The sequence below is a fragment of the Actinoalloteichus caeruleus genome (assembly GCF_049311605.1).
GTDB lineage: Bacteria > Actinomycetota > Actinomycetes > Mycobacteriales > Pseudonocardiaceae > Actinoalloteichus_B > Actinoalloteichus_B caeruleus.
This window is the reverse complement of sequence record NZ_CP186005.1, coordinates 2,877,433-3,108,118: the sequence shown is the minus strand read 5'-3', so window position 1 is coordinate 3,108,118 and position 230,686 is coordinate 2,877,433. Positions and strand designations below refer to the sequence as shown.

Sequence of the window (230,686 nt, the reverse complement as noted above, 5' to 3'; positions counted from 1 at the left end):
CACCTGGCGTTGGCGGCGCGTCCACCGATCGACCCGCTGCTGCTGGCCACGCTGCACCTGCGCCTGGCTGAGGCCCACCTCGCCGCGCAGGACCACTCCCGCGCCATCGCCGAGTGCGTGCTGGCCCAGGACATCGCCGCGGGGGTGGGCGGCGGGCACGTCCGGGACGCCGCCCGTGTCTTGCGGGCCCAGGCCGAGGACGCCCTCGGGCAGCGGGCGGGAGCACCACCACCGACGCGGGAGCACCCGCCCCAGGCATCCACGTCCGCTTCGGAGCGGCACCAGCCCGGCGCCGCCGGTTCCGCATCCCCGCGCCCGGCACAGCGAACGGGTTCCATACCGCAGGACGTGCGACGGGCGGTCCTCGCCGCCACGCTCGCCGCCCGTTACCGCCAGGGGCACTCCATACAGGAACTGGCCACCGCCATCGGTCGCTCCTACGACATGACCCGCCGCCTGCTCCGGGAAGCCGGGGTGCGGTTGCGCCGACCGGGAGGCCGGCGCACCGCACGCACCGCCGCGGTGGAGGGGCAGGAGAGGTGATGGTCGATCCCGTCGTGGCCACCGTGCCCGGCCGTGTGCTCCTCGCTGGTGATCACCTGGACTGGATGTGCGGGGGTCCCCGCGTGTCGGCTGCCGTGGGGCTGCGGACCACGGCCACCGCCCTGCTCACCTCGGCCACCGAACACCTTTCGGCCATCGCCTATCGGCCGTTGCACCAACAACGCACCGTCCGGGTGCGGGACTACGCCCCGACCGGTGATGACCTCGACCTGGTCCTCACCACCGCCTGCCTGTCGGTGTACCAGGCTGGGGCGGGCCCGGCCGGTGGGGTCGTGCTGACCCGCGGTGAGGTCCCGGTCGGTGTGGGCCTGGCGTCCAGCGCCGCGGTCGCCGTCGCGGTCGCCGCCGCCGTCCTCGGGGCCCGAGCTGGTTCCCCAACCGGGGTGGATCGGGACCTCGTCCTGCGGATGGCGGGGGAAGCCGAACGCAGGACATCGGCAGCCGGGGTGTCCACCGATGTCCTGGCCGTCGCCGCCGGCGGCCTGGTTCGCGTCGAGGCCACCGCCGAGCCCGGGGTGCCCCGGGTGGCGGTCCTGCCCGCTCTCGACGATGCCGAGGTGGCACTGCTGCTGATCGACACCGGGCGAGGCAGGTGCCCGCACGCCGAACGGGTCCTGGTCTCGCGGTGGGTGGCCCGGGACCGGGATGTGGTGCGCTACGCCGATGCCACCGCCCGCCTGGTGGATGAGATGACGGCTGCGCTGCGGCAGGAGCCGGTGTCCTGGCCGGAGCTCGGGATCCTGTGCACGGCGGCGCACCAGCTTCTGAGCACGCGGGCGCGGGCGTCGACGGTGTTGCTCGACGCGGCCCTGGCCACGGCGGTCGACCACGGTGCCTATGGGGGTAAGGCAGCAGGAGGTGCGGTCGGTGGTGGTGCGGCGTTCGTGTTCGTGCCGCGCGACCGGCTGTTTCCGGTGCAGGCGGCGCTGCGGGCGTTACCGGTCGAGGTGACGGTCGTGTCGAGCTGCGCGGCTGGGCTGGCCTCCCCGCCGTCCTCGGTGGGCCTGACGGCATGACGTCGAGGCGTCCGACGCTTCCCCCGCTGGGCGCCCCCGGCTACGGGTGGCCTACCGCCATCCTGCCCTGATCTCGTCGGTCGGGGCGTCGACAACGACGTCCTCACCGATACCTGACGGCAGTCGCCGCTTCCCGGTGTCCCACCGCGTTACCCCGCCTCCCCTGTGTGGATCGCGGCCTTGCTGGGGGTGGTGGCTGCTGGGTCGCCCGGTGGCCGAACCCGCTCGCCCCGGCCCTCGCTCCGGGTTCCCACCGGGCGACCACCCTCTCTCCATCGCTTCCTGTTGTCCGTTGTGCGCCAGCTCCGCGGCGGTGCATCCCTACTTCTCGAAGGACCCGTTTCTCGTGATCGTGCACGTCCTCATCCACGCTGTCGTTTCGGTCCTCATCGCCTGTTTAGCCCTGATCGTGGTGGTGGGCCTGATCGCGCTGTACTTCGCGGTGTTCGGTGGCCACCCGCAGTCCTGGCACGCGGCGGCCGACACGGTGGTCTCCACGCTGGCCCGGTCGCTGACCACCCTGCTCTACGGACTCGCTCCGTGACCCCAACTTCCGGTGACATGGTCGTGCGGTCACAGCGAGTCCGCCCCTACCTGCCGGAGGACGGATATGACAGACGTGGCGGCCCGGAACGCGCTTCAGGCGGTGCCGGAACTAGCCGGGATCTACGCATTGACCCGCCGAGGATGGCAGTGGACCAGCCTGACCCGGGGCACCGGGACCCTCATCGGCTGGTTCGCCTGGCCTGACGGGCCGTTCGTGGACTGGTGCGTGATCCGGGGCTACGGCCAGGTCGAGGCCGCCCGGGTCCGCGACGGCGACGGGCTGGTCTGGCATTGCTGCGGGTCGGTGGGTGTGGTCGCCGCTGAGCTGCGGGACCTTCCCCCACCCCAGGCCCCGGGCGCTCCGCGTCTGCTGACCGGTCGCCGATGGCGACCACCCGGTTCCCTGCGTCTGCGGTAGTCCACCCCGCCTTTCACACAAACAAGGAAGCACCGTGCCCTCCGTCATCCCCCGCTGCCTGGAGCAAGTCCGCGCCAGCTTCTCCCTCGGCCTAGTCCCCCACTACCCGCAATCCCTGCTGGCCGGCGAGTTCCAAAACCGCCTCATCCTGGCCACCCTCGCTAACCCGGACGTCGCCTGCGAGGTCGGTACGGCGCGCCGCCTGCCCAAGCAGCCGCGTGGTCCGCTGCGATGCCGGCCAACCGCCTACGACCAGGCCGGCAGGCGATTCCTCCTCATCTCTCCGCTGCTGCCCGAACCCGTGGCGACTGGGTCGTGACTGCCATGAACTCGACACCGGAACAGGCCGTCCGGGCTGTCCTGCCACCAGCAGGACCAGCCACCCCGGCCCGGCCACACCCCAGCGAGAAACTGGAACCGACCGCGGCGACCAAGGCCATAGTCGGTAGGAACGTCGTGAACACCGACGACGAGGTCACGGGCGCGTGGCTGACCCGGTGCTCCGTCCGAACCCCGGTCACGGGCCGGCTCTACGGCCACATCGACGTCGACACCGGCCACGGCCCCCTTGTCGCACCGGGCCTGCGCTACCTCGCGGGCACCTTCGACCACCGCCGGACGGTGCTGTGCAGCGCTGTCGTTCGCCACTACGCCGAGTTCGACGACCTCTCGACCGACACGGTCACGGAGATTCGAGATCTGGCTCGGCGGTGGCGGGTGCGGGACTTCGTTCCCCCACCGATCACTCTTAAACGCCGGCGCCGACGCGTCCCCACTTGGGCGCGGGTGCGGTTCTGGGCCTGGGAACCCGAAGTCGAGCTGAGCATCAGCTACGCGGGCCGGGTCAGCTTCAAACACGCCGACTGGGCACGGATCGGTCCCCACCCCACCGGCGCGTCCGGTCCGACCTCGTCTCGGCCATGACACCCAAGCGGTAAGAGGCGACCGAGGTGAGGAGGGTCGACGCTCGCCCCACATGCCAGGATTCCCACGCGTCCAGCCCGCCCCAAAACACCTGGGCCCCACCCCGTGCGATGCGTCGCCGAGCTGGGCGAGCGCGGTCACCTCACCATCACCTTCCTGGTCAGGGAGAACGGCTCGGCGGAGCGATTGCCGAAGCGGTCGAGCTCGAGTTCCAAGGTGAGCGAACGGGGCGCAAGTACTCCAACGGCCGGGTCCTGGACCCCGCTCGGCTCGTGCTCACCCTGGACATCCGCTCCGGGCAGCCGGATGCTGAACGCCGTCAGCGGCCGCACCGTGCAGACAGAGCGCAGCAGCTTGACACGGAGAGCACCACCGCGTTACCCGTCGGTGTCCTTGACCTCGTCCTCGCGACCACGTTCGCGGCGCGCGGCGAGATCGCCCAGTAGGCGATCGACTTCAAGGACCTCCGCACCGGTGAGGTCGCCCAGCGCCGCCAACCTGCCCATGACCCTGGCCTGCGTCGCGGTGAGCTCGAAACGGCTGGGGTGAACCTGGAAGAAGGCGGCCAAGGACCGTTTCGTCGCGTCGTTACTGAGACGACCGTTCAAGATCCCTGTCAACGTTCCGTGTGACACAGGGTAACCGGCGTCCGTCATCAAACGGGCAAGGTGGCGCATGGACCGAATCTTGGTCCCCGTATCGCGCTCATAATCGCTGATCAGACCTTTGAGAACGAGATCCAACCGCTGTTCCACGACTACAAAATCTCCTCACTGTCACCCACTCGGGCGTTCCTGGCCCCGATCGCTGTTCAACCAGTTGAACAGCAGCGCAAGGCAGGTTTACCGTCGTCCTCGCTACCTGTTCATCAGGTTAAACACCCATCCATCGATCCGATACTCGACACGGTGATCGACATACGTTGAAGACTGCCCGAGAGGGAAACCATGATCTTTTCTGCGGTAGCGATCGCGACGCTGGCAGGGCTGGGAATAGCAGCACGGCAGCACATCCGACTCAGACGAGAGAACCACGCCCTTGCCGAAGCGGTTGAGGCGGGTCGCTGGTGCTCCGCCACTGGCCTGCTCCTCAAGACCCCATGGCTGACGCAGGCACACAAGCTTCTGCCGATACTCGAGGACCGGGCGCTCGTGGCGATTGTCGACCTTGATCGCTTCAAGGCGATCAACGACCACTACGGCCATGCCGCTGGCGACGAGGTTCTTCGAACCCAGGCAGAGCGGCTACGCCAGGCACTCGGAGCAGACGCACTCACCTGCCGTCGAGGCGACCATGGTGCCGACGAGTTCCTGGCGCTTCTCGACCGACGGGACTTCCGCGCTGACCGACTGCGCGACAGCCTGGCCTCCGACATCACCCTCAGCGACGGACGACGCGTGCACGTCTCCGCTTCTATCGGAGTCGCACTAGCCTCTCCCGGAACCGACACGACACTCGCCCAGCTGCTACACCGTGCGGACACCGCTCTCTACGCCGCCAAGTCCGCTGGCCGCGGTCGGTTGCTCGCCTGGGCGCCCGGGCTCCGGTCGCTACCTGGAAGCTTTCCCGAAAGCACCAGCAGCACCAGTTCTCGCTCCACCCACTCTGCTCTCTCGGCCGAGTCCGCCCCGACGCCCCGCGTCACCGACCACGGCCCCAACAGGCCTATCAGCTTCTGCCGTGCGTGACGCAGTTCTCCCGCAGTGACTCGTCACTTCCCCAATCTCGCTACCGAAGCACCCGCTTCGCCACGCTCCTATCCCCCGAACAGCACTCGCTGTGGGTCGTGGCGTGCCGTCGTGGAACCGGCTAACCCCCGAGCCGAATCCACGACACGCGGCCCGGAGAGCACCTGCCCCAGGTCTCTCCGGGCCGCTTCGGCTCACCTCGTTCTGCCGGTGGCCCCCCGTCGCCACGCAGCGGCGACCTGTCGCAGCCACCGAACGTTCTCGGCCAAGGTTCGGTGTGCGGCCAGCGGACGAGCCCGCTCTGATTCCGCGAGGAACGGACGACGTTCTCGCGCCCGATCGACAGCCTGGCGGATCATCTCCGCCTCCCCCAACGACCGCGCTCGTTCCGGCCCGTGCCCCTCCGCCACCGCACGCTGGATCTCTCGTTCACGAACCTCTGACGAGAGGTGCCCGTGCAGGTAGACCAGGACGTCCCAACACTCGATGACCCTGTGGTACAGCTTCACGTCGAGCTTCCGGAGGTCAACCGACTCCCACGCCCGGGTCCACGAAGTTGGAAGCCAACGCGGATGCTGCGGGATGACCACCCCAGGACGCAGCGCCGTCAAGGCGGACCACAAGGGCCACAACCCCCGGCGGGCGGCCCGATGGCGGTAGGTACGGATCGCGGCGGGTACTCCGTTGGCGATCAGTGGCAGCGCCAGCCCGATCGCCCCACACGCGGTTCCAAGCGCGATCGGAACGAACTCGGCGGCGTACTGGTCGTAGGGAGGCTTGTGGCCCACGACGGCTACCGCCGTGAAGTATCCGATCTTGTGCAATGCCTCGATACCACCGCAGATCGCCATCGCGCAGATCAGCCACAGTCCGATCTTCGTGGTCCGCCTCGTCTGAGCGTCGCGCGCCCACAGCCAGGTCAACCGGGTCACGGCGATCGCGGTACTTCCCATGTACGCGGCGTAGAGCAGCATGCCGGCAGCGGACCAGGGAACCTGACCCCAGTCGGACCGCCATACCGCTGGGATCTCTCCGGACGGAGTGACCACACCGATCAGGAGGCGAGCCAGGATGACAGTGCCGGCGATCGCGGTCTGCAGCCGCATCCGCAACGTCCGCTGCCGTCCCGGTTCCCACACCCAGGCGATCAGGAACAGCCGGAAGCCGTAGGCAGCGATCATGATCGGAATCTGGCGCAGCGCGTAGGCCACACCCGGTCCCACCGCCTCATCCAGCTCTGCGGAGCCGATGACTCCTGCCGCCTCGTCCAGTAGCAGCAGCCCGACCGCCAACCCCATCAGGCCGAGGCACATCCCTACGATCGCGGGCCGGTTCTCCCCGCTTCTCCGGAGATGGAACAACTTGATCACGCAGCCGGCCACGATGAGGCCGAGCACGATCGACTGGACAAGGTCCCGGTTCAACACCAGCGTCTCCTAGGCATGAGTGACTCCTCCTCGTCCGGCCAGTGCTGAGTCCAGTCGGCCTCGAGCCCCGAGCGGAGCCAGCAGCTGCTCTCCCACTCGTCGCCAGACCAGGTATGCGAAGGTCTCCGCTTCGAGCTCAGCCTTGTCCCCGTAGTACTCGCGGTGCAGCACTCTGGTGGCCCCGTCACGAGCGTCCTGGAGAAGGTCGCTCACCAACCGCGATGTCGCACGCGATGGGCCGGCGAGCCCCCGGCCGAGCGTCGTCCCCTGGTGCCCGCACAGCATGTGGCCGACCTCGTGCAGAATCGTGTGCTCGCGATGCAATGGGCTGGAGGTGTCGTCCACCACGATCATGTCCTCGTCAGGGCCGGCGATCCACAAGCCGCAGGCGATGCTGCTGTACCGGCTCATGGTCTGAACCACCACTTCGACTGGACGTTGCCTGAGCTGACCCACCCTGTCGACGAAAGCGTCAACCGTCCAGGGGTCAGGCAGGCTGACTCGTGCGAGCGCGGTTCGCGCGACCCGCTCAGCGGCTGTGTGCCCGCGCATGACACCCACAGCGCAATCTGAGCTGGCCACCGTCTCGCACGGGGCACAGCATCGCTGACCAGCGGTGCTCAGCCATCACCGTTCCTCCTCAGCCCCCAGTTCGCGCAAGCCTGGGCCTGCCACGGTAGGACGCGTGACAGCTCGGGGAAAGGAAAGTCCGTGCTTCGCACCGCATCGTCACCCGGTGGGAGGAACGATTCAGTAGGCGATCCCTTCTGCCTGTCCGGCTTCAGGACGCGAGGTTGAGGAATCCGAAGGGACACCACTGCTCACGTCGACTGTCCACCGGCCTTCGCTCCTGCGTGCGCTGCGGCGGGCTTGGACGTCAGGCAGTTGGCCGAACCTGCTGGATACCGTGCGGCGCTCCTGGTACTTCGCGGCCGTGCCGCCGTTACCGTGTGCCTGGAGGACAACAAGCTGGTCGAGCAACTTGGTCGAGTTGACCCCCGACCGGCCTCAGCTCCTGATCCCGGTCTGGCTACCGCCCCGCAGCCCACCGTTGGTGAATCCCCGTCCGCCGAGCCCGCGTACTGGTCCTCGACGGCCGGACGATCATTGTCTGAGGAGTGGCCGCGAGGTGCACGGAAATCGACCCATCGGATGATCTCCGAGTAAGTTCTTGCCGAATATCAAAAGATTCAATACTGTCACCGTGCAGATAGGCACACCCATCAACCTCACACGAAGAATTGGAGTCATATAAGTCCCTCGCCCAAATTTCGTGATCATAGCGATGTGAATGATGATGGAATCGTCGAACCGCCTGTCAACAGACAACTACCGTTCGCTACTTTCAGACGCAAAGCTAAGAGCAGCATCTTACTCTCAGCGAGGAAATGAGATCCTCAACGTCTCACGCTGCGCAGCACTGCACTACCTGATCAGTAATCCGACATGCGCCATACGAGGAGATCACCTCGCCGATTTCTACCAAGTAGGGAGCGTCAACTCATGGCGAGCGCACCTCCGAGCCCTTTACAAGCTCGGCCTGGCTACGAGGAGCTTGCCCACCCCAGGGCAGGCCAACTACTACGGCCCCACGGACATCGGGACGGCCACCTATCTCAGATGGGAGAGAACTCTGATATCCGGGCTTCAATCCCGAGGAGTTCTCCCCTCGTCAAAATCGGCACCCGAACCCCCGGAAACAGCCCCAACAGACCCCGACCAACATCTCATCGAACCACTCCCCCCTCAGAAAGATTCATGGATCCTCTGGCACCACGTCTTCTCCTACCTGCATAGGATGGAACGCGAATTGGCCACGACACACACACCGTCGCGCCCCGCCCTCACCTTATTATCCGCCGGGGTCGCGCGCTGGCTAGCAAGGACGCACCCCATGAGCCCGCACTCGATACGAAACTCGACGGGAATCGGCTACGAAGAGCTGGACGAGGTACTGCGCGAACTCACCGCCTTGTCCTACATCCAACACAAAGATGGCCGCATCGGCGTGACCACCGAAGGCAGACATAGGGTAGCCGAGCTTGAATCACAGATCACGTCGATCTTCACGCGAGGACTACGAACTCTCCGAACGAAGTTGGACCGGCTCATACTCCTTCTCCCTGCTGCGACGCCGACATTCGTAACTGACCCACCTGCTCTCAGGTTGGTCGATCCGGAGTAGGCCGTCCCATGCCCAGTCTCTATGTTCCGGGGGTCGCACACCGGCGGTGCGACCCCCGGGCTCGCTCAACCAGCGAAGCGTTCTTCCTCGTCCAGGCCACCGCCGGCTCGAGAAGCTTCAACAAATCAACAACCTCGGGCGTCGCCGTGTATATCGCTTGCGGCGGAAACGTATCCGTGGAACCAGTCCGGCTCACAAGTCCTGCAGCGGTCATCCGTTTCAACGTCCTGGCCAGAATGCTGTCATGGAGGACAGGCGGGGTGCGGGACCATTCTGCTCCGACTGAGCACGCCCGAACCTCGGAGGCGATGTCCACACGCCGCAGCGGACCGTTCGAGAGGACGAACAGGATAGCAGGAGCCCACTTGTCACCGAACATGTACCTGAGGTCGTACAGGCCTCGGAGGAAGCGCTCCTCTCCCAGAGTTTCCACGTTCCCCGACCTCGCTTCGCCCTCGTGAACTCCCCCAGCCAGACGAAGCGCCGATGCTTCCTCAGCACCTGGCCGCTGAGCACCACCGCCTCCATGACGGCCTTCGAGCACCACGTCCCGCTCATGGTGAACCAGCGGTGCCGGGTTCGCCACACGAGGCGCTTGACACGCCTTCTCGCCTCTCCAAGCCTCACGCGCCCGCCCGCGCTGCCAACCTTTCGCCACGTTGGTACACGGCTACCGCCCCTCGGGACACGCTGCATCGCGCCGCACCCGCTAGTGACCGCTGCGGCAATGTTCGCAGCACTCGGGTTCCCGACCGAACGGCAACGGTCGACCTCAGCGAGCACGGATCTTCGTGAGCCTTCTCCCAGACTGGGCGCTGCTGCGAGGACCCACTGAGGCCCCGCTGGACGTCTCCCGGTTCGGCGTGTGGGGTCGGCCCTAATCCTCCACCGGTGAGTTGTGAAGCCGGCGCAGTCGCGACAGGATCCGCTTCCAGTCGAACATCATCAACCCGTCCTCGTCGCGTACCGTCACCGAATCCGGGTCGACCATGACGACCCCGGCGCCGACCAGCCGAGCCACGCTGCCACCGTAAGCAGGATGCTCGCGCAACGAGGCCTTCACGCACGGCACAGCGAGAACGGGTACCTCAACGCCCAGCATCTCGTTGAGCACTCCGAGAGCGAACGAGTCACTGATACCGGTCGCCCACTTGTTGATCGAGTTGAATGTCAGCGGCGCCGCGACCACAACCTCCGCGCGCGGTAGGGACTCCTGCCGCAGCGGCGGGCTCATCGCTGACCGGGTGACGCAGCCGGTCGCGGCGGCCACCGCGTCGAGATCGATCCACGACGCCGCGTTCGGCGTCGCGATGACGCAGACCGACCACCCCTCGGCGGTCAGGGCCGTGACGAACTCCTCGATGCGCAGCACGGGTGGGGCGGCGGAGACGACCAGGTACGCACATCGCGCGCCGGCGGCCGCGGTCACGCGGTCACTCCCGTTCGTAGGGCCAGCCCTCGCAGGCCCGGCACGGACCGGCGACGTTCCCGCGCCAGCAGGGTCCGGATGACGCGGCGGCTGTGGTTCTTGGTCCGGACGAGTTCGGGAGCCACGCGCTCGGCGTCGAGAAGGTGGATCACCGCCAGGGGGTCCTCGGCTCGCTGGCTGTGGGCCCAAGCGCTGTCAAGATGGAACTGGGCCTGGCGGCCACGCAGACCCGACGGTATCCCGGAGATGTCGATCCGCTCCGCCACCGTCAACGCCCCGTCGGGGTCGTCGAGGGCCACCGCCGCCGACACCCGGTGGATCATCACATTGGTCGGCCCGAACGCCGTCCACCCGATGTTGCCGTCCACACCGAGCCGCAGCGCGAGATCCTCAGCGTGGTCAAGCCGCGATGCGGTTTCCCGGCGGTCGCCGCGTCGGGCGGCGATGATCGCGGTGATCAACGTGAGGGTTCCTCGCCAGGTCAGGCTCTGGGGGTCGGTGCCTCGCAGTTCCTCGACCGCGCTGGTGGCACGCTCTTCGGCGTGGGTGCGGTCCTCACGCTGCCCGGTGCGGAGGAGTGCGCAGACCACCTGGTAAGTGGCGGAGGCTTGGCCGAACGGGTCCTCGGCTTCCTCGGCCGTGTCCTGGGCCCGCTGGGCCGCCATCCTCGCCGCGGGAGCGTTCTCCGCCTTGGTCGCGAGTTTTGCCTCGGCGACCGCGAGGCTCGTCCGCAGCGCGAGCGCGGCGCGGCGGGTGCCCGAGGGGCTGGTTTCGACGAGCTCGTCCACGGCGGCCGTCACGGCCGGTACGAGTCCTGCTGATTCGGCGTAACGCGCCGCCTGGTACCAGCGGTGGACCTGCGATACGAGTTCCCCGACTTCGCCGTGCGCCGGTACTCGGGCGGGCAGTGTGGTCCGGCCCAGGGAAGCCCGATGATCCCAGGGAGCGGCGATTCGGTCGATGAGGACCGTCTCGTTCATCCGAGGTGCGTCGACGACGGGTCGGCGGGAGCGGGTGAACGTTGCGTGGGAGACGTGGGTGGTGCCGGGGCTCAGGAGCGCGTCGAGCTCGGTGAGGGAGACCTTCAGGATGGCGGCGAGGTCGGGGCGGCGCCAAGGCTGGGGGGTGAGTGTGCCCCGTTCCCATCGACCGACAGTCGACAGTTCCACACCGAGCTGTTCGGCGAAGGTTTGTTGCGTGAACCCGAGCGCTTCCCGCCGGGCGGCGAGTGCATCTCGTCGTGTGCCCATGTGGTACCTCCGACTGTGTCGACCGCACTCTAGCGGCCCACCCTCCACGCCCATCGAAGGCTAACCAGTATCGGGGCTGTGTTGTAGGTGTCCCGCCGGCCGAGCTTGTCGTCAGCTCGTATTTCCTCGCGCCACCGACCCTCGCGAGTGGAGACGTGCCCCCCTGTTGACGGGATGACGCCAGGTCGCAATGGGGAGCTGCGCGGCCGCTATCAAGATTCGATTTTCCCCGCCGTCTCCCGCACCGTCCGTCTGGTATTTCGGTGCCGGATTCGTCGGCGAGTCCTCCGATGTTCTGCCGACCTCATGCGGACAACAACCGGGACGTGGAATTTCTTTTGCTCGATACTTGGCGAGGGCTAGGGTGTGGTCGGAGCAGACGAGGGGTACGGGTGCAGCCCGTCGCTGGGCGTTCCCGCAAGCTCCTCGCCGCCGTGAACCGGGCTGACCCAGCGGTCCACGACACCCCCGTTGACACCCTAGCCCTCGCCAAGACAACCGCCGGTCGCTCCTATCCGAAGCAGGGCCGAGCCATTCCGGCACTCGCCTCGGTATGGAGCTGCATGATCGCCGACGCAGTAGCAGCGATGGTTTGAGGCCAGCGCGAGGACAACCGCTCCCACTGGCCAACCCGCCGCCACCGGTTGCGGTGGGCCAGCAGCATCGTCACCGTGACCTGGTCCTCCTGCGGAGACGCGCCGTCCGGAGCACTGATCACGACGACAAGATCCCCCTCACACTCCGCTGCCTTCGGCTGTTCGAACAGCCAATGGCCAGCGAACAGTGCCAGGTCACCGCCGGCATCGGCGTCGTCGTCCCAGACGTCCACGGCCGACACCAGGAATGCCCACGCATCGTCGGGCTGTCGCATTGGCGTGGTGGTTGGCGATGCGAGAATGACGTCCTCGGGGGAAAGCCCCTCCCACGACAACGGGTCCGCCTTCTCTTCGTCCTGAACCGTGCGGTTCACCGTTTCTGGAAGTGTGGTAGCGGTGTCGGTCATCGGACCGTCACCGGCAGGGTCAGGGGCCGGTTCGGATGGCGTCTCAGGGGCAGGGTGCACGGGCATGGTTGTCTCGTCCCTTCGGGTTGGGTTCATTCGGAGCCATACGGCTCACGTCCATGGACGCTTCGTCGCCCGCAGTTGTCAAGCCGCATTGTGCGGCTAGCCGTGAAAATGGACGCTTATGGGGTACCGCTGCCCCCGAACTACTTGATCGAGATTTCGACGGTAGTCCGGTGAAATGCCCCCGGCCTCCACCATCGACACCGTCTACCATCGACACCGGCGGTTCACCAGTTCTCGCCAACGAGGGTCGCCACTATCATGACGACCTCAAGGCTCGAACGGTCACGCCCCAGGGAGAGATCAATGCATGGCTCCAGCCAATCGCACACCATCTCGCCCCGAGCGCTGATTCCTGCCACGCGTCAGTTCAGGAGGAAACGGCGGTCGCGCCAGGCCATCCGCAGCAGGGTCAACGAGCTGGCCGAGATCCGTGGTTCGAGCCGGTCGATCGCGTCGTCGGTGAACGGCATGTCCGTCCGTCCCCCTTCACCGACAACGTGGCCCTCATCATTGGTCGTCACCAACCCGGTGAACAGCCGATCGAAGACCTCGTCATCCACCACCGCGACGGTCCGTTGGCTCGCCCCCAGGGTGAGCGGGTCCATCACCAGACCGTAGTGCCAGAGCCTGAACCGGCCCTCGGCACGCGCCCGCTCGAAGGAACGGAACGGTTCCTGCCCGGCGTAGTCGATGGAGCTCGCTCCGGCCCCGTCGTGTTCGGGATTGCCGAGGAACTCCTCCGAGTACTCCCGCATGATGTTGCGCCACAACGAGAAGTCGTTGCGCACGTCGACAGCGGCGACCGAGGACGGCTGGAACTCCCCGGAGGGCATGACGGTGCACAGCCCACCACCGTCGGCCACAGCGCGGCCGTCACGCTGGTGCATCATGAACCGGTGCTCACCGCGCCTGTCCCTACGGATCGTCAACGTGCTGATACCAGGAGACATCAACAGCCGCAGGGGATCGAAAGGATCACCGAGTGCCGAGCGCAACGGCAACGCGCTCCACGCGGGCACTGACCCCCCTGCTGCCAACCAGGCCGCTTTGAACTCGTGAGCCAGGCACTCCTTGACATCGAACACCTCGAAGAACGTGGTGGTCGCGAACGTCAGCGCCAGCCCGTCCTGGTGGGACACCCCCACCAACCGGTAGGAGAGCCGGTTCTCCAGAAGCCGAGGCCGCACCAGGTCACGGACCGCCCTGCCGTAACCCGCGTAGCGGTTACCGCGCGCGGTCAACGGCAGCACGTGGTCCAGCGGCCCGAGCCGGGCCACCGGGTACCCGGCATCGGAGAAGCTCAGACGCACCGAGTCCAACTCCACGGGCTGATCCAGCAACCAGCCGGGACCGGTCAACACGTGTCCGCCCGGCGCCCGTTGGCTGGCCGGGTACAGCCACGCGGCCAGTTCCGCCAGCTCCCGACCGCGTACACCCTCCGCTCGACGGATGCGAAGCCACTCCGCCTGGCTCTGGCGTACGTGCTCGGCGACCTCGGGACCCATGGTCACCGGGGGTTCGATAGGAGCGGCGGGTAAGGGGGTGGCGGCCAGGAGGACGTCAAGCTCCTCGGTGGAGACTTCGAGCGCTTTGGCGATGGTGGGACGCATCCAGGGTTGGGGATCCTGCGTTCCCCGTTCCCACCTGCCGGCGGTGGAGAGTTCGACACCGATGCTGCGGGCGAACGACTCCTGGGTGAAGCCCAACGCCGCCCGCCTCTTCGCCAGCCGCTCCCGTTTGGTCACCTGTGCGCTCCCCGCCATCGCCTCGTCGTCACACTGGGAATCAGGTTGCCCAGCACGGGGGGCGTATCGCATCGCCCGAACGGGCTGATCGAACACAGCCTCGATCCCCGTCTGCCTTGTACTGGCCAAGGTCCTGTCAGTCCCCGGTGGGCAGCCGCACCAGGACGGCGCGGGCGACGTCGGCGGCCCGGGCGCACGGGTCCGACTCCTCGGCCTCGGTCACTCCGTCCTCCAGGTAGAGCGCGTTGTCGGACTGCACGACGAACTGCTGGTCGTGGGCGGTCCCGACGAAAACCTGGCAGTTGCCCATCTGCTCGACGTGCTGCGCCGCGACGGCCGGGTAGCCCTCGATCGTGATCGGGGTGAACACGGCGTAGGCGTCCTTCCGGTCGTACACCTCGCCCAACCCGGTGCGCCCGATGTCCCGATACACCGCCGCGTCGGTGGCGGTGACCCGGTTGCGCCACAGGCACGGTTCGAACGGCCCGGTCGGCCGCTCCAGCTCCCCCTCCGGGGCCAGCCCGAGTTCCATGGCGGCGTCCGGCGGCAGCAGGTCGCAGGGCTCGAGCGCCCGCATGTCGATCGGGTTCTCCACCGGCGGGTACCGGGAGTCGGCCGGCGGCTGCTCTGGTGTGGAGCTCACGGCCGAGCCAGTACCGCCGGGGTGCGCCTGTCCGGCCTCACCGGAGGGCAGCGCCACCGCCAGGTAGGCCACCACCACCCCGACGACCAGCACCACGGCACCGCCGGCCCACCACTTCCCACTACCCGCCATCTCGCCTCCCACCTGGTCGCCTCCTCGATGGACCCGTCCTGGTGGAAGCGCTCTCGCGGGCACTTCACGCAGGCAACGATGGCGTTCCACAGCTGGAACGAGAAGGAATGGACACCATGGTCAGACGCCTGGCCAGAACCGGTTCGGGCCTGCGGCACCCGGTCGGGGGCGGGCACCGCAGGCCCGAACCCAGTCAACAGCGATCCCAGCCTGGTCACCAGAGCGGCGGTCAGGCGTTTCAGGGGCGTTCATGGGGCGGCGTCTGTCCTGCCCTGAGCGTGCACACTTTCTGGGCCGGGCGCCTCCACCTCGCGGTCGGGCCTCGCGCACGAGGCGGAAATCGCGCGGCAGGCTAACGAAGGGAACAGCTCGCCGATGGCGCGAGCGAGATCAGCGGCCCACGCCCTGACGTGGAACCGCGAACGGCAGGTACACAGCCCTGGAACCCCACTGGGTGGGGCAAGAACAGCCGGCCGCAAGGGTGTTTCCGCGCTTCTCCAGGAACCGACTCACCAGACCGTGTCTCGGGCACGCGAGGCAGTTCCCGTCCGACACACTCCACTGCCCCGCCCCACCCGGCCCCCGATCAGGGCCGTGGTGGGTGAACGGCACCACCCGACGTGCCAGCAACTGCCCCCGACCGGGCCTCGCGTTCGATGCGCTCGAAGATGTCGATGTCCGTCGCCTTCTGCCAGTCGGGCAGGTCAGCCCAGTCCGCCACGTAGGACGGCTTCGGATCGCGGAAGTGCTTGAGGACCTGCCCGACCCAACACAGCGCGACGAAACGGCCCTTCTGCTCCCGGGTGAGCTTGCCCGTGGCGCCGCCAGTGACCTCAATGAACGCGAGCACCTGGTCGTACACCGAGGTCGCGGCAGCGCGTTCCCAGTCCGGAGTCTCCTCCCACCCGGCGAGGTACCCGGGCTTCGGCTCGCCGGGATAGTGCTCGATCACCCCGGCGATCCACGCCTCGCGGAACACACGGCCACGGTCGTCCTGCATTCGGTGGTCCTCCATCATGCGGCGTGGGTACCGACGAGTTCGCTGATGTCGGCATCGAGTCGCTGGATCCGCTGGTCGACCAGCAGAGGGTCCAAGTACGACTGTAGACCGCGCAGCTTGTGGTTCACGACGCCGGAACCGGTCCGCCGGGCGGTGGCCACGGCGGCGTCGGCGTAGGCGATGACCTGGTCGTGGTCGCGGCGATGCACTCCGATCACCGCCAGGTCGGTGAGAACGCCGGCCTTCCGCCGTGCCGTCAGGCTGCCCGCCAACGCGTCCCCCAGCGCCTCCTCGGCGGCGTCGTAGCGGCCCAGCGTGACGTAGCAGCTGCCGCGTTCCTCCGCCAGCCGGCTACCGTCGAACCGCAGCCAGCCACCGTTGTGCACCGGACCGCGCAGCTGGTGAACCTCGGCGGCCGCGTCGAGCGCGCGTTCACAACCGCCCAGATCGCCGAGACCAGCGCATGTCCCTGCCCGCATGGCCGCGACCCAGTGCCGGGTGGAAAGAGTGGGATCGCCTCGCTCTGCCACCGCGGCGGCGAGTTCGAGCAGCGGTGCGGCTTCGGCGAACCGGCGCTCGTACAGGACGATGAACGCGTGCCGGATCAGCGCGCACGCCCAGAGGTCGGGCGAGTTGGCCTCCTGGCCCGCCGTTGCGGCCAGGGTGTAGCAGTGGGCGGCGTCGGTGTAGCGGTCCGCGTCGAGGAAGATCTCGCCGGTCAACTGGAAGAGCTCGGAGGACAACGCGCAGAGCCGCTGGTGGATGGCCGAGTCCTGGGGATGACGCAGGCCGGCGGTCAGGACGTCGAGCTGCGCGCGGACGAGGGGAAGCACCTGGCTCTTGGTCGGCGCCTTCACATACATCCGCCACAGGTGGCTGTTCAGCGCGGCGAACTCGGCCGCCGCCGCAGCATCCACCCTGCCAGTGCCGGCGGCGGCCGCGAAGCTGTCCCCCTCGGGAAGGGCTGGTTCTCCAGCCGGCGTGGCCAAGGCAGCGCCGGTCATGGTGAACAGGCGCAGCAGGTCGCGGCGGTTCATCTCGTCTGCCTCCACTGAGTCGGGCTGGGCCGGCATGACCTCTCCACCATGCACCCTGCCATCCGCTCGTGGCTGGGGGACCTTCCGCGTAGCGGTGCTCTCGGCGGGGTCCGTGTCGCAGGCCCTTCCCGCGTAGTGGACCGCCTTCATTGACTGGGGTGGCGTGGCAGTCGCCGAAGGGGCCGCGTGCCGGCCTGTCGCTGGTACGAGCAGCGCACCGAGCTCCTCCAGACTGATACCCAGTGCCTGCGCGATACGGGGCCTGCGGTACGGCTGCGGCGTCAGGTCACCGCGCTCCCACCGCCCCACCGTGGAGAACTCCACACCGACGGCAGTGGCGAGGCCCTCCTGGGTGTAGCCCATCATCTCGCGCCGCGCGACGAAGGCGTTCCGCCGCTCGCCCATGGCGATCACCCCATCCCATTCAATTCGGTGTCACGCTAGCCAGGAGCGCGCCGGGATTGGTCGTTCGCGGGGAGCTGTACCCGTTCGGGCTACGACTGCCCTCTGTGGCGTATTCGCAGGTCAGAGGTAATGACGCCTCCTCGCCGCCTCATGGGCGCCGCGTCTCCGCTCTGGCTGAGGTTGATCATCGGGAGTTGGCTGAGGTCGCTGCGTCCGGGGCGAGCTTCCGCCTCCCACTCAGCCCGAGTACCGGCAAGCAGCAGCGCTCCACGCATCTGGTGGGGCTCCGGGCGGTTATCCACGAAGGAGGATGTGTGACGGTTCAGAGGGAGTGGTCGAGGACTGGCCCACCCACGGCGACAGCGTGCGCCGGTTCGGAGTTCGACCTGGACATCAGGCTGGTCGAAATGGAGGACCCAGCGCACCTGATCAATTCGACGGACGACGGCTGCGGGCATACCTGCGAGAAGTCGACCTGCATCAGCGCCGCCTGACCATGAACAGCGGTCGGACGTCGGCCCGCCGGGTTCGTCGTCCGACCGCCATCACTCTCTTCTCGGAAGGTGCCTGGTGACATCGGCCTCGCCCGACCGCGTCCGCTTCCGAACCGCAGGTGGTGCCGTGGTTCGAGCAGTCGCGGAAGGTGACCTGCGACTCCCGCCGTGGCCCGTGCTGGAGGCGTCCGGTGCTGACGCCGTGACGGGCTGGGTGGCTTGGCTGCGTCAGGTGTGGGGTGTGGAGGCCGTCCGCGATGCCATCGGCCACGCCAGCCCCGTACTCGCTGGTCGCATCCGCAGCCTGTGCGCGGCGAGCGGTCCGAGCGCACGCAAGGTTCGACGCGCGGTGTTGTCGATGATGCGCTACCTGGCGCGGACGACCGGCCGCCCGACGCCCAACGGCTTGTTCGCCGGGGTCGCCGCCGTTCAGTTCGGCTCGGTGCCGTACCTGCGCTGCGGCAATGATCACGAGGCCGTGGCAGGGGCTGAAGCGGGGTGGCTGGCGGAGGTCATTCGTGGACTGGAAGGAACCCCTGCTGTCCTGGCGCGCTTGGCCGTCGTCACCAACACGACGCTGGTGGTGCGAGGCGAGCGCCTGGTGGTGCCGTACCAGCCGGTCAGCACCGACCAGGGCACCGGGGCTGTCGAAGTGGAGCTCCGGTACACCGGCCCGGTGCGCGCTGCGGTGCGGGCCGCACGACGACCGCTGCGCTTCGACGACCTCCGCACCACGATCGAGCACCGGTTTCCCCACGCTGGGCCCAATTCGGTGGTCACATTGCTCACCACGCTCGTCGCGCACCGCGTGCTCGTCACCAACCTCCACGCACCCAGCACCGAGCCCGATCCACTGGGCCACCTGGTCCGCGAGCTGGCACCGGTCGCCGCGGCTGCCTCCGAGCAGTACGCGGCGCTGAACGACCTCCACCGTCAGTTGCAGCAGCATAGGCACAGCACCGTCGAGGTCCGGCGCGCGCTGCGAGCGGAGGCCTGCGCCCGCATGAACACGGTGGCTCCAGTACGGCGAACCCCCGTTGCGGTTGATCTGCGGCTGGACCTGGAGGTCGTGCTCCCCGAGACGCTGGCCCGCGAAGCCGAACGTGCCGCGCTGCTACTGGCGCGTCTGGCCTCCCGACCCGGTGGCACGGCGGCGTGGTCGGACTACCACCGGCGCTTCTACCAGCGGTTTGGCAGCGGCACGCAGGTTCCGCTGCTCGCGGTCACGGCCGACAGCGGGATCGGCTGGCCCGCCGGCTACCCCGGCACCACGGCAGCCGCCGCACGCCCTCAGCGGACACCTCGCGACGAGCGACTGCTGACCATCGCCCAATCCGCCGCGTTGGACGGGCAGCACGAAGTCGTTCTCGACGAGGCGTTGATCGCCGAGCTGGAGGCGGCTCCCCTCGGCTCGGCGCGGCTGCCCTCCCACCTGGAGTTGTGCGCCCGCGTCGACGCCCGCAGCGTGCGATCCCTGCGGGAGGGGAGGTTCCAGCTCGCGGTCACCTCGGTCTCGCGATCGGCGGGTGTTCTTACCGGCCGCTTCCTGCACCTACTCGGCCAGCACGACCGCCAGCGGTTTACGTCACCGCTACGTGCCTCGTCCGATCCGCATGGGTCTCTCCCGGTGCAATTGTCCTTCCCTCCGCTGGACCCGGCTACCGCGCACGTCACTCGCTGCGTTCAGGTCCTGCCGACCGTGCTCAGCCTCGCCGAGCACCGCGACACCACGTCGACCTCCGTGCTGACGGCGGCCGATCTCGCAATCAGTTGTGATCAGGACCGGTTGTACCTGACCGCTCCTGCTCTCGGTGTAAGGGTGGAGGCGTGGAGCTTGCACGCGCTCAACCTGCGCAAGCACACCCCACCGCTGGCTCGCTTCCTGATCGAACTCACCCGTGCGCACTGCGCGGAGGTCACCGAGTTCGACTGGGGAACGGCGGCCACCTTGCCCTTCCTTCCCCGGCTGCGATCCGGCCGGGTCGTGCTGTCCCCGGCCCGGTGGCGGTTGCGCACCGCCGATTTCCCTGGCCCCACGGCCGCCTGGACCTCGTGGGACGCGGTGTTGACCGATTGGCGGGAGCGCCGCCGCCTACCACGGCGGGTGTTCCTGGTCGACGGGGACTGGCGGCTTCCTCTGGACCTCAGCGAGGAGGCGCACCGGGTACTCCTGCGCGAACACTGCACCACCAACTCCCACGCGGTGTTGGAGGAAGGCCCAGCGGAGAACGTCGCCGGATGGCTCGACGGCCGGGCCCACGAAGTCGTCATACCCTTGAGCGCCCACCAGCGGCCGGCCGCGAGGCGACCGCCGCGCCCGACCGTCCACCGGCTCGTCCAGCCCGACGAGCACGGCCTGCCTCCCGGCGCGTCCCCGTTGCTGTTCGCCAAGCTCTACGGCGCCCCGAACCGCCAGAACATCGTCCTCGCCGAGCACCTGCCCGCCCTGCTAGCTGAGTGGGGTGAGGATCAGCCGCAGTGGTGGTTCCTGCGATTCCGCGAGGGCGACGAACACTACCTCCGCCTGCGCATCGCGCTTCCCACCGCCGATCCCGCAGCGTTCGGCGAGGCCGCTGGCCGCGTCAGCGCCTGGACGAACAGGCTGCGCCGCCTGGGCTTGCTGCGGGAGGTGGTCTTCGCCACCTCCTACCCGGAGACCGGCCGCTGGGGCTCGGGCGCGGCGCTGAGCGCCGCCGAGGCGGTCCTCACCGCTGATTCCCGCGCCGTGCTCAACCAGCTCGCGCAGCCCGAACGCCCCCACCCTCACGCCCTGGCCGCGGCGAACTTCGCCGCCATCGCTCTCGCCTTCACCGGGGACCCTGAGATCGGAATGCGGTGGCTGGTCGACCACATCCCAGCAAAGCCGCCCAGCGCCGTTCCGCGCGCGGTCTTCAACGAGGCACGGCGGCTGGCAGACCCCGACCAGGATTTCCGCGTCCTGCGTGCCGAACCAGGGGGCGCAGCGATCGTGGGGGCCTGGGCCGAACGAGCCGAAGCCCTGGCGGGCTACCGGGCTGGTCTGTCCGGGCCCGACGCCGAGGGCGTCGACCTGGATGCCGCCTTGGGCTCGGTGATGCACACGCATTTCCTACGGGCCTGCGGCACCGAGCCCGAGGACAAGGCCGTGTGCCACTACCTCGCCCGGACCGCAGCCCTGACCGTCACAGCCCGCGCGGAAGGACCTCGATGAACTCCGTCCTCGCTTCGGACACCGCTGCCGAATTCGCGGCGGCGATCGGCGACCGCCTCGCCCGGCCCGATGCCGCCACCCTTCCCACCGACGAGCGGTGGTGGCACCAGTCCCTGGCCCACGGAGCTCCCGGAGTCGCGCTGCTGCACATCGAACTGGCGGCGGCCGGGTTGCGGCCGTTCACCCGCGCCCACGAGTGGCTGACCGTCGTCGCCAGCAAGCCGGTCACCGCCGGGGCGAGCACCGGCGGGTTCTACGGCGCGCCCGCCGTCGCTCGTGCTCTCGCGGGCGCGGCCGCCATCCGGCCCGGCGCCTACCGGTCCGCTCTCATGCCGCTGGCCCGGCGTATCACCGTCGACGCCCACGCCCGCGTCGGCGCCGCCCACACCCGCATGGACGCCGGGAAACTGCCCAGGATGCTGGAGTTCGACACGATCCGTGGCCTCGCCGGACTCGGCGCGCACCTGCTGCACCACGAACCCCACGGCAATGCCCTACGAGCCGTATTGGGTGCCCTGGTGCGCCTCACCCACCCCATCACGATCGAAGGAGAGGAACTTTCAGGGTGGTGGACCCTGACCGGCCCCACCGGTCGCGAGGAGGACGAGTTCCCGGGCGGCCACGGCAACTTCGGCCTCGCGCACGGCATTAGCGGCCCCCTGTCGCTGTTGGCCCAGGCCCTCCGCCGGGGCGTGACAGTGGACGGGCAGCGCGAAGCCATCGAGACGATCCGCAGGTGGCTGAATTCCTGGCGCATCGACACCCCCACCGGGCACCGCTGGCCCTACCTGATCACCAGGAGCGAGGCACGATCGAGGCCCGCGCCCACCCGGCTGCGGCACAGCGGGGCCAGCCGCCGCCCAAGTTGGTGCTACGGAACGGCGGGCATCGCCCGCACCCTGCACCTCGCCGCCCTGGCACTCGGAGACACGGCTGGCCAACAGACCTCCGAAGCGGCACTGATCAGCGCGGTAACCGATCCCAGCCAGGACGCGTTGGTCAACGACGCCTCGCTCTGCCACGGCTACTCCGGCCTGGCCCGCATCACCGCCCACGCCGCCACCGACACGACCGGACCCACCACGGTCCAGCTCCAGGCGCTGTCCCGCGACCTACTCGACCGCGCCCGCACCTATCCCGTTCCCGACAAGCCCGGCGTGTTGGAGGCCGCCGCCGGGGTCGGCTTGGCCGCTCTCGCCACCGCGACCGAGCCCACGACGGGCTGGGAAACCTGCCTGCTGATCACCTGACCCGTCCCGGAAGGAGACCCCGCGCCGATGCCGCCGGACAGCCGCTGGCACCACTACCTGGTCGAGTTCGCCGACCCACCCACCGCCGAGCACATCGCCGCGACCCTGCTCGCACCCGCTCTCGACCAGGCTCAGCGAGCTGATGAGCTTGACACGTGGTGGCACCTGCGCAAGACGCCCGCGTGGCGGTGGCGCTATCGGCCCCTCAAACCCGACACGACCGTCGTCGACACGCTGCTGGCGGAGTTGGAGCACGACGGGTGGGTCACCCGGTGGACCCGCGGAATCTACGAACCCGAAGCCCTTGCCTTCGGTGGTCCGGCCGGGATGGACCTCGCGCACACGCTGTTCCACCACGACAGCCGCCACTGCCTCACCCGCACCGCCACGCCAGCCGCCCTCGGCCACCGGGAAACCACGGTCGTACTGTTCAGCGCGATGCTGCGCGCCGCCGGCTTGGACTGGTTCGAGCAGGGCGACGTCTGGGCCAGGGTGGCTGCCCTCCGGCCCGCCCATGTCCACGCGGATGTGCGGCGCACCGAACGATGGAGCCAGGCCGTTCGGCGGTTGATGACCACGGACCCGCACAGAATCCCCGAACTGGTAACTCGGGCGTGGTGGACGGCGTTCGACACCGCCGGCCGCCAGCTCGCCGGCCTCGCCCGGGACGGGCTCCTCAACAGGGGCCTGCGCGCGGTCCTGACCCACCACTTCCTCTTCCACGCCAACCGCGCCGGCCTCTCTGGACCGGACCAGGCCACCCTGGCGGCGCTGGCCGTGGACGCCGTCTTCCACCGAACGCCTCCCCGGCAGGCACCAGCCGGGACCACCACCACCGTTAGGGTTCCCGCGATGACAACCACTGTCCGTGACACCTCCCCCGACTCCGCTGACGCCCTGCGCGCCCAGCTCACCGACCGCCTGACCACAGCCGGCACCCTCCGCACCACCACGATCGAAGCGGCATTCCGGCAGGTGCCCCGTCACCTGTTCCTGCCCACTGTCGAGCTGGCCGAGGCCTACGCCGACGAGCCCGTCTACACCAAGCACGACCACGACGGCACCCGCATCAGCGCCGCATCCCAACCCACGATCGTCGCTATGATGCTCGAACAACTCGCCATCCAACCCGGCGAACGGCTGTTGGAGATCGGCGCGGCCACCGGGTACAACGCCGCGCTCATGGCCACCCTCACCGGCGAGACCGGCCAGGTCACCACGATCGACATCGACGCCGACCTCGTCGCCGGCGCCCGCGAACACCTCGCCGCCGCAGGCATGACCAACGTCGTAGCCGTCACCGCCGACGGCGCCCTCGGCCACCCCGAGACCGCCCCGTTCGACCGGATCATCGCCACCGTCGGCGCCCACGACATCCCCACCGCCTGGCTCGACCAGCTCGCACCCGGCGGACGCCTGGTGGTTCCGGTGCGCCTGCGCGGCTGCGCCTCGCGCAGCATCGCCTTCGAACGCGACCAGCACGGCTGGATCAGCCGGGGTAGCGAGATGGCGGTCTTCATGCCCCTGCGGGGACTCGGCGACGACGCCCGCCGGGTTCTCGACCTCACCGACACCGGCGAGGTGACACTGCAAACCCACCGGGACAACGACCACGCCACCCACCCCGACGCCCTCACCGGGGTCCTGGAGAGCCCGGCCCGCGCGGTCTGGACCGGGGTGCACTTCGTGCCCAGGGAGTCCTTCGAGTGGCTGGACCTGTGGCTGGCCTGCCACTTGCCCAACCCCCTGATGCGCATGGAGGTCGCCCCGGCCGCCAGGGACAGCGGCCTGGTCCGGCCGATGTTCCCCACCGTCGCGATGGCCACCACCACCGCCGACGGCAGCCTCGCCTACCTCACCCTCCGTCCCGCCGACCCCGGCCCGGACGGCGGCCGGCGGTACGAGGTCGGGGTCCTCGGTCACGGCCCCAGCGGGCAGGACCTCGCCGAGCACGTCGGGAGCGAGATCACGACCTGGGATCAGGGCTTCCGCTCGTGCCCGGTCCGCTTCGCCATCCCGGACGCATCACCCCAGCCGTCCAGCACGCCTGGCCGGGTGGTGCTGGAACGTCCGACCAGGCCCATGACCGTCACCTGGGAGTGACGGTCATGGACCCCGCTGGGGCCTTCGCCCGTCGTTTCCCCCTCGTTGCCCGCATCCGCCCGGCCTGCGTCCCGCTGGCCCGGCGGGTGGCCGGGCTGTGCGAGCGAGCCCGTGAGGCCACCCGTAGCGCCGATCTCACCGAGGCGGCCGCGGTGCACAACCAGGCAGCGCTCGTCGCCTCCGACTGCGGACTCCCCGACCTGGCCCGGCGATGGTGCCACCAGCAGGTGAACCTCTACCTCCGCGCCCGCCCGCTGGACGAGCGGGAAACCCGCCTGGCCCTCGAACCGATCACCAACCTCGTTCGCCTTCACATCCGAGAAGGGCACGGCGAGCGGGCGTTCGCGCTGATCGACGCCCTGTTCACCACGGTCTCCGCCCGCGTCGAGGCAGACGTGGACGGCATCGGAATCCCCGCCGACCTCACCGACTCCCCGGAGGTCCACGAGGAGATCCGACGCTGGTTGTGGACGGTTCTGCTGGCGACCGGGGCACGTGCACTGGCCACCGCCGGACGGTGGGACGAAGCCCGCGCGCAGCTGGAACGCTACAAGGGCATCGGGCGTCGGATGCTCGACGGCCGCCAGGTCGCGATCATCGCCCACGCCGTCGACGGTGACACCGACGGTGCCCTCGCGCTGCTGGCGGACACGGCCCCAGGAGAACCCTGGGAGAACGCCGTCACCGCCTGCCTCACCATCCAGTGCCGCGGCGCCACCAACAGTCCCGACCTGGACACGCTCCTCACCCGGTACCAGGCCCTCGACAGGTCGTCACCCAGCCTCGCGGTGTTCCACACCCGCCTGGGCTTGTCGTTCCTCGACGCGCTCGGCGGCACCGACAACCCTCACGCACGGCACCTCGCCGCCGACCTGATCGACCACGCGGTCCGCAGCCGCGACGGAAACGTCGCCCGCGACATCCTCCGGCACAGCGACTGCCACGACCTGCTCACCGAATCCCAGGAGAACGACCTCACCTGCCTGGTCGAGGTGTGCGGGCTGGACAGTGGCACGATGCCCCCGGAAGCTCTGGCCGATCTGACCACCGCCCTTGCCCACGCTGAAGACGTCATCGCGAGGGCCCGCGCCTCACGCCGTTAGGACCACGCCCTCAGGAGCCACGCTGAGCTGACTGTCCGACTGTCCCACCTGCGGTCCGGTGCCGGAGGAGCGTCTTCACTCCTTCACTAGACCCCCGCCAACTTCAGGTAAACAGCAGCACCGTTCGCTCACCAACTGACAATAGTGTTACCGGTGATCATCCGCAGACGGTCACAGTAACGGCAGGTCAGCGGCGTACACGATGCTGGGAATGTGGTTCTGCTCCCCCCTCGGACACGTACATTATTCACCCGTGGAGAGGTCGTCGCATAGACGGCCTCTTCGTTGTTTTCGTACCGCAGTTCAAGCCGTAGCTCCCGGTACAGCTCAGCCAGCCGGTCCGGCTCCGCCCGCGACAGGGCGGCCCCACGTCACCCAGTGAGTCGATCATGGCGTGGATCTCCGCATCGCTGACCGTCCCAGGCGGTGCCGAGCCGCTCAGCTCGGGCTGCGCGGCGGCACGTTCCGCCTGGGCCTCGTTGATCGGCTCGACCAGGGCAGCCGGGTCGATGCCAGCCGCCACCGCCTCTTGGAAGCGGCGGAGCTTGCCTCCGCCTCGGTGAGACGTCGCCGGGCGCTCTCCCGGTCCTTGGACGTCCTGCCATCGTCCTGGGAGGCGAGCAGGGCGCGCACGGTCCGCTCGACGTTGGTTGGCGCGAACAACCACCCGATCCACCCGTTCACTGCGTCCCTGATGACGTCCTCCCGCACGTACACCGTACGGGGGTGCTCGGCCAGGGCAGCCGATCCGGGGGCGAGGGTGCGCGCGGGACACCGGTAGTACATGCCGTGCCGACGCGGGCTGGCGTCCATCTTCCGCGAGCAGATTCCGCACCGCAGGTGTCTCCGGAAATCGCCGCCCGCACCCTGGCACGCACATGCTGTCGTTCGGACTCGCTCACGCCACCCAGTACGCTCATCAACATCGTGTGGGACGGGTTACGGGGATCAAACCTCCCGCCGAGTTCGGGAACCCAGAGATCGACGCCGTACGCGGCGAACTTCGGCGCGGTCAGGGAGAACTGGTCCCCGAACCAACACCGGGTCCCCTCCCCCACCACCACCGCGTTCCACCGCCGCCCAGGGCTCCTGAGCTCGGCGAGCAACCGAGCCCCCTCGGGCCGTCGTTCCCACGGCACGGACCGGGAGTGCCCGACGTCGAAGAACTGCGCCACGATTCGCCCGCCAAGCGGTTCGACGAAGGTGGTGGCGTTGCCCCGCTGCCAGGCCCGGGAGGTCTCCGGGGCCTGGTTGTCCTCAGGTGGCGCGCCGCTCGCGATGTGGGCGATTCGTGGGGCCGGGGCGGTGCGGATCGCGGCCGACCGACCCCGACCCTTCGTCGCCGCGGCGGCAGCGCCACCGCGTGCCGGTCAGGCGGCTTCGAGTCGTTCGATGGACACGATCGACCCCCGTTGTTCGCGGATGATCAGAACGACGTCGGTGCGCACGGGGGCGGCGGGATTTCGCAGCGTGTGCAGGATGTGCTGGCGCGGTGGTCCTTGTGTGCCTTCCAGCAGGGCGCTGTCGCCCTGCCATACCTCGTCGTAGGTGGACAGCCTGGCGTCTGGAGGGAATCCGTGTTGACGGCCGATCTCCCGCAGGGCAGCCTCCAGCTCCGGGCTGATCCCCGCTTCGGTGGGCACGGGCAGTGCGACCGCGCGTTCCAGAGTTCGGGCGGTGATCAGGGCCTGCCGGCGGCGCTCGGCGGTGGCTGAGCGCGGATCGGTCCCGGCGTCGTGCGGCGGCGCTTCCACTGGTTTGAGGGAGGGGTCGCCGAGGAGGATGTACTGTGCCAGGGTCTTCAGATCTACGGGGTCCAGCGGGGTCTTCTGCTTCGCGTAGTCCTGCCGTGCCTTCAGGGTCGCGTAGCCGCTGGACTGGCCTTTGAGGACTTCGTCGAGGAAGGTGCGGGTGATCAGGTCGGCCTTGGTGCAGAACTGCTTCACGCTGTACGCGATGTTGGTGCTGCCGAAGAACGCCACCGCCCCGTTGTCCAGGTAGGTGGAGCACAGCGGCGTTCCGGGGTTGGTCTTGGTCGAGAACAGTTGCGCCCCGTAGCAGCAGACCGGCGCCAGGATGGTTCCGTAGGTGATGTTCTGCTTGATGTCGTCCGTGGTCAGCGCGACCGGGTACAGCTGGTCCTCGTCGGAGTTCTCGTCCGCTCCGAACCACTCGTCGTGCGCGTAGGCCCCGTGGCAGGCTACGAACTGGGTTCGCGACCCCAGTGGGGTTGGCGGTTTCCAGGGGGTCCCTTCGGGCGGCACGAGGTGAAGCGCGGTCGAATTGCCGAATAGGAACTTCAGGTCCCTTTCTGAACCTTCTTTCCAGACCTTGGCGGAGAGGCCGAAGTAATCCTCGTATTTCTTGCGCGCCGCGGGCGAGGACTGCGCGGCGAGCCCGATGAGCCGTGCCAGGTGTGCGACGTCGTGGCCCCCGGTGAGGTCGGGAAGCCGACCGACGACACGACTGGGGTTGATGTAGTTCTTGGGGTCCCCCGCACCTGCGGCGTAGGTGGTTTCAGAAGCATAGGGCAGGTCGCTGGGGACGGCGGGTTCCGAATCCTCGGCGATGTAGGGGTTCTTCAGTGCCTGGTGCGGGATGACGTCGTGACTGCCGAGGATCATGAGGTAGTCAGGCTTGGCGGAGTGGTGGATCGCGTCGATGGTGTCCTTGTTCTGTTTCTCGTCCGTCTCGCTGGTCACGACCGGGGCGTGGTGCTGGTCCATGTCGGCCTTGTCGCTGACGTCCACCACCGTGGTCGTCAGCCCCCGATCCTTGTCAGCCTTGATCAGCGCGGCGACCTCCTTCTTGACCGACTTGATCGCGGATTCCGTGTACCCCTTGTGCGAGAGAGCCGAATAGTTCGTGACGATTACCTTCGTAGCCATAACACCCCTTCCTAGTTCAAGAGCCATGTCGACCGGGATTGACACCGGCAGGTGCCGCGACTTCGACACATCAACCACCGTGGGGCAGCGGTAGAGCCCCGGAGTTCAGGAGGTGACCCCGGCAGGCCGGCCAGGGATTGTTCGCATCGTTGTTTCCGAATTTTGGCACCTCGCGGCGAGCCGCACCGCTTAACCGTATCGGGCGACCACCGAGGTTGACGCCGACGCACTCCGCACTACCGCCGACGGCTCCGCAGATCGGACACCAATACGTCGATCTTCCCCGGCAACCAGTTCAGCGAACAATGCAACTCCACCCGGGGGAAACTCCCCCCGACTGCGACACCTTCGGGCATGGCGCCAGTGCTCACAATTCGCGCCCTCGAACCCAAATTTTCCCTTCATATACGGACAGATTTCCGCGTGTCACGGCGCAGGACTGCCAGAAATTGCTCAGACCGTAGACGTCCAGGTCTTTCTTGACGGCGAGATTGTGTTCCGCAACCAGACTACTGTTAACTTTCGCACCATTATTGACGATTAGGTAACCAACCGTCGCGCCTTCCTTGTTCAGGACGACGTCGTTGGCTGACCCGGCCTCACCGGAGGGGTGCACGTGGAACGGGCCGTTCACCGTGAGGGTCCCGTTCGTCACGGTCACGTCCTTCTTGGCCTCGATCGGGCCGTGGACGGTCAAGGTCCCGTTCGACATGGTCAGGTCCTTCTTGGCCTCGATCGGGCCGTGGACCTGCAGCACGCCGCTGACGACGACGGAGCTTCCGGACATCGTCACCTTCCTGTACGCGTGGAGCTCGCCTTTGGCGGACAGGAGCCCGATGCACGTGAGGTGGCCGTGGACCTCCGCGAAGCCTTCCACGATGACGTTCTGGTCCACCTCGAGGGAGCCGACCTTGATGTTCGGCCGGTTCACCGTGACATGGGTCGTCTGGTAATGGTCCTGGCTGTTGATGGTGGCCTTGAGGGTGAAGTTGGTGTTGTTCTCCAGGCCCTCCCTCAGGGTCCACGTCCCCCCTGGAGCCACGAGGCTGGCCGCGCGGTCCACCCCCTGCCGGTCGCGGTAGTACATCGTGTACTGGGCGTTCTTCGAACCTTCCCAGTGCAACGTCACCGGTTCGCCTTTGTTGAACACGGTCCGGGAGGGGCGGAAGCTGTGGAAGTGGAACGCGTCGTCCCCTTTGATGGCCTTGACCGCGCCGACGCGTTGCTGCACGGCGCCGCTCGCGACCGCGGAGTGTTCCTCGATGGTGATGGCCACGGTGCCGATCGCGCCGTTGACCTCGATGTCGGACAGGGTGAATCCGACTTCCCAACTGCCGTCGAACTGCGCGGGCACGGTGCAGACGCAGTCGAACACCACCTCGTTGGGATCCGTGCTCGTCTTCACGATCTGCCACCGGCCACGCAGACCCGGGCCGGTGGGTGGCTGGGTCACGGAGGTCGCGATCCCGCCCGGGTCGGTGGTGAGTGCGGTGGCACGGCGGCCGGTGGGGATGCGGATGACGATCTTCTGGCAGGTGACCGGCCCGTGGTGGGGGTTCCGCAGGTGTTTGCCGAACCGGAAGGACAGCCGACCGTATTCGGCCTCGGCGAACGTGCTCACCCGCAGCGGGTCCGGGCTGGTCTCGACCGAGGGGAGGAGGAGATTGGCACCTTCAAGGACGAGGGGCATGACCGACCTCCACGGGATGTGAGGGACAAGGGTGTGATGGACCGGCGACGAGGTGGTTGGTCAGGGCGTGGGGACGCGCAAGGTGACTGGCACCGTCCCCGTTCGGGTGGCGAAATCGCTGGTCGCGGTGGCGGTGACCTCGGTGACCTCCACTGTGTCCGCCACGGGCGCGTCGAGTTCGATGGTGACGGTGACCGACCAGGTCCCGTCGAAGGAGGCGGTGTCCTCCGGCACGCAGTCCACGACGACCCGGGCGGGGTCGGTGGTGTTGGCCACGGTCCACCACCGTCGGCCCTGGTCGCGTCCGCTGACGGGAGTGAGGCTGGTGTGGACGGAGATCGGTTCACTGCTCGTCCGGGTGAACCCCACATCGAAGGCGACGCTGACCCGGGTGCAGCGGATGGGCCACTCCGCCTGTTTGCCGTGTCCCTCACCGAGGGGCAGGCGCACGCTGGTGAAGCCGGTGGGCACGCCCTTCGGACTGGGGGTGACGTCCAGGTGGTAGGTCAGCAGCGGGGTGAGGTCAGCGCGCATCAGGGTCGGCCTTCCGTGGGGTGGAGGGAGGCGCCGGGTGCAGTTGGAGGTAGCCGGCGCGGGCGGCGGGGGCCGGTTCGTCGGGGCTGGCCTCGTCGCCGACGGCCAGGATGGGCATCTCGTCCCAGATGAGCGGGTCCCGAAGTCCCATGCTGGTGGGCTCGGACCAGTGCCAGGTGCCGTGCCAGGCAGCGGGGCGGGGCATGAGGATGCCGCCGGTCGCGGGGCTGGTGATGACATCGAACTGGCGGATGGCCATCCTCCAGTCCTGGGAACCCGTGAGCCGCAACCGCAGGTGGCGAGTCGACACCGGGGAGTCGGGGACGTGGCGGAACTCCAGCGTCTCCAGCGCGAGGTGCGACGGTTTGCCGAAGGATGCCCACTCATCCCAGGTGACGGCGTCGGTGGAGGCTTCCAGTACGCAGTCCGGTGGGGCGAACCCGGCCTTGGAGTCCCCCAGGTACACCTCGACCCGGCGAATCGTGGTGGTGGCGCCCAGGTCGAGCTGGACCCATTCGTCCGGCCTGGCCCACTTCTCGCTCCAGTAGAAGCTGGACAGGGTGCCGTCGATCATCGCGGTGGGTGGATGGCCGGGGGTGTGCCCCAGCGAGGTCGTGACGGTGATGTGGTCGGCGCGGGTGGAAGCCAACACCGGGTTCAGCCGGAACGAGGCGCGGATCCGGCTCAGCGCCTGGTGGGTGAGGTCGGCGTCGAGGGTCAGGCCGGTGACGGGCAGGATGTCCGTGGTGGCGTGCACCGTGGTGTGCGGGCAGGCCAGCAGGGTGAGGTGATGGGTGACCGGGCTGTCGGCCGGGCGCGCGGGCACTCGGAGGCCGGCGCCGGTGCCGATGGGCACGACGTAGCCGCCGGTGCCGCTGACCGGGTCCACCGCGTGCAGGCGCCGGTAGTCGGTGGGGTGGCCGGGTTCGGTGGCGGCGAAGTAGCCGATGAGGCCGTCGGCCAGCCGGTCCGGGTCCCCCAGGCGAACGGTCCACCGGTGGTCGGTGTAGTCCGGGGCGGGTGGGGTGAGGACCCGGTCCCAGGTGGAGTCGGTCAGGGCCGGGCCGAGCAGCTCGATGCCCAGGCTGGCGCGGAGCAGCGCGACGGGACGCCCGAGGAGGCGGGTGGGGTTGCGGTCCTCCACCGGGGAGGGGTCACCGATGTGGTCCAGGGCTTGGTCGATGGTGTTCATGAGGTCGGTGAAGGCCCCGTGGGGGTGACCGAGCAGGGCGGTGGCGAACCCGGCGAGGTCGGGGTGGGCTGCGGCGAACTCGGGCTGGCTGGGGTGGCGGTAGGGGGCGTGGGGCAGCGCGTTCCACGCGGTGGCCCGGGTGGTCTTGGTGCCGGTGACCGTGGTGACCACCCGGAGTTCGCCGAGTGCTTCGCCGTCGGGGGCGTAGACGAGCAGGGTCTGGTCGAGGTGGTTGACCAGTAGCCAGCCCGCGACCGGTGTGCTGGTGGCCGGGGTGTCGCCGCCCTGGGCGGGCAGGGGGTCGAAGGCCAGCCGGGCGTTGTGCAGCAGGCGCGGGGGGACTTGCAGGAACCGCTGCGGGCCGGGTGCGGCGTCGAACGGTGGTGCGTCGGGGGTGACGCTGGCCGCTCGGATGGGCGTGAACTGCGTGGGTTGGGACTGTTCCGGCGCGACCTTGCGCAGGACCTGGCCGAAGCGGTCGATGATGCGCAGGTCGGTGACGTAGAACTGGCCGGCGCGCACGGGTTGGAAACGGTGCTGTCGGGGGTCGCCGGCGCCGTCGGGCACGTGGTTGCTCTCCCCGACCATCGACAGGATGGTCGGGTCGGTGGTCAGTCGGGCGGTGCCGTCGTGGTGGAGCAGCCAGTCGTGGAAGCCGTCCAGGGTCTGGGACAGGATCCGCAGGTCGTGGAGACGTTCCCGCAGGGACTCCAGCCCCGCCGCGGTGGCGGCGGGGGCGGTGGCCAGCTCGCGGCGTAGTTGTTCTCGCAGCACGTAGGTGAACGCGGGGGTCAGGAACGACTGGCCGGCGAACACCGTCCAGCGCCGGCCGCCCTCACCGTCGCCGGCGGCGGCCCCGGTGCCCTGCCAACGGTAGCGGTCGCCGTCGAAGTCCCAGTGCGCGCTGGTGCCCGTCTGGTAGGGGGTGGCGCAGTACTTGATCTTCCACTGCAGGTACATCGGCTGCCAGGGTTGCCGCCACACCCGGGTGTACTCGGGGAAGCCACCCGCGGTGTGGGTCTCGGGGTGGGCGACGATGCCGTGGAGCGCGGTCGTCCCACCGGCGGCCGGGGTGCGGGCCGCGGTGTCCAGCATCGCGAACTCGGCGAGCAGGGCCGAGCACACCTCCGGCAGCCCGTCGAGGGTGGGCACCGGTGCGGACTTCTCGGGTCCCACCCACTTGTTGTTGATCTTGACCTTGGTCAGCAGGGTCGAGGGCGTTCGGCACAGCAGGGGGTCGTCCCCGTCCCGGCCCAACGGATCGGTGGTGCCGGTGTTGGACAGCACCAACACCGGGTCCGTCGGGCGGTAGTAGTCGCGGCGGGTGGACCGGGTGAGCTCCAGGGTCTCCGGCAGCTGGTGGTGGTGGGCGAACTGGGCGGTGGCTCGGTCCAGGGCCTCGGGGTCGCCCGCGTGCGGGATCCGTCCCGCCAGGTCGGCGACCTCCTTCCGACGTGCCGCCACCGATGCGCGGAGCTCGTCGATCTTCTTCTGCCACACCTTGTCGTCCCAGGTGTAACCGTGTGGGCGTTGGTTGGGGGGCAGGTTCCGCAGCCACCACAAGGTCCACAGCCGCCACTGGGCGGCGGTCAGCATCGGCAGTGCCGCGTCGTAGGCGGCCTGGTCGGCGTTGAGCTGGTCCACCCACGGCGGTTGCGGGGGCGGGGGCTGTTGGGGGTCACGCTGCTCGCTGGGCCGGGAGACCACCTGCCAGACGTGGCCGCCCTCCCGGCGGCTGAACCAGGACTGGTGGGTCAGCTCCGCGAGGTCGATCGGGCCGTCGGCGGTGTCCAACTCGTGCAGCTTGCCCTGGAACAGGGCGTTGACCACCTCCCCGGTACGTGCGGAGCGGGTCTGTTGGGCGGCCATCGCTGCGGCGGCGTCGGCGATGCTGTGCCCGACCGCGACCTTGATGCCGGCGGGGTCAGGCCGTTCCGACGGCGGGTGGTCGCCTTCGCGCTGCCAGGGGATCGGCAGCGCCGTGCCGGCGTAGCGGGTGCGGACCACGCGGGACACCTCGCCGGGACAGGTCCAGCCCAGGGCGTCCAGGACGGTGTTGATGTCGGGGTTGGGGATGTTCTCCGGTAGGAGGCCGGGGATGGCGTTGTTCCGGGCGTGGACCAGGATGTCGGCTTGGTCGTCGGAGTACCAGCCGATGACGGCATAGCTGAGATCGGTGTCCGGGGCCGGGCTGTGCGGCGTCGGTCGCAGATCGTCCAGGGTGTCGTGGAAGGCGAAGACGTTCTGGTGGTAGGGCTCGAAGGCGGCGAAGGCCGGCAGCCCGGGGCCGACCGCGGTGAGGAACGGCGGGGTCGGGGGTGTGGGTTCTCGCCACGCCCCGTCGGCGAGGGGGTGCGCTCGCCCCAGGTGGTCCAGTGTTGGCGCCGATGCGTGGGGATCGAGGTAGGGGTTGCTGCCCTGCTTCGCGGGTGTGGCGGTGTCGCGGGATTCCAGGTAGTCACCGTGCACGACCCAGCCGGTGGCCTGGCGTCGGCCGTTGAGGGAGTGGTAGCGCACGACCAGCCACCGGTTGGGCACCAGCGGGAACTGGCTCTGCCCGGTGTCGGGGTGCACGAACCCGTCGGTCAGCGCTTCCGGTAGCCGCCACTGCACGTGCACACCCTCGAACCCCGGATCGTTGGTGACGTCCTGCCGGTTCTGGTAGGGCGGTGGCTCGCCGCTGGCCCGGTAGTCCTCGTGGAGCATCAGGAACAGCGACGGGCTCCAGCGTTCGAACGTCTGGAACTTCCGCACCTTGTAGTTGACCAGCAGGGCGTGCACCTCGATCGGGACGACGAGGTCGGTGTCCTCCATCAGCTCTCCCGGGAACCAGCAGCAGGATCAGGTGGTCGGTCAGGGGTGGGTGAGGCGTTGCTCGACCGGCGCGTTGACGAGTTGCAGCGCGAACTGGCCAGGTGACAGGTCGGACAGCCCGAACTGGGCGGCGAGGTCGGAGACCAGGCCGCCGGGGCCCCGCAGTTGGAGCACGTCCGGGGTGCCCTGGTCGACGTTTCGGAGATAGGCGGAGAACACCGTGCCCGTGCCCTGGGCGGGGAAGTCGCGTCCCAGCGAGACGCCCAGGTCCTTTCCGGGGGTGACACTCCGCAGGCCGATGACGTCGGCGCTGTCGATGCCGAAGTGGATGCCCTGCCCGGGTTCGCGGATCACGATCTCGTCGGGAACCGCGTCGAACAGGCACAGCAGCACGTCCGGGGCGAGGCGATCACGCCGCAGCTCGGTGACCGCGCGGCCGTCCTCCCTGGTGGCGAGCAGGTCGAACACCGGCCACGCCCGCACCAGCCGCGAACGCACCACGATCCCCGCCACCGGGGAGGTTCCGGTGCGTCGGTGGTCGACGTCCTGCCGGAAGGTGGTGTTGATCCGCGCGTCCAGCGAGGTGTGCACCCCGACATCCCGGGCTCCCGCCAGCAGGGCGTCCACCCAGGCCGGGTCCACCCGGAACATCCGCAGTGACTCCGGCGGCAGCATCCCCGGGTGGGGTACCAGGTAGCGGAACGGCACCCGGCGCAGCAGCACGAGCTCGTCGAGCCACCCCGGCGCGGTCTCGGTGCGCCGGGAGACCGCACCCCGCAGCAGGTCCTGGTTGCGGGCTTGCTCCAGCCAGGCGCGGGATTCGGCTCGGCTCAGGCGGGACCGCCGGGTCTGCGGGACCGCTCCGGGCACCTGGGGCGCCGCCAGCGCCGCCACCAGCTCGTCACCGAACCCGGTGGCCGCGATCTCGCTGGTCGCGTGACCGGCCGCGGTGTCGGGGTCCAGTCGCTCGCGGGCGGGATCGGCGCCCAGGGCCATCAGGTTCACCGCGAGGGTGGCCGCCTCCCGGCGGGCCCGGGTGGTTTCGGCCGCGTAGTCGGGGTCGGTCAACGCCAGGAGCCGGCCCAGGGTCCACGCGGCGGCGTAGCTGACGTCGAAGACGCCACGCTCGGCGTGGTAGATCAACGCGTGGTCGGCGGTGGTGTGGGGGGTGGGGTGGCGGGGCACGGGTCGCGGAGCGACGGGGGTGAACGGCCCCCGGTACCAGGCGAAGGTCAGTTCCCCGGAGGGGACGCGGTAGACGACCGGCACGTACCCCAGGCGCAGTCGTTCCTGTGCTTCCTCCAACGCCTCGTGGAGTTTGTCGGGCTTCTTGGGGGTGTCGGTCACCAGCCGCAGGGCCAGGTTCTCCGCGTGGCCGCCGACCGCGGGCCTGGCCAGGCCGCGCAGGAGACCTCCGACGTCGAGGTGCCCGGTCGGGTCGCAGGTGAACGACCACGAACGCAGCGCGCACAGCCGCACCGCGCGGGTCCCGGTGGGCAGCCGTCCCGGCGCGAGCCGGTCGTGGAAGCCCTCCAAGGACACCAGGTGCACCGCGTAGGAGCCGGGTGCGCGGGGGAACCGGTTCGCGGTCAGCACGGCGTACTGGCCTTCGGTGAGCACCTCGCCCTCGACCCGCAGCCGTGACAACGGCCGGACGTCCCGCACGTGCGCCAGGTACCGCAGCTCCTCGGCACGCGGCACGGTCCTGGTGAACAGCTCGGCGTCCACGTCGATGGTCTGGCACCGGGTCTGGGCCACCTCGGGGGTGACGGTCAGATCCGGACCCAGCACGGTGTCGTCGTCGGGGCGGCACAGCTTCTCCACGGTCCGGGTGGTGGTCACGCCTCGCCCGTCGGGGTCCTCGTCGAGCTCTCCGGCGCGGAAGACCAGCAGCGCCAGCCAGGGCTCTCGGACGTCGGCTCGGGTGGCGTCCAGTTGCCGTTCCCACGGCAGGATCGCCCGGTCGAGCGTGATGTGCGGCAGGGTCCTGCGGAAATCGCCGGTAGCGCCCGCGTCGGGGTAGGAGGCGTGGACGGAGGAGTCGTCGAGGAGGAACCGCACGGCCCGGATCTCGTAGGCCTGCTCCACCGCGGGCAGCGGGTCGGCGCTGGTGATGTCCGCGCCCTGCTGCGTCAGGTGCTGCTCGGTGCGGATGGTGTAAACCCCGGCCACGGCCTGGGGCATCAGGTGGTCGGAGAAGGTGACCTGGAGGTCGGATTCGGTTGTCACCGCGACTCACTTCGTCGTCGTGATCGTCATGGGTGGGTCCGTGAACATCGTCGGGGCCATCGCGCCGTAGTGGTCGAGCGTGTCGTCGGCTCCGGGAGGGACGCCCAGGAGTGCCAACGCCTCGTGGAGGCTCGGGCGGTGGTGCTGGGTCCCCTTCGCCCGGATCCCGTTCACGACGTCGGTGATCGTGCCGATGCTGTGGGGGTCGTCCACCGGCTTCGGCCCCACCGGAGTGGGGTCGCGCAGCGGGATGGCGGCGGGTGGTTGACCCTCCACCCCGAGGACGTCCGCGGCGATGGGTCCGAGGTGGGTGCCCCAGCGCGGGGGCGGGACCTCGAAGCGCAGTCCGGCTCCTCGGTCGGTGAGCAGCGTCCTCTCGCCGTCCCCGCCGGTGTCGGTGAGCGCGTCCTCCGCTCTCGCCAGCGGCTCTCCCCACAGGGCTCGCGGCATGCCCCGGGTGACGGCGGTGACGGTCCAGCCGTGCTTCCTCACGTCGAAGGCGGTGCCACCGAGCCGGAGGGTGACCCGGTGTTCGGAGCGGACCCCGGTCCGGCCCATGGGGCGGATGCTGACCGTGTTCCCGTCCTCGCCCCACACCCTGGTCCCGTTGAGGGTGATCGTGGACGCCGGGATCAACGATTCGGTGCTGACCACGAACCCTGCCGAGGACACCAGCAGGGGCTGTCCACTGCTCTGGCGGGCGCGGGCCTCCTCCGGGGCCACATCGGCCAGCAGACCGCGGTAGGGCACGACCGCCAGCGGAGCCGGTAGTTGCGTCCGGAACTCCGCCCACCCGACGGTCAGCGCGGTGTCCCGACCGGCTCCGAAACCGATGGTGAAGGACACGAACCACACCTTCACCCGAGCGGTTCCGCCGAGCGGCGGCCCCCACAGCTGGAGGGAGACCCCGACCTCCAGCGAGACACGGACCCGGATGAACAGCACCTTGACCGTGGCGGCCACCCCGACGTCCAGGCCCAGCGAGACGTCAAAGGAGAACGGTTTCCAGCGCAGCAGCGCATCCACGTGGGCGACGAACCACGCCTGCAACTGGATTCCGTGGCCCTTGTCGTAGCGGGCTTCCAGGCGGCCCCCGGCCATGAAGGCGTCATCGGTGACCGCCGCGTAGACCTCGCCCCGGATCGTGACGTCCCCCCGGGACCACAGCCATCCCAACCGGGGCGGTCGAGGGTAGTAGGCCGGGACCGGGTAGTCCTTGTGGTAGCCGCCCAGGGTGAACACGAAGCCCTGACCGCCGCCCGTGGCGGTGCGGTCACCACTCCAGATGTACAGCGACAGCCCACCGGTCAATTCGGCGGTCGGGTCCAGGACGTAGGAGCCCGGGGCGACCACCGCGTCCATCGCGAACACGCCGCGGCCGGTGTCGTAGGCTAGTGCCAGGTCCACGATCACCCGCGCCAGGGGCCGCTTCGCCGCCTTGTTGCGAGGCAGGTCCACGGTCACCCGCCCCAGCAGCATCACCTTCCAGCGCGCGCCGCCCTCCACGACCAGCAGTGCGCGAGCGTCCAGGAACCGGAAGCAGTTGAACTCGATGCCGCCCGCGCCCCAGTACTGCCCCTCGTGCGGGGTGATCCACCCGCCTGGTCCGGACAGCTTCGCCAACACCTCGCGGGGCGAGGACGCACCGACGCCGTCGGCCAGTCGCCGCACCAACGGGAACTGCCCGAGCTGGTCGATCGTGGGGACGCGCACCGTGCTGTTGATCCCGAAGCCCACGCAGACGGCGGTCACCGTGAACGCCGGCGGTCCGAACAGTCCCCGGCCCCCGGTACCGGCGAGTTCACCGAGCAGGAACATCGACGACCACCCGGTGCGGCTGCGGGCGTAACTGCCCGCGGCCTCCAGGGCGATCGCACCGGTCTCCACCGTCAACAGCCCGTCGAGGACAGCGGTGAAGTCGGGGTCACCGCGGTACTCCACGGCCCCGGCCACCTTCACCGGTGGCTTGTCCAGCACGACCCCGGCGCCCCGCAGGGTCGGGGTGACCCGGAACCGCGAATCGATCGCGAACCCCAGGCCCAGCAGTGACAGTTCCACCGGGCCGACCGCCAGCAGCGCGTCGAGCGCCACGAACACCCGGCCATCGGTGTAGCTGAGGCTGATCCGCCGCACCCGCACCGGCCCCAGTCCCAGGTCCATCTCCCGGGCCACCACCGACCCCGCCCGGGTCCGAGGCTCGTCGGGCTCGACGGCACGGGCGCCTCTCGAGGTCAGCACCAGGGATTGTGCCGCACCAGCCACCAGCAGGTCCACCACCACTGACACGCCGGCGGCCAGTTCCTGGGGCAGCGCCCCCACCGGCGGTGCGGCACCGGCCCACGCCAGCAACTCGTTGACCACCGCCGTGTGCGCGCTCGTCCAGGCCCGCGACGTGGCGAGGAACCGGAGCCCGGTCGCCCCGAGGTCCCGGTCGGCGGGCACCGCGTCACCCACGACCGGCAGCGACGACGCCCTCGCGTCGAGTCGACCTCCGGCGGCGGCGACCCGGAGCGGGCCTTCCCTGTCGGGTGCCGAGCCGAACATCCAGTCGGTGTGCTCGGTCGTGGCTCTCAGCACCAGGCTCTTCGCCGTGAAGTCGTAGGCCAGGCCCAGCGCGACCACCTCAGGCACCAGGACACCCGGCACGCCGTCGAGATCGAGCCCCAACGCGCGGGCGACCTCGTCCGCCGGCAGGCCCTCATCGGAGCGGAAGGACGCGGCGATCCGGAAGGAATCACCCTGCACGGTCACACGTTCGACGTCGCCCTCGTCCGGCGCTGACTCCATTGTTGACTCCTTGCGCAGAGCGCCGACGGTGCCGGGATGCCGGTCAGCGACGCTAAGGGCTGCCCCGCCCGCCCACAAACCGCACCACCCCCTGATGGGTGAAATCAGCGGGCCACCGGGGCGGCACCGCCGCTGACCGGGTGTCACTGGGATTCCCGTATTAGACCGTCGGCGCTAGGCTGTGCGAACAATTCACCACCCGCCGCCGCCGCGTGTCCCTCACTCTGGTGGCACTATCGCTGCTCCGGGGCGAGCCACCCGCCCCGATCGGGTGATATTCCGTGAGACCGCCGCGTGACGACGCTCAAGTCCACCGGTTTGCGGGCTCGTCGCCGATCTGGTTGGCATCAGTTCCGAGGAACCGGGAACCGCGCGAATCTCCCCGGCGATGCGCGAAGACTCCCGGCCGCTGCGGCGTCAGCACGGGGCGAGGAACTACGCGCTGTCGCCTGTCGACAAGGAGGTAACATGCCCCATTCACTCACCATGGAGGAGACGCGCCCCACCAACGTCGACCACATGTACGCCGCGACTCCCACCGTCAACCGGGACCTCCAGCGCGTGGGGCCCGGTGACCAGCGACAGCCACTGGCCCGTCACCACATCATCCCCTACAACGTGCTGCGGGATTTCTGGAACAAGCTGGTCGAGGAGGAGAAGATCCACCTGACCCACCCGCTGCTCAAGGTGATCCAGTCCAAGCTGGTCGATGGTGTCAACGGCTACAAGATCCTGATGAACCAGGACGATCGCACTGTGGCGGCAGAGGTCTGCGCTGAGGTGATCGAGGGGGCCACCGAGTTCGAATCCGACAGGTGGGAGAATTTCGCACTGGTGTACGCATGGCTACCGGGGAACCTCTTCCTGGGGCCGGACGAGCGGTTCCGCAAAAACCCCGCGACCGATGAGTTCGAGGAACACTGCTCCCCCATCGTGGGGAAACAGGTGTATTCGACCATGCGGTCCGCCTACAACAACATGAAGCAGTACATCAATTCGCCGGACCACCCGGAGCGGTTGGCGAAGGATGCGATCAGCGGCTTCAGGAATTCGGCGTCCACCCTGTCCATCTACCAGCTGAACAAGAACAAGTGGTACCGGGAGGCGCCGCTGCGGAACGACAGGTTCAGGACCTGGGTCATCATCGAGAAGAAACCCCGGTACGCACGAGCGGACATCGACTCGGATCTCGACCTGGAACCGGATGACCAGCCAGGGGGCGGGGGGAGGACGGACCTGAACCCGATCGACGAGATCAGGATCAGCGCCACCAAGGGCATCACGATAAACAGGGTCGAACACTACAAGGACTACTGCCGCGGGTCGGGCGGTGCCGACGACATCAGTCTCGCGGATCTCAGCGCGTGGGCTGAGAAGGAGTTTCACGCCCAGGTGCCCCCGGAGCTCAGGTCAGCGAAGGTGACGCGGCTCCTCGCCGACGTGATCACCCTGCCAGGCAGGACGTGCATGCAGATCACGGCTGCCATCAGCCTCCAGCTCGGCGGTACCAGCGTGGACATGTTCGCGGACTTCATCTGCACCCGGACGAGCGGAGGCGGGACCCAGCCGACTACCAGCTTCGGGCTCAGCGTCAGCATCGCTGTCCCCGTGGGTACTGGCGGCGACAACTGCCTCTGGTTCGACGGCGTCGTCCAGAAAGGCGCGAACCCATCCCGACCCGGCGTGATCGGGGGGTAGGGCCGTGGGCTGTCCAGCCGAGGCCGTCGAGGGGTGTGTTGGGTGGCGGTGCCCGCTGGGGCGTTGTGGCGTCCCCGAGGACATCCTCGACACCGGAGGAGAGGGACGTTCCACTGGTCCTCTCGTTCGCGGTCGAGAACAGGGCGAGCGAGAACCGGGAAGGCGGGGCCTCGATGGCACGTTCGGCACGGTGGGGTCTGGTGCGTATGCCCCGGTGGTGCCGTGCGGCGGTGCGCGTCCTCGTTGTCGGGCCGCCGCGGACGGCCGCGATGACGGCCGCGCGTTCGCCGCGGTCAACGGAACCCCTGGCCGCCACCGCGAGGCGGCACGGGCACTGTCCTCACCCGGCCCTCGCCCCCGGTCGACGGCCCAGGACCGGGCAGTCAAGGACCAGCCGGGTCCCAGGGAGGCCGACTCCCGGCGCGGAGACCTGACAACCGGGCGCTGGTGGCGGACCGACGTCCCAGCGGGCACGGCGGTTCCTCGTGTTCGGATGACCACGGCAGCGGCGCGGCTCCCGAAGGAGGCGCCGGACCGCCGCCCAGCGTCGTTGTCCCTGGTGACCCGGCGCTCAGGCGGCCGGGGGCGTCTCGGTCACCGCCTCCGGCATCTTCCGCAGACGGCTGACCGGCGAGAGGACGAGCCCGACGACGACCGCGGCGGACCCGACCGCGGCCACGACCAGGGCGTTGCGGGCGCCGATCGCGTCCGCGAGCAGACCCGCGCACAGGCCACCCAGCGCCCCACCACCGAAGAGCAGCGTGCGGAAGCAGGCCGTCATGCGTCCCATCATCGACTGCGGAGTGAGGGTCTGCCGCAACGCCACGATGATCACGTTCGCGATGCCCAGCCCGAAGTAGGTGGTGAAGAAGGAGGCGATGAACATGCCGATCATCACCGGTTGGGGTCCGCTCGCGAGGACGATCAGCAGCGGGCCGAGCAGCAGGCCGGTCTGCGCCACGAAGTACGTCGGCCCGACGGGGAAACGCCCGACGACCCGGCGTGACACGACCGCCCCGATCAGACCGCCGATCGAGGCGGTACCGAAGATCAGGCCCAGTGTCGTCGAATCGAGCCCCACCGTGCGCGTGCCGTAGAGCAGGAACATGGTCCAGGTGGTGATCATGGAGAAGTTGCAGCAGAACCCGATGATGGCCAGCCACCGCAGCAGCGGCTTGCCGAACACCCACGCCAGGCCCTCCTTCAGTTCACGGGAGGCGCGTCGTTCGGTGGTCACCTCGGGCTTGGGTTCCCTGGTGCGGATCAGCATCAGGGACACGACCGACAGCAGGTAGGTGCCGGTCTGGGCGAGCAGGGCGATCGGTGCCGTCAACCAGGCCACGACCACGCCCGCGATCCCGGGTCCGGCGACGTCGGCGGTCGACGAGCTGATGCCCATCTTGGAACTCGCCTCGACGTAGTGCTTGGGGCTCTTCACCAGCGTCGGCACGTACGACATCCAACTGAGGTCGAACAGGACCGACGCCACCCCGATGAGGCAGGCGATCACCAACAACGCGGGGACGGTCAGCAGGTCGGTGAGGTGGAGCAGCGGGATGAGGGCGATCAGGGCCATCCTGGCCAGGTTCGACCACAGCATCACCCGCCACCGGCGGACGCGGTCGATCCAGATGCCCAGCAGCAGCGCCAACGCGAGGTAGGGCGCGAGCTGCACGAAACGGAGGACGCCGACCTCGCTGTCGGTCGCGTTGAGGGAGTGGATCGCGGTGAGCGGCAAGGCGAGGATGGTCACCTGGGTGCCGAGCAGGGAGATCGTCTCGCCCACCCAGAACTTCAGGAAGTCCCGGTTGTGCCAGAGGCTTCGGGGCTTCGCCCTGGGCGCCTCGGCCGGGTCGATGTCGGTGACGGACACGGTGGTCTCCTAGTGGCCGAGGTGCTCGCGGACCAGCCGGCTCAGCTCCAGAAGGCTGTCACCGGTCCAGATCGAGTGGTGGGTGCTGTGGGGGACGGTGTGCTCGACGAGGTCCGGCAGGAACCGCTGCCACCGCATGTCCTGGGCGGGGGAGGCCTCGGCCAGGACATGCACGGCCGGGCCGGGATGGCTGCCGGTGACCTCGATCGAGTAGAAGGCCTTCAGGTGGGCGCGGAACACCGCGTACTGCTCGCCGAGCAGGTGTGAGTCGAACTCCTCTGGCAGCACACCGGCCCGTTCGACCTCCTCGAACACCGCGCCGGGTGCGACGTCGGGGGCCCAGGCGGCGGCCAGCTCGTCCAGCCCGGCGGGTGACTCGCCGGAGGTCCCCGCCATGTCCCGGACGAAGCGGACGAGGATGTCCCGTTCCGGTGGCAGGTCCATGACCCTCGGCAGGCCCGCGTCGACCAGCACCAACAGGTCCACGACGTCCCCGGCTTGGGTGAGCCGTTTGGCCATCTCGAAGGCCACCAGGCCGCCGAGCGACCAGCCCAGCAGCAGGTACGTCCCGTCGGGATGGGCCGCGCGCAGGATGTCGGTGTACTCGTCGGCGAGGGCGGTCAGTGACCCCACCGGGGTCCGGTCGTTGTCGAAACCGGGGGCCTCGAATCCGTGCACGGGCCGGTCGTCGCCGAGCAGCCGGGCGAGCCCGGCATAGGCGTAGGCCGAGCCCGACACCGCGTGCACGCAGAACACCGGGGGCAGGTGGCCCCCGGTGCGCAGTGGCACGAGCCGTTCCAGGTCAGGCATTCGCCTTGGCCTCCACCAGCTCGTCGACGGTCCGGGAGATCGCGCCGACGGTGGCGTTGCCGTACAGCAGCCGCACGGTGAGGCGGATCCCGAAGGTCCTGTTGATCCGGCTCACCAGGCGCAGGGCCTGCAACGAGTTGCCGCCGACGTCGAAGATGCTGTCGTTGACGCCGATCCGTTCGACACCCAGTACCTCGGTGAAGTGCTTCGCCACGGCGATCTCGGTGGTGGTGCGCGGTTCGGTCAGTTCCCGGTCGCCGTCCTCGTCGACCGGGTCCGGCAGCGCGTTGCGGTTGATCTTCCACCCGTCGTTGTTCATCGGGAACCGGTCGAGGGTGACCCACGCCGTGGGCACCATGTAGTCCGGCAGCGACTCGGCGAGGTGGTCGCGCAGCGCCTCCACCGGCGGCGGTTCGCCGACCGACGTGACGTAGCCGACCAGGCGGTTCTCCCCGCGCGGATCGGGCCGCATGAGGACCACGGCCCGCAGGACGCCGGGATGGCTCTGCAGCGCGGTCTCGATCTCGCCCAGCTCGACGCGCAGCCCGCGCAGCTTCACCTGGTTGTCGATGCGGCCGAGGAACTCGATCTGACCTCGCTCGCTCCACCGCACCAGGTCACCGCTGCGGTAGACCGTGCTACCGGCGTCGAACGGGTCGACGATGAACTTCTCCGCCGTCATCTCCGGCTGGTTGAGGTAGCCGAGGGAGAGACCGCCCTCGGCGCCGCCGATGAGCAGTTCCCCGTTCACCCCCTTGGGCACGAGGTTGTCGAACCGGTCGACGACGTAGACCTGCCGGTTCAGTTGGGGACGGCCGATGGGTGGTGGTGTGGTCCACTCGATCTGTTCGACGAGGTAGTCGGTCTGACCGATGGCGCACTCGGTGGGGCCGTAGAGGTTGAGGTAGGTGCGGCCGGGCAGGTTCCACTTGTTGACCAGCTCGGGTGGGAGCACCTCCGCTCCGCCCATGACGTACCTGAGGTCCGGGTACGGTCCGGGTTCCATCACCGACTGCATGGCGGGGGGCAGACCGGCGTAGGTGACCTTCTGTTCCCGCAGCAGCGCCGTCAGCGCCTCCGGTGACTGGGCGTCGTCCGGGGAGACGGCGACGATGCGGGCGCCGACGAGGAACGCCGTCCAGATCTCGCCCTGGGACATGTCGAAGTTGAGGGCGGGGAGTTGCAGCAGCCGGTCGTGGGGGCCGAGGTCGAACCTGCGCCGGTAGGCCTCGCAGAAGAACGACACCGCCCGGTGGGCGATCATCACGCCCTTGGGGGTTCCGGTGGATCCGGAGGTGTAGAGGACGTAGGCCAGTGATTCGCGGGTGGTCCACTCCTCCAGCGGTTCGTCGGTCGGGTGCCGTTCGATGGTGTCCCAGTCGGTGTCGATCAGGACCCGCGCCCAGCCGTTGGCCTCGGGCAGTCGGTCGGTGAGGGTGGAGCGGGTGATCACGACCGGTGCGCCGGTGTCGCGGATCATGAAGTCGAGGCGGTTGGCCGGCACCTTCGGGTCCATCATCGCGAAGGCGCCGCCTGCCTTGAGGACGCCGAGCATGGCGACGTAGGCGTCGAGGTCGCGGTCGATGACGACGGCGACCACCTGGCCGTGGGTGAGGCCCAGCGCGCGCAGGTGGCGGGCGAGCAGGTCCGCCCGGCGGTCGAGTTCGCCGTAGGTCAGCTCGGTGCCCCGGCACACGACGGCGACCGCCTCCGGGGTGGCCCTGGCGACCTCGGTGAAGGCGACGTGCAGCGGTAGCTCGGAGTACTCGGCCTCCTCGCCGCGACCGAGTTCGAGGAGCTCGGCCCGTTCCTCGGGGGTCACCACGGGCAGTTGGGACAGCCTCAGCGTCGAGTCGGAGGCCGCCGCGGTCACGACGGTGCCGATGTGGTCGAGCAACGCCTCCACCCGCCACTGGTCGAACAGGTCGGTGGAGTACTCCACGACCGCGCGCAGCGCGTCGTCGGACTCCACGAAGTCGATCGCCATGTCGAACCGGGAGCCGGTGGAGGCGAGGGAGATCGGCTCGGCCCGGATCCCGGGGAGGTCGAGGGCGCCGCCGGAGTTGGCGTCGCCGAGCAGTTGCAGGGAGATCTGGAACAGCGGGTTGCGGACGGGCACCCGGATCGGCTGCACCCGGTCCACCACCAGGTGGAAGGGCACCTCCTGGTGCTCGTAGAGGTCGAAGTTGTCCTCCAGGGTGCGCCGGAGCAGCTCGGCGAAGGTCGGGTCGCCCGACACGTCGGAGCGCAGTACCACCATGTTGACGAACAGGCCCACGACGGACTCGGCTTCGGGGTCGACGCGGCCGAGCATGGGCACGCCCACGGGGATGTCCTCCTGGCCGGTGTAGCGGCTGAGGACCACGTTCAGCGCGGACACCAACACCATGTACAGCGAGACGCCGTGTTCCCTGGCCAGTGCGCGGGCGGCGGTGAGCAGCCCACCGGGCAGGTTCCTGGTGATCGAGTGGGCCCGCCGGGTGGGCGTGGGCGGGCGTGGCCGGTCGGTCGGGAACTCCAGGGTGGGCAGGTCCCGGAGCTTGTCCGCCCAGAAGGTGAGCTCCGCGTCGAGGGTGTGGCCGCGCATGTGTTCCCGCTGGGCCCGGGCGGACTCGGTGTACCGCGATCCCGGCTGGTCGAACTGGGGCTCCCGTCCCTGGCTGTGGGCCCGGTAGGCGATCGCGAGTTCGGCGTTGACGATCCCGGATGACCAGCCGTCGGTGATGATGTGGTGCAGGTTCTGGAGGAGCACGTGGTCGTCCTCGGCGAAGGCGAGGACCCGGTAGCGGTGGAGCGGCCCGTTCTCCAGGTCGAACGGCGTGGTGGACAGTTCCTCCAACGCGGCCTGGATGGCCCGGTCACGCCCGTCGTCGTCGAGTCCGGCGAGTGCCTCGACCTCCAGGTCCACGTCGGAGGGTGGGCTGACGACCTGGTACGGCGTGCCCTCCGAGGAGCGGATGGTGATCCGCAGGGCTTCGTGCCGCCTGACCACGGTGTTCAGGCACTGGTGGAGCACCGTGACGTCCAGCGGTCCCCGTAACCGGGCCGCGAGCAGGATGTTGTAGGTCGTCAGGCCCGGGGTGAGCTGGTCGAGGAACCACAGTTGTTCCTGGCCGAAGGACAACGGTGCCTGGGTGACGGCATGCGTGGACGTGGTCATGTCGGGTGCTTCTCCCCTTGCGAAGTTCCAGACGGCGTGGGCCGTGTCGCGTCCCGGTTCCGGACACGACACGGCGGGCAGTCGCTCGCCGAATGGCTATGATCCTGCCGGAAATCACCGTCGTTACGAGGTCCGTTCGGGCTATTCAGAATTTGCGTGGAGTCACGAACGAGTCGTTGATGACGTAGCCGTCCAGTCCGTGTTTCTCGCCGTAGGCGATCAGATCGCTCGTGCGGTTGATGAATCCGCGACCGTTGTTGTTCAGCGACGTGTTGCACAGGACGCTGAATCCGGTGATGTCGCGGAACGCCTCCAGCAGGTCGACGATGCGACCGTTCCGTTCCCGGGTGACCGTCTGGGTGCGGGCGCTGCCGTCGACGTGGGTGACGGCCCTGAGCTGGTCGCTGGTGACGCGGTTGAAGTAGAGCATGTACGGGTCGACGACCGAGCCCTCGAACCATCTGCGCGCGTCGGCCTCCAGCGCGATGGGGGCGATGGGACGGTACCCCTCCCGGCGTTTGATGGAGTTCAGTCGTGTCGTCGTCTCCTCGGTGAACGGGGCCGCCAGGATCGACCGGTTGCCCAGGGCACGGGGGCCCATCTCGTAGCGGCCTCGGGCCCAGCCGATGATGTTCCCTCGTTCGAGGTAGCGGGCGACCTCGGCGGGAACCAGCGGCCGCACCTCGTAGGTCGTCGGGTCCGGCTGGATGTCCTCGACGAACTCCTCGCCCGCGTAGACCGACCACTCGATGGTCGCCTCACCGGTGTAGTACCACTGGGCGTCGATGCCGGTGCCCAGCGCGGAGCCGCTGTCGTTGGGGCACGGCGGCACGAACACGGACTCGAACAGCCCGCTCTCCCTCCACTGGGCGTTCCAGTCGCAGTTGAGACCGCAGCCTCCGGAGATCAGCAGCGGCAGCCCTTCCTTCATGTGTTCGGAGGCGTAGTCGTGGAACATGTCGAAGATGGCCTGCGAGTGCTTCGCGGCGATGTTCCGGTACGCCTGCGACTGGACGCCGACGTTGTGGATGTGTGACCAGGACATCTCGTCCTTCGACAGGTTCAGGATGATCTGTTCCTGCCGCAGGATGAAGTCGATGGTCTCCTTCTCCTCCTGGGTTGTCGGGCCCTTCTCGGCGAAACCGGTCAGGGCCATCTGCTTGCCGGCGTCGTTGTAGCGGAACAGTCCGGTGCCCGAGGGGAATCCGGGGTCCGCGAGGGCGAACAGGTAGGCGTACTTGTTGCCCGGGTCGGCGAGCACGTGCTTGAGGTGGGTGGCGTTGCCCTTCTCGTCGATGCGGTAGAAGTCACCGATGTTGCCTTCCCAGACCAGCGAGTAGTACGCCTGCCCGGTGGCGCGGGGTGCCATGCCGAGCGAGGTGTAGATGTGGGAGCGCTCGTGGGTGGAGGAGAAGTAGCGGACCTTCTTGCCGAAGAAGGTGCCCTCCTCGTCGGAGGTGGACCGGTCGCCGACACCGAAGTACCCGGTCCGGGAGGGCGGCTCCACGGAGTGGAAGCCCTTGACCCAGCCGCCGAGGGCCACGATGTCGGGAGCCCGGTGGAGCATCCCGGCCGCGCGGGCGATGACCTCACCGGTCAACCGGTCGTAGCGCGGGTAGTTGTCCTTCTCGGCCTCCAACGCGAACAGCAGCCTGCCGTCCTCGATGGCCGTGATGCCACCGTCGTGGCCTTCTTTGAGCGAGAGAATCAGCATGGTTCCGTCGTCACCTTCTGGGTCGTCGCGGACGTGAGTGCTCGGCGGCCAGCCCGCTGGGGGTCACGGCCGGCGGAGGAGAGGGGAAGGCACCGGCACGGCGGGAGCAAGCGTGGGGCCGAGGACACGGTCGAGGTCGGTGAGGGCCCGGGACCACGTGCCCGGCGAGGGCACGTAGTGGTTGTAGTAGCTGGCGCCTTCCGCGGGCGGTCCGAACACGGCGATCGGCACCGGGGCGCCCCCCTCGCGGGGGATCGCGTACCCGTCACGATCCAGGGTCAGTCGGTGGGACCGGCCGTCGTCCACCGCGATCCAGCTCCGCAGCGACGACCCCACCGGGTCCCGGGCATCGTCGGGCGAGGGCCAGGTGAGGTTGGCCCGCACGACGGCGTCGACCTCGATGCGCCGCGGCTGGCCCAGCCGGGTCGACGTCAGCGCCCACCGGTCCCCCACCGGTTCCAGCGCGGGTCCCGGCCCGGGGCCCAGGGTGAGGACACCGGCGGCGACCAGCGCCAGTAGTTCGTGCACGCGTTCCTTCTGGGGGCCGATGACCGCGCGGTTGACCAACGGCACGTACTCGTGCGCGAAGTACCGGTGTGACTCCTCGGTCAGTCCTGGCGGGTCGACGGCCGCCCGCAGGCTCTCCCGGTGGTCGCGGAGTACCTCCAACGCGTCCTTGACGGCGCTCACGCCGAGTCCGCGTTCGGCTTCGACCAGGTCGGCCCTGGCGGCAGCCAACGTCGCGTCGCGGTACTCCTCGTAGGTCCTCCAGGTGACCGGTTCGAGCGAGAGCGCCTGGTCGACGACGGCGATCTCCCCGGCCGTCGGCTTGCCCATCCGGCTGATCGCCTCGCGGCGGATCAGGGGTTCCACGTGGCGGCGGAAGTCCAGCAGACCGCCGGGCGCGTGGTGGCGCAGGGCCGCGATCGCGGCGGGCGTGAAATACCGGGCGGGTGCCGCGACGCGGTCCTGGCTTGTCCGGGGCCGGGCGCGGGGCAGGGACCGTGCCCGGTTGGTGAGCACGATCCGGGGTTCACGCCCCGAGGGGATGTAGCCGTGGTCGTCGAAGGCGCCGCCCCGGCCGACGGTGAGCGCGGCGATCACGTCCATCGCCGTCAGCCCGGACCCCAGTAGCGCGACGGTGGTGCCCTCGACGATGCCGTCGGTCCGCGCCGGCAGGGGGTAGGGCGTCTCGACGAAGGCGCCGAGGGGCGGCGGTTCGGTGTCGGCGAGGCCGTGGCCGGTGGTCACGACGGCGAGGTCCACCGCGTGGGCGGTGCCGTCGGCCAAGGTGACGACCGCACCGGTGGTGGCCGGCCGCACATGTCGGGCGGCCGTCGGGAGGTGCCGCACGGTCAGCCGGGGCGGTACCCGGGCCAGGAGATCCCGCGCCGCCCACTGGAGGTATTCCCCGAGCAGCCGGCGTGGGAGGAAGTCGTCGAACTCCACCGGTCCGTGGTGCTCGTGGCACCACTGGTAGAGGCTCGGCCCCGGGGTGACGGGCGCGCCCGGTGCCATGTGCCCGTCGGAGAAGATGGTGAGTTGGGCGACGATGGTGTTCAGCAGCAGGTAGTCGGGCTGCCTGATGTCGTGAACGCCCACACCCAGTTCGTTCGGCTCGATGAGCAGCAGCTCGATCGGCGGGCCGGGGAGACTGGTGTGGCTGATGACCCGTTCCAGCACCGACAGTCCGCGCGGGCCGACTCCGATGACGGCTACACGCACGGTGGTCACCACCTCCGCGTCTCGCCGAAGAAGTCGGGCACCTCGAGCGCCGAGCGCTGTTCACGGGCGGTCAGGAGCACGTGCTGCCCGACGGCGAGATCCAGGACTCCCAGGCCGAAGGGGGACACCAGCACTCCCCGCCCCGGGTCGGGCAGGGCCCGGCCACGCAGCAGGTCGGCGATGGTCCCCGTGACGAAGTCGCGGTGACCCACCTGCTGTTCGGCCAGGTGCGGGGAGGTGTTGGCCTTCATGCAGTGCTCGATGTCATCGAGGTAGTTCTGGGCACCCAGGACCACCGAGGGGGCGAAGTCGCGCAGCGAGATGTTCAGCGCCACCTGTCCCGCCTCCAAGGGCCGCGAGAGGTGCGGAGTCGCCGCCGTCGTCGCGGTGACCACGGTCTGCGCCGTCAGGGCCTCGGATGGCGAGGCGACCCGCGCGGCCACCAGCCCCAGCTCGGCCTCGGCCCACCGCACCAGGTGGTCCGCCGAGTCCGCGTGCGGATCGAACACGCGCAGCCGGTCCATCCGGTAGCCGACAGCAGCCAGGTAGCGCAGGACCGCCCTGGCGATCACGCCGGCTCCGAAGACCGCGACCTCACCGTTGCCCGGCAGGGACACGGCCAGCGCGCGTGCCGCGACCGCGGCGGAGGCAGCGGTCCGGGCCGCGCTGATCGAGGCGGCTTCCAGCAGCGCCGTCGGGTACCCGGTCTCGTAGTCGTTGAGCACCAACACCGCCGAGGCCCTCGGCACGTCACGTCGTACGTTCGAGGGGAAGCTGGCGATCCACTTGATGCCGGCGACGGGTGCCGCTGGCAGGTCGGCGAACGCCGGCAGCGCGATGATCCGCGCGTCGGGTTTGTCGGGGAACCGCAGGAAGTAGCTGTCCGGGTTGATGGTGTGCCCGTCGGCGTGCCGCAGGTAGGCGTCCTCGACCAGTTCGACCACCCTGAGCACCGAGGAGTCCAGGATGTCCTTGGCCAGTGCCCCGGGAACGACCTCAAACGAGAACATCGCGTTGTCCCTCCTCAAGCGGCCGTTCGGGTGCCAACGCCCGTCCCAGGCCGTGTTCGACCACCCAGTCGTCGTCGTAGACGGAGTCCAGGTAGCGCTCGCCGAGGTCGGGGGCGATCGCGACGACGGTCTCGTCGGGGGCGATGTCGGCGGCCTGGCCGCGGATGGCCGCGAGAACCGTGCCGGTCGAGCCGCCCGCGAGCAGGCCGGTGGTGCGGGCCAGCCAGCGGCACTCCCGCACGGTGTCGTCCTCGCGCACCAGCACCACCTCGTCCGGGGCGTCCGGTGCCAGCAGCTCGGGTCTCCTGCTGGCGCCCAGTCCCGGGATGTGCCGGGCTTGGGGCTTCGAACCGAAGTTGACCGATCCCACCGAGTCGACGGCCACGATCCGGGTACGCGGGCTGTGGGTGCGGAAGTAGTCGGTGATGCCCATGAGCGTCCCGCCGGTTCCGACCCCGACGTAGAGCCTGTCGACCTGGTGGAACTCGTCGAGCACGGCGGGAGCCGTGCTCTGCTCGTGGGCGAGCGGGTTGTTGGGGTTGGCGTACTGGTTCACCCAGAACAGGCCCGGTTCCTCCCGCAGCCGGTTCCTGATGTAGGAAATTCGACTTCCGAGGAAGCCGCCGTTGTCGTCGCGTTCCCGGATCACGACCACCTCGGCGCCCAGTGCCCGCATGATGGCGACCGCCGAGGCGTTGGCGTTCGGGTCCGTGACGCAGGTGAGGCGGTATCCCTTCGCGGCGCAGATCACCGCGAGCGCCACCCCGAGGTTCCCGGAGGTGGACTCGATGATCCGCACCCGCGCCATGTCGATACCGGACAGTTCGACGCCGGTCAGGATGCTGCGCGCGGTCTTCAGTTTGATCGAACCGGCCGCGTTCAGCCCCTCCAGTTTCAGGTACAGGCGGTTGAGGTCGCTCAGTCCGGTCACGCGTAAGAAAACGTCGTCCCGCACCAAGTCGTAGACACGATCCGTGATCAACGCGATCCTCCAATGCGGGTTCACGTCGGGTTGTCGGGCGAAACGGGGAAGTCCTGCCGTGCCCCGTACTCGGCTAGGTGCTCGGCACCGGGGACGACCACTGGTCCTGCCGTTCGAGCGTCGCGAGTTCGTACTCCAGCCGCCCCTCCGCTCCGCCGGGGGCGGCGGCCGGCAGGTCGTGGCCGGGTTGGCTGGTGGTGCGCATCCGCTGCAACGGGGTGATCGTGAAGTCGGACGCCGCCGTCGCCGTCAGCGCGGCGGCGAGGGCCAGCAGGCCGGGAAGGGTCGTCACCAGGGCCGTCGAGAACTGGCTGGCGGTTGACCTCGCCACGAGCGCCGACGGAGTCCGGTCCAGCGCGACCACCAGCCCGACCTCCTCCGCCAGCAGTCGCACCAGCTCGTCCTCGCCGCGCTGGGCCGGGAACGTCCGGACGGGAACGCCGCGGGATGCCAACAACTCCGCCGTCGCCGGTTCGGCCACCAGCTCGACCCCGTGCCCTCGCACGGCGCACAGGGCAGGAGCCGCCACCACCGCCTGCCGTGCGCTCAACGAGACGTAGGCCAGACCCGACAACGGCAGGGTCATGCCGGCGGCCAGTTGCGCCTTGGCGAACGCGAGACCGAAGGACACGTCGATGCCCATGACCTCGCCGGTGGACTTCATCTCGGGCCCGAGCAGCGCGTCCACTCCCCTGCCCGCCGCTGTCCGGAAGCGGTGGAACGGGAGCACGGCTTCCTTGACTGCGACGGTGCCGTGCGGCGACGGTGTCGCACCGTCGCCCTCGGCGGGCAGGACACCCTCCGCGCGCAGCGCGCTGATGCTCGCGCCGAGCATGACCCGCGCGGCTGCCTTGGCCAGGGGGACGGCGGTCGCCTTCGCCACGAACGGCACCGTGCGCGAGGCTCGCGGGTTGGCCTCCAGCACGTGGAGCACGTCGTCCCTGAGGGCGTACTGGACGTTGAGCAGTCCTCGGACGCCGAGGCCCTCGGCGATGGCCCTGGTGAAGCGCCGCACGGTGTCGAGGTGGGTGCGGTCCAGGGTGATCGGGGGCAGCGCGCAGGCCGAGTCCCCGGAGTGCACACCGGCCTCCTCGACGTGCTCCATGACTCCGCCGACGAAGATCTCCGCACCGTCGAACAGGGCGTCGACGTCGATCTCGACCGCACCGTCCAGGAACCGGTCGACCAGTACCGGGTGTTCCGGGCTGATCTCGGTGGCGCGGTCGACGTAGGCGGCCAGGGTCCGCTCGTCGTGGACGATCTCCATGCCCCGCCCGCCGAGCACGTACGAGGGACGCACCAGCACCGGGTAGCCGATCTCCTCGGCGATCGCTCTCGCCCGGGTGAAGGACGTGGCCGTGCCGTGCTGGGGTGCGGGCAGGCCGGCCTCGGAGAGGAGCTGCCCGAACGCGCCCCGATCCTCGGCGAGGTGGATGGCATGGGGTGGGGTGCCCACCACGGGCACGCCGGCGTCGGCGAGCCGCTGTGCCAGGCCCAGCGGTGTCTGCCCGCCGAGCTGCACGATCACGCCGGCGACGGTGCCGGACCGTTGCTCGGCGTGGCACACCTCGAGCACGTCCTCGAAGGTGAGCGGCTCGAAGTACAGGCGGTCGGAGGTGTCGTAGTCGGTCGACACGGTCTCCGGGTTGCAGTTGATCATCACCGTCTCGTACCCACCTGGAGGGTGGGGGGCCGCGCGGAGCGCCGTCGCCGCGTGCACGCACGAGTAGTCGAACTCGATGCCCTGCCCGATCCGGTTCGGCCCCGACCCCAGGATCAGTACCTTCGGCCGGTCGCGCTGCTCGGTGACCTCGCATTCCGCGTCGGGGTCGAGTTCGTACGCGGAGTAGTGGTACGGGGTCCTGGCGGCGAACTCGGCGGCGCAGGTGTCGACGGTCTTGAACACCGGCCGCACTCCGAGGTGGTGCCGCAGCGCGCGTACCTGGTCCTCGTCGGTGGGTTCGGGACGCAGTGCCGCGATCTGGCGGTCGGACAGGCCGGCTCGTTTCGCGGTGCGCAGCAGGCGCTCGTCCAGCACCTCGGTGTCGCTGATCCGTCGGCGGAGGTCGGCCAGCCAGGCGATCTGCTCGACGAACCACGGGTCGATGCCCGAGGCCTCCCGCACCTGCTCGATGGTGGCTCCCAGGCGAAGCGCCTGGTCCACGGTGTACAACCGCCCGTCGTGTCCGGTGCGCAACGCCTCCAACGCGGCTCGGGCTGCGGCGTCGCGGTCGCGGGAGGGAGGGTCGGGGACGGTGCCGAAGCCGGCGGCCCTGGTCTCCATCGAGCGCAGTGCCTTGCCGAGCGCCTCGATGAAGCTGCGGCCGATGGCCATCGCCTCACCGACCGACTTCATGGTCGTGGTCAGTGCGCGGTTCGCCTCCGGGAACTTCTCGAACGCGAACCGGGGGACCTTCACCACGACGTAGTCCAGTGCCGGCTCGAAACTGGCCGGGGTCTCGCCGGTCATGTCGTTGCGGATCTCGTCGAGGGTGTAGCCGATGGCGAGTTTCGCGGCGATCTTGGCGATCGGGAAGCCGGTCGCCTTCGATGCCAGCGCGGAGGATCGGGAGACGCGCGGGTTCATCTCGATCACGACCATCCGTCCGGTGTCCGGGTTGACCGCGAACTGGATGTTGCAGCCGCCGGTGGCGACGCCGACCTCGCGGATCACCGCGAGGCCCACGTCGCGCATGTGCTGGTACTCCCGGTCGGTGAGCGTCATGGCGGGCGCGACGGTGACCGAATCGCCGGTGTGCACCCCCATCGGGTCGATGTTCTCGATGGAGCACACGACGACCACGTTGTCCTCGCGGTCGCGCATCAGCTCCAGCTCGTACTCCTTCCAGCCGAGCACGCTCTCCTCGATCAGCACCTCGCTGACCGGGGACTCCGCGAGTCCGGCCGCGGCCAACCGCTCCAGCTCCTCGGGGACGTGCGCCAGGCCCGACCCGAGGCCGCCCATCGTGAAGGACGGCCGGATCACCGCTGGCAGGCCGAGTTCGGCGACGGTGGCCCTGACCTCCTCCATGGAGCGGCACACGGCGCTTCGCGGTACCTGGGCGCCGAGGCCGCGCACCAGGTCCTTGAAGATCTGCCGGTCCTCGCCACGCTTGATGGCGTCGATGTCCGCGCCGATCAGTTCGACGTCGTACCGCTCCAGCACACCCCGCTCGTGCAACGCGATGGCGGTGTTCAGCGCGGTCTGCCCGCCCAGGGTGGCCAGGATCGCGTCCGGCCGTTCAACGGCGATGACCCGCTCCACGAACTCGGGCGTGATCGGTTCGACGTAGGTGGCGTCGGCGAACTCGGGGTCGGTCATGATCGTGGCGGGGTTGGAGTTGACCAGGCTGACCCGCAGGCCCTCCTCCCGCAGCACCCGGCACGCCTGGGTACCGGAGTAGTCGAACTCGCAGGCCTGGCCGATGACGATCGGCCCCGACCCGATCACCAGCACGTGGGTGAGGTCGTCCCGCTTCGGCATCAGTGGCCCTCGCTCGTCGCCAGCCCACCGTCGGCATTCGGTGTCGGGGTGCCGCGTTCGCCGGAGGGCGGGCCGGCACCGGCCGGGAGGAATCGCCACCGCGAGCTCGTTCGGGGAACGGCCAAGGGAAACGTCCGGACGACCGGCCGCCCGCGGCGACGGGGAAGGACGCTGGCGGGAACGGCCCCCTCGGTGGTGGCGCGGGTCGGGGCGAACGGCGGCCTGCGCGACTCGCCGACTCCGCCTCCGTGGACGCGTGCCGCGACTCGCGCACGGGGGTGGCGAGTGCGCCGACGAACGGGAGCAGCGGCGATAACCGCCGTCCCCCGCATCCCGGCACCTCGTCCTGATCGGGGATGGGGCACCGAGGGGAGGTCATCCGGGCCGGGGCTGGGAGCACCTGGCTCACCGTCCCGCCCCGGGGTGCCTCGTGGTCGGCCCCCCGACCGGGATTCCCCGTCGACCCCCTCGGGGACGGGCGCCGCCTCACCCGGACTCGAACCTCCGTGGTGGGATTCGTCGCGTGATGGCAGTCCCTGCCCGATCACCGGTTCCGAATTCATTTGTGATCCCCCATGTTGATTCGCGCGTCCCCCGAACGCGCGGTTTCGTTCCCGACGGCCACCCCCGCTCACCGCAGGCGAAGCACAGCGCGGTGACCGCACGGGTCAACATCTGTCCGAGCGCGGTCCCGATGCGGGCTGGCCATCGAGCCGGCTCAGATTATCAATTTCCGAAAGCCTGACAAGTCGGCATTCGGCCCAACGGTGGACCACATTCCCGCATTTTCCGGGAACGAACCCCCACGAATATGGGTTGCTGATTCACGGGCATCGCGCGAATACAGGTTCGTCGGTATTTTTCCGAGGTCGTCGACGATGGTCCGGACGGCGGAACCCATCGCCCGCCGACCTGCGACGGCGGCGACCGGCTGGTCGGCATCCGCCGCCAGGGAAACGACCCTTCCCCCACCCGCGCCCACGCACACCCTGCGGCCCGTTCCGCGAAATCCTCCATTCTCCCACTCGGGCGGCGCCGGCTGGGGCGAATACGCCGCACGAACCGGAACCGGTGGCGGGTAGCGGCATCACCCGAAAGGCGACAACCCCGACCAGCGATACCCTGTTGTCATGACGGAAACTGACGAGTACGGTTTCGCGACCAGGGCGATCCACGCCGGCCAGGACCCCGACCCCCGGACGGGTTCGGTAATCGTGCCGATCCACGCGACGTCCACCTACGCCCAGGACGGCGTAGGGGGCCTGCGCGGCGGTTACGAGTACAGCCGTACCGGGAATCCGACGCGTTCGGCGCTGGAGGAATGCCTTGCGGCGTTGGAGGGCGCCCGGCACGGACGGGCCTTCGCGTCCGGAATGGCGGCGACGGACACCGCGCTGCGCACGATCCTCCGACCTGGCGACCACGTGGTCATCCCCAACGACGCCTACGGGGGCACGTTCCGCCTGATGGACAAGGTGCTCGCGCGGTGGGGCGTCGAGTACACCCCGGTACCACTGGCGGACGTGGACGCCGTGCGTGCCGCCGTGCGGCCGACGACGCGGCTGCTCTGGGTGGAGACACCGACCAACCCACTGCTGCACGTCGCCGACATCGCGCTGCTGGCCGAAGTGGCGCATGGGGCGGACGCGCGACTGCTGGTGGACAACACCTTCGCCTCGCCGTACCTGCAGAGCCCGCTGCGTCAGGGCGCGGACGTGGTGCTGCACTCCACTACCAAGTACATCGGGGGTCACTCGGACGTGGTCGGCGGTGCGCTGGTCACCTCCGACGACGAGCTGGACGCCGGCTTCGGCTTCCTCCAGAACGCCGCCGGCGGGGTCCCCGGGCCGTTCGACGCGTGGCTGACCTTGCGGGGGATCAAGACACTCGAAGTACGGATGGAGAAGCACTCCGACAACACCGAGAGGGTGACCGAGGCCTTGCTGCGCCACCCGAAGGTGACGCACGTGTACTACCCGGGGCTGCCCGAGCATCCCGGCCACGAGATCGCGACCAAGCAGATGCGTCGCTACGGCGGCATGGTGTCGTTCACCGTCGAGGGCGGTGAGGAGGCCGCGCTGCGGGTGTGCTCCCGCACCCGGTTGTTCACCCTCGCTGAGTCCCTGGGGGGCGTCGAGTCCCTCATCGAGCACCCCGGCCGGATGACGCACCTCAGCACGGCTGGTTCGCCGCTCCAGGTTCCGGCGGATCTGGTGCGCATCTCGGTGGGTATCGAGTCGGCGGACGATCTGATCGCCGATCTCCTGGCCGCATTGAGCTGATGGGCGACACCGGTCGGGAATGACCGCACCCCGGTGCCCCGCGCGTTGGCGTGCGCGGCGGGTGCGGTCCAGGCCGACCGGTGGGGGCGTGCCGGCGATGTTCCCGGTCGGGGCCAGGTGGGGTTCACCCTCGGCGAGCACCAGAGCCGGCCGGTGGCGCGGCGCGCGATCGTTCGCCGGTCGGTCATGCCCCGACGGTGGCCGCGTCCCCCGAGGTCGGGTTCGACCGGGACGGGGCGCGGCCAGGGAGGTGCCTTCCCCGCAGCCTCCTGGCCAACCCCTGGTTGCTCCCGTCACCCGGCTGGGCGCGGCCGGGTCCTCCCCCGACGTGCGTTCGTCGCGGGGTCGTTCCTGCCCTTGACGCGTACGTCGAAAGGGTACGAGCCGCGGTGGTCACGTTCATCCGGTGACGCGTTCGTCGTGTCCTGTCCAGGACCTCCTCCTCAGCGAGGTGACGGCCCGAGCACTTCGGCTCGGCGAGTTCCTCGGAGCCGCCCTGTCGGCGGGTCAGTGGAGCGTGGGGGCTGGCAAGTGGGGAATGTCCTCGACGTGAGCGTGGTTGGGGGTGATGGGTCACGGGTGATTGATTTCATTCATGACTGAAGCCATAGTGAATGACGGATTGATGGCCGTCGTGGTCACGCCCCGTGCGCACGCACGTCGGGTGGAGGGAGCGGGGACGTGGCGCCGACCTCGCCACCGCGCCCCGGGCACCTCGCCCCGCTCGGAACCCGTCGTACCCGCGTCCCTGCCTGGTCCTCCTACCCCCAGGGGCCGCGTGCCCTACCGGGCCCGTCGCCGCGGTAGCAGGGTCGTCGTCATGACCTCCACACCGAACACCTGGACCGCGGCCGACCTCGACGCGGTGCTCACGGGCACGGGACGACCCGTCCTCATCACCGACGCCACGATCCTCACCTCCGACCCGGTGATCGGCACCCTCACCCGGGCCGACCTGCTCGTCGGCGGTGATCTCGTCGTCGGCGTGGGCCCCGGCATCGTTCGCGCCGCCGACGACGACGGCGCCATCGTCATCCAGGCCACCGGCACCACCCTCGTCCCGAGCGTGCTCGACACGACCGCCCCGATCGGGCTCGTGGACCGCGCCGCACTGGTTGGCGCGCTGGTCCCCGGCGGGGCCGCCGACTTCGCCGTGCTCGACGACGCCGACGCACCGGACCTCGCCTCGGCCGCCCGGACCCTGCTGGCGGCACCGGAACGCACCCGAGCGGTGTTCCGGCGGGGCGTGCCGGTCGCGTGGGACGGCCACCGGATCGGTCCCGGGGGCGACGACGCCGGGTCGGGTCTCGCCGAGGCGCCGGTCGACCCGGCCAGGGTGGGTGTCTGGATCGACACCGAGGACTTCCTCCACCAGGAGTTGACCGCCGAGGGCCGTTACGACGAGACGCGAGGTGGTCGGACGCACGCGTTCGAGGGGCGGTACTGGGTTCGGGGCGACCGGATCGACTACCTCGACGACCTCGGGTTCTGGGCGTTCGGTGAGTTCGACGGCGACACGCTCCACCACGCGGGTTACACGCTGCGTCGGAAGCCGGCGGAGGGCGGGACCGACCGGTGACGCGTCAGGCCGACCCCGTCCTCGCCGTCATCGCCAGGAGGGTTGGCGGTAGCTCGCTGGGGAACGTTCTGGCGGTGGGCAGCGGTGCCCGGAACGGTTCCTCGACCGGACCGCGACGGCTCGCCCTCGCGGGCGGCGGTGCCGGCGGGGCCCGATCTAGGGTCGGGCCTGGTCGCGGCGCCCATGCTCGCGCGAAGTCCGGGCTTGGTCGGGTGGTGTGCCGTCCAGGCGCTCGGCGTGGTCGCGGAACCAGTCCAGCATGAACTGGAGCGAGGCGATGCCGTAGGCGAGGGTGGCGCGCTGGCTGGCCGCGACCTCGGTGAGTCCTTCCGGGACTTTCACCGTGTCGAGCTGTTCGTCGAGTCGTGAGAACTTCGCCAGATCATGTTCGACGCGCGCCTCGATGCGGCGGAGGACGGCCACCCGTTCCGAGGGCTCGACGAGGCCGAGGAAGTAGAGCCGGGACAGCGCGGCGCTCTCCAGATCCCGTCCGGCCAGCTCCCCCGTCATCCACGCGCGGAACTCCCGCCGACCGGCTTCGGTCACCTGGTACGTCTTCTTGCCCCGGCCCCCGGTCTGGGTGCTGGCCACCTCGACGAGCTCCCGGGTGAGCAAGCCGTCAAGCGCGCGTTTGATGCTGCCGGAGCTGGCGCTGTAGAAGAGCGTCACGCTGGCCTCGAACGCCCTGACGAGGGCGTAGAAGCTCTGCGGGGCGATCAGCAACAGCCCGAGGATGACGTGTGCCATGGCGGGCAGTCTAGCCGTTTGACTCTCTTAGACATGTCTACTAGACATGTCTAAGAGACACGTCCGTGTCAGGGCAAACCAGAGGAGTTCGCCGTGCCATCCCCACTCGCGACGCGATCCGCCCCCGACAACTCGGTCACCGCTGAGGTCGCGGCGCGGTTGACACGGCTGGTGCGGACTCTCGTCGCGCGCCGCCGGGTACACCACGTCAGCGCCGCGGTCGAGTCCGGCGACGGGAAGCTCCGCTGGTCGGGCGCCTGCGCTCCCGCCAGCGACGAGCCCGTACCGCGTCGTGACAGCCCGTTCTTCGCCGCGAGCATCACCAAACGGTTCGTCATCGCGCTCGTGCTCCAGGCGCACGAGCGCGGCGAACTGGAACTGTCCGCGCCGATCACCAACTACCTGCCCGTGGAGACCACCGCCGGACTCCACGTGTTCCGGGGGACGGAGCGGACACCGGAGATCACCGTTCGCCACCTGGCGAGCCACACGTCCGGGCTCCCCGACCACTTCGGGAAGCGGCGCTCGGGCCCCGGCCTGGCTGAGCACCTCCGCGCCGGTCGGGACCAGGCGTGGACGTTCGAGGACATGCTGCGGGTCGTCCGGGAGCAGCAGCGCCCGCGTTTCGCGCCACAGGACCTGTCGGCCCCCCGGCAGAAGGCCCGCTACTCCGACACCGGCTTCCAACTGCTGATCCGCATCCTGGAGGCGGTGACCGGGCGGCCGTTCGCCGATCTCCTCGCGGACCGGATCACCACCCCGCTCCGCCTCACCCGCACGTGGCTCCCCGGCCACCCCCGGCTGGACACGCACACGGGACCGCCGCTACCGCTCCACTCCGGTCGACGCCGCGTCGAAGTCCCCTCGCTGATCGAGTCCAGCAACGACCTGATCAGCACCAACCGCGATCTCCTCACCTTCCAGCGGGCCCTGCTGGCCGGCGAGGTCCTCGACCACGCCCGGTCCGTGGACCTCCTGACCGAGCGGCGGAACCGGCTCCGCGACATCCCGGTCCTCCGGTACGGGCTCGGCACCATGGTCTACACGGTGGGGCGGCTGATGACCGCGGGGAGACCGCCCCTCACGCTCGTGGGCCACTCGGGAGCCACGGGGACCTGGTTGTTCCACTGCCCGGAACTCGACCTCCACCTGGCCGGCACCGTCGACCAGGTCTCCGGACAGGCCCTCCCCTTCCAGCTCATGGCACGGATGCTGCACGCCTGGCGAGGATGACCGGCGCACTGGCAGCGGAGGAACGCCTCACCCTTCGACCGGTTCGCCGGAACGGGCACCTCTGTCCCACGCGGGCACACCGTCCGAGGGATGCTCGGCCAGCCCCCGCCGAGCCTGGAGCCAAGGGACGGACCTCGACACGACATGCCCCGCGGCCGCACCGGGTGCTCCCCCATCTCCCGGACTGGGGCCGTGGCGGACCAGGTCCCCCACCACGTACGGCCGCGCCCCAGTCCTCGTTGCCGAGCACACCGCCCGCCACGGGACCTCGCGGCAGCCACACCCGCGCCCAACCGCGAAGGCATCAGGTGCGCCGGCTTCCTCGACCGCTGCCACGTCCGTGCCGAACCCGCTCGCGGGGCCGGGTCGCGTACGCCGCTCCGGGTGCCGTCGAGGTCGGTGGACGTCGGCGCCGGGCGTCCCTCCAGGTGACGACACACCCTGCCCGGTACTCGCCCGCTCCTCGGCCGGGAGTGGGCAGGGCAGGCTCCTGGTTCCCGAGGAGGCGGCTTCAAGCGTGCCTCCCCGGGCCGGCGCGGAAGTCCACCAACACGGGCAGAGATCAGCCGGGCTGACCACCCGTCGCCCGCTGCTCGCGACCAACCACGAACCCGGTCGATCGCGCCGGGATGGCCAGGCCGAAGACGAGCGGTCAGGTCGTCGGTGCCGGCCGGGCGAGCACCACGGTGAAGCGTGCGTGATCGACATCCACGAAGCGGATATCCGTGTACCCGGCGTCGGCGCACACGCGCCGGTAGTCGCTCTCGCCGTGCGCATCACCGGCCGTGGTAGCGACGAGCATCTGGACGCCGAACGCGGCACCGACCGGGCCGTGGTCACGAAGCCAGGACGCAATGGCCACCTGGCCGTCGGGAGCGAGCACGTCACGCAGTCGGTTGAGGAGATCCCGGACCTGGTCGAGTGGGAAGAGGTTCGTGAGGTTGCCGCACAGGACCAGGTCGAAGGGCCCTGGGGCCAGGTCGGTGACGGCGTCGGCGGCGACGAGTTCGACACCGGCGGCGGCGGAGCGTCCGTCCGCCCTCGCCAACTCGATGACCCCGGGCAGATCCTGCATCGTGGTGATGCAACCGCGCCGGGCGAACTCCCGGGCGTAGGCGCCGTGCCCACCACCGAGGTCCAACACGTGGGCGCTGTCCCGATCACCGGTCCGTGGCCGCCACCCGTCCAGGCAGGTGTCCACGACAGCGCTGACGAAAGGACGACCGGCTGATTCCAGCAGGGCGAGCCCGGTCGCCGGATCCATCGGCGGCGGGGTGTCCGGCGCCGTCGCCTTCCGGTCGCGGACCCGTCGGGGCACGAGCGCGGCCCAGCGTCGGATCCACGAGCCATGCTGGGCCAGTGCCGCGCGCTCGTGCGGCTGTGGCCGGTTAGGCCCCAGGGAGAAGACGTCGTGTTCGTCGACGGTGGCGTAGTGCCATCCGGCGAGGACGAACAGGACCGCCCGGACGGCGTCGGGGTCCAGGTCCCGAGCGTCGGCGATGTCCGCTGCCGTCGCGGGCAGTTCGTCGAGGATGCCGGTGGTGTGCGCCGTCTCGTAGCAGACGGCGAGCCGCCAGTCGATGAGCGCGTCGGGCGCGGCGAGCGCGGTGAGGTGCTGTGTCGAGGGTGGCTCGTTCGTCATTCCGGGTCCGTCCTTCCTCGTAGGGGCCTCCGGGTGTCCCTGGCGGTCGCGGTGTCCTCGTTCCGGCGCTGCTTCGTGTCCGCTCCCGACTCGGAGCTGGTACCGGCGCCCGTCCTCCTGTCCCGACCTGGGCACATCCGCCCCACCGCGTCGGGACAGGAACCCCGTGAGCGGCCGGGGTCGTACCAGGAGAGCGGTGCTCCTGTTCCCACCAGCGGGGACGCCCTGGCTCCCAGCGACTGGCCACAGGGCTGCCTCGGCCCCGATCGCCGAACCTGGAGGGCTGCCCGAAGCCGGCCCCTGGGGCGCCCCCTCCCCCAGAAGCGAGCACGGACTCCTACCGGCGGTCCGATCAGGTCGTCACCTCGGATGGTCGGAGGCGTTCGCACGGCAGGGGAACGCGCGTGGCGCCACCGCTGGCCGCTCCGGGCCGACGCCCCGTCACCGACGAGGCGGCCCCTCCTGGTGACGAAGGCTTGGCTTGCACCCGGACGACGGTTGACCCGCACCACCCCGTGCTCCTCGACCATCGCCGGATGGGCGCCACGGAACCCTGGACTAGGTCGGTCCCCGGTAGTCGCGCAACAGGCGGTTGAACATCCGCAGCTTGTCCACGGCGTCCTCGGGTATCGGGTCCGGGTGGAAGTGCATGATCTTGTTCCTGATGGCCCGGATCTCGTTCAACCGCGCGATGAAGGTGGCCCGGTCCAACGGCCAGCCCAACCTCCGCCACATCGCGTCGTGCTCCAGAACCCGCTGGTAGTCGCCGATGGTGAGTCGTTCGAAGCTCGTGGTCGGCCGGCCGCAGATCGAGCGGACCGTGTCGATGTCGAAGTTGCGCCGCAGGACCCAGCGCAGCGTTTGGTCCAGTTCGCCCAGCTGGAAGAACGGGGTGGCCATTTCGCCGTAACGATGGGCCACGTCCGCCGTGGTGACGATCCCCTTGATCGCCTTCGTCTCGTCCAGGACGAACACGAAGTCGCGCTTCTGCAGTACGGGGAGGATCTCGAAGAGGTCGCGGTCGTAGGAGACGACCTCCACCTGTGGGTCGATCGCGTCGGCGACGCTGGCGTCGGGCTTGCGTTGCAGGGCGCGTGCGATCGAACGCCACGTCACGGCTCCGCGCAGGTTTCGGGTGCCGTTCAGTACGGCCAACTGGGAGTAGTCGTTGAGGGTCATCTTCGTAATCGCCTCGACCAGCGCGCCGTCGGGCTTGACGAACTCCACGCCGGCCAGCGGCGACAGGTTGCCCACCGTGAGGCGGACGTTCAGGTCGTCGTCCCCCTCGTCCTCGTCGACGATCCGGATGTCGTCGCCCCCGGCGCCCTCCGCCGTGAGGCTCCCCTCCGCGCCGTCGGGTGGAACGGTCAGCGCGACCACAGTGTCGAGCGTCACCGCGCGGAAGCTCGGCGAGGTCACCAACCCGTGGTTGGCCAGGTCCGCTTCAATCTGGCTCACCTGGTCGCCCCGGTCCTCGGCTCCCCAGTACGTCAGGAGTTCACGGACGGTGACGCGTTCCGGTTCGCGCGCCTCGGCGCGCTGACGGGCCTGTCGCAGGCGCTCGTGGACGCTCGGCCGCGCGGTGTCCCGGTGGGGTCGGTCGCCTTCGCTGATCGCCTGGTCGAGCAGCTCCTGGCGTACCGCGTCCAGCAGTCGGTCCTGGTCGACGACCAACCACACCCGCCAGCCGTCGACCGCTCGCATCCCCGCTGCCACCATGGCCGCCCTGGACGGCGACCGGAACTCCTCGCCGTCGCTGTCCAGGCGGATGCGGCCCTGCTCGGTGATCGTCGCCTGGTGGATCTCCCCGATCCGGTTCCGGGTGAACCGGAGTTTCGCACCGGCCTGGACCAGACCCGCCTCCACCAGGTCCGCGACCGTGACGCGGCGCCCGTCGATGAGGTACCTGGCCCGGCCGCCGGCGCCGCCACGTCCCAGTTCCACCTGAGCGGTCACTGGAGCCTCACCACTTCCTCAGTCCGGCGAACTTGCGGCGGGCACCGATCGCCTGCTTGAGCACCCTTCGCCTGAGTTCGGTCCTGGACAGGCGGTCCATTCGGGTGAGCCTCAATTCGGCGGCGACAGCCAGCAGTCCCTCCCGGTCCAGTCCCTGGGCGTCGAGATAGGCGGCTCCGTCCTCCTCCGTCTCGGTCCGGCGAAGCCGCGTCGCGATGGCCGCCGCGTCGACCTCGACCACCGGGGCCCCTCCGGTCGACGACGGGGTCGACGACCGGGGTGCGGCGGGAGCGTGGTGCTGTCCGGTCCGGGTAGCGGTGGGTTCGTCGCCGGGGGGTGTGCCCGGGTGCGCCGTGTCCGTGTCGTCCCGCTCCGGGCCACCGCTGGCGAGGAGGGTGACGAGCGCGGCACGCGTGAGCCCGCTGTAACGGGTCAGGCCGCGCAGTTTGGCCACCGCGCGGAGTTGCTTCACGGTGAGCCGCAGCGTGTCCAGGTAGGCCCGCCGATCGTTCTCCGAGGTCAAGGCGGAAAGGGTCGACGTCACCTGCCTCGGGTCGTCGGGTGACAGGACGTCGCCCTCCGGAGGGCTGGTAGTGGGAGCTCCTCCGCGCTGTGCCGCGTCATCACGGATTCCCTCGACGTTGGTGGTGGTGAGCCGGATCGCGCCGTCGATGAGGGCGTCGAGCGTCGCCTCGTCCTGGTTCTCCAGGAATTCGTTCCACCGGGCGTTCAGGGCGATGAGTCTCCGCAGCTCGGTCACGACTCACCAGCCGGGGACAACGCGAGCGCGCCGAACACCTCGTCGGCCAGGGCGGCGAACTCCTTGACCACGTCGTCCTCGTCCCTCGCGCCCAGCATCGCTGGAATTCCGCTCTCCCCCGCTCCACTGAAGTGACGAGGACTGTTCCGGATCTTGCTCTTCAACACCGACACCTGGGAGTTGACTTCCACTTCCTCGACATAGGTCTGCTGGGCCCCGATTACCTGTTGCGAGTAGATCTGGACCATGGTGAACACCACTCCCAGGATCGCCGGGTCGATCGGGCGATGCGCGTCCAGCCCTCGGTGGTTGACGAATTCGTTGAACTGGTCCACGAGCATGGCGCAGTTGCCGACGAGGTAGTCGAGCCCCAATGTCGACAGGTAGTCCGCTTTCGCGGGCACGAGGATGTGCTGGCTCGCGACGATGGCTGTCTTGGTGACGAGGCCGAAGTTCGGTGCGCAGTCGATGAGGACGAGGTCGTACTGGTCGAAGTGGTCGTCCTCGAGCGCGCGCCGCAGGCAGCCGTGCAGGTCGAGGAACTTCCGCTGAGCCCCGCCCAGGGTGGTGTTCCCGCCGAGGAGGGCGGCGAGCTGGAGATCGATGTCGATGAGCCCGAGGTGCGACGAGATCACGTCGAGGCGGCCGGTACCGCGCAACGCCCTGTTGACCCGTTCCGGGGTGAGCGTGAGATCCGACAGGGAGATGTCCCGCCCCGGCATGTCACCCTCGTACCACTGCTTGATCGTGCACGAATCCTTGATCGCGTCCTGCCACTCGTCGATCGAGAAGAACGAGAAGGTCAGGTTGGTCTGCGGATCAAGGTCGATGAGCAGCACCCGCATTCCCCGCCTCGCGGCGATCGCACCAAGATTGGCGGTCAGGGTCGTCTTCCCCACGCCACCCTTGTAGTTCATCACAGCCACGGTCCGCATCAGTTCCGCATGCTCCTCACGCTCGTCGGTACGGGGAACACTGTTCGAGATCGCAAGGCGATCTGGCTCGGTGACTTTTCCAGAGCCCTACTCCGAGGACAACCAACCAATCAACCTGATCGGCCGAAAGGACGCCAGCCGATCGTCCGTTCGGCCGTCGTCGGACTCTGGTCCGCGCACTGCGGACAACCCCTGCCCGCATCGTTGGCGGATTCTAGTCAATCCGATTCGGTTCGACGCGGCCGGCACCGAACCGGTCGCCGCGCTGACCAGGTCACGGGATATCTCACCGCGTTGTCGTCGTCCCGAGAACTCCTCGGCCCTGGCCCCGGGAACCGCGTCGCCGTCGTTCACCGCTCATTTCGCCGAGGTGGTTGTCCCGCCAACGAGGCGGGCGGGCACTGGCCCTTCCCTCAGAACCCGCCAGGGTCACCCGCCAGGACGCGGATCGGTTCACCCCGCCGTGCGGTGCTGGGTGAACCGGCCTCCGAACCTCGGCCCGGGGTCCCCACGTCCGGGCCGAGGGTGGGACGGGCGGCGGAACGACCCACACCCACCACGCGGGACGGTCCAGTCACGACTCCTGTGCCTGATCTGACGTGCACCCGGAGGATGTGGGTGTCCGGGCGCCGCGCGCCGGGGCCGTTCGCCACGTACGGCTCCCACCCGGTTTCCCGCTGAATGCCGTGGTGGGATCCCAGTTCCGGCCGGCCCTGGTCACCTCCCACCTGGCTCGCGACCCCACCGGGAACCAGGGGTGAGGGGTGCCCCTGGCCGTCCTCGCTCGTGTCGGGTCCGGCTCGAGGGGAGGTGCCCGAACCGCCTCCGTACCCCGGACCCATCACACGACATGCTGGAGGGCGCCACGACCACGCGATCCGCCCACCTCCGATGGGGACGGGCGTCACGTCTCCGGCGACGTCGTGCGTTGCGGCCCGAGCACGGAGAGGAGCCGCAACTTCTCGTGGCTCTCGCTGCCGGGAGCGGCGGTGTAGACGAGGAGGCGGTGGGACTGGTCGGGGTCGAGCAGGATCTGGCAGGTCAGTTCCAGGGCCCCGACCTCCGGGTGCGCGTAACGTTTGACGCCGTTGTAGTGAATGCCGATCTCGTGTTCGTCCCACACCGCCCGGAACTCCGCACTCCGGGCGAGCAGGAGTTCCATGAGGTGAGCGGCTCGTGATCCGGGTCCTCGGAGGGTGACCATCGCGCGGAGGCCCGAGGCGAAGACGCGGGAGTGCAGCGCGTGGTCGTCGGGGTGGTACAGGGACCGGGTGGCCGGGTCCGTGAACCACCGGTAGCCGATGCTGCGCGCGGGGCCGACGTAGCGGGTGGTGTCACCGGTCAGTGCGACACCGAGCGGGGTCTGCCGGAGGGTCTCGCCGAGCTCGGTGACGATCTCGGCTGGGGTGTCGTCGAGCCGGTCGATGATGCGGAGCAGACCGGGACTGACGTGCTCACTGCCGGCGCCTCGCGGGGGTGGGTTGTGCCCGGCCAGGCGGAACAGGTGGTCCCTTTCGGGGAGGGACAGGTGCAGGCCCTGCGCGATCGAGGCGATCATCTGCTCGGACGGGTGCGGGCCGCGCTCCCGCTCCAGACGGCTGTAGTAGTCGGTGGAGATGTGGCAGATCATCGCGACCTCCTCCCGGCGGAGGCCGGCGGTCCTGCGCCGTTGACCACGTGGGAGGCCGACGTCCTCGGGTTGCAGCGACTCCCGGCGGCGGCGCAGGAACTCGGCGAGCCCAACTCGATCGATCACGCCCGTGGTCCCCTTCCTCGTCCCGGTGCCGTTCAGTGTGCCCTCGGCGCCGGGTGGCTCGCCTCGGATCGTTGATCCCCCTCTCCGCGCTGGGCTGCCTGGGCCTGACCCGCCTGGGATCGGGAGGCCGTGGATACCGCTCCGGGTCAGACTCACCCTGGGGCCACAGCACTGTCGAGGGAGACCAGGAGCAGCACATGGCACGAACCCAACCGGACATCACCGTTCCTGATCTCTCCGGGAGGCTCGCCGTCGTCACCGGCGCCAGCGACGGGGTCGGACTGGGGTTGGCCGCCCGCCTGGCCGGGGCGGGCGCCGAGGTCGTCATGCCCGTTCGTAACACCCGCAAGGGCGAAGCGGCGATCGAGAGGATCGCGCGGCGGCACCCGGGCGCGGCGCTGTCCCTCCGGGAGCTCGACCTCTCGTCGCTGGAGTCCGTCGCCGCGCTGGGCGCGGCGCTGCGCGGCGAGGACCGCCCGATCCACATCCTCGTCAACAACGCCGGTGTGATGACCCCGCCGGACCGGCTGACCACCACTGACGGGTTCGAGCTGCAGTTCGGCAGCAACCACCTCGGGCACTTCGCCCTCGTCGCCCACCTGCTGCCGCTGCTCCGCGCGGGTCGGGCACGCGTGACCTCGCAGATCAGCATCGCCGCGAACCAGAACGCCATCAACTGGGACGACCTGAACTGGGAGCGGTCATACCACGGGCGTCGCGCGTACAGCCAGTCGAAGATCGCCTTCGGGCTGTTCGGCCTGGAGCTGGATCGGCGCAGCCAGGCCGGTGGCTGGGGAATCACCAGCAACCTCGCCCACCCCGGTATCGCCCCCACCAGCCTGCTGGCCGCGCGCTCCGAGATCGGTCGGGACCGGGACACGCTGGGAGTGCGCCTCATCCGCGCGTTGGCCCGCCGCGGCGTGCTCGCCGGAACGGTCGGGACCGCTCTGCTGCCGGCCCTGATGGCCGCGACGTCGCCGGCCGCACGCGGGGGACGCCTGTACGGACCGAGCGGTCTCGGGCACCTGTCCGGTGCGCCCGCCGAGCAGGTCCTCTACTCACGGCTTCGGAGCGAGGACGAGGCAGACCGGATGTGGCGGGTGTCCGAAAACCTGACCGGTGCCTCGTTCCCGACCGAGGGGCGTGCCTGACCGTAGGCGGTTCGGCGTTGGCGCTCATCGTCGGCCGCGGCGGGGAACGTCAGCTGGGGCACCAGAATGCCCGGCGCCGTCAGGCCCGGGCGGTTGGCCGGCTCGTTCCGTCAGCCCGGCACCGGGTCGGTCGAGATCAGGAGCGGATCGGGGCCGGGATCGAACACGCCCCCACCTCGGTGGGCCACTGTCCCCAGCGCGCGTTCCCGCTTCCGCCGCGATCGTCCTCGACGTCGGTCGTGGTTGACATGCTCCGCCGGGCCGGGGGTGGATGAGGCAGTCCCGGTGGGTGTCGCCGGACGGGGTGGCTGGGCTCGCGTGCCGTGACGACCGGCGGTTGCTCGACGCTGACGGCGTCTCCGGCCGGCCGGCGAGCGAGCGGCCGGCTCCCGCCGCGGGGACGGCCCCTCGCCTGGGAGTACCGGCCCGCTGGTGCGCGGTGGTGGATCGGGTCGAACGCGGGGGATGATGACGGACCGGCCGCTGGCGAGGGCGGCCGTGGTCATGACGGGCCGGGTGCGATGGTGGCCCGGTACACCGGGACGAGCTGGACGCCGTCGAGGCGGAGGGTGACGTCATTCGGACGGAGGTCGTCGCGGACGTGGATCGCCGCCGTGGGGTCGAACGGCAGCAGACGCAGGACGAGCCGCCCACCGTGGCGCAACGCCTCGCGGTGCCGGCCCAGGTCGATGTCCCAGGGCGCCCCGTTCCAGAACTGGTCGGCGACCAGCGTGCCGTCGAGTTCGGCCCGCGCCGCGTCACCCACCCAGTCGAGTCGCAGCAGCAGCCGGTGGGTGCCGGCGAAGGCGTTCTCGTCGAGGTCGACGCGGTAGGCGGCGGCCGTGGCGTAGTCGTCGTCCCGGGGGGCGGCGGCTCGTCGCAGTGGCCCGCCCCGGCGTTGGGGGGCCGGTCCGGTGGCCGCCGCCAGTTCGACCAGTCCCACCTCGGGGGCGGCGGGTGGGGCGTCGACCTCGACGCGGGCGAAGGTGCCGATGGTGCCGCCCGACCGCAGCGTCAACGGCGCGGCCGTGTCCTCCCCGTCAGCCACCACCGCCGGCGGGGCGGACGCGGCGGGCGCCGGGTGGATGAGGAGCGCCCCTCCGCCGGGCCCGCACTCGAGGTGGAGGTGTTCGCCGTCGGGTACGAGGTGGACCCCGTCCCCGACCACGAGGCGACGGGCGCCCCAAAGCTCACCGATCGCGGTGCGACGCGCGGTGTCCTCGTCGAGCACCAGCACCCGGAGCGCGCCGAGGTCGATCAGGGCCTCGGGCCCCGGTTCGGGCACCCGGATTCGGGTGCGGCCGGCCCCGAGGTCGTCGACGGAGGCGTGCGGGCTCTCGACCCGCGTCGCGTCGATGCCGGAGACGATGAGCTCGACCGCGATCCCGGCGGTGCGGGTCAGGACCACGAGGTCGTCCAGTGTGGTCACGAGTTGGGCGGTGGCGGATTCCAGTACCGCCTCGCCGGGCAACGGCCAGCGGAACGGCCACGCGAAGTAGGCGCCGGTGGGGATGGTGACGGGTTCACTGGGGAGGTCCAGGGGGCCGTCGGGGCCGAGCAGGCGGAACTGGACGTCGTCGTGCGCGGCGAGCGTCTCGCCACCGGGTTGGTGGCTGTTGACGAAGACCATCCCGGAGGTCCCGTCCGTGCGGACGGCCCACCGCAGGGTGTCCCGGTCGTCGAGGTCACGGGGCGTCTGGTCGGGTTCGACGAACCGCATCGGCGCGAGGCGGCGGCCGGCGGCCGCCAGGAGGTGGTGTTGCAGCCGGAGGGCTCCGTAGGTGGGGCGAACCTGCCCGTGCTCGCCCAGCGGCGCCTGGAAGTCGTAGCTGACCACGGGCAGGTCGTTGGGGTATCCGGTGTCCAGCGACTCCTGCATTCCGGTCGCGGCGTCGGTGACATGGGTGCCGCCGTGGTACATGTAGTAGCCCTGCCAGGACGACCCGGATCCGATCTTGGTCAGCGCGAGGGCGGCGATGTCGTCCGGGTCGACCAGCGGTCGACGGTGGTAGGTGGGCTGGACGCCGCCGCCGAGCTCGCAGGTGGCGAACGGGTAGCGGTCGAGGGGAGGCCCGGTTCCGGCGGTGGGCTCGAGACGCAGATCGGCCCCCACGGTGTTGTCGTCCCGCAATTCGGTGAAGAAGAAGTGCCGCCGTGCGTGGCGGGTCCAGCCGGGGTGCGCGTCGTCCCAGGGCGCCTCCGGGTATCCGGCGTAGAGCGGGAGGAACTCGTCCGAGGGCAGTTCGGCGGGGCCCCAGGCGGTGGCGGTCCACAGCGCGGGGGTGATCCCGGCGTCGCGCGCGAGGTGTTTGAGGGTCCGCAGGTGTTCCGGTTGGTCGTGGAGTTCGTTCTCGACCTGGACGGCCACGATGGGGCCGCCCTCGGCGTGGTAGAGGCCGGTCAGCTCCTGGCCGATCCGCGTGTAGTAGGGGCGGACGAGGTCGAGGTAGGCCGGGTCGTCGGTGCGGGTGCGGGTTCCCGAGCGCACGACCCAGTCCGGGAACCCGCCGTAGCGTGCCTCGCCGTGCGCCCAGGGGCCGATGCGCACCACGGCGTCCATGCCGCACTCGCCGACCAACCGCACGAAGGCGCGCAGGTCCCGGTCGCCGTCGAACCGGAATTCCCCACGGTGCTCCTCGTGGTGGTGCCAGAACAGGTAGGTGGCCACGACGGTCACACCACCGGCGCGCATGTTGAGCAGTCGTTCCCGCCAGGTCGAGCGCGGGCACCGGGTGAAGTGGATCTCGCCCATGACGGGGAACCAGGGACGTCCACCGCGCACGAGGTGGGTGCTGGTCGCGGTGATCCGGTCCGGGGTCCCGTCGGGCTCGCCCATCCGGAGATGGCCGGTCAACGGTGTCACGACCGGGCGTAGCGACAGTGTCCGCACCTTGGCCTCCTCGCCCTGGATCCGGGCCTGGTTCCCAGGTCCGGCAGCCTGCCCTCCGGCAGATGCGGCGCACGTTAAACCATAAATTCCTAAGAGTGAAGCGATGTAGGGACGCTGGCGGCAAGTCCGGCCGACGTCGGCCATCGGGGGAGTTCGCCACCGCGAGCCCGCGCCGTGCGCCAACGCCCCGTCTCCGCACCGGTGGGTCCTCGCCCCTTGCCGGGCCGAGTGAGGCGGGGCGAGGCCAGGATCGGCCCCTTGGTTCAGCTCCGCTGAACGGGCGCGCTCGCCTCGACGTTCCCCGGTGCGGGCCCGCCCCGTCACCCCCTGGCGAGAATTCCCGCGCGACACGGCGACGCCAACGGCCGTTGCCGTCCGGCTGGGGGCGGCGGGTCGGGCCGCGAGGTCACACTGGTCTGTCGGGGACCAGGCCGAGGCTGATGATGTGGCGGGCGCGGCCGTCACCGGGAGCGGTGCGGGTGCGACGTTCGACGGCGGCCTCGATCTCCTCGACGAGTTCGGCGAACTCCTCGTCGGTGACCCAGACGACGCCCTGGCGGTAGAGCAGGTTGTCCCGGGCGGGTTCGGTGTCGTCACGGGAGAGGTACCGGTCGAAGTCCGCCAGCATCGCTCCACTGAAGACGGTGAACGCTCGGCGGTGGTCGTCCTTGGTCATGGTGCCGCGGGCGTCGTCGTCGACGAGGGCCCGGTCCTGGCGGACCCGGTAGCTGCGTTCGACGGTGCCGCGCACGGGCCTCTCCCGCACCACCTCCAGTATCTCGGCCTGGGCCAGGGCCGCGACGTGCCGGTACATGGTCGCCGCCGGGATGTCGGGTAGCCGGTCACGGAGCTGTCCGGTGGTCAGCTCGCCGGCCCCCAACAGGGTCTGCAGGATGCGCAGCCGGACGGGGTGGAGGAGAAGATCCGCGGTTGCCATGAGCTGATGATCTCACATCTGATAACGTTATCGCCGCTGAGAACAATGTGAGATGGAGTGGAACGTTGCCCGACCTCGACATGACGGTCACCGCGGATGACGGGACTCCCCTGGCCGGCACGCTGACACTGCCCGCCTGGCCCGGGCCGCACCCCGCCGTCCTGCTGTTGCACGGTTCCGGTCCGCTGGACCGCGACGGCAACACCCCGAAGCTGCCGACGAACCTCGGCCCAGCCCTGGCCTCGGCACTCGCCGCCGAGGGGATGGGGACGCTCCGCTACGACCGGCGTGGCGCCGGCGCCACGCCCGGCGTCTGGCAGGCCGCTGGGTTCACCGGCAACCGCCGGGACGCCGAGGCTGCGGTGCGGGCGCTGGCCGCGCACCCCGCCGTCCGCGCCGACGCCGTCGGAGCCCTCGGGCACAGCGAGGGCGCCCTGCACGCCATGTCCCTCGCGGCCCACGGGGACGTGCGGGCCGTGGTGCTGCTGGCCGGTTACGCCCGCCTTGGAGAGGAGGCCATGCGTTGGCAGGCCGGCTCGATCTTCGGCGGTCTGCCCGCACCCCTCCGACTGCTGCGGCGCCCGCTCGCGGCGGTGGGCGACCGCGTCCTCGACCGTCTCCGGCGGACCGACACGGACGTGGCGCGCCTCGCGGGGATCCCGGTCAACGCCCGGTGGATGCGCGAGATGCTCGTCCACGACACGCGCGACGACCTCGCCGCCGCGAAGGCCCACGTCCTGGCCGTCACCGGTGACAAGGACATCCAGGTCGACCCAGCCGACCTGGCCACCATCGCTGGGCTGGTGCCGGGCGGAGCCGAGACCCACCGCGTGCCCGACCTCACGCACGTCCTGCGCCGCGACCCCGGCCGCCACACCCTGCGCTCCTACCGGCGGCTGCTGCGGCAACCGGTCGATCCCGAGCTGCTCGCGCTGGTCACCACCTGGCTCGGGCGCCAGCTCGACGCCGTCCCCGGCGCCTGACCGCCGCTTCCCACACCCCGCACTCGACACGAGGAGTACCTGGCATGTCCACGTCACCATCGACCAGCCCGTACCGCGGCGACCTCGTCCTGTTCATGGCGATCTCCTTCGTCGTCAGCTGGGCGTCCTGGGGCGTGGCGATCGCGATGGGCGGGCCCGCGGTGAACCCGCCCGCCGTCCTGCCCCACCTGTTCGGAGCGTTCGGGCCCTCGATCGCGGCGCTCGTGATCCGCATCCGCCGAGGACGGCGGCGGGAGGCCGTCCCGGAACACGCTGCGCGGTTCCGGATCCCCCTGCTGGTCTGGGTTCCCGTCCTCCTGGCATTGGCCTCGGCGACCGTGCTGGCTGGCGCGTTCCTGGCTGGCGCGGGTGACGGGCCGACGCCGAGCTTCGACTCCGGGTTGGAGATGATGAGCGCCCAGGGGCCCGTGCTGTTCCTCGTCATGATGGTGATCTCCGGACCGCTGGCCGAGGAGCCGGGCTGGCGCGGCACCGCGTACCCGAGGATGCGCGCGTCGATGAGCCGTTTCCAGGTGGGCCTGGTGTTGGGCGCCGTCTGGGCCGTGTGGCACCTGCCGCTGTTCTTCATCGCCGGGACTGTCCAACACCAGCTCGGTCTCACGACTCCCAGCGGCGTGCTCTTCGCCGTCAGCTCCATTCCGATGGCCATGCTCTGCTGCTGCGCCTACGAACGCGCCGGCGTCGTCGGCTCGGTGGCGGCGCACTTCGCGGTCAACGCGACGATGGTCCTGCTCAACGTCCAGCACCCCGTCACCCAGGCCATGATCATGGGCATCCAGGCGCTCACCGTCACCGCCCTGCTGCTCGCCCCGATCCGTGCGGTGGGACAACGGCGGCACACGGGTGACAGCGGCGCGCCGCGCGTCGTCGAGCGCGTCTGAGCCTCACCGCGGGGCCGGGCGGTCCGGGCGGTACGACTGGTCCCGCGCGGGACCGCGGGCCGGCTCCGGTCACGCGTCGCGGGCTGGCTTCGGAGCGACCACCACGGCACGTCGTCGACGACCAGGCGCGCACCGGGACGCCGCGGGTCTGGTCGCGAGGCGCTGCCCCGAACGCGTTCCCGCCAGCGCCTCCTGGCGGAGCCGGCCCGACGACGTCCGTCACGGGGCGGCACGCCGGTCACGCGTCGGCGCCGGGTTGTCGCTACGGGCGCCGGCCCCCGCTCCCCACCCGCCCGACACGTATGGCACGCCCCCGGTCGGTGACGACGATCCCCCTGGCTGACGCGAGGTCCCGAGCAGTTCCTCGCCGCTCTCGCGGAGGTGAGCCGTGCCTCCTCGGTGGAGATCGAACGTCCTCTGCACACCGCGGACGGCGGGGACGGGAGGGGCGACGTGTTCGTCGGGTCTGGATCCCGTACCGGGCTCGTGGCGGTACTGCTCGCCGCCGACCTGCTCAACCGGGACATCGAGACCGAACTCGTACTCGACCTGCCTAAGGTGTCCTCCCCGGCCCCGCGCCCGGCCTGGCCCACCCGGTCACCTCGAAGGTCCCCATCGCCTCGGAGAAGGTGGCATCCTCACCAACGAGCGGAGAGGAGTCGAGATGACCACCATGGTGTTGCGGCCCGCCAGGCCGGAGGAGGCCGGTGCGCTGAGCGACCTGGCGCTCGCCGCGAAAGGGCACTGGGGTTACGGCCAGGAATTCCTCGCGGCCTGCCGGGACGAACTGACCTTCCGTCCCGAGGACGTGGCACGAGGACGTTTCGTGGTCGCCGACCACGACGGCCTCGTGGTGGGCTTCGCCAGCATCGGCGGCGAAGCCCCGGGCGGCGAGCTGGAGAACCTGTGGGTCACGCCGAGCAGGATCGGCACCGGTCTTGGCCGGGTCCTCTGGCTGGACGCGTTGGCCAGGGCGGCGACGGCCGGGTTCGAGTACCTGACCATCGATGCCGACCCCAACGCCGAAGGCTTCTACCGGAGGATGGGGGCCGAGCGGGTCGGCGAGGTGCCGTCATCCTCGGTTGCGGGTCGGATGCTGCCACGGATGCGGGTCAGGGTCTCGCCGGCCCCCTCGGGCGGCAACCGCTCCACGTGTCGCCCATCGCATCACGCGGAGCGGTCGTGCGATCCCGTTCGCTGATCGCTCGCGCCTACCGCCCCCCTGACCCGGTAGGCCGCGGAGCGCGCCGCGGCTCGGCGGCCGGTGTCGCGATCCCTCGCCAACCCCACCTCACTCCCGGGCTTGCCAACGGAGTTCACATCGCGTCGAAGGTAGGCGGGTAGGTCCGTTCGTTTGGTGACCTTGAGCTTGCGGAAGATCTTCGTCAGATGCTGCTCGACGGTGCTGACCGTGATGTGCAGCTTGCCGGAGATCTCGCGGTTGGTGAATCCGAGTGCGGCGAGCGCCGCGACTCGGTGTTCGGAGGTGGTGAGGGCCCCAATCACGGCCTGTTCGGAGGCGCCAGGGGCCACGGGTCTGGCCACCGTCGGGACCGACTGCCCGTGGGTGGTGCTCAGCGGCGGGTCACGTCGCTCGCTGGTGACTGGTCCCATCTCCAGCCGGCAGGCCCGCAAGAGGCGGCCCGCGCGGTGCGACACCATCCGCGCTTTGGCCGCCTGCCCAAGCGCCTGGTGCGCCTTGCTGAGATCAAGGAGCGCGTGGGCCAGCTCCAGACGGTCACCGCTGGCCTGCAACAGCTCCACAGCGTCCTTGAGCAGGCGCAACCTGCTGCTGGCATCGAAGGTGGCCGCGACGATGCGCGTCGCCGCACCGTGCGCTCGCGCACTGGCCCGGCGGCCGAGTTCGAGCTGTTCCTCGGCGAGCGCCCGGGCTTCGGCGACGTGACCCAGCCGCAGATGGGTCTCGGCGGCATCGGTACGCCACGGGGCCAGGCCCGGGGCCTCGAACCCCCAAGTCGCCATGAGCTCACCACAGCGTTGGAAGTCCTTCAGCGCCGCGGCGGACCAGCCGTTCGCCAGGTAGTACCGTCCCCTGGCACGCAGGTAGGTCACGCCGAACCCGGTTCCGAACATCTCGTCGGGAACCGGTTGGCGGAGATGGCGCTGCACGGCGTCGTGGTCACCCACGACGGTTCCCACGGACACCAGGACTCCCAGGGGCATGCCGACTCCGACTCCCCAACCCTCGATCCCGACAGCCCGGATCGCCCGGTTCGCGTAGCTCGCGGCCCGGGGCAGCTCGCCGTAGCGCAACGCGATCTCGGCACGACATGCCGAGAACATCGCCTCCCACCAGGTCGCGCCCCGCACCTTCGACTCGGCGAGCAGTGTGTCGCACCACCGCAGGGCCACGTCGAGCTGGTCGGAATAGATCATCGCCTGGAGCGCGTACCAGGCCGCCTCCACTGTGCGGTCACCAAGCACGGTGGCTCGCAGCACTCTCTCCGCAGGGGCTACGGAGGCAGCTTCGCTGTCACCGGAGAGGACCGTGCTCAACACGACGGAGGCCATGGCTGGCCAGCTGGCCGGAGACGAGTCCTGCTGGGTCTCCCCGGTCGCCTTCGCCCAGCGCGCGGCGAATTCGGGATGGGAGTGCGTGAGCCACAGTCCGAGGTGTTTCAGCGGTTCGCTGACGTCCCCGTCGTTGGCGCGGTACTCGTGACCGAGCCGGTTGAGCACGCCCGCCGCGTCCTGGCGCCGGCCGTTCCACAGCAGGTAGTACAGCAGGCGCGCCGTGTGGGTGACGTCCAGCTCGCCCGCGCGCTCGTGCTCCAGCAGTCGGGGTAGGTGACGGACGGCGTTCGCGGGGTTACCACGCCACTCGGCGTCCAGCAACGCGAAACGCAGTTTCGCGCTCGTGCTCCCCTTGCCGCAGCCGAGGAGCGCGCGTTCGAGGAAGTCGACGGCCGCAGCGGGCTGGTCCGCGCGCAACGCGTCCTCTGCGGCCTGCCGCAACCTTTGCACCGCCCACCTGTTGGGTACGTGGTCGGTGGCCAGCAGGTGCCGGGCGACGACAATGACCCCGGCCTGGTCCTCGTGCAGTACGCGGGCGGCTGAACGGTGCAGTCCGGACAGCTCCGCTGGCGCCACGCAGTCGAGCACGGCCTGGCGGAACAGCGCGTCCTTGAAGTCGTTGTCCTCAAGGCATCCGACGAGCCGCAGCGTCTGGAAGGCCCGTTCGACCTCGACGCGCGGCTGACGTAGCAGCGCGCACACCCGTCCCACGGTCGTGTCGGTGCCGAGGACGGCGACCGCCCGGGCGACACCGAGCGCGTCGGAGCCGCTGCGTCGCAGGCAGGTCAACACGGCCTGCCGGAAGGCATCGCCGATGACTGGGCGCGCGTCAGGGGCGGCCGGGACCGACTGGGGAGCGTCCAGTTGGTCCTCGATCAGCGCACGCACCAGTAGTGGGTTTCCGCCGGTGATGAGGTGGCAGGCAGGGGCGAGCCGGTCGGCGAGGTCGGAGGCGATGTGGCGGGCGAGGATTTCCGCCACGCCGTCCGAGGACAATGGAGCGAGTCGCACACGGCGGAAGTTCGCCTGGCGGATCAACTCGATGCGGTAGGCCGGATGGGTCGCGCTGTCGTACACCACCTCGGCAACCAACAGCATGATGCGGGCCGACCGGGTGTGGTTGGCGAGGTGGAGGATGCACTCCATCGACTGGGCGTCCACGTACTGTGCGTCGTCCACGGTGATGAGCACCGTGTCCTTCTGGGACAGCTCGAGGACGAGCTCGAGGAGATCCTGGGCGACGTCGAAGGTGGTGACCTCCGCTGGTTCGTCACTGAGGGCCGGCCGCTGACCGGCGGTCAGCCGCAGGAACGCGGCCGTCCGAGCCGTGGGCACGCGCGTGGTCGCGACGAGCGAGCGAACACCGCCGAACGGTCGATCGCCCTGGCCGCGCGACCCCGTCACACTGAGTACCACTGCGCCGTGCGTGGCGCGGTGGTCGGCGAACGTCCGCAGCAGTTCCGTCTTGCCGCTCGCGGCCGCACCGTCGACCAGGGCTATCCGACCCTGCCCTCCGGCGGTCTCCGCGAACAGCCTTTCCAGCAGCTCGAACTCGAACCGCCGTTCGACCAGCACAACAAGCACCTCGCCTGATCCGCCCCAGTGAGAGAGACGTTCGACAGACGGCAGGATTCCGAAGGTCCCAGTGCGATGCCCATCGCCCGTAAGCCTGTCGCCTCGTCAAACCCCCAGTCGCGCATCCCTGCAGCACGCCGAGGAACACCTGTTACTCCCCTGCGGCGAACCATATAGCCCTGCCCTCGCAGCCGCAATTATTTCAGGAAACAACGCGCGACAAATGACTACCGGGTACTACCGAGCGTGATCCACCGTTCACTAATTGCTCGCCGAGTTCGTTCGGAAACACGCCCGCCACCGGATCGTTATCAGCCCAGGTCGGACAGGTCCCCATCGGGCGAACTTCGCTATCCCGCGCCAAATACGGATAGCTTCCGTCGTGGAACTCGCCAACCGGCGGAACAGCGATCACACGGTAGTCGAGCGACTGCGTTCCGAGACCAAGGGGCACCCGAAGGCGCGAAAGAACCATACACCTGTCACACGGAGACTCCGTTTGATCACCGACCGTCGCGACAACACGGAGGACAATTCTCGACGGCGATCACCGAAAGTCACGGACTCGGATTTCGAGGTCCCCGCTCATACGCGGAACTCGGCCCCTGGGCGCGCCACCAGGAGCCCACGCCGCGCATAACCACGTTTCCGCGCATGGTCGGTGAACCGGCCTCCGGCCTCCCGTCCCACCCTAACGCCAACCAGGCATCTCGCAAGAAGTACTGATCGAGCCGAGCTCGAAACCATGCGAATCGATGGGGCCATTCGGAACGCGCCAGTACGTAGACTCACAGGATTCTGACACCCAGCTCGACGGGCAGATCTCTACCTCGTTTGACATTCAACTTCCTATATACGCGGGTGAGGCGCTGTTCCAACCGTACTCACCGTGATGTGCGGTTCCCCGCGATCTCCCGGTTCGGACATCCGAGCACCGCGAGCGCGGCGAGCCGGTGCTCCGAGGCGGTAGGCGCCGTGGTGTCCACCGGCCGACGCGGACCGCTGGCGACATGACGGGTTGTTCGTCAGCACGGAGCGGCTTCCGTGACAGCGGTGCCGCGCCGGTGACGTTGGCCAGGTGCCAGGCCCGGCCGAGCACCATGCGCGCGCCCGGCGGTTCTCGCCGAGGAGGTGGTGGCCGTGGCTGAGATCGGTGAGCACCTGCCTGCTCGTAACGGTCACCGCACCGTTCGAGGAGTTCCAGTGCCTCGGTGAGCAGCTCCGGCCGTCGGGCAGCCGGAGCGTTCCCGGCGAGCATGCGCAGTGATGACGCCCGCGTGCGGGCGTGGCCCGCGTCCGACCGGGAGCGCTGCTCATCCGCGAGTCGCTGGCCTGGTCATGGTTGCCGAGGTGCACCCAGGCCTCGGCGGCGCTGCTCCGCCGCGGCACCGTCGAGGACGAGTCCACCCCCCAGCCGCGCAGCAGTTCGCCGCAGGACAGGAAGTCAGCGAATGCGCGGTGGCCCTGGTTGAGGCCAGGTGGTGATGAGCTTCACATCAAGGCAGCGGGGCCCGTGGCGACTATCGAACAGGGCCGAGGGCACGGGTTGGTGGACGTACTCGGCCGCGACCGCGTACTCGCCCTTCCTGGTCGCCACCAGCACAACGCTGCTCAGCGGGCCCCCGACCGTGACGCCCCGTGCTGTCGGCGGAAGCAGGTGGAGCGCGGCACGACCGTGAGTGACGGCACCAACGAGGTCACCGGTGCGCAGCGCGATATCCGCGAGCACCGAGCTGATCATCGCCCGCCACGTCACGTCGTCGGCGCCCACCACGGCCAGCAGCCGATGGCACCAGCGCGCAGCGGTGTCGAGCCGGTCGACGCGGCAAGGGTTTCGCAGTGCGACCGAGGCTGCCTCCTCGGACCAACAGATCCGCTGCCCGGAAGCGCAGTCCGGATACGATTCGGTTCGAGATGTTCGCCGCGACTCAGGAACGCCCCGCCGCGACCAGCTTCGACGAGCAGCCGAGAAGGCTGACCAGCTCCGCTGGTCACGCGTTCGTGTCCTCGCGGATGGTCGCGATCCAGCCGCCCCCACGAGGGCCGCGGGCCGAGGTCCGTGCATCACACATCGCTGGCCGAGCGGAGGGATCGACGCCGGTCACTGTGAGCGCGTCTGATCAGCGACGCGAGGTGCGGGGGCCCGCAACCCCAGGTCCTCCTGCCCGTGGGGAGGCTGCCCGCCGCACTCACGGCGAGCGGCCAGGGCGGTCCGAGACGGCCCCGTGCGGGGGAGTCGATGGGCACGCGCGGCGAGCGCTCGATGAGCTTCTCGCGGTCGGCACCGTTACCAACGACCACTTGCACCACGACGTTCTGCGCCGCGTGACGGAAGCGCGCCCTCGGGGGCAGGCGTGGCACCGACGGTCGTGGTCAGGGCGCGATCGCCCCCGTCCAGCGGCAGTCCTCCCGGCACAGTGGTGGCCTCGTGGCCGCCGCTCCGGACCTCGTCGAGGACGAGCATGTCCGAACGGCTGGTATCCGCCTGGCTAGCTCCTGACGCGCCACGTCCGCAGGCGACGCCCTCCGTCCCCCGCGACGCTCTGCCGGGGCCGTGAACGAGAGAACCAGTTGCGTAAGTCATACCAATGCGTCAACGGGTGGCGATGACGTCGAGGGTCAGCTGGAGCGTGCGGCCGGTCATCCCGCGTCCCGTGGTCACGTCGAAGTCGAACCGGTCGATCGTCGTCGTGGCTCGGGCTGCGAGTTCATCGCCGCCGCCAGTGACGCTGGTGACCTCGAGCCTGACGGGACGCGTGACATCCCGGACCGTTAACCACCCCTCGATCACCCCCAGGGTGCCGGTCCACTCGAAGCGCTCGCTCGCGAACAAGATCCGCGGGTGGTTGGCGACGTCGAGGTAGTCGGACGAGCGGACGTGCTCGTCCCGCTGGGCAATGCCGCTGGAGAAGCTGGCTGCCGAGACGACGGCTTCGACCGTGGACCCCGTGGTGGGTTCTCCCACCTCGACCGTGCCGCTCTCGACGGAGAACGTTCCCCGCACACCGAGCAGCCCGAACAGCGCCCTCGTGCGGAACGAGATCTCCGACCTGGCGGCATCGATCGTGTAGACGCCGGCAGCGATTCCCTGCCCGTCGTCGACGTTGCTGTCGCCGGCAGCGCTCATCGCCGTCGCCCCCCGATTCACAGTGGATGCGCGGAGCCTAGCAACCCGGAGAAGCCCGGTCGGCCCCTCCGCCTCAGCCCGGAGGTTCGATGACGCGGCAAGTGGTCCGCCGGCGGGATGCGACGATCGACCCGGACGTGAGGCGGGACGCGCGCACCCTCACCACCCTCTCCCCGCACGCGGGGTGATCACGGTGTGGGCACATAGAAGTGCAGGGGTGAGTTCGGCCGGAAACCGATGCGTCGGTAGACCGGCGCGCCGGCGGCGGTGGCGTGCAGGGTGGCGCGGGTGAGCCCGGTGGCGCGAGCACCCTCGTGGAGCGCCCTGCGCGTCACGGCCTCCCCGAAGCCCTGCCGCTGAGCCTCGGGCGCGGTGGCCACGAGGGCGACGAACAGCCGGCCCGCGCACTCCATCGTCGCCGCCGCGCTCACCGGAATCCCGTCCCGGAGGGCCAGGTAGGCGTGCACACCCGCCTTCCACAGCTCGGACCCGTTCAGCCCGTCCCGGCCGTCCTCGAGGGCGAACCCGTAGGCACGGGAGTTCAGGTCCGCGTACGCCTCGAGCTGCTCGTCGGTGGTCACCCGCTCGAAGGTCAGGCGCGGGTGCTCGGGTGCCGCCCCGTCCGGGACGTCGGCGCTCATCCCCATCCCGGAGAACGCGCGGGTCAGCCCGGCGCGGTCGGCCGCCTCGGGCAGCGCCCGGCGCGCGGCGTCGTCCAGCAGGTCCTCGAACAGCCACAGGTGCCCCGGACGGGACTTCCCGCGCATGATCCGCGCGGCCTCCCCCAACCGCTGGTCGAGCAACGCCGGGTCCACACCGACCTCGGTGAGGGTGAGGCAGTTCCAGAACGGGAAGCGCGACTCGGCCCACCGGACGGCCACTCCGGGGAGGTCCCGGACGTCGGCCGTCGGACTGGCGTCGAGCACCAGGCCGCGCCAGGCGGTGGCCAACTGCTCCACCGACTCCACCGTGTCCTCCAGCGTCTCGGTCATCCACCCAGATTCCCACCACGCGGCGGGCTGGCGGGCTCGCTCGTCGATCATGACCGCAATGCCCGACACGGTCCACCTGATCGGGTGAGGCGCGGGTCCCGCCAGGACGGAGCTCCGGCGGCTGGTGACCGCCGAGTCCCTGCCGACGAGGCGGCTCCTCGCATGCCGGCGCCCTCGGCCTCGACCACTCCCGTCGGGAGAACGGGCCAGACCTGCGGGCACCGTGTGCTCCCGCGACACATGCCGGGAGGACCAGCGCCCGGCCCCTGCCAGGCCGCTGCCCGCCTGGTGCTCGTTCCCCCGGCGTCGGCCCACCCGCCGATCGGGCCCGGGGGGCCGGGCGGAGCACGGGCGTTCAGGCACCGGCGCTCCCGGCGTTCGCGGGTGTCGGGCGCTCGGGTTCGTGGCCCTCGGCCGCCCGCTGGCGGACGGTGCTGTTCGGGGTGTTCGCGGGCGGCGCACCGGGCGGCGCCGTCCTGCCCGTGCGCTCCCCCAGCGCACGGCCACGCCCGCCCTGGCCGGGGCACGGGGAGCTGGCGGGTGTCATCCGAACCAGGGGCCGGCAGCGGTGGGTGGCAGCGGGCACCCAGCCGTGGCGGAGAACGGGCTGATCCGCAGGGCCGCTGCGCAGAAGCGTGGGCAGCGGGTGACGTGGTGGTCAGGCCGGGAGCGCGACCGCCGCCAACGCGGCGCGCAGCCGTTGGAGGTCGGCGGGCGGTGAGGGGAGCAACGGACGGCGCACCGTGGCGTGCGGGATCACCCCGAGCTCGACGAGCGCGGCCTTGGCCATGATCGCGCCCTGCGAGGTGCGCATCACCGCGTCCGCGAGGGGGATCAGCCCGGACTGGAGCTCCCGCGCACGGGTGAGGTCTCCGGTGTGGACGGCTCCTAGGAGCTCGGCGTTGCGGCCGGCCGCGACATTGCCCACCACGCTGACCACACCCACCGCCCCGCACGCGAGGTAGGGCAGGTTCAGTTCGTCGATGCCGCAGTAGTAGGCCAGCGACGTACCGGCCATGACGGTCATCGCCTCGAACAGGTCCCCCTTGGCGTCCTTGACCGCGCGGATCAGGGGGTGGCCGGCGAGTTCCACCAGCGTCGCGGCTTCCAGCGCGGTCCCGGTGCGCGCGGGGACGTCGTAGAGCATCACCGGGAGGCCGGTGGCCTCGGCGACCTCCGTGCAGTGGGCGACGACCCCGGCCTGCGTCGGCCTGGAGTAGTAGGGGCAGACGAGCAGCAGCGCGTCGGCTCCGGCGGCTTCTGCCTGCCGTGCCTGGCGCACGCTGGCGGCGGTGTCGTGGGTGCCGACCCCGGCGATCACCCGAGCCCGGCTCCCGGTCCGGGCGGCCGCGGTCCGCACCAGCCAGGCGGTCTCCGCGTCGGTGAGGGTGGGGGCCTCACCGGTGGTCCCGCCGACGACGATCCCGTCGCACCCGTTGTCCACCAGGTGGTCGACCAGCGTGAGGAGAGCGGGTTCGCTGATCGCCCCGTCGGGGCGCATCGGCGTCACCATCGCGACGAGGTTCGTGCCGAACACGAGGTGGGCGGGGATCGACGGGTCGGTCATGCCTCGATCCTGTCGATGCCCATACCTGCGGTCCAGCGAGGGTTTCTTGCCGGTACCGCGTAGCATCCCTTCGTGATCGACGTCGTTGGCCTGCGGGCGCTGCGGTCGGTGGCCGCTCTCGGCAGCCTGGTGCGCGCGGCCGACCAGCTCGGGTTCACGGCCTCCGCGGTTTCCCAGCAGATCAAGCGGTTGGAACGCCAGCTCGGGGTCCCCGTGCTCTCCCCGGCTGGCCGAGGGGTGGTGCTCACGCCGGCCGGGCAGGCCCTCGTCGACCGCGCACCCGAGGTGTTCCAGGCGCTGGAACGGTGCGCCGACGCCGCCCAGTCGGTGGCGGACGGCGCTCCACGCGGGGTGATCCGGGTGGTCGCCTTCTCCACCGCCGTTCGAGGACTGCTCGCCCCCGCCCTCCCCCGTCTGTCGTCGAACTGCCCCGACCTCCGGCCGAGGATCACCGAACAGGACCCCGAGGAGGCCCTGCACAGCGTCGACGCCGGTACGGCCGATCTCGCCCTGGTCCACGACGCCGACGGGTTGCCGACCGCGCTGCCGCCCTCCCTCGTCCAGCGCCACGTCCACACCGACGTCGGCGACGTCGTCATGCACCGGACGCACCCGCTCGCGCGGTGCGACGCGCCCCTCGCGGAGACCGACCTGGCGAGCCACAGCTGGGTGACGAGCCCGCCCGGCACCGTCTGCCACCAGTGGTTCCGGCGGCTGTTCGCCCAGGCACCCGAGGAGCCCGACGTGCGGCACCTGATCGACGACTTCGCCACCCAGCTGTCCCTGGTCTCATCCGGTGAGGTCGTCGCGCTGGTCCCTCGTCTGGCCCGCCCTCCGCTGGGGGCGGAGCTGGTAGCCCGCCCGCTGCTGCGGCAACCGAAGCGTGAGGTCCATGCGGCGTGGCGGCGCAGCGCCGACACCAGCCCGGCGATCCGCGCGCTGCTCGCCGAACTGGGGTTTCCGGGTTCGGGCCGGCCACGGTAGTTGGATGTCGAATCGGGTGGGCACGGTCAGGCCGCCCCGGCGGTGTGGTGTTCCGCGTTCGTGAGGAAGCCGGCCTGGCACCTCTCGCTCGTTCACATCCACTGCCCGCGCCCCCCTCCACTGAGGTCGATGTTCCTCACGGGGCCACCGGTCGACCACCGTGGTGTCGTCAGAGCAGGACGGAACGAGGGCGTCCGGTCACGGCGGACAACCGACGCCTGACCGGGGGTGGGTGGGTGGTGTCGACGGTTCGCGAGGAGGCGCGGGCGGACGATTGGGGGATTGGTTCGTTCGGGACTGAAGGCACGGAACGTGTCATCGTGTGTGGGCTCAGGGCCTGCCTCGGTACGGACTGGTTCTCCGCGAGTCCGTACCGCCCGGCAGTCCGATCACACTGGCGATCGGTCCCGAGGCGGTGTCGGAAACCCGAGCGGGGAACCGCTCCGCGCCCCGTGGCGACGTGCCACGAGAAACGGAGCGGCGCCCGTTCCGGCGGCCCACTCCCCCTCGGCGGGGCGAGGACCTCCGCCCTGAGCTCACGACGTCCTTCCCGGATGCGACCTGGAGCCGATCCTCGGACCGGCGCCAGCACGTGGGGACCTCCGGCGTCAGTGCCGCGCGGCGGTTCGGGTGCGGCGCTCGCCGTCCCAGGGTCCGACCAGGCGGGTCACGGCCGGAAGACCCCGTTCCCGCCCGCCGCGCACCCGCGTCACAGGGAGCAGGTGGCGCCTTCCGCTGGCACCTGGAGGTTGATCAGGTACTCGGCGGCGATCTCGTCGACGCAGGAATTCGTTCCCAGGTTGACGATGCCGTGCCCCTCCCCTTCGACGGTGAGCAGCGCGCTGCCGAGGCTGTCGGCGAGCACCTGGGCTCCGGCGTGGGGCGTGGTCGGGTCGCCGGTGATGGAGACGACGAGGGTGTCGGGCAGCCCCTCGATGTCCTGGGCGTAGGGGAACCCGAGGTTCGGTTCGGCGGGCCAGTGCTCACAGGTGTCGCGGGCTCCGCCGGTGACGTCGACGCCGGGGTCCATGAAGGGCGCGGCCTCGTGGATCGCGGTGCGCAGCCGTCCACCTTCCTCCGGGGTGAGCCGGTCCTCGTCCAGGCAGTTGATGGCGTAGTTGGCCTCGGCGAAGTTCGTCCAGCGGCCCTCCGGGTCGCGGCCGCCGAAGTCGTGGTTCATCTGGAGCAGCTCGTCGCCCCGTCCGTCCTCGATCTCGGCGATTCCCGCGATGATCCGGGGCCACGCGTCCTCGGTGTAGAGGCCGGTGATGACGCCTCCGATGGCCTCGTCGAAGCCGAGTTCCGCGTCGAGCGCGGGCACGGGGTCGTCGTACAACGGCTGGACGAGGTCCTGGAACACCTCGGTGGCTCGGTCCGGGTCGGGACCGAGCGGGCAGTCCTCCCGCTCGGCGCAGCGCGCGGCCATGCGGTCGAAGGCGGCCTGGAATCCGGCGTAGGCGCTGACCCGCCGTTCGACGGTGCCCTGTGTGGGGTCACCGGCGCCGTCCAGCAGCATGGCCCGCACGTTCTGGGGGAACTGTTCGGCGTACACCGCGCCGAGGCGGGTTCCGTAGCTCTGCCCCAGGAAGGTGAGTTCGTCGTCGCCGAGGACGGCGCGCAGCACGTCGATGTCGCGGGCCGCGTCCCGGGTGCCGACGTGGGCGAGGACGTCGAGCCCCCCGGAGCCTTCCGCGCACCGCTCGACCAGCCGTCGGGTGTCCTCCTCGGTGAACTGGGCCGTCGTGCCCTGCGCGGTGAGGGGGACCGCGCCGCGGTCGGCCTCCTCGTCGGAGTAGCAGTCGATCGCGGGGGTCGAGGCGCCCACGCCACGCGGGTCGAGGCCCACCAGGTCGAACCGTTCGGTCAACGGGCTGTCCTTGAGCGTCAGCGCCGCGAAGGCGGCGCCGAACAGTCCCGATCCGCCTGGCCCGCCGGGGTTGGTCACCAGTGAGCCCACCGCGTCGCCGGAGGCGGGCAGCCGTAGGACGGCGACGTGGATGGTCCGGCCGCCGGGTTCGTCGTAGTCCAGCGGCACCTCGAGGCGCGCGCACTCCAACCCGTCGCTGAGGGCGTAGACGCTGGACTCGGTGGAGGTCGTCGCGTACTCGTCGCACTCCTCCCAGGCGAGTTCCTGGTCGTGGAACGCCTCAGGACCGGAGGGTGTTGGCGAGGTGGGAGGGGCGGACGGTTCGGATTCCGGGGCGACGCAGCCGGCGAGTGGCACGAGTAGCGCGGTCGTCGCGACGCCGACCCTCGCGCGGGCGGAGGAGCGTGGGTGCAAGGGGATCCTTTCCTCGGTCGACGGCGCGTGGCGCGTCGAGGTGGGGTGTTCCTGGCCGTGGACGCGGGGACCGGGGGCGGCTGCCGGTGCGCTCGCGGCGGCGGACGCCTCAGCGTGCGGTGCGTGCTTCGGCCCGGTTGGACTGGCGCGGGTGGGCGCGCCACCCGCATCACGCTGGCGTGGTCGCCGTACCCGCCGCCGGGGTGGGCTGGACGGGATCAGGTCGTGGCGCGTGTGACGAGGACGACGATCTCGATGGCCTGACCGGCCCCGAAGCTGGGGGCAGCGTGCTCACCGCCTCCCGGCCCTGCCGGCCCAGGTCGTTGAGGTCACGTTCGATGCGTTCGTAGTCGAAGCCCTTCATGCTGAGCGGGTAGGAGCGGGTCCGGTACGCCCGGAGCCGGGTCATCGCGTGTCCTCCATCGGTTCTGGGAGCGAGCCGGCGGTGCGCGCTCCTGGTGGGTGGTGGACCGGCAGGTGAGCACGGGCGTCCTGGGCGTCGGGTCCCGTCGGACGGCCGGGCCGCCGGTGGGCGGGATGGTGCCTTGCCGCGGGGATGTCGAGGCCAGGCGTGGTGACGGGGCGAGGTCGCCGCGCTCCTCCGGTCGCCCCGGCGCGGCTGGTCAGGCCCCGGGGCTGGAGGTCGGCCCACGGGGTGGACGTCGTTGGTCCGGGCGGTCGATGGGCGTGAACGCCGGGGCCGGCCGGGGCGGCCGGTGACGGGGACTGGCCCCTTCACGGGGTTTCCGGTCCCGGGGCCGGTGCCGGACGCGTGCGACAGGTGCCCGCGTCGGCGGGCGTCACGTCCCCGCCCGCGTCGCGGGAGCGTTGTCCTGCCGTCGGGCGGGCGCGGACAACGGGGCCCGCTGGTGCGCGGCGACGGGTGTCGTGCGCCCGGGCAGCCGGTCCCACCGTCGTGGCCGACCGGTGCTCGTGGGCCGGAGGCGGCGGCTCCCCGTGGGTGGTCGCGTCGTACGGCGCGTGGTGGTAGTCATGCCCCCATCCCAGCCGTCGGGCCGCTCCCCCGGCAGTGTGGCCGCGTCATGATCTGGCCGTGACATCTCGAGGGTCGAGGCGTGACGTGATGTCACTGGTGGGTGGCACGGAGCTCGACTCGCCCCAGGCCATCAGTGTCATCCGGGCCGGCTGACCCCGTCACCGCGCGGCTGGCCACCCCGCTCCACCTCGGGTCGCGCCGCTCAGCGGTCCGGGGCGGCGCGATGCCAGCGTGCGCCAGCCAAGCTCCCGGCGTCGCCGCTGCGGAACGGCGGTCGACCAACCCCGGGCCGATCACGTTGCGTGACGTCGAGTACTCGTGGTCCACCGCCGCGCCCCCGGGTGGACCAGCCCACCTCGCCGGAGGACCCGAACCGAGCCGGGCACCGGGCGGCAGGCCACACCCGACCGGCCGTGGGATCCGGCATTCAGGCGTTTCTCCGCCTTCCCACCGTTTTCACCCTTCAGTGTGGTGTCCATTCTTTCACTACTCGCGGTGGTCCTTTTCTGGAATAGTCGTCCCCGTCGCCGAGGAGCACCAGATCCGCAATCGCGGCGAAGTTTCGGGTTTCTCGTTCCCCTTCCGCGGTGGGCGAGACCGAGGAAAGGTGACCGTTCGATGCGGAAAGAAGCGGTGAGCCGGATCAGGCTCGTCTTCGACCTGCTCGACACCAATGGTGACGGCCATGTGGAGTCCGGTGACTTCGAGCTCATGGCCGACCGGGTCGTCCAGGCCTCTCCTGACATCAGTGACGCGGCCGGTGAGAGGCTGCGATCGACCTTCCACGGGTTCTGGCGCGCGCTGGTCACCGAGCTGGACAGCGACGGCGACGGCAGGGTGAGCTTCGACGAGTACGCGGCATGCGTGCTGTCACCGGACCGTTTCCACGCTCCCATCAGCGCCTTCGCGGCGGCGCTCGCCGGCCTTGGTGACCGCGACCAGGACGGGCTGGTCACACGTCCCGACTTCGTCGCGCTCATGCGGGCCATCGGATTCGAGGAGGGCAGGATCAACGCCCTCTTCGACGACCTCCAGCCCACGGTTTCGGACCGGATACCGGCGGCGACGTGGGTGGAGGCCGTCATCGATTTCTACAGCCCGACCAGGAGCGGTGTCGCGGGCGACCGCCTCGTCGGCGACACCGCCGCGCCCTGATCCGTGGAACGGAACGGAGATATTCCCATGACTCCAGTGGTCGGACTCGCCGTCGGGCGGGGAACGGGCCCAGAACTGGCGTCCGCATTCGAGCGCGTACTCCTCACGCTCGCCGAGATGAATTCGGTTGGCGTGCGCATCGAACGGTCGCCGCGCCGCTACCATTCCTATGTCTCCCTCCGCGATGAGGGCGATGCCGAGCGGATCCGCGGGCTCACGCACGAGGACGCGGAGCACTACGAGGAGTTCTGCCGCACCCAGGCCCAGCTCGGAACCAGGGTGATCTTCCGGACGGCGATCAACGCCCAGTCGCTGTACCTGGTCCGGCAACGGTTGCACGCGGTCAAGGTCGACCTCATCGCGGACCAGGGCACCTCCCTGTTGCTGGTCCGGGACCAGACACAGGGTTTCTACAGCGGCGAGAACACCCACACCCCGGGCGCCGTCCAGCGGACGATGACCTTCAGCAAGGAGACCACGGAGACGATCATCAGGTTCGCCCTGCGGCGCGCACGCCGGCAGTGGCCCGACGAATCGGCCGATCGCATCGTCATGGCGTACAAGTTCCACCTGCTCGACGGCGCGCTCGGTGAGTGGGTCGCCGAGATCGCGGGGCGGCTCGGCGTGGACATCGGGTTGTTCCAGCCGGACACCGTGAACCGGAACCTGATCGAGCAGGGGTTGCCGGGGCGCACGCTGGTCATCGCCGGGAACGAGTGGGCAGACATCATGCACGTCGTCCTGCTGGACCGCTTCGGCTTCGAACGGCAGGAGAACCGGTGCACCGAGAACGTCTACCTGCACCCCGACGTCGAGGGGTTGGTGGAGTACCAGACGGTGCACGGTTCGGCCGATGACCTGGCTGGGCGGGACAGGGTGAATCCGGTCGCCACGATCCGGGCGGCCTCGGCGATCGCCGAGGAGCACGTCGGCTGCCAGGGCGCGGTGGCGGCGGTGGACGGGGCGCTGGCGGCGCTGCTGGACAGGGGCGTGAGCACGCCCGACCTCGGTGGTCGGCACTCGACGACGGAGGTGGTGGACGCACTGCTCGAGGAGCTCGGCGCGCGGGGGGCCGCCGGTTCGTCCCCGTTGGCGGCCGTGGCGGCCGAGGAATGACCTCCTCGGCCGGCACCGCGCTGGTCGTCATGGACATGCAGAACGACTTCTGCGTCGGCCCGGGCGTGGAGTCGCGGTTCGGTGGGAGGCTCGACGTCCTCAGCGCCGCGATCACGGGCACCGTCCGGGCGGTGGCGGCCGCGAGGGCGCGCGGAACGGAGGTCGTCTTCGTGCGCCTCCACGGCGACGTGGCGTTCCAGGGGCCGAGTTGGCGCCGGAGGAATCTGCTGCTGGACAAGCCGACCAAGTGTCGGGCAGGCTCCTGGGGAGCGGATTTCCACGCGGTCTCACCGGAACCGGCGGACCGTGTCTTCACCAAACGAGCCTGTTTCGACGCCTTCCTCAGTGACGGGTTCGCCGACCACCTCGCTCGTCAGGGGACCGAGCACCTGGTGTTCGTCGGACTCTACGCCGACGTGTGCGTGGACTCCACCGCGCGGACGGCGTTCCAGCGCGGTCTCCACGTCACCGTGCTGACGGACTGCACCACCAGCCTGCACCTGCCGGACGAGACGACCTTCCGGTTCATGAGAACCGTCTACGGGGCGCGCACCACCTCCCACGACAGGCCGGAGGTGTGGTCGCTCCCCTTGAGCGAAGTGAGGACACGTGACCAGCACCCAACAGCCGGGTACGGGCGTGGAGAGCGGAGTCGGTCTGACGGCCTTCATGGTCGCGGCGGCACGGGCGATGGAGACCCACCGCACCGACTCGTTGGCGAGTGACCCCTACGCGGAGCACTTCGTCCGGGCCGCCCCGGCCTGCGCGGACTGGCCGCTGCGCATCGAACACGCGCCCGGGGGTGACGCCAACCCGCTGTGGGGGCGGCTCGGCCGGTACTTCGGCCTGCGGACCAGGGTTCTCGACGACTTCGTCGCGCGGGCGCTCGGTTCGGGTACCCGGCAGGCGGTCCTGCTCGGCGCTGGCCTGGACTCGCGGGCGTTCCGGCTGGACTGGCCCACGGGGTGCGTGGTGTTCGAGCTCGACCAGCCGACGGTCCTGGGGTTCAAGCAGGATGTGCTGGACGGGATCGGAGCCACCCCGAGGGCGTCCAGAAGACCCCTGGGTTGTGATCTGCGGGATGACTGGGCGCCCATGCTGCTCGACGCGGGTTTCGACCCCGCCCTGCCCACGGTCTGGTTGGCCGAGGGGCTGTTGCTCTACATCCCGGCCGACGGCGAAGGGAGGCTCATCGAGACCATCGACCGGCTGAGCGCACCGGGGAGCGCCCTGGCCTTCGAGATCAAGCGGGGAACGGAGCTCCCGGAGGTCCGTGAGAGCGCCATCTACACCTCGACGAGGCACCAGATCGGTGTCGACCTGGTCGGCCTGTTCGAGATGGAACGGAAACCCGACTCGGCCGGTCACCTGCTGGCGACCGGCTGGTCGGTGGACGTCACGACCCCGTTCGACTTCACCCGCCGACTGGGTCGCGGGCCGCTGCCCGAAGCGCGGGACGCGCTGGCGAGCAACAGGTGGGTCTTCGGGAGCCGGGGCTGAGCACCGCTCCCGCCCGACTCGTCGTCCGGCCACCGGCACGGTCCGAGGTGGCGGAGGGCGGGCCGGATCCTCGGTGGCCTCGCCGTGCGGCCGCACGGCGAGGCGCGACCGTTCCCCGGGAGTCGTCGTTGCGCCGCCGCGGACCCGGGGCTTCGGCGTGCCCCTCCCGCTGCTCCACGTGACGGCGCACGTGGTCCGACCACCCGGGCTCACCGGTCGTTCCCGGTCCTGAGGTGGGTGGGTCAGGTCAGGTCCACGCCCGCCCAGGTAGCTCGGATCGGCGAGGGGTCGTCGCGCACCACCGGGTCGGCGTCGAAGCACATGGTGGTTCGACGTGCCGGTTCGTAACGTGGCCAGGGCACCTCACCCGTGGCGGCGAACCGGACCCAGGTCGAGTGCATGAGGTCCGCGAGCGGCTGGGGCGGGTTCGGGCCGGTGACCCACCGCATCACGGGGTCGTCCAGGAGGTCGAAGACGAACGGGATCTCCAGGAAGTGGCAGGCTCCGAGGTGGCCGTCGAACTGGGGCGAACGCCAGGTGAACTCGTACATGTGGGTGCGGGCGGCCGCGTCGGCTCGTGCTTCGGCGAGCCGGATCGCCGGTATCCGGTAGAACCAGTCCCCCTGGAGGATCGCGAGGAGCTCGCCGGGGGTCGCGTCGGGGTACGCGGTCCGGTAGTCGGTGGCGGCGCTGTCGGGTAGCCGGTAGAGCCGCAGCGCGTCGAGGAACGCGGCGTCGGTGACCGAGTCGAGCCCGGCGAAGGGCACCAACGAGAGGCGTCCCTCCTCGGCGTTCTGCCCGATGAGGACGTCCACGTCACTTCCCGCTCCCGACGCGATCGCCTCGAGGGGAACGCGGGGAAGGGTCACGCCGTCGACCGTCGGCCGCCACATGTTGACCCGTGCCCCGGGTTCGGCACCCCACCGCTGGGGGTCGGGCGTGCGGGCGAGGTCCCCTGCCACGGACAGCTGGGCGGCGAGGAGGCGATCCACTCCGGCCTCGGCGACGGCTTCGCGGGTGGGGGCGACCCCGAGCATGTCGGCGACGCGGTGACCGATCTCCCGACCGGTGTCGAGGGAGTAGCAGAGGTTACCGGCTCCGCTCTGCATGATGGCGCGGCGGAACAGTCCCCTGGCGTTGGGCATCGTGAGCAGGGTGCCGACGCTCATCGCTCCGGAGGACTGCCCGAAGACGGTGACGTTGTCCGGGTCGCCGCCGAAGGCGGCGATGTTGTCGTGCACCCATTCCAGGGCGGCGATCTGGTCGAGCAGCCCGACGTTGGCGATGTCGTCGTCGAGGACGAGGAAGCCCTCCGCGCCGAGCCGGTAGTTGATGGCCACCAGCACGACTCCGTCGCGGGCGAAGCGGCTCCCGTCGTAGATGACGTTGTTGCCGGTGTCGAAGCCCCCACCGGGGATCCACACCATGACTGGTTGCCGGGCGTCCCCGGGTTGGCTGGTCCAGACGTTGACGTTGAGGTAGTCGGCGCCGGCGACGGTGGGGAGGAACGCGTCGAGGGGCGGCGGCGTCGGGAGTTGTGGAGGTGTGGGGCCGTCGGCACCAGCGTCACGCACTCCGGCCCAGGGCGGCGCCGGGTTCGGTGGCAGGAATCGGTTCGGGCCGCTGGGTGCGGCGGCGTAGGGGATCCCGAGGAAGCGGTGCACGCCGTTCTCGTTCCTGCCGCGCACCCTGCCGGCCCGCGTCGTGACCACGGCCCCCTCGGAGGAGGAGTCCTGGTCGGTGCCGCTCGGCGGGTGGTGCCGATCTCTCACGTGCTGTCCTCTCGGTGTGGGGCGACGGCGGGCCGGGGCGTGCCGTCCTGGCCCACGGCCATCGTCGCACCGCGTTGGGGACCGGTCGACCAGTGTTCTACCGGGGCCGAATGGCGGGTCGGCGCCCTCCGTTCGGACGAACGCGCGGGGTTCACCCGAGGTCGATGTCAGCTCCTCGCCCAGGGACCGATGTGTACACCGCCACGGGTCCGGGTAGCCCGGACACGGTTCGCCCGACGAGCGCGTGGATGGTGTCGCGACCACGAGGCACAAACACAACCCTATGGTTGGTAAATGTCCAACGGATCTTTCTCCGCGACAACCTTGCCCTTCCAGGTGCGTCTGGATGGGTGAAGGGACACGACAGACAGGAGGACCTGCGATGATGCGACGTCCTGGTGTGCTCATTCCCGCCGTCCTCGCCTTCGGCGGGGTGTTCCTGGTCGGGTGCGGGGAGGGCTCCGGCGACCAGGAGCCGACCAGTCCCGGCGACGGCGTCGACGCGACGACCGGGTCCGGGCTGGACGAACCGACGACGGACCCGGGCCTCGGGGCGCCGACGTCGGGGTCGGCCACCTCCGGGGCGGGAACCGCCGACCCGGGGGCGGGCGGAGCGGCCGACGATGGCGCGACGTCGGCGACCGACGACCTGGAACGGGTGGACTGCGGCGAGATCGAGACCGACACCGGCGCGCACCGGCTGATCGCCATGCCCACGGTCGGCGGCCGGGTGGGCTGCACCGAGGCGTTCAACGTGATCGACGAGTTCCTCTCGCTGCCGGACGAGGAGAAGGCCGAGGCGGCCCTCGGGAACGTGGACGTCTCCCACGGCTGGTCGTGCACCGTCGACGACGGTGAGACGGCCGGGATCGCCTGCGTCAAGGGCTCGGCCGGCGACGACTACGAGTTCGCTTTCCACACCGAACCCTGATCCCCCGCCACGCCCCGTTCCCGCCCGGGTTCGACGAACGCGGCTCGGGCGCGGGCGACCGCGCGGACGGCGTGGGGCGGGTGGCCCCGGCGGCGCGGGACGGAGCGGCCCCCGGGGCCACCCCACGGCCGGGTCACCCGCCGGGTACGGGTGGTCCGGAGGTCAGCCGTTCGTCTCCTCGACGAGCCACCGGTCGGCGGCACGTCCGGAGGTCAGCCGGACGACGCGCACCCCGCTCCTCCGCAGGGCCGCGAGCCTCCCCGGCAGTTCCGCCTGGTGCGCGCGCTGGGACCGCACCGCCCACACGAGCAGGGAGTGCCGACCGAACAACGCCGACCAGTCCTCGCGGTTGCCCGCCCACAGTTCGGTGCGGTGCCGGATCCGCCGGACGGTGCGGCGCAGGATCCTGGGGAGGATGACGGCCAGGGGCAGGTCCAGCCACACCACGAGGTCGGCCCGGGGCCAGAGGGTGTCGGCGACCCGGTCGATGTAGTTGCCGTCCACGACCCAGGCGGGCCGGTCGCGCAGCTCGGCGATGTCGGCGGCGAACTCCTCGGTGGGGCGGGGAGTCCAGTGGGGACCGTGGTGGAGCGCGTCGAGTTCGACGTGGTCGATCCCGAGTTCCCTCGCGAGCCTGGTCGCCAGGGTGCTCTTGCCGGAACCACTGGTACCGAGCACGACGATCCGCCTCGGGCGTGCCGTCTCCTCGTGCCCCCCGGTGCGTTCGGGACTCTCCGCCATCGGTCCGTTCTCCCCCTCGTCAGCGCAGCCGGCAGCCTAGCGGGTCGGCTCCCTGACCCCGATGGCTCCCACGCACGGGATCTCCGAGCACGCCGGCGGTGAACGGCGGGCCGGTGCTCGGCCCCAGCGAAGCGTCCGATCGATGCGGACACCAGCCCAAAAAATCTTGCCAGTCAGGAAATTTTTCCTCTTCGGCAACTTTTGCTACGGTGTCGTCCGTGAGCACGACCGAAGGCGGGCTGCGGGAACGCAAGAAGCGGGAGACACGCCTCGCACTGAGCCAGGCGACCATTCGCCTGGCCCTGGCACACGGGCTGGAGAACGTGTCGGTGGAGGACATCGCGGCCGAGGCGAACGTCTCGGAACGCACCTTCCGCAACTACTTCTCCAACAAGGCCGAGGCCGTGGTCGCCAACCACGTCGAACGCGGTCGGCGGACCGCGGCGGCCCTGCGGGCACGGCCAGCCGACGAACCGCTCTGGGACGCGCTGGTCCACGCGGTCGTCGAACAGTTCGAGCCCCCAGGAGGGACACCGCCGAGGCCGGACGACGCCTACGCCTCGGCACTGCGCGCGCTGCTCGCCACGCCCGCGGTCCAGCACGAGGTGTTCCGCGCGCACGCCACCTCGCAGCGGGAACTCGCGGCCGCCGTGGCCGAGCGCACCGGCACCGAGCCGGAGGACCTGTACCCGGGCACCGTCGCCGCCGTCGTCGGCGCCGGGCTCGGCTCGGCGCTGACGCACTGGACCCGTGATCCTCGGCAGTCGCTCGTCGCGTTGCTCCGCGAGGTCTTCGACCAGATCCGCACAGGTATGCCGGCGCCCAGCCGGAACCCGCCAGGCCGAACCCTCGGCGCCTCCGCCGAACCCGGTCCGACCGCGCGGCACGAGACGGAGGGAAACCCATGAACGACGTGGTCATCGTTGGCGGCGGCCCCAACGGACTGATGCTCGCCTGCGAGCTCGCCCTCGGAGGCGTCCGCCCGGTGGTGTTGGAACGCCGCACCGAACCGAATCCGGAACCCCGGTCGAACGGGCTCGTCGGGCAGGTCGTCAGGATGGTGGACCGCCGGGGGCTGTTCGAACGGCTCAGCGGCCGGCCCGGCCCGCCACGGGCCCACCGGGGGCACTACGTGTTCGGGGCGTTACCGCTCGACCTGGGCCTGGTGGAGGACAGCCCGCTCCACACCCTCCCGGTGCCGGAACGGGACCTCGTGGGCGTGCTCGAGGACCGCGCCCGCGAATTGGGCGTCGACATCCGCCGGGGGCACGAGTGCACCGGCCTCGTCCAGGACGACGACGGCGTCACCCTCGCCGTCGACGGTCCACGAGGTGCCCACGAACTGCGGGCCAGGTACCTCGTGGGGGCCGACAGCGCGCACAGCGCCGTCCGCGAGGCCGCCGGGATCGGGTTCCCGGGTGTCACCCACGACAGGACCACCACGCGCACGGCGCACGCCACGGTGCCGCCGGAGTGGGTGGACGCGGCGACCGGCGTCCTGACCGTGCCTGGTCACGGTGCCGTCCCGCCGTTCCTGCCCGCCCGCACGGCCCACGGCGGTTTCACCTACGCGCCGCTCCCGGGGCGCCCCCCGCTGATCGCCACCGTCGAGTGGGACGGGCCGGACATCGACGTCCCCATGAGCCTGGAGGAGATGCGGGCCAGCGTGCGCAGGGTGCTGGGTACCGACGTTCCCCTCCAGTCGCCGGCTGGCGAGGGGCCACACCTGCTGCGCCGGCTCCGGGGCGGCAACACCCGCGTCGCGGAGCGGTACCGGGCGGGCCGGGTGTTCCTCGTCGGCGACGCGGCGCACGTCCTCCCCGCCGGCGGCACGGGGCTGAACCTGGGCCTCCAGGACGCGATCAACCTCGGGTGGAAGCTCGCGGCTCGGCTCACGGGCGGGGTCGACGTGCTGGACACCTATGACACCGAACGCCGACCGCACGCCGACCGCGCCATCACCTTCTCGCAGGCCCAGGCGGCGTTGCTCGCGCCTGGCGACGACGTCACGGGCCTGCGCCAGGTGTTCGGCGAGCTGCTCACCCAACCTGGCGTCGTCCGGGTCCTCGCCGATCTCGTGGCCGGTTCGGACGTCCGGTACCCGGTGGCGGAAGGAGCCCACCCGTGGGCGGGGTGGGCCGCGCCGGAACTGGACCTGCGCACCTCGCGGGGAACGGTGCGGCTGTCCGAAATGGTCAGGGCAGCGCGTCCCCTGCTGCTGGACCTCACCGAGGGCGGTGAACTGGACGTCGCGGGAGTCGAGGTCGTGCGGGCCAGGGCGGACACCGACGTGACCGCTCTCCTCCTCCGACCGGATTCCTGGGTGGCGTGGGCGTCGAACGAGCCCCGGCCGGACCAGGAGGGCCCGCGGCACGCCGTCGACCAGTGGTTCGCCGCCGGCTGAGCGGGTCGGCCGCGCCGGTCGACGGTGGGCGGCCCCGCCCACGGGCCGACCGGTACCACCTCTACCGTGCTCGGTCGTGACCGACGTCGACTCCCACCTGTCCCGGACCGCCACCGCCTACGACCAGCTGGCCGTGCCCTACGCCGAGTTCGCCCGCGACGCCTTGGCCGGCCTTCCGCTGGATCGCGCGGTGCTCGCCGCCTTCGCCGAACTCGTGCGGACCACGAGCCCGGGCCCGGTGGTCGAGCTGGGTTGCGGCCCCGGGCAGCTGACCGCGCACCTGCGGGAGCTCGGCCTGGACGTCTTCGGCGTCGACCTCTCCCCAGCGATGATCGACATCGCCAGCCGGGCGTATCCCGACCTGCGGTTCGACCTCGGGTCGATGGACCGCCTCGACCTGGCCGACGGGTCGGTGTCCGGCATCGTGTCCTGGTACTCGATCATCCACGCCCCGCCGGAGAGCGTTCCCGGGTACCTGGCCGAATTCGGTCGGGTGCTCGCCACCGGTGGTCACCTCCTCCTCGGCTTCTTCGAGTCGGAGGGCGACCCGGTGACCGCGTTCGACCACAGGGTCGTCACCGCCTACCGCTGGCCGGTCGACGAACTCGCGGAGCTGCTCGACCGGGCGGGCTTCCTGGAGGTGGGTCGGATGACGCGGGAGCCTGGCGAGGGTGAGCGGTTCCGCCGTGGCCATCTCCTGGTGCGGCGTGCCGCCGGGCGGGGGTGACCACCCGGCGGCACGTGCCGGCCCGGTGGACGCCCGGGGCGCCGTCACTCCGGCCCCTCCTGGTGGCGGAACGGAGCCGGGTCGGTCACCGGTCGGCGGTCGAGGACGAGATCGGCGAGCAGGGCGGCGGAACCAGGGCCGAGGATGAAGCCCTCCCCGCCGTGCCCGCAGCAGACGTACAGGTCGTCGTCGATCTCGTCGATGATCGGTCTGCCGGTGGGCGACAGGGGTCGGACGCCGGAGCGGCGGCCGGCCACGGGGATGTCGGCGAGCGCGGGTACCAGGGTGGCGGCGCGGCGCAGGATGCGGCGGTCGAGATCGGCCGGTTCCGCCTGGTCCTCCGCCGTCCAGCTGGCGCCGACGAGAACGACACCGTCGGCGCGCTGGTGGACCAGGAGCCCGACCGCCGTCCCGGTCCTGGCTGGCCCGATGCTGACCTCGCCCAGGATGTGGCCGAGCAGTGGGGCGGTGGGAACCGTGCGCAGGAGGCGACCCCGCGACCCGGTCAGCCGCATGCGGTGCCCGAGCTGGGCGCACAGCTGTCGGGTGCCCAGTCCGGTGGTGAGGACGACGACGCGGTGGAGGCGGCCCGTGCCGTCGGTACCGCGCAACCGCCAGCGTCCGGGCTCGCGGAGGATGTCGACGACCGGGTCGTACTCCGACACGCGCACCCCGAGGGCCACCAGTTCGGCGTGCAGGGCGCGCGTGACCTCACGGGGGTCGATCCGCCTTGCCTCCGGCTGGTGCAGGGCCGCCCGGACGCCGGGGGCCAGCGCGGGTTCCAGGGCGGCGAGCTCGGGTCCGGCCAGGACGGTGCCGGGGCCGTCGAGGAGCGCGGCCGCCTCGGTCGCGGTCTCGGCGAGGACGAGCCGTCCGGTGGTCGTGCCGGGAGAGACCTCGTCGTAGGCGGTCAGGCTCGCCTTCCACAGGCCGGTCAGGGGCGCGGCCGGGGGGACGAGCTGCCCGTGGGCGGCGGCACTGGCACCGTCCCCGATCCCGGCGGCCGTGCGGAGGGTGACGGACAGGCCGGCGCGTGCCAGTTCACGGGCGGCGGAGAGACCGACCACGCCTCCGCCCACGACGACGGCCTCGGTCATGGCGCATCCCGCCGCGAGCGCGCGGATCGACGACGGCGATCCCGGTGCGGAGCCGAGCGGTGCCGGGGTTGCCCGTGCCGGTGGTCACCGCCGGGGGCGTGCCGAGCGGCCCGTGCCGCCGGGGCTCGCGTCGGCTCGCCGACCCCGTCGTCGTCCGGGCGACGCCGGGCGGGCGGTAACGGCGCGGTCGCCTTCCCGGTGACCATGACCGGTGGGGATTCCGGGACGTTGCCGTCGTGGGACGCCGACGCCGGCTGACACCGGGCCGGGAGCGGCGGCGGGAAGTGATCCGGCACGGTTTTCCTCGCCATGCCCCGCCGGAGAACTCGGAACACCGGTACACCGGCATACGGCGCCCCGATTCCCACCGCCCGCATTCGACCTCCCCGGTCGGGACCACCCAGGACTCTGCCACGAGCGGGAGAGCACCGGCAATCCCCCCATTCCCGCCGGGGAGCGGGAAGGACCGGAATTCGGACCGACGGCATTTCGCCGTGCGACGCGTTCCGTCCGCCCCTGGTGGTGGTGCCACGCTCCCCACTGGTCAGAGGTCGTGGCGCGAGGGCTTCCGCTCGACCGTCACGTGGGGATGACCAGGTGGTACGCGCGGCGCCGGGGGCGCGCTGACCACCGGCCGGGGCGGGGTTGCGGGCACCGCGTCGGCTCGGCGGGACGGTGGCAGGCGGGGCAGGGGTTGGCCCCTTTGCTCCGAACGTGGGATTGACAGCGGCGGCCGCCGAATTCCGCGTGGCCCCGATGATTCGGGTGCCCGTTCGGTTCGCCACGGCCAATGGTCAGGATGTCCGGTGGTCGCTACGATCTGCCGTTGTGCGGACTCTCGCGGCACGAAATGCGCACCGCCCTCCGACGATGACCGGGACCCGCGAACAACGGTCGTCGTCGTGGGAGGCCGTGCCGCTGGAAATCGTTCCTCGAAACCGCTCGGCGAAAGGGGCGAGGGTCGTCCACCGTTTCGTCGGCCTCCCGCCGGGCGCCGCTGGACGGGATGTCGGGGCCCCCCGTTCCACCCCGCGACGCGGGAGCGGCACGCCCGCGTCGACCTCCTCGCCGCCACCGGCCCCCGGAGGCCGCCCCCTCCCCCGCCGTGTCCCCTCGTCGGTGGGAGCGACGCCTCGGGCGCTGCTCCCCCCGCCCGCCCCCCGCCGGTTCGCCACCCCGCGTTCCCGGCGCGACCGCCGGTTCGCCCCGTGGGGCCAGCCCGGTGATCAGCGGTCCCGGTTCCCGCCGTTCCGTCGCCTCCTCGGGGGGTGTCGACACCGGGGCCCGGTGGGTGCCGACGCGGGGCCAGGACGCATCCGCGCTCTGGGGGCCCGGCGTGGGATACGGGCCGCCGCGCCGCTGGGACGGCGCTGGGCGGCGCTCGTCCCGGGGGCCGGTGGAGCCCGGTGAGTGGTGGGGCGGACGTGCTCGCGTTGGCGCGGGCCGCGCGGGAGGTCGCCGCCGAGCACGCCGAGGACGTCGACGCGGCGGGTCGTTTCCCCCACGAGGTGCTGGACGTCCTGCGGGACAACGGTCTGCTCGGTCTGCTGGTGCCCCGGGACCACGGCGGGCTCGGCGGTGACCTGCGCGACCTGGTCGCGGTGACGTCCCGGATCGCGGAGGGATGCCTGTCCAGCGCCCTGGTGTACGCCATGCACTGCCAACAGGTGGACGCGCTCGTGCGGCACGCCGGTCGTGAACTCCGCGCCCACCTGTTGCCCCGGGTCGCCTCCGGCGGGACGTACCTCGCCTCGATCACCACCGAGCTCGGCTCGTCGGGTCTGCTCACCTGCGATCAGGAACTCGTGCCGGACGGGGAGCACCACGTGGTGCGGCGGGAGGCGCCGGTGGTCACCGGTGGCCGCCACGCCGACGGTTTCCTCGTGACGATGCGCGCCGCTCCCGACGCCACCCCTCGGCAGGTCAGCCTGGTCTACGCCGACCGCGATCAGGTCGAGGTGACGGCGGGACCACCGTGGGCGTCGCTGGGGATGCGTGGAGTGGAGAACGTCGGCCTGACGGTGTCCGGTCGGGTGCCCGACGGGCAGGTCCTCGGGGTTCCCGGTGGTTTCGCCGACATCGCGGTCGAGTCCTTCGCCCCGGTCGCCCACCTGGGGTGGAGCGCGGCGTGGCTCGGGGCGGCACGGGGCGCCTTCGGGGAGCTGGTGCGCCGGATCCGCCGCACTGACGGGGTCCGGGCGGACCCGAGGTCGGAGTTGGTGCGGCACCGGGTGGCCCGCGTCCGCGTTCGGCTGGAGGCCGTCGGGGGCTACCTGTCGGGCGTGTTGGACGAGGTGCTCGGGGCCCATGAGCGGGGGTCGTCGCTGGCGGGCGCGTCCTGCCAGATCCACCTGAACACGCTCAAGGTCCTCGCGGCCGAGGAGACCTACGCGGCCGCGAACGAGATGGTCGAGCTGGCGGGGTTGCGCGCGGGCTACCTGCGGGGCTCCCGTCCGCCGTTGGAGCGGCTGGTGCGCGACCTGCGCTCCGCCTCGCTCAACCACGACGACGCCGCGTTGCTGACGTCCAGTGGGGCGCTGTGCCTGCTCGAGCCCACGGTGACCACGCTCGGGCCCGATCCGAGGAGTGTGTGCCGATGACCGGCTGGCCCGCCGAGTTCGAGGCGCTGGTACGCCAGTACCTGCCGTTGTTGCCCGCCGACGACCCGCTGCTGGGGGACCGGCGTCTCATCGACCTGGGCCTGGACTCGATGTCCACGGTCGGCCTGCTCGTCGACCTGGAGCAGGAGTTCGAGGTGGAGTTCCCGGACGAGGCGTTGACGGCCGAGACGTTCGGGACGGCGGAGTCGCTGTGGGTGGTCCTCGCTGGTCTTCGGGACGGCTCGGGCTGATCCGGGGTCAACCGCTGGTGCCGGCGCCGCCGAGGTTCCGGTGACCCGGTCCCCGGGTGGGGGTCAGACCGGGTGGTGCCCCGCCGCTCACGTGGGATCACCCGGCGGGGAGCCCGCGCGCCGATCGTGACCGGTATCGCCGGCCCGGGTGAGCCGCCCGCGCTGGATGCGGTGGCGGCACGGGTGGTGGCGCGCCGGACGACCTGGCGGCGGGGAGGCAGGACACCGGTGGTGGCGTGCCCCGGTACCGGGCCGGCCCCTGGCCGGCCGCCCGGGACGGGCGTCCCGGTTCGTCGCCGTCGCGGCCAGCCCGGGACCAGGCGGCGGGGAGGCGCCGAGGGGCGGGAGACCGGAACACCGGGGTGGCACGAGCGGACCGCGCGGGGTCGGCGGTGAGGCGCGGTCCGCCCGGCACGGGCCCCGAACGATCCGAGGACGTCACGGCCGGGAGACGCGCCCGTCGGACGGCTCGTCGCACCGGACCGAGGAAGGACACGACCGTGCCCCACGCACACCGGCTGACCTCCGCGCAACTGACCTCGCTGGTGATCTTCCAGCACTCCCCGCCGAGCGAGGTGTTCGCCGACCTCCGCTGGAGCTTCACCTCCCCCGTGCGCGCCCACCACCTGGAACGGGCCGTCCGGATGCTCACCGCCCGGCACACCGCCCTGCGTGGCACCGTCGTCCCCGGCCAGGACGGGCACCTCCACCACGTCATCGCACCCCCCGACACCACCCCGACCATCCACCACCACGGCCCCCTCGACCCCGCCGACCTCGACGCCCTCGTCGAGGAACACCGCACCGCCCCCTTCGACCACGCCCGGCACTGGCCCGCGCGCTGGCTGCTCGTCGCCACCGCCGAGGGCGACATCGTGCTGATCTGCCTGCTCCACCACGTCACCGCCGGGCGTCGTGGCCGCGCGGTGATCAGCGAGGAGCTGACCACGGCGGTGGAAGCCCTGACGGCCGGCCGGCCCCTACCCCCGGCCTGGCCGCCGGCGATCGGTCCGGACCGCCTGCGGGCCGCCGAGGACGGCGAGCGCGGCCGGCTCGCCGACCAGCGGCACCGGCGCCACGTCCGGGTGCTGCTCCTGACCCTGCCCAACACCCCCTTCACCGCCGACTTCTCCTCCCGCGTCCCGCCGGGGAGCCAGCGGCGGGGACTGCGAGGCGACCTCGACTCCCCGGAGCTGCTGGGCCACCTCGACGGGCACTCCCGGCGGTGGGGGATACCGGCCTCGGCGATCGTCCTGGCGGCGGTGACCTCGGCGTCGGGGTTCCTCCTCCCCCAGGACTCGGCGACGTTGTGGCGCCTGCTCACCGATCACGGGGGTCCGTCCGAACCGCACGGCTCGGTCGTCTGCTACCAACCCACGACCTCGTTGGTGCCCGGGTGGGGCCTGCCGGACGACCTCCGCGAGGCGGCGGCGACGTTGTGGCACCGCACGCTGGTGGCGTTGCGCAACGGCGGGCACGGCGACCAGGGCGTGGTGGAGGAGTCGCACCGGGTGTCCCGGGAACGGGGGGTCAGCATCGTCCCGACGATCAACTACAACTTCGTCGAAGGACGACCGGCCGACCGGGTGGGCCTGCCCGCGCCCGTGGCGGGGATCAGCGTGGAGGACTCCGAACACCACGCCGTCGAGTACCTGGCCGTCACCGTCTGGCGGCTCCGGGAGACCCTGCGGATCACCCTGTTGGCGCATGTGGGCCTGACCGCCGAGGGCGGCCCCCTCATCCACCGGTTCCTGGACCACGTGGCGAGGACCCTGCGTTCCGGGCGCGCCCCCTCGCCCGTGCCCCGCCCGGCCGCGGCACCCCACCTGATCCCCCTGTCCCACCACCGCTGGGTCAACCCCCAGGTGGTCCAGGCGGGACTCGTCGCACTGGACCTCGTGCACCGGGCCACCGTCCGCGTCGCCGGCGTCGGCCCCACCGCGACCCTCATCGCGGAGGTCACCACACCCCCGGCCACCACGGAGGCCGACCTCCGCGCGGCCGCGACGTCCCAACTCGACCTGCCCGGCTTCGCCGTCCCGGACCACTTCCACATCCACTGGGACACCACCGCCCCGCGCCACCCCCGACCGCCCTCCCCCGAGCGGGATGCCCTCGTCGAGATCCTGCGGGCCTACCTCCCACCAGGACCGGTCGATGGCACCAGCAGCTACCTGGCAGCCGGGGGCACGTTCACCTCGGTACCGGCGATCCTGCATCGCGCCACCCTCGCCGGCTGGACCGGACTGACCTGGCAGGACCTCTGCTCGCACCGGCCCATCGCCGAACTCGGCGGCGCGCTCCGACGATCGGGGAGCTGAGCGGGCCACGGGTCGCCTCGGTGGTCGGACGGGATGACGAGGTGGCCGGCCACCGACCGGCCACCCCCGGCCCCCACGGGGCCGACGCGGCGACGGGGCGACCGGGCGACGCGGTGACGGGGTGACGGGGAACCGTCTCGGGACCCCGCCGCCCGGAACGGCCGACCGGTTCGGACCGCGACCTCCGAGACGGGAGCGGGTCGCTGATCGACCGGTTCGCGCCCCGCCCGCCCCCGACCAGCCTGGCCGGGCGGCGCGGGTCGGCCTGGCGGGCCCCGACCCGCGTTCGCCGGCGTGTGGCGGATCTCCCAGGAGTTAGGTTTGACTTACCTAGGTAAGGCTAGCCTAGGCTACCGCCGGGTTGCCCCGCCGTCATCCGGGGAGCGACCGGCACCTGCGATCCGTTCAGGTGCGCCACAGCAGACACGGGAGTCCTCTATGCCCACCATGTTCAGCCGTCGGCCCCTGGGAGTTCTGGGGGCGGTGTCAGCGGCGGCGCTGGTCCTCGCCAGCTGCGCGGCACCGCCCGAGGAGACCTCCGATGACGTGGACGTGGTCACCGTTGTCGACAACCACGGCGAGATCGAGGTCCCGGTCAACCCCCGGCGGCTGGTCGCACTGGACAACACGACGTTCCAGACCCTCAGCGACTGGGACGTCGACGTCGCGGCGGTACCGAAGCCGCTGATGCACGACCTGTGGCCCGACCTGTCGGACGATCCGTCCGTCCTGGACGTCGGCTCCCACCGCGAGCCCAACCTGGAGGCGGTGATCGAGGCCGACCCCGACCTGGTCATCGGCGGGTACCGCTTCGCCTCGGTCTACGAGGACCTCAAGGACATCCAGCCCCGCACCGTCGAGATCAACGCGCGGGACGGCGAGGACCAGGTCGCCGAGCTGCGGCGCCAGGTCGAGATCCTCGGCCAGATCTTCGACCGCGAGGACGACGCGGCCGCGATCGTCGACGAGCTCGACACCGCGATCACCGCCGCGGCGGACGCCTACAACGGCACCGACACCGTCGTGGGCCTGATCACCTCCGGCGGTGACATCTCCTACGCCGCGCCCGGCTCGGGGCGGGGAGTCGGCCTGCTGTTCCCCACGCTCGACCTCGTCCCCGGCATCGAGCAGGCCGCGGAGGACAGCACCCACGGCGACGACATCAGCGTCGAGGCCATCGCGCAGGCGAACCCGGAGTGGCTGGTCGTCCTCGACCGCGACGCCACCTTCGACGAGGAGGGCTACGTCCCGGCCGCCGAGCTGATCGAGGGTTCCGAGGCGCTCGCGAACGTGCCGGCCGTGCGCAAGGGCCAGGTCATCTACCTCGAACCCGGCTTCTACCTCGACGAGGGCATCCAGGCGTACACGACCCTCTTCGACGCGGTCGCGACCGCGTTCGCCGACGCCGAGTAAGGGGACGGAGGCGGGTGCGCGTGGACCGTTCCGGTCCGCGCGCACCCCCGACGTCGACATCATGACTCACACCACACGACAAGGGCTCCCCGCCCGGCCGGGAGCCCGCTTCGGAGCCCTGCCCCGGATCGCCGCGCTCCCCGTCGCCACCGTGCTCGTCCTGGGCCTGGTGGTGGCATCCCTGTTCGTCGGCGTGTACGACATCGGGGGCCAGGAGTTCGGGGCCGAGATGTTCTGGATCACGCGGATACCCCGCACGTCGGCGCTCGTCCTCGCGGGCTGCGCCATGAGCGTGTCGGGGTTGATCATGCAGCTCATCACCCAGAACCGCTTCGTGGAACCCACGACCACCGGCACCACCGAATGGGCCACGCTCGGTCTCCTGCTGACCGTGATCGTCGCCCCGCAGGCCACCCTGTCCACCCGGATGGCGGTGGCGAGCTGCTTCGCGTTCGTCGGCACCCTGGTGTTCCTCACCATCCTGCGTCGGGTGGCGCTGCGTTCCTCGCTGATCGTCCCCCTCATCGGGATCATGCTCGGCGCGGTCGTCTCGGCGTTCACCACCTACCTGGCGGTCTCGACCCAGCTGCTCCAGATGCTCGGCACCTGGTTCACGGGCAGCTTCACCAGCGTGGTGCGCGGCCGGTACGAGTTCCTGTGGGTCGTGGCGATCGTCGTGGTGATCGCCTACGTGGTCGCGGACCGGTTCACGGTGGCCGGGTTGGGCAAGGATGTGGCGACCAACGTGGGGGTCAACTACAACCACGTGATGCTGGTGGGCACCACCCTCGTGGCGATCGCCAGCGGGATCACGACCGTCGTCGTCGGGTTCCTGCCCTTCCTGGGCCTCGTCGTCCCCAACCTGGTCTCGATGGTCCGGGGCGACAACCTCCGGTCCAACCTGCCCTGGGTGTGCCTCGGTGGCATCGCCATCGTCACGCTCTGCGACATCGTGGGACGGGTCATCCGGATGCCGTTCGAAATCCCCGTCTCGATGATCCTCGGCATCCTCGGTGCCGCGGTCTTCATCACGCTTCTCCTGAGGCAGCGTCGTCATGGCTGACACCAGCACATCCCTCCCCACCCGTCCCGCTCCCGCCCCCGACGTCGACCGGGACCGGCGGAGCGCACCCCGGCTCTGGCCGAGGTTCGCCGTTCTCGGCCTGGTGGCCGTCGCCGCCGTGGTCGGGGTCCTGGTGTGGAACATCCCCTCCACCCCGGGGAGCCGGGGTTTCTGGCTCGCCGTCGAGATGCGGTTCACCACCGTGGCGACCATTCTGATCGTCGCCTGCTGCCAGGCGGTCGCCACCGTGCTGTTCCACACCGCGACCAACAACCGCATCCTCACCCCCTCGATCATGGGGTTCGAGGCCGTCTACGTGGTCATCCAGACCGCGCTCGTGTTCTTCTTCGGCGGCGCGGCCGCGGCGGCCACCGACGGGCTGGCCAAGGTCGCGATCCAGAGCCTGCTCATGGTGGGTTTCGCGACCGTGCTCTACACCTGGTTGTTCTCGGGACGGCGCGGGAACCTGCACGTGATGCTGTTGGTCGGGGTCGTCCTCGGCGTCGGTTTCGGCTCGCTGTCCTCGTTCATGCAGCGGTTGCTCACGCCGAGCGAGTTCGACGTGCTCTCGGCGCGGCTGTTCGGCAACCTGAGCATGTCCAACGAGGCGTACCTGCCGTGGGCGGCGCTGGTGATCGCGATCGCGCTCGGCGTCGTCTGGCGGCGGCGCCACCACCTGGACGTGATCGCGCTGGGCCGGGACACGGCGACGAACCTCGGTCTGCGCTACAAGCGCGAGGTCACCGTGCTGCTGATCCTCACCTCGGTGCTGATCTCGATCTCCACGACCCTGGTGGGGCCGATGACGTTCTTCGGGTTCATCGTCGCCACCCTCGCCTACCAGTTGACGGGTTCGTCCCAGCACCGCCACGTGCTGCCCTTCGCGTTCCTCCTCAGCGTCGTCACCCTGCTCGGCGGCTACTTCGTGCTCCGCCACGTGTTCTACGCGGCCGGGTTGCTGTCGGTCATCATCGAGTTCGCGGGTGGGCTCTTCTTCATCGTCCACCTGCTGCGGAAGGGCGCCCTGTGATCACCCTGTCGGACGTCACCAAGACCTACGGGGACACCACGGTCCTCGGCCCGCTCACCCTGAGCGTCCCCGGCGGGGGCATCACCGCGCTCGTCGGACCGAACGGGGCGGGCAAGTCCACGATGTTGACGATCATCGGCCGGTTGACCGAACCGACCACGGGTACCGTCACCATCGGTGGGCACGACATCACCCGGACCCCGAGCCGCGAGCTCGCCAGGACGGCATCGATCCTCCGGCAGGAGAACCACTTCGTCACCCGGCTGACGGTCCGGGAACTCGTGGGTTTCGGGCGGTTCCCGCACTCCCGGGGACGCCTCACCCGCGAGGACCACCGGCACGTCGACCAGGCCATCGAGTTCCTGGACCTGGGCGAGCTGGAACACCGGTACCTCGACCAGTTGTCGGGTGGGCAGCGGCAGCGCGCCTACGTGGCGATGGTCCTCGCCCAGGACACCGACTACATCCTGTTGGACGAGCCGCTGAACAACCTGGACATGCGGCACGCCGTGGCGATGATGAAACAGCTCAGGAAGGCGGCGGACGAGCTCGGGAAGACGATCGTCATCGTCATCCACGACATCAACTTCGCCTCGGCCTACGCCGACCACATCATCGCCCTCACCCGGGGCAGGGTGGCCCAGGCGGGACCGCCGTCGGAGCTGATGACGCGGTCCACGCTGGAGGAGGTGTTCGAGACCCCCGTCGAGGTCCGCCGTGACGGCCCCCACCCCCTGGCCGTCTACTACCGGTAGCCGGGCCGGGGGAGGTCCCCGGTGCGCGGTGCGGTCGCGGACCGTCGACACCGGGAGGGGCGGGTCGGAGGCTGCCGGCCCGGAGGGGTGCTCGCCGGGCGACGCCGCCACGGGGAGGGAGAACGAGGCTGGCTGGAACTCCACCGCCGGCACCGGCGGGCCCGGAGGTCCGCCGGCGGGGCTCACCGGACCGGTGGAGGTCTCACGTCCTTCCCGTTCCCGCCTGGGCCCTCGACTCCGGCTCGGAGGGGGTCGCGCCCCCGGCTCTCGTCCGCCGCGACCCGAGGACGAGGAACGCCAGCGGCACCGCGAGGACACCGGTCGCGGTGGCCGCCAGCGGGAGGTCGCCGGCGCTGGTGCCGGCGCCGAGGAGCGCGCTGCCGAGCGCGGACCCGGCCGACGCGCCGAGGTACATGGCGGCCATCTGGAAGGCGACGACGGAGGTGGTGCGCTCCTGGCGGGACCGGGTCAGGACGTCCTGGAGCACGGGTACTCCACCCCAACCGCAGGCGCCCCAGAGGGCGATCGCCACCAGCCAGGCGGCGGGACCGTCGAGGAGGGCCAGCGCGGCGAACGACGCCACCAGCAGGACGGCGACACCGGGCAGCAGTCGGCGCGAGCCGAGACCGTCGATGAGCGGGCCCGCCACCATCGACCCGGCAACGCCGCCCACACCCCAGGCCCAGACGAAGGTGAACCCCCAGGACCCCACCCCTCGTTCGGCCGCCATCGGGAGCAGGTAGGTGTACAGGCCGAGACTGGCCAGGCCGAACACGAAGGCGAGTGCCACACCGATGGCCACCTGGGGGGTGAGGATCACGGCGACGCGGGCACCGCCCGCGTCCAACGGGGGCATGGCCTGGGAGCGCAGCAACACGGCGAGCATGCTGACCAGTCCGACGGCGACGACGAGGCCCATCGTCCAGCGCCACCCGACGTGGTGGCCGATGAGCATCCCGGTGGGCACGCCAGCGACCGTTCCGGCCGAGAGGCCGAAGGTGACCAGGGCCATCGCCCTCCCCCGCCGTTCGGTCGCCACCAGTGCCGCGGCGGCACTGGTGGCCAGGGCGGTGAGCACGCCGGCTCCGACGCCGGAGAGGACCCGCGATGCGAGGAACACCTCGAGGTTGGGGGCGACCGCGGTGATCAGGTTGCCGGCGTTGAAGACGCCGAGCGCGACGAGCAGTCCCCGCCGGGTGGAACCCGCGACGAACCTGCCGGACAACAGGGGGCCGGCCACGGCGTAGGCACCGGTGAAGGCGGTGACCCCCAGACCGATGGCGCCGACGGTGGCTGTGAGCGAGTCGGCGATCTGGGGCAGCACCCCGGCCAGGACGTAGGCGTCGATCCCGAGCGACACGGCCGCGACGACCAGCGGCCACACCGTGCCGATCACCTGGTCCCGTCCTCGTCCTCGTGGTCGCCGGGGACGTGGTGGGGGTCGTACCCGGCGAGGACGATGCCGACCAGCCCGGGGAAGCGCTCCTCGAGATCCCGTTCCCGCAGCCGGATCATGCACTTGCGCCCTTCGGCGCGGACGTGGACCACTCCGGACTCCCGCAGCAGGCTGGTGTGGTGGGTCAGGGTCGAGCGCGGCAGGTCCGGCCCCAGTTCCACGCTGTCCACCTCGCCCTCGGCGGCGAGTTTGCGCACCATCGCCAGTCGCAGCGGCTCGCTGAGCGCGAAGAGCACGCGTGGCAGCGCGATGTCCTGGCGGTCCGGATGTTCGTAGGTCCGGGACGGGCTCACGACCACACTCCAATCGTTCGAAAATTCTCGCACCATAATAGTGCGAGAATTTTCGAACGATCAAGCTTCGGTCGGGGGATTCCTCGGTCCCGCCGAGGCGGCGCGCGGCCGGGGGACGGTCCGGGGCCCGCCCGTCACTCCGAACCAGGTTCACCGTCCACGACGATCCGACGACACGGCGTCCCGACAGCCGAGCCGCCGTCGCGGCCCCGGCCGGGTCAATGGCTCCTCCGAACGGTCGCCCCAGGCCCGTGTCCACCACCGACCGCCGCCTGACCGGACCAGGCAGCGGACCGCCTCGGCTGACCGTGCGCGGCCCCAACCCCACCCCCGGTGCGCCCCCACCCGACCCGAGCGCCTCTCCGGTCACCCCACCCGTGTCCCCCGCTCCCGGCCCGGGCACCGCCTGATGGGAACGGTCAGCTCCCGCTCCGCACCCGGCTGCCTCACCCGGCGGAGGGCTCGTAGCGCAGCGCGGTGATCCCGCAGTCGAACGGCTGGGCTGTGACCAGGCGCAGCCGTTGGTACTCGGCGAGCGGCGGGAAGACGGGAAGACCCGCGCCGATCGCCACCGGGTTGACCAACAGGTGCATCTCGTCGACGAGCCCACCCCCGATCAGGCCGGACACCAGCGTCGCGCCGCCGTAGGCGATCAGGTCGCCGCCCGGCTCGTCCTTCAACCGGTGCACGACGGCCGCGAGATCGCCACCGGCGATCACCGCGTTCTCCCACGGCGACTCGGTCAGGGTGTTGGAGACGACGGTCTTGGGAGTGTCGTTCATCCAGGCGACCGTCTCCTCGGTCTCGCCATCGGGGTTGGCGGCCCAGGTGGGGATGAAGCCCTCGGCGAGGTGGCGTCCGAGCATGATGTGGTCGACGGGTGCCATGAGGGTCTTCACGTAGTCGTTCAGATCCTCGCTCCAGGGCAACGTCATCCAGTCCATCTCGCCGTTCGGACCGGCCAGGTAGCCGTCAACGGTCGTCTGCACCTGAAGCTTGAGCCTGCGCACAACGAGGTCCTCTCATGAGTGGTGGGGCGGGAGGCCGCCGGCCGCGCGGAACGAACCTCCGGGAGGGCGCGACCGCCGGAGAGCCCGCGGGATGAGCCGGCTGGCCCGGCAGGGGGCCGCCGCAAGCGCGCACGGCGACCAACCGCAGTGAACCAGCTCCCTACGACGGTTCCGGCGACCCAGGGCATCCGCGAGCAACGCGTCCCCCTCCTTTCCCCTGTTCCGGCGAACCAACCGGGGGTCAGCCGGAGATCCGACGGCCCGGCACCACCAGGCCCGACTCGTAGGCCAGCACCACCAGGCGGGCCCGGTCCCTCACCCCGACCTTCGTCATGATCCGACTGACGTGGGTCTTCGCGGTGAGGTGGCTGATCGTCAACTCCCGGGCGATCTCCGCGTTGGACAGGCCAGCGCCCACGAGTGCCAGGACCTGTCGTTCCCGCACCGTCAACCCGTCGAGTTCGGGTGGTGGGGCCGGGGTGGGCGGCCGGGCCGCGAACTCCTCGACCAGACGCCGGGTGACCGACGGCGCGAGCACCGCGTCGCCCCGGTCGGCCACCCGCACCGCGTGGATCAACTCGGCCGGTTCGGAGTCCTTCACCAGGAATCCGCTGACACCGGCGCGGAGCGCGGAGAAGAGGTACTCGTCCAACGCGTAGTTGGTGAGGATCACGACGCTGACCGGGGCGAGCTCCGGATCCGCGATGATCCGCCGTGCCGCGCTGATCCCGTCCAGCAGGGGCATCCGGACATCGAGCAGGACCACGGACGGGCGGTGCCGCCTGGTCAGTTCGACGGCTTCCAACCCGTTGCCCGCCTGGGCCACCACCTCGATGTCCGGTTCCCGGTCGAGCAGGACCTGGAAGGCGCCCCGGATCAGCGGTTGGTCATCGGCGACCAACACCCTGATCACGGAGCCACCGGCAGGGTCACCGCCACCTGGAAACCGCGTCCGGGGCGGTGCCCCGAGGTGAAACGGCCACCGACGCCTTCGGCCCGTTCCCGCATGCCCACCACCCCCGTGCCGTCCCGCCCTCCGCCCCCACCACTGCCGTCGTCCACGACGGACAGTCGCAGCAGGGGCGGCCGCCAGTCCAGGGTGACCTCCACGGCGGCCGGGCCCGCGTGCCGGAGGACGTTGGTCAGCGCCTCCTGCACGATGCGGTAGGCGGCGCGGTCCACCTCGCCGTCGAGGGGAACGGGACTACCGGTCACCCTGGTGGTGACGGCGAGGCCGGCCGTCCGGGCCCGGGCGACCAGCGCCGGCAGGCGCCGCAGTCCGGGGGTGTCCTGGCCTGGCTCGGTGTGCCGGAGCACCCCCAGGGTCGCGCGCAGTTCTCGCATCGCGTCCTGACTCGCCTCCCTGACGGCGCGCAACGCGTCCCGGGTCCGCTCGGGCTCCTTGTCGAGCAGGTGGCTCGCCATCCCCGCCTGGACACCGATGACCGAGATGCTGTGGGTGAGCGAGTCGTGGAGTTCCGCCGCGATCCATAACCTCTCCTCGTCGGCCCGCCGGACGGCGGTCTCCTCCCGGGTGCGTTCGGCCTCCGCCCGCCGCAGCTCGACCTCCGCGAGGTGGGCGCGGTGGTGGCGGACAAGCTCCCCGCTGGTGATCGCGGCGAGCAGGTAGCCGGTCATCCACAGGGATCCGGTGGCTACCTGGTCGGCGACGACGACCTCCACGACGAACACGGAGCCCGCGAGGGCGGACGCCGCCGCCCACCCGACCTCGCGGCGACCGAGCCCCACCGCCGTGTGGACCGCCACGAGCACCGGAGCGGCGGCGAACAGGGGCGGGTAGCCGCCCCAGAAGTAGCCGGCGGCGCAGAGGCAGGTCACGGCGGTCACGAGGACCGGCGCCCGACGACGCCAGGCGAGGGACAGGGCGGGCACCGCCAGGAGGACGAACGCGATCAGATCCGGCCGTTCGCCCTGCGGACCGGTCCGCCACAGGATCTCGGTGCCCACCGCGACCGCGCAGGTCAGGGCGACGGCCAGCACCACGTCAGTCGTCCACCCGCTCCGGATCACCGGCCGAGCATAGGGCCGAGGTGATCCGCGGCGCGTCCCTCGGACGAGGTGCCCGCCCCTACTCCGAGGGGAGTACGGGTGACGACGCCGGACCGCGCCAACCTCCCCGGGGAGGTCCCTTGAACCGTCCCGGCGGTGGACGTCCGGTGGAACGCCGACGACGAGACTCGACTCCGCCACCACGACCACCGGAGGGGAACGGGATGACACGGGAACCGGCGGAGACGCGGCCACGGGGGTCCGGCGCGGTGCGCGACCCCCGGCTGCGAGCCGTCACGGCGTGGGCCTGCCTGGTCTTCACCATCGGCACCGGCCTGCACAACTTCGTCGTGCTGGACGTGGACCTGATGGTGCGGACGATGGTGCTGGCCGGGGCGACCCCCGAACGGGCCTCGGCGGACGCCGCGGGTTTCCTGTCCGGCCTCCAACTGGTGGGAACGCTGTTCGTCCTCGGCAACGCGGTGGGAGTGCTGGCCCACTGGCTGGACCGGGCGTGGCTGTTCTGGTTCGTGGTGGTGGTGAACCTGGGGCAGGCCGCCGGCGTCGTACTCGTGCCGGTCGAGTCGTTGGAGGCCGCCTTCCAGCTGTACGGACCGCTGGGGCTGGTCCCGACCGTGGTCACCGACGGGGGCGCCCTCGTGCTGGTCGCCGTGCTGGCGGTCTCCTACGCCAGGACCAGGGTCCCGTGGGGCCGACGTGTCCAGCCGGCACCCGGAAGGCGCGGCGCACCGCGCCGTTGATGCCCGGGTGGGGCGGACGGAGTGGCGGCGGCCCTCGGAGGCCGGACGGCGACGCCGCGCCAGGGTGGGAGGCCTGGCGCGGTGGCGCCCCGCCACTCGCTCGGATGCTGGGGCCGGGCGCCCGCCCCACCCCGCGTGGGGCCCTGGTCAGTGGTCGGCCGGCGCGTCGTCCGACCGCGACCGGGGCCTCCCCACTGATCGTCGTCCCAGCGCGGCCCCGGTCCTCACCGCCGCGCCGCCGGTGCGACGGCGTGGGCGAGGAAGACCGCCCTGGGTCGGTCTCCCCCGAAGTCCCGCCCGCGCACGCGCACCTGGTCGAAGCCGCCCCGCGCCAGGATCTCGGCCGCCTGCCCCTCGTCGGAGGGCAACACCAGGTCGGGCGGCGCCAGCCTGGCGAAGTCGGGTGACGGGGCGAACGACGCGGCCGAGGGCAGGGTGACCGCCAGGCACCCGCCCGGCCGCAGGACCCGCAGCCAGTCCCGGAACGCCGCCGCCCCCAGGAACTGGTAGGACGAGGCGCAGAGCACCAGGTCGACGGTGCCGTCCCCGACGGGAGCGGGCACGGCGGGCGCCACCCGCCAGTCGATCCTGCCGGCGGGGTCGAGGGCGGTCGCCCGTTCCCGGGCCCGGCCCACCATGCGCGGGGAGATGTCGACGGCGAGGAGACCGGTCGGGCGCAGCAGGCGCAGGGCGGTGAACGCCGCCGCGCCCGTTCCCGTCGCGACGTCCAGCACCAGGTCGGGCGGGCCCGTGGGGGTTGCGGGGAGGTCGGTGAGGAGCAGTTCGGCCACGTGCTGGTGGTGGCCGTCCTCGTCGTAGGTCGCGGCGACGTGGTCGAAGGTCGTGGCGGGATCGGGTGCCTTCACCAGCGGGAGACTAGCCGGGCGCCCGGGACCGCTGTCCCCTGTGGTGGGCGCGGCGGCGGCGGTCCGGCCGCTCCTCGGGGAGGAGGGCGACGCCCTCCCGGACGCCGCCCTCCCCGTGGTCACCCTGGTGAACCGTCTCAGCAGGAGCCCTCGTCCCGCCACACACCCCATTCACCGGTCGTCCCGGGCTGTTCGCCACGCGTCCACCACTTGGCGGTCCACTCACGACCCGCGTGCGAGACGACGTCCCCGGCGAGGTAGACCTCGGTGGCGGACCAGGCCGGCGCCGAGCACGTGCCCGGCGGGTGCTCCGCGTCGGGCCACGGGATCTGCGGGGAACGGTAGAAGTTCAGGTCCAGGACCTCCCAGTGCGCCGCCTGCCCGGCCAGGCGCAGCCGGAAGTCGTCCCAGTCGCGCGCCTCGGCCCGGGTCCAGCCGACCTCGGCGACCGAGGGCAGCCGGGGGAAGGCCATGTACTCCATGTCGTCGGTGGTCACGATGGTCTCGGTGAACAGCGGTGACTCGACGCCGAGGATGGAGGACTCGCTCACTCCCTCGACGTGGGTACCCGGATCCCACTCGTAGGTGTCGCGGACCTCCACGAACCCGGCCCACTGGAGCCCGAGTTGGGTGGTCGCGTCGTACTTGTGGTCGAGGTAGGTCTTGTTCGCCGGGGACATCAACACCTTGGCGCCCCGCTCGGCCGCGGCCCGCACTCCCTCGTGGCTGGTGCTGGTGCTCCAGAACTGGGGAACCGCGTCGGTGGGGATGTCAGTGTTGGCGATCTCGTGCCACCCCATCACCTGCTTGCCGTTCTCCTCCACGATGGGGATCACGCGGGACATGAACAGCGCGTAGTCCTCGTCGGTGGTGGCGTCGGCCTCGTCCCCGCCGATGTGGATGTAGGGGCCGGGGGTCAGTTCGGCGAGCTCCCGGATCACGTCGGCGACGAACTCGTAGGTCAGCGGCAGGTCGACGCACAGCGAGCTGTAGCCGACCTCGATGTCGGTCCGCAGCGGTGGGGCGATGCCGTCGCAGTTCAGTTCGGCGTAGGAGGCGAGCGCCGCGTTCGTGTGCCCCGGCATGTCGATCTCCGGCACGACGGTGATGTGCCGTTCGGCGGCGTACTCGACGATCTCGCGGTAGTCGTCCTTGGTGAAGTACCCGCCGGGGCCGCCGCCGACCTGGGTGCTGCCGCCGTAGGTGGTCAGCCTCGGCCAGCTGTCGATCTGGATCCGCCAGCCCTGGTCGTCGGTCAGGTGCAGGTGCAGGTGGTTGACCTTGTAGCGGGCTGCCTGGTCGATGTAGTGCTTGACGTGGTCGACCGGGTGGAAGTGCCGGGCGACGTCGAGCATCACGCTGCGGTGGCCGAACCTCGGGTAGTCGGTGATGCTGACGCCGGGCACGGTCCAGTCCGCGTCGGTGACGGTCGCGCTCTCCACCTCGGGCGGCAGGAGCTGGCGCAGGGTCTGCACCCCGGAGAACAGGCCGGCCGCGTGTTCGGCGCGGATGGTGACCCCGTCCGGGCTGGTGTCGAGCTGGTAGCCCTGCTCACCGACCACCGGGTCGGCATCCGCGAGCAGGAGCTGGATGCCGGAGGTGTCGGTGGGGGAGGCGTCGGAGACCGGCACGGGGTAGCCGGTGGAGCGGCGCAGGATCTCGGCCAGGTGCTCGCCGACCCGCCGCGCCTCGGCCGATCCGGCCTCGGTCCGGACGCCGGTGTCGGCGTCCAGCACGAACTCGGCGCCGCTCCGTTCCTCGACCGAGACGGGCAGGGGCACCAGGCTCGGTAACCCCTCGCGGGCGCCGGGCCCGTCGGGCTCGGCCGCCACTCCCCCGGCGGCACCCACCATCATGCCTCCCATCAGAACGACGCTGGCCGCCACGCCACGTGCCCGTCTCCATCGAGGGTTCCGCGTTGTCCGTTGTGTCACCGTGGTTCCTCCTCATCGGTCTGCGCCACGACAGGGGACGGCGGCGGAAGGGGGTGGCGGCCCGTCGTGCTGGCCACGCCCACCACGCCGCCGAAACGGAACAGAGGTCTATACCATTCACAGAAGAACACCGGTCCCGGTGCCGTCAAGGCGTGTATTCCGATCAGCCGAACCCGACGGGCGGCCCCTCACCGCGGGTCACCATCCCGGTCCCCCACCAGGCGGTTCCCCGTCGCGCCTCCGGCGTCACCGCGTCCGCCCCGGCGGCTGGGGCGCGGTCCTCCCAGGACGGGGGCGCGGACCGCGTTCCCCCGTCGAGCACCGACCGTGCCGGTCGAGTGGCGAGCGGCGGACCGGCGTCGCGACGCTGTTCCGGGTCGTCACCCCACCGACCCCCCGGCCGGCGCGCACCGCGCGGCTACCCGCCCGAGGCCCTGACGTCCACCGAGCCCCGGGTCCCCCACGAGCTGATCCGCCAACAGGTGGCGAGCGCGTACAGGTACATCGGGCGGAGCACCACGACCCGCCAGACTGCGACGAGGGGCGAGAGCACGAACAACCCGACGGTGAACCGCCACGTGTCGTCCGACCGGCGAAGCGTGAACAGCCGCAGCGCCATCAGGTAGTGCATGACCAAGGCGATCACGAGGGTGATGAGCAGGACCTCACCGAGGCGGTCCTCCCGGGCCGCTCCGACGACGAGGGCCACGGGGATCAGCACGGACAGCGCGATGTGCAGGTACTCGGCGACGGTGGTCACGAACACGACACCGGTCACGGGCATGTACCGCAGCCACCAGAAGTGCCGCACCGTGGTCCCCCGCATCCAGCGCATCTGCTGCCTGATGTAGTGCCGCAACCGTTCCGGCGCCAGGGTGAAGACGATGGCGGAGGGCTGGTGGACGGTGTCGCCCTCCAGCAGGGCGTACATCGTCAACATGGAGTCGTCGTTCATCTGCATCGGCCGGCCTCGGAACGTCTCGTTCTCGTAGACGCCGGCGTGGCGGCGGATCACGTCGGCCCGGTAGAAGGCCAGGGTGCCGGAGTTGATGGTGACCCGGCGGAGAACGGACTGCGCGCTGCGCAGGCCCCGGGTGAACGGCAGGTACAGCAGGCAGATCATCCTGGTCAACACGTTTGCCCTGGTGTTGAGGACGGCGACCAGGCCGGCGACGGACTTCACCCCGGGGTCGGCGAAGGGTTTGAGGCCCTCCCGGACGGCGTGCGCGTCCAGCACGGAATCACTGTCCAGGGTGACGAAGATGTCCGCGTCGTCGTGGGCGAGGACGTGCATCTGCGCCCACCGCTTCCCCCGGTTCTCGGTCCGGTCCCAGCTGGCCTCGACTCCCCGGGCGGCCGCCTCGGCGAGGAAGCTCCGCCGGACCCTGCGGTAGGTCTGGCCACGCCCGGTGGCCGGGTCCATCGACCCGTCGTCCACGACCCGGATCCGGTCGACGGGCCGGCTCTGGTCCAACACCGATCGGAGGCAGGCGCGCAGCGCCGCCTCGTCCTCGTTGTAGACGGGGATCTGGACGGTGACCGTCAACTGGTCCAACTCGTGCTGCTGGTCGGCGGTGGCCCGGAACGGACGTTCGAACCAGGCCAGCGGAACCCACCAGAGCAGGAGGAACGAGATCAGCCAGGCGAACGCCAGCTGGTTGGTGGATGCGGAGAAGGCGTTCGTCACCGACACCAGGTGCGTCGTCGTCCAGACCACGAAGAAGACCAGTGGGGCGGCCGCCAGCAGCGTCCGGGCCCGCAACCCCACGAACGTCGCCGTCGGCGGCCGCATCGTCCCTCCCCGTCACGGGTCGGAGGGTGTCTTGCCTGGGCGGAACGCGAACCGGATGACCAGTGCCCCGGTCAGGACCAGGGCGAGGGCCAGCAGTACCAGCCAGAGCTGGCCGAGGACGACGCCACCGAGCGTCACCCCGGTTCCGGTGGCCGCCAACGATCCGTAGGGCATGGCTCCCCCTCGCGGGTCGGGTGCGCTGCCTGTCACCTGTTCACGCCTCTGTATAGCCGGGGCTCGCGATGACCGCACCCGTGACCGCGGCGGACCGCCACCGCTGGTCGAGGAGTTCCCTCGGGTATCAGCGGGCGGGCGGCGCGCACCTCGCGAGTGGTGCCGAACGCCGGGGAGCAGCCGTCGGGCAGGGCGGGAGGCGCATCCGCGACGGACGACGGCGCGGGGTCGCGCCTCGGCGCGATCGACCCCCGCTGACCCAGGGTTACCCCCCTTGTGGGTGCGTGTCGGCCTGGGCCGGTTCCGGGGACCCAGCGAACCGCCACGCCCCACAGGCCCCAGCGACATCACCCGCCGCACGAGGTGCCGCCTCGACCTACCCGGCAAGGCGCTCGGCCCGGCGGGGCGGGCACGTCTGGTGGCCGCCCCGCCGGTGCGCGTCGCAGCGTCAGGCGCGGGCCTCCCGCCGACGGCGCTGCTCGTCCGGGTCCGGCACCGGTGCGGCGGCGAGCAGTGCCCTGGTGTACTCGTGGCTCGGCTCGGCCAGCACCGCTCCGGTCGGCCCGGACTCGACGATCTCGCCGCGCCGCATCACGGCGACGTGACTGGTCAGCATCTCCACGACCGCCAGGTCGTGGCTGATGAACAGGCAGGCGAAGCCCAATCGCCGTTGCAGGTCGACGAAGAGCCGCAGCACGTTGGCCTGCACCGACACGTCCAGCGCACTGGTGGGCTCGTCGGCGATCAGCAGCTTGGGCTCCAGTGCCAGCGCCCGCGCGATGCTGACCCGCTGCCGCTGCCCGCCGGACAGTTCGTGCGGGTACCGGACGTGCATGTCGGCGCGCAGGGACACGCTCTCCAACAGCTCGGCCACCCGGTCCCGCAGCCCGGCCCCCCGGCTCACCCGGTGCATCCGCAGGGGTTCCGCGATGGACTCGCCGATCGTCATCCGAGGGTTCAGCGACGAGGCGGGATCCTGGAACACGATGCTGAAGTCGCGGCGCAGCGGACGCAGCCGCCGCGCCGACAGGGCGGTGATGTCGTGCCCGGCGACCCGCACGGTGCCCGAGGTCGGCCGCTGCAGGCCGGCGGCGCACCGCCCGACCGTGGACTTGCCCGACCCCGACTCCCCGACGAGCCCGACCACCTCGCCGGCGCCCACGGTCACCGACACCTCGCGCACCGCCCGCACCTGGTGGTACTCGACGACCAGGTCCCGCAGTTCCAGTGCCGGCGGGACGTCCACCACGTCGGCGGTGGCGGCCCGCCCGCCGGCGCGGGGCGTGGTCACCACCGGAGCTCCGCGCCGGGTCGGCGGGGTAGCCGCGTCCTCGTGGGCCACCTCGGGCTCGCCCGTGCCGGGCTCGGCCACCCCGGGCTCGACCACCTGGGGTGAGGGCTCCGTCCCACCGCTCGCCGGCTCCGGTGCGGCCGGGGAGGGCCGCTCCGCACCGGTGGCGGTGTCCGCGCCCGCCGCCCCCGGGCCGTCCGACCTCGGTCGCCCGAGGTGGGGGACGGCGGCGAGGAGGGTGGCGGTGTACTCGTGCCGTGGTGCGGTGAGGACCTGACGGACGTCACCCCGTTCGACGACCTGCCCGTCCCGCATCACCACCACCCGGTCGGCGATGTCGGCGACGACGCCCATGTCGTGGGTGATCAGGACGATCGCGGTACCCAGCCGCCGGCACAGGTCACGCAGCAGGTCCAGGATCTCGGCCTGCACGGTGACGTCCAGGGCGGTGGTGGGTTCGTCGGCGACCAGCACCCTCGGGTCGCACGCCACCGCCATCGCGATCATGACCCGCTGCCGCTGCCCGCCGGACATCTGGTGGGGGTAGGAGTCGAGGCGACGGGCCGCCTCGGGGATGCCGACGAGTTCCAGGAGTTCCCTGGACCGTTCCCGGGCCGCCGCCCGCGACAGCCCACGGTGCTCGCGCAGCACCTCCCCCAACTGCCACCCCACGGTGAACACCGGGTTCAACGAGGTCATCGGCTCCTGGAAGATCATGGCGATCTCGTTGCCCCGGAGCGCCCGCAACCGCCGCTCGGGCATCCCGACCAGCTCCTCGCCGGCGAGGGTCGCCGAACCCGTGACGGTGGCGCTCGGCGGGAGCAGCCCCAGCAGCGACATCGCGCTGACGCTCTTGCCGGAACCCGACTCCCCCACGACGGCGAGGACCTCACCGGGGCGGACGTCGAAACCGACACCCGTGGTGGCCCGCACGGGCCCGTCCTCGGTGCGGAAACCGACGGAGAGGTCGGTCAGCCGCAGCACCGGCTCCACCTCGGCCGCCTCCTCGTGGGCGGTTCCACTGGCTGTCGTGCTCATCGGCGGTGTCCCTTCGGATCCAGTGCGTCGCGCAACCCGTCGCCGAGCAGGTTGAACGCCAGCGTGGCCGCGACGATCACCAGGCCGGGGAACAGGGCGAGCCAGGGTGCCTGCGCGAAGAACGGCTGGGCGCTGGAGAGCATCACGCCCAGCGACGGTGTCGGCGGCTGGACACCCAGGCCCAGGAACGACAGCACGGCCTCGCCGAGGATCGCCGCCGGGATGCCCACCGTCACCTGGATGAGCAGGGCGTTGACCGAGTTGGGCAGGATGTGCCGGAACAGGATCACGCCGTCGTGGGCGCCGCCCGCGACGGCGGCGTCGATGTAGTTCTCGTTGGCCAGCCGCAACGTCTCCCCCCGCATCACCCGGATGATGTTGGGAACCTGCGACACCCCGATCGCGATCGCCGCGTTCAGCAGCGAGGGTCCCAGGATCGCGGCCAGGCCGACCGCCAGCACCAGGAACGGGAAGGCCAACATCGTGTCGGTCAGCCGGGAGACCACGGGATCGACGAAGCGGCGGTAGTAGCCGGCGGCCAGTCCGAGCGGAACCGCCACGACGACGGCGAGCAGGACCGCGAGGACCCCGACGAACAGGGAGGACCGCAGTCCGAACAGGACGCGGGACAGCTGGTCCCGGCCGAACTCGTCGGTGCCCAACCAGGCCGCCGCCGACGGCTGCTCCCGGAGGCGGTCGAAGTCGACCGCGGCCGGGTCGGCCGGTGCGAGCAGCGGAGCGAGGGCCGCGGCGAGCACCAGCAGGACCACCAGGACCAGGCCGACCATGCCGGCGGGGTTCCGGCGCAGCCTGCGCAGCGCACGGCGACGCTGGCTCCTGCCGGCTCCGGCGCCGGAGGTCGGGGTCCCGGCGTGGACGTCGGTCGTCATCGTGCGCCTCCCTGCACCCGGATCCGCGGGTCGACCACCGAATACAGCAGGTCGACGACGAGGTTCACCAGGATGTATCCGACGGCGGTGACCATCACGGTCGCCTGGATCACCGGGAAGTCCCGGGTGAAGACGGACTCGACCATGAGCCGCCCGAAGCCGGGCAACACGAAGATCTGCTCGGTCACCACTGTTCCCGAGATCAGCGCGCCGAGTTGCAGGCCGAGGATCGTGAGCACGGTGATCAGGCTGTTCCGCAGCGCGTGGGCCACCACGCGGCGCGGGGTCATGCCCTTGGCCCGCGCGGTGCGGACGTAGTCCGAACTCAACGCCTCGATCATCGACGACCTGGTCTGCCGGAGGATGATCGCCGCGAGCCCGGTGCCGAGGACGATCGCGGGCATCACCATGCTGGCGAGGTTGCCGGCCGGGGACTCGAAGAACGGCACGTACCCGGAGGCCGGCAGCCACCCGAGTGCCACGGCGAAGACGAGGATTCCCATCAGACCCAACCAGAAGTTGGGCACCGAGAGCCCCAGCAGCGCGACCCCGTTGGCGAGCCAGTCGGTGGGCCGGCCCTGCCGCACGGCGGCGGCCACTCCGGCGAGCACCCCCACGAGCGCGGCGACGAGCAGGCTCAGCGCGGCCAGTTCGAGGGTCGCCGGCAGCCGGGTGAGGATGGTCTCCGACACCGGCATGCCGGTCCGGATCGACTCACCGAAGTCCCACCGCAGCATCTGACCGATCCAGGTGAGGTACTGCAGCGGCCAGGCCCGGTCGAAACCGTACTGCTCGTTGATGGCGGCCACGGTCTCCGGGGAGGGGTCGTCACCGGCCAGGAGCAGGGCCGGGTCACCCGGCATCGCCCGGACTCCGGCGAAGATCACCACGGAGACCAGGAACAGCGTCACCAGGGACTGGAGCAGCCGGTTCAGCAGGTAGCGTCCCATGTCACCCCTCACCGCCCTCGGCGACGAAACCGGCCTCCCGGAAACGCATCAACCCGTCCGGGTACACGCGGACACCGGCGAGGTCGGTGCTGTGCGCGGCGTAGAGCCGTTCCCGGTACAGGTAGATGATGTTGTTGAAGTCGCGCAGCCGAGGCACGAGTTCGGAGTACAGGTCCCGACGCCGCTCCGGATCGGTCTCCTCGGCGGCCTCGCGGATCAGCTCGTCGGTCTCCGGCGTGAAGTGGCCGCTGTAGTTGTTCGCGCCGCTGCGCACGTGGAACGACCCGATGTTGCCGTCGGGGTCGGGTCGACCGGACCAGCCGGAGATGTAGGTCTGGAAGTTCCCGGACTGGGCTTCGGCGATGCTGGCGGCGAACTCGGTGGGGCGGAGCCGGACCTGGAACCCGGCCTCGGCGGCCATCGCCTGGATGACCTGCCCGAGCCGCAGGGTGAGCGGTTCGTTGCTGATCATCAGTTCGACGGGGACGGGGGTCTGGACCCCCGCCTCGGCGAGCAGTTCCCTGGCCCGGTCCGGGTCGTGCTCCGGGCAGGCCTGCGTCTCCTCCGTGGCGAACTCGCTGGAGGGCGGGATGGGTCCGCAGGCGGGTTGGTGGAGCCCGCTGAACACGACCTCGTTGATGGTGTCGCGGTCCAACGACAGCGCCAGCGCCTGCCTCACCCTGGGGTCCTCGGCGAGCGGGCCCTCGACCTGGCCGGGTTCGGCGGTGTTGCCGTCGGTGTTCATCACGTTCACGCTCATGCCCATGTACTGGATGGAGGGCTGGATGAGCAGTGTGAGGCCGTCCTCGTTGGACACCGCGGGCAGGTCGTCCGGGGAGACCTTCCACATCGCGTCGAGCTGGCCGGACCGCAGGTTCGCCAACCTGATGGTCGGGTCCGGGATGGGCCGGTAGACGATCCGGTCGAGGTTGACCAGGTCGGCGTCGTAGTAGTGCTCGCTGCGCTCCACGACGATCCGGTCCTGCGCCACCCGTTCGACGAAGTGGAAGGGTCCGACGCAGACGGGGGCCTGCCCGAAGTCCTCGCCGAGTTCGTCGAGGGCGGTCGGGGACAGGATCATGCCGGCGCGGTCGGCGAGCATCGAGGTGAGGGGCGCGTAGGGCCGGTGGAGCCGCAGCCGGACGGTGTCGGCGTCGACGACCTCGACGGAGCGGACGCTCTCCAGCTCGGTGGCCCGGCGGGACGCGGGCATCTCCCGGTGCCGGTCCAGGCTCCGCTTCACCGCGTGGGCGTCGAGTGCGGTGCCGTCGTTGAACAGCAGGTCGCGCCGCAGCGGGATGGTGACGTCGAGCCCGTCGTCGGAGATCTCGGGCAGGTCGGCCGCCAGTTGCGGGACGATCTCCAGGTTCTCCCCGACGTCGTAGAGCTTCTCGCAAACGCTCGTGTAGACCTGGCGACCGACGAGGGTGCTGGACAACGTGGGGTCGAGTGCGTCGGGGTCGGCGTCGAGCGCCACCGAGATCTCCCCGCCCTTCCGGACGGGCAGGTCGACTCCGCTGCGCTCCTCGTTGACGACCGTCTGCGGCTCGACCAGCGGAGCGCAGCCGCCGAGCACGAGTCCGGCCGTGGTGACGACCCCCAGGGTCCGCCATCGGCCGGGACGCCCGTTCGGGCTTGACCAGGGCACGCGCCCCTCACCTCACTTTCCGTTCCGTCGTTCGGCCCGTACCACCGGGGCGCCGGGGGCCACGGGCCGAACGTCCTGTCTGCCTGTTCTCCGGCGGTCAGCGCCCCACCGCGTAGCCCTGCATCCCCCGGGGGTTGCCACCGGCGAGCAGCACGCCGGTCTCCGGGTCCCGGGCCACGGCGCACAGCCGGCCCTCGGACCAGGGGCCGCCGACGGTGACGTCGTGGCCCCGTCGGCGGAGCTCGGCGATGGCCGCCTCACCGAGGCGGGACTCGACGGTGACGCTGCCGGGCCGCATCCCCCGGGGGTAGAAGGAGCTGGGGAAGCTGTCGGTGTGCCAGTTCGGGGCGTCGATGGCGCCCTGCAGGTCCAGCCCGCCCCGCACCGGCCGCCGCAGCGCGACGGCGAGGAAGAAGTGCAGGCTCCACTGGTCCTGCTGGTCGCCACCCGGCGTGCCGAAGGCCATGACCGGCACGTCGTCCCGCAGCGCGAGGGAGGGGGTGAGGGTGGTGCGGGGGCGCCGCCCGGGGGTCAGGGAGTTGGGCAGCCCGGGTTCGAGCCACGCCATCTGGAGCCGGGTCCCGAGTGGGAACCCGAGGCTGGGGACGACCGGGTTGGACTGGAGCCAGCCGCCGCTCGGCGTCGCGGCGACCATGTTGCCCCACCGGTCGACGACGTCGAGGTGGCAGGTGTCGCCCCTGGTGACGCCGGTGTCGGCGACGGTGGGTTCCCCCACGCCCGCTCCGGCGTCGCCGGCGGCGACGTCGGGCACCCCGGCGGCGACCTTGCGCACGTGTTCGCCGAGGACCGGCCGTCGGCCGCCCGGGCTGCCGGGCCGCAGCTCGAACGAGGCGGTCTCCCCGACGAGGGCGCGGCGTTCGGCGTTGTACCCGGGCGAGAGGAGCTCGGCCAGGGGCACCTCCGCGGCATCCCCGTACCAGGCCTCGCGGTCGGCCATCGCGAGTTTGGTGCCCTCGACGAGCACGTGGTGGTAGTCGGGACCGTCATAGGTGAGGTCCTCGGGCAGCAGTGCCAGCTGCTGGAGGAAGGCGGGGCCCTGGCTCCAGGGACCGGCCTTGCACACGGTCCACCCGTTCCACTCGTGGGCGACGGGGTCCTCGTAGCCGACCTCGAAGGCGGCGAGGTCGGAGCCGGTCAGCGTCCCGCCGTGCCGTTCTCCGGAGCTGTCCATGGTGGGGGTGGCGGCCTGTTCGGCCAGCGCCTCGGCGATGAAGCCCTCCCGCCACACGCGGCGCGCCGCCTCGATCTGGGTTTCCCGCCCGGTGCCCGCCGCCTCCGATTCGGCCACCAGACGCCGCCAGGTCGACGCGAGGGCGGGGTTGCGCAGCAGTTCCCCGGGGCGGGGCGACCGTCCGCCCCGCAGGTAGACCTCCGCGGACGTCGTCCACTCGGTCTCGAAGAGCTCGCGGACCGTCTCGACGGTGGCGCCCACCCGGTCGACCGCGGGGTGGCCGTGCTCGGCGTAGCCGATCGCGTACTTCAGGACGTCGGCGAGGCTTCGGGTGCCGTGGTCCCGCAGCAGCACCATCCAGGCGTCGAAGGCGGCGGGCACGGCGGCCGCCAGGGGGCCCGTTCCCGGCACCAGGTCCAGCCCGAGGGACGTGTAGTGCTCGATGGTCGCGCCCTGGGGAGCGGGGCCCTGACCGGCGAGGACCTGGGGGCGCCCTCCGGCGGGCGCGAGGATGATCGGCACCTCACCCGCGGGGCCGTTGAGGTGTGGTTCGACGACGTGGAGCACGAAACCCGCCGCCACGGCGGCGTCGAAGGCGTTGCCGCCGTCCTCGAGCACGGCCATCGCGGAGGCCGAGGCGAGCCAGTGGGTCGAGGACACCATGCCGTGCGTGCCCTGCAGCGTCGGTCTCGTCGTGAACACCTGGTCGGCTCCTTCGTGGTGCGGGGGTGGGGGACGGCTGGTCCACCGAATCGCGCGAACCCGTCCGGTCGGGGGCGGGGTCCGCGTCGTCGAGCATCGCCGGAACACCCCCGCCAAGAACAGGGGTGGGTTCGGGTGCCGCGGACGCCGGCGCCGGTGCCCGTCGGGTCGCGACGGCGTTGGTGCGCTGACGGCTCGGGTGGGGTGGCACCCGTCAGACGTCGTCGTCCGCCGTGTCGGACACCGTTCGCCTCCGGGTGGGCGGCGGGCGCGCCGTCCGGTCGGCGTCGCGGGCCACCGGAACCGTGCGCGGGGTCTCCGATCACGTGTTCCCACATCCCGTAGCGGACTCGACACCGACTGGATTGGTACATTGGTAGGACCAGTTGGCGAGCGAGCGTACTCCACTTCGGGGCGGTTCCGAAGAGCCAACAGCAGACGGATTACCGACCTGTCAGCGCTCTGTTACGGCGAGGTTGCGCCGCGCCGGGGGACGGTAGCGTCCGGCGCACCGGTCAACTCTGGGGGAGCGTGAGGATGGACTGGCACCGCTTGCGGCGCCCGAGCCTGTCGAGGCCGGACACCCTGGCCATCGACATCGAACGCCTGATCCTGACCGGAAGCCTCCGGCCGGGTGACCGGGTGCCGGCGGAGCGCGAACTGGCCGAGGCCCTGGGGGTGTCCCGGGGCTCGGTCCGCGAGGCGCTGCGGGACCTGGCCTCGCGGGGTCTGGTCGCGCGCCGGCCCGGTTCCGGCACCGTGGTCCTCGACCCGACGGCGAGCCGCTTCGGGGAGGTGTTGGCCTCGGGCCTGGACGCCGACCGGATCGAGCTGCTCCAGGTCATGGAGGTGCGGGCGTGCGTGGAGCCGCCGGTGGCGGCGCGGGCGGCGCTGCGGGCCACCCCGGCCAACGTCGCCCAGCTCGCGGGTCTGGTGGACGAGATGACCCGGGACCCCACGCCCGCGGGGTTCGCCGATCTCGACCGCACCTTCCACCGGGCGATCGCCCAGTACACGCACAACCCGCTGCTGGTGCGACTGCTGGACCGCGTCCACGAGATCACCGAGGCGAGCAGGGACGAGTCCCTCGTGTCGGCGGCGCGGCGCCGGTCCTCCATCGAGGAGCACCGGGAGATCCTGCGGGCGATCGAACGGCACGATCCGGAGGGCGCGAGCGCCGCCACCGCCGCCCACATCGACTCGGTGCTGCGCCGGATCACCGCCAACGCCGGGGATGCCGACCCGGTGCCGTCCGGCTCCTGACCGGCGAGGAGGTCGCACGGGGACGCGGGCGCCCTGCGCACCGCGCGGGTCCGACCGGTGACCGGTGTGGGTCACCGGCCCGTTCGTCGTCGGGACGCGTCACCGCCGCTGCGGTGGGGCGGACGCTCCGCCGCCTGCCCGGAAGACCCCGGGCGAGCGGGTGACCGTCCGCCGGCGGAACGGCGGCCGGATGTGGGTGGTGGGCCGGTGCGCCGTGGCCGGGTGGTGGTCGGAGCGCCCCGCACCGGTAGCGTTAGTTTCATTTGCCACTGAAGCGGCGAATTAGATTGATGGTTTCGGACCCCCTCCCCTGGGACGGCCCGCTCCAGCGCGTCCGGCCAGCGCGAACCGACCACCGCGTCCCGGCGCCCGGAACGCGCCGCGCGCGAGCCGCCCTGGGCGGGCAGCGGCGGCGGCGACGCCCTCGGTGGAGCGGCGCCGGGGAGCCGGTCAGCGCGGAGGGTGCTCGGCGAAGAACGAGACCAACTCGGCGTTGACCGCCTCCGGTCGCTCCAGGTACCCGTAGTGGCCGGAGTCCGCCAGCTCGACGTACCGGGCGGCCGGAATGGCGTCGGCGACCTCGCGGCAGAGGTGCGGCGGGAGGACGAGGTCGTCGGCGAAACCGATCACCAGCGTGGGCGTGGTGATCGACCGGTAGGCGGCCAGCCGATCCGGGATGATGTCGAGGTCCAACTGCGCCCGGTAGCCCTTGGAGTGTTCGGCGGGCACCATCTCGAAGATGTCCAGCCAGTCCTGGCACTTCTGGTCGTCGTTCAGGGTTGCCGGTGAGAGCACCTGCATGGCGCGGATCGAGGCCGCGTAGCGGGCCGGCAGCTCGGCTCCGCTGTCGACCTGCTCCCGCTCGGCCAGGGCGGCGAACCGCCGCATGGCATCGGTGCGTCCTCGCGTCGCCATCAGCACCGCCTGGCTCGCCAGGTCGGCCCGGGTCACGAGGAGTTCCTGCACGACATGGGCTCCCATCGAGGTCCCCACCAGCCGGCAGGGCCCGAGCCGCAGGTGCTCGACGAGCCCGACGGTGTCGGCCACCAGGTCTTCGACGGTGAACCCGACCAGGTCCCGGGTGCTGGGCGAACTCCCCCGGTTGTCGAAGGTGATGACCCGGTAACCCGCCGCCACCAGGGCGGGCACCTGGTGCAGGTGCCACGCTCGCCCGCTGGAACCGGACCCCATGACGAGCACGACGGGCTCACCGTGGCCCACATCCTCGTACGGGACGCTGATGCCGTTGATGTCCGCGGTCGGCATGTCCTACCCCTGTCTGTCGTGATCTCGTCGGCGGGCGTGGGCTCGGTGGCGGCGGGTCGACGTGGCTGCGTCGACCGCTCGGTCGGTCGGGAGGTCAGCTCGTCAGGGCGTCGGTGACCGCGAGGGCGTCGTCGAGGGCCTTGAGCCCCAGCGCCAGCTCCTCCTCGCTGATCACCAGCGGCGGCGCGATGTGCAGCCTGTTCATGTTCACGAACGGCCAGACCCCGTTCTCCCGCACCGCCGCCGCCAGCTGGTTCATCGGGGCCGCGGCGACCCCGCTGGCGTTGAACGGCACGAGGGGCTCCCGCGTCTCCCTGTCCCGCACCAACTCCACCGCCCAGAACAGGCCTCGCCCGCGCACGTGCCCGACGGAGGGGTGGCGCTCGGCGAGCTCCCGCAGCGCCGGTTCGACGACCTCCGAGCCCAGGCGCCGCACCCGGCGCAGCAGGTCGGTCTCCTCGAACACCTCGATGGAGGCGACCCCGGCGGCGCAGGCGAGTGGATGACCCGAGTAGGTCAGTCCTCCCGGGTAGGCCCGGTCGGTGAACGTGCCGGCGATCCGCCGGGAGATGACCACGCCGCCCAGCGGGACGTAACCGGAGTTCACCCCCTTCGCGAAGGTGATCAGGTCGGGGACGACGTCCCAGGCGTCCACCGCGAACCACTCCCCGACCCGGCCGAACCCCACCATCACCTCGTCCGAGATGAGCAGGATGCCGTGCCGGTCGCAGAGTTCCCGCACTCCCGCCAGGTACCCCGGCGGGGGGACGAGCACGCCGTTGGTACCCACGACCGGTTCGAGCAGGACGGCGGCGACCGTGTCCGGCCCCTCGAACTGGATGACCTCGGCGAGGTGGCGGAGCGCGCGGTCGCTCTCCTCCTCCTCCGTGGTGGCGTGGAAGGCGGACCGGTAGAGGTGCGGGCCGAAGAAGCGGGCCACGCCGGGCACACCCGGCTCGTTCGCCCACCGCCTCGGGTCGCCGGTCAGCGTGATGGAACCGGCCGTCGCCCCGTGGTAGGAGCGGTAGGCGGAGAGGATTTTGTGGCGGCCGGTGTGCAGCCTGGCCATCCGCACCGCGTGCTCGACGGCCTCCGTGCCCCCGTTGGTGAAGAACACGGCGTCGAGGTCGCCCGGCGCGCGTTCCGCGATCAGGCGGGCCAGGGTGGACCGCGTCTCGTTGCCGAACTGCGGTGCCACGGTGCAGAGCCGCTCGGCCTGGTCCCGGATGGCGGCCACGAGCCGGGGGTGCCGGTGGCCGAGGTTCAGGTTGACCAGTTGGGAGGCGAAGTCCAGGTACCGGTTCCCGTCGTGGTCCCAGAACCAGCACCCCTCGCCCCCGGCGATGGACAGCGGGTTCACCGCCCCTTGCGCCGACCAGGAGTGGAAGACGTGGTCGCGCTCGGTGGCGAGGGTCTCGGCGGCGTCGCTCATGCCCTTGCGGCCCCTATCTCTCGGTGTCGTGGACGTCGGTGTCCGGCGTGAGGTGGTCCGGTCACGCCGGATACCGCTCCCAGTGTGCCCCGAAGATCATCCGCTCGTCCGGGACGGCCGGGGCGATGGGCCTGGAGACCGTCGTGTGGTTGAGGAAGTGGCGCCAGGTGACGTTGCCGGACACACTTCCGCCACCCCAGCTCCCGCTGGACAACGTCGTCGTGAACGGTACTCCGTTGTCGAAGCTGCCGGTGTTGGACATCGTGGACTGGTTCACCGCGACCCGGCAGGTTTCGATCTGCTCGGCGAGTCTGCGGACGCGGTCGTCACGGGAGCTGTGGATGCCGCAGCTGTGCCCCCGACCGCACCGGTGGAGGATGCTCCCGACGAGCCGGACCGCTTCGTCGAAGTCGCGGTAGGTCGCCACGGTGAGCAGCGGCGAGATCTTCTCGCGCAACACCGGACTGTCCCGCTCGGGGTCAGCGCAGGGCAGGACGAGCACGGTCACCTTGTCCGGCTCCTCGAGCCGGATCCCGGCCTCGCGGGCCAGCTCGGCCGGGGTTCGCCCGATCGCATCCCTGTTGAGGGTGTGGTCGTCCGGCCACAACAGGGTGCGGAGCGCACGGGCCTCGCCGTCGTCACACAGGTGGGCTCCACGTCCGGCGAGTTCGGCCCGGAACCGGTCGGCGACCTCGTGGTGGACGAGGACGTTGCTCTCGGAGGAGCAGGAGGTGCCGTTGTTGAACCCAGCCCCGCTGGCGATCAGCTCCGCCGCCGACGCCAGGTCCGCCGTCTCGTCGACGATCACCGTGGCGTTGCCCACTCCCGCGCCGATGGCGGGCGTGCCGCTCAGGTACGCGCGGCGAACCGTGCCGGCGCCGCCGACGGCCACGACGTAGTCCGCCGCTGCCATCAACTCCTCGGCCTGGGCGCGTCCCGGCTCCTCCAGGCACTGGACGAGGTCGACCGGGGCTCCGACCGCGGCGAGGGCGGCGCGCATGATCCCGACCGTCGCGAGGGAGGCGGAGCGCGCCCTCGGGTTGGGGCTGAAGACCACCGCGTTGCGGGTCTTGAGCATGGGGAGGGCGTTGCAGACGATGCCGGGGCTCGGGGCGGTGGCCGGGCTCGCCGCCGCGATGACGCCCAGCGGTTTGGCGATGCGCTGGAGCCCGAGTTCCGGCAGGTCCTCGACGAGCCCAACCGTGCGGACGCCGTGCAGGTCCCTCAGCACGCCGAGGACGCGCCGCCGCTGCATCAGGTACAGGTGTTCCGGATCGCCGAGCCGTGTCTCCTCGTGGCCGAGGGTGGCCAGTTGCCGGGCGTTGTCCTCGCGGTAGCAGTGCCAGCCCACGGCGACGACCGCCTCGTCCACGCGTTCCTGGCTCCAGAACGCGACCTCCGACTGGGCGGCTCGGGCGCGCCGGACGGTTTCCTGTACCACCTCGCTGATCATGTGCCTGATCTCCTACCCCTGCCGCGGGATCGCGATTTCCGGTGAACGCACACCCTTGCGTGGTTCCAGGGCGGTTCCGGCAACGCAACCTCCCGGCCAGGGGTGTCCAGTCAACGGTGGTCCAACCTATGCACGCGGGCGGGCGGGGAAAACCACCTTTGCCCTGATTGAAAAATCAGCTGGCGAGGGGTACCAGGAGAGCGGCGCGCCGCGCGTCGAACCGGACTGGTCCCACCGCGGCCGGGGAAGCCGTCGGCGGCGGTGGGCCTGGCGCCGGGGGCATCGGAGGTTCCTGCCTCCGGGTCCGGCGATCGGCGTGAGCAGCCGGTTCCAGTCGGAACCGGCGCGGTGGGGCATCCCGCCCCGGTCGCCGCTGACGCACGTCGGCGCGCTTGTGGTCGGGACTGGTCTCGTCGGCGGTTCCTCTCCCCGACGAGGATGCGACCAGGACGCGGCACCTCAACTTCGACTGTCGTCAAACCGGCTTGTCGACGGCGGTACCGGCCCCGTACGTTCCCGGGAAATCGCCTCGGTGGATGCCATTCCACCACACGGAATTTCTGCGGCCGGCCGGGGAAGTGCTTCTCCTGCCGACGGGTCCGCGGGACCGGAGGAGAGTCCGTGCACCACGAGCGCGCAGTCGCGCCTCACAGACGGCCAAGGGGATTCAGCAGGTGAAGGCACTTATCTACGCGTTCGGATCGCGGGGCGACATCCAGCCCTACCTGGCGCTGGCGCACGCCCTGACGCGGGCGGGACACGAGGCGGTCCTGTGCGCGAGCGCGAATTGCGAGTCCTACGCGGCGGACTACGGGATCGAGTTCATCCCGCGTGACGACTGGATCGTGAAACTCCAGCTGGAGGACCCGGTGGTCCAGCAGGTGGTGATGACGACCGGTGACGATCTGGCGCAGGTTCCCAAGGACGTGCGCAAGGCAGCGATCCAGAAGCTCAAGCAGGTCCAGGACGAGGTGTTCCCGCGCCTCCTCAAGGACATGTCGGACGGTGCCGCCGCGGCGGGAGACGTGGACGTGGTGATCCACCCGCACAACCCGTTGGATCACGGTCACCAGATCGCGGAGAAACTCGGTGTTCCCTCGGTGATCGCGGCGTTGCACCCCCACTTCGTCCCCTCGGGTGACTACAACAGCCAGTTGCTCAAGCCAGGCCGCACGCGGTCGCCGTGGGTGAACCGCCTCAGCCACCGGCTCGTGCCGTTCTTCCAGCAGAAGAAGAAGGACATCGAAGCCTGGCGGCGGGAGACCCTGGGGCTCCCACCTCGGAAGGGACAGCACAACCGCCTCGTGCGGGCGGATGGGCAACCCGTGACCGTGCTGCACGGCTTCAGCCCGCACGTGATCACTCCGTCGGCCGACTGGCCGGAGACCGTACACAACACCGGGTTCTGGTTCCTCCCCGCGAAGCCCGACTGGTCGCCGCCCGCCGAACTCGTGGACTTCCTGGAGGCCGGGGAGAAGCCGGTGTTCGTCGGCTTCGGGAGCCTGCGGAAGGGCGAACCGGCCGACCGGGGCAAGATCGTGATGGACGCGATCCGCGCCAGCGGTCACCGCGCGATCGTGGGCACGGGATGGGGTGGGTTGGAGATCACCGATCCTCCGGAGAACGTGCTGGTCCTCGACGAGGTGCCCTACGACTGGCTGTTCCCCAGGGTACGAGCCGCGGTGCACGCGGGCGGTACCGGCACCATGAACGCGGCTCTGGTCGCCGGCGTACCCCAGGTCGCCTGCCCGTTCCACCTGGAACAGTTGTACTGGGCCGACCTGGCCCATTCCCACGGCGTGTCGACTCCTCCGATCCGGCAGAGCAAGTTGGACGTTCCCACCCTGGCGGCCGCGATCCGGCAGGCCACGTCGGACGCGTCCCTGGCGGAGAACGCCAGCAGGCTCGCGGAGAAGCTGCGGGGTGAGGACGGGACGGCGACGGCCGTGCGCGTCCTCGAGCAGGTGCACGCGCGCCACCGGGCGGCGTCCGCCCTCTGATCGTCACGCCTGGACCAGCGATGGTCCAGGCGTTTCTCTCTTCTCCGCCCAGCCGGGTCGAGACCGGAGATGGCTCCCCGCTCCGCTGGGTCGAGATGATCCCACCCGCCTGAGGAGACCTCGCGGGCTCACCGCGACGGCGCCGCCCGCGATCGCCGCATCGAACCTCCGCCGCCATCGCACCTCACCGCGTCACCGCCACGGTCGGTGTGGGTCCCGCCTTCTCACGGCCCTCGGGGTGGATGTCGTGGCCACGAGCGCACCGCGACCGGTACTCCTCCTCCCCTCGAGCGGACCCGCCCGCCCTGATGTCCGTCGTGTCCGGGCGGGGCTTCCGGTCCTCGGGCCAGGGCGCCACGCGCTCGCGACGGCGCCTCCGCCGTTCCGGGGGACCCGCACGAGGGTGACCAGGTGAGGAACGGGCGGCGTGCGGTGCCCCCGCCGCTCGCCCGCTCCTGAACCTCCCGGGGGTGGTCCAGCCGCGCGGTTGGGCGTGCCACCACCGGTACTCGCGGTCACGCCCGAGCAGCCTGCGGGCCTCCCCCATCACTCACCCGATCGAAGGGTTTTCCCGGTCAGAACACGGGTCTGTTTCGTCCGAACGAGACAGTTGTGGGCACCGGAAGCATGAGGGCTGGAGGCCACCGCCGCACCCATACCCTCCTCCCCGGCTTGCGACAAGGATGTACTTTGATCTATAACTACTACAACAAACAGCACGGACCGAGCACACGCAACCCAGCTCGCGGATGTGACGAAGCCCGCGTCGACGTCGGCGCGCGAACCCGAGGAGCGGAACATGTCGTCTGCCCGTGTCACCCGAACCACCCGCCTGGACGCCGCGATCCCCCACCCGTCGGTGGCAGCCGACGCCCTCACCCGCCCGGACTGGGCGGGAGTTCCTCCGACGGAAACGCCCCGGTCCTGGGGCGACCGCAACGCCCTCCTGGAGAACGCCGCCGACGACCTGCACCACTCGGGCGTCCCGGCCGTCCTCATCCACCACCGGGTCGGGGACAACACGGTCAAGGCCCGCAACCGGGGGACGGACACCGCTCCCGCGATCCCCTTCAACGCGCGCTTCCGCATCGGCGGGGCCACCCGGGCGTTCGTCGCCGTCGTCGTCCTCCAGTTGGTGGCGGAACGTCGCCTGACCCTCGACGCGCCGGTGGCGCGTTGGTTGCCCGGCGTCCTGGACGGCACAGACCACGCGGCCGACATCACCGTGCGGCACCTGCTCCAGGAGACCAGCGGTCTCGCGGACTTCCGCCAGGACCTCGACCAACTCCACGACGCCGCCCAGTTCGCCGCCCGCCGTTTCCGCTCCTACCGGCCGGAGCAGTTGGTGGATCTCGCCCTGCGGCACGACGCGGAGTGCGCACCGGGAACCAGGTGGCGGTACCGCGACATCAACTACGTCCTGCTGGGGATGCTCGTGCGCAGGGTGACCGGGAACTCCTGGGACGCCGAGGTCCGGCAGCGGATCATCCGGCGACTGGAACTGACCGGGACCGCCGCCCCCGGCGACTTCCCCTTCGTGATGGGCCCGCACACCGAGAGCTACGACCGGTTCCCCGGTGCGGGAAGCCCGGTGAACACCACGCTGTTCAACCCGTCGTGGGCGGACGCGGCTGGCTCGTTGATCAGCACCACCGACGATCTGGGAAGGTTCTTCCGCGCCCTGCTGGGTGGACGACTGCTCGGGCCGGCGGAGCTGGCGGAAATGCTGCGAACCGTCCCGGCCCGCGCCCCGGGAAGCACCGCCGAGGCCCACTACGGCCTGGGGATCTTCTGGCGGCCGATGGCCCAGGGCGGGGGGTGTTGGGGACACGACGGGAACATTCTCGGCTTCCACCACCACACGGCGGTCACGGAGAACGGTGACAGCGAAGTCGTGATCGCGATGAACGGAGTCGGGGAGCACTCGGAGCGGCTCGCCACCCTCCTCGTGGACACCGTTCTCACATCCCCTGCGCCCCGCTGCTGAGCCGAGCGCCATGACCAGGGCGGTTCCACCGGGGTGTTCCCGGCGGACCCCCTCCGAAATGGCGGCTCCCGCTCATGCTCGGGCACGGGACCTCGTCGTGATCGGCAACGGGTGGATATCGCGCTGGTGCGAGAACGGCGATCCGAACACCTCCACCGGCCCGAGGTGGGGAATTCCCGCTGGTACCGCCATCCCGCCCGCCGGATCAGGCACCGGCACATCGCTTCGGCTGACACCAAAACCCGCTCGAGTTCCGCACCGCGACGTTGCCCGTGCGACTCGGCCGACCGTAGCATCGAAAACCTGCCGCGCGATCGAAGCAACAGATAGGCACTCCCCTTGTTCACCAACCTGCTGGAGCAGATCGGCGTCCCGCTCGCGCTGGGTGCGGTCCTGCTTGTGGCTCCCACTCCCATTCTGTCCCGGAAGACGGTGCCCTTCTCCGTTCGAGTCCCACCGGACAGGGTGGACGATCCGGTGATCGTGGAACAACGACGTCTTTACCGAAACCGGCTTTCCGCCGTCGTACTGGTCGTTGTCATCTCCTCGATGGCGCTCGGCCAGGTGGTGGACCCCCGGATCGTGTACGGGCTGACCGGTGTCGCCCTGTTGATGGCGACCGGAGTGGTGTGGCACCAGGCGAGTCGCGCGATCACCACCGCCAAGCGCCGGGATGGCTGGTACGAGGGCCGACGACAGGGCGTGGCGGCGGACACCACACTGCGCACGGACCCGGTCCCCTTCCCGTGGCTCTGGACGTCACCCGCACTGGCTGTCCTTCTCGCGACCACCGTGGTGGGTGTCCTGACGTACCCGACGCTGCCCGACACCTTGGTGATGCCCGCGTCTGGCGGCGTGGACGCGACGACCGAGGTCGGAACCTCGGCCCTGACGGCCTTCGCCCTGGTGCTCCTCCAGGCGGCGCAGACGGGCCTCGTGCTGGGGTTGACCGCCGGGATCCTGCGCTCACGCGGTGACATCGACCCCGCACAGCCGGACACCAGTGCTCGGCGATACCGGCGTTACCTCACCCAGACCAGTCGGGGTCTCGTCCTGGTGCTCGCCGCGCTGAACCTCGTCCTGGGCGGGCTCTCGTGGGTGATGTGGACCGGCAGGCACGACCAGACCACCGTCGTACTGCTCGTCACGGTGGCACCGGCCCTCCTCGCGGTCGCCGTCGTGGGTTTCCTGCTGGTCCGGGTCGGACCGGCCGGCAGCAGGGTTGCCGTCCCCGACCAGCCGGAGGAGGACAGCGGCCTGGTGCAACGGGACGACGACCGCTTCTGGCGAGGGGACATGATGTACTCCAACCGCGAGGACCCGGCGATCCTGGTACCCAGGAGGATGGGTTTCGGCTGGACGTTCAACCTCGCCAACCCGATCACCCGCATCCTGTTCGGCACGGCCATCCTCGGCACGCTCGTCCTGATGGCCTTCGGGGTGATCACGCCCGAGTGGAGGTGACCTCCCCTCCGCGCGAGGTCCACGGCGTCCCCCGTGACCCCTGCCGGGGGCGGCTCCCCATCACGCGGAGCAGCCCCCGGCCACGCGCCGAGGAGCCAGCAGGGGCTCAGCCCTCGCGCCGTTCGGTGGCGCAGGTCTCGACGAGGGACAGCAACCAGCCGTTCATCTCCTCCGCCAACGAGCGGATGGTCTCCGTGCGGTGCAGTTCACCGGAGTAGCCCCAGGTGAACACCAGCCTTCCCTCCTCGACGGCACCCACCACGTCGATCAGGTGAGCCCGCTGCTCGTCCGGGTGGTGGTCGTCCCCGGGGCACTCGATCCGTTGCCGCAGCAGATTGGACGCCGGCTTCCCCTGCCCCTCCACGGCGAACTGCCCGTGGTAGTTGAAGCTGATCCTCGGGCTGTCGTGGGTGGGCAACGTGCCCGGTGACCCGGTGAGGTGGCGCAGGGCACCGTAGCCGACCCCTCGGTCGGGTACCGCGCGGAGTTGGGACTTCACCGCCCGGAGGGTCGCCGACCATCCCTCGTCCTCCGGGAGGCGGAGGGCGACCGGGTGGATCGAGGTGAACCAGCCGACCGTGCGGGAGAGATCGACGTCCTCGAACAGCTCCTCCCGCCCGTGGCTCTCCAGGTTCACCGCCACGCGGTCCCGGCCCGTCCAGCCGCGCAATGTCCGGGCCAGCCCCGCCAACAGCACATCGTTGATCTGGGTGCGGTAGCGACCCGGGACCCGCTGCAACAGCACCGCGGTGTCCCGCTCCGACAGCGACACCGACAGCATCCGCATGGAGCCGGCCGTGTTGTTCCCGCCGGGGTCGTCGACGGGAAGGTCGAGGCAAACCCCGGGGCCGGTCGCTGCCGTCCAGTAGTCCCGCTGGTCGTCGAACCCGCCCCGCCTGGTGTGGTCCGACAGCCGGGCGGCCCACTGCTGGAAGGACGTCGTCTTCGGCCCCAGGTCCACGGGCTTCCCGGCGACCGCCGCGTCGTAGGCTGCGACGAGGTCACCCAGCAGGATGCGCCAGGAGACCCCGTCGACCACCAGGTGGTGCGCGACGACCGCCAGTCGCGCACCGGCATCGTGGTGCACCACCACGACCCGGAACAGCGGCCCGGAGTCCAGGTCGAGAGTGGACTTCGCCGTCGCGACCCGCTCCCGCCACACCTGGTCGAAGTCCTCCCCGACCCCGGGCCGGACGGCCAGCAGCACCTGCTCGACATCCACCTCGGGCAGCACCCGCAGCTGGTGACCGCCGTTCCCGTCCCGCACGGCGACCATGCGCAGCCCGTCGTGCTGGGACAGCAGGGCGCACACCGCGGTGCGCAGCACCGCTAGGTCCACGTCGCCGTCGAGGTCGTAGGCCATCGACATCGTGAAGTGTTCCGGGGACACCGGGTGCCTCTCGAAGAACCAGTCGATCACCGGCGTGGTGTCCACGGGACCGGACACCACGGCCTGGTCCGCGTGGACCCTCAGCGAACCGGGTTCGGGAAGCGCGCTGGCGAGCGCTGCCACCGTCTGGTGCAGGAACATGTCCTTCGAGGACAGCTCCAGGCCGGCCCGCCGAGCCCGGGACACCACCTGGATGCTCAGGATGGAGTCACCCCCCAGCGCGAAGAAGTTGTCCTCCACCCCGACCCGGTCGACACCGAGCACCTCCGACCAGATCTGGCAGAGCGTCCGCTCGGTCTCACCGCTGGGGGCCCGGAAATCCTCGCCGCCCTGGAACTCCGGTGCGGGCAGTGCGGCCCGGTCCGGTTTCCCGTTGGGAGTCAGGGGAAGCGCGTCCAGGACCACCACGGCCGCGGGCACCAGGTACTCGGGCAGTTCGGCGCGGACCGCGTCGCGCAACTCGGCCCCCAGCGTCTCGGTACCGGTTCCCCCGGTCGCTGACGGGACCGCGTAACCCACCAGCCTGCGGACCCCCGGGGTGTCCTCCCGGACCACCACCGCCGCCACGGCCACGGCTGGATGCCGGGCGAGCACCGCTTCCACCTCGCCCGGCTCGATCCGGAAGCCCCTCAGCTTCACCTGGTCGTCGGCTCGGCCGAGGAACTCCAGTTGGCCGTCACGCCTCCAGCGGGCCCGATCGCCAGTTCGGTAGAGGCGACCACCCCGAGCATCGAACGGGTCGGCCACGAACCGGCCCGCCGTCAGGCCAGGACGATCGACGTAGCCCCTGGCCACGCCCGTGCCCGCCGTGTACAGCTCGCCGGGGACACCCGGGGGGACCGGCCGCATCCACCGATCCAGCACGTACACGCGGGTCCCCGCGACAGGTGTGCCGATCGGCAACGGTCTGCCGTCCGACGCCGCGGCGACGTCCACGTCGGCCGTGGTGCTGAACACCGTGTTCTCCGTGGGGCCGTAGGCGTGCAGCAGTCGCAGACCCGGGAACCGGCGAAGCACCCGCAGGCAGTGGTCAGGAGAGACCACGTCGCCGCCCGTGGAGACCTGCCGCAGTCCGGCGAGGATGGACAGGTCGCCGTCGACGACCTCGTGGAACAGGCCGGTGGTCAGCCACAGCGCGGTCACCCCGCGCGCCGCGACGTACTCGCCGAGCTCGGGAAGGGACAGCGGCCCCGGCGGCGGGACCGCCAGCGCAGCCCCGTTGAGCAACGCCCCCCACACCTCCAGGGTCGCCGCGTCGAACGACAGCGGAGCGACCTGGGACACCACGTCCCCGGGCCCGACCGGAAGGTGCTCCGGACGCCAGCACACACGGGCCACCGCCTCATGCGTGGCGAGCGCCCCCTTGGGCCGGCCCGTCGACCCGGAGGTGTAGATCACGTACGCGGCGCGGGACGAGCTGATCGGGGGGACCGACGGCGGTTCGGAGGGTCGCCCCCGCACGGACGCCGCCGTCGCCGGGTCGTCGAGAACGGTCGCCGAAACCCCACCCGGCACCCGGTCCCGGAGGTCGGCTGTCGTGAGCACGAGTGCGGCGCCGCTGTCGGACACCAGGAACTCCACGCGGGATGGCGGGTAGGTCGGGTCCACCGGGACGTAGTAGCCGCCGGCGCGCAGAACGGCGAGCATCGCCACCACGGCGAGCGGTCCACGGGGAAGCAGCACCGCCACCGGGGTCTCCGCCGCCACCCCCCGGTCCACCAGCGCGTGGGCCAACTGGTTCGCACGTGCGTCCAGCTCTCCGTAGGACCAGGCCACTCCCTCCCCGACGACCGCGAGCGCCGAGGGGTCCGACGCGACGGACGCCGCGAACAGGTCGACCAACGACCCCGACGGCAGGGAACGGGTGGTCTGGTTCCACCGGTCGAGGACCCGGACCAGGTCCTCGCGATCCCCGGAGTCGACGCCGACCAGCGGAACATCCGGCGTGTCCGTCACGGCCTCGGCCAGGCGCACCCAGTCCCTCGCCCAACCCCGCACCGTCTCCCCGTCGAACAGGTCGGTGCTGTGCTCGAGGGCGGCGACCAGCCCGGACGGGGTCTCGACGAACTCGAGGGTGATGTCGAACTGGGCGGCAGTCCTGGGCAGCGGGTGGTCCTCGACCACGAGGTCCGGGAGGTCGAGATCGGACAGGGGAGCGTTCTGGAGCACCACCATCGCCTGGACCAGCGGCGTCCGGCTGGTGTCCCGTTCCGGTGCCAGCTCGTCGATCAACCGGCTGAAGGGTACGTCCTGGTGGGCGAAGGCCCCCAGCACGGTCTCCCGCACCTCGGCGAGGAACTCCGTGAAGGACAGCCGTTCCCGAACACGGGTCCTCAGCACGACGGTGTTGACGAAGAACCCGACGAGGCCCTCCAGCTCCGCCCGGTCCCGGCCCGAGGTGGCGGTGCCGACGGCGATGTCGGTCTGTCCGCTGTGCCTGGAGAACACCAGGGCGGTGATCGCGGTCAGGCTCATGAACAGGGTCGCGTCGTCCCGGACCGAGCGGAGCTTGTCGGTGAGCGCGGCCGGCACGGAGAAGGTGTGGACCGCACCCGATGTGGTCCGCACCGCCGGGCGGGGACGATCGGTGGGCAGGTCGAGCGGGGAGATGTCCGCGAGCCGCTCCCGCCAGTAGGCCAGCTGCCCGGCGAGCGAGTCGCGGGAGAGCCGGTCCCGTTGCCACTGGGCGAAGTCGCCGTACTGGATCGGGAGCACGGGCAGCTCGTCCTCGGTCCCCTGGTGGACCGCACGGTAGGAGGCGGCGAGCTCCCGCAGGAACACCCCCATCGACCAGCCGTCGGTGACGATGTGGTGCATGGCCAGGACCAGCACCCACTCCCGGCTTCCGACCCGCAGCGCGGTGGGCCGCAGCAGGGGCCCGCTGGCGAGGTCGAACGGCGCGGTGGCCAGCTCGCGGACGGCCTTGTCGACCACGTCCGGGGAGGCGCCGCACAGGTCGACCTCGTCGAGGACCACCTCTCGGGCCGGGCCGACGACCTGCGTCCCCTCGCCGTCCTGGGTGACGAACGTGGTCCGCAGGATCTCGTGGCGCTCCACCAGCCTGGTGAGCGCGGCGCGCAAGGCCGACAGGTCGAGTTCGCCGAGGAGGCGCAGACCGATGCCGGTGTTGTGCTCCACGGACCCCGGAGCGAACTCGTCGAGGAACCACAACCGCTGCTGGGCCGGCGACAACGGCAGCGGACCGGAGCGGTCGACCCGTTCGATGCGTTCCTCCACCGGTTCCTCGGCAGGCTGCTCCAAGATCCGTGCCAGGCCGCGCACGGTCGGGTGGTCGAACATCGCACGGGGCGACAGCCTGAGGTTGAGCGCGTCCTGGATGCGGGAGACCGCGCGCAGGGTGGAGATGGAATCGCCACCGAGGGCGAAGAAGTTGTCGGTGGCACCCACCTCCTCGAGCCCGAGGACCTCCGACCAGATCCCGCAGAGGACACGTTCGACCTCAGTCGTCGGAGCGACCGAGCCCGTCGCCTCCGAGAAGGTCGGCGCGGGCAGCGCACCCCGGTCCACCTTCCCGGTCGGGAGCAGTGGGAGTTCGTCGAGCACGACGACCGCCGAGGGAACCAAGTGGTCGGGCAACCGCTCCGCGAGGTACCCGCGCAGGCCCGGCCCTGAGGGGCACGCCGCCGCGGAGGGCACGGCGTACCCAACGAGCTGTCGGTGGCCGGGCTGGTCCTCGCGCACCACCACCGACGCGGCCGACACGTCGGGGTGGCCGGCCAACGCGTGTTCGACCTCGCCGGGTTCGATGCGGAAACCGCGCAACTTCACCTGGTTGTCAGCCCGCCCCACGAACTCGAGCCGGCCGTCGGCTCGCCACCGCACGATGTCGCCGGTTCGGTAGAGCCGAGTGCCGGACGTGCCGAAGGGGTTGGCCACGAAGCGGTCGGCGGTCAGGGCCGGCCTGTTCAGGTAGCCACGCGCGACCCCGTCGCCCGAGACGTACAGCTCGGCGGGAACGCCAACGGGAGCCAGCCGCAGCGCGGAGTCCAGCAGGTAGACGCGCGTGTTCGGGGTTGGTGCCCCCATGTCCGGGACGCCGTCCGGCTCGTGCGGCAGGAGTCCTATGCTCGCCGACACCGTCGTCTCCGTGGGGCCGTAGCAGTTCACGAAGGACACGCCGGCGACCTGCCACCGGCGCACGAGGTCAGCGCCGACCGCCTCGCCGCCCGTCGCGACGACCCGCAGCGCACCGGCACCATCAGGATCCACGGTCGCCAGCGCCGTAACGGGAATCATCGCGTGAGTGATGGACCGGTCCCCCAGGAGCGTGGTCAGCTCGGCGCCCAGCGGCGGGTTTGGCGGGGCCAGCACCAGGGCGGCCCCGGAGGTCAGGGTCATCAGCAGGTCAGCGACGGACACGTCAAAGCTGGGAGCGACGAACTGAAGGACTCGGGACGTGCCGTCCAGGCGCAGGGTCTCCACATGCGCGGCCGCCAAGCTCGCCAGCCCCTGGTGGGTGACGACGACGCCCTTGGGCTGGCCGGTGGAACCGGAGGTGTAGGTCACGTACGCCGAGGTCCGGAACGACAAGGGCGTCTCCGGAACGGTGTTCGGTACCTCGGTGCCGGGCTCGGACCGGATCGCGTCGACGGTCACCACGCGATCGGCCACCGCCGACGGCACGTCCAGGTCGGGGGACGTCCCGGTGATCACGAGGCGTGGTGCGCTGTCCGTGAGGAGGAAGTCGATCCGTTCCCGAGGCTGGGTGGGGTCGACGGGCACGAACGCGCCTCCGGCGTGCCACACCGCCAGCGATGCGAGCACCAGGTCCACCGACCGGGGAAGCAGGAGCGCCACCCGACACTCGGGTCCGACGCCGCGGGCCCGGAGGTGGTGCGCCAGTCGACGGGAACGGCTGTCGAGTTCCGCGTACGTGAGGGTGAGGTCTCCGTCGTGCACGGCGGTCGCTTCCGGGGTTCGCCTGGCCTGCTCGGAGATCATCGCCACGACCGGGAGCCCGGTCAGCGCGGGTCGGTCCGTTCCGCTCCACTCCGCGAGCCGTCGACGGTCCACCTCGGAGTGGACGTCCAGCTCGGACACCCGCCCCTCTGGAGTGGCCGTGAGGTTGGTGAGCGCCCGGACGAGCCGCTCGGCCAGCCGTCGCGCGGTGGCAGCCCGGAAGAGCGCGGAGTCGTACGCGAGAAGGAGCTGGACGTCATCCGGTTTCGCCGAGGCGACCAGGGTGAGGGGGTAGTTCGTCGTCTCGACGGTGCTGACCTGGTCGATGCTCAGCCCGTGCCGCGACGCGGTCCGCTCGTCCAGCGGGTAGTTCTCGAAAATGATCAGACTGTCGAACAGCGACACCCCCGCCGGCACCTCGGTGGGGATCTCGGTCAACGCCACGTGGTCATGCGCCCGCGCCTCGGCCTGCCCGGCCTGCACCGACCGCACCCACGACCCCACCGACCGGTCCTCGTCCACGCGGATGCGCACCGGCAGCGTGTTGATGAACAACCCGAGGATGTCCTCCGCCCCGGGCAGGTCCGCCGGCCGACCCGACACCGTCGCCCCGAACACGACCTCCGAGGTGCCCGCGTGCCGGGACAGCAGCAGGGCCCACGCGGCCTGCACCACCGCGTTCACCGTGACCTGGTGGGAACGGGCGAAGGACAGCACCCGCTCCGATTCCCGGGGTGTCAGTTCCACCGGAATCCGGGCCACCGACTGGGATCGGTGCGCCCGCTCGGGTGCCCGGTCGTAGGGCAGGGGGGTGGGCTCGTCGAACCCAGCCAGTGTCCGACGCCAGAAGTCCAGCGACTCGCCCCGGTCCCGGGCCACCAGCCACTCCACGTAGTCCCGGTAGGGCCGGCGCGGCCGGCCGGTGGGAGCGCCCGGCGTCGCGTCCGGTGCGGCCCCGGGGGTTCCCTGGGTGCCTGGGGTGGCCGCGGATCCGCTGCCCGCCAGGTCGTGCGCCGTACGGTCCGCGTGCAGCCGGCTGTGCTCCGCGAACACGTCTGCCAGGAACTGGAACATGCTCCATCCGTCGAGGAGCAGGTGGTGGAAAGTCCACACCACCCGCACCCGACCCGCACCCTCCCGAGCCAGGAACAACCGCATCAACGGAGCCACCCCCACATCCAGGCCCCGCTCCCGGTCCACCACCAGGAACTCCGCCAACACCTCCGCCCGCCGCTCCTCAGCCAACCCCGACCAATCCACCACCGTCACCGGCACCCGCACCACCCGATGCACCACCTGCACCGGCTCAGCCACCCCCTCCCACACCACCGACACCCGCAACGCATCCGACCCCGCCACCACCCGCTGCCATGCCCGACCCAACACCTCCGGATCAGCCACCCCCTCCACCACACAACTGAACTGCTCCACATACGCCCCCGACCCCGGATCCGCCACCGCGTGGAACACCATCCCCGCCTGCAACGGCGTCAACGGATACACATCCGCCACCCCACCACCACGCCCAACACCCGCGACCACCTCAGAGGTCTCCACGGTATCGAGCAGGTGATCCACCCCCGCCTGGTCCAACGCCACCAACGGGAAGTCCGACGGACTGGCACCCCCCACCCCCGGCCGCCGGCAGTGCCCCACGAACTCCCGCAACCCCTCCACCACCGCCCGGGCCAACCCCACCACCGTGGCCCGCTCGAACACCCCCGTGGAATACCACCAACTGAACCGCAACCGGCCCTGCACCACCCCACCCACCACATCCAGCAGATACGCCCGTTCCTCACCCGGGGCGTGCTCCCGACCCCCCACCTCCACCGGAACCCCGAACAAGGAACCACCGTCCTGATCGGTATCGAGGTGGAACACCCCGTGGTAGTTCACGCTCACCCCCGGCACCGGCTGCCCCACCAGCTCCGCCGCCCCACCGGTGTACCGCAACGCCTGATAACCCACGCCCCGGTCCGGGACCGCCCGCAACGCCTCCTTCACACCCAACACCGTGGCTGCCCAGCCCTGCCCGGTCTCCTGGAGCACCACCGGGTAGACCGAGGTGAACCAGCCCACCGTCCGGGACAGGTCCACCCCCTCGAACAACTCCTCCCGACCATGCCCCTCCAGGGCCACCGCTACCCGGTCCCGACCCGCCCACCGGGTCAGTACCCGACCCACCACGGCCAGCAGCACGTCGTTGACCTGGGTCCGGTACACCGCGGGGACCTCCGAGAGCACCGCCCGGGTGGTCTCGGTGTCCAGTTCCACCTCGACCCGGTCCTGGTGTTCCACGGTGTTGGGACCCCCGGGGTGGTCCACCGGGATCTCCACCACACCCGGGTCCGACAGCAGGGTGGTCCAGTAGTCGAGTTGGTCGGTGAACCCCCCGGACCGAGTGTGTTCGGCCAGCCGGGCCGTCCACTGGCCCATCGAGGAGGTCCGTTCCCCCAGGTCCACCGGGTTCCCGGTGCGGGCCTGGTGGTAGGCGGTGTCGAGGTCGGAGAGCAGGACCCGCCAGGACACCCCGTCCACCACCGCGTGATGCGCTACCAGCGCTACCCGCCAGCCCCGCGGGGTCCGGGCCAGTACGACCCGCAGCAGTGGGCCGGTGGCCAGGTCCATTCCCGACTGGGCGGTGGTCACCGTGTCCTGCCATGCCTGTTCGGGATCGGTCACCCCGACGGTGTTCACGACCTCGAGGACGGAGGCGGCCTCGAGGTCGGGGAGGATCCGCGGGGCCCAGGCCCCCTGGGGGTCCCGGTCGATCACCAGGCGCAGCGCGTCGTGCTGGGTCAACACCGCGGTCACCGCTGTCTGGAACGCGGCCAGGTCCAGGCTCTCGGGCAGGTCGAACGCGGTCGACATCGCGAAGTGGTGCGGGGCCACCGGGTGGGTTTGCAGGAACCAGGACAGCACCGGGGTTGGTTCCACCGGGCCCGACACCGGACCCCGTGGCACCGGTGTGGTGTCCTCCTCGGGTGCCAGGTCCAGGCCGGCCGCGAGGTCGGTGATGGTCTGGCGTTGGAACATGTCCCGGGTGGAGAGGGTGGACAGGCCGGCGCGACGGGCCCTGGAGACGACCTGGATGCTCAGGATCGAGTCGCCACCCAGCTCGAAGAAGTTGTCGGTCACCCCGACCCGGTCCAACCGCAGTACCTCAGCCCACACCTCGCACAGCACCTGCTCCACCTCGGTGCGGGGTGCCACGTAGCCCTGGGAGGGCTGGAACTCCGGGGCTGGTAACGCCGCCCGGTCGACCTTGCCGTTACCCGTCAGGGGCAAGGCCTCGAGCACCACCACCGCCGCCGGCACCAGGTACTCCGGCAGGAACCGGCGCAGAGCGTCCCGCAACACCTCCGGAGCGGGCACGGCCCCGTCCTCCGGCACCACGTAACCCACCAGACGCCGCGCCCCCGGGGTGTCCTCCCGGACCACCACCACCGCCCGCGCCACACCCGACTGCCCCACCAACGCGGCCTCGACCTCACCCGGCTCGATGCGGAACCCCCGCACCTTCACCTGATCGTCGGACCGCCCCACGAACTCGAGGACCCCGTCCGGCAACCACCGGACCAAGTCGCCGGTCCGGTACGCGCGTGTCCCTTCGGGCCCGAAGGGGTCCGCGACGAACCGGGAGCTGGTCAGTGCGGCCCGACCGGAATAGCCCCGGGCCACCCCGGCTCCCCCCAGGTAGAGCTCTCCCACCGCGCCCACCGGAACGGGACGAAGAGCGTTGTCCAGCACCACCACTCGGACCCCGTCCATACCGGTGCCCAGGGGGACCCTGCCTTCGGAGACCTCGGCCCCGGGCTCGCCGCAGACGGCGAACGTCGTCGTCTCGGTCGGGCCGTACACGTGCACGAAGCGGGTCTCCGGGCAAACCTGGCGCACCCGGGACCAGACGGAGGGGACGGCGGCTTCGCCACCGGTCCACACCTGTCCCAGCCCGGCCCACACCGCCGGGTCCTGGGTGGACAGCAGGGTGAACAGGGCGGTGGTGACGAAGACCGCTGACACGCCGTGGTCCTCGACCATTCGCCGCAGCAGCGCGGCGTCGAGGTCGTCGGGCGGTGCGGCCACAACGCTGCCGCCACCCAACAGCGGAACCCAGATCTCGTACACGGCGGCGTCGAAGGAGTGCGGGGAATGGAACAACACCCGCTCGTGCGCGGGATCCCACCACCGGTGGTCCGCCGCCAGGGTGAGGATGTCGGCGTGGGTGACCACCACGCCCTTCGGCGTCCCGGTGGAACCCGAGGTGTACATGACGTAGGCCGCGGCGGCCGCTGGCACGGAGACCTGGTGAGGACCGCCATCGCCGGTGACGTCCACCGGATCGGTGTCGACCAGCGCGAGTTCGGCCGGCAGCCGATCGTGGTGGGACGGCTCGGCCACCGCGTGCCGGACGCCGAGGTCCGCGCACATCCAGGCCACCCGCTCCGGAGGAGTCGCGGGGTGCACGGGCACGAAGGCCGCTCCGGCGCGTAGGACTCCGAGCCACACCGCGACCACAGCCGGTCCCCTGTCGACCGCGACGAGGACCGGTGTCTCCGGCCCTGCTCCGGTCCGGGCCAGGGCGGCCGCGACTCTCCCGGACCACTCCCAGATCCGGGCGTAGCTGTGGTCACCGCTGTCGTCCCGCACGGCCAGCGCGTCAGGATGGCGCTCGACGCGAGCCGCGAACCTGTCCACCACCGACCCGACGACCTCCTCGGTGGTGGTCTGCTTCGGTGGCAGGAGCAGCCGCCGGTCCGCCGCGTCGAGCAGGTCGACGCGGCGCAGCGGCGCGGCGGGGTCCGCCGTGACCTGGTCGGCCACTCTCAGCCACAGCCGACCCAGTCGGGCGACGGTCGTCTCGTCGAACAGGTTCGCGTCGTACTCCACGGAGACGACCAGTCCCCCGTCGTGCTCGACGAAGCTGAGGGTCAGGTCGAACGGGCTGGCCTCCCTGATGACGGGCACCTCGTCGACGCGCAGGCCCGGTAGCTCGAATGGCTCGGCCGGAGCGTTCTGCAGTGCGATCACCACGCGGACGACCGAGGTGTCGTCCGCAGCCCGGTCGAAACCGAGTTCGTCGACGAGCCGGCCGAAGGGCACCTCCTGGTGGGCGAACGCCCCCAGCACCGTCTCCCGCACCTCGGCCAGGAACTCGACGAACGACCGCCGCTCATCGATCCGCGACCGCAGCACCAGGGTGTTGACGAAGAACCCCACCAGGTCCTCCACCTCGGCCCGGTCCCGACCCGAGGTCACCGTCCCCACCGCCACGTCATCCTGACCGGCGTACCGCCCGAACAACACCTGCGACACCGCCGTCAACGCCATGAACAGGCTCGCGCCGTTGCGGCGCCCGTGCGTCCGCAACGCGTCGGTGAGCGCGGCCGGTACCTCGAAGGTGTGCAGTGAACCGGCGGAGGTGTCAGCGGCGCCGCGCGGCCGGTCCGTCGGTAGTTCCAACGGGGTCATGCCAGCGAGTTGGGAACGCCAGTAGGTGATCTGCGGTTCGAGCACTGAGCTCGTCAGCGCCTCGCGCTGCCAGCGGGCGAAGTCGGCGTACTGGATCCGGGGTGCCGGCAGCACGACCGCCCTCCCCTCGACACCGGCCGTGTAGGCGGCGGCGAGTTCCCGGGTGATGACGCCCATGGACCAGCCGTCCGTGACGATGTGGTGCAGGGAGAGCACGAGCAGGTGGCTGTCCGCTGCCTCCCTGATCAGGAGAGCTCGCACCAGCGGACCCGTCGCCAGGTCGAACGGCGCCGTGCCCTCCTGCCGGAGCAGTCGGGCGACCTCACCGGTCCGGTCGTCCGTGGTCGCGCCCGAGACGTCGACGAAGCGACGCGGCAACGTCATCTCCGTGGCGGGGAGCTGGACCCCGTGTCCGTCCACCGCGTGGAAGGTGGTGCGCAGCGACTCGTGACGCTCCACGACGAGGTCGAAGGCACCCCACAGCGCCTCCGAGTCCAGTGAGCCGGTGAGGCGGAGTGCTCCGGTGACCGTGTACTCGGCTCCTCCTGGCGACAGCTGGTCCAGGAACCACAGCCGTTCCTGGGCGAAGGAGAGCGGCAGGGGCTCGGAACGGTCGGCCGGCGCGATGGCGTCGGCTACCGGGAGCTGGGGCAGGTGTCCGTCAACAGCTCGGGCCAGTTCCGCGACGGTGGGGCCGTCGAACAGCACGCGCGGTGACAGGTCGGCCCCCAAACGAGATCGCACGCGGCTGAGGACTCGGAGACTGGAGATCGAGTCACCGCCGAGGTCGAAGAAGTCGTCGGTCACGCCGATCTCGCCGGTGTCGAGGATGTCGCTCCAGATCTCGCACAGCACGCGCTCGACTTCGGTGCTGGGGGCGACCCGGGTCCGGTCGTCCTCCTGGGTCGGGCGGGGAAGGGCCGCGCGGTCGAGCTTGCCGTTCCCGGTGATGGGTAGGGCGTCGAGGGGGACGAGGGCGGAGGGCACCATGTGCTCCGGCAGCGAACCGCGCAGCTGGTCGCGGAGCTCGGCGGACGTGGGGCAGACACCGGTGGTGGGGACGAAGTAGGCGACAAGGCGAGGGTGCCCGGGGGTGTCCTCCCGGACGACCACCACCGCCTGCGCCACTCCCGGGTGCTCTCCCAACCGGGCGGCGACCTCCCCCGGCTCGATCCGGAACCCCCGCACCTTCACCTGCTCATCCGCCCGACCCACGTACGACAGGCGCCCCTGACCATCCACCCGGGCCAAGTCCCCAGTCCGGTACATCCGCCGGCCATCCCCAGCGAACGGATCGGCCACGAACCGCGACGCCGTCAACCCCGCACGACCCGCATACCCCTGCGCCACCCCCGCACCCGCCACGTACATCTCCCCCACCACCCCCGGAGGAACCGGACGCAACCCACCGGCACGGTCCAGCACGTACACCCGCCACCCCGGCACCGCGTGCCCGATCACCCCAGCCGACCCCTCGACCAGATCGACCTCCGCACCGTTCTCCCCCTTCCCGGTCGGGTTGAGGGGGTGCGCGGTGACATGCACCGTGGTCTCGGTGATCCCGTACATGTTCACCAACACCGGTGTGTCCGGGTGCCGGGCCAACCACGGCCGCACCCGGGACACCTCCAACGCCTCCCCACCAAAGACCACCCACCGCAGGCACAACTCCCGCCCCAACCCGGGGTTCTCCGCCTCGGCCCGCACGAACTGCTCGAACGCCGAGGGTGTCTGGTTGAGCACCGTCACCCGCTGGGCCACCACCAGCTCCAGGAACTCCCCCGGACTGCGGGACACCTCCCAGGGCACCACCACCAACCGGCCCCCGAACGCCAACGCGCCCCACATCTCCCACACCGAGAAGTCGAAGGCCACCGAGTGGAACAACGTCCACACGTCCCCGGCGTCGAAGCCGTACCGGTCCTGGGTCCCGGTCAGCAGTGACACCACGCCGCGGTGCGGTACCGCCACGCCCTTCGGCCGTCCGGTCGACCCGGACGTGTAGATCACGTAGGCCACCGCCTCGGCGGGCACCACCACCTCCGGTCGCCCGGGTTCGTACCCCGAGAAGTCCGTGCGGTCCAGTTCCACCACCGGCACCCCGGACACCGCCCCCGGGAGAGCACCAGCGGTCTCCGAGACGGTCACCACCGTGGAGGCCCCGCTGTCGGTCAGGGTGTAGGCGATCCGCTCCGCCGGGTAGTTCGGGTCCACCGGCACGTACGCCGCCCCGGCCGCGAGCACACCCAGCACCCCTACCACCAGGTCGGTGGTGCGGGGCAGCAGCAACGCCACCCGCGCTCCCGGGGTCACGCCCCTGGCCCGCAGGTGCGCCGCCAGGCGGTAGGCCCGCCCGGCCAGTTCCCCGTAGGTCACCGTCGTGTCCTGGAAGGACACCGCCACCGCCTCGGGACGCTCCCGGACCTGACGATCGAACAACTCCACCAACGAGCCGCCGGGAACCTCCCGCGCCGCCCGATCGACGTCCGACTCCCAAGCCTGGCTCAGCCGGTTCCGCTCCTCGTCACTGATCAGGGGGATGTCGCGGAGGGGGCGGTCAGCGGCCCCGACCACCCGCTCGGCCAACTCCCCCCACCACCGCCCGAACCGCTCCACCGTGCCCGCATCGAACAACGCCGTCCCGTACTCCACCGTCCCCACCAGACCACCACCCGCCTCCACCGAACGCTCCCGGAAATGCACCGCCAGATCGAACTGCGCCGCCTGCCGGGGCACCACCCGATCCGACACCACCACCCCCGGCACCCCCGCATCCCACTCCCCCACCGCGTTCTGCAACACCACCACCACCTGCACCACCGGCGTCCGCGAGGCATCCCGCACCGGAGCCACCGCCTCGATCACCCGATCGAACGGCACCCAGTCCCACGCGAACGCCTCCACCACCCCATCCCGCACCCCCGCCAGGAACTCCACGAACGATTCCCGCTCATCCACCCGCGACCGCAACGCCACGGTGTTCACGAAGAACCCGACCAGATCCGCCACCTCGGCCCGGTCCCGACCCGAGGTCACCGTGCCCACCACCACATCGTCCTGCCCCGACCACCGGGACAACACCACCTGCGTCACCGCCGTCAACACCATGAACACCGTCGCCGAACACTCCCGGCCCACCGCCCGCAACCCCGCCACCACCGGCTCGGGCACCACGAACTCGGTCACCGCCCCAGCGGTGTCCCGCACCGGCGGCCGGGGACGGTCGGTGGGCAACTCCACCGGCGCCACCCCCGCCAACCGCTCCCGCCAGTAGTCCACCCCGGCCTCCACCCGAACCGGGCTCAACCACTCCCGCTGCCACAACACCCAGTCCGGGTACTGCACCGGCAACACCGGCAACACCGGCTCCTCACCAGCGAGCAGGGCCGTGTAGGCGGTCAGGACCTCCCGGACCAGCACCCCCATCGACCAGGCATCCCCGATGATGTGGTGCATCGAGACCATCAACACGTGCTCGTCGGGACCGGTATGGACCAACAGGACCCGCCACAACGGCCCGGTGGTCAACTCCCACGGGGCGCTGGTCTCGGCCCGCAGCACCTGGTCGACCTCCCCACCGGTGGCGGTGACCTCCCGCACGCCCACCGGCAGGTGGGGGTGGATCCGGGTCTGCCCGGCGCCGTCGCCGGGTTCGAGGGTGCCCCGCAGCACCTCATGCCGCTGGCTGACCACACCGAACGCGGCACGCAGGACGCTGGTGTCGAGGGGGCCTCGCAGGTGCAGACCGGTGGCCAGGACGTACTCGACGCTGTCGGGGGTGAACCCGGCCACGAACCACAGGCGCTGCTGGGCCGGGGACAAGGGCACCACCGCCTCGGAGTCGGCACGGGGCAGCAGTGGGGGTTGGGCTACCTCCCCGAGACCGGCCACGACCTCGGCCAACCCGGCCACGGTGGGGTGCTCGAACACCGCCCGCACCGGCAACTCCACCGACAACACCGACCGCACCCGACTGGTCAGACGGGTCGCCAACAACGAATGCCCACCCAGGGCGAAGAAGTCTTGCCCCCGTCCCACCTCCAGCACGCCGAGCACCTCGGTGAAGACCTCGGCCAGGGCCCGTTCCACAGCACCGCGAGGAGGTTCGCCCTCCCCTTCCCCGGTGAACTCCGGTGCCGGTAACGCCCGCCGGTCCACCTTGCCGTTCCCGGTCACCGGCAACGACTCCACCACCACCACAACCGAGGGCACCATGTACTCCGGCAACACCCGCCCCACCGACGCACGCACCCCCACCACGTCCACCTCCGCCCCACCAGCGGGCACCACATAAGCCACCAACCGGTCCACACCACCCCCGTCAGCCCGCACCACCACCACCGCCGAGGCCACCCCCGCGACCCCGGCCAGCACCGCCTCGATCTCCGCCGGCTCGATCCGATGCCCCCGCACCTTCACCTGGTCATCAGCCCGGCCCACGAACTCCAACACACCCGACCGGGACCACCGCACCACGTCCCCGGTCCGGTACACCCGCCCACCCACCAGCGAGAACGGATCGGCCACGAACCGGGACGCGGTCAACCCCGCACGCCCCGCATACCCCCGAGCCACCCCGGCACCAGCGATGTAGAGCTCCCCGGGCACCCCCGGCGGTACCGGGCGCAACCCGGCGTCCAGGACATACACCCGGGTGCCGCCCACCGGTGTGCCGATCACCACCGGCCCGGCACCGTCCACCACCGCGGTGGTGGACCACACCGTGGTCTCGGTCGGCCCGTACAGGTTGAGCACCCCAGCCGGGCCGGCGACCCCGGTCATCGTGGCCGCCACCTCGACGGGCAGGGCCTCGCCCCCCACGAGCATCCGCACCCCGGACAGGGCGGTACCGGTCTCGGCCAGCACCGACCGCCACCAGGTCGGGGTGGCCTGCAGCAGGGTGATCCCGTGGTCGGTGACCAGGCGGGTGACCGCGGCGGGGTCGGTGACCTCCTCCCGGGTGGCCAGGACCACCCGGGCGCCGTGCAGCAGGGGGAGGAACAGTTCCAGGCCGGCGATGTCGAAGGAGATCGTGGTCACCGCCAACCACCGGTCGGACGGGGTGATCCCGACCCGGGTGGTCATGGTGGTCAGGAAGGTGACCAGGTTGCCGTGGGAGACGACCACGCCTTTGGGGCGGCCGGTGGACCCGGAGGTGTAGAGCACGTACAACGCCTGCTCGGGGCAGGTGAACACCACCGGAGCCGGAGCCTGAGCGGCCAACCGGCGCTCGACCTCGGGGTCGTCGAGCACCAGCACGGGGTGTTCACCGGGCACGCGGTCGGCCAGTGCTGCCTCGGTCAGGACGAACAGGACACGACTATCGGTGAGGACGTATCCGGTGCGCTCGGCCGGGTGTTCGGGGTCGACCGGGACGTACACGCCACCGGCACGCGCCACCGCTATCAACGCCACCACCAGCTCCACCGACCGGGACAGGCAGATCCCGACCCGGGACTCCACACCCACACCCCGTGCCGCCAGGTACCCGGCCAACCGCGCTGACCGTTCCTCCAGCTCCGCGTAGGTCACCGCGCCCTCGGTGTCGACCACCGCCACCGCTTCCGGTGTCCGTGCCGCCTGCGCGGAGACCAACCCGGCCACCGACACCGGGGGCACCGCCAGCTCGGTGTCGTTCCACCCCCGCACCACCAACTCCCGCTCCGGAGAATCCAGCAGCTCAACGGAGCGGAGTGGACGCTCGGGGTGGCTCGCCATCCGCTGGGCCAGCACCAGCCAGTGCCGAACCAGCCGTTCGACCGTCTCGGGCTGGAAGAGGTCGGTGCTGTACTCGACGGCGCCCTGGAGACCGCTGTCCGCCTCCTGGAAGTACAGCGTCAGGTCGAACTGGGCGGTGTCCCGGGGCAGGGGGTAGTCGCCTACCTCGAGGCCGGGAAGCCGCGCGGGTTCGGCGGGCGTGTTCTGGAGGATGAGCATGGCCTGCACCAGCGGGGTGCGGCTGGTGTCCCGCGCCGGGGACAGCTCGTCGATCAGGCGGCTGAACGGAACGTCCTGGTTCTCCAGAGCCCCCAGAACTGTTTCCCGGACGTCCTCGAGGTACTGGGCGACCGACGCCGTCGGCTCGATCCGGGTGCGGAGGACGAGGGTGTTCACGAAGAACCCGACCAGGTCCTCCACCTGCGCGCTCTGCTCCCGCCCCGACACCGCCGTGCCCAGCACGACATCGTCCTGACCGCTGTACCGGGACAACAACAGCTGCGTCACCGCCGTCAACGCCATGAACAGCGTGGCGCCCCGCGACTGGGCCAGCTCGTGGAGCGTGCCCGTGAGCGCGGCGGGCACCGTGAAGCGGTGCACCGCTCCCGCCGAGGTCCGCACGGGGGGTCGTGGGTGGTCGGTGGGCAACTCCAACACCGGAACACCAGCCAACCGCTCCCGCCAGTACCCCACCTGCCCCGCCAACACCTCACCCGAGAACAACTCCCGCTGCCACACCGCGAAATCCGCATACCCCACCGGCAACTCCGACCACGACCCCGCGCCACCCGCGACCGCCGCCGCGTACCCCTCCCCGAACTCCCGCACCACCACACCCATCGACCACCCATCCGTCACCAGGTGGTGCATCACCCACACCAGCACATGCGACTCCGGTGACTCCCGCACCACCACCACCCGCACCACCGGACCCGACCGCAGATCGAACGGTTGCCCCACCACATCCGCGACCACCCGATCCCGCTCCGCCCCCGGATCCACCGCACCCGAGACATCCACCCACCCCACCACGACCGGCGCCTCCTCCACCGGCACCACCCGCTGCACTCCCTGCCCGTCCACGGTGTCGAACACCGACCGCAACACCCCGTGCCGGGTCACCACCCCGGCCACCGCCGCCCGCACCGCCCCCAGATCCACCGGCCCGACCAACCGCAACCCGAACCCGGTGTGGTACTCCACCCCGGTCGGGTCGAACTCGTGCAGGAACCACAACCGCTGCTGGGCCGAGGACAACGGCACCCACTGCCCCTCCCGCACCACGGGGGTGATCGGCGGGAGCCGCCGCTGCCGGGCCCGTACCACCCGCACGGCCAGACCAGCCACTGTCGGGGCGGTGAACACCTCCCGCACCGAGACCACCACGCCCAGCACCGCCCGGATCCGGGCGACCAGGCGGGTAGCGATCAGCGAGTGCCCACCCAGGGTGAAGAAGTCGTCGTGGACCCCGACCCGGTCCAGTCCCAGCACCTCCTGCCACACCTGGCACAACCGGGCCTCGACCACCGACCGGGGACCCACATACCCCACCCCCGACTCCCACACCGGTTCGGGCAACCCCGCCCGATCCACCTTCCCCGACGCCGTCACCGGCCACACCGGCACCACCATCACCACCGAAGGCACCATGTACTCCGGTACCCGACCCCCGACGAACTCCCGCACCCCGGCACCGGTGACCGCACCGGTCACATACCCCACGATCCGATCCGTCCCCGTGGTATCGGTGTGCACCACCACCACCGCCTGCTCCACCCCGGGGCAGGACCGCAACACCGCCTCGATCTCCCCCAACTCGATCCGGAAACCCCGCAGCACCACCTGCGCGTCCGACCGCCCCAGGTGCTCCACCCGCCCCCACCGGTCCCACCGGGCCACGTCCCCGGTCCGGTACAACCGGTCCCCTGCCCGGGAGAACGGATCGGCCACGAACCGGTGCGCGGTCACCCCCGGCCGGTCGATATAGCCCCGGGCCAGACCAGCACCGGCCACGTACACCTCACCAGGGACCCCCACCGGCACCGGACGCAGACCGGCATCGAGGATGTGGACCCGGGTCCCGCTGATCGGGGTACCCACCAGCACCGGAAGCCCGGTGACCTCCTGGGCCAGGCTGTCCGCGGCCACCTCGGACGCCCCGTAGAGGTTGAGCAACCGGGCACCGGGCAGCAGGGCAGTGAAACGAGTGGCCACGGTAGCGGGCAGGGGTTCCCCGCTGGAGACCCAACAGGACACCGACGCGACGGCTTCCGGGTCAGCGGCGATGACGTCCAGCACCACCGCGAGCAGGCTGGGCACCATCGTGACCCGTTCCACCCGGTGGGCCCGGACCAACCCGACCAACCCGACCGGGTCCTTCATCTCGGTCTCATCGGCCAGCACGACCTGACCACCCTCGAGCAGGGTGCCCAGGATCTCGGTGGCCGAGTCCAGGAATGACACCGATCCCCGCGCGAGCACGGGCACACCCCGCTGCTCGGGGTAGGCCTGTGTGAACCAGGCCCACCGGGTCATCAACCCCCGGTGGGTACCGATCACGCCCTTGGGACGGCCGGTGGACCCGGACGTGTAGATCACGTAGGCAGCCCGGTCGGGTGTCACCGGAGCCGTGACCTCGACCAGCGACCGGACCGCCTGGCCCGGCTCCACGACCTCCCCAGCACGGCCCTGATCCACGGTCCACACCGCGGCCCCGGCCGGGACCAGGTGCTCATGCTCGGTATCGGTGACCACCAGCACGGCCCTGCTGTCGGTGACCATGAACCCGACCCGCTCGACCGGGTACGCCGGATCCACCGGCACGCACACCCCACCCGCGGCCGGTACCGCCACCAACGCCGCCACCAGGTCCAGGGTGCGGGGCAGCATCACCACCACCCGGGACTCGGCAGTCACCCCCCGGGCCCGCAACCCCGCCACCAGGCCCGCCACCCGCACCGCCAACGCGGCGTAGGAGACATCCACCCCGCCGGCGGTGACCGCCAACGCGTCCGGGGTGCGCTCGGCCTGCCGGGCGAACCCCGCCCCGATCGAGGCCTCGGGCACCGTGACCGGGTCGGTCCGGTTGAACCCGACCAGCACCCGTTCCCGTTCGGCCCCGACCACCAGGTCCAGCTCGCCAAGACGACGGTCAGGAGTGGTCACGACCTGCCGGGCCAGCACGATCCAGTGCTCGACCATCCGCTGGATGGTCTCGGGGTCGAACAGGTCGGTGTTGAACTCCACCGCACCAGCCAGCACACCACCGGCCTGCTCCTGGAACTGGAGGGTCAACTCGAAAGCGGACACGTCCCTGGGTACGGGCACCTCCTCGAAACGTACACCGCCCGAGGTCCCGTCAAAGGGAGGAGCCGCGTTCTGCAGCACCACCATCGCCTGCACCAAGGGGGTACGACTCTGGTCCCGCTCCGGTGCGAGCTCCTCCACCAGCCTCGCGAACGGAACCTCCTGATTCGCGAAGGCTCGGAGTACGTCCTCCCTGACCTCGTCCAGGAACTCCGCGAAGGAACGGTCGTCGTTGAGCCGAGACCGCAGGACGACCGTGTTGACGAAGAACCCGACCAGTCCCTCGAGCTCTGCCCGTTCCCGACCGGACGTCGCCGTGCCCAGGGCGATGTCCCTCTGCCCGCTGTACCGGGCGAACAGCAACTTGGTGATCGCCGTCAACGTCATGAACAGGCTCGTTCCCCGCGCACGACCGAGGGAACCGAGCGCGGCGGCGAGGTCGGCCGGGACCGAGAAGGAGTGCAGTGCTCCGGCCGAGCCGCGGATCGAGGGACGTGGGCGATCGGTGGGAAGCTCCAGCGGAGTGACATCCGCGAGGTGCCGGCGCCAGTAGTCGAGTTGACTCTCGAGTGCCTGCCCGGACAGTTGCTCCCGCTGCCACACCGCGTAGTCCGCGTACTGGACGGGAAGTTCGGGCAGATCCGCCCGTGGCCCACCCGTCGCCTCCTCGTAGAAGGCCGCCAGTTCCCTCGTCAGGATCTCCGTGGAGGCACCGTCGGTGACGATGTGGTGCATCGCCACCAGCAGGACGTGGTCCTCCGGCGCCTCGCGCACGAGCGTTGCTCTGAGGAGTGGCCCGTTGCCGAGGTCGAACGGACGGGCGAGCTCCCCACGCAGCAGCCGGTCCAGTTCGGGCGCGGTACCTCCCTGCCCCTCGTGATGGGTTCCCCGGCTGGCCCCATCACCGTGGTCGAGCCCGGCGAGCAGCTCGTGGACGACCAACGGGACATCGGCCGCCGGCTGGATGCGCTGGACACCCTCGCCGTCGAGGGTGTCGAAGGTGGTCCGCAGAGCCTCGTGCCGGGCCACGACACGGGTGAGGGCGACGCGGAGGGAATCGACGTCCAGGGAACCGCGCAGTCGCAGGACCAGTCCCGAGTTGTACTCGGGACTCCCCCGTTCCAACTCGTTCAGGAACCACAGCCGCTGTTGCGCCGAGGACAGGGGAAGGTCCCGGTCACGTGGCGCCGGAACGATCTGGTTCCGCGGACGCGCACGCCCAGCCAGTCGGCTGCGAAGCCGTTCCCGCACGTGCTCCGGCAGGGAGCGGATGCGGTCCTCGCGTGACGACGGCGTGTTCATGGAATCCCCTCAGAGATCAACTTTGGCAGGCACGGCGGGACGCGGACGGGCCGGCGCGCCGCTCGGACACCATCCGGTCGGTACGGGGTGGCGGTCAGTCGCGCGGCATGTCCCCGCCGTCGAACTCCAGCGAGTTCTCGATCTCGGCGATGACCAGTTCCTCGACGGTGTCGGCGAGACCCGCGACGGTTGGGTGGTCGAAGAGTGCTCGTGCGGTCGGATCCACGTCGAAGGCCTCCCGGATGCGCGCGACGACACGGAGGCTGAGAACGGAGTTCCCTCCGAGGTGGAAGAAGTCGTCGGTGACCCCGACCTTGTCCACGCCGAGGACCTCGGCCCAGATCTCGGCCAACGCCTCCTCGGTCGGTGTCCCCGGGGCCACGTACTCCGCCTCCGGGTGGACCTCCGGAGCGGGCAGGGCGCGGCGGTCGGTCTTCCCGCTGGCCGTCACCGGCAACTCGTCCAGGACCACCCACCCCGTGGGCATCATGTACTCCGGTAACACCCGACCCGCCTGCTCCCGCACCCGATCCACCACCACCCCAGCGGTATCGGCCACCAGATAGGCCACCAACCTCGGTACCCCCGGCTGGTCCTCCCGCACCACCACCACCGCCTGCCCCACCCCGGGACACGCCCCCAGCACGGTCTCGACCTCACCCAGCTCGATCCGATAACCCCGGATCTTGACCTGGTCATCCACCCGACCGGCGAACTCCACCACCCCCGAGGCCGTCCACCGGCCCACATCCCCGCTCCGGTACACCCGAGCACCGGCCGCCCCCACCGGGTGGGCCACGAACCTCGACGCGGTCAACCCCGCCCGCCCGGCATACCCCCGGGCCAGTTGCACCCCGGACAGGTAGATCTCGCCCCACACCCCGACCGGGACCGGGCGCAACCGGTCGTCCAGGACCAGCACCCCGGTGTTGTCCACCGGCCGACCGATCGGCACCGATGCCGACGAGGGATCCCCGGTCCCGGGATCCCGGTCACCTCCTTCCGGGGATCGCCCGTCCGGGGTGGGGCAGGGCCACCAGGTCACATCGATCGCGGCCTCGGTCGGCCCGTACAGGTTGACCACCGGCACCCCCGGCACCCGCCGGGCCCACCGGTCCACCACCCCCGGTGGCAGGGCCTCCCCCGAGCACAGCACCCACCGCAACCCCCCGCACCGGGCCACCCCGTCCTCAGCCACGAACGCCGCCAGCATCGAGGGCACGAAATGGGTCACCGTCACCCCCACCCGCTCGATCACCCCAGCCAGGTAGGCCGGGTCCCGCTGCCCACCCGGACGGGCCAGCACCACCCCGGCCCCGGTGATCACCGGCCAGGCCAGTTCCCACACCGACACGTCGAACCCGATCGAGGTCTTGTGCAGGACCCGGTCCCCAGTGCCCAACGGGAACGTGCGGACCATCCAGTCCAGGTGCGCCACGATCGCCTGCTGGGAGACCACCACCCCCTTCGGGCGGCCGGTGGAACCCGACGTGTACACCACATACGCCGCCTGCGCGGGGTGGACCGTGACCGGGCTGGGCTCAGACGCACGAGTGATCTCCGCGCGGGCTGGTTCACTGTCGATCACCAGCGTGTCGATGTCGGCGGGCAGGCTCCCGACCAGGTCCTCGGTCGTGATCACCAGGGCCGGGGTGCTGTCCTTGAGGACGTAGGCGATCCGCTCGGCCGGGTACTCCGGGTCCACCGGCACGTACACCCCACCCGCGGTCCACACCGCCCACACCGCGACCACCGAGTCCACCGACCGGGGCAGCACCACACCCACCCGGGACTCCACTCCCACACCCCGGGACCGCAACACCGCGGCCACCCGGGCCACCCGGGCGGTGAACTCGGCATAGGACAGCCCGGCACCGGTATCGGTGAGCACCGCTGCTGCTTCCGGGGTCCGTCCGGCCTGCCGGGCCAACAACCCCGCCAGGTCCACCACCGGTACCGGACGGTCCGTGGCGTTCCAGTCCGTGACCACCTGCTGGTACTCGGTCTCGCTCAGCAGCGGGACATCCCCTACCGGTTGACCGGGATCGGCACCGAACAGCTCCGCCGCGCGCAGCCAGTGCCCGGACCACCGGCGGATCGTGTCCACCTCGAACAGGTCCGTGCTGAACTCCACCAGTGCCCGCAACCCTCCCGTGCTGGTGGGCTCGAAGTGCCACGAGACCTCGAACTGGGCTGCTTCCCGGGGCAGGTCGCACTCGACCGCCTCCACCCCGGAGAGCACCACCGGCTGCGACGGGGTGTTCTGCAACACCACCAGGGCCTGCACCAACGGGGTCCTGCTGGTGTCCCGCTCGGGCACCAACTCCTCCACCAACCGGCTGAAAGGCACGTCCTGGTGCGCGAACGCCCCCAACACCGTCTCCCGGACCCGCGCCAGCAACGCGGCGAACGACCCACCCGGCTCGACCCGGGAACGCAGCACCACGGTGTTGACGAAGAACCCGACCACGTCCTCGACCTCGGCCCGGTCCCGGCCCGAGACCACCGTCCCCACCGCGATGTCGTCCTGCCCGGAATGCCGGGACAGCACCAGCTGGGTGATCGCGGCCAACGCCATGAACAGCGTGGCCTCCCCGTCCCGGGCCACCGAGGTCAGCCGGGACACCACTCCGGCCGGGACCTCGAAGGTGTGGACCGCACCGGCACCGGTGCGCACCGCCGGTCGGGGGTGGTCGGTGGGCAGTTCCAACACCGGCAGACCGGTCAGCTGGTTCCGCCAGTAGTCGAGGTGCCGTTCCCAGTCGGGACCGGAGGCGTTCCGCTGCTGCCACACCGCCCAGTCCACATACCGCACCGGGGGTTCTGGTAGTTCCTCCGTGACCAGGCCGAGACCCCTGTCGTAGAGGACACCGAGATCTCGGAGGATCACGGCCTCCGACCAACCGTCGGTGACGATGTGGTGCATCGTCAGGACGAGGACGTGCTGGTGGGTGGCTTCTCGTACCACCAGGGCGCGGAAGAGCGGTCCGGTTCGCAGGTCGAAGGGCGTGCTCATCTCCGAACGCAGGAGCACGGCGGTCGCGTCTCCGCCTCCGGCGGAGGTGCCGACGAGGAGGTCAGCGACCTCGACGACGCGGAAGTCCGGTTCCAGGTGAGGGTGGATCACTTGGGCGGATTGCCCGTCCACCTCCGCGAAGGTCGTTCGCAGGGCCTCGTGCCGGAGTACCAGCGCCGCCAACGCACCGCGCAGGACGTCCAGGTCCAATGTTCCCGAGAGCCGGTAAGCCAGCGCCGTGTTGTATTCGACGCTGCCGGGGGTGAACTCCTCCAGGAACCACAGCCGTTGCTGCGCGAAGGACAGTGGCAGTGCGCCGGTTCCGTCGGAGCGGGGGATCGCGTCGACTTCGCTACCGGTCGACAGAGCACCATCCACCTCGACCGCCAGACCGGCGATCGTCGGCGAGTCGAACAGAGCGCGCGGCGGGATGCTCACCTTCAGCCGAGCACGGATTCGGGCGACGGTTCGGATGCTCACGATGGAGTCACCACCGAGGCGGAAGAAGTCGTCGGTGACCCCGACCTTGTCCACGCCGAGGACCTCGGCCCAGATCTCGGCCAACGCCTCCTCGGTCGGTGTCCCCGGGGCCACGTACTCCGCCTCCGGGTGGACCTCCGGAGCGGGCAGGGCGCGGCGGTCGGTCTTCCCGCTGGCCGTCACCGGCAACTCGTCCAGGACCACCCACCCCGTGGGCATCATGTACTCCGGTAACACCCGACCCGCCTGCTCCCGCACCCGATCCACCACCACCCCAGCGGTATCGGCCACCAGATAGGCCACCAACCTCGGTACCCCCGGCTGGTCCTCCCGCACCACCACCACCGCCTGCCCCACCCCGGGACACGCCCCCAGCACGGTCTCGACCTCACCCAGCTCGATCCGATAACCCCGGATCTTGACCTGGTCATCCACCCGACCGGCGAACTCCACCACCCCCGAGGCCGTCCACCGGCCCACATCCCCGCTCCGGTACACCCGAGCACCGGCCGCCCCCACCGGGTGGGCCACGAACCTCGACGCGGTCAACCCCGCCCGCCCGGCATACCCCCGGGCCAGTTGCACCCCGGACAGGTAGATCTCGCCCCACACCCCGACCGGGACCGGGCGCAACCGGTCGTCCAGGACCAGCACCCCGGTGTTGTCCACCGGCCGACCGATCGGCACCGATGCCGACGAGGGATCCCCGGTCCCGGGATCCCGGTCACCTCCTTCCGGGGATCGCCCGTCCGGGGTGGGGCAGGGCCACCAGGTCACATCGATCGCGGCCTCGGTCGGCCCGTACAGGTTGACCACCGGCACCCCCGGCACCCGCCGGGCCCACCGGTCCACCACCCCCGGTGGCAGGGCCTCCCCCGAGCACAGCACCCACCGCAACCCCCCGCACCGGGCCACCCCGTCCTCAGCCACGAACGCCGCCAGCATCGAGGGCACGAAATGGGTCACCGTCACCCCCACCCGCTCGATCACCCCAGCCAGGTAGGCCGGGTCCCGCTGCCCACCCGGACGGGCCAGCACCACCCCGGCCCCGGTGATCACCGGCCAGGCCAGTTCCCACACCGACACGTCGAACCCGATCGAGGTCTTGTGCAGGACCCGGTCCCCAGTGCCCAACGGGAACGTGCGGACCATCCAGTCCAGGTGCGCCACGATCGCCTGCTGGGAGACCACCACCCCCTTCGGGCGGCCGGTGGAACCCGACGTGTACACCACATACGCCGCCTGCGCGGGGTGGACCGTGACCGGGCTGGGCTCAGACGCACGAGTGATCTCCGCGCGGGCTGGTTCACTGTCGATCACCAGCGTGTCGATGTCGGCGGGCAGGCTCCCGACCAGGTCCTCGGTCGTGATCACCAGGGCCGGGGTGCTGTCCTTGAGGACGTAGGCGATCCGCTCGGCCGGGTACTCCGGGTCCACCGGCACGTACACCCCACCCGCGGTCCACACCGCCCACACCGCGACCACCGAGTCCACCGACCGGGGCAGCACCACACCCACCCGGGACTCCACTCCCACACCCCGGGACCGCAACACCGCGGCCACCCGGGCCACCCGGGCGGTGAACTCGGCATAGGACAGCCCGGCACCGGTATCGGTGAGCACCGCTGCTGCTTCCGGGGTCCGTCCGGCCTGCCGGGCCAACAACCCCGCCAGGTCCACCACCGGTACCGGACGGTCCGTGGCGTTCCAGCCAGCGATGGAACCGGTGTCCTCCGGCGTGAGGACTTCCAGGTCTCCCAGGTTCCGGTCGGGGTTGGTGGCGATCTCGGACAGCGCCCAGGCGAAACGGGCCGCGACCCGCCCGGCGGTGTCCTCGGTGAACAACTCCGGGTCATAGGACAACCACGCCTCCACCCGGTCCCGGGCATACACCGTCACCGTCACCGGGTAGTTCGTCGCCTCCACCGCCTCCACACCCGACACCCGCACCCCGGATGCCGACCCCGCCTCCTGAACCGGGTAGTTCTCGAACACCACCAGGCTCTGGAACAACCCCACCCCCGCCGGCAGCTCCGACTCGATCCCGGTCAACGGCACGTAATCGAACTGGCGGGCCTCCACCTGCCGGGCCTGCACCCCCGACACCCACTCCCCCACCCGCACCCCCGGATCACACACCACCCGCACCGGCAGGGTGTTGATGAACAACCCCACCATCTCCTGCGAACCCACCACCTCAGCCGGTCGACCTGACACCGTCGCCCCGAACACCACATCCACCGTGCCGGCATGCCGGGCCAACACCAACGCCCACCCGGCCTGCACCACCGCGTTGACCGTGACCCGCTCCTGCCGGGCGAAGGAGAACACCGCCTCCGAACCCGCCGTGGTCAAAGGCACCCGGACACGGGCGGTGGACTCCGAACGGTGTGCCCGGTCAGGGGCACGGTCCCAGGGCAGGGCAGTGGGCTGGTCGAACCCGGCCAACGCCTCCCGCCAGTAGGCCCGCCCGGTGGTCTGGTCCTGCCGGGTCAACCACCGCAGGAACTCCCCGTACTGGCGGCGTCCCACCGGGCTCCGGCTCAGCGCCGGGTCAAACCGCGGCCGGGGCCGATCCCCAGTCTCCCCATGACGAAGCGCGTCGTACTCGTGGAAGACGTCATCGAGGAAGGTCGTGGTGCTCCACCCGTCGAGCAGCAGGTGGTGGAAGGTCCACACCACCCGCACCCGGCCCTCCCCCAACCCGGCCAGCAACACCCGCATCAACGGGGCCCGCTCCAGATCGAAGGCCACCCCCTGATCCCGCCGCTGGTACTCCCGCCACCGCCGGTCCTGCTCCCCACCCTCGTAACCCGACCAGTCCTCCACGGTGATCGGGACCTCAACCTCACGGTGCACCACCTGCACCGGGTCCGGCACCTCACGCCAGGCCACCGACACCCGCAACGCCTCATGAGCGTTGACCACCCGCTGCCAGGCCACCGCCACCAACCCCGGTTGATCCACCCCCTCCAGAACACAGGACAACTGCTCCAGATACGCCACCGACGCCGGATCGGCCACCGCGTGGAACAACATCCCGGCCTGCAACCCCGTCAACGGGTACAACTCGGTGACCGCACGACCGGTCCCGGCCAACCGGGTCACCGTGTCCTGGTCCAACGCCACCAACGGGAAGTCCGACGGGGACACACCCCCGGCCCCGGGCTGGCGGCAGTGAGCCACGAACCCCGACAACTCGGTGAGGAAGGACTCCGCCAGGCCATGAACGGTGTCCTCGTGGTGCAGGCCTGGGGAGTACCACCAGTCGATCTCCAACCGGCCGTTGCGGACCTGGGCCACGACCTCCAGCAGGTGAGTACGGGTTTCTCCCGGGTGGTGCTCGCCACCGGGGTTGAGCCGCCAGTCCCCGATCCACTCCTGCTCACCGGTGGTGGTGTCGAACTGGCCCAGGTAGTTCAGGCTGATCCGTGGTTCCCGGTCGGTGTCCAGCCCCGAATCCGGGCTTCCCCCTCCGGTGAGGTAGCGCAGTGCCCCGTACCCGATCCCCCGGTCGGGGACCCCACGGAGTTGTTCCTTGACCGCCAGGACATCACCGGCCCATTCCCCCCGCGGGGACAGTTCCACGGTGACCGGGTAGATCGAGGTGAACCAGCCCACGGTCCGGGACACCTCCACCCCCGGCAGGACTTCCTCCCGACCATGGCCCTCGACCGTCACCGGTACCCGGGGCCACCCGGTCCACCTCCGCACCGTCCGGGCCAGCCCGGTCAGCAGGACCTCATCGATCCTGGTCCGGTACACCCCGGGCACGTCCTGCAGCAACTCCCGGGTCGTGGTCTGGTCCAGTACCACCCGCACCCGGTCCTGGGCTCCGACCGAGTGGTCCCCCTCGGCAACGTCCACCGGAAGCCGTAGGTCCTGACTGGTGGGGATGGCCTGCCGCCAGTAGTGGAGTTGGTCGGTGAACCCCCCGGCCCGGGTGTGCTCCCGCAGGGCCTGTGCCCAGTGGGGGAACGCGGTGGTCTTCACCCCGAGGTCCACCGGTCGTCCGGTCACTGCCTGGTGGTAGGCGGTGGTCAGGTCCTCCCGCAGGATCCGCCAGGACACCCCGTCGACCAGTACGTGGTGGGCTACCCATACCACCCGCAACCGGTCCCCACCAGCACCACGGCCGAGGAGAACACGCGATAACGGGCCTCGTTGCAGGTCCAACCCTGCCTGCGCCGCGACCACCGCCCGCTGCCACATGTCATCAGCGGTGTCCTCGACCGGTAGGTCCACTACCTGGATGACCTCGTCCAGGTCCACCTCGGGCAACACCACCGGTGTCCACGCACCCGCCGTGTCCCTGCGCAGCACCATGCGCAGCGCGTCGTGGTGCTCCACCACCGCGCCCACCGCCCGCCGCACCACCACCAGATCGGTGTCCGGGGGCAGGGTGAACCCCGCGGAAAGGTTGAAATGCTCCGGGCCCACCGGGTGCGTGGTGGTGAACCACTCCAGGACCGGGGTCATCGGGAACGCCCCCGACACCCGACCCTGCTCGGCCCCCACCGTTCCGGGTTCCCCGTCAGGGGATGACAGTCCTGATGCCAGGGCAGCGATCGTCTGGCGTTGGAACAACTCCCGGGAGGTGAACACCACCCCCGCCGCTCGGGCCTTCGACACGACCTGGATGCTCAGGATCGAGTCGCCACCCAGCTCGAAGAAGTTGTCGGTCACCCCGACCCGGTCCAACCGCAGCACCTCAGCCCACACCTCGCACAACACCTTCTCCACCTCGGTGCGCGGTGCGACATGACGGTCAGCGGACTGGAACTCCGGGGCTGGTAACGCCGCCCGGTCGACCTTCCCGTTCCTCGTCAACGGCAGTTCGGGGAGCACCACGAAGGCGTGGGGGACCATGTACTGGGGGAGCGTCGACCGGACCACGGCAGCGAGATCGGTGGAAGTCGGTACCTCGTCCCCCTCCTCGGCGACGACGTAGCCGACCAGGCGTCGTGCTCCCCGCCCGTCCTCGTGGAGCGTGACGCACGCCTGGCGGACGTGGTCCTGGGTGGTCAGTGCGGCTTCGATCTCTCCCAGCTCCACTCGGAAGCCACGGACCTTCACCTGGTCGTCCAGCCGACCGACGAACTCCAGTCCAGCACCGTCGGTCCGCCAGCGAACGAGATCTCCCGTCCGGTACATCCGGCTTCCCACCGCACCGAACGGGTTGGCCACGAAACGCTCCGAGGTGAGAGCGGCCCGTTTCGCGTAACCCCGTGCGAGACCGAGTCCGGCGATGTACAGCTCGCCGACGACACCGACGGGGGTGAGCCGGAGGTCGGGGTCGAGCACGAGGGTCGTCGTGTTGGGCAGCGGGCCACCGATGGGCGGGGGGCCGTGCAGTTCGGTGGTGAACGGTCCGCCGAGGGAGGCGCACACGGTCGTTTCGCTCGGCCCGTAGCCGTTCAGGAGTACACGGTCGGCGGCCCACCGCTGCACCGTCTCGGTGCTGAGAGCCTCACCTCCCGCGACCACGACCCGCAGGTTCGGGAGTTCCGCCGTCGGTAGCGCTCCGAGCAGCACCGCCGGCAGCATGGTGTGCGAGATCGTCCGGTCCCGCAGCAGTTCGACGAGCTCCGCACCGACCGGGAGCTCGTTCGTGTCCGGCAGGACCAGGGAAGCTCCGGCGACGACGGTCATGAGCACATCGGCCACCGCGACGTCGAAGCTCGGGGACACGTACTGCAGGACTCGGCTCGCCGAGCCGAGTCCCAGCTCCTCGACGTGCGTCCTGGCCATCCCGATCGCCGAGGAGTAGGCCACGACCACGCCTTTGGGACGCCCGGTCGAGCCCGACGTGTAGATCACGTAGGCGGCCTGCGCGGGAGCGGCGGGCGAGGTGACCGCCACCGGATCCGAGGCATCGGAACCGGTCAACTCCTCGTCCACCACGAGCCCGGCGACACCGTCCGGAACCAGGTGGTGAAGGGTCGCGGTGGTGAGCACCAACGCGACCTCGCCGTCGGCGAGCATGAAGGCGATGCGTTCGGCGGGCAGGGCCGGGTCGACGGGGACGTACACGCCGTTCGCCGCGAGAACGGCGAGCATCGCCACCACCGAGTCAACCGAACGGGGCATGAGCACGGCGACCCGGGTCTCGGCGCGCACTCCTCGCGCGCGCAACGACGCGGACAGCCAACCTACCCGCGCCGCCAACCCCGCGTAGTCGAGTCGGTCGGTTCCCTGCTCGACGGCGACCGCGCCGGGGGTGTGGTGTGCGTGGGCCGTGAGGATCTCAGGGACCGACCCCACCAGCAGTTCGGGGCGATCAGCTCCAGAGGCGAGCGCACGCAGCTCGGCGTTCTCCCTGGCGTCGACCACGGGTACCTCCGCCAGTGACCGTCGTGGATTGGCGGTGAGTTCCCCGGCGAGGACGACCCAGTGCCGCGCCAACCGCTCCACCGTGCCCGCGTCGAACAGATCCGTGTTGTACTCCACCTCCACCCACAACCCACCCGGACGCTCCCAGAACTCGAACGTCACCTCGAACCGAGCCGACTCCCGAGCCAGCGGAACCCGCTCCACCCCCAACCCCGGGAAATCACCCCACTCGCCCACCGAGTTCTGCAACACCACCATCACCTGCGCCAACGGAGACCGCGACGCGTCCCGCTCCCCCACCACCGCGTCCACCACCCGGTCGAACGGCACATCCTGGTGCGCGAACGCCTCCAACACCGTCTCCCGGACCCGCCCCAACAACGACGCGAACGAATCCTCACGGCCGATCCGCGACCGCAACACCAGCGTGTTGGCGAAGAGCCCCGTGATCTCCTCGAACTCGGCGCGGTGGCGACCGGAGGTCACGGTGCCCACGGGAATGTCGTCCTGGCCGCTGTGCCGGGACAGCAGCACCTGGGTGACGGCGGTGAGGACCATGAAGAGGCTGACGCCGTGCGCTCGGGCCGCGCGAGCGAGTGCTTCGCTGGTCTCGACGGGCACCGTGAGCTTGTGCACCGCGCCGTGGGTGGTGTGGACGGGTGGCCGGGGACGGTCGGTGGGGAGGTCCAGGGTGGGGAGGTTCGCGAGGCGCGCTCGCCAGTAGTCGATCTGGTCGTCCCAGGCCCCGGCGGTGACCTGCTCCCGCTGCCACACGGCGTAGTCGGCGTACTGGGCGACCGGCAGCGGCGGGCGGGGCACGCCGCTGCCCGTGAGCTGGCCCCGATAGCGGTCCGCGAGTTCCCGGACGAATAGACCGACGGACCAGCCGTCGGTGACGATGTGGTGCATCGACAGGACCAGCACATGGGAGTCCGCGTGCTCGCGGACGACGAGCACCCTCGCGACGGGGCCGGTGCGGAGGTCGAAGGGGGTGGTGGCCTCGGCGTGGAGCAGTTCGTCGAGGTTGGAACCCTGGCCCGCCGCTCGGCCGGTCAGGTCGACGAAGGTGAACGGCACCTCGGCGGTCGCGTGGATCCGTTGCCTTGCCTGGCCGTCGACGGTGTCGAAGGTGGTGCGGAGGGACTCGTGACGTGCGACGACCTCGGCGAACGCCGTTCGCAGCGCGTCCAGGTGCGGCGGCTGGCCTGCCAGGCGCAGCGCGATACCCGTGTTGTACTCGACCCCACCGGCGGTGAACTCGTGCAGGAACCAGAGCCTCTCCTGCGCGAAGGACAGGGGCAGGGGCCTGCTCAGGTCGGCGGGGCGGAGGTCGACGCCGGAGGCACCGGGGTTCCGACCTGGCCGGGCCGAGACAGCCTTGTCGATCAGGGGGGCGAGGGCCGCGACGGTCCGGTGCTCGAACAGCATCCGGGTGGAGAGGTCGTCGGTGAAGCGCGCCCTCAGCCTGGAGAGAACCCGCAGCCCGCTGATCGAGTCGCCACCAAGATCGAAGAAGTCGTCGGTGACGCCGACCCGGTCAAGCCGAAGCACCTCGGCCCAGGTGTCGCACAGCGCCCGTTCGGTCTCCGTGCGGGGTGCCACGTGGGTCCCGCCGGAGTTGGGAGCTGGGGCGGGCAGGGCCGCTCGGTCGATCTTCCCGTTGGGGGTGAGCGGGAGCGCGTCGAGAACGAGCACGGAGACCGGCACCATGTACGCCGGGAGCACCGCCCGGAGTTCCGCCCTCGGATCGCCGTGGATCCCGTCCCCGTCGTCCGACGGCACGACGTACCCGACCAGACGACGCAGGTCAGGGCCGTCCTCCAGAACGGTCGCCACCGCCTGCCCGACTCCCGGGAGCTCCGCGAGAGCGGCCTCCACCTCGCCCAACTCGATCCGGAAACCGCGCAGCTTCACCTGGTCATCGGAACGACCGACGAACTCCACGCCGCCGCCCGGCAGGCTCCGTACCAGGTCGCCGGTCCGGTACGCACGCGCGCCGGCCGCGTCATCGAGGGGAGCGGCCACGAAGCGGCCCGCAGTCAGACCGGGTCGTCCCGCGTACCCGCGCGCGAGTCCCGTCCCACCGAGGTAGAGCTCGCCGACCTCGCCAGTCCGGACCGGACGCAGCCACCGGTCCAACACCCACATCCGAACGCCGTCCATCGGCCGCCCCAACGGGACCCGGCCGGCTGCGAGCTCCGTCGCGGGGACCGCGCCGCACACCGCGAAGGTGGTTGCCTCGGTGGGGCCGTACACGTGCACGAACTCGGTGTCCGGGGAGGCCGCCCGTGCCCGCGACCAGACCGGTGGTCGGGCCGCCTCACCTCCCGTCCACACCTGACCGAGTCGGGACCACACCCCCGGGTCCTGCTCGGTGAGGAGCCCGAACAGGGCGGTGGTGACGAAGACAGCGGATACCCCGTGCTCGGTCACCATCCGGGTGAGGACGGCGACGTCGAGATCGCCTGGTGGGGAGACCACGACCGTCGCTCCCCGCAACAGGGGTACCCAGATCTCGTAGACGGCGGCGTCGAAGGCGTGGGGGGAGTGGAACAACACCCGCTGGTGCGCGGGTTCCCGCCACCGCCGGTCCTCGGCCAGGGACAGCACGGCCCCGTGCGTCACCACCACGCCCTTGGGCCGTCCGGTCGACCCGGAGGTGTACATGACATAGGCGGCCGAGGTCAGGGGGACGACGGCGCTCGTGCCCCGGTCCCCGTCACTCCCGGCAGGGTCGGGTTCGACGAGACGGACAGTGGACGGAACCCGGTCGTGGTGGTCAGGGTCGGCTACCGCGACGGTGATTCCGAGGTCCTCGCACATCCACGACACCCGCTCGGCGGGTGTGCCCGGGTGCGCGGGGACGAACACCGCACCGGCACGCAGGATTCCGAGCCAGACCGGGAGCACGGCCGGCCCCCGCTCCAGCGCGACCAACACCGGAACCTCGGGACCGGCTCCGAGACGGCACAGCTCCGCGGCCACGCGACCCGACCACTCCCACACCTCGGCGTAGGTGAGGGCTCCGCCGTCGAATCGCACCGCGACGGCATCCGGACGTTCGTCGACCATTCTTCCGAATTGGTGGTGCACCGATCCGGAAGCTCGCGTGATCGCGTTGGGGGGGTCGACATGGACGACAGTGCCGGACCGGTCTCCGGCCACCGACGACACATCAACCATGCGTTTCCCCCAAGAGCAGACGACATGCTGGTTGGGAGCAGCCAGGACACTCCTCGCAGGGCGGAGTCCTCCGACAAGCTCAACTCATCGCGTCCATGCGGCTCCCTCTGGCCCGCCGTCATCCTGGTTCAGCGCGCCGCGTCGTCACCACCACTTTCAGTCAACACAGAAGTCTCGAGCTCCAGCAGGATCCGCTCCTCGACAGTGCTGGCGAGCGACCGCACTGTTGGGCCGTCGAAGAATGTCCTGATCGAGACCTCCACATCGAAGTCCTCACGAATGCGGGCGATTACCCGCATGCTGACGATCGAGTTCCCTCCGAGGTGGAAGAAGTCGTCGGTGACCCCGACCTTGTCCACGCCGAGGACCTCGGCCCAGATCTCGGCCAACGCCTCCTCGGTCGGTGTCCCCGGGGCCACGTACTCCGCCTCCGGGTGGACCTCCGGAGCGGGCAGGGCGCGGCGGTCGGTCTTCCCGCTGGCCGTCACCGGCAACTCGTCCAGGACCACCCACCCCGTGGGCATCATGTACTCCGGTAACACCCGACCCGCCTGCTCCCGCACCCGATCCACCACCACCCCAGCGGTATCGGCCACCAGATAGGCCACCAACCTCGGTACCCCCGGCTGGTCCTCCCGCACCACCACCACCGCCTGCCCCACCCCGGGACACGCCCCCAGCACGGTCTCGACCTCACCCAGCTCGATCCGATAACCCCGGATCTTGACCTGGTCATCCACCCGACCGGCGAACTCCACCACCCCCGAGGCCGTCCACCGGCCCACATCCCCGCTCCGGTACACCCGAGCACCGGCCGCCCCCACCGGGTGGGCCACGAACCTCGACGCGGTCAACCCCGCCCGCCCGGCATACCCCCGGGCCAGTTGCACCCCGGACAGGTAGATCTCGCCCCACACCCCGACCGGGACCGGGCGCAACCGGTCGTCCAGGACCAGCACCCCGGTGTTGTCCACCGGCCGACCGATCGGCACCGATCCACCGGCCGCACCGTCCTTACCCCTCGCCGGTCCAGCCGGCGCTGGGTCCTGTGCTGCGGTGGCGAGGGGGCTGCCCCCGGTCGTGGTCTGGTCGGTGTCCTCCGGGGTGGGGCAGGGCCACCAGGTCACATCGATCGCGGCCTCGGTCGGCCCGTACAGGTTGACCACCGGCACCCCCGGCACCCGCCGGGCCCACCGGTCCACCACCCCCGGTGGCAGGGCCTCCCCCGAGCACAGCACCCACCGCAACCCCCCGCACCGGGCCACCCCGTCCTCAGCCACGAACGCCGCCAGCATCGAGGGCACGAAATGGGTCACCGTCACCCCCACCCGCTCGATCACCCCAGCCAGGTAGGCCGGGTCCCGCTGCCCACCCGGACGGGCCAGCACCACCCCGGCCCCGGTGATCACCGGCCAGGCCAGTTCCCACACCGACACGTCGAACCCGATCGAGGTCTTGTGCAGGACCCGGTCCCCAGTGCCCAACGGGAACGTGCGGACCATCCAGTCCAGGTGCGCCACGATCGCCTGCTGGGAGACCACCACCCCCTTCGGGCGGCCGGTGGAACCCGACGTGTACACCACATACGCCGCCTGCGCGGGGTGGACCGTGACCGGGCTGGGCTCAGACGCACGAGTGATCTCCGCGCGGGCTGGTTCACTGTCGATCACCAGCGTGTCGATGTCGGCGGGCAGGCTCCCGACCAGGTCCTCGGTCGTGATCACCAGGGCCGGGGTGCTGTCCTTGAGGACGTAGGCGATCCGCTCGGCCGGGTACTCCGGGTCCACCGGCACGTACACCCCACCCGCGGTCCACACCGCCCACACCGCGACCACCGAGTCCACCGACCGGGGCAGCACCACACCCACCCGGGACTCCACTCCCACACCCCGGGACCGCAACACCGCGGCCACCCGGGCCACCCGGGCGGTGAACTCGGCATAGGACAGCCCGGCACCGGTATCGGTGAGCACCGCTGCTGCTTCCGGGGTCCGTCCGGCCTGCCGGGCCAACAACCCCGCCAGGTCCACCACCGGTACCGGACGGTCCGTGGCGTTCCAGTCCGTGACCACCTGCTGGTACTCGGTCTCGCTCAGCAGCGGGACATCCCCTACCGGTTGACCGGGATCGGCACCGAACAGCTCCGCCGCGCGCAGCCAGTGCCCGGACCACCGGCGGATCGTGTCCACCTCGAACAGGTCCGTGCTGAACTCCACCAGTGCCCGCAACCCTCCCGTGCTGGTGGGCTCGAAGTGCCACGAGACCTCGAACTGGGCTGCTTCCCGGGGCAGGTCGCACTCGACCGCCTCCACCCCGGAGAGCACCACCGGCTGCGACGGGGTGTTCTGCAACACCACCAGGGCCTGCACCAACGGGGTCCTGCTGGTGTCCCGCTCGGGCACCAACTCCTCCACCAACCGGCTGAAAGGCACGTCCTGGTGCGCGAACGCCCCCAACACCGTCTCCCGGACCCGCGCCAGCAACGCGGCGAACGACCCACCCGGCTCGACCCGGGAACGCAGCACCACGGTGTTGACGAAGAACCCGACCACGTCCTCGACCTCGGCCCGGTCCCGGCCCGAGACCACCGTCCCCACCGCGATGTCGTCCTGCCCGGAATGCCGGGACAGCACCAGCTGGGTGATCGCGGCCAACGCCATGAACAGCGTGGCCTCCCCGTCCCGGGCCACCGAGGTCAGCCGGGACACCACTCCGGCCGGGACCTCGAAGGTGTGGACCGCACCGGCACCGGTGCGCACCGCCGGTCGGGGGTGGTCGGTGGGCAGTTCCAACACCGGCAGACCGGTCAGCTGGTTCCGCCAGTAGTCGAGGTGCCGTTCCCAGTCGGGACCGGAGGCGTTCCGCTGCTGCCACACCGCCCAGTCCACATACCGCACCGGTAGTTCGGGCAGCTGGGCGCGCTCGCCACGAACCGCCGCGGCGTACAGGGCGGAGAGGTCCCTGAGGAACACTCCCATCGACCAACCATCGGTGACGATGTGGTGCATCGTCACCGACAACACGTGCCGGTCCTCCTCCTCACGGACCAACAGGACCCGCAGCAGAGGCCCGGTAGCCAGGTCGAACGGTGTGTTCATCTCGGACCGCAGCAGTTGGTGGAGCTCGGCGGCCCGGTCCACGACCGTCGTACCCGTCAGTTCGACGAGTCGGATCGGCACGTCCCGCTGCGCGTGGATCCGCTGCTGCCCAACTCCGTCCACCGACTCGAAAGTCGTCCGCAGCGCGGTGTGCCTGATCAGAACGCCGGACAGGGCTGCTCCCAGCGCGGCCAGGTCCAGATCTCCGGACAGCCGGTAAGCGATTCCGGAGTTGTACTCGACGCTGTCCGGGGCGAACTCGTTCAGGAACCACAGCCGTTGCTGCGCGAAGGAGAGCGGAGCGGTGTCACCGCTGGTCTCCGGCACCAAGGCTGGCCCGGGAGAACCCGCCCTCTCCCCACCTGCCTCGACGTCCAGGACGGGAGCGAGTTCCGCGATGGTCGGGTGGTCGAACAGCAGCCTCGGGGACACGTCCGCCTGGATCCTGGGACGCAACCTCGCGACCACCCGCAGGCTGACAATCGAATCGCCACCGAGGTCGAAGAAGTTGTCCTCTACCCCGATCCGGTCGACTCCGAGCACGTCGCACCAGACAGCTGCGAGTGCCTCCTCGGTCCGAGTTCGCGGCGCCAGGTAGTCGAGCCGGTGTTCTGTGGTCGGCATGGGCAGGGCGGCGAGGTCCAGCTCCCCGTCCGGAGTGACGGGGAGGCTCGCCATCACCACGAACTCGGCCGGCACCACCGAGTCCGGCAGCGAGGCACGTACGTGCTCCCGGAGCTCACCGGTGTCAGGAACCTGGTCGTCGGACGGTACGACGTAAGCCACGAGCCGATCGTCCTGGTCTGGTACATCCCGCAGAGCGACCGCGGCGTCGGAGAGCGTGTGGTGCCCAGCCAGCACACGGGCGATCTCCACGGTCTCGACCGTTCCGGACCGGGTACTCGCTCGGAGGACCCCGTCTCCCGCGAACACTTCGGTCGCGGCGATCTCGGGCGTCTGGCCAGGCCTCGGCCACATCGGGATCTTGCCGGTGGTCGTCTCGTCCAACGGGGGCAGTCCAGCGAACTCCAGGTGGAGCAGAGCGGACAGGGTTCGGTCGGGGTTGGTGGCGATCTCGGACAGCGCCCAGGCGAAACGGGCCGCGACCCGCCCGGCGGTGTCCTCGGTGAACAACTCCGGGTCATAGGACAACCACGCCTCCACCCGGTCCCGGGCATACACCGTCACCGTCACCGGGTAGTTCGTCGCCTCCACCGCCTCCACACCCGACACCCGCACCCCGGATGCCGACCCCGCCTCCTGAACCGGGTAGTTCTCGAACACCACCAGGCTCTGGAACAACCCCACCCCCGCCGGCAGCTCCGACTCGATCCCGGTCAACGGCACGTAATCGAACTGGCGGGCCTCCACCTGCCGGGCCTGCACCCCCGACACCCACTCCCCCACCCGCACCCCCGGATCACACACCACCCGCACCGGCAGGGTGTTGATGAACAACCCCACCATCTCCTGCGAACCCACCACCTCAGCCGGTCGACCTGACACCGTCGCCCCGAACACCACATCCACCGTGCCGGCATGCCGGGCCAACACCAACGCCCACCCGGCCTGCACCACCGCGTTGACCGTGACCCGCTCCTGCCGGGCGAAGGAGAACACCGCCTCCGAACCCGCCGTGGTCAAAGGCACCCGGACACGGGCGGTGGACTCCGAACGGTGTGCCCGGTCAGGGGCACGGTCCCAGGGCAGGGCAGTGGGCTGGTCGAACCCGGCCAACGCCTCCCGCCAGTAGGCCCGCCCGGTGGTCTGGTCCTGCCGGGTCAACCACCGCAGGAACTCCCCGTACTGGCGGCGTCCCACCGGGACCACCGAGACGGTGTTCTCACCCGTGGTCTCGGCCAGGGCCTGGTAGGTCGCGATCAGGTCGGAGAAGAACCGGTAGATGCTCCACCCGTCGAGCAGCAGGTGGTGGAAGGTCCACACCACCCGCACCCGGCCCTCCCCCAACCCGGCCAGCAACACCCGCATCAACGGGGCCCGCTCCAGATCGAAGGCCACCCCCTGATCCCGCCGCTGGTACTCCCGCCACCGCCGGTCCTGCTCCCCACCCTCGTAACCCGACCAGTCCTCCACGGTGATCGGGACCTCAACCTCACGGTGCACCACCTGCACCGGGTCCGGCACCTCACGCCAGGCCACCGACACCCGCAACGCCTCATGAGCGTTGACCACCCGCTGCCAGGCCACCGCCACCAACCCCGGTTGATCCACCCCCTCCAGAACACAGGACAACTGCTCCAGATACGCCACCGACGCCGGATCGGCCACCGCGTGGAACAACATCCCGGCCTGCAACCCCGTCAACGGGTACAACTCGGTGACCGCACGACCGGTCCCGGCCAACCGGGTCACCGTGTCCTGGTCCAACGCCACCAACGGGAAGTCCGACGGGGACACACCCCCGGCCCCGGGCTGGCGGCAGTGAGCCACGAACCCCGACAACTCGGTGAGGAAGGACTCCGCCAGGCCATGAACGGTGTCCTCGTGGTGCAGGCCTGGGGAGTACCACCAGTCGATCTCCAACCGGCCGTTGCGGACCTGGGCCACGACCTCCAGCAGGTGAGTACGGGTTTCTCCCGGGTGGTGCTCGCCACCGGGGTTGAGCCGCCAGTCCCCGATCCACTCCTGCTCACCGGTGGTGGTGTCGAACTGGCCCAGGTAGTTCAGGCTGATCCGTGGTTCCCGGTCGGTGTCCAGCCCCGAATCCGGGCTTCCCCCTCCGGTGAGGTAGCGCAGTGCCCCGTACCCGATCCCCCGGTCGGGGACCCCACGGAGTTGTTCCTTGACCGCCAGGACATCACCGGCCCATTCCCCCCGCGGGGACAGTTCCACGGTGACCGGGTAGATCGAGGTGAACCAGCCCACGGTCCGGGACACCTCCACCCCCGGCAGGACTTCCTCCCGACCATGGCCCTCGACCGTCACCGGTACCCGGGGCCACCCGGTCCACCTCCGCACCGTCCGGGCCAGCCCGGTCAGCAGGACCTCATCGATCCTGGTCCGGTACACCCCGGGCACGTCCTGCAGCAACTCCCGGGTCGTGGTCTGGTCCAGTACCACCCGCACCCGGTCCTGGGCTCCGACCGAGTGGTCCCCCTCGGCAACGTCCACCGGAAGCCGTAGGTCCTGACTGGTGGGGATGGCCTGCCGCCAGTAGTGGAGTTGGTCGGTGAACCCCCCGGCCCGGGTGTGCTCCCGCAGGGCCTGTGCCCAGTGGGGGAACGCGGTGGTCTTCACCCCGAGGTCCACCGGTCGTCCGGTCACTGCCTGGTGGTAGGCGGTGGTCAGGTCCTCCCGCAGGATCCGCCAGGACACCCCGTCGACCAGTACGTGGTGGGCTACCCATACCACCCGCAACCGGTCCCCACCAGCACCACGGCCGAGGAGAACACGCGATAACGGGCCTCGTTGCAGGTCCAACCCTGCCTGCGCCGCGACCACCGCCCGCTGCCACATGTCATCAGCGGTGTCCTCGACCGGTAGGTCCACTACCTGGATGACCTCGTCCAGGTCCACCTCGGGCAACACCACCGGTGTCCACGCACCCGCCGTGTCCCTGCGCAGCACCATGCGCAGCGCGTCGTGGTGCTCCACCACCGCGCCCACCGCCCGCCGCACCACCACCAGATCGGTGTCCGGGGGCAGGGTGAACCCCGCGGAAAGGTTGAAATGCTCCGGGCCCACCGGGTGCGTGGTGGTGAACCACTCCAGGACCGGGGTCATCGGGAACGCCCCCGACACCCGACCCTGCTCGGCCCCCACCGTTCCGGGTTCCCCGTCAGGGGATGACAGTCCTGATGCCAGGGCAGCGATCGTCTGGCGTTGGAACAACTCCCGGGAGGTGAACACCACCCCCGCCGCTCGGGCCTTCGACACGACCTGGATGCTCAGGATCGAGTCGCCACCCAGCTCGAAGAAGTTGTCGGTCACCCCGACCCGGTCCAACCGCAGCACCTCAGCCCACACCTCGCACAACACCTTCTCGGTGTCGGTACGGGGGGCGGTGGACAAGGGGCCGTCGGCGGTCCCGGGTGCGGGGAGAGCGGCTCGGTCTACCTTGCCGTTGACCGTCAACGGCAAGGCGTCCAGGGTGACGACCGCAGCCGGAACCATGTACTCCGGCAGCACCTGGCGGGCGAAGTCCCTCAGTTCGGACGAGGACGGTTCGTCCTGCCCGTCAGTCACCGCGTACGCGACCAGCCGCCGGACACCGGGGTTGTCCTCGCGGACGATCACGGCGACTTGGGACACGGCGACGTGCTGTTCGAGTACCGCCTCGATCTCACCCGGCTCGATCCGAAATCCTCGGATCTTCACCTGGGTGTCCGCACGGCCGAGGAACTCCAGGGAACCGTTCGGAAGCCAGCGTCCCCGGTCCCCGGTCCGGTACACCCGCCCACCAGCGGCATCGAAGGGATCGGCCACGAACCGCGACGCCGTCAGACCGGGACGGTCCACGTAGCCGCGTGCCAGCCCCTCACCTGCGGCGTACACCTCGCCGACAACGCCGATCGGGGCTGGTCGCAGCATCGCATCCAGCACGTACACCCGGGTACCGGCGATCGGCGACCCGATCGGCACCGGTCCGGGGCGAGCGAGCACCTCGGCATCCACTATCTGCGTGGTGGTGAACACCGTGTTCTCCGTGGGCCCGTACCCGTTGACCAACCGCACCCCCGGCGCCGCCTCCACCAACCGCCGGCAGTGCGCCGCGGAGAGCACGTCGCCCCCCGCGAGCAGGTAGCGAAGCCCGGACAGCGCCGCCACGTCGATGTCCACGACCTCGTGGAACAGGCCAGCCGTCAACCAGAGGCCTGTGACCTTGCGTTCGTTGAGGAAATCCCGGAGTTCGGGCACCGAGAGCACGCCCGGTGGCGGCACCGCCAGGGCGGCCCCGTTCAGCAGCGCACCCCAGATTTCCAGGGTCGCCGCGTCGAAGGACATCGAGGCCAGTTGGGCGACGACGTCGCCTGGTCCCACCGGCAGGTGGTCCGACCGCCACGCCACGCGCACGACAGCGCGGTGCGGCACCTCGACCCCCTTGGGAAGTCCGGTGGAGCCGGACGTGTAGATCACGTAGGCGGCACTGTCCGGCGATACCGACAGCGGTGGCGCGGAGCCATCCTGCTGACCGAGCGCGCGCTCGGTCTCCGGGTCGTCGACGAGGACGACGCCACAGTCCTCAGGCAGGCGCGGCGCCAGTGCGGTCTGGGAAACGACGGTTCCGATGCCGCTGTCGGAGAGCATGAACCGGATTCGCTCGGTCGGGTACCGGGAATCGAGGGGGACGTAGGCCGCTCCGGCCTTGAGGACGGCCAGCAACGCGACGACGGATTCGGGCGCCCTCGACACGCACACACCGACCCTGGTTCCTCCGCCGACCCCGTGCGCGGTGCGCAGGTGGCGGGCGAGCTGGTTCGCCCGCCTGTCCAGTTCGGCATAGCTCAGCCGCCGGTCGTCCCACACCACGGCATCCGATCGTGGGTGCGCGCGGACAGCACGGGAGAACAGGTCGAGGACGGTGGTGTTCCGTGTCTCGGGTCGTGTGGTGTCGTTCCAGTCGTGCAGCAGCTGCCGTCGTTCGTCGTCCTCCAGCAGGGACACGTCGGCCAGGTCGCGGTGCGGGTTGGCGGTGAGTTCCCCGGCGAGGACGACCCAGTGCCGCGCCAACCGCTCCACCGTGCCCGCGTCGAACAGATCCGTGTTGTACTCCACCTCCACCCACAACCCACCCGGACGCTCCCAGAACTCGAACGTCACCTCGAACCGAGCCGACTCCCGAGCCAGCGGAACCCGCTCCACCCCCAACCCCGGGAAATCACCCCACTCGCCCACCGAGTTCTGCAACACCACCATCACCTGCGCCAACGGAGACCGCGACGCGTCCCGCTCCCCCACCACCGCGTCCACCACCCGGTCGAACGGCACATCCTGGTGCGCGAACGCCTCCAACACCGTCTCCCGGACCCGCCCCAACAACGACGCGAACGAATCCTCACGGCCGATCCGCGACCGCAACACCAGCGTGTTGACCAGGAAACCGATGAGGTTCTGCAGCTCGGGACGCCCTCGTCCCGACGTCACTGTCCCCACCGCGACATCGTCCTGCCCGGTGTGGCGGGACAGCAGCACCTGGGTGACGGCGGTCAGCGCCATGAACAGGCTGACCCCGTGTCGGGTACTCGCGGTGCGCAGTGTGTGGACGACGTCGGCGGGCACGTCGAAGGTGTGCACGGCCCCTGCGGTGGTCCGCACGGCAGGGCGGGGTCGGTCGGTGGGTAGGTCGAGAGGTTCGAGCCCGGCGAGCTGCGCCCTCCAGTAGTGCAACTGGTTCGTCCAGGCCTGGCTGTCCGCCCGGGTTCGCTGCCAGTCCGCGTAGTCGAGGTAACGGACGGATGGCGTTGCCAGCTTCGCGTCCGTCCCTCCGAGTCCGGCCGTGTAGAGCTCGGCGAGTTCCCTGATGAGGAGGCCCACCGACCACCCGTCGGTGATGATGTGGTGCATCGACCAGATCAGCACGTGGAGGTTCGTGTCCTCCTGCACGAGGACGATCCGGCTCAGCGGCCCTGTGCGCAGGTTGAACGGGGTCGCGGCTTCCGCGCGGAGAACCTCGTCCAGCGCCGCACCACGTCCTGCGGCGGGCCGGTCCCGCAGGTCGATGTGGGTGGTGGGAGGCGGAGCGGCGGGGCTCACGGTCTGCGTCGCGTTCCCGTCCACGAGGTGGAAAGTGGTGCGCAGGGACTCGTGCCGGGCGACGAGGGCCGCCAGTGCGGAGTTCAGCGCGTCGAGTCGCAGCTCGCCCGTCAGCCGGAGGGCGATGCCGGTGTTGTACTCGACACCCTCTGGGGCGAATTCCTGGAGGAACCAGAGCCGTTGCTGCGCGAAGGACAGCGGGCCGGTGTCCCGGAGGCCCCGGCTCATGACGGCCCGCACGTCACCACCGGCCCGAGCGCTCTCGGCGGCGACCGCGGCGGCGAGGCCGGTGATGGTGCGCTCGTCGAAGAGGACGCGGGGGGAGAGTTCTGCTCCGAGGACCTCACGGAGGCGGCTCAGGACGCGCAGACCGCTGATGGAGTTGCCGCCGAGTTCGAAGAAGTCGTCCTCCACACCGACCCGTTCCACGCCGAGCACGTCCTGCCACACGGAGCACAGCTGCTGTTCGGTGTCGGTCCGGGGCGGTACGTAGCGCCGGAGGGTGTCGGTGGTCGGTGCGGGGAGGGCTGCTCTGTCGAGTTTGCCGTTGACGGTGAGGGGGAGCTGGTCGAGCACCACGAACGCCGCCGGCACCATGTGCTCCGGCAGCACCTCCCGCGCGGTCTCCCGCACCGACCCCACCAACTGCCCCGGGTTCCACCACCACACCGCCCGACCACCAGGCCCCACCCCAGGATCAGCACCACCAGCAGTGGCGGGTTCGACGGGCGTGGCGGGTTCGGTGGACCACCCCGGCCGAGTCGCGTACACCATGTACAAGCCCGTGTCGGCCACATCCGGCGCGTGGTCCACCACCACGGTGAACCCCACCGACTCCAACAGACCCCGCACCCCCGCCAACCGGCCCTGCGCGTCATGCACCTCCGCGACCACCTGACCGATCCGCGGCCAGTGCTCGTCCCGAACCCCCCGCAACACGTCCAACTCGCTCTTCTCCACATCCACCTTGACCAGGTCCACCCGCGCCAACCCCCGCGCGTCGATCACCTCCGAGATCGTGGTCAACTCCGCCCGCACCCGCTGGCTGGCCAACCGGTGGGACAACAGCTGCCCCAGACCCTGGTCACCGCCGACCTCCTCGTGCTCGTTGCGCACGAACTGTTCCAGCACCTGCCGTTCCTCGTCCTGGTCGGCGAACCGACCGGACATGATCGACATCTCCGGGTAGTAGGTGAACTCCGCCACCCCCGGTTCCGAAGCCACCCCGCATTCCGAGAGCACCGTGTCCGCCCCGTGCAGGGCGGTGTTGAGCCGGTACAACCGGGCCAGCTCCGGGATCGGTTCGAAGGCGTACACGCGGGCGTCGGGCACCTGGTGGGTGACGAACAGGGAGAACAACCCGACATGTCCGCCCACGTCGATGACCACCGCCCCCGGGTCGAGGTGGATCCCGCCGCGGACGTACTCGGTGTTGGCGAAGATCTCCTGGTAGAGGAAGGCGATGTTGGAGCGGTTGCGGCCCAGGACCAGCATGCCGTTGGGCAGTTCGTGGAGTTCGGCTCCGGTGGCGGCCAGTTCCCCGGTGGCGGCCAGTCGGGTGTAGCGGGCGACGGGGGCGGCGGTGGTGGTGTCGGGGGTGAGGTAGGCGACCAGGCGTTTGTCGCCGGGGGTGTCCTCCCGGACCACCACCACCGCCTGCGCCACTCCCGGGTGCTCTCCCAACCGGGCGGCGACCTCCCCCGGCTCGATCCGGAACCCCCGCACCTTCACCTGCTCATCCGCCCGACCCACGTACGACAGGCGCCCCTGACCATCCACCCGGGCCAAGTCCCCAGTCCGGTACATCCGCCGGCCATCCCCAGCGAACGGATCGGCCACGAACCGCGACGCCGTCAACCCCGCACGACCCGCATACCCCTGCGCCACCCCCGCACCCGCCACGTACATCTCCCCCACCACCCCCGGAGGAACCGGACGCAACCCACCGGCACGGTCCAGCACGTACACCCGCCACCCCGGCACCGCGTGCCCGATCACCCCAGCCGACCCCTCGACCAGATCGACCTCCGCACCGTTCTCCCCCTTCCCGGTCGGGTTGAGGGGGTGCGCGGTGACATGCACCGTGGTCTCGGTGATCCCGTACATGTTCACCAACACCGGTGTGTCCGGGTGCCGGGCCAACCACGGCCGCACCCGGGACACCTCCAACGCCTCCCCACCAAAGACCACCCACCGCAGGCACAACTCCCGCCCCAACCCGGGGTTCTCCGCCTCGGCCCGCACGAACTGCTCGAACGCCGAGGGTGTCTGGTTGAGCACCGTCACCCGCTGGGCCACCACCAGCTCCAGGAACTCCCCCGGACTGCGGGACACCTCCCAGGGCACCACCACCAACCGGCCCCCGAACGCCAACGCGCCCCACATCTCCCACACCGAGAAGTCGAAGGCCACCGAGTGGAACAACGTCCACACGTCCCCGGCGTCGAAGCCGTACCGGTCCTGGGTCCCGGTCAGCAGTGACACCACGCCGCGGTGCGGTACCGCCACGCCCTTCGGCCGTCCGGTCGACCCGGACGTGTAGATCACGTAGGCGACACTGTCGGGAGAAACCCGGCCGCCCCGCTCCTCGTCGCTGAGGTCGCCGTCGGGGAAGGAGGCGATTGCCGCCGTTTCCTCGTCGATTCGCAACACGGATACAGCACTGGGAAGACTCGGCACCGTCTCCGAGGTCCCGATCGCCAGACGGATTCCCGCATCGTCCATTGTGTACCGCAGCCTGTCAGCGGGATAGCGCGGATCCATCGGCACATAGCTCGCACCTGTCTTGAGGACACCGACGAGCGCGACGACCAGATCCACCGACCTGTCCAGGCACAGCCCCACCCGGTCTCCAGGGCGGATTCCCCTTGCCAGTACCGCCCGGGCCACCTGGTTGGCCCGGGAATTCAGCTCGGAGTAGGAAATCGAGTCCGCCTCGGAGGTCACCGCCGTCGACAGAGGACTCATCGCCGCCCGCCGTTCGAGGAGGTGGTGCAGGCAGTCGGAAGGGCGCACCGAGGAACGCCCGGGTTCTGGCTGGTCACCACCCTGGTCAGCCCGCTCGTTTCCGCCCGTCGACGTCGTCACCATGCGGTCCGTTCCCCTCAGGTACTCACAGTTGGCCGGCCAGGACAAGTGGCTGCTATGTCACTTCCGCACCCATCGGCAACGCCCCCGTACCGACGACAGCCCCCACATCGGACTCATCCTGGTCACCCCGCTGTACCCTCACCACCGCTTTCGGTCGTCACGGAACTCTCGAGTTCCAGCAGGACCTCCTCCTCCACCATGACGGCGAGGCTGGCGACAGTCGGCCCTGCGAAGAAGGCACGAGGTGAGATGGTCACACCGAAAGTCGTCCTGACTCGGGAAAGGACCTGAATGCACTGGATGGAGTTTCCACCAAGACGGAAGAAGTCGTCCTCCGCACCCACCTTGTCGACTCCGAGGACTTCCGACCAGTGCAGGGCGATGATCTCCTCGACCTCATTGCGGGGAGCGATGTAGGAGGCACTCTCCTCGAGAACGGGTGCGGGCAGGGCGCGGCGGTCGGTCTTCCCGCTGGCCGTCACCGGCAACTCGTCCAGGACCACCCACCCCGTGGGCATCATGTACTCCGGTAACACCCGACCCGCCTGCTCCCGCACCCGATCCACCACCACCCCAGCGGTATCGGCCACCAGATAGGCCACCAACCTCGGTACCCCCGGCTGGTCCTCCCGCACCACCACCACCGCCTGCCCCACCCCGGGACACGCCCCCAGCACGGTCTCGACCTCACCCAGCTCGATCCGATAACCCCGGATCTTGACCTGGTCATCCACCCGACCGGCGAACTCCACCACCCCCGAGGCCGTCCACCGGCCCACATCCCCGCTCCGGTACACCCGAGCACCGGCCGCCCCCACCGGGTGGGCCACGAACCTCGACGCGGTCAACCCCGCCCGCCCGGCATACCCCCGGGCCAGTTGCACCCCGGACAGGTAGATCTCGCCCCACACCCCGACCGGGACCGGGCGCAACCGGTCGTCCAGGACCAGCACCCCGGTGTTGTCCACCGGCCGACCGATCGGCACCGATCCACCGGCCGCACCGTCCTTACCCCTCGCCGGTCCAGCCGGCGCTGGGTCCTGTGCTGCGGTGGCGAGGGGGCTGCCCCCGGTCGTGGTCTGGTCGGTGTCCTCCGGGGTGGGGCAGGGCCACCAGGTCACATCGATCGCGGCCTCGGTCGGCCCGTACAGGTTGACCACCGGCACCCCCGGCACCCGCCGGGCCCACCGGTCCACCACCCCCGGTGGCAGGGCCTCCCCCGAGCACAGCACCCACCGCAACCCCCCGCACCGGGCCACCCCGTCCTCAGCCACGAACGCCGCCAGCATCGAGGGCACGAAATGGGTCACCGTCACCCCCACCCGCTCGATCACCCCAGCCAGGTAGGCCGGGTCCCGCTGCCCACCCGGACGGGCCAGCACCACCCCGGCCCCGGTGATCACCGGCCAGGCCAGTTCCCACACCGACACGTCGAACCCGATCGAGGTCTTGTGCAGGACCCGGTCCCCAGTGCCCAACGGGAACGTGCGGACCATCCAGTCCAGGTGCGCCACGATCGCCTGCTGGGAGACCACCACCCCCTTCGGGCGGCCGGTGGAACCCGACGTGTACACCACATACGCCGCCTGCGCGGGGTGGACCGTGACCGGGCTGGGCTCAGACGCACGAGTGATCTCCGCGCGGGCTGGTTCACTGTCGATCACCAGCGTGTCGATGTCGGCGGGCAGGCTCCCGACCAGGTCCTCGGTCGTGATCACCAGGGCCGGGGTGCTGTCCTTGAGGACGTAGGCGATCCGCTCGGCCGGGTACTCCGGGTCCACCGGCACGTACACCCCACCCGCGGTCCACACCGCCCACACCGCGACCACCGAGTCCACCGACCGGGGCAGCACCACACCCACCCGGGACTCCACTCCCACACCCCGGGACCGCAACACCGCGGCCACCCGGGCCACCCGGGCGGTGAACTCGGCATAGGACAGCCCGGCACCGGTATCGGTGAGCACCGCTGCTGCTTCCGGGGTCCGTCCGGCCTGCCGGGCCAACAACCCCGCCAGGTCCACCACCGGTACCGGACGGTCCGTGGCGTTCCAGTCCGTGACCACCTGCTGGTACTCGGTCTCGCTCAGCAGCGGGACATCCCCTACCGGTTGACCGGGATCGGCACCGAACAGCTCCGCCGCGCGCAGCCAGTGCCCGGACCACCGGCGGATCGTGTCCACCTCGAACAGGTCCGTGCTGAACTCCACCAGTGCCCGCAACCCTCCCGTGCTGGTGGGCTCGAAGTGCCACGAGACCTCGAACTGGGCTGCTTCCCGGGGCAGGTCGCACTCGACCGCCTCCACCCCGGAGAGCACCACCGGCTGCGACGGGGTGTTCTGCAACACCACCAGGGCCTGCACCAACGGGGTCCTGCTGGTGTCCCGCTCGGGCACCAACTCCTCCACCAACCGGCTGAAAGGCACGTCCTGGTGCGCGAACGCCCCCAACACCGTCTCCCGGACCCGCGCCAGCAACGCGGCGAACGACCCACCCGGCTCGACCCGGGAACGCAGCACCACGGTGTTGACGAAGAACCCGACCACGTCCTCGACCTCGGCCCGGTCCCGGCCCGAGACCACCGTCCCCACCGCGATGTCGTCCTGCCCGGAATGCCGGGACAGCACCAGCTGGGTGATCGCGGCCAACGCCATGAACAGCGTGGCCTCCCCGTCCCGGGCCACCGAGGTCAGCCGGGACACCACTCCGGCCGGGACCTCGAAGGTGTGGACCGCACCGGCACCGGTGCGCACCGCCGGTCGGGGGTGGTCGGTGGGCAGTTCCAACACCGGGAGCCCAGCGAGCCTCTCCCGCCAGTAATCCACCTGGTCTCGCAGGAGGTCTCCGGACACGCGCCGCCGCTGCCAGGCCGCCCAGTCGGCATAGCGGACGGGCAGGCTCGGCATCACTGCTCGGTGGCCCCGGGACGCTGCGCCGTACAGCACACCGAGGTCCCGGACCAACACGCCTGCGGACCAGCCATCGGTGACGATGTGGTGCATCGTCACCACCAACACGTGCTGGCCCGCGACCTCACGAACCAGCAACGCCCGCAGCAGCGGTCCCGACGCCAGGTCGAACGGTCGCGTCACCGCCGTGGACAACACGTCGTGCAGCGTGGCCGGTCGCTCCGACTCCGGTGTTCCGGACAGGTCGACCGTCCGGAGTCCCACGACCTCGTCGGTGGTGATCCGCTGTACGGCGTGCCCGTCGACCGTGGGGAACGTCGTGCGCAGGGCCTCATGACGTTGGAGCAGCGCGCAGAGCGCGTCCTCCAGCGCGGCGGTGTCGAGGTGTCCTGACATCCGCAGCGCGAAGCCCGTGTTGTACTCGGTGCCGCCCGGGGAGAACTCCTCCAGGAACCACAGCCGTTCCTGCCCGAAGGACAACGGCATGCTTCCGGCTCCCTGATCGGTGATCGGGAGGAGGTCCGAGCCTGGCTCGTCAGCCGACGCCTGGTGTGTCCCGACCTCCTGGCGTTCGTCGAGCTCGGCTGCCAGCGCCGCTACCGTCGGTCGGTCGAAGACGATCAGCGGAGACAGCTCGACGCCGAGACGTGCGCGGATCCGGGCGGCCGCACGCATGCTCGTGATGGAGTCCCCTCCCAACCGGAAGAAGTCGTCCTCGACTCCTACCCTGGGCAGCCCCAGCGCCTCCGCCCACACCTCCGCCAGCAGCCGTTCGGTGGCGGTCCGCGGCTCGGTGATCGGGTCGGTGCCGTCGGCAGGTCGGGGCAGCGCCCTCCGATCGAGCTTCCCGCTCGGTGTCAGCGGTGGCTCCGGGAGTGCGACGACGACCGCTGGCACCAGGTACTCGGGTAGCAGGCGCCGCAGGAAGGTACGGAGTTCGAGGTCATCGGGTGGTTCCGCACCCCTCGCGGTGACCACGTAGGCCGTGAGTCGTTCGGCAGCGGTCGCGGTCGCCGGGCTGACGAGGACCGCGGCCTGGGCGATCGAGGGATGTCCGGTGAGCACTGTCTCGATCTCGGCGGGCTCGACTCTGCGCCCCCGGAGTTTCACCTGGTCATCGACTCGTCCGAGGATCAGCAGCCTCCCGTCGGGCAGCCACCGCGCCAGGTCGCCGGTCCGGTACATCCGGTCCCCGGCGGTTCCCCACGGGTCGGCGACGAAACGCTCCGCCGTCAAGGTGGGCGAGGTGTAGCCCCGTGCGACCTGCGCTCCGGCCAGGTACAGCTCACCGCTGACTCCAACGGGAAGTGCCCGCAGCTCCCGGTCCACGACATAGGCCCGGACGTTGTGCGCCGGAGCCCCGATGGCAACGCTGGACGACCCGGTGTCCTCAGGCCGGTAGGTGCCGGCGCTGACCTGCACAGTGGTCTCGCTCGGCCCGTAGACGTTCACGACGGACTCGGCACCGAGTTCGAGGGCACGGTCCGCGAGTTCAGCGGTCAGCACTTCCCCACCAACGAAGAGCTCGCGCACACCGGAGAGGGGTTTCTGGTCGCCGGCCGCCACCGCGAGCTCACGGAGCAGGGTCGGTACCAGTTGGAGGACGGTGATGCCGTCCTCCCTGATCCTCGTCCGGAGCTCTACCGGGTCCAGGGAGATGTCGGGTTCGGCGAGCCTCAGCACGGCGCCCGTGACCAGTGGCAACCACAGTTCCCACTGGGCGGCGTCGAATGTCGCGGAAGTCCTCGCCAGGACACGGTCCGTGTCGAGGTGTCCCGGTCGGTCCCTCATCCAGCTGAGGAGGTTCACCAACGCGCGATCGGTGACCACGACGCCCTTCGGGCGTCCGGTGGAACCGGAGGTGTGTATCAGGTATGCGGGATGGTCCGGGTGCCGTCGGACGTCCGGCTCGGCGGTCGGAAGGGCTGTGTCGAACCGCTGCGGGTGGTCGTCGAGCACGAGAACGTCGCACCCGGCCCCGGGAATCCGGTTCGCGAGTTCCCGTTCGGTGATCACCAGGTCCAGTCGGCTGCCCACCACCATGCTCCTCAGCCGAGCTGGGGGTTGTTCCGAGCCGAGCGGGACGTAGGCTCCGCCTGCCCGCAGGATCGCGAGGAACGTCACGGGTAGCGCCGTCGTACGGTTGAGGAGCACACCGATCCGGTGCTCCGCCCTCACACCGCGCTCGCTGAGGTGGTGTGCGAGCCGGTTGGCCCGAGCCGACAGCTCTCCGTAGGTGAGGCGACCGTCGGAGGCGATGACGGCGAGCTGGTCAGGCGTGCGGAGGCACTGCTCGTTGACCAGTTGGTCAACGGTCATGGAGGGCACGGGACGGGCGGTGTCGTTCCACCGGTCCAGATCCCGTACCTCCGATGCGGTCGCGATGCCGAGTTGGCCGAGTGGTCGGTCGGGGTTGGTGGCGATCTCGGACAGCGCCCAGGCGAAACGGGCCGCGACCCGCCCGGCGGTGTCCTCGGTGAACAACTCCGGGTCATAGGACAACCACGCCTCCACCCGGTCCCGGGCATACACCGTCACCGTCACCGGGTAGTTCGTCGCCTCCACCGCCTCCACACCCGACACCCGCACCCCGGATGCCGACCCCGCCTCCTGAACCGGGTAGTTCTCGAACACCACCAGGCTCTGGAACAACCCCACCCCCGCCGGCAGCTCCGACTCGATCCCGGTCAACGGCACGTAATCGAACTGGCGGGCCTCCACCTGCCGGGCCTGCACCCCCGACACCCACTCCCCCACCCGCACCCCCGGATCACACACCACCCGCACCGGCAGGGTGTTGATGAACAACCCCACCATCTCCTGCGAACCCACCACCTCAGCCGGTCGACCTGACACCGTCGCCCCGAACACCACATCCACCGTGCCGGCATGCCGGGCCAACACCAACGCCCACCCGGCCTGCACCACCGCGTTGACCGTGACCCGCTCCTGCCGGGCGAAGGAGAACACCGCCTCCGAACCCGCCGTGGTCAAAGGCACCCGGACACGGGCGGTGGACTCCGAACGGTGTGCCCGGTCAGGGGCACGGTCCCAGGGCAGGGCAGTGGGCTGGTCGAACCCGGCCAACGCCTCCCGCCAGTAGGCCCGCCCGGTGGTCTGGTCCTGCCGGGTCAACCACCGCAGGAACTCCCCGTACTGGCGGCGTCCCACCGGGCTCCGGCTCAGCGCCGGGTCAAACCGCGGCCGGGGCCGATCCCCAGTCTCCCCATGACGAAGCGCGTCGTACTCGTGGAAGACGTCATCGAGGAAGGTCGTGGTGCTCCACCCGTCGAGCAGCAGGTGGTGGAAGGTCCACACCACCCGCACCCGGCCCTCCCCCAACCCGGCCAGCAACACCCGCATCAACGGGGCCCGCTCCAGATCGAAGGCCACCCCCTGATCCCGCCGCTGGTACTCCCGCCACCGCCGGTCCTGCTCCCCACCCTCGTAACCCGACCAGTCCTCCACGGTGATCGGGACCTCAACCTCACGGTGCACCACCTGCACCGGGTCCGGCACCTCACGCCAGGCCACCGACACCCGCAACGCCTCATGAGCGTTGACCACCCGCTGCCAGGCCACCGCCACCAACCCCGGTTGATCCACCCCCTCCAGAACACAGGACAACTGCTCCAGATACGCCACCGACGCCGGATCGGCCACCGCGTGGAACAACATCCCGGCCTGCAACCCCGTCAACGGGTACAACTCGGTGACCGCACGACCGGTCCCGGCCAACCGGGTCACCGTGTCCTGGTCCAACGCCACCAACGGGAAGTCCGACGGGGACACACCCCCGGCCCCGGGCTGGCGGCAGTGAGCCACGAACCCCGACAACTCGGTGAGGAAGGACTCCGCCAGGCCATGAACGGTGTCCTCGTGGTGCAGGCCTGGGGAGTACCACCAGTCGATCTCCAACCGGCCGTTGCGGACCTGGGCCACGACCTCCAGCAGGTGAGTACGGGTTTCTCCCGGGTGGTGCTCGCCACCGGGGTTGAGCCGCCAGTCCCCGATCCACTCCTGCTCACCGGTGGTGGTGTCGAACTGGCCCAGGTAGTTCAGGCTGATCCGTGGTTCCCGGTCGGTGTCCAGCCCCGAATCCGGGCTTCCCCCTCCGGTGAGGTAGCGCAGTGCCCCGTACCCGATCCCCCGGTCGGGGACCCCACGGAGTTGTTCCTTGACCGCCAGGACATCACCGGCCCATTCCCCCCGCGGGGACAGTTCCACGGTGACCGGGTAGATCGAGGTGAACCAGCCCACGGTCCGGGACACCTCCACCCCCGGCAGGACTTCCTCCCGACCATGGCCCTCGACCGTCACCGGTACCCGGGGCCACCCGGTCCACCTCCGCACCGTCCGGGCCAGCCCGGTCAGCAGGACCTCATCGATCCTGGTCCGGTACACCCCGGGCACGTCCTGCAGCAACTCCCGGGTCGTGGTCTGGTCCAGTACCACCCGCACCCGGTCCTGGGCTCCGACCGAGTGGTCCCCCTCGGCAACGTCCACCGGAAGCCGTAGGTCCTGACTGGTGGGGATGGCCTGCCGCCAGTAGTGGAGTTGGTCGGTGAACCCCCCGGCCCGGGTGTGCTCCCGCAGGGCCTGTGCCCAGTGGGGGAACGCGGTGGTCTTCACCCCGAGGTCCACCGGTCGTCCGGTCACTGCCTGGTGGTAGGCGGTGGTCAGGTCCTCCCGCAGGATCCGCCAGGACACCCCGTCGACCAGTACGTGGTGGGCTACCCATACCACCCGCAACCGGTCCCCACCAGCACCACGGCCGAGGAGAACACGCGATAACGGGCCTCGTTGCAGGTCCAACCCTGCCTGCGCCGCGACCACCGCCCGCTGCCACATGTCATCAGCGGTGTCCTCGACCGGTAGGTCCACTACCTGGATGACCTCGTCCAGGTCCACCTCGGGCAACACCACCGGTGTCCACGCACCCGCCGTGTCCCTGCGCAGCACCATGCGCAGCGCGTCGTGGTGCTCCACCACCGCGCCCACCGCCCGCCGCACCACCACCAGATCGGTGTCCGGGGGCAGGGTGAACCCCGCGGAAAGGTTGAAATGCTCCGGGCCCACCGGGTGCGTGGTGGTGAACCACTCCAGGACCGGGGTCATCGGGAACGCCCCCGACACCCGACCCTGCTCGGCCCCCACCGTTCCGGGTTCCCCGTCAGGGGATGACAGTCCTGATGCCAGGGCAGCGATCGTCTGGCGTTGGAACAACTCCCGGGAGGTGAACACCACCCCCGCCGCTCGGGCCTTCGACACGACCTGGATGCTCAGGATCGAGTCGCCACCCAGCTCGAAGAAGTTGTCGGTCACCCCGACCCGGTCCAACCGCAGCACCTCAGCCCACACCTCGCACAACACCTTTTCGGTGTCCGTGCGCGGTGCGACATGACGGTCAGCGGACTGGAACTCCGGGGCTGGTAACGCCGCCCGGTCGACCTTCCCGTTACCCGTCAGGGGCAAGGCCTCGAGCACCACCACCGCCGCCGGCACCAGGTACTCCGGCAGGAACCGGCGCAGAGCGTCCCGCAACACCTCCGGAGCGGGCACGGCCCCGTCCTCCGGCACCACGTAACCCACCAGGCGCCGCGCTCCCGGGGTGTCCTCCCGGACCACCACCACCGCCCGCGCCACACCCCGCTGCCCCACCAACGCGGCCTCGACCTCACCCGGCTCGATGCGGAACCCCCGCACCTTCACCTGATCATCCACCCGCCCCACGAACTCGAGAACCCCGTCCGGCAACCACCGCACCCGATCCCCCGTCCGGTACACCCGACCACCAGCGGCATCGAAGGGATCAGCCACGAACCGCGACGCCGTCAACCCCGGACGATCCACATACCCATGCCCCAGACCCGCACCCGAGGTGTAGAGCTCCCCCGGCACCCCCACCGGCACCGGACGCAACCACCGGTCCAACACCACCACCCCGGACCCCGCCACCGGCGACCCGATCGGCACCGAACCCCGCCCCCGCACAACGGAGGCACCCACCACCTGAACAGTGGTGAACACCGTGTTCTCCGTGGGCCCGTACCCGTTGACCAACCGCACCCCCGGTACCGCCTCCACCACCCGCCGGCAGTGCGACGGAGACAGCACGTCACCCCCGGCCAGCAGGTACCGCACCCCCGACAACACCGCCACATCAGTGTCGACGACCTCGTGGAACAACCCCGCCGTCAACCACAACCCCGTCACCGCGTACTCACCCAGGAACTCACCCAGTTCGGGTACCGACAACACCCCGGGCCGGGGCACCGCCACCGCCGCCCCGTTGAGCAACGCTCCCCAGATCTCCAAAGTGGCCGCGTCGAAGGACAACGACGCCAGTTGGGCGACAACATCCCCCGGCCCCACCGGCAGGTGATCCGGCTCCCACGCCACCCGCACCACAGCCCGGTGCGGTACCACCACTCCCTTCGGAGTACCGGTGGAGCCGGACGTGTAGATCACATACGCCGGCATGTCACCCGAGACCGGCGCCGGAGCTGGCGAGGCGACGGACCGTGCTACCTGCTCCACCGTCGCCGGGTCGTCCACCACCACCGTCGCCAGGCCCGCCGGGACCCGGTCGGCCAACTCGGCGGTGGTCACCACCACCCCGGCCCCACTGTCGGTGAGCAGGAACTCCACCCGCGCCGCCGGGTACCCCGGATCCACCGGAACGTAGGCACCACCCGCCCGGAGCACGGCCAACAGCACGCACACCGCATCCGGACCCCGCTCCAACAACACCCCCACCCGGGAACCGGCCACCACACCCCGCGACACCAGGTATCCGGCCAACCGGGCCGACCGGGCATCGATCTCCCGGTAGGACCACGACACCCCTTCCCCCACCACCGCCGCCGCGTCCGGGCACTCGACCACCCGCGCGGCGAACACCCCGGTGACCGTCTGCACCGGCAGCACCCGGTCGGGGGTGTTCCATTCCGCCACCAGATCCCGCTCAGCGGGGTCGGTCACCGCCACCTCGACCAACCGGCGCTCCGGCTCCGCGGTCACCGCCTCGGCCAGCCGCACCCAGTCCCGGGCCCACCGCTCCACCGTGCCGGCATCGAACAGGTCGGTGTTGTACTCCAGCTCCACCACCAACCCCTCCGCGTCCGGCCAGAACTCGAAGGTCACCTCGAACCGCGAGGACGCCCGGTCCAACACCACCCGTCGCGCCGGCATCCCCCCGAACTCGGCCACCTCACCCACCGCGTTCTGCAACACCACCATCACCTGCGCCAACGGCGGCCGGGACGCGTCCCGCACCCCACCCACGGCGTCGACCACCCGGTCGAAGGGCACGTCCTGGTGGGAGAACGCCCTCAGCACCGTCTCCCGGACCCGCGCCAGAAACACCTCGGCGGACTCGGACAGATCCACCCGGGACCGCAGCACCAGGGTGTTGACGAAGAACCCGACCAGCCCTTCCAGCTCGGTGCGGTCCCTACCCGAGACCACCGTGCCCACCGCGATGTCGTCCTGCCCGCTGTGCTGGGCCAGCACCAGCTGGGTAATCGCGGTCAGGGTCATGAACAGGCTCGCCCCACCCGAGGCGCCCCACCGTGTCAACCGGTCCACCACCGCGGGCGGGACCCGCAGGACGTGCACCGCGCCCACCGAACTGCGCACCACCGGTCGGGCACGGTCGGTGGGCAGTTCCAGCACCGGAACCCCGGCCAGCTGCTCCCGCCAGTAGTCGAGCTGTTCCTCCCAACCGGCCTTCTCGGTCTGGTCCCGCTGCCAGGCTGCCCAGTCCCGGTAGGACACCGGTAGCGCGGGTAGTTCCACCGGGGCACCGGCCAGCTCGGCGGTGTAGTACTGGTCCAGCTCCCGGACCAGCACACCCATCGACCACCCGTCCGTCACGATGTGGTGCATGACCAGTGCGAGGACTTCGGACTCGTCGCTCTCGCGGATCAGGAGGGCTCGTACCAGGGGACCAACACCGAGCTCGAAGGGCTTCGAAGACTCGACTCGCAGCTCCTCGCCCAGCCGGAGATCCCGCTCAACGCCGTCAAACGAGGTCAGGTCGAGCGTCCGGAGCCCGACCGCCGCGTGCTCACGAACGCGCTGTCGGCCCACACCGCCATCGAAGTCGAAGACAGTCCGCAGCGAGTCATGGCGGTCGGCGAGGCGGCACAGCGCTGCGCGTAGCGCATCGTGCCGAACACGACCTGCCACCCGGAGTGCGATTCCGGTGTTGTACTCCACTCCCCCCGGGCTGAAGCTGTCGAGGAACCACAACCGCTGCTGAGCCGAGGAGAGCGGCGCGGCGGCCACGTCTCCTCGTGCGGGGATGACATCGTTCGTGCCGTCTGGGACGACATCGGCGCCGGCCAGGAATGCCGCCAGTCCTCGGATGGTCGGGTGGTCGAAGAGGACGCGGGACGGAAGCTCAACGGACGTGCCGGACCGCAGTCTTGCCAGCACCCGGGCACCGCTGATGGAGTCGCCGCCGATGCGGAAGAAGTCGTCGTCGACACCGATGCCCGTCGTTCCGAGCACTTCACTCCACAGTACGAGGAGGGATCGTTCGGTCTCGGTCGACGGCTCGGCGTGCTCAGCCCCGCCGTGGTACGTGGGTGCGGGCAGCGCCACGCGGTCCAGTTTCCCGTTGTGGGTTACTGGCAACTCGTCCAGGACCACCCACCCCGTGGGCATCATGTACTCCGGTAACACCCGACCCGCCTGCTCCCGCACCCGATCCACCACCACCCCAGCGGTATCGGCCACCAGATAGGCCACCAACCTCGGTACCCCCGGCTGGTCCTCCCGCACCACCACCACCGCCTGCCCCACCCCGGGACACGCCCCCAGCACGGTCTCGACCTCACCCAGCTCGATCCGATAACCCCGGATCTTGACCTGGTCATCCACCCGACCGGCGAACTCCACCACCCCCGAGGCCGTCCACCGGCCCACATCCCCGCTCCGGTACACCCGAGCACCGGCCGCCCCCACCGGGTGGGCCACGAACCTCGACGCGGTCAACCCCGCCCGCCCGGCATACCCCCGGGCCAGTTGCACCCCGGACAGGTAGATCTCGCCCCACACCCCGACCGGGACCGGGCGCAACCGGTCGTCCAGGACCAGCACCCCGGTGTTGTCCACCGGCCGACCGATCGGCACCGATGCCGACGAGGGATCCCCGGTCCCGGGATCCCGGTCACCTCCTTCCGGGGATCGCCCGTCCGGGGTGGGGCAGGGCCACCAGGTCACATCGATCGCGGCCTCGGTCGGCCCGTACAGGTTGACCACCGGCACCCCCGGCACCCGCCGGGCCCACCGGTCCACCACCCCCGGTGGCAGGGCCTCCCCCGAGCACAGCACCCACCGCAACCCCCCGCACCGGGCCACCCCGTCCTCAGCCACGAACGCCGCCAGCATCGAGGGCACGAAATGGGTCACCGTCACCCCCACCCGCTCGATCACCCCAGCCAGGTAGGCCGGGTCCCGCTGCCCACCCGGACGGGCCAGCACCACCCCGGCCCCGGTGATCACCGGCCAGGCCAGTTCCCACACCGACACGTCGAACCCGATCGAGGTCTTGTGCAGGACCCGGTCCCCAGTGCCCAACGGGAACGTGCGGACCATCCAGTCCAGGTGCGCCACGATCGCCTGCTGGGAGACCACCACCCCCTTCGGGCGGCCGGTGGAACCCGACGTGTACACCACATACGCCGCCTGCGCGGGGTGGACCGTGACCGGGCTGGGCTCAGACGCACGAGTGATCTCCGCGCGGGCTGGTTCACTGTCGATCACCAGCGTGTCGATGTCGGCGGGCAGGCTCCCGACCAGGTCCTCGGTCGTGATCACCAGGGCCGGGGTGCTGTCCTTGAGGACGTAGGCGATCCGCTCGGCCGGGTACTCCGGGTCCACCGGCACGTACACCCCACCCGCGGTCCACACCGCCCACACCGCGACCACCGAGTCCACCGACCGGGGCAGCACCACACCCACCCGGGACTCCACTCCCACACCCCGGGACCGCAACACCGCGGCCACCCGGGCCACCCGGGCGGTGAACTCGGCATAGGACAGCCCGGCACCGGTATCGGTGAGCACCGCTGCTGCTTCCGGGGTCCGTCCGGCCTGCCGGGCCAACAACCCCGCCAGGTCCGAACCAGGAACGGGATGGTCCGCACCTGCCCACCGCATCGGCAGGTTCTCGTCGGCAGCCGGCCTGATCATCAGTTTCCCCTCGGTGGCCAGGTGATCACGAACGTGGGTTTCGGCTGTTGGGCAGGGCGGGCCGGGAGCGAGCAGCTGTTGTCGTCCCTCGCTCGGCTCTGCTGCCCGGCATCCGCCAAGCTCAGTCCAGTGCGCTGTCACCCTCGGTGAACAGCGAGCCCTCGATGTCGGACAGGATCTTCTCCTCGATCACCTCGGCAAGGCGGGTGATCGTCGGGTTCTCGAAGAAGAGCCGCGCTGAGAAGTCGATGCCGAAGGTTTCCTGAATCGCATCGATGACCTGGAGACTCAGAATCGAGTTACCACCGTTCTCGAAGAAGTTGGCATCGGTTCCGACTGAGCTGACGTGCAGCACATCGGACCAGATGTCGACCAGAGCTTCCTCGGTCGGAGTCGCGGGATCTCCCGCGGATCCGTGCATCTCCTGTTGAGGGGCGGGCAGCGCCGCGCGGTCGAGCTTGCCGTTCCCGGTCAGCGGGAAGGCGTCCAGGACGACGACGTTCGACGGCACCATGTGCTCGGGAAGAGCCGCGCGAAGATGTTTCCGCAACTCGGCAGGCACCAGGGACCCACCAGCGGCAGCGACCACATAGGCCACCAGGCGTTTGTCGCCGGGGGTGTCCTCCCGGACCACCACCACCGCCTGCGCCACTCCCGGGTGCTCTCCCAACCGGGCGGCGACCTCCCCCGGCTCGATCCGGAACCCCCGCACCTTCACCTGCTCATCCGCCCGACCCACGTACGACAGGCGCCCCTGACCATCCACCCGGGCCAAGTCCCCAGTCCGGTACATCCGCCGGCCATCCCCAGCGAACGGATCGGCCACGAACCGCGACGCCGTCAACCCCGCACGACCCGCATACCCCTGCGCCACCCCCGCACCCGCCACGTACATCTCCCCCACCACCCCCGGAGGAACCGGACGCAACCCACCGGCACGGTCCAGCACGTACACCCGCCACCCCGGCACCGCGTGCCCGATCACCCCAGCCGACCCCTCGACCAGATCGACCTCCGCACCGTTCTCCCCCTTCCCGGTCGGGTTGAGGGGGTGCGCGGTGACATGCACCGTGGTCTCGGTGATCCCGTACATGTTCACCAACACCGGTGTGTCCGGGTGCCGGGCCAACCACGGCCGCACCCGGGACACCTCCAACGCCTCCCCACCAAAGACCACCCACCGCAGGCACAACTCCCGCCCCAACCCGGGGTTCTCCGCCTCGGCCCGCACGAACTGCTCGAACGCCGAGGGTGTCTGGTTGAGCACCGTCACCCGCTGGGCCACCACCAGCTCCAGGAACTCCCCCGGACTGCGGGACACCTCCCAGGGCACCACCACCAACCGGCCCCCGAACGCCAACGCGCCCCACATCTCCCACACCGAGAAGTCGAAGGCCACCGAGTGGAACAACGTCCACACGTCCCCGGCGTCGAAGCCGTACCGGTCCTGGGTCCCGGTCAGCAGTGACACCACGCCGCGGTGCGGTACCGCCACGCCCTTCGGCCGTCCGGTCGACCCGGACGTGTAGATCACGTAGGCCACCGCCTCGGCGGGCACCACCACCTCCGGTCGCCCGGGTTCGTACCCCGAGAAGTCCGTGCGGTCCAGTTCCACCACCGGCACCCCGGACACCGCCCCCGGGAGAGCACCAGCGGTCTCCGAGACGGTCACCACCGTGGAGGCCCCGCTGTCGGTCAGGGTGTAGGCGATCCGCTCCGCCGGGTAGTTCGGGTCCACCGGCACGTACGCCGCCCCGGCCGCGAGCACACCCAGCACCCCTACCACCAGGTCGGTGGTGCGGGGCAGCAGCAACGCCACCCGCGCTCCCGGGGTCACGCCCCTGGCCCGCAGGTGCGCCGCCAGGCGGTAGGCCCGCCCGGCCAGTTCCCCGTAGGTCACCGTCGTGTCCTGGAAGGACACCGCCACCGCCTCGGGACGCTCCCGGACCTGACGATCGAACAACTCCACCAACGACACCGGCTCCACACCCTCGACGAGCGCCGGGGAGTAGCGCGCCCACGACGCGCGCAGCTCCTCGAGCCGGGCGTCCTCGATCAGCGGAGTGACCGCGAGAGCACGCGCGGGCTCCTCGACAACAGCGCTCGCCGCCACCACCAGATGATTCGCGATCTCAGCGACCGTGTCCGGGTCGAAGAGGTCCGTGTTGTACTCGATCGCCGCCCAGAGCTGACCATCCAGCCGCTCCTCGAACTGGAAGCTGACTTCGAACTGGGCGGCGTTCCGGGGAAGCAGGACCTCCTCGACCTCGATACCAGGGAACGCCGGCCGGGCAGGTGGCGTGTTCTGCAGCACGACCATGGCCTGGACCAGTGGTGTTCGACTGGTATCGCGGTCCGGAACCAGCTCGTCGATGAGCCTGGTGAAGGGGACGTCCTGGTTGGCGAACGCCGTCAACACGGTGTCCCGCACGTCAGCGAGGAGCTGGTCGAACGTCCGGGTCTCGTCGATCCTGGTCCTGAGGACGACGGTGTTCACGAAGAACCCCACGGTCTCCTCGAACTCGGCGCGTTCTCTCCCCGAGGTGACCGTACCGACGGCGATGTCGTCCTGCCCGCTGTGCCGAGCCAACACGAGCTGCGTGAGGGCGGTGAGAGCCATGAAAAGACTGGCGCCGTGCGGACGGCCCACCCTTCTCAACCCCCTCACCAGGGCTGCCGGAACGGCGAAGGTGTGCATGGCACCCGCAGTGGTCCGCACGGCCGGCCGTGGACGATCCGTTGGCAGCGAGAGCGTTGGCAGGCCGGACAGCTGGTCTCGCCAGTAGGCGAGTTTCCCATCGAGCGCGTCACCGGACAGCTGTTTCCGCTGCCACACGGCGTAATCGACGTACTGGAGCGGAAGCTCCGGGAGCCACGGTGTCTCGTCCCGCACGGATGCCCCGTACAGCGCGGCGAGTTCGCCCAGCAGCAGGTTGATCGACCAGCCGTCCGTGACGATGTGGTGCATCGTCACCACCAGGAAATGAACCGCCGGTCGTTCCCGAACCAGGAGCACCCGCGCCAGTGGCCCCTTCCTGAGGTCGAAGGGCTTGTCCATCTCCGCGCTCAGGAGCCGCCGCAGCTCACGCGCGCGACGTCCCTCCTCTTCCCCAGTCAGATCGACCGTGCGCAGCGAGATGGGCATCGTCGGGTGAATCCGCTGGATCCCGCTGCCGTGAACAGAGTCGAAGGTGGTACGCAGCGATTCGTGCCGCTCAACGAGGGCCTCCACGGCCGAGGTCAGGGCTTCCACGTCGAGAGCACCTGTCAGCCGCAGGCCGACACCCAGGTTGTACTCGGCACCCGCGGGGCTGAACTCGTGCAGGAACCACAACCTCTCCTGCGGGTAGGACAGGGGAAGCCCGTCGGAACGCACCGTGGCTGTCGGCACCTCGGCCATGGCGCCGAACAGCTCCTCGCCGGGCAGGGCAGCGGCGAGGGAGGCGACGGTCGGGTAGTCGAAGAGGAGGCGGGGTGACAGTTCGATCCCGAGGACCGCGCGGGTACGGGAGGAGACCTTCATGCTGCTGATGGAGTCGCCGCCGAGTTCGAAGAAGTTGTCGTCGATGCCGACTCGCCGTTTCCCCAACACCTCGGCCCAGATCACGCAGAGGACCTGTTCCGTCTCGGTCGTGGGAGGGGCGTAGGACGCGGTCGCCGTCATGTCCGGCGCGGGAAGCGCCCGCCCGTCCAGTTTGCCGTTCGACGTCAGGGGGAGCTCGGGGAGGACGACGAACGAGGAGGGCACCATGTGGTCCGGGAGAACCTGGTGGAGCAGGCTTCGAAGTTCGTCGGTGTGCAGTGGCTCGTCAGGAGCGGCGGGGACCAGGTAGGCGACGAGCCGAGCCTCGCCCGCGAGATCGTCCCGCACCGTGACCGCTGCCTGTCCGACGCCGGGGTGCTGGCCGAGTACGGTCGCGATCTCACCAGGCTCGATGCGGAAACCCCGCAGCTTGACCTGCTCGTCGGCTCGGCCCACGTACACCAGCCGGCCTTCGGCGTCGACCCTCGCGAGGTCCCCCGTGCGGTACATGCGTGAACCCGGCTCGCCGAACGGGTCGGCCACGAACCTGGTGGCCGTCAGGCCAGGGCGTCCGGAGTAACCGCGAGCGACCCCCGCACCAGCGACGTACATCTCTCCGACCACGCCTGGTGGAACCGGCCGCAGTCCTCCCGCACGGTCCAGCACGTGGACGCGCCAACCGGGGATCGCGCGTCCGATCACGCCGGGCAGGAGCTCCTCCGGCAGGACCGGGTGAGCCGTGACGTGCACCGTGGTCTCGGTGATGCCGTACATGTTCACGATGGTCGGCCCGTCCGGGTGTCTGGCGAACCACGGTGCGAGGCGCGACGCGTCGAGGGCCTCGCCCCCGAAGACGATCCACCGCAGTACCAGGTCCTGGCCGAGGTGGAGTTGATCCGCCTCGGCCTGCGCCAGCTGCGCGAAGGCCGACGGGGTCTGGTTCAACACCGTCACTCGGTGATCGACGAGGAGGCGCAGGAAGTCCCCCGGCGAGCGCGAGACCTCCCACGGCACGACGACGAGCCTGCCACCGAATGCTAGGGCTCCCCAGATCTCCCACACCGAGAAGTCGAACGCCGCCGAGTGGAACATCGTCCACACGTCGTCAGCGTCGAAACCGAACCGTTCCGTGGTTTCCCGGAACAGGCTGGTCACGGCACGGTGGGGTACGACGACTCCCTTGGGCCGGCCGGTGGAACCCGAGGTGTAGATGACGTAGGCCGACTGATCCGGGTCGACCCGCCCAGGTAGGGGTTGGTCGCGGTCCTCCTCCGAGTTCCGCCACTCGACCTCGTCGAGCAGGACGATGCCCTCCGCCAGGCCCGGAGGCAGGGCTCCTGCTACCGAGGAGACGGTGAGCACGACCGACGCGGCGCTGTCGGCGAGGGTGTAGGCGATGCGGTCGGCGGGGTACTGGGGATCGACTGGAACGTAGGTACCGCCGGCCTTCAGAGCGGCGAGGATGCCGATGACGAGGTCGACCGAGCGGGGCAAGACCACGGCTACCCGGGTTTCCGGGCCGACGCCGATCCCGACGAGGTGCTTCGCCAGCCGGGTCGAGAGCAGGTCGAGTTCCCCGTAGGTGACCTCGGAATCCCGGTAGGACACCGCGACCTTGGTCGGGGCCGTGTGGACGTGGTGCCGGAACAGGTCGAGGAGGGATTCTGCTTCCACATCCCGCACTCCTACCTGAGAGTTGCATTCGAGAACAGGGGCACCCTTCCACTCGCTCGGGCTGGCGATGTCGAGTTGGCCGAGTGGTCGGTCGGGGTTGGTGGCGATCTCGGACAGCGCCCAGGCGAAACGGGCCGCGACCCGCCCGGCGGTGTCCTCGGTGAACAACTCCGGGTCATAGGACAACCACGCCTCCACCCGGTCCCGGGCATACACCGTCACCGTCACCGGGTAGTTCGTCGCCTCCACCGCCTCCACACCCGACACCCGCACCCCGGATGCCGACCCCGCCTCCTGAACCGGGTAGTTCTCGAACACCACCAGGCTCTGGAACAACCCCACCCCCGCCGGCAGCTCCGACTCGATCCCGGTCAACGGCACGTAATCGAACTGGCGGGCCTCCACCTGCCGGGCCTGCACCCCCGACACCCACTCCCCCACCCGCACCCCCGGATCACACACCACCCGCACCGGCAGGGTGTTGATGAACAACCCCACCATCTCCTGCGAACCCACCACCTCAGCCGGTCGACCTGACACCGTCGCCCCGAACACCACATCCACCGTGCCGGCATGCCGGGCCAACACCAACGCCCACCCGGCCTGCACCACCGCGTTGACCGTGACCCGCTCCTGCCGGGCGAAGGAGAACACCGCCTCCGAACCCGCCGTGGTCAAAGGCACCCGGACACGGGCGGTGGACTCCGAACGGTGTGCCCGGTCAGGGGCACGGTCCCAGGGCAGGGCAGTGGGCTGGTCGAACCCGGCCAACGCCTCCCGCCAGTAGGCCCGCCCGGTGGTCTGGTCCTGCCGGGTCAACCACCGCAGGAACTCCCCGTACTGGCGGCGTCCCACCGGGACCACCGAGACGGTGTTCTCACCCGTGGTCTCGGCCAGGGCCTGGTAGGTCGCGATCAGGTCGGAGAAGAACCGGTAGATGCTCCACCCGTCGAGCAGCAGGTGGTGGAAGGTCCACACCACCCGCACCCGGCCCTCCCCCAACCCGGCCAGCAACACCCGCATCAACGGGGCCCGCTCCAGATCGAAGGCCACCCCCTGATCCCGCCGCTGGTACTCCCGCCACCGCCGGTCCTGCTCCCCACCCTCGTAACCCGACCAGTCCTCCACGGTGATCGGGACCTCAACCTCACGGTGCACCACCTGCACCGGGTCCGGCACCTCACGCCAGGCCACCGACACCCGCAACGCCTCATGAGCGTTGACCACCCGCTGCCAGGCCACCGCCACCAACCCCGGTTGATCCACCCCCTCCAGAACACAGGACAACTGCTCCAGATACGCCACCGACGCCGGATCGGCCACCGCGTGGAACAACATCCCGGCCTGCAACCCCGTCAACGGGTACAACTCGGTGACCGCACGACCGGTCCCGGCCAACCGGGTCACCGTGTCCTGGTCCAACGCCACCAACGGGAAGTCCGACGGGGACACACCCCCGGCCCCGGGCTGGCGGCAGTGAGCCACGAACCCCGACAACTCGGTGAGGAAGGACTCCGCCAGGCCATGAACGGTGTCCTCGTGGTGCAGGCCTGGGGAGTACCACCAGTCGATCTCCAACCGGCCGTTGCGGACCTGGGCCACGACCTCCAGCAGGTGAGTACGGGTTTCTCCCGGGTGGTGCTCGCCACCGGGGTTGAGCCGCCAGTCCCCGATCCACTCCTGCTCACCGGTGGTGGTGTCGAACTGGCCCAGGTAGTTCAGGCTGATCCGTGGTTCCCGGTCGGTGTCCAGCCCCGAATCCGGGCTTCCCCCTCCGGTGAGGTAGCGCAGTGCCCCGTACCCGATCCCCCGGTCGGGGACCCCACGGAGTTGTTCCTTGACCGCCAGGACATCACCGGCCCATTCCCCCCGCGGGGACAGTTCCACGGTGACCGGGTAGATCGAGGTGAACCAGCCCACGGTCCGGGACACCTCCACCCCCGGCAGGACTTCCTCCCGACCATGGCCCTCGACCGTCACCGGTACCCGGGGCCACCCGGTCCACCTCCGCACCGTCCGGGCCAGCCCGGTCAGCAGGACCTCATCGATCCTGGTCCGGTACACCCCGGGCACGTCCTGCAGCAACTCCCGGGTCGTGGTCTGGTCCAGTACCACCCGCACCCGGTCCTGGGCTCCGACCGAGTGGTCCCCCTCGGCAACGTCCACCGGAAGCCGTAGGTCCTGACTGGTGGGGATGGCCTGCCGCCAGTAGTGGAGTTGGTCGGTGAACCCCCCGGCCCGGGTGTGCTCCCGCAGGGCCTGTGCCCAGTGGGGGAACGCGGTGGTCTTCACCCCGAGGTCCACCGGTCGTCCGGTCACTGCCTGGTGGTAGGCGGTGGTCAGGTCCTCCCGCAGGATCCGCCAGGACACCCCGTCGACCAGTACGTGGTGGGCTACCCATACCACCCGCAACCGGTCCCCACCAGCACCACGGCCGAGGAGAACACGCGATAACGGGCCTCGTTGCAGGTCCAACCCTGCCTGCGCCGCGACCACCGCCCGCTGCCACATGTCATCAGCGGTGTCCTCGACCGGTAGGTCCACTACCTGGATGACCTCGTCCAGGTCCACCTCGGGCAACACCACCGGTGTCCACGCACCCGCCGTGTCCCTGCGCAGCACCATGCGCAGCGCGTCGTGGTGCTCCACCACCGCGCCCACCGCCCGCCGCACCACCACCAGATCGGTGTCCGGGGGCAGGGTGAACCCCGCGGAAAGGTTGAAATGCTCCGGGCCCACCGGGTGCGTGGTGGTGAACCACTCCAGGACCGGGGTCATCGGGAACGCCCCCGACACCCGACCCTGCTCGGCCCCCACCGTTCCGGGTTCCCCGTCAGGGGATGACAGTCCTGATGCCAGGGCAGCGATCGTCTGGCGTTGGAACAACTCCCGGGAGGTGAACACCACCCCCGCCGCTCGGGCCTTCGACACGACCTGGATGCTCAGGATCGAGTCGCCACCCAGCTCGAAGAAGTTGTCGGTCACCCCGACCCGGTCCAACCGCAGCACCTCAGCCCACACCTCGCACAACACCTTTTCGGTGTCCGTGCGCGGTGCGACATGACGGTCAGCGGACTGGAACTCCGGGGCTGGTAACGCCGCCCGGTCGACCTTCCCGTTACCCGTCAGGGGCAAGGCCTCGAGCACCACCACCGCCGCCGGCACCAGGTACTCCGGCAGGAACCGGCGCAGAGCGTCCCGCAACACCTCCGGAGCGGGCACGGCCCCGTCCTCCGGCACCACGTAACCCACCAGGCGCCGCGCTCCCGGGGTGTCCTCCCGGACCACCACCACCGCCCGCGCCACACCCCGCTGCCCCACCAACGCGGCCTCGACCTCACCCGGCTCGATGCGGAACCCCCGCACCTTCACCTGATCATCCACCCGCCCCACGAACTCGAGAACCCCGTCCGGCAACCACCGCACCCGATCCCCCGTCCGGTACACCCGACCACCAGCGGCATCGAAGGGATCAGCCACGAACCGCGACGCCGTCAACCCCGGACGATCCACATACCCATGCCCCAGACCCGCACCCGAGGTGTAGAGCTCCCCCGGCACCCCCACCGGCACCGGACGCAACCACCGGTCCAACACCACCACCCCGGACCCCGCCACCGGCGACCCGATCGGCACCGAACCCCGCCCCCGCACAACGGAGGCACCCACCACCTGAACAGTGGTGAACACCGTGTTCTCCGTGGGCCCGTACCCGTTGACCAACCGCACCCCCGGTACCGCCTCCACCACCCGCCGGCAGTGCGACGGAGACAGCACGTCACCCCCGGCCAGCAGGTACCGCACCCCCGACAACACCGCCACATCAGTGTCGACGACCTCGTGGAACAACCCCGCCGTCAACCACAACCCCGTCACCGCGTACTCACCCAGGAACTCACCCAGTTCGGGTACCGACAACACCCCGGGCCGGGGCACCGCCACCGCCGCCCCGTTGAGCAACGCTCCCCAGATCTCCAAAGTGGCCGCGTCGAAGGACAACGACGCCAGTTGGGCGACAACATCCCCCGGCCCCACCGGCAGGTGATCCGGCTCCCACGCCACCCGCACCACAGCCCGGTGCGGTACCACCACTCCCTTCGGAGTACCGGTGGAGCCGGACGTGTAGATCACATACGCCGGCATGTCACCCGAGACCGGCGCCGGAGCTGGCGAGGCGACGGACCGTGCTACCTGCTCCACCGTCGCCGGGTCGTCCACCACCACCGTCGCCAGGCCCGCCGGGACCCGGTCGGCCAACTCGGCGGTGGTCACCACCACCCCGGCCCCACTGTCGGTGAGCAGGAACTCCACCCGCGCCGCCGGGTACCCCGGATCCACCGGAACGTAGGCACCACCCGCCCGGAGCACGGCCAACAGCACGCACACCGCATCCGGACCCCGCTCCAACAACACCCCCACCCGGGAACCGGCCACCACACCCCGCGACACCAGGTATCCGGCCAACCGGGCCGACCGGGCATCGATCTCCCGGTAGGACCACGACACCCCTTCCCCCACCACCGCCGCCGCGTCCGGGCACTCGACCACCCGCGCGGCGAACACCCCGGTGACCGTCTGCACCGGCAGCACCCGGTCGGGGGTGTTCCATTCCGCCACCAGATCCCGCTCAGCGGGGTCGGTCACCGCCACCTCGACCAACCGGCGCTCCGGCTCCGCGGTCACCGCCTCGGCCAGCCGCACCCAGTCCCGGGCCCACCGCTCCACCGTGCCGGCATCGAACAGGTCGGTGTTGTACTCCAGCTCCACCACCAACCCCTCCGCGTCCGGCCAGAACTCGAAGGTCACCTCGAACCGCGAGGACGCCCGGTCCAACACCACCCGTCGCGCCGGCATCCCCCCGAACTCGGCCACCTCACCCACCGCGTTCTGCAACACCACCATCACCTGCGCCAACGGCGGCCGGGACGCGTCCCGCACCCCACCCACGGCGTCGACCACCCGGTCGAAGGGCACGTCCTGGTGGGAGAACGCCCTCAGCACCGTCTCCCGGACCCGCGCCAGAAACACCTCGGCGGACTCGGACAGATCCACCCGGGACCGCAGCACCAGGGTGTTGACGAAGAACCCGACCAGCCCTTCCAGCTCGGTGCGGTCCCTACCCGAGACCACCGTGCCCACCGCGATGTCGTCCTGCCCGCTGTGCTGGGCCAGCACCAGCTGGGTAATCGCGGTCAGGGTCATGAACAGGCTCGCCCCACCCGAGGCGCCCCACCGTGTCAACCGGTCCACCACCGCGGGCGGGACCCGCAGGACGTGCACCGCGCCCACCGAACTGCGCACCACCGGTCGGGCACGGTCGGTGGGCAGTTCCAGCACCGGAACCCCGGCCAGCTGCTCCCGCCAGTAGTCGAGCTGTTCCTCCCAACCGGCCTTCTCGGTCTGGTCCCGCTGCCAGGCTGCCCAGTCCCGGTAGGACACCGGTAGCGCGGGTAGTTCCACCGGGGCACCGGCCAGCTCGGCGGTGTAGTACTGGTCCAGCTCCCGGACCAGCACACCCATCGACCACCCGTCCGTCACGATGTGGTGCACCGACAGCACGAGGACGCTCACGTCGTTCGTCTCTCGGACGACCAGGCCTCGGAAGAGCGGCCCCTCGTGGAGGTCGAACCGTGTGGACGTCTCCTCGCGGAGTACCGCCGCCAGGCGGGCATCCCGCTCCTCCAGGCAGTCCAGCTCTGGTGTGCGCAGGTCGACCGTCCGCAGCGGTACGTCGAACCCCCGCCGCACTCGTTGGACGGGCTGGCCTGACACCTCCTCGAAGGTCGTTCGCAGGCTCCCGTGACGGCTGACGAGCCGGTTCAGGGCTTTGGCCAGGGCTTCCAGGTCGAGAGAGCCGTGCAGCCGGAGGCTGATTCCGGTGTTGTACTCGACACCGCCCGGGATGAGGCTGTCGAGGAACCACAGGCGTTGCTGTGGCGGCGACAGCTGGTGCACGGAGCTGTCGCTACCGTTGTCCGGGTGTCCACCGGTTCCGCCGACAAGCGGTACCTGCTCGGTTTCCTGGTGTTCCGCAGTGGTGTGGCCGTCGACGTGCGCGGCGAGCCCGGCCACCGTCGGTTCGTCAAACAGGAGCCGGGCGGGAAGCGGGAGGTTCAGGTGTTCCCGCAGCCGGGAGAGCACCCGCAGCCCGCTGATGGAGTCGCCACCGAGGGCGAAGAAGTCGGCATCGATGCCCACCGGGTCCACACCAAGAACCTCGGACCACACCTCGCACAGCACCTTCTCGGTGTCCGTGCGCGGTGCCACGTACCCCTGGGAGGGCTGGAACTCCGGGGCTGGTAACGCCGCCCGGTCGACCTTCCCGTTACCCGTCAGGGGCAAGGCCTCGAGCACCACCACCGCCGCCGGCACCAGGTACTCCGGCAACCGAGACCGCAACTCCTCCCGCACCTGCCCACCATCAACCACATGCCCCTCGGCCGGCACCACGTAACCCACCAGACGCCGCGCCCCCGGAGTGTCCTCCCGGACCACCACCACCGCCCGCGCCACCCCCGACTGCCCCACCAACGCGGCCTCGACCTCACCCGGCTCGATGCGGAACCCCCGCACCTTCACCTGATCATCCACCCGCCCCACGAACTCGAGAACCCCGTCCGGCAACCACCGCACCCGATCCCCCGTCCGGTACACCCGACCACCAGCGGCATCGAAGGGATCAGCCACGAACCGCGACGCCGTCAACCCCGGACGATCCACATACCCATGCCCCAGACCCGCACCCGAGGTGTAGAGCTCCCCCGGCACCCCCACCGGCACCGGACGCAACCACCGGTCCAACACCACCACCCCGGACCCCGCCACCGGCGACCCGATCGGCACCGAACCCCGCCCCCGCACAACGGAGGCACCCACCACCTGAACAGTGGTGAACACCGTGTTCTCCGTGGGCCCGTACCCGTTGACCAACCGCACCCCCGGTACCGCCTCCACCACCCGCCGGCAGTGCGACGGAGACAGCACGTCACCCCCGGCCAGCAGGTACCGCACCCCCGACAACACCGCCACATCAGTGTCGACGACCTCGTGGAACAACCCCGCCGTCAACCACAACCCCGTCACCGCGTACTCACCCAGGAACTCACCCAGTTCGGGTACCGACAACACCCCGGGCCGGGGCACCGCCACCGCCGCCCCGTTGAGCAACGCTCCCCAGATCTCCAAAGTGGCCGCGTCGAAGGACAACGACGCCAGTTGGGCGACAACATCCCCCGGCCCCACCGGCAGGTGATCCGGCTCCCACGCCACCCGCACCACAGCCCGGTGCGGTACCACCACTCCCTTCGGAGTACCGGTGGAGCCGGACGTGTAGATCACATACGCCGGCATGTCACCCGAGACCGGCGCCGGAGCTGGCGAGGCGACGGACCGTGCTACCTGCTCCACCGTCGCCGGGTCGTCCACCACCACCGTCGCCAGGCCCGCCGGGACCCGGTCGGCCAACTCGGCGGTGGTCACCACCACCCCGGCCCCACTGTCGGTGAGCAGGAACTCCACCCGCGCCGCCGGGTACCCCGGATCCACCGGAACGTAGGCACCACCCGCCCGGAGCACGGCCAACAGCACGCACACCGCATCCGGACCCCGCTCCAACAACACCCCCACCCGGGAACCGGCCACCACACCCCGCGACACCAGGTATCCGGCCAACCGGGCCGACCGGGCATCGACCTCCCGGTAGGACCACGACACCCCCTCCCCCACCACCGCCGCCGCGTCCGGGCACTCGACCACCCGCGCGGCGAACACCCCGGTGACCGTCTGCACCGGCAGCACCCGGTCGGTGGCGATCACGTGCTCTTCGGTGTGGCGCCGTTCCGACGCGCGCAGGAGATCCCGCACCGGCTGCTCAGGGTGGTCGGCGATGGACCGAAGCAGGAGCACGAGCTGCCGTCCCAGGCCAGTCGCGTGTTGCCCGTCCAGCACCTCGGTGCCGCCGATCACCCCGAACACCCCGTCGGCGGCCGTCCACAGATCGAGCGCGAGGGCACCGGTGGACTGGTCGGAGCGCGAATCTCGGGCGACCGGGGCGCCGTGAATGCGGATCACGATGCGTGGAGAAGAGGCGGGGCGCGTCCCCGCTGCGGTCGAGGAGTGGCGTACAGGAGCAGGCTGGGTGAGGTCAGCGGCCGTGGTACCGAGGGCCTTGCCTTGGACGAGGTGACTGCGCAGGGCCCCGAGCAGCTCGGCTGCCTCCTGTTTCGGGCTGATCTCGCTCGCGGGGATGACGGTCGAGGCGGAGAACTGCCCCGCTGTGGCGTCGCTCGACGAATGCGCCGGGTCCCCTGGTTCGGACTGGCGCATGACGTGGACCGAAGGACTCGGACCGTCGTGCTGACTGGCGTACAGCGCCCGTGCGGACGTGATCAGAGCGGGAAGGACCGCATCCCACGGGTGAGCGGGTTCTTCCCGCCGGGTGGGAGCGTCGCCGTGCTCCGCTGTCGTCGTCGCCGCCCCCGGGTGGTGGTCGTGTTGGAGTGCGTCCAGCCGGCGCACGAGGTCGGCCGGCACCACGAGCGGGGCGAAGCGGCGGGGGCCGGGGGCGGAGACCTGGACAGCATGCGGTTCGGTGGTCATCTCTGGTACTTCGCTCCTGTCGGTTGGCCGCCGCCTGGTGTTCGTCGTGCCGTGCCAGGCGTTCCACTCCGGCCAACCAGCGAAGCCTGGCGGTGTTCGCTCGACGTGGTCAGGACCGCCGGTACGAGCGTCCGCCGTACTGCAGCAGGGTGACGGCGCCGGTCGCGGCGTCACGGACGAACCGACCACCGATGTCGGCGGCGTCGAAGTTCTCCTCGCGTGCGAGGAAGACGTCGTCCTGGTGCATCGCCAGCCGAACGTGGAAACCGTCGGTCCTGGTCAGCGCGAGTCCGCCTTCGGGGTCCGACTCCACCCGGAAGGGGATGTTGCCGTTGACGTAGTCGCCGGTGTAGTCAGCGGGGTCGGCCACCTCGACGGGGTTGGTGGCGGGCACGGTGTAGTGCCCGACCGCGATCCCGGCGTCGCGGAGGCTCTCGACGAGGTCGGCCCAGAGCAGGAGTCCGGTGGTTCCGTTGGCGGTCATCGCGAGTGCCGTGTTCTGCTCGGCGTTGGCCCGGAGGTGGCAGCTGGTGCCGTCGACGGTTCCGTCGTGGCCGAACCAGGTCGTCCCGTCGGCGCCCTGGTACTTCATCAGACCGAGACCCCAGGCGTCAGCGAGGCCGAAGGGTTCGGCGCCGTGGGCGGTAGCGCGCATGTTCCGGGCGGCGTCATCGGGAAGCAGGTCGGCGTGGTCGAAGCCGTCGCGGTCCTCGAGTTGCAGCCGGGCGAGGGTGACCAGGTCGGACGCGCTGCCGGCGAGGCCTCCTGCGGCGCTGGCGGAGAGGGGGAGGAACAGGTCGACGGCCGCGACGTCACCGGTTTCCACACGTACCGTGTGGCCGCCCACGACGGAGGAGCGTTCGCTGAGCGGCCGGGGGTCGAAGAGGAACGCCGGGGTGATGCCGAGGGGCCGGAGGAGGCAGGTTTCGACGGCGGTCCACCAGTCCATGCCGGAGACCCTCTCGACCAGGTGGCCGACCAGGCAGTAGCCCACGTTGGAGTAGGAGAAGGCCTCGCCGGGCGGGAAGATGTTGTCCACGCCGGCGGCGGCCTGGGCGTACCGCTGGTAGGAGGCGGTCCGCATGTCGGGGAAGTCGATCTCTGTCACCAGGCCACCGGTGTGGCTGAGGAGCTGCCGGGGGGTGATCCGCCCGATCTGGGGGTTGGCCGCACCGCGGAGAGCGGGGACGTACTCGGAGATCGGGGTGTCGAGGTCGATGTCCCCGTCGGAGACGAACTGCATGGCGAGGGTCGCGGTCACGAACTTGGTGACGGAACCGAACGGAAAGGCGGAGTTCCTGGTGACGGGGCTGGGACGGTCGTGGTGCTGGTGGCCGACTTCGACGGTGCGCAGTTCGCCGTTGTCGTAGAGAGCCAACTGGGCCCCGGGAACCCGGTACTGATGCACCAGCTTCTCGAACACGTCTGCCAGTTGAGTTGACTCCATGCCACCTTCCCCGGGCACCGGACGGTGGGCGTGGGTGTCGAGCGTTGACACCCGTTCCCCCGTTGCGGACGGACTTCTCGTCTGGTTCGGTGGTGGACCGGCCGCGCCCCTCCGCCCCCTGGGGGCCGGACGTTCCCGTTTGCCCGCCAACAATCCGCAACCAGGCTCTACCAGGTGGTTCGGACTCGCAACGACCTTCGCCCTTCCCCAAAACCCTCTGGTCGAGTTCCTTTTCGGGTGGTTGTGCCGTGGTGTGCGCTCGGTGGGTTTTCGGAAATGCGGCGGACTTCCGGGACGCGGGCGAACCGGATTTCGAGGGCAGGCGCGTCAACGGTTTCGTCAAGTCGATGCCGCTTTCCGTTGACGCGCCCGTCCACCGTTCCCAATGGTGCTCGGGCCCGGGTGTTGCTGTCAGTCCGCCTCCTCGGTGCTGTCGCGCATTTCCTCCGCCACACGGCGTCCGATTTCCGCGAGCGGTCCTGGTTGGGCCATGTCGAGGTGTGCGCAGTGGACTTCGTGTGTCGTCACCGTCCCCTGGACGTAAGCGGCCCAGGCTTCGGCGGTGGGGGCGTCCTCCACGCGGTCCACGGTGGCGGGGAACAGCAGGACGTCGCCGACGAACCGCCCCGGGGTGAACTTCGCGACGAGGTCGCTGCTGTTCAGGTAGACATCCAGCATCGCCTGGACGTCGCGTTCGGCGAGGCCCGCGAGGGTTCCGTTCCCGAGTGCGGCGGCGACGACGTCGTCGCGGGTGAGGGGCACGTCCTCGGGTCCGGGCATCCCGAAAACCTGGAGCAGTTCCCGCAGGGTTTCCTGCTCGGTGGCCTGGCGGCCCTCGATCGTCGCCGTCACGGGGTAGCTGTCGAGGAGCGCGAGGAGCCCGACCTCCTCCCCGTCGGCCTGGAGGCGGGTCGCGATGGCGTGGGCGACCACGCCTCCGAAGGACCAGCCAAGCAGGTGGTAGGGGCCGTGGGGGCGGACCGTCCTGATCTGGGCCAGGTAGTCATCGGCCATCTCCTCGATGCTCCCGGGGAGAGCGCCCGGTTCCCCGATCCCCCTCGCCTGGAGGCCGTAGATCGGCTGATCGCCGTCGAGGGTGTTCTGGAGCCCGGCATAGCACCAGCTCATTCCCCCGGCGGGGTGCACGCAGAACAGGGGTGGCCTGCTGCCTCGGGTGCGGAGGGGGAGCAGGACGTCGAGGGCACCCTCGTCCACCTCGGTGCCCAGGCGCGCCGCCAGCTCGGCGACGGTCGGCGCTTCGAAGACGGTGCGCACGGCGAGGTCGACGCCGAGGAGGGCGCGGACCCGGCTGACGAGTTCGGTCGCCAGCAGCGAGTGGCCGCCGAGGTCGAAGAAGCTGTCGTCGGCGAAGACCCGTTCGACACCGAGGACATCCCCGAAGAGTGCGCACAGCGCCTCCTCGCGTGGGGTGATCGGGATCCGCCCTGAGGTGGTTGCGGTGTGGTCGGGTGCGGGGAGTGCTTCCCGGTCCAGTTTTCCGTTGCTGGTGAGCGGGAGCTCCCCGAGGGTGACGACGGCCGCGGGCACCATGTGCTCGGGCAGTGTCCGGCGGAGCTGTTCCCGCAGCGCGCTCGACCCCGCAGCGCCCGTCGGGGTGCCCTCCGCGTCGGTTGCCGCGTCGTTGGTGGCGTGGTTCGCCTCCGGTACCACGTAGCCGACGAGTTGCTGGCGGCCTGGTTGGTCCTCCCGAACGACGACCGCCGCGTGGGCGACGTCCGGGAGTTCGGTCAGGGCGTTTTCGATCTCACCCAGTTCAATGCGAAATCCGCGGAGTTTGACCTGGTCGTCAGCTCGTCCGACGAACGCCAGGGAGCCGGATGGCAGCCAGCGCGCCACGTCCCCGGTGCGATACATCCTGGCGCCGGGACCGGCGGCGAACGGGTCGGCGACAAAGCGTTGGGCGGTCAGTCCGCGGCGGTCGAGGTAGCCGCGTGCGAGACCGTCGCCGGCCAGGTACACCTCGCCGGCGACGCCGACGGGGACCGGGCGCAGGGACGGGTCGAGTACGTAGGCCCTGGTGTTGCGGATGGGTCCGCCCAGCGGCGGCACCGTGGTGCCCTCGGCGAGGGTGCCCGCGGTGGACCAGACGGTCGCCTCGGTGGCGCCGTAGAGGTTCAACATCCGGCGGCCGGGTGCCCACCTGCCGATGAGGTCGGTGCCGCAGGCCTCACCGCCGACCAGGACCGTGACGAGGTCGGGGAGGTCGGTCGCTGGGACGTTCCCGAGCGCGGTGGGTGGGATGAGGGCGTGGGTGATGCGGTGCTCGGACAGGAACTGGGCGAGATCGGCGCCCACGACGGGACCGGACTGCTCGGGTTGGACGAGGACTCCGCCGCTGGTGAGGGCCATGAGCATCTCCATGACCGAGGCGTCGAAACTGGGGGACGCCAGCGAGGCGACACGGGAGTCCGTGGTGAGCCGGAACCGGTCGATCTGCTCCTCGGCGAGTCCGGTGAGTCCGGCGTGGGGGATGACCACGCCCTTCGGGCGGCCGGTTGAGCCGGACGTGTAGATGACGTACGCGGCGTTGTCCAGGTGCGGTGTGCGCGATGGTCGGGAGACCGGCCGCGCGGCGACCGTGTTCCTGGTCGTCTCGTCGTCGAGGAGGAGCAGGGGAACGGTGGTGTCGAGGTCGCCGTGGTGTGCCTCCTCGGTGACCAGGAGCGCGGCCTGGCTGTCCTCCAGCAGGTACCGCACCCGGTCGGCCGGGTAGTGGGGGTCCACGGGGACCCAGGCTCCGCCGGCCTTGAGGACGGCGAGAACGGTGACGACGAGTTCCGGGGTGCGGGGCAGCAGCAGCGCCACCCTGGTCTCCGGGCCGACACCGAGCTCGATGAGGTGGTGGGCGAGCTGGTTCGCCCTGGTGTCCAGGTCGGTGTAGGTGAGGGTGGTGCCCCCGTGCCGCACGGCTTCGCCGTCCCCGACCGAGTCGACGGTGCGTTCCACGAGGGTGGGCAGCGGCACGGCGTCGGTGAGGTGCGCGGTGTCGTTCCAGTCGTGGAGGATCGTGCGACGTTCCTCCTGACCGAGGATGTCGAGGTTGTCGATGGTGCGCTCGGGATGGGCGGTGGCCTCGGTCAGGAGTCGGAGGAACCGGCCGATGAGGGCGCTGATGGTGGAGGGGTCGAAGAGCGCCGTGGAGTACTCTACGAGCCCTTCCATGCCGGTGAGGGCGCCGTCGGGCGTGCGGTACTCGTTGAGGCTGATGGACAGGTCGAACTTCGCGACCTTGCCACCGGTCGGTTCGGACTCCACGGTGGCGCCGGGGAAGTCCAGGTCCGGCCTGGCGGTGGACTGGAAGGCCAGTGCCACCTGGAACAGCGGGTGACGGGACAGGGACCTGGTCGGGTTGAGGACCTCCACCAACCGTTCGAAGGGCAGGTCCTGGTGGGCGTAGGCCGCCAGGTCGGTCCGCCGCACCCGGTGCAGCAACTCCCGGAACGAGGGATCCCCGGACGTGTCGGTCCGCAACACCAGGGTGTTGACGAAGAACCCGACCAGCTCCTCCAGCTCCTCGTCGGGGCGGCCCGCCACCGGCGTGCCCAACGGGATGTCCGTGCCCGCCCCCAACCGGGTCAGCAACGCGGCCAACCCCGCCTGGAGCACCATGAAGACGCTGACACCGCACTCCGCCGCCAGGTCGACGACCCGTTGGTGCAGGTTCTCGTCGATGTCGAAGGTGGCGGTGTCGCCCCGGTAGTCGGCGATGGCGGGGCGGGGGCGGTCGGTGGGCAGGTCGAGTCCTTCTGGCAGTTCGGCCAGTGCGGTTCGCCAGTAGTCGAGTTGCTGGGAGATCGGGCTGTCTGGTTCGTCCTCGCTGCCCAGCAGTTCCCGCTGCCACAGCGTGTAGTCGGCGTACTGCACGGGCAGCGGCTCCCAGTCGGGGGCGTGTCCGCTGGTGCGCGCCGCATAGGCCCGGGTGAGGTCCTGAGCGAGCGGTCCCATGGACCAGCCGTCACCGGCGATGTGGTGCAACACCACCGACAACACCCACTGCCGCTCCCCCACTCCGAACAGCCTCGCCCGCAGCGGCAGCTCACGGGTCAGGTCGAACCCGGTCCCGGCCTCCGCCGCCAACACCGCTGGGAGCTCGGCCTCCGACACCGCCTCCACGGACAACCGCGGACGGGCCTCGTCCACCGGCAGCACCCGCTGCTCGGGCTGCCCATCCACTTCGGGGAACACCGTTCGAAGCGCCTCGTGCCGCGCGACGACGTCCCGCAACGCAGCCCCCAACGCCTCCTCGTCGAGCGCACCCCGCAACCGGAGGGCGAAGGGGATGTTGTAGGTGGCCGATGGTCCTTCCAGCTGGTGGAGGAACCACAGCCGGCGCTGCGCGTAGGACAGCGGGATCCGCGCCGGCCGCTCGACAGGCACCACAGCGGGACGCACCCGCCCCCCACCGGCCAGGACCTCGGCGAGACCGGCCACGGTGGGGTGTTCGAACACCGCCCGCACCGGCAACTCCACCGACAACACCGACCGCACCCGACTGGTCAGACGGGTCGCCAACAACGAATGCCCACCCAGGGCGAAGAAATCATCCTCCACCCCCACCTCGGACACCCCCAACAGGTCCGCGAAGACCGCCGCCAACACCGCTTCCCTCGGCGTCCGGGGCTTCCTGCCCTCCCCTTCCCCGGTGAACTCCGGTGCCGGTAACGCCCGCCGGTCCACCTTGCCGTTCCCGGTCACCGGCAACGACTCCACCACCACCACAACCGAGGGCACCATGTACTCCGGCAACACCCGCCCCACCGACGCACGCACCCCCACCACGTCCACCTCCGCCCCACCAGCGGGCACCACATAAGCCACCAACCGGTCCACACCACCCCCGTCAGCCCGCACCACCACCACCGCCGAGGCCACCCCCGCGACCCCGGCCAGCACCGCCTCGATCTCCGCCGGCTCGATCCGATGCCCCCGCACCTTCACCTGGTCATCAGCCCGGCCCACGAACTCCAACACACCCGACCGGGACCACCGCACCACGTCCCCGGTCCGGTACACCCGCCCACCCACCAGCGAGAACGGATCGGCCACGAACCGGGACGCGGTCAACCCCGCACGCCCCGCATACCCCCGAGCCACCCCGGCACCAGCGATGTAGAGCTCCCCGGGCACCCCCGGCGGTACCGGGCGCAACCCGGCGTCCAGGACATACACCCGGGTGCCGCCCACCGGTGTGCCGATCACCACCGGCCCGGCACCGTCCACCACCGCGGTGGTGGACCACACCGTGGTCTCGGTCGGCCCGTACAGGTTGAGCACCCCAGCCGGGCCGGCGACCCCGGTCATCGTGGCCGCCACCTCGACGGGCAGGGCCTCGCCCCCCACGAGCATCCGCACCCCGGACAGGGCGGTACCGGTCTCGGCCAGCACCGACCGCCACCAGGTCGGGGTGGCCTGCAGCAGGGTGATCCCGTGGTCGGTGACCAGGCGGGTGACCGCGGCGGGGTCGGTGACCTCCTCCCGGGTGGCCAGGACCACCCGGGCGCCGTGCAGCAGGGGGAGGAACAGTTCCAGGCCGGCGATGTCGAAGGAGATCGTGGTCACCGCCAACCACCGGTCGGACGGGGTGATCCCGACCCGGGTGGTCATGGTGGTCAGGAAGGTGACCAGGTTGCCGTGGGAGACGACCACGCCTTTGGGGCGGCCGGTGGACCCGGAGGTGTAGAGCACGTACAACGCCTGCTCGGGGCAGGTGAACACCACCGGAGCCGGAGCCTGAGCGGCCAACCGGCGCTCGACCTCGGGGTCGTCGAGCACCAGCACGGGGTGTTCACCGGGCACGCGGTCGGCCAGTGCTGCCTCGGTCAGGACGAACAGGACACGACTATCGGTGAGGACGTATCCGGTGCGCTCGGCCGGGTGTTCGGGGTCGACCGGGACGTACACGCCACCGGCACGCGCCACCGCTATCAACGCCACCACCAGCTCCACCGACCGGGACAGGCAGATCCCGACCCGGGACTCCACACCCACACCCCGTGCCGCCAGGTACCCGGCCAACCGCGCTGACCGTTCCTCCAGCTCCGCGTAGGTCACCGCGCCCTCGGCGTCGACCACCGCCACCGCTTCCGGTGTCCGTGCCGCCTGCGCGGAGACCAACCCGGCCACCGACACCGGGGGCACCGCCAGCTCGGTGTCGTTCCACCCCCGCACCACCAACTCCCGCTCCGAGGAGCCGAGCAGGTCCCAGGAGCTGAGGGCCTGGTCCGGACCGGTGACGAGATCGGTCAGCAACCGGACCAACCGATCGGCGAAGGAGGCGGCGGTGGGTTCGTCGAAGAGGTCGGTGGCGTACTCGAGTGCCCCGCTGATGCCGGCCGGGCCTCCGTCCTCCCCTCGGCGTTCGTGCAGGCCGCAGGTGAGGTCGAACTTGGCGATGCGGGAGGCGTCGGGTTCGAGCCGCGCGTCGAGTCCAGGCAGGTCGAAGACCGTTCCCGTGGTGGTCTGGAAAGCGATCATCACCTGGAACAGCGGGTGCCGGGACAGGGACCTGGTCGGGTTGAGGACCTCCACCAACCGTTCGAAGGGCAGGTCCTGGTGGGCGTAGGCCGCCAGGTCGGTCCGCCGCACCCGGTGCAGCAACTCCCGGAACGAGGGATCCCCGGACGTGTCGGTCCGCAACACCAGGGTGTTGACGAAGAACCCGACCAGCTCCTCCAGCTCCTCGTCGGGGCGGCCCGCCACCGGCGTGCCCAACGGGATGTCCGTGCCCGCCCCCAACCGGGTCAGCAACGCGGCCAACCCCGCCTGGAGCACCATGAAGACGCTGACACCGCACTCCGCCGCCAGGTCGACGATCCTGGCGTGCAGCCCCGCGTCGATCTCGAAGGGGACCGCGTCTCCCCGGTAGCTGGCGACCCGTGGGCGGGGGTGGTCCGTCGGGAGTTCGAGCAGGTCGGGCAGGCCGGCCAGTGCGGTTCGCCAGTAGTCGAGCTGCTGGGAGATCGGGCTGTCTGGTTCGTCCTCGCTGCCCAGCAGTTCCCGCTGCCACAGCGTGTAGTCGGCGTACTGCACGGGCAGCGGCTCCCAGGTGGGGGCGTCGTGGGAGGCCCGGGCCGCGTACGCGGCGCCGAGGTCGCGGATGAGCGGGGTCATGGACCAGCCGTCACCGGCGATGTGGTGCAACACCACCGTCAACACCCACTGCCGCTCCCCCACTCCGAACAGCCTCGCCCGCAGCGGCAGCTCACGGGTCAGGTCGAACCCGGTCCCGGCCTCCGCCGCCAACACCGCTGGGAGCTCGGCCTCCGACACCGCCTCCACGGACAACCGCGGACGGGCCTCGTCCACCGGCAGCACCCGCTGCTCGGGCTGCCCATCCACTTCGGGGAACACCGTTCGAAGCGCCTCGTGCCGCGCGACGACGTCCCGCAACGCAGCCCCCAACGCCTCCTCGTCGAGCGCACCCCGCAACCGGAGGGCGAAGGGGATGTTGTAGGTGGCCGATGGTCCTTCCAGCTGGTGGAGGAACCACAGCCGGCGCTGCGCGTAGGACAGCGGGATCCGCGCCGGCCGCTCGACAGGCACCACAGCGGGACGCACCCGCCCCCCACCGGCCAGGACCTCGGCGAGACCGGCCACGGTGGGGTGTTCGAACACCGCCCGCACCGGCAACTCCACCGACAGCAACGATCGCACGCGACTCACCAGCCGGGTGATGAGCAGCGAGTGCCCACCGAGGTTGAAGAAGCTGTCGTCAATGCTGACCTCGGGCAGTCCGAGCACCTCGGTGTAGATGTCGCACAGGATCGACTCCTGGGGCGTACGTGGAGTTCGACCGCTGGCGGTGGCGAAATCTGGTGCGGGAAGCCGGGAGTGGTCGAGCTTGCCGTTGGTGGTGAGTGGAAGTTCGGGCAGGGTGACCACGGCTGCGGGAACCATGTAGTCGGGCAGTGCACGGGCGGCCGAGGACCTCAGCTCCTCGGCGAGGACCTCCTCGTGTCCGGGCTCGGGAACCACGTAGGCCACCAGCCTGCGCACCTCCGGTGAACCCTCCCGCACGGTGACCACCGCTTGGCCGACCCCGGGGTGCGCGGCCAGGACGGTTTCGATCTCACCCAGCTCGATGCGGAACCCCCGCAACTTGACCTGGTCATCCGCCCGCCCCGCGAACTCCAACACCCCCGACCGGCTCCACCGACCCCGATCCCCGGTCCGGTACATCCGCCCCCCACCACCGGTGAAGGGATCCGCCACGAACCGCGACGCGCTCAACCCCGCCCGACCCGCATACCCCCGGGCCACCCCAGCACCCGCCAGGTACACATCCCCCACCACCCCCGGCGGCACCGGACGCAACCACCGGTCCAGCACGAACACCCGGGTCCCCGCGATCGGACGACCCACCCGCACCGGCACCCCCGGCTCCAACACCTCCCACGTCGACCACACCGTGGCCTCGGTGGCCCCGTACAGGTTGACCATCCGCCGGCCCGGCGCCCACCGACGCACCAACTCCGCCCCGCACGCCTCCCCACCGGTGGCCAGGGTCACCAACTCCGGCAACGCCGTGGTCGGCACACTGGCCAACGCCGTAGGCGGGACCAACGCGTGGGTGATCCGGCCCTGGGACAGGAACCGGCCCAACTCCTCCCCCGCCAGCGGACCCGGCGCGGCGGGCACGACCAGCCTGGCCCCGCAGGCGAAGGGCATCAGCAGTTCCATCACCGCCGCGTCGAAACTCGGCGAGGCCACCTGCGAGACCCGCGAGTCCGGGCGCAGCCCGAACAGGCGGACCTGCTCGAGGGCCAGAGTGGCGATCCCGGTATGCGGGACGACCACGCCCTTGGGACGACCGGTCGACCCCGACGTGAAGATCACATACGCCGCCGCGTCACCGGGAACGGCTACCCGCACCGGGGAGTCATCGGTGGCCTCCAGCTCAGCCAGTGTGGCCGCCTGGTCGAGCACCGCGACGGGTACGTCGAGATCCAGGTCCTCGGGCTGCCAGCCGGTGGCGGTGAGGACGTGGGTGATCCCGGCGTCGGAGAGCATGAACCCGATCCGCTCGGCCGGGTACCACGGGTCCAAGGGCACCATCACCCCACCAGCCCGCATCACCGCGAGCATGCTCACGACCATCTCCACCGACCGGGGCAGCAACAACCCGACCCGGGTCTCCAGGCCCACACCCCGACCCCGCAGGAACCGGGCCAACCGGTTGACCCGGGAGTCCAACTCGGCGTAGGTCAGCGTGGTCGTCCCGGATTCCACCGCGACCGCCCCGGGACGGGCCTGCGCCTGCCGGGACACCAGCTCGGCGAAGGGCACCGGGTCCACCGCCGCACCCCGGTCGTTCCACTCCACGACCTGGGTGTGCCACTCCGCCGGCGACAAGACGGCGAGGGCACTCAGCCTGCGGGTAGGGTGGTCGGCCATCCCGGCCAGTGTCCGGATGAGACGGACCACCAGCGCGTCGACCGTGGAGCGGTCGAACAGGTCGGTGGCGAACTCGACGAAGCCGTCGACGCCTCCGGCTCTTCCACCTTCGGCGTGCCGTTCGGTGACGCTGAACAACAGGTCGAACCGGGCCGCCCCGGTGTCCGCCTCCACGGGGGCGACCCGGAGGCCGGGCAGCTCGAACTCGGCGTCCGGGGAGTTCTGCATCGCGAGCGCGACCTGGAACAGCGGGTGGTGCGCCGGGCTGCGGTGGGGGTTGAGCACCTCCACGAGCTGGTCGAACTGGATGTCCTGGTGCGCGTATGCGGCGAGGCTGGTTTCCCTGACGCGCCCCACCAGTTCCTCGGCGGTCGGGTTGCCGGAGGTGTCGGTCCGCAGCACCAGGGTGTTGACGAAGAATCCGACCAGGCCGTCCAGTGCCTCGTCGCCCCGCCCCGCCGTGACGGTGCCGAGCGGGATGTCGTTACCGGCGCCGAGGTGGCTGAGCAGTGCGGCCACTCCCGCCTGGAGAACCATGAAGACCGTGGCGCCGCACCGGCGGGCGAGGCCGGTGATCCGCTGGTGCAGTTCGGCGTCGATCTGGAACGGGGCGGTGCCGCCCCGGTAGGTGGCGGTGGCCGGGCGGGGGCGGTCGGTGGGGAGGTCGAGTACTTCTGGGGCGCCGGCGAGTTGCCGTCTCCAGTAGTCGAGCTGGTGGGTGAACAACGGGGTGGGCGTGTCGTGGTCGCCGAGCAGCTGCCGCTGCCACCGCGCGTAGTCGGCGTACTGGACGGGGAGCGGCGCCCACTCCGGCGGGCGGTTCTCCTGACGGGCCGCGTAGGCGGTGACCAGGTCCTGGGCCAGCGGGGCCAGCGACCATCCGTCGCCGGCGATGTGGTGCAGCAGGACCAGGAGTACGGCCTCGGTCGGCCCCGTGGTGAGGAGGCTGGCGCGGACGGGGATTTCCGACGTCAGGTCGAACGTGTGCTGGGCCGCCTCGGTGAGGGCGTCGGCCAGTCCGTCCTCGGGGACGGTGGTGTCCAGGAGGTCGGGGATCGCGCTGTCCGGAGCGAGGACCACCTGGTGCGGTTGGCCGTCGGTCTCGGCGAAGACGGTGCGCAGCGCCTCGTGGCGTCGGACGACGTCGGCGAGGGCGGCGCGCAGCGCGGCCCGGTCGAGCTGGCCGGTCAGGCGCAGCGCGATCGGCATGTTGTAGGTGGTTGAGGGGCCCTCGAGCTGGTGTTGGAACCAGAGCCGCCGCTGGCCGTAGGACAGCGGCAGCACTGCGGGTCGTTCGGTGCGGGCGGTCACGGTCACCGGGTCCCCTGCTCTGGTCGCGTCGGTGAGCCGGGTCGCCAGCGAGGCCGGGGTGGGTGCCTCGAAGAGTGCGCGGATGGGCAGTTCGACCCCGAGCGCCGTCCTGATTCGGCTGATCAGCCGGGTGGCGAGCAGGGAGTGGCCACCGAGGTCGAAGAAGCTGTCGTCGACGCCGACCTTGGGCAGGGTGAGCACCTCGGCGAAGGCTGAGCAGAGGATTTCCTCCTGGGCGGTGCGGGGTTCCCGGCCGCTGGCCCCGGCCAGCAGTTCGAAGTCGGGGGCCGGCAGGGCCCGCTGGTCCAGTTTGCCGTTGACGGTGAGGGGCAACGTGGACAGGGTGACGAACGCGCCGGGGACCATGTGTTCGGGCAGGGTTTGGGCCAGGTGGGTCCGCAGGTCGCTCGCCGTCGGCGGTGAGTCGGGGTTCTCGGGGACGAGGTAGCCGACGATCCGCTGGTCACCTGGTTGGTCCTCGCGGACGATGACCGCGGCCTCTGCTACCTGGGCGTGGGTGCTGAGCACGGTCTGGATTTCGCCGAGTTCGACGCGGAAACCTCGGATCTTGACCTGCCGGTCGGCCCGCCCCAGGTAGTCGAGACCGCCGTCGTCCAGGGGGCGGGCGAGGTCACCGGTGCGGTACAGCCTCGCGCCGGGCGGGCCGTAGGGGTCGGCGACGAAACGGGTGGCGGTGAGGCCGGGGCGGTGTTGGTAACCGCGGGCGAGGCCGGCTCCGCCCACGTAGAGCTCGCCGACGACGCCGGGCAGCACGGGGCGGAGGAAGTCGTCCAGGACGTGGACCCGCAGGTCGGGGATCGGTACCCCAATGCGGCTCCCGGTGTCCTCGTCGGCCATTTCCCTGGTCAGGGCGAGATGGGTGACGTGGACGGTGGTTTCGGTGATGCCGTACATGTTGACCAGGGACGGCCGCTCGGGTCGTGCTTCGTACCAGTCGCGGAGACGACCGGGTTCGAGCGCCTCGCCGCCGAAGACGACGGCGCGCAGTCGCGACAGCGCGGAGGCGTGGGCGCGGTCCCGGTCGGCGCGGGCCAACTGGTAGAAGGCGGAGGGTGTCTGGTTCAGGACGGTGACGCCTTCGGCGTCGAGCAGGTCGAGGAACTCGTGGGGAGATCGAGTGGTGGTGTGGGGCACGATGACGAGGCGCCCGCCGTGCAGGAGGGGTCCCCAGATCTCCCAGACGGAGAAGTCGAAGGCGTAGGAGTGGAACAGCGTCCACACGTCGTCCGGGGAGAAGTGGAACCAGGGGTCGGTGGCGGTGAAGAGGCGGACGACGTTCCGGTGTGGGATGACGACGCCCTTGGGGATGCCGGTGGACCCGGACGTGTAGATGACGTAGGCCGTGTTGTCGGGCAGGAGCGGTGCGGGGCGGTCGCGGTCGGTGAGGTCCTCGGTGGGGAGGGCCGCGAGCTCGGCGAGGGTGCCGGGGTCGTCCAGGGCCACGAGGGACAGGCCACTGGCCCGGAGGGCCGCGAGGGGGGCGTCCGATGTGGCCAGGGCGTAGGCGGGCCGGCTGTCGGCGATCATGAACGCGAGTCGGTCCGCCGGGTGCGTCGGGTCGAGCGGCAGATATCCCGCGCCTGCCTTCAGCGTGGCGAGGACACCGATGACCATCTCGGCTGAGCGAGACGTGGCCAGGGCGACCATGGTCTCGGGTCCGACGCCGCCGGCGGTGAGCAGTCGGGCTACCTGGTTGGCCCGGGCGTTCAGCTCGGCGTAGGTGAGCTGGTTCCCGCCGGTGGTCACCGCGATCGCGTCGGGGGTGCGCCGTACCTGCGCCTCGAAGAGGTCGACCAGGGTGAGTCGTGGGGCGTCGGGGCCGCTGGGGGTCCCCCTGGCGCCGCTGGGCGCCGGGAGGTCGTCGCGCGAGCCGGCCGCGCGGTCGTCGGCGGGCAGTGCCAGGTCGAGCGTGGCCACGAGCCGGTCGGGGTGGGTGACCAGCTGGTCGAGGGCCGTTCGGAAGCGCTGCGCGATCGTCGAGGCCGTGTGGTCGTCGAACACGTCTGGGCGGTACTCGAAGCGCAGGGTGAGGCCTGCCGGTTCCTGCACGACGGCGAGGCTCAGCGGGTAGTGGGTCGTGTCGTTGCCGGTGATCCCGGTGATCTCCAGGCCATCGTCGACGCTGGTGAACGCGTCCCTGTCCACGGGGTAGTTCTCCAGCACGGTGTTGGTGTCGAACAGTTCCCCGACACCGACGGATCGCTGGAGGTCGGCGAGCCGGACGTGGTGGTGGTCCGACAGTGCGGCCTGTTCGCCCTGGATCCGGGTGAGCAGGGCGATCACCGGCTCCTGGGGGCGGAGGCGGACGCGGACGGGCAGGGTGTTGATGAACAGGCCCACCATCCTCTCGATGCCGGGAACGGCGGCGGGACGGCCGGACACCGTCGAGCCGAACACCACGTCGCCTCGGCCGGTGAGCCGGTGCAACAGCAACGCCCACGCAGCCTGGACCAGGGTGTTGGTGGTGAGGCCGTGCTCGCGGACGAAGCCGGTGAGGCGGCTCGTGCCGTCGGCGTCGACGCGCACGACGAGGTGCTTCGGGAGGACGACGTCGCGGCGCGGACCGGCCGGGTCCACCCGGGTCGGTTCCGCCAGGCCCGCCATCGCCCGCTGCCAGACGGCGAGGGACGCGCCCTGGTCCTGGTCGACGAGCCAGGCCAGGTAGTCGCGGTAGGCGGGGGCGTCGGGGAGACCCGTGGTGCCGCCCGCCAACCGGTAGAGGCTGAAGAGGTCGTCGAGCAGCAGCGGTGTCGACCAGCCGTCCACGAGGATGTGGTGGTGCGTGAGCACGAGGCGGTGTTCGTCGGCGCCGGTCCGGATCAGGGTGCAGCGGACCAGCGGGGGCTGGGTGAGGTCGAACCGTTCGTTCCGGTCGTCGTCGACCAGGGCGGCGACCTCACGTTCCCGCCGGGCGGCGGGGATGCCGGTCAGGTCGTGTTCCCGCCACGGCGTGCTGGTGGGTGCCGGGACGACCTGCACGGGCGTGTCGAGGTCGGTGTGGTGGAAACCGGCGCGCAGGGTGGGGTGCCTGCGCAGCAGCCCGTCCGCGGCGGCCCGCAGGGCGTCCTTGTCGAGCGAGCCGCGCAGGGTGAGTACGGTCTGCACGGTGTAGACGTCGTGGTCCTCGTCGTAGGCGGCGTGGAACAGCAGGCCCTCCTGCAACGGGGCCAGCGGTAGCACGTCGACGAGGTCGGGGTGTTCCCCTTCCAAGCGGTCCAGTTGGGACTGGCTGAGCGTGACCAGGGGGAGGTCTGAGGGTGTCCGGCCTCCGGTGCCCGGTTTCGCGGCGTGGGCAACGAGCCCGCGCAGGGCGCTGAGCCAGTCCTCGGCCAGGGCGTGCGCGTCGACGTCGGACAGCGCGTCCGAGGACCAGGAGACGCGGACGATCAGGCGGGGACCGTCCGGACCGTCCTCGGTCAGGGCGTTGATCTCGATCGGGTGACTCGGGGTGTCCTCGTCGATGTCCGCGGACATCACGGCGCCCTCGGGGGCGGGTCCCCAGTCCTCGGTGTCGGGCGCGCCGAAACGGCCGAGGTAGTTCATGCTGATCTGGGGTTCGCCGGAGGCGGCGAGCCGGGCGCGGGTGCGGGGATTGAGGTAGCGCAGGAGTCCGTAGCCGATCCCGTTGTCGGGGATCGCGCGCAGCTGTTCCTTGACTCGTTTGAGGAGGCGGCCGGCGCTCGGCCCGCCGGAGACGGTGTCGTCCCAGCTGAACACTCCGGGGTCCAGGCGCACCGGGTGCTGGCTGGTGAACCAGCCGATTGTGCGGGAGAGGTCGACGGCGTCTCCGAGGT

The 230,686-nt window shown here is 70.6% G+C and carries 109 protein-coding genes and 1 pseudogene (2 of these 110 running past the window's edge); 41 read left to right on the top strand and 69 right to left on the bottom strand.

All coding sequences use genetic code 11. From position 1 onward, the window contains the following. The 6 genes from ACOJVX_RS12615 to ACOJVX_RS12590 all read left to right on the top strand — a co-directional run. Nucleotides 1-543: the 3' portion of a helix-turn-helix domain-containing protein gene (locus ACOJVX_RS12615; RefSeq protein WP_422646763.1), read on the top strand. Its footprint begins 531 nt before the window's first position; 543 of the gene's 1,074 nt are visible here — the last part of the coding sequence; its start codon lies off the left edge, out of view; the stop codon is at nucleotides 541-543. Continuing rightward, nucleotides 543-1,580, top strand: coding sequence for a hypothetical protein (locus ACOJVX_RS12610; protein WP_422646762.1), 1,038 nt, complete (start codon nucleotides 543-545; stop codon nucleotides 1,578-1,580). The genes ACOJVX_RS12615 and ACOJVX_RS12610 overlap by 1 nt, the downstream gene beginning before the upstream one ends. A 346-nt stretch (nucleotides 1,581-1,926) precedes the next feature. After that, nucleotides 1,927-2,124, top strand: a complete 198-nt coding sequence (locus tag ACOJVX_RS12605; protein WP_422646761.1) for a hypothetical protein — start codon at nucleotides 1,927-1,929, stop codon at nucleotides 2,122-2,124. 66 nt (nucleotides 2,125-2,190) lie between these two features. Next, a complete protein-coding gene (locus ACOJVX_RS12600) occupies nucleotides 2,191-2,544 on the top strand; it encodes a hypothetical protein (protein WP_418155366.1) in 354 nt (117 codons plus the stop codon). Between the two features lie 34 nt (nucleotides 2,545-2,578). Continuing rightward, on the top strand, nucleotides 2,579-2,863 hold the full coding sequence (locus ACOJVX_RS12595; protein WP_418155365.1) for a hypothetical protein: 285 nt from the start codon (nucleotides 2,579-2,581) through the stop codon (nucleotides 2,861-2,863). Between the two features lie 5 nt (nucleotides 2,864-2,868). Continuing rightward, nucleotides 2,869-3,468, top strand: coding sequence for a hypothetical protein (locus ACOJVX_RS12590; protein WP_422646760.1), 600 nt, complete (start codon nucleotides 2,869-2,871; stop codon nucleotides 3,466-3,468). Between the two features lie 377 nt (nucleotides 3,469-3,845). Here ACOJVX_RS12590 and ACOJVX_RS12585 read toward each other — a convergent pair whose 3' ends face one another. Further along, nucleotides 3,846-4,223 (bottom strand): hypothetical protein, encoded by a 378-nt coding sequence (locus ACOJVX_RS12585; RefSeq protein WP_418155361.1) that lies wholly within the window; start codon nucleotides 4,221-4,223, stop codon nucleotides 3,846-3,848. A gap of 192 nt (nucleotides 4,224-4,415) precedes the next feature. On the opposite strand from ACOJVX_RS12585, the gene ACOJVX_RS12580 reads away from it, so the two are divergent. Continuing rightward, entirely contained in the window at nucleotides 4,416-5,156 is a 741-nt protein-coding gene (locus ACOJVX_RS12580) for a GGDEF domain-containing protein (protein ID WP_418155360.1), read from the top strand. Between the two features lie 194 nt (nucleotides 5,157-5,350). Here ACOJVX_RS12580 and ACOJVX_RS12575 read toward each other — a convergent pair whose 3' ends face one another. From ACOJVX_RS12575 to ACOJVX_RS12530, 10 genes are all read right to left on the bottom strand, one after another. Continuing rightward, entirely contained in the window at nucleotides 5,351-6,583 is a 1,233-nt protein-coding gene (locus ACOJVX_RS12575; RefSeq protein WP_030225815.1) for an MAB_1171c family putative transporter, read from the bottom strand. A 9-nt stretch (nucleotides 6,584-6,592) separates the two neighbouring features. Next, the gene (locus ACOJVX_RS12570) at nucleotides 6,593-6,994 is read right to left on the bottom strand and encodes a hypothetical protein (protein ID WP_418155359.1); all 402 of its coding nucleotides are present in this window, start codon (nucleotides 6,992-6,994) and stop codon (nucleotides 6,593-6,595) included. 1,793 nt (nucleotides 6,995-8,787) lie between these two features. Next, complete coding sequence (locus ACOJVX_RS12565) at nucleotides 8,788-9,147, bottom strand: winged helix-turn-helix transcriptional regulator (protein ID WP_418155368.1); 360 nt, start codon at nucleotides 9,145-9,147, stop codon at nucleotides 8,788-8,790. Between the two features lie 498 nt (nucleotides 9,148-9,645). Next, nucleotides 9,646-10,197, bottom strand: coding sequence for a flavoprotein (locus tag ACOJVX_RS12560; RefSeq protein ID WP_418155358.1), 552 nt, complete (start codon nucleotides 10,195-10,197; stop codon nucleotides 9,646-9,648). Continuing rightward, the gene (locus tag ACOJVX_RS12555) at nucleotides 10,194-11,447 is read right to left on the bottom strand and encodes a helix-turn-helix domain-containing protein (protein WP_422646759.1); all 1,254 of its coding nucleotides are present in this window, start codon (nucleotides 11,445-11,447) and stop codon (nucleotides 10,194-10,196) included. The genes ACOJVX_RS12560 and ACOJVX_RS12555 overlap by 4 nt, the downstream gene beginning before the upstream one ends. A 511-nt stretch (nucleotides 11,448-11,958) precedes the next feature. Continuing rightward, entirely contained in the window at nucleotides 11,959-12,450 is a 492-nt protein-coding gene (locus tag ACOJVX_RS12550; RefSeq protein ID WP_418155356.1) for a hypothetical protein, read from the bottom strand. Nucleotides 12,451-12,878: 428 nt separating this feature from the next. After that, complete coding sequence (locus ACOJVX_RS12545; protein WP_418155355.1) at nucleotides 12,879-14,261, bottom strand: helix-turn-helix transcriptional regulator; 1,383 nt, start codon at nucleotides 14,259-14,261, stop codon at nucleotides 12,879-12,881. A gap of 136 nt (nucleotides 14,262-14,397) precedes the next feature. Beyond that, nucleotides 14,398-15,036: a DUF3558 domain-containing protein gene (locus tag ACOJVX_RS12540; RefSeq protein WP_418155354.1), complete on the bottom strand. Its 639-nt coding sequence runs from the start codon at nucleotides 15,034-15,036 to the stop codon at nucleotides 14,398-14,400. Between the two features lie 586 nt (nucleotides 15,037-15,622). Beyond that, entirely contained in the window at nucleotides 15,623-16,036 is a 414-nt protein-coding gene (locus ACOJVX_RS12535) for a hypothetical protein (protein ID WP_418155353.1), read from the bottom strand. A 14-nt stretch (nucleotides 16,037-16,050) separates the two neighbouring features. Further along, nucleotides 16,051-17,478, bottom strand: a complete 1,428-nt coding sequence (locus tag ACOJVX_RS12530) for a helix-turn-helix domain-containing protein (RefSeq protein ID WP_422647561.1) — start codon at nucleotides 17,476-17,478, stop codon at nucleotides 16,051-16,053. A gap of 314 nt (nucleotides 17,479-17,792) precedes the next feature. On the opposite strand from ACOJVX_RS12530, the gene ACOJVX_RS12525 reads away from it, so the two are divergent. The 5 genes from ACOJVX_RS12525 to ACOJVX_RS12505 all read left to right on the top strand — a co-directional run bounded on the left by ACOJVX_RS12525 (nucleotide 17,793) and on the right by ACOJVX_RS12505 (nucleotide 25,618). Further along, nucleotides 17,793-17,972 (top strand): FxLD family lanthipeptide, encoded by a 180-nt coding sequence (locus tag ACOJVX_RS12525; RefSeq protein ID WP_422647560.1) that lies wholly within the window; start codon nucleotides 17,793-17,795, stop codon nucleotides 17,970-17,972. Nucleotides 17,973-18,099: 127 nt separating this feature from the next. Continuing rightward, on the top strand, nucleotides 18,100-21,162 hold the full coding sequence (locus ACOJVX_RS12520; RefSeq protein ID WP_422647559.1) for a lantibiotic dehydratase: 3,063 nt from the start codon (nucleotides 18,100-18,102) through the stop codon (nucleotides 21,160-21,162). Beyond that, nucleotides 21,159-22,412, top strand: a complete 1,254-nt coding sequence (locus ACOJVX_RS12515; RefSeq protein ID WP_418155349.1) for a lanthionine synthetase C family protein — start codon at nucleotides 21,159-21,161, stop codon at nucleotides 22,410-22,412. The genes ACOJVX_RS12520 and ACOJVX_RS12515 overlap by 4 nt, the downstream gene beginning before the upstream one ends. 27 nt (nucleotides 22,413-22,439) lie before the next feature. Then, nucleotides 22,440-24,515: a methyltransferase, FxLD system gene (gene fxlM / locus ACOJVX_RS12510; protein ID WP_422647558.1), complete on the top strand. Its 2,076-nt coding sequence runs from the start codon at nucleotides 22,440-22,442 to the stop codon at nucleotides 24,513-24,515. A gap of 5 nt (nucleotides 24,516-24,520) precedes the next feature. After that, a complete protein-coding gene (locus ACOJVX_RS12505) occupies nucleotides 24,521-25,618 on the top strand; it encodes a hypothetical protein (protein WP_422647557.1) in 1,098 nt (365 codons plus the stop codon). Between the two features lie 438 nt (nucleotides 25,619-26,056). Here ACOJVX_RS12505 and ACOJVX_RS12500 read toward each other — a convergent pair whose 3' ends face one another. From ACOJVX_RS12500 to ACOJVX_RS12465, 8 genes and pseudogenes are all read right to left on the bottom strand, one after another. Further along, nucleotides 26,057-26,431 (bottom strand): hypothetical protein, encoded by a 375-nt coding sequence (locus tag ACOJVX_RS12500; RefSeq protein WP_418155369.1) that lies wholly within the window; start codon nucleotides 26,429-26,431, stop codon nucleotides 26,057-26,059. Between the two features lie 95 nt (nucleotides 26,432-26,526). After that, a pseudogene (locus tag ACOJVX_RS12495) lies at nucleotides 26,527-26,793 on the bottom strand (recombinase family protein); the annotation flags it as partial. Nucleotides 26,794-26,988: 195 nt separating this feature from the next. Beyond that, complete coding sequence (locus ACOJVX_RS12490; protein ID WP_422647556.1) at nucleotides 26,989-28,506, bottom strand: C25 family cysteine peptidase; 1,518 nt, start codon at nucleotides 28,504-28,506, stop codon at nucleotides 26,989-26,991. Nucleotides 28,507-28,873: 367 nt separating this feature from the next. After that, complete coding sequence (locus ACOJVX_RS12485; protein ID WP_422647555.1) at nucleotides 28,874-30,196, bottom strand: hypothetical protein; 1,323 nt, start codon at nucleotides 30,194-30,196, stop codon at nucleotides 28,874-28,876. 60 nt (nucleotides 30,197-30,256) lie between these two features. Beyond that, nucleotides 30,257-30,730, bottom strand: a complete 474-nt coding sequence (locus ACOJVX_RS12480) for a hypothetical protein (RefSeq protein ID WP_418155344.1) — start codon at nucleotides 30,728-30,730, stop codon at nucleotides 30,257-30,259. Continuing rightward, on the bottom strand, nucleotides 30,720-34,736 hold the full coding sequence (locus ACOJVX_RS12475) for a discoidin domain-containing protein (protein WP_422647554.1): 4,017 nt from the start codon (nucleotides 34,734-34,736) through the stop codon (nucleotides 30,720-30,722). Before ACOJVX_RS12475 ends, ACOJVX_RS12480 begins: the two co-directional genes overlap by 11 nt. Before the next feature lie 39 nt (nucleotides 34,737-34,775). Continuing rightward, the gene (locus ACOJVX_RS12470; protein ID WP_422647553.1) at nucleotides 34,776-36,965 is read right to left on the bottom strand and encodes a hypothetical protein; all 2,190 of its coding nucleotides are present in this window, start codon (nucleotides 36,963-36,965) and stop codon (nucleotides 34,776-34,778) included. A 6-nt stretch (nucleotides 36,966-36,971) separates the two neighbouring features. Continuing rightward, nucleotides 36,972-39,752, bottom strand: coding sequence for a DUF6603 domain-containing protein (locus tag ACOJVX_RS12465; RefSeq protein ID WP_422647552.1), 2,781 nt, complete (start codon nucleotides 39,750-39,752; stop codon nucleotides 36,972-36,974). Between the two features lie 468 nt (nucleotides 39,753-40,220). Between ACOJVX_RS12465 and ACOJVX_RS12460 the strand changes: the two genes are divergently transcribed. Then, on the top strand, nucleotides 40,221-41,450 hold the full coding sequence (locus ACOJVX_RS12460) for a hypothetical protein (protein ID WP_418153354.1): 1,230 nt from the start codon (nucleotides 40,221-40,223) through the stop codon (nucleotides 41,448-41,450). Nucleotides 41,451-42,021: 571 nt separating this feature from the next. Here the strand turns inward: ACOJVX_RS12460 and ACOJVX_RS12455 are convergent. From ACOJVX_RS12455 to carB, 8 genes are all read right to left on the bottom strand, one after another. After that, nucleotides 42,022-43,323, bottom strand: a complete 1,302-nt coding sequence (locus ACOJVX_RS12455) for an MFS transporter (RefSeq protein WP_422647551.1) — start codon at nucleotides 43,321-43,323, stop codon at nucleotides 42,022-42,024. 9 nt (nucleotides 43,324-43,332) lie between these two features. Continuing rightward, entirely contained in the window at nucleotides 43,333-44,133 is an 801-nt protein-coding gene (locus ACOJVX_RS12450) for an alpha/beta fold hydrolase (RefSeq protein WP_418153352.1), read from the bottom strand. After that, nucleotides 44,126-47,293, bottom strand: coding sequence for a non-ribosomal peptide synthetase (locus ACOJVX_RS12445; RefSeq protein ID WP_418153351.1), 3,168 nt, complete (start codon nucleotides 47,291-47,293; stop codon nucleotides 44,126-44,128). The genes ACOJVX_RS12450 and ACOJVX_RS12445 overlap by 8 nt, the downstream gene beginning before the upstream one ends. A 145-nt stretch (nucleotides 47,294-47,438) precedes the next feature. Continuing rightward, nucleotides 47,439-49,007, bottom strand: coding sequence for a carbamoyltransferase C-terminal domain-containing protein (locus ACOJVX_RS12440; protein WP_422647550.1), 1,569 nt, complete (start codon nucleotides 49,005-49,007; stop codon nucleotides 47,439-47,441). Between the two features lie 63 nt (nucleotides 49,008-49,070). Then, complete coding sequence (locus ACOJVX_RS12435) at nucleotides 49,071-50,732, bottom strand: FAD/NAD(P)-binding protein (RefSeq protein WP_418153349.1); 1,662 nt, start codon at nucleotides 50,730-50,732, stop codon at nucleotides 49,071-49,073. 5 nt (nucleotides 50,733-50,737) lie between these two features. Then, nucleotides 50,738-51,742 (bottom strand): 2,3-diaminopropionate biosynthesis protein SbnB, encoded by a 1,005-nt coding sequence (sbnB, locus tag ACOJVX_RS12430; protein WP_026417961.1) that lies wholly within the window; start codon nucleotides 51,740-51,742, stop codon nucleotides 50,738-50,740. Continuing rightward, complete coding sequence (sbnA, locus tag ACOJVX_RS12425) at nucleotides 51,729-52,724, bottom strand: 2,3-diaminopropionate biosynthesis protein SbnA (protein ID WP_026417960.1); 996 nt, start codon at nucleotides 52,722-52,724, stop codon at nucleotides 51,729-51,731. The genes sbnB and sbnA overlap by 14 nt, the downstream gene beginning before the upstream one ends. 73 nt (nucleotides 52,725-52,797) lie before the next feature. Next, complete coding sequence (carB, locus tag ACOJVX_RS12420; protein WP_422647549.1) at nucleotides 52,798-56,208, bottom strand: carbamoyl-phosphate synthase large subunit; 3,411 nt, start codon at nucleotides 56,206-56,208, stop codon at nucleotides 52,798-52,800. Between the two features lie 1,130 nt (nucleotides 56,209-57,338). Between carB and ACOJVX_RS12415 the strand changes: the two genes are divergently transcribed. Continuing rightward, nucleotides 57,339-58,490, top strand: a complete 1,152-nt coding sequence (locus ACOJVX_RS12415) for a cystathionine gamma-synthase (protein ID WP_026417959.1) — start codon at nucleotides 57,339-57,341, stop codon at nucleotides 58,488-58,490. An 820-nt stretch (nucleotides 58,491-59,310) separates the two neighbouring features. Next, nucleotides 59,311-60,069 carry an Atu4866 domain-containing protein gene (locus tag ACOJVX_RS12410; protein ID WP_026417958.1) on the top strand — a complete coding sequence of 253 codons (759 nt, stop codon included), beginning with the start codon at nucleotides 59,311-59,313 and terminating at the stop codon, nucleotides 60,067-60,069. 156 nt (nucleotides 60,070-60,225) lie between these two features. On the opposite strand, the gene ACOJVX_RS12405 is transcribed toward ACOJVX_RS12410, so the two are convergent. Beyond that, nucleotides 60,226-60,816 (bottom strand): PadR family transcriptional regulator, encoded by a 591-nt coding sequence (locus tag ACOJVX_RS12405; protein WP_026417957.1) that lies wholly within the window; start codon nucleotides 60,814-60,816, stop codon nucleotides 60,226-60,228. Nucleotides 60,817-60,909: 93 nt separating this feature from the next. Here ACOJVX_RS12405 and ACOJVX_RS12400 point away from each other — a divergent pair, with 93 nt between their 5' ends. Continuing rightward, on the top strand, nucleotides 60,910-62,049 hold the full coding sequence (locus ACOJVX_RS12400; protein WP_418153346.1) for a serine hydrolase domain-containing protein: 1,140 nt from the start codon (nucleotides 60,910-60,912) through the stop codon (nucleotides 62,047-62,049). Between the two features lie 652 nt (nucleotides 62,050-62,701). On the opposite strand, the gene ACOJVX_RS12395 is transcribed toward ACOJVX_RS12400, so the two are convergent. The 5 genes from ACOJVX_RS12395 to ACOJVX_RS12375 all read right to left on the bottom strand — a co-directional run bounded on the left by ACOJVX_RS12395 (nucleotide 62,702) and on the right by ACOJVX_RS12375 (nucleotide 69,098). Further along, nucleotides 62,702-63,691, bottom strand: coding sequence for a class I SAM-dependent methyltransferase (locus ACOJVX_RS12395; RefSeq protein ID WP_026417955.1), 990 nt, complete (start codon nucleotides 63,689-63,691; stop codon nucleotides 62,702-62,704). A gap of 558 nt (nucleotides 63,692-64,249) precedes the next feature. Next, complete coding sequence (locus ACOJVX_RS12390; protein WP_418153345.1) at nucleotides 64,250-65,647, bottom strand: CBS domain-containing protein; 1,398 nt, start codon at nucleotides 65,645-65,647, stop codon at nucleotides 64,250-64,252. A gap of 7 nt (nucleotides 65,648-65,654) precedes the next feature. Continuing rightward, a complete protein-coding gene (locus tag ACOJVX_RS12385; RefSeq protein ID WP_030104943.1) occupies nucleotides 65,655-66,407 on the bottom strand; it encodes a hypothetical protein in 753 nt (250 codons plus the stop codon). Then, entirely contained in the window at nucleotides 66,404-67,342 is a 939-nt protein-coding gene (locus ACOJVX_RS12380; protein ID WP_026417952.1) for a ParA family protein, read from the bottom strand. Before ACOJVX_RS12380 ends, ACOJVX_RS12385 begins: the two co-directional genes overlap by 4 nt. A 904-nt stretch (nucleotides 67,343-68,246) precedes the next feature. After that, nucleotides 68,247-69,098 carry a helix-turn-helix transcriptional regulator gene (locus ACOJVX_RS12375; RefSeq protein WP_026417951.1) on the bottom strand — a complete coding sequence of 284 codons (852 nt, stop codon included), beginning with the start codon at nucleotides 69,096-69,098 and terminating at the stop codon, nucleotides 68,247-68,249. A 197-nt stretch (nucleotides 69,099-69,295) separates the two neighbouring features. Here ACOJVX_RS12375 and ACOJVX_RS12370 point away from each other — a divergent pair, with 197 nt between their 5' ends. Further along, entirely contained in the window at nucleotides 69,296-70,249 is a 954-nt protein-coding gene (locus ACOJVX_RS12370) for an SDR family oxidoreductase (RefSeq protein ID WP_422647548.1), read from the top strand. A 502-nt stretch (nucleotides 70,250-70,751) separates the two neighbouring features. Here ACOJVX_RS12370 and ACOJVX_RS12365 read toward each other — a convergent pair. Both ACOJVX_RS12365 and ACOJVX_RS12360 read right to left on the bottom strand, forming a co-directional pair. Further along, nucleotides 70,752-73,139 carry a beta-galactosidase gene (locus ACOJVX_RS12365; protein ID WP_422647547.1) on the bottom strand — a complete coding sequence of 796 codons (2,388 nt, stop codon included), beginning with the start codon at nucleotides 73,137-73,139 and terminating at the stop codon, nucleotides 70,752-70,754. A 406-nt stretch (nucleotides 73,140-73,545) separates the two neighbouring features. Then, nucleotides 73,546-74,076: a helix-turn-helix domain-containing protein gene (locus tag ACOJVX_RS12360; protein WP_026417943.1), complete on the bottom strand. Its 531-nt coding sequence runs from the start codon at nucleotides 74,074-74,076 to the stop codon at nucleotides 73,546-73,548. Between the two features lie 65 nt (nucleotides 74,077-74,141). Between ACOJVX_RS12360 and ACOJVX_RS12355 the strand changes: the two genes are divergently transcribed. From ACOJVX_RS12355 to ACOJVX_RS12345, 3 genes are all read left to right on the top strand, one after another. Then, nucleotides 74,142-75,059, top strand: coding sequence for an alpha/beta hydrolase family protein (locus tag ACOJVX_RS12355; protein WP_103056745.1), 918 nt, complete (start codon nucleotides 74,142-74,144; stop codon nucleotides 75,057-75,059). Nucleotides 75,060-75,103: 44 nt separating this feature from the next. After that, complete coding sequence (locus ACOJVX_RS12350; RefSeq protein ID WP_103056746.1) at nucleotides 75,104-75,961, top strand: CPBP family intramembrane glutamic endopeptidase; 858 nt, start codon at nucleotides 75,104-75,106, stop codon at nucleotides 75,959-75,961. Between the two features lie 664 nt (nucleotides 75,962-76,625). Beyond that, nucleotides 76,626-77,162 (top strand): GNAT family N-acetyltransferase, encoded by a 537-nt coding sequence (locus ACOJVX_RS12345; protein ID WP_337661951.1) that lies wholly within the window; start codon nucleotides 76,626-76,628, stop codon nucleotides 77,160-77,162. Here the strand turns inward: ACOJVX_RS12345 and ACOJVX_RS12340 are convergent. The 5 genes from ACOJVX_RS12340 to dapA form a co-directional block, all read right to left on the bottom strand. Further along, the gene (locus ACOJVX_RS12340) at nucleotides 77,129-80,080 is read right to left on the bottom strand and encodes a helix-turn-helix transcriptional regulator (RefSeq protein ID WP_422647546.1); all 2,952 of its coding nucleotides are present in this window, start codon (nucleotides 80,078-80,080) and stop codon (nucleotides 77,129-77,131) included. The two genes, ACOJVX_RS12345 and ACOJVX_RS12340, sit on opposite strands and share 34 nt — an antisense overlap. Nucleotides 80,081-81,515: 1,435 nt before the next feature. Further along, a complete protein-coding gene (locus ACOJVX_RS12335; protein WP_103056748.1) occupies nucleotides 81,516-81,845 on the bottom strand; it encodes a hypothetical protein in 330 nt (109 codons plus the stop codon). A gap of 819 nt (nucleotides 81,846-82,664) precedes the next feature. Continuing rightward, nucleotides 82,665-83,198 (bottom strand): YceI family protein, encoded by a 534-nt coding sequence (locus ACOJVX_RS12330; protein WP_103056749.1) that lies wholly within the window; start codon nucleotides 83,196-83,198, stop codon nucleotides 82,665-82,667. Nucleotides 83,199-83,386: 188 nt separating this feature from the next. Further along, nucleotides 83,387-84,190 carry a GNAT family N-acetyltransferase gene (locus ACOJVX_RS12325; RefSeq protein WP_418153341.1) on the bottom strand — a complete coding sequence of 268 codons (804 nt, stop codon included), beginning with the start codon at nucleotides 84,188-84,190 and terminating at the stop codon, nucleotides 83,387-83,389. Between the two features lie 658 nt (nucleotides 84,191-84,848). Beyond that, complete coding sequence (gene dapA / locus ACOJVX_RS12320; protein WP_418153340.1) at nucleotides 84,849-85,757, bottom strand: 4-hydroxy-tetrahydrodipicolinate synthase; 909 nt, start codon at nucleotides 85,755-85,757, stop codon at nucleotides 84,849-84,851. 72 nt (nucleotides 85,758-85,829) lie between these two features. On the opposite strand from dapA, the gene ACOJVX_RS12315 reads away from it, so the two are divergent. Beyond that, entirely contained in the window at nucleotides 85,830-86,741 is a 912-nt protein-coding gene (locus ACOJVX_RS12315) for a LysR family transcriptional regulator (RefSeq protein ID WP_422647545.1), read from the top strand. Nucleotides 86,742-87,450: 709 nt separating this feature from the next. On the opposite strand, the gene ACOJVX_RS12310 is transcribed toward ACOJVX_RS12315, so the two are convergent. Both ACOJVX_RS12310 and ACOJVX_RS12305 read right to left on the bottom strand, forming a co-directional pair. Further along, nucleotides 87,451-89,022 (bottom strand): alpha/beta hydrolase, encoded by a 1,572-nt coding sequence (locus tag ACOJVX_RS12310; RefSeq protein WP_418153338.1) that lies wholly within the window; start codon nucleotides 89,020-89,022, stop codon nucleotides 87,451-87,453. A gap of 169 nt (nucleotides 89,023-89,191) precedes the next feature. Next, a complete protein-coding gene (locus tag ACOJVX_RS12305; RefSeq protein WP_035292915.1) occupies nucleotides 89,192-89,431 on the bottom strand; it encodes a hypothetical protein in 240 nt (79 codons plus the stop codon). Nucleotides 89,432-90,637: 1,206 nt separating this feature from the next. Here ACOJVX_RS12305 and ACOJVX_RS12300 point away from each other — a divergent pair. The 4 genes from ACOJVX_RS12300 (at nucleotide 90,638) to ACOJVX_RS12285 (ending at nucleotide 93,790) form a co-directional block, all read left to right on the top strand. Next, nucleotides 90,638-91,174: an EF-hand domain-containing protein gene (locus ACOJVX_RS12300; RefSeq protein WP_418153337.1), complete on the top strand. Its 537-nt coding sequence runs from the start codon at nucleotides 90,638-90,640 to the stop codon at nucleotides 91,172-91,174. Between the two features lie 117 nt (nucleotides 91,175-91,291). Continuing rightward, nucleotides 91,292-92,290, top strand: coding sequence for an isocitrate/isopropylmalate family dehydrogenase (locus tag ACOJVX_RS12295; protein ID WP_211215373.1), 999 nt, complete (start codon nucleotides 91,292-91,294; stop codon nucleotides 92,288-92,290). Then, nucleotides 92,287-93,015: an isochorismatase family cysteine hydrolase gene (locus tag ACOJVX_RS12290; RefSeq protein ID WP_418153336.1), complete on the top strand. Its 729-nt coding sequence runs from the start codon at nucleotides 92,287-92,289 to the stop codon at nucleotides 93,013-93,015. Before ACOJVX_RS12295 ends, ACOJVX_RS12290 begins: the two co-directional genes overlap by 4 nt. Next, nucleotides 92,900-93,790 (top strand): class I SAM-dependent methyltransferase, encoded by an 891-nt coding sequence (locus tag ACOJVX_RS12285; RefSeq protein WP_103056760.1) that lies wholly within the window; start codon nucleotides 92,900-92,902, stop codon nucleotides 93,788-93,790. The genes ACOJVX_RS12290 and ACOJVX_RS12285 overlap by 116 nt, the downstream gene beginning before the upstream one ends. A gap of 242 nt (nucleotides 93,791-94,032) precedes the next feature. Here the strand turns inward: ACOJVX_RS12285 and ACOJVX_RS12280 are convergent, their stop codons facing one another. Further along, nucleotides 94,033-95,562 (bottom strand): carboxylesterase/lipase family protein, encoded by a 1,530-nt coding sequence (locus tag ACOJVX_RS12280; RefSeq protein WP_422647544.1) that lies wholly within the window; start codon nucleotides 95,560-95,562, stop codon nucleotides 94,033-94,035. Between the two features lie 382 nt (nucleotides 95,563-95,944). On the opposite strand from ACOJVX_RS12280, the gene ACOJVX_RS12275 reads away from it, so the two are divergent. Then, nucleotides 95,945-96,493, top strand: coding sequence for a hypothetical protein (locus ACOJVX_RS12275; protein ID WP_157163196.1), 549 nt, complete (start codon nucleotides 95,945-95,947; stop codon nucleotides 96,491-96,493). A 162-nt stretch (nucleotides 96,494-96,655) separates the two neighbouring features. On the opposite strand, the gene ACOJVX_RS12270 is transcribed toward ACOJVX_RS12275, so the two are convergent. Further along, entirely contained in the window at nucleotides 96,656-97,234 is a 579-nt protein-coding gene (locus ACOJVX_RS12270) for an AAA family ATPase (RefSeq protein ID WP_016700830.1), read from the bottom strand. A 218-nt stretch (nucleotides 97,235-97,452) separates the two neighbouring features. Here ACOJVX_RS12270 and ACOJVX_RS12265 point away from each other — a divergent pair, with 218 nt between their 5' ends. The 3 genes from ACOJVX_RS12265 (at nucleotide 97,453) to ACOJVX_RS12255 (ending at nucleotide 100,365) form a co-directional block, all read left to right on the top strand. Next, entirely contained in the window at nucleotides 97,453-98,142 is a 690-nt protein-coding gene (locus ACOJVX_RS12265) for a TetR family transcriptional regulator (protein WP_156038577.1), read from the top strand. Next, nucleotides 98,139-99,638 carry an FAD-dependent monooxygenase gene (locus ACOJVX_RS12260; RefSeq protein WP_030227500.1) on the top strand — a complete coding sequence of 500 codons (1,500 nt, stop codon included), beginning with the start codon at nucleotides 98,139-98,141 and terminating at the stop codon, nucleotides 99,636-99,638. Before ACOJVX_RS12265 ends, ACOJVX_RS12260 begins: the two co-directional genes overlap by 4 nt. Before the next feature lie 76 nt (nucleotides 99,639-99,714). Beyond that, nucleotides 99,715-100,365 carry a class I SAM-dependent methyltransferase gene (locus tag ACOJVX_RS12255; protein WP_016700827.1) on the top strand — a complete coding sequence of 217 codons (651 nt, stop codon included), beginning with the start codon at nucleotides 99,715-99,717 and terminating at the stop codon, nucleotides 100,363-100,365. Between the two features lie 44 nt (nucleotides 100,366-100,409). On the opposite strand, the gene ACOJVX_RS12250 is transcribed toward ACOJVX_RS12255, so the two are convergent. Continuing rightward, the gene (locus tag ACOJVX_RS12250; RefSeq protein ID WP_030106717.1) at nucleotides 100,410-101,462 is read right to left on the bottom strand and encodes an NAD(P)/FAD-dependent oxidoreductase; all 1,053 of its coding nucleotides are present in this window, start codon (nucleotides 101,460-101,462) and stop codon (nucleotides 100,410-100,412) included. 1,406 nt (nucleotides 101,463-102,868) lie between these two features. On the opposite strand from ACOJVX_RS12250, the gene ACOJVX_RS12245 reads away from it, so the two are divergent. The 7 genes from ACOJVX_RS12245 (at nucleotide 102,869) to ACOJVX_RS12215 (ending at nucleotide 110,895) form a co-directional block, all read left to right on the top strand. Then, nucleotides 102,869-104,062: an acyl-CoA dehydrogenase family protein gene (locus ACOJVX_RS12245; protein WP_051314315.1), complete on the top strand. Its 1,194-nt coding sequence runs from the start codon at nucleotides 102,869-102,871 to the stop codon at nucleotides 104,060-104,062. Further along, nucleotides 104,059-104,313, top strand: coding sequence for a phosphopantetheine-binding protein (locus ACOJVX_RS12240; RefSeq protein WP_030106720.1), 255 nt, complete (start codon nucleotides 104,059-104,061; stop codon nucleotides 104,311-104,313). Before ACOJVX_RS12245 ends, ACOJVX_RS12240 begins: the two co-directional genes overlap by 4 nt. A 500-nt stretch (nucleotides 104,314-104,813) precedes the next feature. Beyond that, nucleotides 104,814-106,634 carry a hypothetical protein gene (locus tag ACOJVX_RS12235; protein ID WP_418153332.1) on the top strand — a complete coding sequence of 607 codons (1,821 nt, stop codon included), beginning with the start codon at nucleotides 104,814-104,816 and terminating at the stop codon, nucleotides 106,632-106,634. A 438-nt stretch (nucleotides 106,635-107,072) separates the two neighbouring features. Then, the gene (locus ACOJVX_RS12230; RefSeq protein ID WP_016701223.1) at nucleotides 107,073-108,047 is read left to right on the top strand and encodes a siderophore ABC transporter substrate-binding protein; all 975 of its coding nucleotides are present in this window, start codon (nucleotides 107,073-107,075) and stop codon (nucleotides 108,045-108,047) included. A 61-nt stretch (nucleotides 108,048-108,108) separates the two neighbouring features. After that, nucleotides 108,109-109,110: an ABC transporter permease gene (locus ACOJVX_RS12225; RefSeq protein ID WP_081715677.1), complete on the top strand. Its 1,002-nt coding sequence runs from the start codon at nucleotides 108,109-108,111 to the stop codon at nucleotides 109,108-109,110. Beyond that, nucleotides 109,103-110,140, top strand: a complete 1,038-nt coding sequence (locus ACOJVX_RS12220; protein ID WP_026420338.1) for an iron chelate uptake ABC transporter family permease subunit — start codon at nucleotides 109,103-109,105, stop codon at nucleotides 110,138-110,140. The genes ACOJVX_RS12225 and ACOJVX_RS12220 overlap by 8 nt, the downstream gene beginning before the upstream one ends. Continuing rightward, entirely contained in the window at nucleotides 110,137-110,895 is a 759-nt protein-coding gene (locus ACOJVX_RS12215) for an ABC transporter ATP-binding protein (protein WP_016698134.1), read from the top strand. Before ACOJVX_RS12220 ends, ACOJVX_RS12215 begins: the two co-directional genes overlap by 4 nt. Before the next feature lie 202 nt (nucleotides 110,896-111,097). Here ACOJVX_RS12215 and ACOJVX_RS12210 read toward each other — a convergent pair whose 3' ends face one another. The 5 genes from ACOJVX_RS12210 to ACOJVX_RS12190 form a co-directional block, all read right to left on the bottom strand. Beyond that, nucleotides 111,098-112,291, bottom strand: coding sequence for an MFS transporter (locus ACOJVX_RS12210; protein WP_016698135.1), 1,194 nt, complete (start codon nucleotides 112,289-112,291; stop codon nucleotides 111,098-111,100). Further along, a complete protein-coding gene (locus tag ACOJVX_RS12205; RefSeq protein ID WP_035292986.1) occupies nucleotides 112,288-112,644 on the bottom strand; it encodes an ArsR/SmtB family transcription factor in 357 nt (118 codons plus the stop codon). The genes ACOJVX_RS12210 and ACOJVX_RS12205 overlap by 4 nt, the downstream gene beginning before the upstream one ends. A 446-nt stretch (nucleotides 112,645-113,090) precedes the next feature. Then, the gene (locus tag ACOJVX_RS12200; protein WP_016700876.1) at nucleotides 113,091-113,654 is read right to left on the bottom strand and encodes a dihydrofolate reductase family protein; all 564 of its coding nucleotides are present in this window, start codon (nucleotides 113,652-113,654) and stop codon (nucleotides 113,091-113,093) included. 241 nt (nucleotides 113,655-113,895) lie between these two features. Next, on the bottom strand, nucleotides 113,896-114,567 hold the full coding sequence (locus tag ACOJVX_RS12195; RefSeq protein WP_016700877.1) for a response regulator: 672 nt from the start codon (nucleotides 114,565-114,567) through the stop codon (nucleotides 113,896-113,898). Further along, the gene (locus ACOJVX_RS12190; protein ID WP_418153329.1) at nucleotides 114,564-115,685 is read right to left on the bottom strand and encodes a sensor histidine kinase; all 1,122 of its coding nucleotides are present in this window, start codon (nucleotides 115,683-115,685) and stop codon (nucleotides 114,564-114,566) included. Before ACOJVX_RS12190 ends, ACOJVX_RS12195 begins: the two co-directional genes overlap by 4 nt. Nucleotides 115,686-115,888: 203 nt before the next feature. On the opposite strand from ACOJVX_RS12190, the gene ACOJVX_RS12185 reads away from it, so the two are divergent. Further along, nucleotides 115,889-116,425 (top strand): hypothetical protein, encoded by a 537-nt coding sequence (locus ACOJVX_RS12185; protein WP_081715690.1) that lies wholly within the window; start codon nucleotides 115,889-115,891, stop codon nucleotides 116,423-116,425. A 224-nt stretch (nucleotides 116,426-116,649) separates the two neighbouring features. Here the strand turns inward: ACOJVX_RS12185 and ACOJVX_RS12180 are convergent, their stop codons facing one another. The 9 genes from ACOJVX_RS12180 to ACOJVX_RS12140 all read right to left on the bottom strand — a co-directional run bounded on the left by ACOJVX_RS12180 (nucleotide 116,650) and on the right by ACOJVX_RS12140 (nucleotide 128,902). Continuing rightward, a complete protein-coding gene (locus tag ACOJVX_RS12180; RefSeq protein ID WP_418153328.1) occupies nucleotides 116,650-117,291 on the bottom strand; it encodes a class I SAM-dependent methyltransferase in 642 nt (213 codons plus the stop codon). A gap of 137 nt (nucleotides 117,292-117,428) precedes the next feature. Next, nucleotides 117,429-119,156: a family 20 glycosylhydrolase gene (locus tag ACOJVX_RS12175; RefSeq protein WP_418153327.1), complete on the bottom strand. Its 1,728-nt coding sequence runs from the start codon at nucleotides 119,154-119,156 to the stop codon at nucleotides 117,429-117,431. Between the two features lie 487 nt (nucleotides 119,157-119,643). Next, nucleotides 119,644-121,017, bottom strand: a complete 1,374-nt coding sequence (locus tag ACOJVX_RS12170) for a glycosyltransferase (RefSeq protein ID WP_418153326.1) — start codon at nucleotides 121,015-121,017, stop codon at nucleotides 119,644-119,646. A 12-nt stretch (nucleotides 121,018-121,029) separates the two neighbouring features. After that, on the bottom strand, nucleotides 121,030-121,227 hold the full coding sequence (locus ACOJVX_RS12165) for a hypothetical protein (RefSeq protein WP_155886256.1): 198 nt from the start codon (nucleotides 121,225-121,227) through the stop codon (nucleotides 121,030-121,032). A gap of 412 nt (nucleotides 121,228-121,639) precedes the next feature. Then, nucleotides 121,640-123,520 carry an ABC transporter ATP-binding protein gene (locus ACOJVX_RS12160; protein WP_103056771.1) on the bottom strand — a complete coding sequence of 627 codons (1,881 nt, stop codon included), beginning with the start codon at nucleotides 123,518-123,520 and terminating at the stop codon, nucleotides 121,640-121,642. Beyond that, a complete protein-coding gene (locus tag ACOJVX_RS12155; RefSeq protein WP_026420330.1) occupies nucleotides 123,517-124,410 on the bottom strand; it encodes an ABC transporter permease in 894 nt (297 codons plus the stop codon). Before ACOJVX_RS12155 ends, ACOJVX_RS12160 begins: the two co-directional genes overlap by 4 nt. Continuing rightward, nucleotides 124,407-125,360, bottom strand: coding sequence for an ABC transporter permease (locus tag ACOJVX_RS12150; RefSeq protein ID WP_026420329.1), 954 nt, complete (start codon nucleotides 125,358-125,360; stop codon nucleotides 124,407-124,409). The genes ACOJVX_RS12155 and ACOJVX_RS12150 overlap by 4 nt, the downstream gene beginning before the upstream one ends. A gap of 1 nt (nucleotide 125,361) precedes the next feature. Beyond that, on the bottom strand, nucleotides 125,362-127,008 hold the full coding sequence (locus ACOJVX_RS12145; protein ID WP_418153323.1) for an ABC transporter substrate-binding protein: 1,647 nt from the start codon (nucleotides 127,006-127,008) through the stop codon (nucleotides 125,362-125,364). A 97-nt stretch (nucleotides 127,009-127,105) separates the two neighbouring features. Continuing rightward, nucleotides 127,106-128,902 carry a gamma-glutamyltransferase family protein gene (locus tag ACOJVX_RS12140; protein WP_030227530.1) on the bottom strand — a complete coding sequence of 599 codons (1,797 nt, stop codon included), beginning with the start codon at nucleotides 128,900-128,902 and terminating at the stop codon, nucleotides 127,106-127,108. A gap of 537 nt (nucleotides 128,903-129,439) precedes the next feature. Between ACOJVX_RS12140 and ACOJVX_RS12135 the strand changes: the two genes are divergently transcribed. Beyond that, a complete protein-coding gene (locus ACOJVX_RS12135; RefSeq protein WP_418153321.1) occupies nucleotides 129,440-130,165 on the top strand; it encodes a FadR/GntR family transcriptional regulator in 726 nt (241 codons plus the stop codon). 450 nt (nucleotides 130,166-130,615) lie between these two features. Here the strand turns inward: ACOJVX_RS12135 and ACOJVX_RS12130 are convergent, their stop codons facing one another. The 3 genes from ACOJVX_RS12130 to ACOJVX_RS12120 all read right to left on the bottom strand — a co-directional run bounded on the left by ACOJVX_RS12130 (nucleotide 130,616) and on the right by ACOJVX_RS12120 (nucleotide 134,316). Continuing rightward, complete coding sequence (locus tag ACOJVX_RS12130; protein WP_418153320.1) at nucleotides 130,616-131,431, bottom strand: alpha/beta fold hydrolase; 816 nt, start codon at nucleotides 131,429-131,431, stop codon at nucleotides 130,616-130,618. A gap of 94 nt (nucleotides 131,432-131,525) precedes the next feature. Beyond that, nucleotides 131,526-132,863, bottom strand: a complete 1,338-nt coding sequence (locus ACOJVX_RS12125; protein WP_103056775.1) for an aspartate aminotransferase family protein — start codon at nucleotides 132,861-132,863, stop codon at nucleotides 131,526-131,528. A 61-nt stretch (nucleotides 132,864-132,924) separates the two neighbouring features. Beyond that, nucleotides 132,925-134,316 carry an aldehyde dehydrogenase family protein gene (locus ACOJVX_RS12120; protein WP_103056776.1) on the bottom strand — a complete coding sequence of 464 codons (1,392 nt, stop codon included), beginning with the start codon at nucleotides 134,314-134,316 and terminating at the stop codon, nucleotides 132,925-132,927. A 674-nt stretch (nucleotides 134,317-134,990) separates the two neighbouring features. Between ACOJVX_RS12120 and ACOJVX_RS12115 the strand changes: the two genes are divergently transcribed. From ACOJVX_RS12115 to ACOJVX_RS12105, 3 genes are all read left to right on the top strand, one after another. After that, nucleotides 134,991-136,316 carry a glycosyltransferase gene (locus ACOJVX_RS12115; RefSeq protein ID WP_016697185.1) on the top strand — a complete coding sequence of 442 codons (1,326 nt, stop codon included), beginning with the start codon at nucleotides 134,991-134,993 and terminating at the stop codon, nucleotides 136,314-136,316. Between the two features lie 799 nt (nucleotides 136,317-137,115). Further along, nucleotides 137,116-138,303, top strand: a complete 1,188-nt coding sequence (locus ACOJVX_RS12110) for a serine hydrolase domain-containing protein (RefSeq protein ID WP_103056777.1) — start codon at nucleotides 137,116-137,118, stop codon at nucleotides 138,301-138,303. A 339-nt stretch (nucleotides 138,304-138,642) separates the two neighbouring features. After that, a complete protein-coding gene (locus ACOJVX_RS12105) occupies nucleotides 138,643-139,767 on the top strand; it encodes a DUF1648 domain-containing protein (RefSeq protein ID WP_016697183.1) in 1,125 nt (374 codons plus the stop codon). A 106-nt stretch (nucleotides 139,768-139,873) separates the two neighbouring features. Here ACOJVX_RS12105 and ACOJVX_RS12100 read toward each other — a convergent pair whose 3' ends face one another. The 7 genes from ACOJVX_RS12100 to ACOJVX_RS12070 all read right to left on the bottom strand — a co-directional run. After that, complete coding sequence (locus tag ACOJVX_RS12100) at nucleotides 139,874-161,878, bottom strand: non-ribosomal peptide synthase/polyketide synthase (protein WP_422647543.1); 22,005 nt, start codon at nucleotides 161,876-161,878, stop codon at nucleotides 139,874-139,876. A 94-nt stretch (nucleotides 161,879-161,972) separates the two neighbouring features. Beyond that, nucleotides 161,973-174,779, bottom strand: coding sequence for an amino acid adenylation domain-containing protein (locus ACOJVX_RS12095; RefSeq protein WP_422647542.1), 12,807 nt, complete (start codon nucleotides 174,777-174,779; stop codon nucleotides 161,973-161,975). 239 nt (nucleotides 174,780-175,018) lie between these two features. Further along, nucleotides 175,019-187,792, bottom strand: a complete 12,774-nt coding sequence (locus ACOJVX_RS12090; protein ID WP_422647541.1) for an amino acid adenylation domain-containing protein — start codon at nucleotides 187,790-187,792, stop codon at nucleotides 175,019-175,021. A gap of 122 nt (nucleotides 187,793-187,914) precedes the next feature. Continuing rightward, nucleotides 187,915-200,904, bottom strand: coding sequence for an amino acid adenylation domain-containing protein (locus ACOJVX_RS12085; RefSeq protein ID WP_422647540.1), 12,990 nt, complete (start codon nucleotides 200,902-200,904; stop codon nucleotides 187,915-187,917). A 121-nt stretch (nucleotides 200,905-201,025) separates the two neighbouring features. Further along, a complete protein-coding gene (locus ACOJVX_RS12080) occupies nucleotides 201,026-214,699 on the bottom strand; it encodes an amino acid adenylation domain-containing protein (RefSeq protein ID WP_422647539.1) in 13,674 nt (4,557 codons plus the stop codon). Between the two features lie 109 nt (nucleotides 214,700-214,808). Continuing rightward, nucleotides 214,809-216,146, bottom strand: coding sequence for a serine hydrolase domain-containing protein (locus ACOJVX_RS12075; protein WP_103056257.1), 1,338 nt, complete (start codon nucleotides 216,144-216,146; stop codon nucleotides 214,809-214,811). A 411-nt stretch (nucleotides 216,147-216,557) separates the two neighbouring features. Beyond that, nucleotides 216,558-230,686 carry the 3' portion of a non-ribosomal peptide synthase/polyketide synthase gene (locus ACOJVX_RS12070; protein WP_422647538.1) on the bottom strand. 7,249 nt of this gene lie beyond the right edge of the window, so the window shows 14,129 of its 21,378 coding nt (coding positions 7,250-21,378); its start codon lies beyond the right edge, outside the window — the gene reads right to left on this strand; it ends in the stop codon at nucleotides 216,558-216,560.

Coding starts and splice junctions, on each gene's coding strand:
- ACOJVX_RS12075 (WP_103056257.1), bottom strand. CDS start 216,146: ATGGAGTCAACTCAACTGGCAGACGTGTTCGAGAAGCTGGTGCATCAG.
- ACOJVX_RS12480 (WP_418155344.1), bottom strand. CDS start 30,730: ATGCGCGCTGACCTCACCCCGCTGCTGACCTACCACCTGGACGTCACC.
- ACOJVX_RS12535 (WP_418155353.1), bottom strand. CDS start 16,036: ATGCAGGACGACCGTGGCCGTGTGTTCCGCGAGGCGTGGATCGCCGGG.
- ACOJVX_RS12580 (WP_418155360.1), top strand. CDS start 4,416: ATGATCTTTTCTGCGGTAGCGATCGCGACGCTGGCAGGGCTGGGAATA.
- ACOJVX_RS12360 (WP_026417943.1), bottom strand. CDS start 74,076: ATGGCAACCGCGGATCTTCTCCTCCACCCCGTCCGGCTGCGCATCCTG.
- ACOJVX_RS12450 (WP_418153352.1), bottom strand. CDS start 44,133: ATGCCTGACCTGGAACGGCTCGTGCCACTGCGCACCGGGGGCCACCTG.
- ACOJVX_RS12445 (WP_418153351.1), bottom strand. CDS start 47,293: ATGACCACGTCCACGCATGCCGTCACCCAGGCACCGTTGTCCTTCGGC.
- ACOJVX_RS12500 (WP_418155369.1), bottom strand. CDS start 26,431: ATGGACGCCAGCCCGCGTCGGCACGGCATGTACTACCGGTGTCCCGCG.
- ACOJVX_RS12515 (WP_418155349.1), top strand. CDS start 21,159: ATGAACTCCGTCCTCGCTTCGGACACCGCTGCCGAATTCGCGGCGGCG.
- ACOJVX_RS12550 (WP_418155356.1), bottom strand. CDS start 12,450: ATGACCGACACCGCTACCACACTTCCAGAAACGGTGAACCGCACGGTT.
- ACOJVX_RS12135 (WP_418153321.1), top strand. CDS start 129,440: ATGGACTGGCACCGCTTGCGGCGCCCGAGCCTGTCGAGGCCGGACACC.
- ACOJVX_RS12555 (WP_422646759.1), bottom strand. CDS start 11,447: ATGGGCACACGACGAGATGCACTCGCCGCCCGGCGGGAAGCGCTCGGG.
- ACOJVX_RS12175 (WP_418153327.1), bottom strand. CDS start 119,156: ATGGGAGGCATGATGGTGGGTGCCGCCGGGGGAGTGGCGGCCGAGCCC.
- ACOJVX_RS12170 (WP_418153326.1), bottom strand. CDS start 121,017: ATGCGGCCGCCGACGGCGACGTTCGTGGGGTTGCGGGCCCGGACGCTG.
- ACOJVX_RS12290 (WP_418153336.1), top strand. CDS start 92,287: ATGACCTCCTCGGCCGGCACCGCGCTGGTCGTCATGGACATGCAGAAC.
- ACOJVX_RS12410 (WP_026417958.1), top strand. CDS start 59,311: ATGACCTCCACACCGAACACCTGGACCGCGGCCGACCTCGACGCGGTG.
- ACOJVX_RS12600 (WP_418155366.1), top strand. CDS start 2,191: ATGACAGACGTGGCGGCCCGGAACGCGCTTCAGGCGGTGCCGGAACTA.
- ACOJVX_RS12260 (WP_030227500.1), top strand. CDS start 98,139: ATGAACGACGTGGTCATCGTTGGCGGCGGCCCCAACGGACTGATGCTC.
- fxlM (WP_422647558.1), top strand. CDS start 22,440: ATGCCGCCGGACAGCCGCTGGCACCACTACCTGGTCGAGTTCGCCGAC.
- ACOJVX_RS12300 (WP_418153337.1), top strand. CDS start 90,638: ATGCGGAAAGAAGCGGTGAGCCGGATCAGGCTCGTCTTCGACCTGCTC.
- ACOJVX_RS12090 (WP_422647541.1), bottom strand. CDS start 187,792: ATGGTGACGACGTCGACGGGCGGAAACGAGCGGGCTGACCAGGGTGGT.
- ACOJVX_RS12275 (WP_157163196.1), top strand. CDS start 95,945: ATGATGCGACGTCCTGGTGTGCTCATTCCCGCCGTCCTCGCCTTCGGC.
- ACOJVX_RS12440 (WP_422647550.1), bottom strand. CDS start 49,007: ATGCTGATTCTCTCGCTCAAAGAAGGCCACGACGGTGGCATCACGGCC.
- ACOJVX_RS12465 (WP_422647552.1), bottom strand. CDS start 39,752: ATGGAGTCAGCGCCGGACGAGGGCGACGTCGAACGTGTGACCGTGCAG.
- ACOJVX_RS12370 (WP_422647548.1), top strand. CDS start 69,296: ATGGCACGAACCCAACCGGACATCACCGTTCCTGATCTCTCCGGGAGG.
- ACOJVX_RS12120 (WP_103056776.1), bottom strand. CDS start 134,316: ATGATCAGCGAGGTGGTACAGGAAACCGTCCGGCGCGCCCGAGCCGCC.
- ACOJVX_RS12460 (WP_418153354.1), top strand. CDS start 40,221: ATGCCCCATTCACTCACCATGGAGGAGACGCGCCCCACCAACGTCGAC.
- ACOJVX_RS12345 (WP_337661951.1), top strand. CDS start 76,626: ATGACCACCATGGTGTTGCGGCCCGCCAGGCCGGAGGAGGCCGGTGCG.
- ACOJVX_RS12220 (WP_026420338.1), top strand. CDS start 109,103: ATGGCTGACACCAGCACATCCCTCCCCACCCGTCCCGCTCCCGCCCCC.
- ACOJVX_RS12610 (WP_422646762.1), top strand. CDS start 543: ATGGTCGATCCCGTCGTGGCCACCGTGCCCGGCCGTGTGCTCCTCGCT.
- ACOJVX_RS12325 (WP_418153341.1), bottom strand. CDS start 84,190: ATGACCGAGACGCTGGAGGACACGGTGGAGTCGGTGGAGCAGTTGGCC.
- ACOJVX_RS12095 (WP_422647542.1), bottom strand. CDS start 174,779: ATGGTCGACGAACGTCCGGATGCCGTCGCGGTGCGATTCGACGGCGGA.
- ACOJVX_RS12150 (WP_026420329.1), bottom strand. CDS start 125,360: ATGGGACGCTACCTGCTGAACCGGCTGCTCCAGTCCCTGGTGACGCTG.
- ACOJVX_RS12405 (WP_026417957.1), bottom strand. CDS start 60,816: ATGGCACACGTCATCCTCGGGCTGTTGCTGATCGCCCCGCAGAGCTTC.
- ACOJVX_RS12350 (WP_103056746.1), top strand. CDS start 75,104: ATGTCCACGTCACCATCGACCAGCCCGTACCGCGGCGACCTCGTCCTG.
- ACOJVX_RS12475 (WP_422647554.1), bottom strand. CDS start 34,736: ATGGAGGACACCGACCTCGTCGTCCCGATCGAGGTGCACGCCCTGCTG.
- ACOJVX_RS12570 (WP_418155359.1), bottom strand. CDS start 6,994: ATGAGCCGGTACAGCAGCATCGCCTGCGGCTTGTGGATCGCCGGCCCT.
- ACOJVX_RS12380 (WP_026417952.1), bottom strand. CDS start 67,342: ATGCGGACCGTGGCTGTGATGAACTACAAGGGTGGCGTGGGGAAGACG.
- ACOJVX_RS12230 (WP_016701223.1), top strand. CDS start 107,073: ATGCCCACCATGTTCAGCCGTCGGCCCCTGGGAGTTCTGGGGGCGGTG.
- ACOJVX_RS12590 (WP_422646760.1), top strand. CDS start 2,869: ATGAACTCGACACCGGAACAGGCCGTCCGGGCTGTCCTGCCACCAGCA.
- ACOJVX_RS12185 (WP_081715690.1), top strand. CDS start 115,889: ATGACACGGGAACCGGCGGAGACGCGGCCACGGGGGTCCGGCGCGGTG.
- ACOJVX_RS12330 (WP_103056749.1), bottom strand. CDS start 83,198: ATGAGCGCTGCCGGCGACAGCAACGTCGACGACGGGCAGGGAATCGCT.
- ACOJVX_RS12100 (WP_422647543.1), bottom strand. CDS start 161,878: ATGAACACGCCGTCGTCACGCGAGGACCGCATCCGCTCCCTGCCGGAG.
- ACOJVX_RS12565 (WP_418155368.1), bottom strand. CDS start 9,147: ATGTTCGGTGACAAGTGGGCTCCTGCTATCCTGTTCGTCCTCTCGAAC.
- ACOJVX_RS12530 (WP_422647561.1), bottom strand. CDS start 17,478: ATGGGCGAGCGGCGGAACGCCTTCGTCGCGCGGCGCGAGATGATGGGC.
- ACOJVX_RS12505 (WP_422647557.1), top strand. CDS start 24,521: ATGGACCCCGCTGGGGCCTTCGCCCGTCGTTTCCCCCTCGTTGCCCGC.
- ACOJVX_RS12305 (WP_035292915.1), bottom strand. CDS start 89,431: ATGACCCGGCTCCGGGCGTACCGGACCCGCTCCTACCCGCTCAGCATG.
- carB (WP_422647549.1), bottom strand. CDS start 56,208: ATGCCGAAGCGGGACGACCTCACCCACGTGCTGGTGATCGGGTCGGGG.
- ACOJVX_RS12125 (WP_103056775.1), bottom strand. CDS start 132,863: ATGAGCGACGCCGCCGAGACCCTCGCCACCGAGCGCGACCACGTCTTC.
- ACOJVX_RS12085 (WP_422647540.1), bottom strand. CDS start 200,904: ATGATCAGGCCGGCTGCCGACGAGAACCTGCCGATGCGGTGGGCAGGT.
- ACOJVX_RS12485 (WP_422647555.1), bottom strand. CDS start 30,196: ATGCCCCTCGTCCTTGAAGGTGCCAATCTCCTCCTCCCCTCGGTCGAG.
- ACOJVX_RS12250 (WP_030106717.1), bottom strand. CDS start 101,462: ATGACCGAGGCCGTCGTCGTGGGCGGAGGCGTGGTCGGTCTCTCCGCC.
- ACOJVX_RS12490 (WP_422647556.1), bottom strand. CDS start 28,506: ATGGCTACGAAGGTAATCGTCACGAACTATTCGGCTCTCTCGCACAAG.
- ACOJVX_RS12240 (WP_030106720.1), top strand. CDS start 104,059: ATGACCGGCTGGCCCGCCGAGTTCGAGGCGCTGGTACGCCAGTACCTG.
- ACOJVX_RS12110 (WP_103056777.1), top strand. CDS start 137,116: ATGTCGTCTGCCCGTGTCACCCGAACCACCCGCCTGGACGCCGCGATC.
- ACOJVX_RS12540 (WP_418155354.1), bottom strand. CDS start 15,036: ATGGCGGGTAGTGGGAAGTGGTGGGCCGGCGGTGCCGTGGTGCTGGTC.
- ACOJVX_RS12395 (WP_026417955.1), bottom strand. CDS start 63,691: ATGACGAACGAGCCACCCTCGACACAGCACCTCACCGCGCTCGCCGCG.
- sbnB (WP_026417961.1), bottom strand. CDS start 51,742: ATGTTCTCGTTTGAGGTCGTTCCCGGGGCACTGGCCAAGGACATCCTG.
- ACOJVX_RS12130 (WP_418153320.1), bottom strand. CDS start 131,431: ATGCCGACCGCGGACATCAACGGCATCAGCGTCCCGTACGAGGATGTG.
- ACOJVX_RS12270 (WP_016700830.1), bottom strand. CDS start 97,234: ATGGCGGAGAGTCCCGAACGCACCGGGGGGCACGAGGAGACGGCACGC.
- dapA (WP_418153340.1), bottom strand. CDS start 85,757: ATGACCGACCCGTCGATCCCCGCCCACCTCGTGTTCGGCACGAACCTC.
- ACOJVX_RS12080 (WP_422647539.1), bottom strand. CDS start 214,699: ATGACCACCGAACCGCATGCTGTCCAGGTCTCCGCCCCCGGCCCCCGC.
- ACOJVX_RS12160 (WP_103056771.1), bottom strand. CDS start 123,520: ATGAGCACGACAGCCAGTGGAACCGCCCACGAGGAGGCGGCCGAGGTG.
- ACOJVX_RS12155 (WP_026420330.1), bottom strand. CDS start 124,410: ATGACGACCGACGTCCACGCCGGGACCCCGACCTCCGGCGCCGGAGCC.
- ACOJVX_RS12295 (WP_211215373.1), top strand. CDS start 91,292: ATGAATTCGGTTGGCGTGCGCATCGAACGGTCGCCGCGCCGCTACCAT.
- ACOJVX_RS12225 (WP_081715677.1), top strand. CDS start 108,109: ATGACTCACACCACACGACAAGGGCTCCCCGCCCGGCCGGGAGCCCGC.
- ACOJVX_RS12415 (WP_026417959.1), top strand. CDS start 57,339: ATGACGGAAACTGACGAGTACGGTTTCGCGACCAGGGCGATCCACGCC.